The following is a 198,539-nucleotide window of genomic DNA, read 5'->3' as shown; positions in this document are numbered from 1 at the left end:
CACCGCCGCATGGTGCGAAATCCACCACGTCACTGACCACGCCCACGGCGGCCCCACCCACACCGACAACGGCGTCCTCCTCTGCTGGCACCACCACCGCTACCTCGACACCAGCGGCTGGAACATCCGCATGCGAGACGGCACCCCACACGTCCGCCCACCCCGATGGATCGACCCCCACCAACACTGGCGACCCACCACCCCACCGTCGCCGCCCGAGCTGCCGGCTGACACATACCGTCCGCGAAAATAAGCGAGCGACAAAGTCTGTCTTATGCCCAGCCAGTTGCGCTCAGTGTTGCCCAGCATCGGCCGCGCATCGCCGGGTGCGCTGCGCCGTATGTGTATCGGAGCCGGAGCCGTATCTTCGCCAGCACTGAACTCTGACGCGTGCCGGTCAACCGCCCCAGCCTTGCCATAGTCAGCCGCACGTCTACGGGTGAGCTGCGCCGTATCTTTGCCGGCACTGAACTCTGACCTGTGCCGGTCAACCACCCCAGCCTTGCCAGTATCAGCCGTACGTCTCCGGGCGCGCTGCGCCGCGTCAGCGCCAGAACCGAAACCGTAACCGGCGCCGCGAGCCGGAACCGGAACCGCAACCGGAATTCGCGATCACCAACACAGAACATCGGCAGGCACCGACACGAAAGCATCAGGATGAAGGGGAATGGGTCGGCCGATACGCCGGGTTCTGTTCGGGGATTGCTCCCTCTGACGGCCATCTCTCTCGGCGCGACGTTGCCGTAGCGCTCTAGCGGCCTACCCGGGGACTCGGCGAGCCGCGTCAACATCCCCTGTCTGGCCTTGCTCCGGGCGAGGTTTACCGTGCGAGTCATGTCACCATGACCCCGGTGGTCTCTTACACCACCCTTTCACCCTTACCGAGCAAGCTCGGCGGTCTACTCTCTGTGGCACTGTCTCGCGGATTACTCCGGGTGGGTGTTACCCACCGCCCTGCCCTGTGGAGCCCGGACGTTCCTCGGTGCGGTTGCCCGCAACGCGACCGTCTGGCCGACCCATTCTTCATCCATCGTATCGCTCCCGAGGTTCCGCTTCGTGCGCACCATCCGCCCGGCGGCGCGCGGTTGTGCTGCGAAGCCAACCATCACCGAGCAACGAGCGCGTAGGATGTCAACCGAGCACGCAGGCGCTGATTCAGTCACCTCCGAAAGTTGGTATCCATGCCGGTCACTGACGATCCGCAGAGTGACGATGATGCCGTCGCCAAGGCGGTGAAGAGTCTCGCTGCCCGCACCAACTTTCCGGTTGCGTTCGGCGGCCTCATTGCTGACGGCGAAGTGCAGGTCAAGCACGTTATCGGCGCCCGCACCAAGTTTCTCGAAGAGCTGCGCGTGGTTCCGCAGCGGGGTCTTGGCGGGCAGGCCGTTGCCGAGCAGCGCCCACGAATGACCGCCGACTACCGCTCGAACCCCCGTATCACGCACGACTACGACCGACAGATTCTCGGCGAAGGCATCGCGACGCTTTTGGCCGTGCCGGTCGTCGTCAATGGCGAGGCGCGCGGCGTGCTCTACGGCGGCGCATGGGACCCAGCCAGTATGAGCGGCGTCGTCGCCGCGCCAGCGTTTCAGGTTGCCGAAGAGCTTGCCACCGAGCTGCGAATTCGCGACGAGGTGCGTCGCCGCCTCTCGCGCACGAACCACGGCGCGCCGACTGGAACCATGACGCCAGCGCAGCGCGAAGAGTTGCGAGAAAGCTACGCCGAGCTGCGCTCACTCAGCGCCAGCATCACCGATCAGGCGCTGCGTGCCCGACTCGAAGGCATCGAACGCCGCCTCGCAGGGATCTCCGGTCTCGCAGGTCAAAGTACCGCAGCGCCCGCGACCGACATTCACCTATCTCCCCGCGAAACCGATGTTTTGGCATGCGCCGCACTTGGCGCCACGACGGCCGAAATCGCAGCGCAACTCGGGCTCAAGCAGGGCACCGTCAAGGCATATCTGGGTACAGCGATGGGAAAGCTTGACGCCTCCACACGGCACGCCGCGGTCACGAAAGCGCGCCTGCTGGGACTACTCCCTTAAACCCGCTGGCACTCCTGCCCTGGCTGGCCACGGGTTGTTCCGATCACTACTTTCCGGCATCCGCCGCGATCTTGAGGTCCAGCGGAAAGTCCAACGGAAACGCGCCAAACAGTAACGTTGCCGCGCGGGCCGCCGCATCGCGCACAACCTGCGCTGACGCCTCAGCCAAGTCTTCCGGCACGTGCAGAATCACTTCGTCGTGCAGAAAGAACGCGAGATGCGGCACCTCTGCAAACGTCGCACCCGACGCCGTCGCGGCGACGCCCTGGGTGCGCCCCAGTTCCGCAAGCCCCTGCCGAATCCCCGCCAGCCACGCCAGCGCCCACTCCGCAGCCGTGCCCTGCACGATGAAATTTCGGGTAAATCGACCGCGATCGCGGGCCGAACGACGTGCCCGTTGCTCGCTCCCGGCATCGGCGTCCGCGTCTGTCGCCGCGCGCTGCACCGTGGTCCACTCCGCACTCACCGAAGGAGATGAGCGCCCCAACAGCGTCGTGACAACTCCCCCATCTTCGCCCGCCTGCGCGGCCTGATCGACCATCGCCATCGCGAGCGGAAACGCACGCCGCAACCGCGGAACCAAACGCCCCGCTTCGCCCGTGGTGGAACCATACATTGCGCCGAGGACGGCGATCTTGGCTTCTTGGCGGGTAGCGACGATACCTCTGTCGACAAGGCCTGAATACAGGTCTTGGCCGCGCGCCGCGTCAGCCATCGCGACGTCACCACTCATCGCGGCCAGCACCCGTGGTTCCAGCTGCGCCACATCCGCAACGATAAGGCGCCATCCGGGAGCTGCCCGCACCGCGGTTCGCAAGGCGCGGGGAATCTGCAACGCGCCGCCGCCCGATGACGCCCATCGGCCCGTCACCACGCCGCCCGGCACATAAATCGGCCGAAATCGGTCGTCTTTCACCCATTCGGCGAGCCAGGCCCACGCGTTCGCGGAGTACAACCGCGAGAGCTTTTTGTACTCAAGGAGTGGCTGGATCACGGGGTGCTGTTGGTCTTCCAGCTCCCACTTGCTGGTCGACTCAACGAGCACACCGGCTCGGTGCAGCGCTCGCAGAAGCTTGGGCTGGCTTTCGAGGCTCACGGTCAGATCGCCGAGCAGTGCGCGCACCTCGTCAGCGCGCTGCAGCATGATCGAGGGAATACCTCCGCCGACCGGCCTCTCACCCAGCGTCTCGGCGAGCATCTGTTCGTGCGAGGCAACATCCCACGGCAAGCCCGCGCTGCGCATCTCTGCGGCGATCAGCGCACCCGTCGATTCGGCGACCGTCAGTAGCCGCAGCCGGCCATCCGCGGCGTCAAGAATGGCGCGTTGACGATCAAATTCGGCGCGAATCTCCGCGCCGCCCCCGGGCACCTGACGCGGCCCGTCATTACCCAGTTCAAATAGCGCTTGTGCGGGCTGCTGGGATGGTTCTACCCCGGCAGCCACATTCCAAGCGACGGCGCGGCGCAAAGACTCCCCGTCAACCACGAGCGCCGAGTCACGCAAGATGGCGTGGCAGAGCCGAAGGTCATGTGCGCGCGTGATCCGCACGCCCGCGGCCAGCAGCGCGGGGTACCAGAGCGCGACATCGTTGAAAACCCAGCGCGGGGTGAAGCGTTCGTGTTCAGCCACCCACGCCGTCCAGCTTTCGGCATCAACGTGCTCGTCGCGCTCAGCGCCATGCGCGTCGATGAGTGTGGCGCTGTAGTCAACACCGTCCCTGGCGACGAGAATGAACGCCGGATCGGCCGCCGTGCTATTCAGAGACCGGACTCCTCCGTGCGCACCAAGATCGCGCCACAGTTCGGGCAGAACGCCACCTCGTGAACGGAGACTGTGCGCACCTCCTGCAAGTCTGTGGCGTTCAACACCATGTTGCAGGCGCCACAGGTGTTGCGAGTCAGGAGTCCAGCACCGACGCGGTCGTACTGTTTTGCGAGCGCCTCGGGAATGCGGCCGATAACGGCAACGCGGTCGCGTGCCAGCTCTTCGAGATCGCTGGTTGCCTTGGCAATCAGCTCACGCGCCTCGGCCGTCAGCCGGGCGCCCTCCTCGTTGGTGATGTCGATGACCGCCTTCTGCTCGGCGACGGCGGCCTCGGCCTCTTCAAGGCGCTCCATGATGACCAATTCAGCGTCTTCGAGGTCACTCAGGCGCTTGGTGAGGGCTGCAATCTCGTGCTCGAAAGCAACGGCCTGCTTGGGGTCTGATGCGGTTGCGAGGCGCTCCTGATCACGCTGGCGTCGCGCTTCGGCGACCTTCACATCGCTCTCCAGGCGACTGAGTTCGAGCGCAACATCGTCGCGTGCACCGAGACGCTGCGCGAGCTCCTGGCTCTGGCCCTGCTTCTGAGCAGTGAGCTCGGCAACGCGAACGGCCTGCGGTGGATTCTTGCGGCTCGCCTCGGTCACCAGAATTCGGCGGTCAAGGTCGACAAGGTCAAGCAGGATGCGCTGGTCAGCTGGGGTCGCGTTCACGCTTCCAACTTACGGCAGTTTGCCGGAATCTCGGGAGTGTTCGCGAACAATGCTTGCGGATGCCGCGCGCATCGGTTCCGGCGCGAACGTGCACGTCGATCACGCGGCAAACGTCGCGGCGCCAACGATGAGTGCGATGCCGCATCCGGCGAGCGACCAACTCAGCAGACTGCCGACGAGAAACTCTTCGGCCTTGGAACCAATGCCGCGGTCGGCGTTGATCTCGGGAAATCTGACGATGCCTTTGCCTGCCATGATGGCGGCGATAATTCCGATGGCACCGGTGAGCCCCAGCGCGACGATTGCCCAGCGTTCGAGCGGGCCTATCCAACGCCCACCGCGCATGGTGGAGACGACACGCGGCGCCGCGGGCTCGGGCGGAACCACGTGCACTCGCGCCCAGCTCCATCGCCCGGCCACCACCCAGGGCCCGGTAACAACCGGTGGCTCAACCGAAGCCGTTCTGCCCTCCGACGCCTCGGCGCGGCGCGCCAATGTGAGCGTGGCTCGCACCACGAGGTTTGCGCTGTGCGCAAGAAACGCTCCGACAGCGACCGCCATAACCAGAGCCGCCGGCGCGACGATCGCACCACGGGCCTGCCACTCGGTTACCCATGATGGGTCGGCGAGTGACGCGAACGACGGAACCAACAGCAGCGTCGCAAGTTTGGCGGCAAGCAGCAGGCCGACCGGAATCACGAGACGCGGTGCCCAACTGCTCGCCAATGCCAGGGCCCACAACACTCCGACGACGGCAAAGCCGATCGCGAGCGCCCACGGCATCGCGAAGACGGCAATAAGCACGGCGGGCCACCCGACGATGGCGACGATCGCAACGCCGATCGCGACGATGCGCGTGCGCGCCGTTAGCCACACCAGCATCGCGAGGTCTGCGATCGCGATGGTCAAGAGCAGTAGCGCTGCGGTCATGAGTGGCCTCCACCGCCTACGGTAAGCGGTGCGTGCGACATTCGCTGGTGTTCTGCTTATCTTTTTTGATTATTAGCACATGGCTTATCAAGTTGCTGCGGCGCCGACCCACCACGTATCGCGGGCCACACTAGCCAGACCCGGGAGTCGCGCTAGCCGGCCGGGGAGTCGCGCTAACCGGCCTGCCCGGTGCTCTGAATCCACGCCTCGTAGCTTTGCGCCACCGCACCCGCGCCAGACTTCTTGGCTGCTTGCGACACAGCCGCCTGGGTGATCCCCTCATTCTCGGCGATCTCGCGCTGCGTGAGCCCGAGGATCAGCTGCATCGTGATGCGTTGCTCGCGCGGCCGCATCGCGCTGATGAGGTGGTCACGAAGGAGGAGCGCGGCGTTCGCATTATCGCTCCCTCGGCCTGCCGCCCAGGTTCTGGTTCCGGTGCGCGCGCCGCGTCGCTCTGCCTCTTCAATCGCGCTTCTCGCGCGCCACCACGCGTCGCCGTCAAGTACCGGCCCGGTCGCGCCGGGCGCAACCTCGCGAGAGGTGCCAATACCGATCCCAAAGCGAACGTCGGCAGCACCGGCGAGGGCGAGACGCACGAGCCCGGTCGCGGCGCATGCCTCCCCGAGTGTGCGATAGATGGCCTGAAACTCATCGGCGAAAGTTGCCCACGCGTGCTGCACGGGCGCGACGATGGCGTCGGCCTGAGCAAACGCGTCAGTGATCGCGCGTTGCGCGGCGGCGCGATCGTCAAGGTTTCGCGACCCGACGACATCCAGAATCACCGCTGCAACATCCGCCATGCCATAACCATATCACTTATACCCAGAAATTATAAGTGAATGACTAATCGCTCCATGGTTCCGAGGCGCACTTTCTTCACCAGTACCGTAGAGACAACAACCCAGAGGAGCACATCGTGAAACTCGCCCAGCGCGCCGCCACTGCCGAGCCGTTCCATGCTCTCGCGTTTGGGCAACGTGCAGCCGACATCGAGGCCGCCGGACACCACGTCGTCAAACTCTCCATCGGCGAGCCCGACTTTGGCGCGCCGCCCGCGGTTCGCGCGGCCATGCGCGAGGTCATGGATGGTCGCCCACTCCCCTACACAGCGGCGCTCGGCCTGCCGAAACTGCGCGAGACGATCGCGAATTACTACCTCACCAAGCATGGCGTGACCGTTGATCCGGCGCGCATCGCCGTCACCACCGGGGCCTCTGGTGCGCTGCTTCTGGCTACCGCCGCCACCACCGACCCGGGCGATGAGGTCATCATCGCCGACCCGTCATACCCGTGCAACCGCGAGCTGGTACACACGTTTGGCGGAACCATCGTGTCGCTGGCGACAACGGCCGACAGCAGATATCAACTCGATGCACGAAGTGTTGCGGCAGCCTGGACCGACCGCACCGTCGCCGTCATGGTCGCGAGCCCCTCCAACCCCACAGGCACCTCGGTCTCATCCGAAGAGCTGGATGCCGTTTGCGCCCTCGCCCGCAGCCGCGGCGCTTGGCGGATCATCGACGAAATCTACCTCGATCTCGCTGACCCAAGCGTCGATGGAACGCCCGCCCGCACTGCGCTCGCCCTCGATCCCGACGCCATCGTGATCGGAAGCTTCTCCAAATACTTCGGCATGACGGGGTGGCGGCTCGGCTGGATGGTGCTGCCGGAACCACTGGTTGCGCCGATCGAGAAGCTGGCGATGAACTACTTTCTCTGCGCCTCAACGCCGGTGCAGCATGCCGCGGTCGCGGCGTTCTCACCAGAATCGATTGCGGTAAGCGAGGGGCGCAGAGAAGAGCTTCGAGCACGTCGCGCGCTGGTACTTGACGGTCTTGCCGCCCTTAACCTCGTGGTTCCGGTCGTTCCTGATGGCGCTTTCTACGTGTATTTCGATGTCAGCCGCACCGGGCTCGATGCCTGGACGTTCTGCGAACGGGTGCTCGATGAGGCTCACGTCGCGCTCACTCCGGGGCGTGACTTTGCGCAGGGCACCGCGAACTCGCACGTGCGTCTGTCATACGCCGCGTCTCGCGACGAGCTGACCGAGGGTCTGCGCCGCCTGGGCCACTGGCTCGCGAACTTGACCACCGCCGCGTAGCGATAACCCGAAATGCCGCGGCACACATCGAGCGCAGCAACGACAAAACCCCCGAGAATTCTCGGGGGTTTTGCTTGTGGTGGGCCCTACCGGGATCGAACCGATGACATCCACGGTGTAAACGTGGCGCTCTACCAGCTGAGCTAAAGGCCCTGGTGCTTTTATCCTAGCGGGTCTCTCGCACCGTTTCGAACCACGAGCCGCCATCGTGGTTCCGCCGGCCGCCCGCAATTACCCCACGATCAGCCAAACACGCCCGCGTGACAAAGTTGTTCGAGAAATCAGACTCGCGAACACGTCCGCATCGCCCAAATGTGAGTAGGCTGTGGACTACGCGTGTTGTGTGGTGCCGACAAAGCCCCCCGCGCGTCGAACCGATGCCCTTGGCATGATCTGCCAGAAAGATGAAAGGTCGCCCGGTGACTGTTCACGACCAGGATCCTTACTCCCAAGAACCCCTCGACAGCGACCCGGAAGAGACTGGCGAGTGGCAAGAGTCGCTCAACCAGCTCGTCGACGCTAAGGGGCCGCAGCGCGGTCGCGAGATCATGCTCAGCCTGCTCTCGAAGTCGCGCGAACTGCACCTGGGTGTGCCGATGGTTCCGACCACCGACTACATCAACACGATCGCGTCGGAGAACGAGCCCAACTTCCCCGGTGACGAAGAGGTTGAGCGCCGCTACCGCGCCTGGACCCGCTGGAACGCCGCTCTGACGGTTCACCGTGCGCAGCGTCCGGGTATCGGTGTCGGCGGCCACATCTCGACCTACGCGTCGAGCGCATCACTTTATGAAGTTGGTTTCAACCACTTCTTCCGCGGGCAGAACGACCCGAGCGGCGGCGACCAGGTCTTCATTCAGGGCCACGCCTCCCCCGGCATCTACGCGCGCTCCTTCCTCGAAGGTCGCCTCTCGGCAGCGCAGCTCGACGGGTTCCGTCAGGAGAAGTCGGCAGCCCCCAACGGCCTGCCGTCTTACCCGCACCCGCGACTCATGCCTGACTACTGGCAGTTCCCGACCGTGTCGATGGGTCTCGGCCCGATCAACGCGATCTACCAGGCCATGACCAACAAGTACCTCACGAACCGCGGCATCAAGGATGCCAGCGACTCACACGTGTGGGCCTTCCTTGGTGACGGCGAAATGGACGAGGTCGAATCGCGCGGTCAGCTTCAGGTTGCCGCAAACGAGGGCCTCGACAACCTCACCTTCGTCGTCAACTGCAACCTGCAGCGTCTCGACGGCCCGGTGCGCGGTAACGGCAAGATCATCCAGGAGCTGGAAAGCTTCTTCCGCGGCGCCGGCTGGAACGTCATCAAGGTCGTCTGGGGTCGCGAGTGGGACGCCCTGCTGAATGCCGACAAGGACGGCGCCCTGCTGAACCTGATGAACGTCACCCCCGATGGCGACTACCAGACCTACAAAGCAGAATCTGGCGCTTTCGTTCGCGAGCACTTCTTCGGTCGTGACGAGCGCACCGCCGCCCTGGTCAAGGACTACACCGACGACCAGATCTGGGGCCTCAAGCGCGGCGGCCACGACTACCGCAAGGTGTACGCCGCCTACAAGGCAGCCATGGCTCACAAGGGTCAGCCCACCGTCATTCTCGCGAAGACCGTCAAGGGCTACGGCCTCGGCTCGCACTTCGAGGGCCGCAACGCGACCCACCAGATGAAGAAGATGACGCTGGAAGACCTCAAGCACTTCCGCGACGAACTGCACATCCCGATCACCGATGCGCAGCTCGAAGAGAACCCGTATCAGCCGCCGTACTACAACCCCGGCACGGGCGACGAGACGATTCAGTACATGCTGGATCGCCGCAAGAGCCTCGGCGGTTTCTTGCCCGAGCGTCGCACCACGCACGTGGGTCTTAACCTGCCCGGCGACGAGATGTACAAGCAGGCTAAGAAGGGCTCCGGAACGCAGGAGGTCGCCACCACGATGGCCTTCGCGCGTCTGCTCAAGGATCTGTTGCGCGATAAGGAAATCGGAAAGCGCATTGTTCCGGTTATCCCCGACGAGGCACGCACGTTCGGCATGGACGCGTACTTCCCGACCGCAAAGATCTACAACCCGCACGGCCAGAACTACACCTCGGTCGACCGCGAACTCCTCCTTGCCTACAAGGAGAGCCCGCAGGGTCAGATTGTGCACGTCGGCATCAACGAAGCCGGTGCCGTTGCGGCGTTTACCGGACTCGGAACGTCGTACGCGACGCACGGTGAGCCGCTGATTCCGGTTTACGTCTTCTACTCGATGTTCGGCTTCCAGCGCACGGGCGACGCTCAGTGGGCTGCTGGAGACCAGATGGCGCGCGGCTTCATTATGGGCGCCACCGCCGGTCGCACCACGCTGACGGGTGAGGGCCTGCAGCACGCTGACGGCCACTCCCACTTGCTGTCGTCGACGAACCCGGCGACGCTGTCGTACGACCCGGCTTACGGCTACGAGATCGCGCACATCGTTCGCGCTGGCCTCGACCAGATGTACGGCGGCAACCACCCCAACCCCGACGTCATGTACTACATCACCCTGTACAACGAGCCGATCGTTCAGCCTGCTGAGCCGGAAGACGCCGACATTGAGGGCATCGTCAAGGGCATCCACAAGGTTTCGACCGGTGAGGGTGAGGGCCCCCGCGCCCAGCTGCTCGCATCGGGTGTTGGCCTTGCCTGGGCGTTCGAGGCTCAGCAGCTGTTGAAGGACGACTGGGGCGTGATCGCCGATGTATGGTCAGTCACCAGCTGGAACGAGTTGCGCAAGGACGGCCTCGCCGCCGACGAGCACAACTTCCTCCACCCCGACCAGGAGCCGCGCACCGCATACATTGCGGAGAAGCTGCGTGGCGCCGAGGGTCCGGTCACCGCGGTCAGCGACTTCATGCACGCCGTTCAAGACCAGATTCGCCAGTGGGTTCCGAACCGGTTTGCGTCGCTCGGCGCCGACGGCTTCGGCTTCTCCGACACCCGCGCAGCTGCACGCCGCTACTTCAAGATTGACGGCCCGTCGATCGTGGTTCGCACGCTGCAGTCGCTCGCCGAAGATGGCGTCGTTGACCGCGCGCTCGCAAAGCAGGCAATCGAGAAGTACGACCTGCTGAATGTGAACGCCGGAACCAGCGGCAACGCGGGCGGCGAAAGCTAAGCATGGCGGTAACAACGGGAGGGGCATCGCCCCAAAGCAAGGCAGAAACCCTGGCTTGGTTGCGCAAGATCTCAGGCGACCTGGCAACGGCAACACTGACCCGCTTGGAGGAGTCCCTCCCGTGGTACGCCGAAATGCCACCGGCCCGCCGCTCGGCGGTGGGCCTGGTGGCGCAGGCGGGCATCACCTCGTTCATTCAGTGGTTTGATGACCCCACCTCAACCCCGTGGATTGCCGCAGATATTTTCGCGGCAGCACCCCGCGAACTCTTGCGCAGCGTCAGCCTGCAGCAAACCCTGCAACTCATTCGCGTCACCGTCTCGGTGACGGAGGAGCGCGTCGCCGGCCGTAGCGAAAGCCTCCGCGAAGCGATCCTGGAATACTCCCGCGACGTCGCATTCGCCTCGGCTGATGTCTACGCTCGTGCCGCCGAGGCCCGCGGCCTGTGGGATGCCCGCCTCGAAGCCCTCGTGGTCGACTCCATCCTCACCGGAGAAGCCGACGAAGAGCTACCGAGCCGCATCGCGGCGCTTGGCTGGCACGGCCACGGCGAAGTGTGTGTACTGGTCGGAACCACGCCGCAGCAGTTCGACGTGGATCAGTTTCGTCGCGCGGCGCGAAAGCTTGGCATTGACGTTCTGATCGGCGTGCAAGGCTCACGCCTGGTGCTGGTCATTGGCCGCGCCGTCACCGCGTCGCGCCCTGACGACTCCCCCGACATTCCCTTCATCGACATTGCCCGCCACCTGGAGCCGCACTTCGGCCCCGGATACCTGGTGCTCGGTCCCACCGTTGCGGCGCTCGTCGACGCGAGCCAAAGCGCCCGCGCCGCTCTCGCCGGCTTCGCCGTGGCCCGCGGTTGGCGTCACGCCCCGCGCCCGGTTGAGGCCGACGATCTTCTGCCAGAGCGCGCGCTTGCTGGCGACCCGTTCGCGAAGCAGACGCTGATCGACCGCATCTATCGCCCGCTGCAGTCGCATTCGGCCGACCTGGTCACGACGCTGTGGAGCTACCTCGATAACGGCCGCTCGCTCGAAGCGACCGCTCGCGAGCTCTTTGTGCACCCCAACACGGTGCGCTATCGCCTCAAACGCGTGAGTGAAGTCATCGGATGGGATGCCACCGGCCCGCGCGAGGCTCTGATCCTGCAGACGGCACTCATCCTTGGTTCCATCGGCACCACCGAGTCCCTACGACGCCGTCCGACACGCCGCACACCCTAGTTACTGTCGAGAAGGCACAAAGCTTTTCGGCATTTATGTGTGGAAACCCCCAGCACTGTTCCCAACCGATTGGCAAGATAGACAAGTGATCGTTGTTGCATGCCCCGGCCAGGGGTCTCAAACTCCCGGGTTCCTTTCGCCATGGCTCGAACTGGATGGTGCCCGCGAGCGGCTGGAAGCGTACTCCGACGCCGCGAAGGTTGATCTCATCACCCACGGCACGGTCTCCGATGCCGACACGATCCGCGACACGCAGATTGCACAACCCCTCATCGTTGCTGCCTCATTGCTCACGTGGCACGCCCTCGGCGATGCTGCACGACGCGCCGGCGGAATCGCCGGACACTCGGTCGGCGAATTCGCTGCTGTCGCCGCCGCAGGCGTCGTTTCTGATGAGACCGCAATGTATCTCGTTGGCGAGCGCGGCCGCGCCATGGCTCAGGCCGCAACCGAGGCCGAAACCGGCATGAGCGCCGTCGTCGGCGGTGTCGAGGCCGACGTGCTGGCGGCCATCGCCGACGCCGGCCTGGAGCCGGCAAACTTCAACGGTGGCGGGCAGATTGTTGCCGCCGGCTCTCTCGAGGGGCTCGCCCACCTCGCCGAAAACGCACCCCGCGGCGCCCGCGTCATTCCGCTACAGGTCGCCGGCGCCTTCCACACGCGCTACATGGGCTCGGCCGTTGACGCCCTCCGCACAGCCGTGGCGACGGTCACCGACGTTTCTGCCCCCGCAACGACGCTGTGGACCAACAGCGATGGTTCCGTCGTCACCGACGGCCAACGCGCACTCGATCTGCTTGTCGGCCAGGTTTCATCGCCCGTGCGGTGGGACCTGTGCATGCAGTCGTTCGCAGACAACGGCATCACCGGTTTGGTCGAGCTGAGCCCGGCCGGCGCGCTCGTCGGCCTCGCCAAGCGTGGCCTCAAGGGAACACCAGCGGTCGCCGTGAAAACCCCTGAAGATCTCGAAGCAGCCGTCGCGCTGCTGAATGGAGACGCCGCATGACTGTGACGCTTAACCAGGCCAAGGGCCCCGAATTCACGCGCATCTACTCATACGGTGCGGCACGTGGCGAGGTTGCCGTTCCGAACGACGACCTCATCGGCCCGATCGACTCCAGCGACGAGTGGATCCGCCAGCGCACCGGCATTGTGACGCGCACGCGCGCCGTCCCCACCACGTCGGCCACCGATCTTGCCACCGAAGCCGCTCGCGAGGCCGTTGAGCGCAGCGGCGTCAACCCCGCTGATATCGACCTGGTGATCGTTGGAACCATCAGCAACGTGCAGCAGACGCCGTCGATGGCGGCCGTGGTGGCAGACCGCATCGGCGCGAACCCGGCTGCCGCCTACGACAGCAACGCCGCCTGTGCCGGCTTTGCCTACGCCGTGGCGCAGGCAGACGCACTGATTCGTGCCGGCGCCGCGAAGTACGCGGTCGTCATTGGCGCCGAAAAGCTCAGCGACATCGTCGACCCCACCGATCGTTCCATCTCGTTCCTGCTGGGCGATGGCGCAGGCGCCGCGGTTATTGGCCCGAGCGACTTCGCCGGCATCTCCCCCACGGTGTGGGGCTCAGACGGCTCCAAGGCCGACGCGGTCGGCATGGATCACACGCTCATTGAATTCCGCGACGGCGAGTCGGCCTGGCCAACCCTGCGTCAAGAGGGCCCCACGGTGTTCCGCTGGGCGGTGTGGGAGATGGCAAAGGTCGCGAAGCAAGCGCTGGATGCGGCTGGCATCGAGGCTAAAGATCTCGCCGCCTTCATTCCGCACCAGGCCAACATGCGCATCATCGATGAGTTCGCCAAGCAGTTGAAGCTGCCCGACACCGTCGCCATTGGCCGCGATATCGAAACCACCGGCAACACCTCGGCAGCCTCCGTGCCGCTCGCAGCGCACCGGCTGCTGCAGGAGCATCCCGAACTGAGCGGCGGCCTCGCCCTGCAGATCGGATTCGGCGCGGGCCTGGTTTTTGGTGCGCAGGTCGTGGTTCTGCCGTAACCCACCCCTAGACTTTTTTCAGCCAACCTAATCAGAGGAGAAACACATGGCATTCACGAACGACGAGGTCCTCGAGGGCCTGACCGAGCTCATCATCGATGAGACCGGCATTGACGGTAGCGAGGTCGCTCTGGAGAAGTCGTTCACCGACGACCTCGACATCGACTCGATCTCGATGATGACGATCGTTGTAAACGCAGAAGAGAAGTTCGGCGTCAAGATTCCGGACGACGAGGTCAAGAACCTCAAGACGGTTGCTGACGCAGTCAACTACATCGCCTCCAACCAGGAGTAAGGCGTTTTTGGCGTGCCACGGAACCATAGGGTCGCCGTGGCACGCCAGTTTCTGACTACAGAGGAGTATCAATGACCAAGCGCATTGTCGTAACGGGCATCGGTGCATCGTCGGGCATCGGCGGCACGGCACAGGAGAACTGGGACAACCTGCTCGCAGGTGTTTCCGGCGCACGCACGATGGAGCACGATTGGGTCGAACAGTACGAGTTGCCGGTCAACTTTGCTGCCGAGGCCATCGTCCGCCCCGACCAGGTGCTGGCTCGCCACGAGGCGAAGCGCTTGGATCCGTCCAGCCAGTTCGCGCTGGTTGCGGCCCGGGAAGCCTGGGCAGACGCGGGAGCGCCCGAGGTTGAATCGGAGCGTCTCGGCGTTGACTGGGCAACCGGTATCGGCGGTATTTGGACGCTTCTGGACGCATGGGACACCCTGCGCGAAAAGGGGCCGCGGCGCGTTATGCCGCTGACGGTTCCGATGCTGATGGCAAACGCTCCTGCCGGCAATCTGTCGTTGCAGTTTGAGGCGCGCGCCTACGCATCGACGGCGGTTTCGGCCTGTGCTTCCAGCACCGAGTCGATTCTGAACGCCTACAACCACATGCAGGCAGGCCTGGCTGATGTGGTGATCGCCGGCGGTAGCGAGTCGGCTATTCACCCGATCACGATGGCATCGTTTGCGGCAGCGCAGGCGCTCTCCAAGCGCAACGATGACCCGGCGACTGCCTCCCGCCCCACCGCCGTCTCCCGCGACGGCTTCGTCATGGGCGAGGGCGCGGCCGCCCTCGTGCTCGAAACGGAAGAGCACGCGAAGGCTCGCGGCGCAAAGATTTACGCCTACCTGGTTGGTGGCGCCGTGACCGCAGACTCTTACCACATCACCGGCAACGACCCGGAGGGCAAGGGCGCGGCCCGCGCCGTCCGTCAGACGCTGGAGATGGCCGGGGCTTCTGCCGATGACGTGACGCACATCAACGCACACGCAACCTCGACGCCCGTTGGCGACCCCAACGAGTTCGTCGCGCTGCAGGCCGTGTTCGGCGACCGCATCCGTGAGATCCCGGTCGCAGCGACCAAGGCCGCCACCGGCCACCTGCTGGGCGGCACCGGTGCTCTGGAAGCCGTGTTCACGGTGCTCGCGCTGAAGAACCGCACAGTTCCGCCGACGATCAACGTCGACGAGCAAGACCCCGAGGTTCCGTTCTTGATCACCCCGAAGCCGGCAGAGCTGGGTGCGGGCGATCACCTCGCGATCAGCAATTCGTTCGGATTCGGCGGCCACAACGCCGTCATCGCGTTCCGCAACGCATAGCCTCAGGCATACGAGAGGGCTCCCGGATTCCGGGAGCCCTCTTTTGTTCGTAGGGAGCGGATTCGCTTTCTCGCCCTCCGGGACTCTTCACCGATGGTCGGTACTCGCGCCTGCCGCTCCACACCCATCCCGCGCCGCTCGGACGCGGAATTCTCTATCCAACTTTGTGCAACCACACCACCGGTACGTCATCCGATGCGTGCCGAAATGGTTCCAACTCTTCGTCCCACGCACTGCCGAGCGCGAGTTCCAATTCGCGTCGCATTTCATTGGCATCCCCCGCCGCGATCTCCATGGCATAGCGCAGCCGATCTTCGCCAATGACCACGTTGCCCGCGGTATCAAGCTGACCGTAGTGAATTCCGAGACCAGGCGTGTGCATCCACCGGCCACCGTCGCTGCGCGGCGTCGGATCTTCGCTCACCTCGTAGCGAAGGTGTTCCCAACCGCGAATAGCGGTTGTCAGGGCCGCGCCGGTTCCGGCTGGTCCCTCCCAGTAGAACTCAGTACGACGCGCACCCGTGAGCACGGGTTGGTCAATCCATTCAAAGTTCACGGCACGGCCGAGAACGCCGCCCACCGCCCATTCCAGGTGGGGGCACAACGCGCGTGGCGCGGAGTGGATGTAGATCACCCCACGCGCCTGTGGTGTCGCCATGATTTCTCCGTTCTTCAGGTGCGTCTTCCCCAACGACCTGACGGATGCTCCGGCAACGATTTTCGGTTCTTCCCTTGCATTATCACAAACTGACCCGAGAATCACAACCGTGTGATTTCGGGAGTTTCGTCGAGCGGGATGAATTTCTGCGACACAACAGCGCCCGATTGCAGCGGCAGCCACCCCGCTTCGCGGATCATCGGCGCACGATTCGTCTGCTGCGACGCACATTCTTCGCTTAACGGAACCATGACGCGCCGAAACAGTGCGTCGATATTGCGGAAATATGCCGGAATCATCGCCTCAGACAGTTTGTCCGGGGGTTGCTAAACACGCAGAACATCGTCCGGTATGTGCCCCGGCATTCTTGCCCCGCAAGCCCTCCTCCCACTTTGCTTACCTCAAGTGCGACGACGCCGAGAAGGGAACTCCCTGTGACCACAGCCGCCACGACCGTCATGTCAGATACTGCCTCCGCCTCCCAAGAGCGTGGTGCAGTTCGGCTGGAGAACGTCACCAAACGGTACGGAGATCAAGTCGCCGTCGACAATCTCTCGCTCGACATCAAGGCGGGCGAGTTTCTTTCGCTTCTCGGGCCGTCCGGCTGCGGAAAGACCACCACCCTGCGCATGATCGCCGGGTTTGAGCAGCCAGAAGAGGGCGACATTGTCGTCTCCGGCAAGTCCGTGGTTTCATTGCCGCCCTACCGACGTGATGTCAACACGGTTTTCCAGGCGTACGCGCTGTTTCCGCACCTGTCGATCGCGCAAAACGTCGCCTACGGGCTCCAGCAGCGCAAGACCCCGAAGGCCGAGATTCGGGAACGCGTTTCAGCGGCGCTCGACATGGTGCAGATGCGCCGCTACGCCGACCGCAAGCCGACACAGCTTTCGGGCGGACAACAGCAGCGCATCGCGCTGGCGCGCGCACTGGTAAACCGACCGACGGTGCTGCTTCTTGACGAGCCGCTCGGCGCCCTTGACCGCCAGCTTCGCGAAGAGATGCAGGTGGAGCTGAAGCTTCTTCAAGCACACCTGGGGATCACGTTTGTGTTCGTCACGCACGATCAAGAAGAAGCGTTGTCGATGAGCGACCGCATCGCCATCATGCGCAACGGTCGCATCGAACAGCTCGGCGACGCGGACTCGATCTATTCCGCACCGTCATCCGCGTACGTTGCCGCCTTCGTCGGTCAGCAAAACTTCTTCCGCGGCATCTCCACGCCCGATGGTTCCGCCGTTGAAACGCCCGTTGGCCTGATTGCCTCCGCCACCGCGCAGGTAGCCGGCGGCATCGAAACCGACGCTGCCGTTCGACCAGAATTCGTCCGCATCGCGGCAGCGACGTCTACCAGCACAAACGGAACCAATACGGTGCGCGGCACGCTGCTCGCCAACGCGCACCTGGGTAGCTCTCGCCAGTTCCTGGTGCAGGTCGACGAAGAACACACGTTGATCGTGCACAGCCCCGCGGCCGATGCCCCCTCTCTCGAGCTGGGAGACGAGGTTGCGTGCTGGTGGGACCCGACGCACGTCCTGCTGTTTCCCGCGAGCGCAGACTCGGCGAATCGATCCGCGTCTTTGCAGACCGCACCGACCTTCTCGTAGCCACCCGACCCGACGATAAGAACCCTTTCGGAGACACCCATGAATACTCCAGACAACGCGATCCGAATTCTTGCACCGCAGGCCGCCGTTCCGGTCATTCAACGTGAACTTTCCCGCCGCAGATTCCTGGGTTTCGCCGCGGCGCTCGGCGGAACCGCGTTTCTCGCGGCCTGCACCTCGGGTGGCGGGCAGACCAAGCCCGGCGCCGTAGCCACCGGTGGCCCGCTGGAGAAGTCGGTCTCGGTCTACACGTGGGGTGACTATGACGCCCCGACCGTTGTCTCTGACTTCACCGCTGAGCTCGGCCCGAAGGTGAGCTTGGATTCGTACTCCTCCAACGAAGAGCTGATCGCGAAGCTCATTGCGGCGAAGGGAACCAGCGGTTACGACATCGTGGTTCCGACCGGCGTGTTCATTCCGCAGATGATCGAAAACGGCCTGCTGCAGAAGTTCAACAAGGAGCTGCTGCCCAACCTGGCCAATATGGACCCGGCCTTCATCGGGCGCGCGTGGGACCCGGAGAACGACTACTCGGTGTGCAAGGCGTGGGGAACCACGGGCTTCGTCTACGACAAGACCGTCATCACGCGTGAGCTTAAGACGTGGGACGACTTCTTCGATGCCGCCCAGAACGAAGCCAGCGGCAAGACCTCGCTTTCTGACGACCCGGCGGCCATCATCGGCTCCTACTTCTGGGCGCGCAATGAAGATTGGAACACCACCGACACCACGGCTCTCGAAGAGTGCCGCACCTTCCTGGTTGAGAAGATCGCTCCACACATTGCCGCCTTCGACTCCTACCCAGGAACCAACGCCATCCCGCAGGGCACGCATGCCCTGATGCAGGGCTGGAACGGTGACTTCCGCTTGGGCTTCAACGAGTCTTCCGAGCCCGACCGCTGGCAGTGGGTTTTGCCCGGACCGATCACCGAGCTGTGGATGGACAACTGGGCAATCGCCGCCGGCGCCCCCAACCCCGAGGCCGCTCACGCGTTCATCAACTTCTCGATGAGCCCAGAGGCGCTGTTCGAGAACCTCGACTACATCGGTTATCACGTCGGCGGCAAAGACATGCAGGCCGAGGCGGAAGCCGCGGGTCTGCCCTACCTTGACCTGATCTTCTTCTCCGACGACCAACTGGCAGCCATGCGCGAGCAGGAGCTCAATGAGTCCCAGACGCTGCGCGTTGACATCTGGAACGCGGTAAAGGCCGCCGCCGGTGCGTAAACGCCTGAGCGGGGTTCTGCTCGCCTCCCCCGCGTGGCTCTGGCTCATCGCCTTCTTCGTGATTCCGGTCGCGATGGTGGTGTGGTTCAGCTTCGGCTACAAACCGGGCATTTTCGGCACGCACGCGAACGACGTCCTCTCGTTCGACCGCTACTTCGAAGCTCTGTCGCCCACCTTCATCGCAACGTTCCAGAACACGCTGTGGGTGGGAGTGCTCGGAACCATTCTGTGCTTTGCGGTTGGCGCGCCCGTCGCGTATTGGATTGCGTTTAAGGTGAAACCGCAGCGCCGCGGGCTGCTGCTCGCGCTCGTGCTGGTTCCGTTCTGGACCAACTTCTTGGTGCGCACCATCGGTTGGCAGGTCATCATCGCCCCCGAGGGTTGGCTGTCAACGTTCTTGCAGAACATCGGCATTATCGCGGCGCCGCTCGACCTCTTGCACACACGCGCAGCGGTGTTGCTGGGTGTCGTTTACAACTACCTGCCGCTGATGATTCTGCCGCTGTTTGTCGCGTTTGACCGGGTGGGCCCTGCGCTTCGCGAGGCCTCCAAGGACCTGGGGGCAAACCGGGTCAGCACGTTCATGCGCGTGACGCTGCCGTTGGCACGCCCCGGTGTCGTCGCGGGCGTCATGCTGGTGTTCATCCCGCTGATGGGTGACTACATCACCGCTACCGTGCTTGGCGGCGCGAAGGGAACCATGGTGGGCCAATTGGTCGCCAGCCAGTTCCAGACCGCACAAAACTGGGCGCTCGGCTCGGCCATGGCGGTGCTGCTGATGCTGTTGGTCGTCATCAGCCTCGGGATCGCTGCCCTGCTGATCTGGCTCGTCGCCCTGCCGTTCAACCTGCACAACCGCGTCGATCTTGGCCCCGCACCTGCAGGTTCCGGCCCCTTCACCGAGACCGCAACACTGGAGACGGTGTCATGACATCCAGCACCACGGCCATTGCTCCCGAAGCGGCAACTACCCCGCCCTCGACTCCCCCGGCACCGCGCGTTCGCCGCCACCGAAAGTCAGGCTCTGACATCGCGCTGACGGTATGGGGTGTTGCGGTGATGATCTTTCTGTTCTTGCCGATCATCGTCATCGTGATCTCGTCGTTCAACTCGGGGCGTCTCCTCGTCGCGTGGGACAGCTTCGGCTGGGACGCCTACCTCACGATTTTCGAGAAGCCCGCAATTCAGCGCGCCGTCGTGGTCTCATTGCAGGTGGCACTGATCAGCGCGATCATTGCCACCGTGCTCGGAACCACCGCTGGCATCGCGATGGCGCGTCACCCCGGTCGCTGGGTTGGCCCTTTCCTCGTGCTGTTGCTGCTCGTTTCGGTCACGCCCGAAATCGTCGACGCGGTTTCATTGCTGCCGTGGTTTGTGACGCTCGGACAAGACTTGGGCATCGGCGTCTTCAACGACGGCATCGTGCGCCTGAGCGTCGGTTCGTCGCTCTTCGCCACGGCCGTGGTTGCCTACCTCGTGCGCTCCCGCCTGATTGGGCAAGATGCGAAGCTTGAAGAGGCCTCCTCCGACCTGTTCGCCAAGCCCATGACGACGTTCCGCCGCATCACCCTGTCACTGGCGATGCCCGCGATTCTCGCCGGCTTCCTGTTGGCGTTCACGCTCAGCTTGGACAACACCGTCATCGCCGCGTTCGTCAACGTCTCTGGCACGACGCCGTGGCCGGTGTATGTGCTGAGCGCGGTGCGTTCGGGTCTGCGTCCGGAGATCGCCGCGGTCAGCACCATCATGCTTCTGTTGACGCTTCTCGCGCTCGCGCTGGTTGCCGTCGTGCTCAAGCGCGCCGGCGACTCGGCAACCGACATCGCCCGCGCCATGGGAGGAAACTGAATGCGTCACGCCCAAACGCTGTTTCGCGGTTCCGCATTCACCGCAAACACCGTGCGCTCACGCACCCATGCCGTGGCGGTCATCGACGGAACCATCGCCGCGGTGGGAGCCGAAGCAGAGTCGATGTTTGGGCCGCGCACGTCGGTTATCGACGTCGGCGACGGCCTGCTGGTTCCCGGCTTTCAAGACGCCCACGTGCATCCCATCTCCGGCGGGCTAGAACTCTTGCGTTGCGACCTGGCCGCAGGGTCAACACAGCCGCAGTACCTGGAGATCATCGCGGCGTACGCGGCGAGTCACCCAGACGAAGAGTGGATTCTGGGTGGCGGCTGGAGCATGTCGGCCTTTCCCGGTGGCTGCCCCACCGCCGCGGCGCTCGATGAGGCCGTCGCCGATCGGCCCGCGTTTCTGCCGAACGCGGATGGCCACGGGGCCTGGGTGAACTCCGAAGCCTTGCGTCGCGCGGGCATCGACCGGCACACGCCAGACCCCGCGGATGGCCGGATCGAACGCGACCAACATGGCAACCCCACGGGCACCCTCCACGAGGGTGCCATGAATCTGGTCAATCGCCTGCTGCCGGAGACATCGGCGGAGTTCCTCACGCGCGCACTCATGCGCGGACAGGCATATTTGCATTCGTATGGCATCACCGCGTTTCAAGACGCGATCATCGGCGCGTACTCAGACATGCCAGATGCGGGCGACATTTACGTCGCTGCCGAACGCGCCGGCATTCTCAGCGCCAAAGTCGTCGGCGCGCTGTGGTGGGATCGCTCGGCCGGTCTCGAACAAATCGAGTCGCTGTTGCAGCGACGCGAGCGTTACACCGGTGAACGGTTTCGCGCCACCAGCGTCAAGATCATGCAAGACGGTGTGGCAGAAAACTTCACCGCGTCCATGCTTGAGTCCTACTGCGATGGTCACGGCCACCCCACCGACAACAGTGGTATCTCTTTCGTTGCGCCCGAGGTGCTGAACGAGGCCGTGCCGGCCCTCGACGCCCACGGCTTTCAGGTGCATTTTCACGCCATCGGCGACCGAGCGGTGCGGCAGTGTCTCGACGCGGTCGAGCAGGCCATTGTTCGCAACGGCCGAAACGATAACCGCCATCACATCGCCCACCTCCAGGTCATTCACCCCGACGATATCTCCCGCTTTCGCGAGCTCAGTGTCGTCGCCAACATGCAGTCGCTGTGGGCCACCCTCGAACCGCAAATGATCGAGCTGACGATGCCCTTCCTTGGCGCCCAACGTTCCGGCTGGCAGTACCCCTTTGGTGACCTCTTGCGCGCCGGAACCATGTTGGCCGCCGGAAGCGACTGGTCAGTTTCCACACCCAATCCGATGGCGGCCATTCACACGGCGGTCAACCGCATGGCAGCTCCCGGCTATGAAGAGGGCGACTACGACGCCTTCTTGCCAGAGCAAGCCATCGATCTCGGCACCAGCCTCGTGGCCTACACGGCAGGTTCCGCGTATGTGAACCACCTTGATGACACGACCGGAACCATCACCGTCGGCAAGGCCGCCGACTTTGCGTTGCTAGACCGCGATCCGTTTGCGCACCCGACGACTGAAATCGGTCTCACCGGGGTGCGTCAGACCTGGGTCAATGGTTCATGCGTCTACACGGCGGAGTGAGATCGGATCATGAATGAACTGACGCCTGGCACGATTCTTGACCCGCGAACCACTGATCTTGAGCACGAGCCGGTGCCTGATGACCAGGTCGTTTTCGGCGAGCCATCGACGGCTGTTTTAGAAATCACCGAGAACAGCGGCGTGTGGGAAATGACGCCCGGCGCCATGCGCGACGTCGAATCGGATGAGCTCTTCATGGTGCTCTCCGGGCACGCGGTTCTCGAGTTCGTGAATCCGCCGCAGCCAGCACTGATGTTGCACGCCGGCGTGATCGTGCGTCTCGTTGACGGCATGCGCACCGAGTGGACCGTCACCGAGACGCTTCGCAAGGTGTATTGGACACCCTGACTCTCCCACCGCCCTATCGCCGTGCGCGCCTGCGCACCAGTAGCGCGATATGGAGTGCCGTCTGAATCTCGCCATCGTCAAGGTTCACTCCGAGCAGTTCTTCGATCAGCGTGATGCGTTGGTAAAACACCGAGCGCGACAGGTGCGAGGCGGTCGCCGCAGCGGTGCGGTTGCTGGGGTGCTGCAGCATCGCCTCCAACACATCGAGCAGATCGCCCTGCCGCGTCAGGTCGTAGTCGATGAGCGGCGCCAGCATGCGCTCACCGTGTTCGAGCAGTCGGTGATCATCGCGCAGGCTGGTCACCAGACGCATAAGCGGGCGCTGCTCCGAACGCCGAATCTGCGGCCCGATGCCGGTCAACCGTGCGGAATGGGCAAGGTCAATCGCTTCCTGCAACGACTGCATGGCACCATCTACCCCTTCGGTGAGCCGGCCGACAGAAACCAGCGCCCGATCGGGTGCATCGGTAATCGCCCGCACGAATGCCAGTGCCCGATCATCACCAAACTCGGCACCGGCCTTGAGCCCCACCAGAATCGTGGCTGCGGGCTGCGCCACACCGCGCGGTGCAGAGCCGGTCAGCGCTCTCCCGCCGAGCGCCCGAGCCGCCGTGTCGGCACGCTCATCGTTGACGGGAACACCTGAAACCACGAGCCCGATGAGCCTCCCGTCCACCGGCATGCCTGCGGCGCTCAGACGCGCACCAACGCCGCCAAGACCAGAAAAACGTCCCGTGAGTAGGCCGTCAAGCAACCGTCGCCGACCGATGGCCGCCCACTCATCGCGTTCCGCATCCACGAGCCGGCCGATGGCGAGGGCAACGGCAGCCTGTTGCACCACGTTGTAACGACCCGCACGGTGCCCCGGCCCTGGTAGCGCCACAATGTGTCCCCACCGATGTCCGCGCGCTTCGACGGGCACAATCAACCACCCGTCATCGACAGCGACCTCCTCACTCTGGCCGGCCGCACGGTGAAGCGCGCGAGAACGGGGCTCCCAATCAGTGAAGAGCTTTTGTTCATCGCCCAGCGGTCCATCCGCCACGATGACTTCGTGCGCCAGATTCTCCAGCACGATGCCGCAATTGAGCGTTGTCGCCAACTGTTGCACGACGAAATCGGCGGGTGAACCTCGCAGGGCGAGCGCGGTAAACCTCTCACGCACCTCGTCGCGAGAGCGAAGCGCCGCGGTGTGGGCGCTGATCACGCGTCGGTGGACCGCCTCCGTGACGGTGACAAACTTGATCTCGCGATGCAGCGCCACCAGCGCCAACCCCAACCGGCGTGCCGTGCGTTGCACGATCGACGGCACATAGCGGTAGTGAGTACCGAGCTCGATCACGACGCCTGCGGTTCGCGCCTCGACCAACCCCTCGATGAACGCCTCCAGCGCCTCTGGTTCCGTCGGCCATGCCGACGCCGTCGTGAGGATAAGTTCGCCGCCGACGAGCAGTCTGGCGACGTCTGCGCTGTCGGAGGCGTGCACCCAGCGCACCGGGACTGTGAGGGCGTCATCGCCCACCAGAATCTCCGGTTGGCCGGCCAACACCGCATCTTCGCGAAGCACATCACGTACGGTCAGTTGCCCGAGCGGGGGCTCCGGACGATTTGTTTGACCAACGCGATCTTCGTGACGTTCAGCCATGCCTCTGCCTATCTCTTCTGCGTCAAACTGTGATCAGAAGCCTAGCCGGACACACGGTCAGATCGTCCGGATTCCGTGAACGGAGAAGAATGAACCTCGTCAAGCACCACATCGGTGGCACCGCCACCGCCACCGCAGAACGCACCGGCCAGGTGTTCAACCCGGCAACGGGGGCCGTGCAGCGCCAGGTCGCGTTTGCCTCGGCCGCCGAGGCCGAGCAGGCCATTCAGACGGCGAAGGCGGCATTGGCTGGGTGGCGCGAAACGGGCTTGATCAAGCGCGCCGATGTGTTCTTCAAACTGCGCCATCTACTCGTGGAACGCCAGCACGAGCTGGCAGCGATCATCACCAATGAGCATGGCAAGGTGCTCTCCGACGCGCTGGGTGAAATCAGCCGTGGCATCGAGAACATCGAGTTCGCGGCGGGTCTGGTTCACCACCTGAAGGGCGAGCACTCTGAGCAGGTCTCGCGTGGTGTCGACGTGCACTCCACGCGTCAGCCGGTCGGCGTGGTCGCCTGCATCACCCCCTTCAACTTTCCCGTCATGGTTCCGCTGTGGATGGTGGCCTCCGCCATCGCGTGCGGCAACACGGTGATTCTCAAGCCCAGTGAAAAGGACCCATCGGCCGCGAACTTCATCGTGCAGCTGTTTGAAGACGCGGGGTTGCCCGCCGGCGTGCTCAACGTGCTCCACGGCGACAAGGTTGCCGTGGATGCGCTGCTCGACTCCCCCGATGTTCGCGCCATCAGCTTCGTTGGTTCCACCCCGATTGCACGGAGCATTTACCAGCGGGCCAGCGCCAATGGCAAGCGCGTGCAGGCCCTCGGCGGCGCAAAGAACCACATGGTCGTGATGCCCGATGCCGACCTTGATTCGGCGGCAGACGCTGCCGTCTCGGCTGCATACGGTTCGGCTGGCGAACGATGCATGGCCATCTCGGTGCTCGTCGCCGTCGGCGACGCAACCGCCGACGCGCTGATCGAGAAGGTTGCCAGCCGCGTCGCATCGCTGCAGATTGGCGATGGCACCAACGAGGCGAGCGAAATGGGTCCGCTGATCACGCGCGAGCACCGCGACAAGGTGGCCTCGTATGTCACGGGAGCGACGGCCGAGGGCGCGACAGTGGTGATCGACGGAACCACGCAGCAGTTTGATGACGATGGCTTCTTTATCGGCGTGAGCCTGGTCGATAACGTGCGCCCGGGCATGAAGGTGTACGACGACGAGATCTTCGGCCCGGTGCTGAGCGTTGTTCGCGTTGAAACCTTCGACGAGGCCGTCGCGCTGATCAACGCGAATCAGTTCGCGAATGGCACGGCGGTATTCACCCGCGACGGACGTACCGCTCGCCAGTTCGAGGTCGAGATTGAGGTCGGCATGGTCGGCATTAACGTGCCGATTCCGGTGCCGGTTGGCGCCTACTCCTTTGGCGGATGGCGCAACTCCCTGTTTGGCGACTCTCACATCTACGGGCCCGAATCCATTCACTTCTACACCCGCACCAAGGTCACAACGACGCGCTGGCCAGACAACACGGCAACGCAGGTCGACCTCGGTTTTCCGAGCAACCACTGAAGACAAGAGAGACCCGCGATGAGCGTTATTCCTGCCGTAGACCAGGCCGCAGAAGCCCAGGTTCGCGCCGATGACCGCACCCACGTTTTCCACTCATGGAGCGCGCAAGCCCTCATTGACCCGCCACCCGTCGCCGGTGGTTCCGGCGCCACCTTCTGGGACTACCAGGGCAACAGCTACCTCGACTTCTCGTCACAGCTCGTCAACCTGAACCTCGGGCACCAGCACCCCGACCTGGTGGCGGCGATTGTGAAGCAGGCTGAGCGACTTGCGACAATTCAGCCTTCGATGGCGAACGATGTGCGCGGTGAGCTGGCGCGCCTGATTTCCGAGGTCAGCCCCGAGGGCTTCACCAAGGTTTTCTTCACCAATGGCGGTGCCGATGCCAACGAAAATGCCGTGCGCATGGCACGCCTGGTCACCGGCAAGCGCAAGGTGCTGTCGATGTACCGCAGCTACCACGGCAATACAACGACGGCGATCTCCCTCACCGGCGACCCGCGCCGCTGGGCGAACGAGCCGGCCGATGGTTCCGTCGCGAAGTTCTTCGGGCCCTACGCCTACCGGTCGGCGTTTCACGCCGAATCCGAGGAACAGGAGAGCGAACGAGCCCTCGCGCACCTCGAACAGACAATCATCCTGGAGGGCGCCTCAACTATCGGCGCGATCATCATCGAGTCGGTCGTTGGTTCCAACGGCGTCTTGGTGCCGCCACCCGGCTACCTGCGCGGCGTGCGAGCCCTGTGTGACAAATACAACATCATGTGGATCGCCGACGAAGTGATGGTCGGCTTTGGCCGCACCGGGCAATGGTGGAGCTTTCAGGCTGATGGCGCGACCCCGGACCTGATCACGTTCGCGAAGGGCGTGAACTCCGGCTATGTGCCGCTCGGTGGCGTTGTCATTTCCGATCGCATCGCATCGCACTTCGACACCGTCGTCTTCCCCGGTGGACTCACCTACTCCGGCCACCCGCTGGCGTGTGCTGTCGGTGTCGCCACATTTGAGGTGTTTCGTCGCGATGGCATTCTCGAGCGTGTCAACGACCTCGGCGAGCGGATCGTCGCACCGCGTCTCGCGCAGATGGCGGAGCGACACCCGAGCGTCGGCGAGGTGCGCGGTCGCGGTCTGTTCTGGGCGATCGAACTGGTCAAGAACAAAGACACGCGTGAGCCTCTCGTACCGTTCAACGCGTCTGGCGCCGACGCCGCGCCGATGAATGCGTTTGCCGCGGCCGCGAAAAAGGCGGGTGTGTGGCCGTTCATCCACTTCAACCGTACCCACATCGCCCCGCCCCTGATTATCAGCGAAGACGATCTCATCCGCGGGCTGGACGTTATCGACGAGGCGCTGAACGTCGCCGACGGGTACACCGAATAGGGGCGGTATGACGCACTTCATTGGCGGCACGAGCCGCACCAGCGAGACCACACACGTTGTGAACAACCCGGCGACGGGCGAGACGGTGGGGGCCGTTGCGGTCGGCACAATCACAGAGGTCGACGACGCGGTCACTGCCGCCCGCGGCGCGTTCGGCGAATGGTCACGGGCAACGCCTGCGGAACGCTCTGCCGTGATGCTTCGCTGGTCGCAGTTGCTCGACGAGAACGCCGAAGAGCTGGCCCAGCTCGAGAGCGCCCAGGCGGGCAAACCCATTCGGCTCACCCGGGAGTTTGATGTTCCCGGCACCGTCGACAACACCGCGTTCTTTGCGGGGGCGGCACGCAATTTGGAGGGCAAGGCCACGGCGGAGTACTCCCCGACCCACACCTCCTCGATTCGTCGCGAGGCGATCGGCGTCATTGGTTCCATCGCTCCGTGGAACTACCCGCTGCAGATGGCGGCATGGAAGATTCTGCCTGCCGTGGCTGCCGGCAACACCATCGTGCTGAAACCCAGCGAGTTGACCCCGCTCACCTCGTTGCGCTTTGCCGAGATCGCTCATGAGGCGGGGGTTCCCGCCGGCGTCATCAACATTGTCAACGGGCGCGGAACCACGGTGGGTGCTCCCCTGCTTCGTCACCCCGACGTCGACATGGTGTCTTTCACCGGGTCAACGGCCGTGGGCCGTACCGTGCTGGAGGCCGCGGCGACCACCGCGAAACGCGTGCATCTGGAGCTGGGAGGCAAGGCACCGTTTGTGGTGCACGACGACGCCGATCTTCAAGCTGCCATCCGCGGCGCCGTCGCCGGATCTCTCATCAATACCGGCCAGGACTGCACTGCGGCCACGCGCGCCATCGTTCACGAGAGCATCTTTGACGATTTTGTTGCCGGTGTCGCCGACCTCTATCAGCGTATTCAGCTCGGCCCGACGGATGATCCCACGACAGACCAGGGCCCGCTCATTTCGGCTGCGCACCGCGATAAGGTGCACGCCATGGTGACGCGGGCACGGGACTATGCGCAGGTCGTGACCGGCGGAACCATCCCAGGCGGTGCGCTGGAGCGCGGGTTCTATTACCCGCCAACGCTGATCATCGGGGCCGATCCTCGTAGCAAAATTGTTGTCGACGAGATCTTCGGGCCCGTGCTCACCGTGGTTCCGTTTCGCGACGACGACGAAGCTATTCGTCTGGCCAACGACACCGTCTACGGGCTGGCAGCCTCGGTATGGACGAAAGACGTCTACCGGGCACTTCAGGCGACCGAGCAGATTCGGGCGGGCTGCGTGTGGGTCAATGACCACATTTCAATTTTCAGCGAAATGCCGCATGGTGGCATGAAGCAGTCTGGCTTTGGCAAAGACATGTCGACGTACTCGCTTGACGAGTACACCGTCGTTAAGCACGTGGCGTTCGACCGCACCGGTCAGGCGCGACGCGCATGGCACGAAACCATCTTCGGTGAGAAGTGATGAACCTCGCCGTCGGCAGTCAATCATCAACAACAGCAGAAATCGGTGATATCCCGTGACTCAGCTCGACCCCACTGCACAAGCCGCGCTCCAGACCAAGGCGCGCGACCACCTCTGGATGCACTTTGCCCGCCAGTCCGTCATGGACCAGCCGGGCGGCGTTCCGATCATCGTCAAAGGTGAGGGCCACCACATCTTCGATGCGAACGGCAAACGCTATATCGATGGCCTCGCCGGCCTGTTCACCGTGAACGCCGGCCACGGCCGAAAGCGCTTGGCTGAAGTCGCAGCCAAGCAGGCCGAAGAGCTCGCCTTCTTTCCGATCTGGTCGTACGCTCACCCCTCCGCCATCGAGTTGGCCGACCGGCTCGCCTCGTATGCGCCGGGAGACTTGAACCGGGTGTTCTTCTCCACCGGTGGTGGAGAAGCCGTTGAGACCGCGTTCAAGCTCGCAAAGCACTATTGGAAGACGCAGGGGCGTCCAACCAAACACAAGGTGATCTCCCGTGCCATCGCGTACCACGGCACCCCGCAGGGAGCCCTCGCGATCACCGGCCTGCCGGGCATGAAAGAGATGTTTGAGCCCATCACCCCCGGCGGCTTCCGGGTGCCGAACACGAACTATTACCGTGCCGAGGAGATGGGTTTTCAGGGCACGGAAGAACAGTTTGGCCTGTGGGCTGCCAATCGCATCGAAGAGATGATTCAGTTTGAGGGTCCGGAGACGGTTGCGGCTGTCTTTCTCGAACCGGTTCAGAACTCGGGCGGGTGCTTTCCGCCGCCAGCAGGCTACTTTCAGCGGGTGCGCGAAATTTGCGACAAATACGACGTGCTGTTGGTGAGCGACGAAGTCATTTGCGCGTTCGGTCGCATCGGGGAATGGTTCGCCTGCGACGCGTACGGCTACGTGCCCGACATGATCACGTGCGCCAAGGCCATGACGAGCGGCTACGCCCCCATCGGTGCGACCATCGTCAGCGATCGCGTTTACGAGCCGTTCAGCAAGGGAACCATGAGTTTTCCGCACGGCTATACCTTCGGCGGGCACCCGGTCTCGGCCGCGGTGGCTCTGGAGAATCTGGACATCTTTGAAGAGGAACGCCTCAACGAACACGTGCGAGAGAACTCTCCACTGTTTCGGCAAACGCTCGAGAAATTGGGTGACCTACCGATCGTCGGCGATGTGCGCGGAGACGGCTACTTCTTCGGCATTGAGCTGGTGCGAGACAAAGCCACGAAAGAGACGTTCTCCGATGATGAGGCCGAGCGGCTGCTTCGCGGATTCCTCTCCAAGGCGCTGTTCGACGCCGGCCTGTACTGCCGAGCCGATGACCGCGGCGACCCGGTCATCCAGCTCGCACCCCCGCTCACCATTGGTCCGAGCGAATTCACCGAGATCGAGCAGATTCTGCGCGATGTGTTGACGCGCGCCGCAGACCTGGTCTGAAAGCCCGTGGGGTGCCCGCCATTTTCGGCGGGCACCCCACGGCGTTATCTGCCGGCAATGAGGTCAGCAACCCGCGCAGGCAACGGCAGCGTGGTTCCGCCCCGCTCTTCCAGCCGGTCCGCCCACCGATACGCGGTGTAGATGCTGTGCACGGCGACCCAACGCAGTGGTTCCGGCTCCCAGCGGCGCGCGGTGTGGCCCACCCACGGGAGGCGGGTGAGCTCCGAGTCGACCCCCAAAATTAGATCGGCGAGGGTTCGGCCGGCAAGGTTGGCGGAGGCAACGCCGGTGCCAACATAGCCGCCCGCGGCTCCCAAGCCGGTTTCGCGCGAGTAGGTGACACCAGCGGCCCAATCGCGCGGAACGCCCAGCACGCCCGCCCAGCCGTGGGCGATGGGAACCTCGCTGAGGGTTGGGAAGAAGCGGTGCAGCAGTGCCGTGAGGCTCGCGATCGTGCGTTGCTGCGTGCGGCCGTCGGTATCGACTCGCGAACCGTAGCGGTACGGAACCCCGCGCCCGCCAAAGGCGATTCGATCATCCGCCGTGCGCTGCGCATACATATAGACGTGCGCATAGTCGCCCACGGTTTCGCGGCCCTCCCAGCCGATGCTGTCCCACAGCGATGCCGGAACCGGCTCGGTCATGATCATCGAGGAATTCATTGGCAACCAGGTGCGGTGCTCGCCTGTGAGGTCGGCGGTGAAACCCTCGGTTGCCCGAATCACGTGGTCGGCTCGCACTCGGCCGCGGTCTGTCACCGCGACGCCGGGAGTGATTTCAGAGACGCGGGTCGATTCGTAGATGGTGGCGCCGCGCGACTCGACCAGACGCGCCAGATTTCGCACCAGCTTTGCGGGGTGCACGCGCGCGCAGTGCGGATCCCACAGCGCGCCAAGAATGCCGGAAACGTTCAGCCGTTCGCGTGCGGCACCCGCCGACAGGCTCACCAGGTCGGTTCCGGGCCACGATGACTCTGCTGCATATTCGGCGTTCATGCGCGCGAGGTGCGCCGGCTTGTACGCGACCCGCAGCTCCCCGCCGTAATGTGCGTCGGCGTCAAGATTTTCGTCGGCGATTGCGGCAACCACGGCGTCTACCGCCGCATTGTGGGCAAGCTGCTGATCGATCGCAGCCTGGCGGGAATGAGACTGCTCGTAGCGCGCGCGGCCACCGGTTACGGCGCCGCTCACCCACCCGCCGTTTCTTCCCGAGGCACCGAAACCCGCAAACCGTGACTCGACAATGGCGATGCGCACATCGGGCTCTTGCTGCTGCAGAGCATAGGCCGTCCACAGCCCGGTGTAGCCAGCGCCGACGATACACACGTCAACGTCGATGTCTCCGTCCAACGGCGCGCGCATTGGTTCCGCACCAATGTCTTGCCACCAGAACGAAACGTCACCATTGCGCACCATGAAACGCCCTTCACTTGACCTGGTGCCATTCTGACGGCCGAAGGGCGTCGGGTCACCCGATTTTGGCGGGCGACTCGGCGGGATGCGCCGCGCCACCGGACGTTCTGTCTGCTGGCGCGAAGTGCGTGGTAGGGCGGGTGGGACTTGAACCCACGGATCGTCGGGTTATGAGCCCGCTGCCTTAACCAGCTTGGCCACCGCCCCCTGTTGAAATGAGCCTAGCGCAGGCCGATTCCACCTTTATCCTACGCGCGATCCTGCGGCGCGTCAGGGTCGACTGTTGGCGGGAGCAGCGGAGGGGACTCGAGCGGGCCGCTGGCGAACGGAACATCGCCCTCGGCGCGCGGGTGAGGAGGCGTACTGCCTCGCTCGATGCCGATTTCTTGGCTCTCACTGACAACCTGCGGGTGATAACGCGCCAGCTCAATCACACCAAAGATGGCGATGGCGCCGGCAATCGCAAACCCGACGTAGGCCCACACCGGAGCACCAGCGGCCTCACCGAGAACCAGCAGACCAATGAGCACGGCGACGATCGGGTCGATCACCGTCAGGCCCGCGATGACGAGGTCGGGCGGGCCGGAAGCGTGCGCGGTCTGCACGAAGTATCCGCCAACCGCGGTGCCCGCAACCAGCGCGATAACGCACACCAGGGTGAGCCATTCGAAGTCGCCCGCCTGAATGCGCTTGATGACAACCTTTGCCAGCGTCGCAACAAAGCCGTAAATGATGCCGGCGCACAGAATGTAGAACAGCGCGCCCATCTTGCGACGCAGCGCCAGCCACAGCCCGCCAAGCGCAATAATGACAACCATCAAAATGCTCAACACGATCGAGAGCTGATAGTCAGAGACGTCTTTATCTTCGGCGAAGAGCGCGGCGATGAACACAAAGAGGAAGACGCCGCCAACACAACACGAGATGGCGATGACGGAGCGCTTTGTCGGGTTGTGGCCGCTGATTCTCGCGTTGAGAAGCGTCGTCATGACCAGGGCGATTGCACCCAGTGGCTGCACGACGATGAGCGGTGCCTGCGTAAGCGCCGCCAACTGGCAGATGATCGCTAAACCTAGCATCAAGGTTCCGACGACCCAGCTCGGGCGCAACAGCAGCTGTTTGAGGTGATTGCCACTCAGGCCCTTGCCGCCGTCGACGCCGAGGCTAGCCTCGACCTTTTGCACGCCACGGTGCTGATACTGCGTGCCCAGCGACAAAAACGCTGCGCCCGCAATTGCGAGCGGAATGCCGAGCAGAAGGCCGGGATTCTGGAAAACGCCAACCAGCGTCTCCCCCACGTCTCCGACGTTCTCAATCTCGGCAAGTATCACATCACGAGCATAGGGTGTTGGGCGCGCCGACTAGGCTTATCGCGTGGCTATTCGACCAATTTGCATCATGGGTGACCCTGTTCTTCATGCGGTGGCATCCCCCGTCGGCGAGATCACCGAGGAGATCCGCACGCTCGTCGCCGATATGTTCGAGACGATGGACGCAGCCCCTGGCGTTGGGCTCGCTGCCCCCCAGGTTGGTGTGGGACTTCGCATCTACACCTATAACTACGAAGACGATGAGGGTCAGCCGTGGCGCGGTGTGCTTATCAACCCCGAGCTCTTCATGACGCCTGCAGAACCCGGTGATCCCGACGAAGATGAAGAGTCTGAGGGGTGCCTCTCAGTGCCGGGCGAACGCTTTCCGCTGCGCCGCTCCGACCACGTTCGCGTGAGCGGCCTCGATTTGGATGGCAACCCCGTCGACATTGACGTCACCGGTTGGCGCGCCCGCATCATGCAGCACGAATTTGACCACCTCAACGGGGTACTCTACGTCGATCGTCTGCACGATTCAGACTGGAAGACCGTTCAGAAGATCGCGAAGAAGCGCGGCTGGGGTCGGCCCGGACTCTCCTGGACACCGGGAATCGACGGATACGAGAGCTAGCGAGCGTCGGATAAGATATCTGTGAACGCCAAGCGGTCTCGCAGGTCTGGCGTTATCAGCGCTTTGGATAGCGCTTCGTGAATCGTTTCGTTTGGGGAGAATCTCACTCATGACCACCAGCACCATCGCCCGCCGTTCGCTCGTCGCCGGCGCGGCACTTGCACTCGCACTCGGCCTCGGAGGCTGTTCAGCCGTTCAGAACCTGTTCGGCGGCGGCAGCAGCGTCGAACGCGACGAGGATTCGGGCGAAGTTACCGAGCAGGGCACCGGGTCAGCCTTTGACCTGGAGGTTGGCGACTGCCTCAACCTGCCCGCTGCTGACGAATTCAGCGACGTCACCCTGGTTCCGTGCACCGATCCTCACGACGCTGAGGTCATGCTGAACTACGACGCCACCATGACCGAGTTCAGCGAAGACGCCATCTACGCCGAGGCGGAACAGCGTTGCGCTGCGGAATTCCAGTCGTACGTTGGCTCCGACCCGGCAACCTCGAAGTACTACTTCAACTACTTCACGCCGCTCGAGGCTGGCTGGGCAGACGGCGACCGCGTTGTCACCTGCGTCGCCTTCCAGCTCGACGAGGCCGGCCAGAACCTGGTGCAGACGACCGGTTCGATCAAGGGTGCAGCCGAGTAACTCGCAAGCAGTTTTTCGATGGCCCCCGCTTCGGTGGGGGCCATTGTTTTGTGGCAGCACTCTTGGCGCGAGGCGCCAACCTGAACGCTACCTGAGAGCCTTGCCATTTTGCGTCATAAGCTAGTGGATTGCGTGTCTCGTAGCGTGGAGGGTTCACCACAGCGGGGGCGCTCATCGGGAAGAACATACGAAATTGGGGAGATGGGATTGCACACTGTGATCACAACAAAGCTGTACCGGGGGCCGCGGTTCTCGGCGCAAGCCTTCTGGTAGCCGGCGGCATTCTGGTTCCGTCTGCGAGCATGGCAGCGGCTGATCCCGCAACTCTCACCGGCACGATCACGATTCAGACGTCGGTAGAGGACGCTTCCTCTCCTGAGGGCTTCGGGTACGAAATTGCCAGCGCCAACTGCGCGATCGACACCGCCACGACCGCGTCAACCGACGCCGCTGGCGTCGTGACGTTCGCGGGCCTCGCGCTCACCAACGACGAAGGCGCTGACTGCACCTACGACGTCACGGCGCTCGAGCGTGATGGCTACGACATCAACACGTCGGCCACCGCGCTCACGGCCCTCAGCGCCGGTACGACCGAGGTGGTTCCGTCAACCGTGCAGCTGACCGATTCGACCGGAGTGCTGGGCTCGCCCACCCGCAACCCTGAGACGAACGGCAACACGCTCGCCATGTTCTGTCTGGGTGGCGAAAACACCGCCGAGATGCGCGCAGGGCGCGACCCCTTTACCCAACGGTGCACGCTGCCCTGGGATCGCCAGAGCGGTCTTGGCTATGCTGCGGCGGCAGGCACACCGTTCCCTCTTGAGCCTGGCTCCAGTGTCATCGGCGAACTCACGCACTTCAATCAGACCATTCAGCGCGGTTTCCACAACGCGGTGCTCAGCGTGACCCTGACCTTCACCGATACCGCAACGGGAGAGACGGCAACCGTCACCCCGAGCTACACGATCGCGATCGATGAAACAGACGACGTCGTTGTCAGCGCCAGCCGATGCGAGTATCCGGAGGCTGGCGAACTGAACGCGCCGTTTGCATGCGCCGACAAGGTGACGATCTCTGGCGGCGAAGTTTCAAGCTTCGAACTGGGCGGAACCGCCGTTGACCTTCAAGCACGTTTTGGCGTGCTCGCGGCTGACGGAACCTACTCAGAACCAGCCACCACCGTGTTCACCGCAGAGCGCACGAACGCCGAATTCTGCCTGCTGGCAGAGGTCGCCGAGACGTGGGCGGTCACGCCGACGCTGGTCTCGGTGGTTAACGCCGTTGAGGAAGAGCCCGTCGACCCCGTAGACCCGGTTGACCCCGTTGACCCGGTAGACCCTGTAGACCCCGTTGACCCGGTAGACCCGGTCGACCCCGTGGACCCTGTCACGCCCACCGAGGCGCCCGTCACACCCGCGGCACCCGTCACACCCGCCGCGCCGACGACGCCGGCCGGAGCGCTTGCGCAAACCGGTGCTGACGGCGAGACCGCGACGGTCAGCGCCCTGGTGGCTGCCGGCCTGATCGCCGCAGCAGGCGGACTCCTCTTCGCCGCCCGCGCCCGTCGTCGGGCGTAGCTCGAACGCCGCGGGGGTGGTTTCGTCTGAAAAGAAGGAACCACCCCCGCGTTTTTAGTTCAGCCCCGCGGTGCGTTCGTCGATCGGTAGTGCCCCCGATGCGCCGTGATCGGTGTGCGCCCAGCGCGGCGGGGGCACACCAAATCGACGCCGAAACGCGCGGCTAAATGCCGATTCAGAGGCATAGCCAACCTGCACAGCAATCTGGCCCACAGGTTCCGTCGTCGAACGCAACAGGTGTGCGGCTCGCAGCAATCGCCGCTCGACAATATAGGCCGCCGGAGACGCACCCAACAGGCGCGTGAACCGCTCGGCAAACGATGACCGTGACAGATTAGCGCGCTGGGCTAACTCCACAACCGACCAGTCGTGCTGGGGCGTCTGATGAATCGCGCTCAGCACGGGGCCGAGCGCCGGGTCCATCGCGGCGGTCAACCACCCCGGTGACACCAGACCATCGGCCGCCCACGCGCGCAGCGCGTGGATAAATAACAGGTCAAGAATGCGAGAGATCATCACTTGCGAGCCGGGTCGCGCCAATGACACTTCGGTGAGCAGTAGATCACGGCTGAGACGCAACCAGCCGTTTCCACTCTCGGCGCCGCGAATGATGACCGTTGATGGCAGCACAGACAACAGCGGGTCAGCGATGGTGTCTTCAACGAGAAACTCCCCCGTCACCCACGAGGCTGTCGCATCGCCCACCAGGCTGTGAGGCTCGCCCCGCGCGATGAGCACCAGATCCCCTTCGGTAAGCCTCAGGTGCGCACTGCCGTCGCGCAGTTTGAGCTGCACATCCCCGCGCTCGATGATGTGAACCAGACGCGATCCCACAACGTGATTGACGCGACGAGCATCATTGGCGCGGTGGTGCGAAACCGTGCCGCCACGCAAGTGAATGGCGTCAAGAATCTCCGAGAGCGCGTCTGCGGGCAGCTCCTCACGTTTGGCGAACTTCTCATCGTTCGGCGTTTCAGCAAAGTTTGACGGCGTAGCGGCCATAGTTATTGACCTTTCATCCACATGGGCTCCCATCATGCCCGGCACGATGGTGTCTGTACAGAAGCAGTCACCGTGCGGGTACGAACATTAACCACATGGGATGGAGACCGACATGACGGAAAAACCCACAATTGTCTTGGTGCACGGCTTCTGGGGCGGCGCAGCCCACTGGGCCGGTGTCATCGTAGAGCTGCACAAACGCGGCTACACGTCACTGTTCGCCGTCGAGAACCCCTTAACGTCACTGGCCGATGATGCCGAACGCACCCGCAAGATGGTCGCCCAGGTTGATGGCCCCGTGCTTCTTGTCGGTCACTCGTACGGCGGTGCGGTCATCACCGAGGCCGGCGACCTGCCCAACGTGGTCGGACTCGTCTATGTTGCCGCCTTCGCTCCCGATGCCGGGGAAAGCCCCGGGCAGATTAGCCAGGAGATGCCGCCGGCGGCAATCGCGAACCTCGCGCCAGACTCGGACGGTTACCTCTGGATCTTGCAGGACAAGTTCCATGAGAGCTTCTGCCAAGACCTCTCCGAAGACGACGCACTGGTGATGGCATTGACGCAGAAGGCGCCGCTGGCTTCGACCTTCGGCGACAACGTGACGGCGCCGGCGTGGAAGGTGAAGCCGACCTGGTACCAGGTGTCGGCGTCTGACCGCATGATCCACCCCGACAATGAGCGCCGCATGGCCGCGCGCATGTCACCCCGAAAGACGATCGAGCTTGACGCCAGCCACGCGTCTCTCGCGTCTCAGCCGGTGGCGATCTGCGATCTGATTGATGACGCCGTCAACGACCTGGCTGCGTCGTAACCCTGAAATTGCTGGCATCCCACTACTCGGCTGAGTAGAGTGCGAAGGCGGTCCTCTCCACCGGCGAGGGCCGCCTTCGACATTGAATCTGCGAGGGGCACCTGATGAAAACGACGAGAACTCTCCCCGGAGTCGTCCTGACTCTGGCCGCCATCTTGGCCATCACCGGGTGCACCACGACGCTGGATTGGGACTCGGCCGGCAGCTCAGCCACGGGCGACCCCACCCCCGATGCTACGCAATCCTCCCCAGCTCCTGATCCCACGGACACCCCAGAGCCCACCGGCGACCCCACGGTGGTGGATGCTTGGGATCTTGAAGTCGGCGACTGCATCAACATCCCGTCGGGCGACGAGTTCGCCGACGTTGAGAAGGTTCCGTGCGACGCACTTCACGACGCCGAGGTCTACCTCAACTACGACTCCGCGCTCGCCTCCTACGACGAAGACGCCATCTACGACGAGGCGGAGACGGCCTGCGCTGACGGCTTCCGTCTCTACGTCGCCTACGACCCGTACACGTCGAAGTACTTCTTCAACTACTTCACCCCACTCTCGGAGAGCTGGGCCAACGGTGACCGTGCGGTCACCTGCATCGCGTACGAACTCGATGCCAGCGGCCAGAACGTCGTGCCGAGAGTTGGAACCATCAAGGGCGCGGGAGAATAGTCTCACCGCCGCTGCCCGGCGAGGGCGAATCACCCCCGCCGGGTCGCGCTATGGCCGGTCGTCGGGCTCGAGCTCTTCTTCGAGCTGTTCGTCAGAGTCGAAGGACGCGTCATCGGTCTCGCTTGCCGCAACCGCGGCAACTGCCTGCTCGTGAGCGAGCTCTTCAGCCTCTTCTTCGCGGCGTTTCTTGCCGAACATCATTCATCCCCGATCTGTTCTTGACGATCTATCCAAGCGTGTCGTGAGCCCTACTGGTGCCCAAGACCTTCTTTGCGTCGCTCGTCTTGCGAGCCCAGGTTGTCGGTGCCTTCGCTCTGCTCGAACGCCTCGTCGCGGACTTCCTGACGCTTCTCCTGCTCGACCCGCTCCGTACGCAACTCGTTGTTGTCTTTGCGGTGTCCCATGAGAGTTCCTCCATTCCTGGTCGTCGTTGCGCCAAGCCTCCCAGATTCGGGAGGGATTGAAAACCCTTTGTTGCGGTACCGCCGCGGCGCACATCGGCGCGCAAATGCAAGTAACCCCCGGAAGTCTCAGACTTCCGGGGGTTTTCTGCTCCCCCATTTGGACTCGAACCAAAAACCTGCCGATTAACAGTCGGCTGCTCTGCCAATTGAGCTATGAGGGATCAGCCCCGTCGCGGGGCAACCACACCAGCATAGCAAACAAGATTGGTGCATCAGAACACGAGCCAACTTCCGGGCGCGTCGCGCGTTTGTCCCGTTCTTGGCTGGCAAGCGGAAAGCAAAAGCACCGCCACCTGCTGGTTCCGCGCTCCTAGCGCCGACGCTCGCGACGCTGCCGCCTCGTGCGCGGCGGCTCGGTATGTTCGGCCAGGAAAGCCGCAGAAATCGGGCCCGTGGGGGTGGGTCGCGGAACCGCGGTGAAGTCGCCGTCGGCGACAACATGCCCGCCACGTAGCGCGATGGCGGAAGCCTGAAATTCGCGCGTGAGGTTGGCGTCGTTGGTGACGATGAGGCTGGCCATATTGCGCTCACGTTGGCGTCGCCGAATGGCCTCATAGATCACCGGACGCATTTCAACGTCAAGGTTCGCCATCGGGTCATCCGCGACGAGTAGGGCCGGCTCCAGCACCATGGCGTGAGCAAACGCGACGCGTTGCAACATGCCGGCGCTGAGCTCATACGGGTACTTGTCGGCCGCGCCGAGCGGCAGATGCACCTCATCAAGCAACGACGCGACGCGCTGACGCAGGGCCGCTGGATTGTGTTTGCGCGAACGCGAGGTGATCGGTGAGGCGATAATCTCCCCCACCGTGAACTGGGGTGGCAACAGCGCCCCGGCGCCCTGCGGCAGGTATCCGGTGCGCACCAGCCACTCGCGTCGCAGTCGCCCTGGTCGCTTGCCAGGAATTCCACCCACCGTCAGGTCGCCGCCAACGATGTCAACGCCCGACGCCGGCTGGCCCGCAATCAGCGAGGCCAGCGTCGTCTTCCCGGCACCGGCAGGGCCAGAAACGACGAAGGTCTCCCCCGGTTGAATGACCAGCGTGACACCGTCAACGATGCGCAACTGCGTGGTCCCGATGCTGAGATCAACGGCGCGAACCGCGGCGGAGTCATGTCGTCGGCGTGCCATCATCCCATCCTGACCCAGGCTCGTCGCGAGGTCTACTCGCCACGCAGACTACGGATGCGAACATCGAGTTCGCGCAGCTGCACTCGCAGAGCGCGCCCCTCTTCCGACTCTGCCGCGATTCGTTGCACGGCGCCGAGCAGCTCGTTCTTTTGCGCATTCATCGCGCGTTCCACTTTCGAAAGCGCGAGATCTTGAGCCGCAACGACGGCGGCTTGTTCGTCTTTCGCAGGAAATTCTGCCGCCAGCAGCTCGCCCGCCACGAGTCGATATGGTTCGCGCACGCCGCCGATTGCGGTGAGCGCCCAGCCCGGCTTGGTGCGCTCACTGTGCGCCAGAATCGCGGCCCGCACCGCGTCGAACGCGGGGTGGCTGAACGGCGTCTGTAGCGCCTCTGCCATCAGATCTTGATCCAGCAGGTGCCCGTACTGCAAGAACGCCATCAGCGTATTGCGGTCGCGGTATACATCCGGGGTGCGCGGTAGCGTCGCGAGTGTAACGGCGACGGCAGGCATTTGCTCTTCGCCCGCGAGGGATGCCCCTGGGGCACCGGGGGTGCCGGAACCACTGGTTGCGCCATCGCCGCCGTGCTGTTGCGTGCGGCGATCGTCTGCGCGACGTTCGGCGGGCGCACGACGCGCGGCGGCCTCAACCTCGCGGTGAACGTCGGTCGGATCCATTCCGAGGCGACGAGCGAGCACCCGCTCGTACTCGGGTCGAAGCAGGGCGTCTCGAATATCGGCCAGCACGGGAGCCGCGGCTCGCAGCGCGCCGACCCGACCCTCAACCGATGCGAGGTCGTAACTGGCCAGGCGCTGATCGATCACAAACTCAAACATCGGCACTTTGGAGGTCATCAGCGAAAGCACTGCCTGATCGCCGCGCTGCAATCGCAAATCGCACGGGTCGAGGCCATCGGGGGCGACAGCCACATAGGTCTGCGCGTTGAATCGCTTCTCTTCAGCAAATGCTCGTAGCGCGGCCTTTTGGCCCGCGGCATCCGGGTCAAAGGTGAAAACAACCTCGCCGTGGCCGGAATCATCCCCCATCACTCGCCGCAGCACGTTGATGTGGTCAACGCCAAAAGCCGTTCCGCAGGTCGCGACAGCCGTGGTGATGCCGGCGACGTGGCAGGCCATCACGTCGGTGTAGCCCTCAACAACCACAACACGTTTCGGGTCGCCACGGGCGATGTCTCGCTTGGCGAGGTCAAGGCCGTACAGCACCTGTGCCTTCTTGTAGATCGGCGTCTCCGGAGTGTTGAGGTATTTCGGCCCCTTGTCGTCTTCGTACAGTTTGCGGGCGCCAAAGCCGATGGTCTGCCCCGTCACATCGCGGATCGGCCAGATCAGGCGCCCACGAAACCGGTCGTACACGCCGTGGTTGCCCTGAGACACCAGCCCGGCAGCGAGCAGCTCGTCGCGTGTGAACCCCTTGCGCACCAGCGCATTGGTCATGTTGTCCCAGCCACGTGGCGCGTAGCCGACGGCGAAGTGATTTGCGTGGGCGGCGTCAAACCCACGCTCACCCAAGAATGCGCGAGCGGTCTCGGCCTCGGCCGAACCGATCTCTCCGCGGAAGAACTCGACGGCTGCGGCATTGGCGGCATACAGCCGCGCGCGTCCGCTGGTTCCTGGCGCCGAGGCGCCATCTTCGTAGTGCAGCGGGTAGCCAAGGCGCCCAGCAAGACGCTCCACGGCCTCGGTAAAGGTGACGTGATCCATCTCACGCAAGAAGGTGTAGACATCACCAGACTCGCCGCAACCAAAGCAGTGGTAGTAGCCAACCTGTGGTCGCACGTGAAAGCTCGGCGACTTCTCGTCATGAAACGGGCAGAGCCCCTTGAGCGAGCCCACACCCGCTGAGCGCAACGCAACCCGCTCACCGATGATCTCGTCAATTCTGGTGCGCGCCTTCACCTCATCGACGTCGGCCTGCAAGATGCGGGGCATCAGTACGACCTCGTCACGGGGCGAGCGCCCGGCGACCAAATACCAACGTCGGCGGCGTCGATGTCACCGACGAATCGGCGATGCCAGGCGAGCGCAGTCGCATCGGTGAGGCTTGCGACCTGGTCAACGATGACGCGCTGGCGAGCGACATCGTCGCGGGCAGCACGGAAGTCGGCGGAGAACACCGGATCCAGCGCGTGCCCGCCCTCGTTCCATAGTGCCGAGGCGAGGCGCTTGAGCACCTTGCGCTGCTCTTTGTAAATCGACTTACGGCCCTCGATCGACACGACCGAGGCACCGATAATGCCCTTGAGAACGGCAACTTCAGTTTCAACGTCGCGCGGAACCACGACATGCGCCTGATAGCGCGTCATGGTGACGACGGGGTACGCCTCGCGCGTGGCAATGGTGGCGGCTCGAGCAAACCGGCCAATCAGGTCGCTGGTGAGGTTCTTCAAACGCGCCAGATCGTGACGCGAGGCATCGAAGCTCTTCAGCCACAGCGGCAGGCGGGTGAGCCGGTAAAGCGCCTCATCGAGCTCGTCGCGCGAGTAGTCAAAGCCCACCCATGCCTGAATGCTGGAGACGAGCGCCTCGTGCTCTGCCGGGTCGGAGAGCCGGGCGGGGCTCAGGTACCCGTTGACAATGGCATCTTCGAAATCATGCACCGAATAGGCAATGTCATCCGAGAGATCCATCACCTCGGCCTCAATGCAACGCACGCGCTCGGGTGCGCCAAGACGCATCCAGTCAAAGACCGGCTCGTCATCGGGGTATACGCCAAACTTCAGTCGACCACCCGGGTCTGGCACCGGCGCATCCAGCGTCCACGGGTATTTGCACGAGGCGTCAATGCTCGCGCGGGTGAGGTTGAGCCCGAAGGAGTCGCCGTTCTCATCCATTACCTTCGGCTCGAGCCGCACCAGAATACGCAACGTCTGGGCGTTACCTTCAAAGCCGCCAATGCCTTCTGCCCACGAATTAAGGGCCCGCTCGCCGTTGTGCCCAAAAGGGGGATGACCGAGATCGTGCGTCAGGCACGCGGTATCGACGAGGTCGGGATTGAGCCGCAGGCTTGTCGCAAGTTCACGCCCCACCTGCGCCACTTCAAGCGAGTGGGTCAGACGATTGCGGGCAAAATCGGCGGGCGATGCCGGCGAGAGTACCTGGGTCTTTGCGGCGAGGCGTCGCCACGCGGCGGAGTGCAGCACGCGAGCGCGGTCGCGGGCAAAATTGTCGCGCTCAGAGCGGTGCTGCTCTGGGTGAAAGCGCTCGACATCATGCGCATCGTAGCCATCCGCGATACGCCCTGATCCCACGCCATCAACCGCCACTGGTATCCGCTTCTCCTTCAGTCAGGTTGCAGGCCACATCGGCTGCGATGTCGTGCGAATTGAGCCAACCATCCGGCAGCACCGTTCGCTTCGGAGTTCCGGCTCGGCCACGCTGACCCTCGGCAGCCTCACCAGGGTAGGGCGCGTCAAGGTCAAGCAGGGTGGTGAGCTCGTCGATCTCCGCCAACGTACTCACCGTAGCGAACCGCGAGCGGATATCTCCACCAACCGGATACCCCTTGAAATACCAGGCGGCGTGCTTTCGAATGTCACGGCAGCCACGAACCTCGTCTTCAAAGAACTCGGTGAGCAATTCGGCGTGACGCTTGAAGGCGGCAGCAACAAAGCCCAGGGTCGCATCAACGGGCTTGGCGGCAATGTTGTTGCCCAGCGCGTGTGCCAGCTCGCCGAACAGCCACGGGCGACCGAGGCAGCCGCGGCCGACCACGACGCCGTCGGCGCCGGTCTGCGCCATCATGCGCACGGCATCGTCGGCTGACCAAATGTCGCCGTTGCCCAACACCGGCACGCTCGTGACGGTCTCTTTCAGGGTGGCGATGGCATCCCAATCGGCGTGGCCGGAGTACATCTGGCTCGCGGTGCGGCCATGCAGCGCAACGGCGGCAACACCCGCGTCTTCTGCCATGCGTCCGGCATCAAGATACGTCAGGTGGTTGTCGTCAATGCCCTTACGCATCTTGACGGTGAGGGGCAGATGCTCGGCGGCCTGCACCGCCTGGGTCACGATCTGGTTGAACAGCGTGTGCTTCCACGGTAGGGCGGAGCCGCCGCCCTTGCGCGTGACCTTGGGCACGGGGCAGCCAAAGTTCAAGTCGATGTGATCGGCGCGGTCTTCGGCGACGATGATGCGCACGGCCTCAGCAACCGTCTTCGGGTCAACGCCGTACAGCTGAATGGATCGAATGTTCTCCGACTCGTGGTGCGTCACCAGTCGCATGGTGACCTCGTTGCGCTCGACGAGGGCGCGCGAGGTGATCATCTCGCTGACAAAGAGACCAGCGCCGTACTCGCGGCACAGCCGGCGAAATGCAGTGTTGGTGATGCCTGCCATCGGCGCCAGAACGACCGGAGCTTCCAATTCGATCGGCCCGATGCGTAGCGGCTGAGTGGGAGCTGTAGTCATCGTCACCCCTCTATTCTCCCCCACCCGGAGCTCACCGGGTGCGGCGCGCTCCCAGCCACGCCATTTCTGCCGAATTTCGCCCTGGTTCCGCCCGTCCGCAGTAGTCTCAAAGCATGACCGACACTACGGAGACCCCCCTGCGCGACATCGCTTTTGTCGATGCGGAGGGTAACGAACACACGCTCGCCGAGTACCGCGATGACGTCGTGATGATTGTCAACGTCGCCTCCAAATGCGGATTGACGCCTCAGTACGAGCAACTCGAAGAGCTGCAGAAGACCTACGGCGACCGCGGCTTCACGGTGCTCGGTTTTCCGTGCAATCAGTTCATGGGACAAGAGCCCGGAACCATGGAAGAGATTCTCGACTACTGCGCCATGACGTGGGGCGTGTCGTTTCCGATCAACGACAAGGTTAAGGTCAATGGCCGCTCCGCGGCCCCCCTGTACAAGGCGCTGAAGAAGACGAAAGACACCGACGGTAAGCGCGGCCCGGTGCTGTGGAACTTCGAAAAGTTCGTGCTGACCCCCGGGGGCACGCTGCACCGGTTCCGCCCGCCGGTCATCCCGACCGACCCCGCCGTGATCTCCGTTATCGAGGCAAACCTGCCTCGATGACGGAGGCCTCGGCGCCATGACACGACGAAGGCGCTCACCGTTCGCGGTGAGCGCCTTCGTCATTAATCGCTATGAGGCGGCGGGCTCGGTCTCCTCTGCCCATACCTGGCGCAATACCTGCGCGAAGGCATCGGCGGGCTGTGCGCCCGATACGCCGTACTTGCCGTTGATAACAAAGAATGGCACACCCTGAATGCCAAACTTCACGGCCTGCGCCTGATCGGCGCGAACATCGTCAAGGTACTGCTGAGACTGCAAGGCGGCCCGTGCTGCATCGGCGTCAAGACCGACCTCGGCTGCCAGCGCGACGAGGCTATCGATCTCGCCGACATGCTTACCCTCGGTGAAGTACGCCGACATCAACCGCTCGGCCATTTCGTGCTGCTTGCCGTGCGCCTTCGCAAAGTGAAGCAGCTCGTGCGCGCGCACCGTGTTGGTGTGCTTGAGCACGTCGAAGTTGTACTCCAGACCGGCTCCCTGCGCGACCTGAGTCACATGGTCAAGCATCTGTGAAACCTGGTCTTTGGGCATGCCCTTGTGCGTGGCAAGAAAGTCGATCTCACTGCCGTCAAAGTCGACGGGAGTATCGGGGGAAAGCTCGTATGAGTGGTAGGTGATCTCTACTTGCGGGGCATCGGGATCATTCGAGGTCGCGGCAATTCCGCCCTCGAGATTGCGCTTGCCGATGTAGCACCACGGGCAGGCGATATCGCTCCACACGTCAATTTGAATCTTTTCGGTCACCTCATGCACAACATCAGGGTTATTGGGTTCTATTCCCGGGGTTTTCCCCGATGAAGATCGCAGCACGCCCACTTACGCTGGAAAGCGCCGGGCAGTAGCTTGCTCGACGCACGTGGAAGGGGAACCATGCAGGGGACACGCCGTCACGCGCGCGCACGCCGTCGTCGGCTCAGGCGACTCACCGTGATGTGGAGCATCATCGGCGTCGCCGTGTTGGGTGTTGTCGGCTTCGGGGCGGGAGCCGCCACCGGGCTCATTCCGGTATTCCAACAGTCACACAGCGAGTCGGCCGGTACCCCGCAGCCGGTGGCGCCCTCGCCTACGCTCACCCCCTCACCGACACCCGAGCCACAGCCGACGACGACAACCCCCACACCTGAGCCCACGGTTCCGTCACCGCCCACACCGCCGACGCCTGCGGCATCCCCTGCAACGCAGGAATGCGCAACCGAGACGACGATGTCGGTGATGGCTCACTACGACGATGACCTCATTTTTGCGAACCCGACGATCGCGAATGCCATGGCGGCCGATCTGTGCGTGCGCACCGTTTTCGTGACCGCGGGTGATGCTGGTTCGGGGATGCAGTACGCGACCTCTCGCGAGAGCGGAATTCTGAGTGCGTACGATGTGCTGCGCGGCAGCGACCTGCCGTGGACGGAGGAGCACTTCACCCTGGCGTCGGGCCTGCCCGTGACCCGCTTCACCGCCAGCGACGATCCATCAATCTCGGTGACGTTTTTGAGACTGCCCGATGGCAATATCAAGGGCGACGGGTTCGAAGCCACGGGGTGGGAGAGCCTGGCGCGGCTACGCACCGACACGATCTCGGTCATTCACACGGTCGACTCGCATGCCGAGGTCTCCCTCAATCTGCTGCAAGCATCGCTGACCGAACTCACCAGCGCCTACTCCCCCACGAACGTGCTCACCCTGGTTCCGAACGAGTCGTGGGCATCGAAGCGTGATCACTCGGACCACAGCGCGGTCGGCTCACTGACCCGCGCCGCGGCGCAGGCCGCCGGCGTTCCCGCGGCGCAGCTCCACTACGCGACGGGCTACGGCAACAAAGACCGTCCAGCCAATGTCACCGGTGCGGCACTTGACCTCAAGCTGCTCGCGTTTTGGACCTATACGCAGTACGACAGCGTCATGAAGTGCAAGACCCCGGCTGATTGTTTGAACATCAAGATGTTCGGGCATTCGCTGGAACGCGAGTACTTTCTGACCGACGCCGAGCTCTAACCGGCTACGAGGCGGGTTCTGCGGCAGGCTTCGGCGCATCAATCGCGCCACCGAAGCGGCGGGTTCGGCCGGTGTAAATATCGATCGCCTGCCAGAGGTCTTGGCGGGTGAAGTCGGGCCACAGCGTGTCCAAGAACACCATCTCGGCGTACGCCGACTGCCACAGCAAGAAGTTTGACGTGCGTTGTTCGCCGGATGACCGCACGAAAAGGTCTACATCGGGCATGTCTGGCAGGTAGAGCCGCTTCGCGATGAGCGTCTCATTGACCGCGCTCGGCTTGATTTTGCCCGCGGCCACATCTTCGGCAATCGAGGTCATGGCGTCGGCCAGTTCAACCCGGCCACCGTAATTGACGCACATGGTGAGGGTGAGCGTGGTGTTCTCCCGGGTGAGTTCTTCGGCGTGACGGAGCTCTTTGATCACCGATCGCCACAGCCGCGGAGTGCGCCCCGCCCACCGCACGCGAACGCCCCACTCGTTGAGCTGGTCGCGCCGACGGTGAAGCACATCGCGGTTAAAACCCATCAAGAAGCGAACCTCTTCTGGCGAGCGCGCCCAGTTCTCGGTAGAGAACGCATAAACCGAGAGATGGCGAACCCCGGCCTGAATGGCGCCGGCCACCACATCCAGCAGCGCCATTTCCCCAGCCTTGTGCCCCTCCACGCGGTTCAGTCCCCGCTGATTTGCCCACCGACCGTTGCCGTCCATCACGACGGCAACGTGCGCGGGAACAGCCTTTTTGGGGTACTCCGGCGGGTAGATTCCCGTCCAGTCCAGCGGCCGAAACGGCACGGCGTCTTTGTGGGTATATGGCTTCGGGGTCACTACGCCTCCACGTGTGCGAGCGAGCGAATGCTGCGCTCGAGGTGCCATTGGGTATATGCGGCGATCAGTCCGGATGCGCGCGTTTGGTCGTTGGGGGCTGCCGATTCAATTGCAGTCCAGTCGCCACGGATCAGCGCCTCCAGCATGCTGGTGGTGCCCGCAGGTACGCGGGCGGAACCAACGGGTGCGCAGTTATCGCACACCATGCCGCCCAGCTGTGCGACAAACGTCTGGTGCGGCCCCTCCTGTGCACAGCGCGCACAGTGTTCCAGCCCTGGCGCCCAGCCCGAAAGCGACATCGCGCGCAGCAGGTAAGAGTCCAGAATCGCTCGCGAACCATGCTCACCACGGGCAAGCGCCCGTAGCCCGCCAACCAGCAAGAGGTACTGCTGTGCCGTCGCCTCCGAGTCGCCCAGGCGATCGGCGGCCTCCACCATGGCGTTTGCCGCGGTGAAGCGGTCGTAATGCAACACGATATCGGCGCCGTAGGTTGCCAGACTTTCCGCCTGGTTCACAATGTCGAGCGAGCGCCCCTCGTACAGTTGCGCGTCAACCACCATGAACGGCTCAAGGCGTGAACCAAACTTCGAGCTGGTGCGGCGAACCCCCTTGGCCACGGCGCGAATCTTGCCGTGGCGCCTGCTGAGCAGCGTGACAATGCGGTCTGCTTCTCCCAGTTTGTGGGTTCGCAGCACGACGGCTTCGTCACGATAGGTGGGCACACTCCATTATCGCGCGCCGCACCGACACTGGGGGCTGCGCCCCGCTAGGCAACGACAAACACCGCTCCCGCATCGGTGATGCTTTGCAGCCTCAGCCGCACCGCGGTTCCGGGTTCGCCCTCCACCACCGCGGTAATCGTGACCGGCGGATCTATCAGCTCAAGCTCGGCCCGGTTTTCTCGACGGTCAACGATTAGCGCATCAAAGACCTCACCGACCCGCGGGGCGAGAATCACGGCGGTGACGGCCGCAATACACTCCCGCTCGAGCGCTCCCGCTTTTTGAGAGCTTGCCGCCATGATTTCGCTGAGGCCGTCAAGCCCCGCAGCCGCCCAGGGCGCGATCTGGGTGCCGTTTGCAATGGCGTCACAGTGTGCCAGCACGTAGCGGTCAACCAGGCGTCTCAGCGGCGCCGTGGTGTGCGCATACGGCGCACCAATGGCCGCCTGAATCACCTCGTCTGGCGTCTCGGTGCCGGTGAGCACGTGGTAGCCGGCGCCGCGGAACAATGACCGTGCGGCCATCAGCACCGCGATAGCCGCGGGGTGGTCGCGATCAAGGCGGCGCAGATACCCGCCGTACTCTTCATCCTCGGCAAACGGCAGCCCCATCGCGGCAACTTCTCGCCGAAAGTGCTCCATCGCGTCCTGCGGCGGCTTCGGCATGGTTCGCAGAATGCCGCGCCCAGCACCAAGCTGCAATTGCGCCGCCGCCATGCCGGTCATCAACGAAATCTGGGCGTTCCATTGCTCCACCGGCAGGAGTTGGCGGCGCTTGATGGTCCACGAGTCGCCGTCGGCGACGATCTCCTCCTCCGGCATGTCAAGTGAGGCGCCGCCGCGCTGTGCCTCAAGTGCAATGCGGCGCTCGCCGACCTGTCGCAGCAGCCCCATCAACAGATCGTCGTTGTCAGCGCGGTGCTGTGCCTCGTCATAGGAGAGACGTTCACGGCTTCGCACCCGAGCGCGCTTCAGGGTGGTGGCGGTGACCGTGCCCACGTCGTCCAACTCGAAGGTCCACACGTAGGCGGAGCGCACCACGTCAGGCAGCAGGCTGGCAGCATCCTCGCTGATCGCGCGAGGGTGCAGGGGCGCGCTCTCATCCGGCGCGTACATGGTTTGACCCCGCCGACGCGCCTCGTGATCAATGGCGCCGCCCGCCGTGACAACCGCCGGCAGGTCGGCGATCGCGTAATACACCCGGTACCCGTCGGCGGCCGGCTCGATGAAGAGCGCCTGATCGAGATCTTTCGACCCCTCCGGGTCGATCGTCACAAACGCGATGTCGGTCTGATCATGCTCCGGCAACGGCGGGTGCGCGGTCGCATCGACCGCCTCGCGCTCAACGCGGGCATCGAAGGAGATCGAAATATTGAGCTGGTCTCGAATCTGCGCGAACTGCGCGGCTAGATCGGTGTGCTCGGCGGCGAGGCGTGTCGTGCGAAACGGCATGCCTTCAACCTAACCCCATCGAGCACGCAAGAATGGAGCGGTGATCGAAACCGTGTTCGTGATTCCGCTGTGGGCGGATCTTCTTGCCGTCGGTGTCGGTGGCGTGCAGGGCGCGCTGTTTGCCGCGGGGTTTCAGGGCGAGCGACGCCTTGACCTGTTGGGCGTTGCCATCATGGGGCTTCTGGTCGGCATGGGCGGCGGTCTCATCCGCGACCTGCTCATTGGCGTGCCACCGGCCACCTTGCAGTCCAACTGGTACCTGTTGACGGCGTGCGGCGCCGCACTCGTCGGCATGCTGCTGGCCGGAGTATTGCATCGCGCCAATGCGATCATCGTGGTGCTGGACGCCGGGGCTATTGGCATGTTCGGGGCGTTCGGCACGGTGAAGGCGCTCACCGTGGGAATGCCCGTGGTGCCCGCGGTTTTCGTGGGCGTCTGCGCAGCCGTTGGCGGATCAGTGCTGCGTGACGTCATCATGGGCTTGCCCGTCGCCATCATGCACGTCGGCTCGCTCTACGCGGTCGCAGCCGGTGCCGGATGCGCCACCGTTGCCGTCGCGTTCTCGCTCGGCGCCCCCATGGTTCCAGCCGCCATCGCCGGCATTCTGGTGACCGCCGTGATCCGCGTGCTGGCCGTGATCTTTGACCTCTCGCTTCCGGAGCAGCGGCGCCTGCACCGGCGCAAGGTGGCCGCAGAGACCGGAACCATCACAATCGTCAAGCCGTAAAAGGCGAGTTCCGGGGTGCCATATTGGCACCCCGGAACTCAGGCTCGTCTCGCTACACCAGAGCGGCGTTGCGCTCCCGCGAGCGAATAGAACGGTTCACTCCCGACACGATGGCACGCAACGACGAGGTCGAGATGTCGCCGTCAATGCCGACGCCCCACAGGCGATCGCCGTCAACCTGCAGTTCGATGTACGACGCTGCCTGCGCGTCGCCGCCCGAGCTCATCGCGTGCTCCACGTAGTCGTAGACGGTGACATCAAAGCCCAGGCTCTGTAGCACGTTCACGAAGGCCGCAACCGGGCCGTTGCCGGTTCCCTGCGTCTGAATGCGCTCATCGCCGTCACGCAACACCACATCAAGCACGACCTCGCCGGTCATCTCAGAGCTGGTGCGCGTTGCGAGCAGTTCAAATCGACCCCAGCGATCTTCTGCCATATCGGCCGGCAGGTACTCGTCGTTGAAGATGGCCCAGATTTGGTCGCTCGTGACTTCGCCGCCCTCGGCGTCTGTCTTGGCCTGCACGACGCCGGAGAATTCGATCTGCAGCTTTCGGGGCAGATCAAGCGCGTGGTCGTTCTTCAGCAGGTAGGCGACGCCACCCTTGCCAGACTGCGAGTTGACGCGAATGACGGCCTCGTACGAACGCCCGAGGTCTTTCGGGTCAACGGGGAGGTACGGAACGGCCCACTCGATGTCGTCGACGCTGACGCCCTGGGCGTCGGCCTTCGCCGCCATCGCCTCGAAGCCCTTTTTGATCGCGTCTTGGTGCGAGCCGCTGAACGCGGTAAAGACCAGGTCGCCTGCCCACGGGCTGCGCTCCGGAACCGGCAGCTGGTTGCAGTATTCGACCGTGCGCTTGACCTGATCGATGTCGCTGAAGTCGATCATCGGGTCGATGCCCTGCGTGAACATGTTGATGCCCAACGCCACCAGGTCAACATTGCCGGTGCGCTCGCCATTGCCAAACAGGCAGCCTTCAATGCGATCAGCGCCCGCCAGGTACCCGAGCTCCGCAGCTGCCACCGCGGTTCCGCGGTCGTTGTGCGGGTGCAGCGACAGGATGACATTCTCGCGGTACTTGAGGTGCCGGTTCATCCACTCGATCGAGTCGGCGTAGAGGTTCGGCGTTGCCATCTCGACGGTTGCCGGCAGGTTGATGATGACCTTGTTCTCGGGAGTCGGCTGCAGCACATCAAGCACGGCGTTGCAGATTTCTGCCGCGTACTCCAGCTCCGTGCCGGTGAAGCTCTCCGGGGAGTACTCGTAGTACACCTTCGTCTCGGGAACACGCTCCTCAAACTCCTTGCACAAGCGCGCGCCTTCCAACGCGATGTTCTTGATGCCCTCCTTGTCGGAGCGGAACACCACCTCGCGCTGCACGATGCTGGTCGAGTTGTAGAAGTGCACGATGGCCTGCTTCGCGCCGACGATCGATTCAAACGTGCGCTCAATGAGGTGCTCGCGCGACTGGGTCAGCACCTGAATGGTGACATCGTCCGGGATGAGGTTTTCTTCAATCAGCTGACGAACGAAGTCGAAGTCGGTTTGGCTGGCCGAGGGAAAGCCGACCTCGATCTCCTTGTAGCCCATGCGAACCAGCAGGTCGAACATGACGCGCTTGCGCTCGGGGCTCATCGGGTCGATCAGAGCCTGGTTGCCGTCGCGCAGGTCAACCGCGCACCAACGCGGAGCCTTTTCGATGTGCTTGTCGGGCCAGGTGCGATCGGGCAGGTCGACGGCGATGATGTCGTGGAACGGGCGATACTTGTGGATCGGCATTCCGGAGGGGCGCTGGGTGTTTTCCATGATGTTTGCTTCTTCTTCAAAGAGACGGAAGGACCAACAGCAAACTCCGCGACGAGGAAGGCCCTAGAACGAGGTCTCGTCGCGGCAGCTAAGAAGGAGCGTGCCCGCGCGCATGCAGTCAGCGTAGCACGGTCTGTGGACGACGCGAGAAAGTGTGATGCCGCGATCACGAACGGTTGCTCGTCATCGCGGCATACGCCGGCGCCTCCGGATCGTCCCCACGAAATCTCGACGCCGACAACTCTTTCAACGAATGCGAACTCGTTGCCTAGGAGGTAGCGACAGCATAACCAGCGCGCTGTCGAGCGACAAGAGCTCCACAAGATTCTGGGGATAACTCCACAATCCTGTGGCGACCTTAGAAACCGAGGCGACCCAATTGCTTCGGGTCGCGCTGCCATTCCTTCGCGACACGAACGTGCAGGCTCAGAAATACCCGGGTGCCGATCAATGGTTCCAACTCGGCGCGAGCGCGAGCTCCGACGTCACGCAGACGCGAACCCTTGCGGCCAATGATGATGGCTTTCTGGCTGTCGCGCTCCACCACGATGTCGGCGAAGACGTCGGTGAGGTCGCTGTCTTCGCGCTCCGAAATCTCGGAGACTGTCACCGCGATGGAGTGCGGCAATTCGTCGCGCACGCCGTCAAGCGCCGCCTCGCGAATAATCTCCGCCACCCGGTCTTCCAGCGACTCGTCGGTCACCACGCCTTCGGGGTACAGCGCATCGCCCTCGGGCATGAGCGCAAGAAGCTCATCAGAGAGCACGTCAAGCTGGTCGTTGGTGATGGCAGAAAGCGGAATCACGGCCGCCCAGTCTTCACGCAGCGCGTCGACCTCGATCAGTCGCTCCATGATCTCATCGCGCGAGGCGGTGTCGGTCTTGGTGACAATGGCGACCTTTTTTGCGCGACGGTAGCCGTCAAGCGATGCCGCGATGCGCGTGTCGCCGGGGCCAACCTTTTGGTCTGCAGGCACGCAGAACGCGATGACGTCAACGTCGCCAAGCACCTGCTCAACCAGATCGTTCAATCGCTGGCCGAGAAGAGTACGCGGGCGGTGAATACCCGGCGTGTCCACAATCACGAGTTGGCCTGCGGGCCGATTGACGATGCCGCGAATGGCTCGTCGGGTAGTCTGTGGCTTGTCGCTCGTAATGGCGACCTTCTGGCCAACGAGGGCGTTGGTCAGGGTTGACTTGCCCACATTGGGTCGGCCAACGAACGTTACGAATCCGCTACGCATTTTCGTCTCCTGGTTCCGGGTTTTCGGCGACGAACGCCTCTTCAGTTGCCGTCAGCGCGGCGTTGCGTTCCACGATGATGTTCGCGAGCCCCTTCCGGCGACCACGCGATTCACCGCCGGTCATAATGATGCCGTCTGACTCGGCGACGGCGCCGGGCTCGGGCACGCGGCCGAGCTCCTTGGCCAACAAGCCGCCGATGGAGTCGACGTCTTCGTCATCCAATTCGATGCCGAACAGGTCTCCGACCTCATCCAGCGGGAGCCGCGCCGACACCCGATAGCGGCCATCGCCAAGGTCGATGATCTCCGAGGCGCGAGCGTCGTACTCGTCAGAGATATCGCCAACCAGCTCTTCGATGAGGTCTTCCAGGGTCACCAGCCCCGATACCCCGCCGTACTCGTCGACCACGAGGCACACGTGGATCGCGTCACGCTTCATCTGCTGCAGTAGCGTCTCGGCCTTCATCGCCTCAGGCACAAAGACCGGCTCACGCGCAATGTCGGTGGCGAGCCGAGAGCGCCAGCCCGTTTCATCCGCGAACGTCGACGCGATCACGTCTTTTAGATAGAGCATGCCGACAACGTCGTCATCTTCGGTGATCGGCATGCGCGAAACGCCAGACGTCAAGAACAGGCGCACGGCTTCTTCCGTGGTCGCATCGTTCTCGATGGTGACCATCTCGGTACGCGGAACCATGACGGCTCGCACGAAGCGGTCGGTGAAGTCGAAGACCGAGTGGATCAGCTCGCGGTCATCCTCTTCAATCAGGTCATGGCTCGCCGCCTCATCGACCATGCTGAGCAGCTGCTCTTCCGAGGTGAACGAGGTGCCACGGGTGACGCCGGGGGTAACCCGATCACCCAGCGCTGCCAGACCATGCGCCAGCGGGCCGATCGCGATTCGACAGGCCCGGATGATGGGGGCCGTTGCCCGCAACAATCCGGTGGCGTGTTGCCTACCCACCGAGCGCGGGCTGGCACCGACTAGCACAAACGAGACGCCCGTCATGATGATCGCGGCCGCCAGAATCGACCAACCAATGTTGTCGAGCAGAATCACGAACAGTGCGGTGACCATGACCGCGGCCGTGGTTTCAGCCAAGATACGCATGAAGACGACGGCGTTCGCGTGAGACGGAACGTCCTCACCAATGAGCCGCAACGACTTCGCGTTGCGGCCATGCTGTGACCATTCCGCAAAATCTTGCCGACTCGTTACCCCGAGCGCGGCATCGATTGCCGCCATCAATCCGCCAAACGCCACGAGCAAGATCGCGGCGATAAGCAAGAAGATTGTCATCGCGCGTTTTTCTCACCCTCATGGAAGTGAGCGATCAGTTCGCGCTGGAGGCCAAACATTTCGCGTTCTTCTTCTGGCTCGGCGTGGTCGTATCCCAGCAGGTGCAGCAATCCGTGCGTGGTGAGCAGGATGAGCTCATCCATCATGGTGTGCCCTGCCGTCTTGGCCTGTGCCTCGGCCACCTGCGGGCACAGCACAATGTCGCCAAGCAATCCGGGCTCTGTCGGCTTGTCCATGGTTCCGGGGCGCAGCTCATCCATCGGAAAAGACAGCACGTCGGTGGGGCCGGGCTCGTCCATCCACTGCACGTGCAGTGCTTCCATCGCGCCCTCGTCGACAAGCACGATTGCGACCTCGGCATCGGGGCTGACGTAGAGCGCCGCGAGGTTGCTCTCGGTGAGACGCAACAGCACGGTTTCGTCGATGCTGATGGCGGATTCGTTGTTGATCTCGATCATGATCGTCCTCGTCGGGGCTGTCGGTCTTGGGGGCGAAGTCCGGCGCGGCGCTCGGTACGGTTCGCAAGTTCAGAAGCCTGCTCACGCTCATGCCGGGCCGCGGTGCGCTTCTCGTCATACTCGCTGTACGCGTCAACGATGCGTCCGACCAGCGAATGACGCACCACATCGGCGCTCGTGAGCCGCGCAAAGTGAATATCGTCGATGTTCTTCAACACGTTGGAGACCAGGCGCAAACCACTCGTTCCCTGTGGCAAATCGACCTGGGTGATGTCACCGGTGACGACCATCTTGGTTCCAAAGCCCAGTCGCGTGAGGAACATCTTCATCTGTTCTGGCGTCGTGTTTTGCGCCTCATCGAGCACGACGAACGAGTCGTTGAGGGTGCGGCCGCGCATGTACGCGAGGGGTGCGACCTCAATGGTTCCGGTGGCCATGAGCTTGGGCAGCACATCGGGGTCGATCATTTCGTTCAGCGCGTCGTACAACGGGCGCAGATACGGATCGATCTTGTCGGTGAGCGTGCCTGGCAAGAATCCCAACCGCTCCCCTGCCTCCACGGCGGGCCGTGTCAGGATGATGCGGTTGACCTCTTTGCGCTGCAGCGCCTGCACCGCTTTTGCCATCGCCAGGTACGTCTTGCCGGTACCGGCCGGGCCGATGCCAAACACGATCGTGTTCTCATCGATCGCGTCAACGTAGTCGCGCTGGCCCAGGGTTTTGGGCCGAATGACCTTGCCACGTGACGAAAGAATCGGCTCGCTGAGCACTTCGGAGGGACGAAGACCCTCCTGCTGCAGGCGCGCTGAGGTGGCAACCTCCTCCGGAACCAGGTTGTGGCCGGAGCGGGTCATGGTGAGAAGCTCTTCGACCAGACTCTTGGCGGCGTCGACAGCCGCCGGCTCTCCGGTGAGGGTAATTTCGTTGCCACGCACCGTGATCTGCACGCCGGGGTGTTGCTTTTCGACCATGCGCAACAGGCGGTCCTGCGGGCCGAGGAGCTGAACCATCGCGACGCCGTCTGCGAAGATCTGCTTGGTTACTGTTTGGGAGTCAGGCACCCATACTCTTTTCGGTTAGTTCGCCCGCGAGAACGTGGGCGTGGACGTGAAAGACGGTTTGACCGGCGTTCGAGCCCGTATTAAAAATCAGCCGGAAGTGACCGTCGGCGTGCTCATTGGCGAGCTGCTGCGCTACGGCCACCATCTCCTGCATCAGGGCAGGGTCGGCAGCGGCAAGTTCGGTGACATCGCGGTAGTGCTGCGTCTTGGGAATGACGAGCAGGTGCACGGGCGCTTGCGGCGCAATGTCTTTGATCGCAAAGACATTGTCGGTCTCGGCAACAATCGTCGCCGGGATCTCGCGCTGCAAAATGCGGGTAAAGATCGAAGGCTCACTGCTCATACCGGCAGTCTATCGGGGCGTGCTCACCAGCGGCCGAGAACCACACTCAGTGCAGCGAGGGCAGCAGGCCCTGCCGTCGACGTACGCAACACGGTGGTTCCCATGCGCGACAGCGTCGCTCCGGCGTTAGCGAGTGTGGCAAGCTCCTCCGGCGTGATGCCGCCCTCGGGGCCGACCACGAGCCAAACGTCGCGATCCTTGGGAAGGCTGAGCGTCGTGAGAGCGTCGGAGGCGGAAGGCTCCAACACCACAATGCTGACCTCGCCGGCACGAGCGGTGAGTTGCGCTGTCGTGACGGGATCGCTCACCACGGGCACCCACGCGCGGTGCGCCTGCTTCGATGCCTCGCGGGCAATGCTCTGCCACCTGGCGACGCCCTTTGCGACCTTGCCCGCGTCCCACCGCGAAACACTCCGCGATGCCTGCCATGGCACGATCGCACTGACACCCAGCTCCGTCGCCGCCTCGACGGCGCGCTCATCTCGATCGCCCTTGGCCAGAGCCTGCACCAAGACGATGCGCGGATTCTCATCGGCGATGTGGCGCCGCTCGTCGAGCGAAATCTCAACCAGTTTTGGCGCAACCGATGTCACGGTTCCGCTCACCCAGGTTCCGACGCCGTCGCCGAGCGTAACCGCTTCACCGACACGCACGCGCCGCACGGCGGCAGCGTGATGTGCCTCGGGCCCGGTGAGGGTGACCGACTCCCCCGCCAGTTGTTCGGGGGTGTCAACGATGAAATGCAGTGCCATTAGTGGGTACGAAATCGATCGCGTAGCTTGGCAAACAACCCCTGCTGGTGCTGAGCGAGGGCGGGGCCCGGCGACTTCATCGAGCTTTGTAGCTGCTCGATGAGGGCACGCTGCTTGGTGTCGAGCTTGGTGGGGGTGACCACGTGAATGCCGACGCGCAGGTCGCCGCGGTTGGAACCACGCAGCGGCGTAATACCGCGACCCTTGATGGTCAGCTCGTCACCGGACTGCACCCCGGGACGAATTTCGAGATCAACGGAGCCATCCAGCGCGTCGATCGTTGTGGTGGTTCCGAGAATCGCGTCTGGCATCGCCACTTCGAGCAGCGCGACCAGGTCATCGCCCTCGCGGGAGAATGCGGCATTCGGGGCGACCTTGATTTCAAGGTACAGGTCTCCGTTGGGTCCGCCAGCGGGGCCAACCTCGCCGGAGCCCGGAAGCTGCAGACGCAGGCCGTCATCAACGCCGGCGGGGATGTCGAGCGAGACGGTGCGACGCGAGCGCACACGGCCCTGGCCCGCGCACGTGACGCACGGGGACGGGATGGTGGTGCCATAACCGCGGCACACGTTGCACGGCGCGTTGGTCAGCATTGTGCCGAGCAGGCTTCGCACCTGCTGCTGCACGTGGCCGGTACCGCCACAGATCTCACACGTGACGGGTGAGGTACCTGGCTGGCAGCAGGAGCCCTCGCAGGTCTCACACAGCACAGCCGTGTCGACCTCAATATCGCGGTGAACGCCGAAGATGACGTCGGAGAGTTCGACGGTGACCTTGACCAGAGCGTCTTGTCCGCGCTCACGCCGCGAGCGGGGACGAGGGCCGCGAGCTTGGCCGCCACCAAAGAACGTCTCGAAAATGTCGCCGAAGCCGCCAAAGCCGCCGCCGCCAAACGCCGAGTCGCCACCGTTGTCGTAGCGTTCACGCTGCTTCGGGTCGCTCAGCACGTCGTAGGCGTGCGTGACGAGCTTGAACTGCTCCTCCGCCTCTTCACCGGGGTTGACGTCGGGGTGGAGTTGGCGGGCGAGTTTGCGGTACGCCTTCTTGATTTCTTCGGTCGTCGCTTCACGCGAAACACCCAAAACTTCGTAGTGGTCTGCCACTTCAGCCTTTCTCGGGGCAGGCGCCCCTCATCACGTCAGCGACGTGCTTCATCTTCATCCAGCAACCGGGTCAGGTACCGTGCGACAGCGCGCACGGCGGCGAGGTTGCTGGGATAGTCCATGCGTGTCGGGCCCATCAGTCCGACACGCGCCCGGGAGCCGGGTGCGTCGTAGTCGCTCGTGACGAGCGAAGCCTCGGAGAGTCCGAAGGCGGCGTTTTCTGCGCCGATCGATGCGGCCAGGCCCTCACGATCGGCGACCATTTCTTCCATCAGTCGCACGAGGGTGGCCTGCTCTTCGATCGCCTCGAGCAGCGGGTGAATGCTGCCGCGAAAGTCGAGTTCACGCCGCGCCAGGGTTGCCGCGCCCGCCATCACGAGTTTGTCTTGACGAAACTCGTCGAGCTCTTCAGCCACCGCGTCGCTGAGCACCGCGATCGCGGTGTCGGTTTCTGCCGCTTCTGCGCGCCGATCTTCGAGACGAGCCGAAGCCTTGCGAACCTCGTAGCCTGTGACGAGATCATTGAGCCTGCCCTTGAGTGCGAGCGCGTCGTGCTCGGTGATCTCCTGCGGCAGGTTCACAATGCGCTGCGAGACGCGGCCGGTGTCGGTCACCACGATGACGAGCACCCGCATGGGCGCGAGCAGCACCAGCTCAATGTGGGTGACGGTGGCGCGGGCAAATGACGGATATTGCACGAGCGCCACTTGACCGGTCAACTGCGTCAGGCACCGTACCGTGCGCGAGAGCAGGTCATCAAGGTCGGCTGGGTCGTCCAGAAAGGACGAAATCGCGGTGCGCTGGGCAGAGCTCAGCGGCCGCAGTTCGGCCAAATGATCAACAAAGACACGGTAACCCTTGTCGGTGGGAACCCGCCCGCTCGAGGTGTGTGGCGCCACGATGAGATCTTCGTCTTCGAGCAACGCCATATCGTTGCGAATGGTCGCCGCCGACACTCCAAAAGCATGGCGGTCAACGATCGACTTTGAACCAACGGGTTCGCGGGTGTCGACGTAGTCCTGCACAATTGCGCGGAGAACCTGGAGTCCTCGCTCGGATACCACGACCTCTCCTCTCGTTGGCACTCAATACGTTCGAGTGCCAATTCTAACGCGTGCTGATGGGAGAACGGCGAACGCCTCAGCGTGCCGCGTGCTTCAACAGCAGCGCGGTCATCTGGGTCAGCTGAAACTGGTCGGCGATGGCAAGGGCTGAATGAAAACCCAGCTCGGGATCGGCACCGGCGTTCAGTAACAACTGCAGTACCGTCTCGTCGTTGCGAAAAACGGCGCACGAAATAGCCGTCTGTCCCATGCGGTTTTCAATGTTGAGATCGGCGCCCAGCGCAATGAGCATTGCCACTGCCTCCGCCTGTTGGGCGTAGGCCGCCACGATCAGCATGGTGTCACTTCGCGCATTGCGGGTATCGATCGGAACACCGGCGCCGATCATTTCGGTGAGCTCTGCGACCCGCCCCGTGCGGGCGAGGTCAAAGGTTCCGTCTACGACCTCGGCGCTGAGGTGTGCACCCGGGTTATCGGTTGTCATGTCAGTCCTCCGTGAGTGCGCGCACGACGGCGTCTGCCAGCAGACGACCGCGGCGCGTCAAGACAATGCGCCCCTGCAGCGCCGCACCTGGTTCCACGAGTTCATCGGCAATCAATCCGGCAACCGCGGTGCGACGCGACGGCGGAATCTGATCGATTGCCAGCCCCTCGCGGATGCGCGATTGCAACAGCACACGCTCCAGCACGGCTGCGGAACCATCGATTGTCTCCCGCGCGAAGGCGGGGCTTTCGCCTGCCGCCAGACGCTGCGCGTAGGCGGCCGGGTGTTTGACGTTCCACCATCGGGTGCCGTCAACGTGCGAATGAGCGCCCGGCCCGTACCCCCACCAATCGGTGCCGCGCCAGTACGCCAGGTTGTGCCGCGAGCGGTGCTTCTCGCCGCGCGAAAAGTTGCTCACCTCGTACCAGTCAAAGCCAGCCTCACCGAGGGCCTCGTCGACGAACTCATACATATCGGCTTGCAGGTCATCATCGGGCGCAGCGACAACCCCGGCACGAATTTGGCGTGCAAGCTTCGTGCCGTCTTCAATAATCAGCGCATAGGCAGAAATGTGATCCGGCTGCAGCTCGATCGCGGTGCGAACCGAAGCCTCCCAATCGGTGAGCGACTCCCCCGGTGCGCCATAGATGAGATCGACGCTGACATCCAGACCCGCCTCGCGCGCAGCGGCGACCGCGGTCGCCACATTCTCGGGATTGTGGGTGCGATCAAGCGCCGCCAGCACGTGCGGCACGCTGGACTGCATCCCGATCGAGACGCGGGTAACGCCGGCGGTCGCAAGCTCGGCCATCACCGCGGGCGTCACGGTGTCGGGATTCGCCTCGACGGTAACCTCGGCACCCGGCGCGAGGCCAAAGGTGTCTCGAACGCCACCCAGCATGCGAGCCAAATCGCCCGCTGGGAGCAGCGTCGGCGTTCCGCCACCGAAGAACACGGTCTGCGCGGCTCGAAGCGCGCCGATATCGCTCAGCACCCGATGTGAGAGCGCGATCTCCTGCAGCAGGGTGTCGGCATACGTGTCTTGCCGAGCGCCGCGCAGCTCCGTGGCGGTATACGTATTGAAATCGCAGTACCCACACCGCACGCGACAGAACGGAACGTGCAGGTAAACGCCAAAGTCAACGTCGCCGTGCGCGGTCGTGCCTTCAGGCAGGGCGCCAGAGGCCGGAACAGCGTCGCCGGAAGGAAGTGGCCCGCCCATTACGAGGTAGGGGTGGCAAACAGCGGCGAAATGGCGCGCAAGTAGCCACTGAACAGCTCTTTGCGGCGGCGACGCGACAGCACCGGCAACACCTTGTAGAGCAGGGATTCTGGTGCGTCAAAGGCACGCACGGTGAACCACACCTCGTCGTTTTGCAGCCACTCGAGCATGAAGCTCTCCTCGCCGCTGACCACCGAGTCGCCCATGGTTCCGAGCGCGAATCCGACGCGGCGTGGCTCTTCAATCACGAAGATCACTCGCAACTCGGCATCGGCCCGCTGGCCGCCGACCCGACCGCGCACTCGCACCGTGGTTCCGGCGCTCACGAACGGCGTGCCATCAGCGTCAAAGCGTTGCTCCGGCTCCGTCTTGGACGGACGAATCGGGTTGCCCTCGTCGTCAAAGCTGACGCCAAGGTAGCTCGGCTCTGACGCCGGGCGAACATCGCTCAGGGTGAGACCCGAGGCCTTGTGTGTGGTCCACGACAGCAGGGCGTCGCTGGCGGTCGCAAACCGCTCAGCACCGCTACCGATTCGCCAAGACTCCTCCGCCGGGATGCTTCGCTCGGGCGGATACTGCATGAGATCCGGGGCCTGCGTTGCACCGACGGCGGCGTAATTGACAGTCTCGTCTCTAAACGTCCCGCGCCGCATAAAGCCAGCCTAACTGTCGTTCCTGGTCGATACCGCAGAATTGCTCACAGTGTCGACAATGCCGGGGTTGGTGTGAACAGATATCAGGGTGTGCCCTGAGTCTGTCTACTTGTCTTTGGTCTCGACGTCGCCAGAGAGGGCGGCAATGAAGGCTTCTTGCGGAACCTCGACACGGCCGACCATCTTCATGCGCTTCTTGCCTTCCTTCTGCTTCTCCAGCAGCTTGCGCTTACGGCTGATGTCACCGCCGTAGCACTTGGCAAGAACGTCCTTGCGGATGGCGCGAATGGTTTCGCGGGCAATGATGCGCGCGCCGATGGCGGCCTGAATCGGAACCTCGAATTGTTGCCGAGGAATGAGCTTGCGCAAGCGCTCGGTCATCAGCGTTCCGTAGGCGTATGCCTTGTCGCGGTGAACGATCGAGCTAAAGGCATCGACCTTCTCGCCCTGCAACAGAATGTCGACCTTAACGAGGTCAGCCTCCTGCTGGCCAGCCGGTTCATAGTCCAGCGAGGCGTAGCCCTGGGTGCGGCTCTTCAGGTGATCGAAGAAGTCGAACACGATTTCACCGAGCGGCATCGTGTAACGCAGCTCAACGCGATCCTCGGAGAGGTACTCCATGCCGAGGAGCGTGCCGCGACGCGACTGGCACAGTTCCATCACGGTTCCGACGTAGTCCTTAGGCAGCAAGATTCCGACCTTGACAATCGGCTCAGACACCGTAGCCACACGACCGTCGGGGTACTCGCTGGGGTTGGTGACCGTGACGTGCTGGTTGTTGTCGGTGGTGACCTCATACGTCACGCTCGGCGCGGTCGTGATGAGGTCAAGGCCGAACTCACGCGACAGGCGTTCGGTAACGATTTCCAGGTGCAGCAGGCCGAGGAATCCGCAGCGGAAGCCAAAGCCCAGCGCCACCGAGGTCTCGGGTTCGTACTGCAGCGATGCATCGGAGAGCTTGAGCTTGTCAAGCGCCTCGCGCAGTTCGGGATAGTCGGAACCATCGATCGGGTAGACGCCCGAGAACACCATGGGCTTCGGGTCAACGTAACCGGCGAGTGCCTTCGTTGCGGGGCGGCGCTGGTTGGTGACCGTGTCACCGACCTTAGAAAGACGAACGTCTTTCACGCCGGTGATCAGGTAGCCGACCTCGCCGACAGACAAGCCCTTGGTGGGCGTGGGCTCGGGGCTAGAAACACCGATTTCGAGCGCGTCGTGCGTTGCACGTGTCGACATCATCTGAATGCGCTCACGTGGTTCCAGACGACCGTCGATCATGCGCACGTAGGTGACAACGCCACGGTAGGAGTCGTAGACAGAGTCGAAAATCATGGCGCGAGCGGGCGCATCGGCATCGCCCTGCGGCGCGGGAATGCGCTCGACAATACGATCGAGCAGCTCTTCAACACCCATGCCGGTCTTGCCACTGACGCGCAGCACGTCTTCGGGCTTTCCGCCGATGAGGTTCGCGATTTCAGCCGCGTACTTGTCTGGGTCTGCCGCCGGCAGGTCAATCTTGTTGAGTACCGGAATGATCGTGAGATCGTTTTCGAGCGCCAAGTAGAGGTTGGCGAGGGTCTGTGCCTCAATGCCCTGCGCGGCGTCAACGAGCAAAACCGCGCCCTCGCATGCGGCGAGCGAGCGCGACACCTCGTAGGTGAAGTCGACGTGACCGGGGGTGTCGATCATGTTCAGCGCGTAGGTCTGGCCAGCACCATCAGACCATGGCATGCGAACGGCCTGGCTCTTGATGGTGATACCGCGCTCGCGCTCAATATCCATTCGGTCCAGGTACTGGGCGCGCATCTCTCGATCAGACACGATGCCGGTAATCGACAGCATGCGGTCGGCAAGGGTCGACTTGCCGTGGTCGATGTGCGCGATGATGCAGAAGTTGCGAATCTGCTCGGGCGGCGTCGCGGCGGGCTCGAGAGGCTTCAGGGCTCGGGGTGACATATCCGAATGAGTCTATCTGCCCGCGAGGGTTTCTGCCGCCTCGGCGATGACGCACCGGCGGGTCGAGTCATCGCGCGCAGCGAGCAGCGCCGATCGATGGGTTGGGACGCTCTCATGAAACGCCAGCTCTCTCTCATGAAACTGCCGCGAGCGCCACCGCAAACAGGGGGCGCCAATCTGCCCAACGGCGCGCGAACGGGGCGTAAACGATGTCGGGCGACACGCGAACGTGAGAGAACCCTCACGTTGTTTCTCTTGATTCGCAGGGGTAAGGCGGAACACGCTCAAGTGTTTGTTCCTTCCCGATCCCCCATTTGGAGGCACTATGTCATCCCCCTCTCCAACGCGCGCCCGGCGCGTGATCGCTCCAGCGGCCATAGCGGGCCTCTTACTGTCATCGGTGGGGCTCGCCGCGCTTCCCGCGTCGGCCGCAGTGTCGACTTCGGCACCCGTGGTCATCAACGAGATCTACGGAGGCGGCGGCAATAGCGGCGCCGCCTTCAACCGCGACTTCATCGAACTCGTCAATGTGTCTGACGCTGCTGTCGACCTGAGCTCGTGGAGCGTGCAGTACGCCTCAACCGGTGGTGGCACATGGCAAATCACCCCGCTGACGGGTGTAACGCTGGAGGCCGGCAAGACGCTACTCGTGGGGCAGGCAACGGGCTCAAATACGTCACTTCCCGGGTTTGAGCCGGATGTGAGCGGAACCATTGCGATGAGCGGAACCGGCGGCAAGGTCGCCCTGGTTTCCTCTGCCACCGCGCTTTCTGGTTCCGCCGGTATGGCACAGTCCGACAGTGTGATCGATTACGTCGGCTGGGGCGCGGCAACGGATTTCGCCGGGGCACCGGCTCCCGCGACCTCGAACGCTCTCAGCATTTCGCGCAACGGCGACGCTCTCAACACCGTCAACAATGCGGCCGACTTTGCGACGCAGACACCCACCCCGACGCCGCAGGGCGGCACGGGACCGGTTGACCCGGGCGAGGAGCAGACGCTCACAATCGCCGAGATTCAGGGCACGACCGATGCCTCCCCGTATGCGGGCACGTCGGTGCGCACCCAGGGCGTGGTGACGGCCGTCTACGCGACGGGCGGCTTCAACGGGTTCACCATTCAGACCGCCGGAACCGGTGGGCTGAGTGATCTGGGCTCGCACCTGGCGTCGGATGCCGTCTTCGTCTACTCCCCCGACGCGGTCTCATCGGTCTCGATCGGTGACAGCGTTGAGGTTGCCGGCGTGGTGTCGGAGTTCTACGGGCTCACGGAGATCACGGCGACCGCGGCCAACGTGACGCAGCTTCCTGCGGCGAGCGCACCGCTGCCGATCACGGCGGCATGGCCGGCAACGAACGCTGAGCGGGAGACGCTGGAGTCGATGCTGTACCTGCCGGCCGAGTCGTTCACGGTCAGCAACACCTACACGACTCACCAATACGGTGACGTTGGGCTGGCGTGGGGCACGGCTCCGCTGCGCCAACCCACCGATGTTGCCGTTCCTGGGTCGGCAGAGGCCGCCGCCGTTGCCGCAGATAATGCCGCACGTGCGGTCATTCTCGATGATGGCGCGTCGACCAACTACCTCAACAGCGCCAACACCTCCCTGGTTCCGGCGTATGTCTCCCTCACCGAACCCATCGCGGTTGGTGCGGCGGCAACGCTGACCCACGCGCACATTGTCGACTTCCGCAACGATGCGTTCAAGCTCAACCCCACCACGCCGCTTTCGGGCGGAATGCCGGATGGCGTGGACTTTGCGAACACGCGCACGGCGGCTCCGGCCTCGGTGGGTGGCGACGTCACTGTCGGCTCGTTCAACGTGCTCAACTACTTCACGACTCTGGGCACCGAGTCGGCGTCGTGCACGTCCTACGCTGACCGCACCGGTGACGGCGTCACGGTACGCGGCGGTTGCGACCAGCGCGGCGCGTGGGATAGCGCTGATCTTCAGCGCCAGCAGGAGAAGATTGTCGCGGCCATCAACGGCCTGGACGCCTCTGTGGTCGGCCTCATGGAGATTGAAAACTCTGCCGTGTTGGGCGAGGCAACAGACGAGGCGCTGCTGAGCCTGGTTGCTGCGCTCAACGCCGGTCTCGCCACCCCGAAGTGGGCGGCTGTGGCGTCGGCGACAAACCTGCCGCCGTTGTCGGAGCAGGATGTCATCACCAACGCGATCATCTACCAGCCGGCAAAGGTCACCCCTGTGGGTGCGGCCTCTGCGCTGGCCGATCAGAGCGGCGACGGCGAAGCCTTCGGCAACGCGCGTGAACCGATTGCGCAGACCTTCGTTCCCGCCGCCGGCGGAACGGCCTTCACCGTTGTGGTGAACCACTTCAAGTCGAAGGGTTCGGCGGGTCCATGGCCGGGCGATGCTGACACCGGCGACGGCCAGGGCGCGTCTGTCGAGTCTCGTGTGCGCCAGGCAACGGCCCTGCGCGACTGGATCGCGACCGACCCGACCGGCAGCGGTTCAACCGATGTTCTGCTGGTGGGCGACTTCAACTCCTATGGCCAGGAAGACCCGCTGCAGGTGCTGTACGCGGCCGGATTCGTCAATGCCGAGCACTACTACGGCGTCACCGACTCGACCTATGTGTTCCAGGGACTGTCGGGCTCGCTCGATCACGTGCTGTTGAGCCCGTCGGCGCTGGAGCGCTCGACCGGCGCTGCGGTGTGGGACATCAACGCGGGTGAGGCGCTGGCATTGGAGTACAGCCGGTACAACTCGGTCGGTGCGCTCTACCACGAGGCAACGCCCTACCGTTCGAGCGACCATGACCCGGTGATCGTTGGCCTCAATGCTGGCCAGGTCGCCTCGACCACCACGCTGTCGCTGAGCACCGCGACGGCACCCGCTGGTTCCGCTGTCACCGCAACGACAACGGTTTCCAGCGTCGGTGACGTCGCCGGAACCGTGGAGTTCGTGGTCGACGACGTGGTGGTGGCGAGTGCGCCGACGGTTGATGGCGTAGCGAGTGTCACCCTGCCGACCACGCTGACTGTCGGCGAGCACACCGTGATCGCGCGATTCGGTGGTTCCGCCACGGCACTGCCGTCTGCATCGGCCCCGACGACGCTCACGGTGACGCCCGCCGGGCCCATCGCGTCGAGTGTGACGGTGGAGAGCAACACTGTCGTCGTGAACAAGTACCTTCCCGCGAAGCTGAAGGTGCAGGTGTCGGTCCCCGGTGGTTCCACGAGCGGAACGGTGTCGTTCTACGACGGCAGGCGCCCGCTCGGATCGCAAGCTGTCGCAGCCGATGGCACGGCGAACTTCACGATCACCAAGCACCTACCACGCGGCGTTCAGTGCATCACGGCTGTGTTCACGCCGGCAGGGTCTGGGGTGACCGGATCACAAGCCACCACCTGGGTGCTGGTGCTGCGCTAACAACGGCATAACACGATTGCCCGCACGGTGAAAAGTTTTCGCCGTGCGGGCAATCGTGCATTTATTGTGGTCGCATGAGTGGGGTGACAGAACCAGGCATCGAAGTCGTGCTGGTGCACGGCATCCGCACCTCGGCGACGATGTGGCGGGCGCAGGTCGCGTATCTGCGGGAGCTGGGAGTCGGCGTTACGGCCGTCGATCTTCCGGGGCACGGAACGCGTATGGCTGAGCCGTTTACGTTGAGCGAAGCGTTGGGCACCATCGACCGTGCCGTAAAAGATGCCGCGACGCGAGCACCCGTCTTGCTCGTCGGGCATTCGATGGGCGGACTGGTGTGTACGGCGTATGTCGGCAATGATCCCGCCCCACCCGTCGCTGGCTTTCTCGCGGCCTCCTGCACCGCGTTTCCGCGTGGTGCGGCTCTCGCAACCTACCGCGCCCTGGCGGGAACCTTCAACAACCTGCCAGACAAAGGCATGTGGCTCACCAAACGCATGCTGGCCGCCACCCTGCCAGCAGAAACGCGAGACGACTTTGGTGCTGGCGGTTATGCACTCGCCGCGCAAGATACCGCCCTGCGCAGCCTTGCCGCACTCGACCTGCGCGCCGCTCTTGGTCGCATCACGGTTCCGACCTGGTTCGTCAATGGGCAATACGACCAGTTGCGGGTCTCTGAAAAGCTCTTCACAAAGTTGGTGCCCGGCTCGGAGCTCATCGTGGTTCCGCGCACATCGCACCTCGTCTCCGCCATGCGCCCTGCCGCGTTCAACGCCGCCATGCGCCTCGCCATCGTGACCTTGCAACACCAACGCGCCGCGTCAGGATCATTTGCCTCCTGAAGTTTCGTTTCCTGCGGGTTTTCTGACACGACGGCGTCGAATCGCGCGCCGGACGGATTGCTGATAGAGTTGGCTCTTGGCTTGCGTGTGGGTCTTCCCTCACGTCCGCCGAGCGGCAGCCCTCTCCTTGCCACTTGGCACTTCAAACCGTCCAACTGGAACGAAAGTCTGACCACACGTGGCAAACATCAAGTCGCAGATCAAGCGCAACAAGACCAACGAGAAGGCTCGCGAGCGTAACAAGGCCGTGAAGTCGGAGCTCCGCACCGCTGTGCGCCGCACCAACGAGGCAATCGCCTCGGGTGACAAGGCAGCTGCTGAGTCGGCACTGAAGCTCGCTTCGAAGAAGCTCGACAAGGCCGTCAGCAAGGGTGTCATCCACTCGAACCAGGGCGCTAACCGCAAGTCGGCTATCGCCAAGAAGGTTTCGGCACTCTAAGCCCAGCTTTTCTCAGAACGCCCGCTCCCCTCGGGGGCGGGCGTTCTGCATTCCCGCGCTGGCGCTGATCGAGCACGGCGAAACGCCTGCCCTTGAGCGAGCAACGCGAGACGAAACGCCCCGCCCCTTTTGAGCGAGCAACACCGGTTCCGCCCCGGTCCCCTCTCAGCGTCAGCCGCGCCGGTGCCACCCCGCTGCTTTGCGCGACGTCGGAAGAGTCACCGTGCGACACGCGACACGCCGCAATTCCGCCCCACCAGCCACAGCGCTCCCGACGCCAGCCAACGAAAATACGAAGGTCTACCGTCGGGCTGCCGCTCCGCCCGACAGGTTTCGGTGCGCCACACGCCGCCACAACCGAAAGCCGCAATCCGGCGGCCCGCCCGCACGTACCCACAACCCGACGCCGCAAAGGTCGTCGCGCAGCGCACGAGGGCGCCGCGAGCGTCACCGTGCGTCGGAAGCCATGTGACCAATGTGAAAATTACGCGGCGGGTCGCGGCACACAGCGCCACAGTTCCGACACACGACAAACCCCGGGACCACGACACACAGACACCGCAACCACGACACACAAGCTCCGGCACCACAGCACACAACTCGGTCCCCCGCTGCGCGATCGGGCCGGAGAGGGCAGTGACGCTATAGGGCTGTGCGGCGGGTGTGCGGATCCCACCCGTACGGCGCCCGTGTGGCAATCACCGTCACGAGGCGTTCGAGCGCGAAGATCGGATCACGAGAGGCGCCCTTCACTTCGGCATCGGCGCGGGCGGCCGCCTGAATGGCGAGGCCCAGCGACAGGTTGCTCCACCCACGCGCTTCGCCACGCGCCCGGCGCACCTGCCAGTCCTTCATGTTCCATCGCGCAGCCAGCGCCTGATCGCTCTGATCGGAACCCGCAACACGCGCGATGCCACGCATCTTCATCGCGATGGCGGCAACCATCGGCACCGGGTCGACTCCGGAGGACAGCGCATGACGCAGGGTCGCGAGGGCCTGCGACAGGTTGCCGGCGATCGCGAAATCGGCGACCGCGAACGCCGTCACCTCGACGCGCCCGCCGTAATACTTTTCGACGATCTCTTCGGTGATTTCCCCCGGCACATCGGCGATCAGCTGCTGACAGGCGGCGGCAAGCTCAGTGACATCTGACGCAAACGCGGCGACGAGCACGCGCAGCGCATTGGGAGTGATCTTCTTTTCAGCGGCCGCAAACTCGCCGCGCGCGAAGTCAACACGCTCGTCGTCTTTCGTGATCGCGGGGCAGGCAATCTCGATGCCTCGCCCGGCCCCCGCGCGAATGGCGTCAAGGAGCTTCTTGCCGCGCACGCTCGCGCCGGTATGCCGAAGAATGACCGTCGCGCCATCTTGCGGATTCTCAAGATACGCAAGCGCCTCAGCCAAAAAGGCGTCACTGCATTTCTCGACGCCAGCAACACGCACGAGCCGCGGCTCTCCGAACAACGAGGGCGATGTGAGGGCAAGGAGAGTGCCGGCCTCATAGTCGTCGGCGCGCACGTCGGAAACCTCAAGAGAGGGATCTTCGGCGCGCAAATATGCTCGAATGCCCGCAATGGCGCGTTCGGCGCACACTTCTTCTGGGCCAGACACCAGCACAATAGGTGCGGGCTGTGGCCGACGCCACGACACCTGCGGAATGGCCGACGCGGGGGCTTTTGCTGCGGGCCGACGCGGTGCAGGAGTCATACACCGAGACTACCGTTGGTCACGGACACGGTGCGGCGATATCGGCGATGAGGTCCCTGTTGCCTACTTAGCAATAGTGCTATATTGCAAAGCATGACCGATTCGGCAACCGAAATTTTCGCGGCGCTGGCGCACCCAACGCGCCGTCAGATTCTGCAAGATCTCAAGAATGGCGAGCTGGCTGCTGGTGAAATCGCGTCTAAGTTCAACGCCACCGGGCCCACAATCTCGCGCCACCTCGCGGTGCTTCGTCAGGCAGGACTCGTGACGGAGCGACGTGATGCCAACCGCATCCTCTACTCGTTGGTCGGCGAGCGGTTGGCCCTGTCGGTGGGCGATTTTCTCTCCACGGTCTGCCCTGAGCGAATTGTGCTGCGGGAGGTTCGCAAGCGACGAGGAACCACAACCCCAGCTGCTTTCGAAGAGGCGGCCAGCGCGTGAGCCTCAACACCCTCCTCACGCCGTGGTATCGCCGCACGAATGCTGCGAACGACGCCACCGACACGAAGCCGGGGTCGACGGCACCGACGCGCATTCTGGATCACGGTTCCGCGCCCATCGAGCGCCTGACCGAGCGCGCCCGAAACGCAGCGCACTCCCCCGAGGCGCTCGCCGTGCTTGAGTCCGCCCACGCCATCATCCGCGATGAGGTGCGCGCCGTCTACGCGATGGAGGAGAACACGCCCGCTTCGCGCACGCTCTCCCGCGGCTATGGTTCCTGCAGCCAACGGCTGGCAATTCTGGAGAGCGTCTCCCGTTCCATCGGCGTTGCCACCCGGGTGCGGGCGCTGTTGATCGACCGATCATTCTGGTATCCACGGTTTCCCCGTCTCGCATTCGCGATGCCAGACCGCGTGCTTCTGGTGTGGCCGGAGTTTGGCGTTGATGGCTGGCGTTCGGCATCAGAGCTGTTCGGCCCGATCGGGTGCCGCGGCGGAACCACGTTCACCAATCACGGCGCCGAGACGCTGTTTGAGGCGGTCGGTCGGTGCGCGATTGATTGGGATGGCCACAGCGCCGACAGCCCCTTTGACCTTTCCCGATTTGTGCGTGCCGACTACGGGCATTTCTCCAACCGAGACGACGCGTTTCGCTCGCTCGGGCAGACGCTGTGCACTCCCGTCCGCGCCATCGCTGACCCCATCCTCCGTCGCATCGCGGCGTAACCGCCCACATAGACTCAGCGGGATGAAGCGAATGCGGCCGAACCAGAGCGATGAAACCCTCCCGGTCACCTGGGGTGAGGCTGTCGCGGAGATTGTCGACGGTATCGCGGCAACACGTGCGGCAGACGCCACGGCTACTCGCGCGAAGCTGGAGGGACGACCGTGGCGGGTGTATTCGCGGGCGCACCTGTTGGACGCGCTGCATGATCGCCTCGCGCTGCATGACACCGACCAGGTGGAGGCGCAAATTGCCCGCTTTGCCCGCATGCGCAGGTGGGCCGCGCTGAAGGCGCGCTGGCATTGGTGGCGCAAGACCCGCAAGGAGCGAGGCGCCGATCGGCCGATCGCCACTCAGGCCGAGGAGCTCCACTGGTTGCTCACACGAACGCGGCGCAATGAGCGGGGTCTTCTCACGGCTAATCTCGCGGTCGAAGAACTCGCGCGGTTCGCAGCCCTGGTGGAGTTGGGGCATCGCGCGGAGTACTTGAGTGCGGATGAGACGACAGACGCGTACACCGTTCTCGCCACCGCACTGCGCGAGTATTGTACGTCGTGGGCAGCGTTCGCGCACGACTACAGCGTCGGGTTGTGGGCGCGTCGAGCGCAGCTGGATCGCCGTCTCGAACGTGAGCAGGATGAGCGACTGGCAGCCACCACGCAGGCTCTTATGAACGACGGCGGAGCATGGTCCGGCATCGCGTGGAACATCACCCTCCCACCGTCGACCGGTCGATTCTTCGATGCACTGGCGGAACCGGGCGGTGCTGAGCGCCATTGGCGAGGCCCGCGGGGCGGCTGGCAGCAACGCATCAATGACGAACTCACGGCTCGCGGCGCCACACCTCGCGGCCTCCCGGCGCCACCTTCCTAGGCTCGCTGGCGCGCGGGCACGACGAGACATGCGGCGCGGCAGGCGGCGCGGGGTGCGACGAGGTGTGCGCTCGCGTTGGCGCCAAATACCGAGCCCCTCATCGAGAGCGGAGACGGTGATGGTTGCGTCGATGTCGGTGCGGAAGACGGCGGCGCCGGTAGCGGCGAGAATATCGAGAATCTCCTGACGCGGGTGACCGTAATCGTTCTCCCCCACACCAATCAGCGCAACGGCGGCCTCGGCCTCCTCATACAGCCTGGGCTCTTGATCGGCACTGCCGTGGTGCGCGACTTTGACCACGTCGTAAGGGCCGCGAACGGAACCCGTGGCAAGCAAACCCTGTTGCGCCTCGGCGGAGAGATCCCCGAGAAACAGGGAACGAGGAACCCCGCCGCCGCTGACCTCCCACACCACGCTGGCATCATTGCCGGGTGAAGCGCCGGCGCTCGGCCACAACACCTCCCAACGTGCCTCACCGAGCCGCCCGGTGGTTCCGGCCTGCGCCAACATCGCCTGCGCTCCGCCGGCGCGAAGATCGTCCAGCCGGTTCTGCGCCATCGCGTCCGGAACGGGGCCATGCAGCACGGTGGCGACCCGCCCCACCACGGCGTCGGTACCACCAACGTGATCGAGGTCAAAGTGCGTGAGAACAAGCAGATCGATGTGAGAGACCTGGAGAAGTTCAAGACACTGACCTAATGGCGCGGGCTCGACGCCGGTATCAATCAACGCCACCTGATCACCAGCACGAATGACGATCGCATCACCCTGCCCAACATCGCATGCCGCGATTGCCCACCCGTCTGGCACCGCCTGCGGCGCGATCATCGTTCGGACCGCCACCAGGCCCAGCCCCGACGCGATCGTTGCAGCCACCGTTGTTGCGGCCAACAAACGCCACCGGGTCTCGTTCGACAACAGGGCGACAATCGCCGCCGCCGTCACCACTGCGAGCAGGATGGCACCGCCGATGCCGTCTGGCCATGCCATGCGCCCGCTCGGAACCCGCGTTGCAACGTCGGCCACCGTCGCAATCCACGTGGCTGGCACCCACGCGATTGCGGCGAGTGCGAGACCGACGAACGGAACCATGGCCAGCAGGCATGCCATCAGGCCGATGACGGTCGCAATAGGTGCAGCCGGTGCGGCGATGAGGTTGGCCAGCGTGCCGATGAGGGAAATGTGCGGGTCGATGAGAATGATGATGGGTGCGCACGCCAGCTGAGCTGCCAGCGGAACCGCGACGGCGAGAGCGAGTGGCGCAGGCATCACGACCTCCAGCTTTTTCGCGAGCGGTCCAGCCAGCAGGAGAAGCGCTCCGGTCGCGGCAACGGAGAGAGCGAATCCGATGGATGTTGCCAACCATGGGTCGGCAATCAGCAACACGGCGACAGCAAGCGCGAGAATCGGCACGCCAGCGCGGGCGCGTCCGAGCAGCAACGCCAACATGGCGCCTGCCGCCATTGCGCCCGCCCGAATCACGCTGGGCTCGGGCGTCACCAGAATGATGAATCCGCTCAACACCACAACAGCGAACATCACGCGAACCCCGCGCCGCGCGCCGCACAGCGCCGCCAGCCAGAAAGCCACCCCGGTAATGATGGCGCAATTCGCGCCGCTTACCGCGGTGAGATGCGACAGCGACGATTGCGTCATTTGCGCGTCGAGTTCTTCGCTCACAATCGTGGTGTCACCGACCGCGAGACCGGGTATCAGCTCAGCGCCACGCCCCGGAAAGCGTGAGGCCATGGCCGAGAGATCGTGGCGCAGATTCGCCGCAACGCTCAATATGCCTCCGGGCGGCGCCAACACCTCGGGCGCACCGGCGGAGATCACACGCGTCACCGCGCGTTGCCCGGCAAATGGTTCCGCCGTCTTACCCGTAAGCCGAATAACCGCTCCCATGTCCAGCCCCGGCGGCCGTTCGTCACGCATGAATACCGCGATCGGTGCGGGCGAGTCGGCCAACGTGGCCGTTGCTTCGAACCGCCAGCCGCCGCCCGTAGCCGGCTCCACCTTGGACGTCACAGTCGCCAGTTGCCCGTCGAGCCATTCGACGGCTGCCGCGGCCGCCCGGTGCGGGGCAACAACGGCGACCTGGCCCGCCACGACCCCGGCCGCGGCCAGCGCGATCACCAGCACCGACATCGATGCTCGGTTGCCGAGCAAGGCGAACGCCAGCATCAGTGCTGCCAAGCAGCCGCAACCGGCGGCGATCAGCCACGCGGAGTGCGGAACCATGATTGCGGCGATTCCTGCCGCCCACGCACCAAGCGCGACCGGAACCAAACGCAGATCGACCCGGCGGCGCGCCACCTCAACCCACCTTCACCAGTGGGCGCAGCGTCTCCAGCATCTTCTCGCCAATGCCAGACACGTTGCCGAGGTCATCAACGCTCCGAAACGGGCCGTTCTCTTCGCGCCACGCCACAATGCGAGAGGCCAACGCCTCCCCGATGCGCGGCAATTCTTCGAGCTCAGCAGCCGTCGCAGCGTTGATATTGATCAACCCATCGTCGATCGTTTCGCCCGCCGCGCCTGCACCACCCTCGGCGCTCAGGGTCGGCACGACGAGTTGCTCCCCATCGATCACGAGACGTGCGAGGTTGATGCCTGAAGAGTTTGCGTCGTCGCGAAACCCGCCCGCAGCCGTCACTGCGTCCACCACCCGCGCGTCGGCCTCCAAGACGTACACGCCCGGTGTCACCACGGCGCCCTGCACGTCAACGTACAGCGGAGCAGCGGTCGCGCCGGCCAACGGCACCGACACCACTTGCTCACCCGCCGACCGCACCACACCCATGCCGACCACGATGGCGAAAACGCCGACAATCACGACGAGCGCGGCACCGATTCCGATGCGAAGCGCCCGATGCGCGCGAGGTTTCTCCAACTCCGGCATGCCGCAACGCTAGACGCCCGCGACCGCTCGGTTGCGCTATCCCCAGCCCCTGGTTCCGGAACCACCAATCCGTGCGGCTGGGGAGGAAGAAACGGCACACGCCGAAGGCCCCGAGCAAATCGAACTCAGGGCCTTCGGCGAAGAACCTATGCCTTGACGGCGAAATTCACGATCTTCGGGGCGCGGACGATCACCTTGATGATCTCGGCGTCGCCGATTGCTCGGATGGTCTTTTCGTCGGCACGAGCCAGCGCCTCGAGCTCTTCTGCCGAAATCTTCGTCGGCACTTCGAGCTGCGAACGCACCTTGCCGTTGACCTGAACGACGCACGTTGCGGTGTCTTCGATCAGCAGCGCCGGGTCGGCATTGCGCCAAGCAGCAAGGCCCGCGAACCCTTCGTGACCCAGCACGTGCCACATTTCTTCTGCGGTGTGCGGCGCGATGAGATCCAGCACCAGAGCAATCGCTTCTGCGGCTTCGCGCACGGCCGGGTCAGCAGCGCCCGCACCCGAATCGATCGTCTTGCGGGTTACGTTCACCAGCTCCATCAGGCGCGCGACAACAACGTTGAACTTCGTCTGTTCAACGAGCGCCGGAACCTCTGCCCACACCTTGTGCGTGGCGCGGCGAAGCGCGGTGTCACCGTCGGCAAAGACAACATCCACAGGCGATGAAACTTCGCGCGCAATACGCATAGCGCGGGAGAGGAACTTGAACGCGCCGGTGGTCGAGACGTCCTTCCAATCCTTATCGTCTTCAACCGGCCCGGCGAACGCCAGTGCGGTGCGCAACACGTCGGCACCGTTGGCTTCGAGCTCGTCGTTGAACAACACCAGGTTGCCCTTCGACTTCGACATCTTCGTGCCGTCCAGAATCACCATGCCCTGGTTAATCAGGCTGGTGAACGGCTCAGTGAAGTCGACGTAGCCCAGGTCAAACAGCACCTTGGTGATGAAGCGTGCGTACAGCAGGTGCAAAATCGCGTGCTCGACGCCACCGATGTAGTGATCGACCGGCGCCCACTTGGCGGCCTCAGCCGGATCGAACGCCTGCGTGGCGTCGTTCGGGTTCAGGAACCGCAGGAAGTACCACGAGGAGTCGACAAACGTGTCCATGGTGTCGGGGTCTCGCAGCGCAGGCTCCCCGGTCACCGGGTCGATCGTGTTGACCCACTCGGTAGCGCCGCCCAGCGGCGACGTGCCCTTGGGCTTGAGGTCAAGGCCCGCAGCGCTCGGCAGACGCACCGGCAACTGGTCTGCCGGAACCTTTTCCAGGCGACCGTCTTCGGTGTGAATCATGGGAATAGGAGTTCCCCAGAAACGCTGGCGCGAAATCAACCAGTCGCGCAGGCGGAACGTCGTGGTTGCGCGGCCGCCGCCGTTCGCCTCCAGCTCGGCAACGATGCGCTCGATAGCCGTGCGCTTGCTCAGGCCGTTCAGCGAACCCGAGTTGATCATGCGACCCTCACCGGTCAGCGCAACACCCGTCTTGGCCGGATTCAGCTCCGCAATCGAAGCAGCAACGGCGTCGAGGTCATCAGGGTCAACGACCTGAATCGCGCCGGTGATCGGTGCGGTGGTGTCGACAACAACCTTGACGGGCAAATCAAACGCGCGAGCAAAGCCCAGGTCGCGCTGGTCGTGCGCGGGCACGGCCATCACCGCGCCGTGACCGTAATCGGCCAGCACGTAGTCGGCAGCCCAGATCGGCATTTTTTCACCGTTGACCGGGTTGATGGCGTAGCGCCCCAAGAAGACGCCGGTCTTCGGGCGATCCGTCGACTGACGCTCAATCTCGCTGTGCCGACCGACCTCTTCGAGATATGCCTGAAAACGCATACGAACATCGGCATCGGCCCCAGCAGCCAATTCTGCAGCCAAATCTGAGTCGGGGGCGACCACAAAGAACGTCGCGCCGTGCAGCGTGTCTGGGCGGGTCGAGAAGACCGTGACCTTGTCTGCGCGGCCTTCGATTTCAAAGTCAATGTCGGCGCCCTGCGAGCGGCCGATCCAGTTGCGCTGCATCTGCAGCACCTTGCTGGGCCAGCGACCCTCCAACTGGTTCAGGTCGTCCAGCAGGCGGTCAGCGTAGTCGGTGATCTTGAAGTACCACTGCGTCAGCTTCTTCTTTACCACCGGCGTGCCGCATCGCTCGCACAGTCCGTCGACAACTTGCTCGTTGGCCAGCACCGTCTGGTCGTTCGGGCACCAGTTGACGGCCGACTCCTTGCGGTAGGCCAGGCCACGGTCAAACATCACCTGAAACAACCACTGGTTCCAGTGGTAGTACTCCGGGTCAGACGTGTGCAGCTCGCGCGTCCAGTCGAACGACACGCCATAACGCTTGAAGCCCGTCTTCTGCTGCTCAATGTTCGCGTACGTCCACGCCTTCGGATCGGCGCCGCGCTTGATTGCCGCGTTCTCCGCCGGCAGGCCAAACGAGTCCCAGCCGATCGGGTTCAGAACGTTGTATCCGCGGTGGCGCCAGTAGCGCGCCACAATGTCGGAGTACAGGTAGTTCTCCGCGTGACCCATGTGCAGGTCGCCCGAGGGGTAGGGGAACATCGCCAGCACGTACTTGCGTGGACGTGTGTCGTCGTCACCACCCGCATTAAACGGCTGCTGCTCAGCCCAGAGTCGCTGCCACTTGGCCTCGATCGCATGCAGGTCGATGCCAGTCTCGGCGGATTCCAGGGGGGCAGCTTGTGACACGGTACTTCCTCAAGAGAGTAGAACAAAAAACGCGTCCTACTATCCTACCGAACCCGCTCCCACTCCGCCCCGACGCGCGCCCCGAGGGCGGCCAGCGGCGCGCGGGCCTTGATGGCTACCTCGGCCACTTCATCGGCGGCAATAGAGCCCCACGTGATGCCGCCACCGGCTCCGACGTAGGCTTCGTCTGGGCCCACCATCACGGTGCGGATAACCATGGCGAGATCGGCAGAGCCGTCACGTGCGATCCAGCCAAAACAGCCGGAATACACGCCCCGCGCTTCACGCTCGAGCCCGTGCAAGATCGTCATGGCGCTCAGCTTCGGCGCCCCGGTCATCGACCCCGCTGGGAACGTCGCATCCAACACCGCCGCCATCGTGGTTCCGGGCGCCAGCTCACCCGACACCGTACTCACCAACTGATGCACCGCACGATACGACTCGACGTGCCAGAGTTTGTCGACGCGCACGGAACCAGGAGTGCAGACCCGAGAGAGGTCATTGCGCATCAGATCAACGATCATGACGTTTTCAGCACGTTCTTTTTCGCTCGCCAATAGTTCGGCCGCGAGCCTCTCATCGTCTTCCGGTGTGGCCCCCCGCGGTCGCGTTCCCTTGATCGGCTTTGTGCTGATGCGTCCCGCACCGACCGTAAGAAACTGCTCCGGGCTCGCGCTAACCAGGGTCGTCTCCCCCGCCCGAATGTACGCCGCATGATGCGATGGCGTGGCTGCGCGCAGCCGGGAGAATACATCGGCAGCATCGTGATTGCCTGGCACCGTGAAGCGGGTTGTGAGGCACAGCTGGTAAGCGTCGCCCTGGCGAATGGCCTCGCGGCAGGCCTCGATCGCCGCGGCATATTCGGGGGCCGACTGGCGCTCGCATACCTCGTGAGGCTCGGCGCGCGCCACGACCGGAACCATCGGAGCGGCGTCAAGGCGGCGCTGGGCGGCGGCGGCGAAAGTGACTGCCTCGGTTTCAGGAGCGACAGCCCACACCGCACGTGAAGCGTGATCGAAGGCGAGAAAGTTGTCGGCGTTGAGAGCCACGCCGCGCGGTGTTGGCTGCTCTGTCGGGGCGCCAGCGCGCGCGGCGGCGTGATCGTAGCCCAACCAGATGACCCACCCGCCCGCAAACGGGCCCGCAGGCCATGGCTGTGACGCATGGGTCACCGTCACGCTCAGTGCGGCATCAAGATCGCCGAGCTCACCAACACCCAGGTAGCTCCACCCGGCGCTCGCCTCGGTTCCGGCGTCGAGGAAGAACACGACGTCAGCATGACGCTCGCGCGCATGAAACAGCGCGTCGGGCGCGACCCATCCGCGCAATCTGACGGCACTCAACTTCGACGGCATGCCACAACTCTACGGATTCTGGGTAACTGCCCCGCACATTGCCAGTCGCCAGGCTCTAGGCTCACTGGTGTGAACGACATCGTCGGTTGGCTCATTGAGCTCGTGCAATCCGTCGATCCTGCCCTGCGCACCTCCCTTGCTGGGCTCGCCATCATGCTCGAAACCAGCGTGCTCATCGGCCTCGTGGTTCCGGGCGACACTATCGTCATCACCGCCGCCATGGGCGTTCGCGATCCGATCGACGGGGTCATCCTGGCCGTTGTCGTGATCATCGGTGCGCTGATCGGCGAATCGATTGGATTCTGGCTCGGGCGGTGGCTTGGCCCCAAGATTCGCACCACCTGGTTGGGGCGCAAAATTGGCGAGAAAAACTGGGTGCGCGCCGAGGTCTATTTGCAACGTCGCGGCGGCCCCGCCATCTTTATCTCCCGCTTTCTGCCGGTGCTGCACTCCCTGGTTCCGGTCACCGTCGGCATGAGCACCTTCACCTACCGCCGCTTCATCGCGTGGACGTTGCCCGCGTGCACGCTGTGGGCGACGCTCTACGTCTCGGTTGCCGCGGGCGCTGCCCAGACCTATCAACAGCTCAGTTCGCAACTGCACTGGGCGGGGTATCTGTTTGTCGGCATCATCATCGTGTTCGCGATCGCGGTGTTTGTCGCCAAGAAGGTGTTGCAACGACGCGAGAGCCGCCATATCGGCGACTCCGATGACGAACTGCCCCGTATCGAAGACGTTGAGTTCATTGGGGACGACGGCATCACGCCGGAGCAGGCAGACGACGATTTGCGGGCCATGGGAGTGGATCCCGACGCTCCCATCCGTCCGAGAGACGTGAAAGACTAGGAGGGATGTTCTCTCAGTCCCCCGAACACCCCAAGATCAACTGGTTTGCCCGTTTCGAACGCCGCTACCACGCTTGGCGAGAACGTCGTGCTCGTAAGCGCGGCAAGACACCAACGATCGTGCCGTTTCCTGGGTACGGCAGCGAAGAATGGGTTCGCGTACTGGGTCGAGTTCTCATTGTGCGGCCCCGCAGGCAAACACCAGAGGGCGAGCTGGAAAGCGTGCGCGGCTGGCGCAGCTTCACCGGTATTCCGGTGAGTTTTTCGCTCGTGACCGTCACTGTCGGCGACGAATCGTTTGAGATCGCGGCCGATAGCGGCGGCGTGATTGACTTCGTCGTCAAGGCGAAGCTGCCTCCCGGCTGGCAAAAGATCACCATGTCCGTCGAGGGCGAGCCTCCGGTCGAGGCCCATGTGCTCATCGTCGCAAACGACGCACGATTCGGCATTCTCAGCGACGTTGATGACACCGTTATGGTGACCGCGCTGCCGCGCCCGATGGTGGCGGCGTGGAACTCGTTCGTGATTGACGAACACGCGCGCCTCCCTGTGCCCGGAATGGCCGTGCTGTTGGAGCGTCTGGTTCGAGAGAACCCCGGCTCCCCCATGATCTATCTCTCAACGGGAGCGTGGAACATCGCGCCAACGCTCTCGCGGTTCTTGCGTCGCCATCTGTTTCCGCGGGGCGCCATGCTGCTGACCGACTGGGGTCCAACGCACGATCGCTTCTTTCGGTCTGGCCGCGAACACAAGCAGCGAAACCTCAGTCGTCTCGCCGAAGAGTTTCCGAACATCCGATGGCTACTCATCGGAGACGACGGCCAACACGACGATGAGATCTACACCGAATTCGCCAAGCAACACCCAGAGAATGTCGCGGCCGTCGCGATTCGCCGGCTCTCCCCCGCGCAGGCAGTGCTGGCCGGCGGCCGCACGCTGGTGAATGATCATTCCGACTCGCCGTGGGTGACGGCACCCGATGGCGCCGGGCTGCTTGATCGACTGCGGGACGAGGGACTCATCCGCTAGTCGTTGGCGTCTGGCGCCGCGACACGGTGTCGGAGGCTCGGCGTAGGCTGGCCTCATGTGCGGACGATTTGTCGTAGCAAATGTCGGGTCAGAGCTCGTTGGCGTGCTTCGGGTAGATCTTGAGGCCGCAGAGCTCCCTGCGCCGTCGTATAACGTGGCACCTACCGACCACGTCGCGATTGTGCTGGATTCTGCAAAAACGGAACCACCAACGCGGCGGTTAGAACCGGCTCGGTGGGGATTGGTTCCGAGTTGGGCAAAAGACCCCTCCGTCGGGCCTCGCGCCATCAATGCGCGCTCCGAAGAGCTCGAAGACAAGCCGACGTTTCGCGGCGCCTTTGAGAACCGCCGCGCCATTGTTCCGGTCACCGGCTACTACGAGTGGCACACGACCGCAGACGGAAAGCAGCCGTACTTCATTCGCCCGGCCGATCACACGCCGCTCTTCTTCGCCGGGTTGTACGAATGGTGGAAAAACCCGGCCGCTGCGGCCGATGACCCCAACCGTTGGATGCTGAGCTTTTCGATCCTCACTCGCTCAGCCACGGGCAATCTCGCTAGCATTCACGACCGCATGCCGGTCTTCGTTGATGACGACTACGCCGACGCGTGGCTCGACCCAACGGTCGACTACCCTCGCGATATTCTCGACGCCGCAAGCGATGCCGCAGAAGGCATGGAGACGCTGCTGGAGGCGTACCGCGTCGACCGCGCCGTCGGCAACGTACGCAACAACTCCCCCGCGCTCATCGAACCTCTCATCGAGTAGCCTCCCTGGTTCCGCTCCTCCGTTCAGCGAGACACATTCTGGTCGGCGAAACACCACGCGGCCGCATGTGTTTCGCCGACCAGAGTGTGTTTCGGCGGTGATGAGGGGAATGCAAAACGGGCCGCCCCGAAAGGGAGCGGCCCGTTTTGCTCAGTCTTAGCGCGCGAAGTATCCGCGGTAGTACTCGTACACCCATCCGACGATGGCGATCGCGAAGACCGCGACACCGATCGGGAGGAGGAAGTGTCCGACGGCCATACCAACCAGGAAGATCGCTGCCGATGAGGCGAGTACCAGCGGCCACCACGACCACGGGCTGAACTCACCGATCTCGGGGTCACCGTCGTCGATGTCTGCCGTCAGAATGTCTTCCGGCAGTTCGCCGCCCTGGTGCTTGTACACGCGCATCAGGTAGATGCCGACCATCGCGCCCATCGCCGCCGTGAAGAACAGGGCGGTGGTGCCGACCCATTCAATCTGGTTGACCAGCGGCAGGTTCGGGTGAGCCAGGATGTTCCACGCGGTGTAGATAACACCGACGAGGGCGAAGAAGATCGCAATGATCCACCAAAGAACGATATTGCTCTTCACGTTACTTGGCCTCTCCACGCGTTTCGGCGAGGACAGCGCCCGCAGGAGCTGCCTCAGGGTGGTTCAGGTCGAAGGCCGGACGCTCCGAACGGATGCGCGGAATCGACGTGAAGTTGTGGCGCGGCGGCGGGCAGCTTGTTGCCCACTCGAGCGATCCGCCGTAACCCCACGGGTCGTTGACCGTGACCTTAGGAGCGGTGCGCTGCGTGATCCACACGTTCAGGAAGAACGGAATCATCGACGCACCGAGGATGATCGCACCCACGGTCGAGAGCTGGTTGCCCCAGGTCCATCCGTCGGCCTCAGCGAAGTCCGCGTAACGACGCGGCATACCGTCGACACCCAGCCAGTGCTGAACGAGGAACGTCATGTGGAAGCCGATGAACAGCATCCAGAAGTGAACGTAACCGAGGCGCTCGTTGAGCATCTTGCCCGTCCACTTCGGCCACCAGAAGTAGAAGCCGGCGAACATCGCGAACACAACGGTTCCGAAGACGACGTAGTGGAAGTGTGCAACCACGAAGTACGAGTCACTGAGGTGGAAGTCAAGCGGCGGCGAAGCCAGGATGACACCGGTCAGACCACCGAAGACGAACGACACCAGGAAGCCGAGGGCAAAGACCATTGGGGTTTCGAAGGTGACGGAGCCTCGCCACATGGTTCCGATCCAGTTGAAGATCTTCACACCGGTAGGCACAGCGATCAGCATCGTCATCAACGCGAAGAAGGGTAGCAGGACGGCGCCGGTCACATACATGTGGTGAGCCCACACAGCGACGGAGAGGGTTGCAATGGCGATCGTTGCGTACACCAGCGTCTTGTAACCGAAGATCGGCTTGCGGCTGAAGACCGGGAAGATCTCCGACACGATACCGAAGAACGGCAGCGCAATGATGTACACCTCAGGGTGACCGAAGAACCAGAACAGGTGCTGCCACAGCAGAACTCCACCGTTGGCCGGGTCGTAGATGTGCGAACCGAGAATGCGGTCTGATGCCGCAGCGAACATCGCTGCCGCCAGAACGGGGAACGCCATCAGGATGAGGAGGCTGGTGACCAGCGTGTTCCAGGCGAAGATCGGCATACGCCACATCGTCATACCCGGTGCGCGCATCGTGATGATCGTCGTGATGAAGTTCACGGCACCGAGGATGGTACCGAAACCGCTCATACCCAGACCGACCATCCAGAGGTTACCTCCGGCGCCCGGCGAGAATGATGCGTTCGCGAGCGGTTGATATGCGAACCAACCGAACGATGCTGCACCCGACGGGGTGAGGTAGCCGGCCACAGCGATGAGCGAGCCGAACAGGAACAGCCAGAGCGCAAATGCGTTCAGACGCGGGAACGCCACGTCCGGTGCACCGAGCTGCAACGGCAGGATTGCGTTAGCAAAACCAGCAAACAGCGGGGTCGCGAACATGAGGAGCATGATCGTGCCGTGCATGGTGAACAGCTGGTTGTACTGTTCCTTCGTTGGCACGATCTGCATGCCGGGAGCGAAGAGCTCTGCGCGGATGATGAGGGCCATCACACCGCCGAGGAGGAAGAACATCACGGAGGCGATGAGGTACATGTACCCGATCGTCTTGTGGTCGGTGGAGGTGATCCACTTGACCAGCACGTTGCCCTTTTGCTCAACACGCGACGAGCTCAGCAGAGCTGCCTGGCGCGGAGGCATTCCCGAGGTAGCCATTAGTGAGTTTCCTCTTCCTTAGCAGCAGGAGCGCCAACACCGGGCGGGTTCTGCAGGCGGTCGTACTCGTCCTGGATCGGACCGGTCTGACCGAGTGCCTCAAGGGAAGCGAGGTACTCTTCGTACTCGGCTTCGCTGACGACCTCCACGTTGAAGAGCATCATCGAGTGGTATTCACCGCAGAGCTCTGCACACTTACCGGCGTAGCTACCTTCACGCGTCGGCGTGAACGACCAGTAGTTTTCGTGACCGATGTACATGTCTTTCTTGTACAAGAAGTCGATGATCCAGAACGAGTGGATGACATCGCGCGACTCGAGCTGCAGCTTGACCGTCTTGTTGACGGGCAGCACCAGCGTCGGCAGTTCGCTCTCGACACGGTTGCCGTTCTCGTCCGCTTCAACCTGAACGCCCATGGTCCAGACGCTGTCGGAACCATCAGCTTCGGTGCCGAGGTACTCGAAGTCCCAAGCCCACTGCTTTCCGGTTGCGATGATCGAGACGTCGGGGTCTTCGTACTGCGTCTCCAGCGCTTCCTGGTCACGCGCGGTGAACGTGAAGAAGCCGGCGACGAGGATCAGCGGAACGATCGTGTAGAAGATCTCGATGGGCATGTTGTACCGCATCTGCACCGGGAGGCCAGTCTGGCCCTTGCGGCGGCGGTACGCGATGCCAGCCCAGAGCATGAGACCCCAGGTGATGACACCCACGATGAGGAGGACAATCCAGGAGTTAACCCAGAGTGCTCCCACCATGTCGGTGTGGTTAGTGGCGGGCTGTCCGTCCTCGGTAAAACCCGGGAGGAATCCGTGCTGTTCTTGCGGCGTGCAGCCTGCAAGGGCAACGGCAGTGGCCGCACCGACAGGCACTGCGGCCCAGCGGAGGTGACGTTTGGACGACACGATGCACCTTTCCGATCGCTAATCAGTCAACTCTCAGTCTAGAGCAACCTCCCACGCGTTTTAGGCCAAAGCCACAGTTTCGGCAGGTTTTTCCGACGCGGCGTCGAGTTCTGCCCGGTGGGCGCATGATTTCGCCGCAAACATTGCTTCGACCCGTCAGACACGCCCCCGCATGTCGCCCGTGCGCGTGTTCCGCGCGGACAACGAAAAACGGCGCCGACTTCAGGTCGACGCCGTTTTGTATTGAAGTGTTAGTGGAAGCTGTCACCGCACGCGCACGAGCCACCCGCGTTGGGGTTGTCGATCGTGAAGCCCTGCTCGCTGATCGTGTCTTTGAAGTCGATAGCGGCACCGTCAAGGTACGGAACCGACATGTTGTCGACGATGACCTCGACGCCATCGAAGTCAACCGTCTCGTCGCCCTCGAGGTAGCGCTCATCAAAGTACAGCTGGTAGATGAGGCCCGAGCAGCCACCGGGCTGAACAGCCACGCGCAGGCGCAGATCGTCGCGACCCTCCTGCTCCAGCAGGCTCTTCACCTTCGCAGCAGCAGCGTCGGTCAGTGAAACACCGTGGGCGTTTGCAATGGTGTCCGTCATGACTCTCCTCGGTTCGTGAAATCAGGGTCTATTCCATTGTACGGCGAGCGGAACCACGGGGGTGCGTATGCGCGCATTCCGCACCCCCCGGTTCCTCTACTTTGTTTGTGCGTTAAGACGCGACAGCAGCAGGGCCTCGGTGACGACCGCGTTCTGGAAGGTCGCGAGGTGCAGCGACTCGTTCGGGCTGTGTGCGCGCGAGTGCGGGTCTTCGACGCCCGTGACCAAAATGTCTGCGCCCGGGATCTCGCGAACCAGGTCCGCGATGAACGGAATCGATCCGCCGACGCCCAGATCGACCGGAGCCTTTCCGTAGGCGTCGTGCATCGCCTGACGCGCCAGGGAGACGGTCGCGCCGCTCGTGTCGACGAGGAATCCGTTGCCAAGGTCGACATCGCTAAAGGTGAGCTCGGCACCGAACGGCGCGTTGGCACGCAAGTGCGCCTCCATGGCGGCGTATGCCTCAGTCGCTTCCTGTCCGGGTGCAACGCGTGCCGAGATGACAACGGTGACCTCGGGCGAAATGGTGTTGGACGCGGCCTCCACGGAGGTGAAGTCAATGCCGGTCACGGTGATGGACGGCTTGTTCCAGATGCGGCTCAGGATCGTTCCGTTGCCGATCGGGCTGACGCCGGGCAGCAGACCCGCTTCGTCACGCAGAGTTGCCTCGGTGTATTCCGGGGTCTCGGCGTCACGTTCGGTCATGCCGGCGACGGCGACGGAACCATCGGCCGCCCACAGCGTCGACAGCAGTTTGACGGTTGCCATCATGGCATCGGGGATCGCGCCTCCGAACATGCCGGAGTGCGACGCGTGCTCGAGGGTGCGCACCTTGAGCGTGAAGCGGGCGTTGCCTCGCAGCGAGACGGTAAGGCCCGGGGTCTCCGAATCCCAGTTGCCGGAGTCAGCGACCACGATCACGTCGGAGCGAAGCGCGTCAATGTTGTCGCTCAGAAACTGTGCGAACGAGCGCGAGCCGAATTCTTCTTCGCCCTCAATGAAGATGGAGATGCCAAGGTCAAGGTCATCGCCGTAGACCTCTTTCATGGTGCGAACGGCGGCGACGTGCGCCATGATTCCCGCCTTGTCGTCGGCCGCGCCGCGGCCATACAGGCGACCATCGCGAACGGTCGGCTCGAACGGCGGGGTCTCCCACAGCTCAGCGTCGCCCTGCGGCTGCACATCGTGGTGGGCGTAGAGCAGAATCGTCGGCTTGCCATTCTTGGCGGCTCGCGTGGCAAGGATGGCAGGCTGGCCATGTTCGTCCGTGCCGGGAATGGCCGCGGTTTTCACCTCGACGCTGTCGAACATGCCGGTCTCCTCGAACAGCGCGGCAACGGCGGCGGCGCTGCGCTGGAGGTTGGTCTGATCAAACGCGGGCCAGGCGATGCCGGGAATGCGCACCAGATTACCGAGATCGGCAAGTGCGGTGGGAATGGTGGCCTGGGCCGCGTGGGTGACGGCCTCGTCGTTGGGATGCTGCTCATAGCTCATACCGGTAATCTTAGAAGGACTCCCGAAACGCGAGGTGCTTTCACGTGGTTCAGAACTCCACCACCCCTTCATCAGAAAACGACCAGCCGGCCACCGGCAAGGGTCGTCCAACGCCCTCGCGCGCCGAGCGCGAAGCGGCAAACCGCCGCCCGCTGGCCCCCGACACCAAGGAAGCACGCAAGGAGGCGCGCTCCGCTCTCAACGCAAACCGCGACAAGGCTCGCGCGGGCATGGCTGCCGGCGAAGAGAAGTACCTGCCGCCGCGCGACAAGGGCGAACAGCGCCGCTGGGTGCGCGACTACGTCGATGCTGGCTGGCACCTGGGCGAGTTTGTCATGCCCGCCATGATCGTCGTCATCATCTTGACCTTCGTTCCGAACTACGTGATCCAGACGTACTCGTTCTTGGTGCTGTGGGCTTACATTCTTCTCGTCATTGGCGACATGGTGTTGCTGAGCCGCCGCGTGAAGAAGAAGACCGCAGCCAAATGGGGCTCACGCGTCGAAAAGGGGCACGGCTGGTACGCGTCGATGCGGTCGTTCCAGATGCGCTTCATGCGCCTGCCGAAGCCGCAGGTTAAGCGCGGGCAGTACCCGGCGTAAGTTTCTACTCAAAAGCCCCGGCGAGCATGCGTTGCTCCCGGGGCTTTGTCGTTGCCGCGGCGGCGACGCGCCGTCAGCGGCCGCTGACCAGACCGCGGTTGATGGCGCGGCCCCACAGCGGACCGGAGTAGATGAACTCGGAATACCCCTGCACGAGTGTTGCGCCGGCGTCGAGTCGCTGCTGCACGTCGGCTGCGGTCTGTACGCCGCCGACCGAGATCACGCAGAACTCGGCGGGTACGGCGGCACGCACGAGACGAAGCACGTCAACGGAACGGTCGTGCAGCGGTGCGCCGGAGAGCCCGCCGGCGCCGATGTCTCGAACCTTCGCCGCATCCGTCACCAAACCATCCCGAGAGATGGTGGTGTTGTTCGCGATCAGACCGTCAAGCCCGAGCCGCACAGCCAGACGAGCGATGTCACCAACCTCGTCGTCTTCGAGGTCGGGTGCAATCTTCACCAGCAGCGGCGTGGTTCCGGCGGCCGCCTTCACGGCCTCCAGCAACGGCGCCAGCGTTTCGACGGCCTGCAGCCCTCGAAGGCCCGGCGTGTTCGGCGACGAAACGTTCACGGCCAGGTAGTCGGCGTGCGGTGCGACCAGCTTTGCGCTGGTGACATAGTCGGCCACCGCATCATCGACCTCAACGATGCGGCTCTTGCCGATGTTGGCGCCAATCAGAATTCCCGGATTGTGCTTTCGCAGCTTCTGCAGTCGCTGGGCTGCGACCGCCGCTCCCTCGTTGTTGAAGCCCATGCGGTTAATGAGGGCACGATCGGCAACCAGGCGGAACAGTCGGGGCTTGGGGTTGCCCGGCTGCGGCACCGCGGTGACGGTGCCAACTTCGATGTGGCCGAATCCGAGTGCTTCAAGCCCTCGCACCATCGTGACGTTTTTGTCGAACCCGGCAGCAATGCCGAAGGGCGAGTCAAACGTGAGTCCCAACGCCTTAGTCGCAAGAGACGGATCCGGCTTCGTGAACGCGCGGGTGATGCCACGAAGCGGCGCCACGCCGAGGCAACGGATCACCCTCGCGGCCAGGTGGTGGGCCGTCTCGGGATCAAAGCGAGTCAGGACGGTGCGAAAAAGGAGGGAATACATCCCTGCCAGATTACTCGGTAACGTCGCGCGGTTCCGACTCTGCGTGCGCGGCACGTAGCTCGACGATGGCGGATTCAAAATCTTCCAGCGAGTCAAACGCCTGGTACACGCTGGCGAAGCGCAGATAGGCCACCTCGTCGAGGTCACGGAGCGGGCCGAGAATAGCCAGCCCAATTTCGTTAGCGTCAATCTGACTTTGACCGGTTTGGCGGATGGCCTCTTCGACGCGTTCTGCCAACACGGCGAGATCAACGTCGGTCACCGGGCGGCCCTGGCACGCCTTACGAACGCCCGAAATCACCTTGTCTCGGCTAAACGGTTCGGCCACGCCGGACCGCTTGATGACGGTCAGCGATGCCGTCTCCATCGTGGTGAATCGGCCTCCGCACTTGGGGCACTGGCGGCGACGTCGAATGGAGAGGCCGTCGTCGCTGGTGCGCGAGTCGATCACGCGCGAGTCAGGGTTGCGGCAAAAGGGGCAATACATCGGAAGGCTCCGTTGATCAGTCGCGCGGGGCGAAGCGAGCTGTCACAGCTTCACCGTGCGCGGGGAGGTCTTCGGCGGTCGACAGCGCCACGAGATCGGCGGCAACGTTTTCGAGCGCCTCGCGGCTGTATTCGACAACCTGCTGGGGGCGCAAGAACGTATGCGCGCCGAGCCCCGAGGCGTATCGGGCCTGCCCAGACGTCGGCAGCACGTGGTTCGAACCGGCAAGGTAGTCGCCCAGGCTCACCGGGGCGTAGTCACCGATGAAGAGCGCGCCGGCATTTGTGAAGATTGCCGCATCAGCTGACGCGTGCGCGGTCTGAATCTCGAGGTGTTCGGGGCCGTAGGCGTTGCTGAAGGCGGCCGCCGTCTTCAGGTCGTCGACCAGCACGATCGCGGACTGCTCGCCGCCCAGGGCGATCGCGACGCGCTCGGCGTGCTTGGTGAGCGGAACCATGGCTGCGATTCGCGCGGAAACGGCGTCAGCAAGGTCGGGCGAGAACGTCACCAGCACCGAGCCAGACTGCTCATCGTGCTCAGCCTGACTAATCAAGTCGGCGGCAACAAAGTCGGCATTTGCGGTGTCATCTGCCACGACAAGAATCTCGGTGGCACCAGCCTCGGCGTCGATGCCAACAACGCCGGCAACGGCGCGCTTGGCGGCGGCAACAAAGTTGTTACCGGGGCCGGTGACCACATCGACGGGTGCGAGCTCAAGCGACTCGACGCCGTAGGCGAGCGCACCAATGGCGCCGGCACCGCCCATGGCGTAAATCTCTGTGACACCGAGTAGTCCGGCCGCGGCCAGAATCGTCGGGTGAACCCGCCCGACAAACGCCCGTTGCGGAGGCGATGCGAGGGCGACGGCCGAAACGCCGGCAATCTGTGCTGGCACCACGTTCATGATGACGCTCGACGGGTACACAGCCTTGCCGCCGGGAACATATACCCCAACGCGCGCGACCGGTTGCCACCGCTGAATAACGCGGGCACCGCCACCCAGCTCGGTTACGGCAGGCGCCGGAACCTGGGCAGCCGAGGCCAGCCGCACGCGGCGAATCGCCTCCTCGAGCGCTGAACGTACGTCAGGCTCGAGGGAGGCGATCGCTTCGTCAATGTGATGCTGAGGAACGCGAATAGCGTGCCCCGTTGCGCCGTCGAACTGTGTGGCCTGCTCCCGCAGAGCCGCCTCTCCCCTGTCTCGCACATCGGCGACAATCGCCGCTGCAGTTTCGAGCGCATGCGCCTTAGCTGCGGTTGCACGCGGAACGACGGAAAGCAGTTCTGCCGTGGAAAGATTCTGGCCACGCAGATCGATGACGCGCATTAGTTGCGGACTACTCCTGATACATCGTTGAGGGTTCCGGTGCGGCCGTCATCGTGACGAATCACAAACGACGTCGTGTTGTCTTCGACAACAAGGGCCCAAGCGGTCGGGCCAACCCGGAAGATCTCGGCACCGGCGACATCGACGACAGCGCGTTCTTCCGGAACCAGTGCCCAGAACGGCTGCTGCGCGGCGGCGGGAGCCGCCTCGACGACGACCTCTTCGACAACCGCCTCGACGGGTGCCTCCTCGACCGGTGCTGCCGGAACCGGCTCTGCTGCGGCGGGAGCTGCCTCTGCGGCAACGGGCGTAGCCCAGGCGTTCTCCTGCGCGGGCTGCCGAACCTGCTGCTGGGCGGCCCAGGGGTTCTCCTGCGCCGGCTGCGGAACCTGCTGCTGAGCGGCCCACGGGTTTTCCTGCGCTGGCTGCGGAACGGGTGCTGCCTGGGGCGTTGCGCCCCACGGGTTCGCTGCGCCCTGCTGCGCTGCGGCCGGGATAGAGACACCCTTGCCCTCGGGGATGACGCGCGTGGTACGACCGGCACGGGGTGCAACCTCTTCGGGGCGCTGGTCAAACTCTTCGCGCAGACCCGGAACGAACGGCGCGGCGACCGTGACAACAACGCCGGCGATCGTGAGCAGCAAAATCACCCACACCACCCAGCTGGTGCCACCAAGACCGCCGCCGAAACCGCCAGCGCTGAGGCCGAGGGTCGCCCACGTGACGAGAGCAAACGAGTACACGACTGACGCGAACTGGTCGGTGCTCAAGGATCCGATGCGGTTCACGATCGGTGCGAACGGGCGAATCGCGATCAGCGCTGACGCCGCAAACGGCAGGAGAACCAACGGAAGCCAGAATCCGACGTTCCACAACGTGACCGTAATGAACGACGAACTCACCAGCGGGAAGAACGAGAACACCAGAATCAGCAGACCGACGCCCATGAGAATGAACTCGCGGATCGTGTACGGCAGCGGCTTCTTCACGGGTGCGGGTGCACCGTAGCCGGGCTGAGCGCCCCACTGCTGCTGCGGCTGGCGATAATGTTGCGGCTGGCCGTACGGCTGCTGCTGCGGCTGCTGGCCGTACTGCGGGAATCCCTGGCCGTAGCCCTGCGTCTGATTGGGATCAAAACCCTGGGTCTGGTTGGGGTTGTACCCCTGCTGCGGAGCACCCCCCTGCGGAGCGCCCGCCGGATTCTGACCGTAGTCACCTGGATTTGACATGTGATTTCTCCCCCCACGTTCACGCTGCGATCGCGAGTCGATAAGTTTGAGCGGCGTCTTGCGCCACGTTCGGACTGCTGCATGCGCGCACACAACAGTTGATGCGATAAAACTCTACCCGCGTCGGCACGCCGGGCAACAGTCACCGCGCAGAGGATCCGCGTTCTAGCGTCACAATCACAGGTCGGGGTTTCGCCCTATCCCAGACATTGCGGACCCAGCAGGCCCTTCAGGTCACCGTAGAGCTCGGCGGTGATGGAGACGGGCAACGGCACATCAAAAACCTTTGCCGCCCGTCCTCGGTGCAACATCAGCGACACTTCGGTCTCGCCGGGGTACCGCTCCAGCACCTCGCGCAGACTCATCATCGCGCTCTCCGTGGCGCGCTGCTCGGCGAGCACGAGGGTCAGCGGCCCGTTGTCATCAAAGGTTCCGATATCGGGTGAGAACGCTGCCTGAGCGTGAATGTTGAGGCCGTCGTCGCGGCGCGAGACGCGGCCGCGCACGACGAGAATGGCGTCTTGCGTCAGCGTGGACGAAAACTCGGTGTAGGTCTTACCCATGAACATCACGGTGACTTCACCCGCAAAGTCTTCGACCGTGATCATGCCGTAGGGGTTACCCGAGGCCTTGGCAACGCGGTGCTGCACGCTGGTGACGAGACCGGCGATGACGACCTGGTCGCCGTCTTCGATGCTTTCGGATTCGAGCAGCGTGTTGATCGGCAGTGACGCATGCTTGGCAAGCGGAACCTCAAGGCCGGCGAGCGGGTGATCGGAGACATAGAGGCCGAGCATTTCGCGCTCGAAGCTCAGCTTCTCTTTTTTCGCCCACTCTGGGTAGAACGGAATCTGCGCGGGCGCGACATCGTCTGTCTCGTCGTAGAGGCTGTCAAAATCGAACCCAATGGCGCCGGTGGCTGCCTTGCGCTTGGAGTCGACCGCCGCATCAATGAGATCTTCATGCGCCATCAGCAGCGAACGTCGGCTGTCGCCAAAAGAGTCGAAGGCACCGGCTTTGATGAGAGATTCGACGGTGCGCTTGTTGGCGACGTGAACCGGAACCTTCTTGAGGAAGTCGTGAAACGACTCGAAGGAGCCTTCTTGACGCGCCTCGACGATGCCGTCGACAACGTTGGAGCCGACGTTTCGCACGGCTCCCAGGCCGAAGCGAATGTCTTCGCCGACGGCGGCGAAGTATTTGATCGATTCGCCAACGTCGGGCGGCAAGACCCGGATTCCCATGCGCCGACATTCGTTGAGATACAGCGCCATTTTGTCTTTGGAGTCACCGACGCTGGTAAGAAGCGCGGCCATGTACTCGGCCGGGTAGTGCGCCTTGAGATACGCGGTCCAGTACGACACCAGACCGTACGCGGCGGAGTGGGCCTTATTGAAGGCGTAGTCCGAGAACGGCAGCAGAATGTCCCACAGCGACTTGATGGCGGCCTCGCCGAAGCCGCGCTCGATCATGCCGTCATGGAAGCCTTCGTACTGCTTATCGAGTTCGCTCTTCTTCTTCTTACCCATCGCACGGCGCAGAATGTCTGCCTGGCCAAGCGAGAACCCGGCGACTCGCTGGGCGATCGCCATCACCTGCTCCTGATAGATGATCAGGCCATAGCTGATGTCGAGAATGTCGCGAAGCGGCTCTTCAAGCTCGGGGTGAATCGGCGTCACCGGCTGGAGGCCGTTCTTACGCAGCGCGTAGTTCGTGTGCGAGTTGGCCCCCATGGGGCCCGGACGATACAGCGCAATAACGGCCGAGACGTCTTCAAAGTTGTCTGGCTTCATGAGGCGCAGCAGCGACCGCATGGGCCCACCATCGAGCTGGAACACACCGAGCGTGTCACCGCGTGACAGGAGCTCATAGGAGGCGCGGTCATCGAGCTCGAGCCCCTCCAAATCGAGGTCTTCGCCGCGGTTGGCCTTGATGTTATCGAGCGCGTCAGAAATGATCGTGAGGTTTCGCAACCCCAAGAAGTCCATCTTGATCAGGCCGAGCGATTCACACGAGGGGTAATCAAACTGCGTGACGATCTGGCCGTCTTGCTCACGCTTCATGATCGGAATGATGTCGATCAGCGGATCAGACGACATGATCACACCGGCGGCGTGAACGCCCCACTGGCGTTTCAGGTTTTCGAGCCCGAGCGCGGTGTCAAACACCGTGCGGGCGTCAGGGTCGCTTTCAACGACGGCGCGGAACTCGCTGGCCTCTTTGAAGCGCGGGTGTTCTTTGTCGAACATGCCGGTCAACGGCATGTCTTTACCCATCACCGCCGGCGGCATCGCCTTGGTGAGCTTTTCTCCCATGCTGAACGGGAAGCCAAGCACGCGACCGGCGTCTTTCAGCGCCTGCTTCGCCTTGATGGTTCCGTAGGTGACAATCTGCGCCACGCGCTCGTCGCCGTACTTCTCGGTCACATACTGAATGACCTCGCCGCGGCGACGGTCGTCAAAGTCGACGTCAAAGTCGGGCATGGAGACACGGTCGGGATTAAGGAAGCGCTCGAAGATCAGGCCGTGCGGAAGCGGGTCAAGGTCGGTGATGCGCATCGCATACGCGACCATGGAGCCGGCACCGGAACCACGACCAGGGCCGACGCGGATGCCATGGTCTTTTGCCCAGTTGATGAAGTCGGCGACCACGAGGAAGTAGCCGGGAAACTTCATCTGCAAAATAATGCCGACCTCATAATCGGCCTGCTTGCGAACGTCGTCGGGGATGCCTCCCGGGTAGCGGTAGTGCAGGCCCTTCTCGACCTCTTTCGCGAACCAGCTCTCTTCGCTCTCCCCCTCCGGAACGGGAAAGCGCGGCATGTAGCTGGTTTCGGTGTCGAACGACACATCGCATCGCTCGGCGATGAGCAGCGTGTTGGTGACCGCGTCGGGGTGGTCGCGAAACACATCGCGCATTTCGGCGGCAGACTTCAGGTAGTAGCCGTCGCCGTCGAACTTGAACCGCTTGGGGTCATCGAGCGTCGAGCCGGACTGCACGCACAGGAGTGCGGCGTGGGCATCGGCGTCGTGCTGATGTGTGTAGTGCGAGTCGTTGGTTCCGACCAGCGGAATCTTGAGGTCTTTCGCGATCTTGAGCAGATCGGGCATGACGCGGCGCTCAATGTCGAGGCCGTGGTGCATAATCTCGGCGAAATAGTTCTCTTTGCCGAAGAGATCTTGAAACTCAGCCGCGGCGGCGCGAGCCTCGTTGTACTGCCCCAGACGAAGGCGCGTCTGAATCTCGCCGGAGGGGCATCCGGTGGTGGCAATAATGCCTTCGTGGTAGGTATTCAGCAGCTCGCGGTCCATGCGCGGCTTGAAGTAGTAGCCCTCCATGCTCGCGCGCGACGACAGCCGAAATAGGTTGTGCAGGCCGGTGTTGTTCTGCGCCCACATCGTCATGTGGGTGTACGCGCCCGAGCCCGAAACGTCGTCACCCTGCTGCTCTGCGGTGCCCCACCGGATTCGAGTCTTATCGGTGCGGTGGGTGCCGGGCGTGACGTACGCCTCGATTCCGATGATCGGCTTTACGCCGCCGGCGGTTGCCGTCTTGTAGAACTCGAACGCACCAAAGGTGTTGCCGTGGTCGGTGACCGCAATCGCCGGCATCTCAAGACGAGCGGCTTCGTCGACCATCGCGGTGAGGCGTGCGGCGCCGTCCAGCATCGAAAATTCGGAGTGGACGTGCAGGTGTACGAAGGAGTCGGATGTCACTCTTCGAGCCTACCGGGGCCGCCGACATGGAGGCGCCTGGCAGGGCGATCAGCTCGCCTCCAGCACGTCCAAAGCGTGCTGAAGATCGGCAGGATACGGCGACTCAAACTGCACCCACTCCCCCGTTGCGGGGTGCGTGAACGCCAGTTTGTGCGCGTGCAACCACTGGCGGTGCAGCCCCAACTTCTCATTGAGGGTGGGGTCGGAACCATAGAGCGGGTCACCGACGCAGGGGTGGCGCATGGCAGACATGTGCACCCGGATCTGATGGGTACGGCCCGTCTCCAGGTGAATCTCCAACAGCGAGGCCCCGGCGAACGCCTCCAGCGTTTCGTAGTGCGTCACGGAGTCCTTGCCGTCGCGAGTGACGGCAAACTTCCACGAGTGAGCCGGGTGACGGCCGATCGGCGCGTCGATGGTTCCGCTCAGAGGATCCATGTACCCCTGCACCACGGCGTGATAAATCTTCTCGACGGTGCGCTCTTTGAAGGCTGCCTTCAACGCAACGTACGCGAGCTCCGACTTCGCAACGACCATCAGACCGCTGGTGCCGGCATCGAGGCGGTGAACGATGCCTTGACGTTCGGCTGGTCCGGTGGTCGCGATCCGGTAGCCGGCGCCGGCGAGAGCGCCCAGCACGGTTGGCCCCTCCCACCCCATCGAGGGGTGAGCGGCAACGCCCACGGGTTTGTCTACCACCACGATGTGATCGTCATCGTAAATGATGCCGAGCTCCGGAACCTGCACCGGAATGACGGTGGGCTCTTGCTTGGGAGTCCACGCAGCGTCGAGGCGTGCGCCGGCGCGAACGCGATCAGATTTTGACACCATCCGACCGTCGACGAATACGCCGCCAGCCTCGGCGATTTCTGCCGCAAAGGTACGCGAAACGTCGAGCAGGCTCGCAAGCGCCGCGTCAACGCGACGCCCGTCGAGCTCGTCATCGATCGTGAAGCTTTGCGACTGCATGCTCATGCGGATGCGGCTGGCTTGTCTTCAGAAGCCTCAGATTCGGTTTCAAGGCGGGCGCGGCGCTCGCCTCGCGATTCGTACCGATCCGCCTCGGAGAGCTCGCCGACCGCGGTCTCAGCCGCAGGTTCCGGCTTATCACGCGTGCCATCGAAGTTGACGCCAAGCAGAATCAGCAGTGCGACGAGCACCATGCTGCACACGATGAAGATGTCGGCGACGTTGTAAATCGCGGGCATCATCCACGGGGTGTAGATGAAGTCGACAACGTGGCCGACCGGAAATCCTGGGTCGCGGAACAGACGGTCGGTGAGGTTGCCAGAGACGCCGCCAAGCAGCGCTCCCAGCACCAGAGCCCACCGCAGGGAGTGAACGCGCGTCACACCCAGCACCATCACGGTGAGTGCGGCAATGGCCAGCACGATCGTGAAGATCCAGGTGACGCCTTCTCCCAGCGAGAACGCCGCGCCGGGGTTGAAGGTGAGGTAGAACTGGAGAAAATCGCCCAGTACCGGAGTTGCAACCTCGGTCTCGAGATTTTGCAGGGCGAGGAACTTTGTGAACTGGTCAGCGGCCAGCACCAGGATCGCAAAAATCGCGATGGTGGTGCCGGCCGCTGCCCGTGAGATTTGGGGCCGAGTGGTCAAGAGGTGACTCAGAGACCGATCGCCGAGACCGGAGCCGAACCAGAAGCGGTGCTTGACTGGTCGAGGTCGGTCAGCTGACCCTCAATGTACTTGCGCAGGTTTGCACGGTAGTCACGCTCAAACTGACGCAGCTCCGAGATGCGACCCTCAAGAGCGGTGCGCTCCTTGTCGAGGCGCTCCTTCTCGGCGCGGCCGGTGGCCTCAGCCTCCGAAATGATGCGCGTTGCCTGCTCCTGCGCCTCAGCGATAAGAACGTCACGCTGAGCCTTACCCTCGGCGACGTGCTCGTCGTGCAGGCGCTGGGCCAGCTCAATGATGCTTGCGCTCTGAGTCGGAACATTCGCGTCAGCTGCCGGAACAACGGGAGCCGGAGCAACGACGGGAACGGCCGCTACGGGCTCGACGACGGGGGCCGGAGCTGCGGCTTCGCCGGACTCAAGCGCGGCCAGCTTTGCCTTCAGCTCGACGTTTTCTTCAATGGTCTTGCGCCATTCAACGACGATCTCGTCCAGGAAGTCGTCGACCTCATCGGGGTCGAAACCTTCCTTGAACCGGACGTGCTGGAACTGCTTGGTGACAACGTCATCCGGGGTCAATGCCATGGTGGCTCCTTCTTCACTGCGTCGGTACGGGATCAAAGCAACGAATCACGAAAGATCCCCCTGCCTGTTTCAGCATAGCCGCGCAAAACTTATGCCGCGAGGCCGAACGTAATCCTGTAGGCAAATAGACAAACAATCATGACGATCATGAAAGACAGGTCTAATTGCACGGCGCCGAGGCGAATCGGCTTAACCAGTTTGCGCACAAACTTCAGCGGCGGGTCGGTAATCGTAAAGACAAACTCCGCGAGAATGAGGCCCAATCCGGTGGGCCGCCACTCGCGATTAAACATCGGAATCAGGTCGAGGATGAATCGCGCAAACAACACCATCATGTACAACAAGATGGCGAAGTTGACGATCGCCGCGACGATCTGAACCAGGTTCACGGATTACGGCTGCGCGAACGGCGCGATGTCGCCGTCTGCGTGCGCGATACCGCCGTCACCCGAAACCGCAATGTTTTCCGGCGAAAGCAGGAAAACCTTGCTGGTGACTCGCTCGATCTTGCCGTACAGGCCGCTCGCGAGACCGCTGGCGAAGTCGATCAGGCGACGCGCTTCTGCGTCAGACATCTGCGACAGGTTCATGATGACCGGGATGCCGTCACGGAAGCTCTCCGCGATGTTTTGGGCATCACGGTACTGCTTTGGGTGAACGGTAAGAATTTCGTTGACCGCACCGGCAACCGGCTGGCGAACGACAGCAGGGCGGCGAAGCGGTGTTACCGGTGCCGTCTGCGGCTCGGCCTGCTCGACCTCGCGCACCTCACGTACCTCGCGTCCGCGCGTCTTTGCCGGCGCCTCAGCGGCCGGTTCGGTGTACGTTGCTTCTTCGTCGGCAAGGCCGAGATACACCATCGTCTTCTTGAGCGGGTTCGACATCGCGTCCTCCGTTGTGTGCTCGTCTGTAAGGCAGGTTATCCCCGTGCGGGGCGGGTTCCGGTGATTGCGGAACCAATTCTTAGGTGTGTCGCGCCGTGTGCAATTGCCTCGGCGAAGTCGTGGCTCATGCCCGCGGAGATCCAGCTGGCGTCCGGAACCACGCTACGCAGGAGCTGCGAATATCCGGCCAGACGCTCGAACGCGGGAGCCGGGTCTTCGTCGAGCGGTGCGACCGCCATCACGCCGCGAAGCCGCAAGGTCGGCAGAGCGGCGATCCGGGCGGCCAAGCCTTCGATGTCTCCCGGCTCGACTCCGCCGCGCCCCGCGTCTGCCGTGAGGTTGACTTGCAACAACACGTCAAGAATCGGGTCAGTCTCGCCGGCGGCAGCATCGAGCGCGATCGCAATTTTCTCGCGGTCAACCGAGTGAACGACATCGGCCGCTTCGCGAATTTGTCGCGCTTTGTTCGACTGCGCTTGCCCGATGAAGTGCCAGGTCATATCGGTGAGATCGGCGAGTTCGACGCGTTTGTGCGAGAGCTCCTGCTGCCGATTCTCGCCAACATCGTGCACGCCAATGGCGGCAAGATCCGAGATCAGCTGGGGCGGGTGGAACTTCGTCACCACGATGCGCGTGATCTCCGCCGGATCGCGCTGAAAACGCCGAGCGGCGGAGGCGATGAGATCATCAACCTCCGCCAAGCGGGTGCGAAGTTCGCTCATTACTGCTTGAGGAAGTCCGGAATATCGAGATCGCCCTCGTCAAAGGCCGAGTCGAAACCGCCGACGTCTGGCAGCATGTTGGCCGGAACCACGGCGGGTGCCTCCGGTGCGTTTGCGACAGTCTCGGTGACCTGCTCTGCGGCGACCAATGGTTCCACTGCGGGCGCAGCCGGACGCGTCACAACGGCAGGCAGCTCGATACGTGCCTGCGGCTCGCCGCCGTCAAAGCCGGCTGCGATAACGGTGACACGAACCTCATCGCCCAGGGTGTCGTCGATGACGGTACCGAAGATGATGTTGGCCTCGGGGTGAGCGGCCTCCTTGACGAGCTGCGCGGCGTCGTTGATTTCGAAGATACCGAGGTTGGAACCACCCTGAATCGACAGCAGCACACCGTGCGCGCCCTCGATGGAGGCCTCCAGCAGGGGCGATTCGACGGCCAGTTCTGCGGCCTTGATGGCGCGGTCAGCACCACGAGCAGAACCAATGCCCATGAGCGCGGAGCCGGCGCCCTGCATGACGCTCTTCACATCAGCAAAGTCGAGGTTGATCAGACCCGGGGTCGTGATCAGATCGGTGATGCCCTGCACACCGGCAAGCAGCACCTGGTCAGCCGTAGCGAAGGCTTCGATCATGGAGATGCCGCGGTCGCTGATCTCCAGCAGGCGGTCGTTGGGAACCACGATGAGCGTGTCGACTTCTTCCTTCAGTCGCGAAACGCCCGCCTCGGCCTGGCTCTGACGGCGACGACCCTCGAAGGAGAACGGCTTGGTGACCACACCGATGGTGAGGGCGCCAATCGACTTCGCGATCTTCGCGACAACGGGGGCGCCACCGGTTCCGGTTCCGCCGCCCTCGCCGGCCGTAACGAAGACCATGTCAGCACCGCGCAGGGCCTCTTCGATCTCTTCGGCGTGGTCTTCGGCAGCGCGACGACCCACCTCGGGGTCTGCGCCGGCGCCCAGGCCACGGGTGAGCTCGCGTCCGACGTCAAGCTTGACGTCAGCGTCGCTCATCAGCAGTGCCTGCGCATCCGTGTTGATCGCGATGAACTCAACGCCACGAAGGCCGAGCTCGATCATGCGGTTGACAGCGTTCACGCCGCCACCGCCGACGCCGACCACCTTGATGACGGCGAGGTAGTTCTGGTTCTGGCTCATGCCGGCCTCCGTGTCTAGAACCTGGTTCAACCTTCACCTTCGAGTAGAAGGTTAAAGAATTTCCGGGTATGCATTTCTCTTGATTGAAGGTACGGCCCGAATCGGCCCGAATCGCGGCGACACGCGCGCATGTCGCGACTTGGGCCCGAGAATTTCGTCAGCGCATCACAATTGCCGTCGGCGACGACACATCGTAGACAGAAACGGTGTCGATCGGACGAGCGAGCATGGCCTTTTCCAGCGTCGCGGCCTTGATCTGTGAGTCGTCGGCGTTGCCCCAAATAATCTGAGTTCCGGTTGGCGCGAGCGTCAGGGTGACGTCAGCCGGGGTGGTCGCGGTCACCTTCACAACGGAGGTACGAATGCTCGCCGGAATAGACAGCATGACCATGCCCGCCGAGAGGAAGGTGCGCTCCCCCAGCCCGCCGGCAACCTCAAACGCGGGATAACCCGCGGGCGGCTCCGGCGTGGTCGAGAGCACCACGCCTGCCGCGTCCACGAGGGAGTACCCGGCGTCCGTCTGAACGACTCCCACCGGTGTGCGCTCCACGATGGTGACAACAAGCTCGTGCGGCGGGCGCGCCTGCACGGTGTAGGTCTCAACCGCGGGAAAGGTCACCAGTGCGGCCTTGATCGCGCTGTCGCTCACGAGCGCAAGCGGCGTGCCGATCTGATCGGACAGCGCATCCGTTACCGCAGCCGGATCGAGTGACGTGGTTCCGGCGATCGTAATCTTCTGCACCGCAAACAGCGGCGAGTAGGCAACGACGAAGGAGCCAACGATGACGGCCGCGAGGGCGCTCAGCGAGACAATCCACACCAACCGGCGCCGGCGCGCACGACCGGTAAACCGGCGCACCTCCCGCCTGAGCGCCTTGCGTTTGGCTCGCGCCGCGCGCCACACATCCCGCCACCCGACAGCGGTGGCGCCGTCTGGTTCCGCATCTGCGTCGGGCGCGCCGTCGTCGGTGGAGCCCGCCTGTTGCGATGCCGCAACGATCGGGTCTTCCGACGCTCCGCCGCTCGCCTCACCGCGGCCGCGTCGAAGCGGCGTGATGACGGCCGTGTCGATCTCATCGACGCTCGCGAAATCCGAGAACGCGTCAGCCTCGGGCACCGATAATTCACCCTCATCCGAAAGCGCGTCTTCGATCGCGACAGGCTCATCGGCGATGACCTCGACGGGGTCGATGACGGGCTCGACGGGCGCCTCGACGCGAGGTCGTTGTGGCAGCGGATCAGGGCGACGCATGAATTACTTCGAACGAGCGGCCAGCGCCTCAAGCACCTGCGGGATGATCAAATTGACGTTGCCGCAACCGAGGGTCACGATGAAGTCGCCCTCTCGCGCCACCTGTGCGGCGTAGTCTGCGGCTGCCTGCCAGTCGGCGACGAAGTGCACATGGCTGGGGTCGGCAAAATCGTTGGAGACGAGCTCGCCCGTAACCCCCTCGACCGGGTCTTCGCGCGCACCGTACACGTCGAGCACGATGGTGTGGTCGGCTCGGTTCTCGAGCACCTCAGCGAACTCACGGTGCATGAGCTGTGTACGCGAGTAGGTGTGCGGTTGGTGCAACGCGATGATGCGGCCGGCGCCAACGACGGTGCGGGCTGCCGCCAGTGCGGCGTCAACCTCCGTCGGGTGGTGGGCGTAGTCGTCGTAGACGCTCACGCCCGCAACGGTGTCGTGCAGTTCGAAGCGGCGCGCGGTTCCGCCAAACTCCGCCAGCGACGCGACGGCCGAGGCCAGATCGTGGCCAAGGGCGACGAGCACGGCGGCGGCGCCGGCGGCGTTGAGGGCGTTGTGAACGCCCGGAACCGGCAGGTGCGTTGCGGCGCTCTGGTCACCCTGCGCGATGGTGAAGGAGACACCCGAAGCATTGCTTTCAACGTCGTGCAGGCGTACGTCGGCGTCAGCCGACTGGCCGAAGGTGATCACGTTGGGGTGGGTGATGCGCTGGCGAACGGCGATCGCGCCCGGGTCGTCGGCCGAGATGACGACAGCCTCGCGAGCCTCATTGGCGAAGGTGGCAAAAGCAGCGTCAAACGCGTCGCGCGAACCGTAGTGGTCGAGGTGATCCGGGTCGACGTTGGTGATGAGCGCGATCGAGGTGTCGTACAGCAAGAAGGTGCCGTCTGATTCGTCGGCCTCGATGACAAACAGCTCGTCGCTGCCGGGGGCACTCGAGACACCGAGTGAGGCGATCACGCCACCGTTGACGAACGTGGGGTCATCGCCGAGGGCGCGCAGACCCGTGACGATCATTCCGGTCGACGTGGTCTTGCCATGGGCACCCGCGACCGAAACGAGACGCCGCGCGCCGATCAGCCAGTGCAGCGCCTGCGACCGGTGAATCACGTGCAGGCCACGCGCCTTAGCCGTGACAAACTCGGGGTTTTCTGGCCAGATAGCGCCGGTGTGAATCACCGTGTCGACGTCGGCCAGGTTCTCGGCGTCGTGGCCGACGTAGACCGTCGCGCCTAGCGCCTCCAGTTCGCGCAGACCGGGGCTGTCTGCCCGGTCTGATCCGGAGACACGAATGCCGCGGGCAAGAAACATGCGCGCCAATCCGCTCATGCCCGAGCCACCGATGCCGATAAAGTGCGCGGCATCGATCGTGTCGGGAATGGGGAGGCTCAAATCGGGTCGAATCATGACCTCTCAAGTGTAGGTGCCACACCGCCGGTGTGTTCCTCGGCACGCCCGGCATCGGCTGTGACCCGTGGCTGGTACCGTGGCGCCATGTTTCAGATCGATCGCTCCAGCACCGTTGCCCCCTACGAGCAGCTGCGCTCGCAGATCATTGAGGCGATTGCCGCAGGCAGCCTCGCGGTTGATACGCGGTTGCCGACGGTGCGGGCGCTGGCGGATGAGCTGGGCACGGCCGCCGGAACCGTGGCGCGCACCTATCGCGAGCTGGAAGAGGCCGGGGTGGTCACCACGCGCGGCCGCCAGGGCACCTTTGTGTCAGCCCACGGCGATGCCACTGAGCAAGCGGTACAGCATGCTGCCGCGGCGTTCGTCGCCGTGGCGCGCTCCCTCCACGTGAGTGACGAGGTGGCCATCGACCTCGTCACGCGCGCCCTGAAATCCTCCGCGCCACCTGCCCGTTGAGCAAGCGCATCGAGACGAACCGCCGCAGCGAAAGCATTCGACTCAGACGCCTCGCCGGTGAGGGTTAGCGGACGAGCGCCTCGTCGATCATCGTGATGACGTTTTCGGTGCCGGTGCGAATACCGACGCTGAGCGCTGCGTGTTCCATACCGCGGCGGCGTTCGTCGTCCCGAAGCAGCGGCACAACCTCATCGCGAACCGTATCGGCCGTGAAGTCGGCGTTGTCGATGATGAGAGCCGCCCCCGCTTCAACGGCCGACGCCGCGTTGAGGCGCTGCTCACCGTTGCCGACGGCGTAGGGCACATAGATGGCGGGCAGGCCCAGGGCACTGATCTCACTGACGGTCGCAGCTCCCGAGCGCGACACCACCATATCGGCGATCGCGAACGCCAAGTCCATGCGGTCTACATATCGGCGAACGACGTAGCCAGGCGCGTCCGGGTCGGCGTACTCGGACTTCTCCCCCGTGATGTGAATCAGCTGCCACCCGGTGGCGAGAATGTCTTCCCACGAGCCTTCGAGAGCTTCGTTGAGGCGTTGGGCGCCGAGGCTCCCGCCGAAAACCAGGAGCGTCGGCTTGGCAGCGTCGAGCCCAAAGAACTCTGCGGCCTCGGCGCGGCGAGCGGCGCGGTCGAGTTCGACAACCTCCTTGCGCAGCGGCATGCCGACCACTTCTGAGCCCTTCAACGGGGTTCCGGCGAACGCCACACCGATGCCAGCGGCACGGCGCGCACCCAGCACGTTGGCGAGGCCCGGTCGAGCGTTGGCTTCGTGAACGATGAACGGAACATCTTCTTTGCGCGCCGCGACATAGGCGGGGGCCGACGCGTAGCCGCCGAAACCGACGACGACATCGACGTGATGCGCACGAATGTGGTCACGCACCTGCGCAATCGCGCGACGGAAGCGGGAGGGGAACATGAGGGCGGCTTTGTTGGGGCGGCGCGGAAAAGGCACCTTGTCAACGATCAACAGCTCATAGCCGCGCTGCGGCACGAGGCGAGCTTCGAGGCCCTCCTTGGTGCCGAGAACCAAAACGTGTGCGGTCTCATCGCGCTCCCGCAATCCGTCGGCAACGGCAAGGAGCGGGTTGACGTGGCCAGCGGTTCCGCCGCCGGCAAGCAAGTAGGTTGTCACCTAGAAATCCTGCCACACCCGGCTGAACTGACCTCTCAGGCGTGACCGGTCAAGCGCCGCGGCGCCATGGGAGCGGTGAGCGCGCTGGCCGGAAGCTCCGGCAGCGTGCGGGTAAACGACAGCAGCACTCCGCAGGCGATCAGCACACTCAGCAGCGAGGTTCCGCCCTGCGACATGAATGGCAATGGCACGCCCAGCGGCGGGAAGAGGCGCAACACGACGCCGATGTTGATGAGGGCCTGGCCGACGATCCAGACGGCGATGGAACCGGAGACGATGCGCACGAAGGGGTCGGGCGTGCGGCGCACAATGCGGAACGCACCAACGGCGAACGTTGCAAACAGGGCCAGCACGACGAGGCAGCCGATGAGGCCGAGCTCTTCGCCGACGATCGCGAAAATGTAGTCGTTTTGTGCGGCCGGTAGCCACTCGTACTTCATCTTGGAGTTGCCGAGCCCGAGGCCAAAGATGCCGCCGCTCGCAAGCCCCCACACCCCGTGCATGGGCTGGTAACAGGCGGCGTCATACTCCGCTGCGCTGGAGCAATCGCTGAAGACGGTGAGAATGCGCCCGACGCGGTTCGGGCTCAAAATAGCGGCCACCGCCACGCCAATGGCGCCGAGCACGAGCGGAAGGATGAAGACCCGCAACCGCACGCCGGAGAAGAACAGTCCGGAGAGAATGATCATGAGCAGGATCATGGTGGAACCAAGGTCCTCGCCACTGAGGACGGCGCCGAGAATAAGCGCGGAGACGGGAACGAGCGGGATGAATACGTGCCGCCACATGCCCAACAATGATTGCTTGCGGTAGAGCACGTAGCCAACCCAAATGGCCGTCGCGATCTTCAAGAATTCGGCAGGTTGCAACTGAAAGCCGCCAACCTGAATCCAGGCGGTGTTTCCGTCATTTCTGACACCAAGAGGCGAGTGGATCAGCGATTGCAGTGCCAATGCCAGGGCAAGAATGGGCCACGCCATCTTCTTGAAGAAGGTCATCGGAAAACGGCTAAGCACGAACATCAGCGGAACGCCGATGAGGGCAAAAATGCCCTGCTTCATGAACGTGTCAAACGGCCCGGTCGGTGAAGCGCTCGATGCCGATAGCACCATCACGAGCCCGAAAATCGTGAGCAATAACGCCGCCGAGGCGATGAGCAAGAACTCCGCAGGGACGGGCTTGATCTTCAGGCCGAGAAAGACGCGCGCGGCCTGACCGCGCTCGCCGCCCTCGTCGTCGTTAGAGTTCAGGGTCGGCGACGTCGTGTTGCTGGTCATCGCCTGACTCCTTCTCTGCCCAATCGCGCACGGCCCGTGCGAAGCGGTCGCCGCGGTCGTCGTATCCGGTGAACTGGTCAAATGAAGCCGCTGCCGGCGCCAACAAGACCACATCCCCGTCTGTCACGATCTCGGCAGCAATGCGCACCACCGCGTCCATGACCTCTTCAGTTTCGGTTGCCACCGCTTCGAACACGGGCACATTGGGGGCGTGTCGTGCGAACGCCTCGACCACGGCACCGCGCTCGGTGCCGATAATGATCGCTGCACGAGCCTTGACGCCCCGCGAGGCAACGAGATCAGAGATGTCGACCCCCTTGAGTTGACCGCCGACAACCCAGACGGAACCAGGGAATGCGCGCAACGATGAAGCCGCGGCGTGCGGGTTGGTGGCCTTGGAGTCATCGACCCAGGCCACACCGCCCACCTGTGCGACCAGTTCAATGCGGTGCGGGTCGAGCTGGAACGTTTGCAGCGCCAGGTTCACGTCTTCCGGCGTGATTCCGAGAGTGCGGCTGAGTGCTGCGGCCGCCAGAATATTGGCAACAATGTGCGGGGCGGCAAGGTTACGTTGCGCGAGCTCCGACAGTTCGATGATTTCTAGAGCGGCGTTGCGCCGGTCATCCAAGAAGGCTCGATCGACCAGCAGGCCGTCAACGACGCCAAAATCACTCGGACCAGGAACACCCAGATCGAACCCAATGGCTCGCGCGCCCTCGATAACTTCGGCTTCTTCAACCATGTCGCGAGTGGCGAGGTCGGCCTTGTTGTAGACGCAGGAGAACTTGGTGTTGCGGTAGACCAGGGCCTTCGCATCGCGGTAGGCCTCGAACGAGCCGTGCCACACCAGATGGTCGTCGGCCAGGTTCAGGCACACGCTGGCGGCCGGAACCGGTTGCCCGGCTGGCGTGGCAAGCCCGAGGTACCACAGCTGGTGGCTGGAAAGTTCGACAACGAGAGCGTCAAACCCCTCGGGGTCGCGCACCGCGTCGAGAATCGGAACACCAATGTTTCCGCACGGAGCGGCCTTCTGCCCGCCCGCAACCAGCATGGATGCTGCCAGCCGCGTTGTCGTGGTCTTGCCATTGGTTCCGGTGACCAGCACCCACTCCGCCGGCGTTCCGTCGGCACGCACGACCTTGTCACGCACGCGCCAACCCAGCTCGATATCGCCCCACAGCGCAATGCCCTGCTGCTGTACCCACTGAATCAGCGGGTGGTGCGGGGCAAAACCGGGCGAGGCGATCACAACGTCTGGCGCGAAAGTGAGCAGCTCGTCTGGCACCTCTTGCAACGACTTCTCAACCAGATCGACGCCGATCACCGGAAGCAGTCGCGCGTACTCTTCGCTCGATCCCTCCGTGAAGACCGTCACGGTCGAGCCGAGCTCAGCGAGCGTGTCTGCCACGGAGAACCCCGTTGACGACAACCCGAGAACGGCGACGCGCAGTCCCTTCCAGTCGGAGTACCAGCTGGTGAGGTGATCGAGGTTCATGTGCGAGATAGCCATTCCACGTAGAAGAGACCCATTCCGGTGACCGCGCACGCGCCCGCGATGATCCACATGCGCACGACGATCGTCGGTTCCGGCCAGCCACGCATTTCGAGGTGGTGGTGGAACGGGCTATTGAGAAAGAGGCGCTTGCCCTTGGTGATCTTGAAGTAGTAGCGCTGCAGAATTACCGAGCCCGGCCCCATCAAGAAGACGAAGCCGATAACGACCAGCAGCAGTTCGGTGTGAGTGAGGATCGCCATGGCGGTCAGCACACCACCGATCGCGAGCGAACCGGTGTCGCCCATGAAGACCTTCGCCTTGGGCGCGTTCCACCACAAGAAACCGACGAGCGAGCCCACGAAGGCGGCGCTGACAATGGCAAGGTCAAGCGGATCGCGAATGTTGCCGTAGCAGCCGGCGATGAGCTCTTCAGGAGCAACCTCGCACCGCTGGTTGAACTGCCAGAACGCGATGAGGCTGTAGGTGCCGATAACGAAGACTCCGGAACCAGCCGCAAGACCATCGAGGCCATCGGTGAGGTTGGTGGCGTTGGAGGTGGCGACGCCAATGAGCGAGATCCACGCCAGGTACAGCAGCCAACCGAGCACGAAACCGAGTGGCATGAAGCTCAGGACGGCGATATCGCGAAACAGCGAGATCGAATCACTGGCAGGGGTGACGTTGTATTCGTTGGGAAAGTTAAGCGAGAGGATGCCAAACGGAACCATCACCAGGAGCTGGCCGATAATTTTGCGCCAGCCGCTGAGGCCGAGGCTATTTTGCTTGCTGACCTTCATGTAGTCGTCAATAAAGCCGACGATGCCGAATCCGACCATGAGCCACAACACCAACAGGCCCGAGATTGTTGGCGGGTTGTTGCCGGTGTAGGTACCGATGAGGTAGCCGACGAGGGTGCCCAGGATGAAGATCACGCCACCCATGGTCGGGGTGCCGCGTTTTGCGCCGTGCTTGGGGTTGTTGGCGCTTTCGGGCGTGCGAATGACCTGGCCCCAGCCCCACTTTCGGAAGAACTTCAGAAAGACCGGGGTGAGGAACAGGGTGAAGGCAAACGCGATGACGGCTGCCGAAAGGAGTGATCTCACGAGAACAATCCTCCCAGACGATCGCCCAGAAAGCGGAGACCGGCGGCATTCGACGATTTCACGAGCACGCGGTCGCCGTCACGGAGCTCGCCTTTCAGGTACTCAAAGGCTGCATCGGCGTCGTCGAAGAACACCGGTTCGCCGTCCCACGACCCCTCACCAATGGCTGAGATGAACAGGCGACGAGCGGCCGAGCCGACCACCACAATGCGCTGAATGCGCAGCCGCACGGCCAACAGACCGATTCGGTCATGTTCTTCACCGTCAAACTCACCCAGTTCGCTCATCGCGCCCAACACGGCAACGGTGCGCTCGTGCGGTTCGGTGATTTGCGCCAGGGTACGAAGCGCCGCGGCCATGGAATCCGGGCTTGCATTGTAGGCGTCGTTGATGATGGTGACCCGGTCGTTGCCGAGCACCTGCATGCGCCAGCGTTCGGCCAAATCCATGGTTTCGAGGCGGGCAATTGACGTCGCAGGCTCGATGCCGAGCACGCGGGCGGCCGTGATGGCAGCCAGAGCGTTCATGACGTGGTGGGCGCCCAGCACCTTGAGGTTCATCGGAATTGTCGCGCCATCGACGAGGACTTCGCTCGTGGTTCCGCTGGCCGTGACCGTTACGTCGCTGGCCCGCACATCTGCGGTCGGGGCATGGCCAAACCACACCACGTCGTTACCCTGCGCCTCGGCCACCGGCGCCATGCCCGCAACGCGCGGGTCATCGGCGTTCAGCACCGCGGTTCCGCCTGGCGCCAGCGCGTGCACCAGCTCGGTCTTAGCTTTCACCGTGGCCTCGATGCCGCCAAAGCCGCCGGCGTGAGCCATGCCGACCATGAGCTCGACGCTCACGTCAGGATTCACCAGGCCGGCCAGGCGGGCAATCTCTCCGGGACCCGAGGCTCCGAATTCAGAGACCAGGTACTTCGTGGTGTCGGTGACGCGAAGCATGGTGAGGGGCGCGCCAACCTCGTTGTTGTACGAAGCAATCGGAGCGACGGTCTCGCCCTCATCCTGCAGAATGCGAGCCAGCATGTTCTTCGTGGTGGTCTTGCCGTTGGAGCCGGTGATGCCAACGATCTTGAGGGTTCCGTGCGCGCGAACGCGAGCGACCACCTCGCGCGCGAGGTCGGCGATAGCCATGACGACATCGGCCACCACGATCTGCGTGATGTCTTCGTCAACCAGGTGTTCGACGAGGGCGAGGGTGGCGCCATTGGCGACCGCGGCACCGACAAAGCGGTGGCCGTCGGTGGTATCCCCTGGCTTGGCGACGAAGATGCCGCCGGGCTGCATGTTACGAGAGTCGGTATCAACGACGCCGGAGACAACGGTCTCGGCGGACTCGTCACGACGCACGTGAAGTGTTCCGCCGACGATCGTTGCAACCTCGGCGAGAGTGAGGGTAATCATGTGAGATTCTCCGGGCAGGTGCGCCCTACTCGGCGAACTTCGGCAGAAGTTCGGGGAGCGGCGACTCGGACGGCATAACGCGGTAGTTCTTCAGAACCTGGGTCATGGCCTTCTGAAAGGCCGGTGCTGTAGCCGTAGACGAGGTTACCCTAGTCGGCTCTTCGAGGGAGATCATGACGACGTACTCGGGGTCGTCGGCCGGCGCGAATCCGACGATCGAGGTGTCGTAAACGTTTGCCTTGTAGCCGCCGGTTGCGGGGTCGTAGGTCTGCGCGGTTCCGGTCTTAGCCGCGATGCGGTAGCCGGGTACGCGAATCAGGTCGGCGACACCGCCCTGCTCTGCCACGTTTTCGATCATGAGCGACATGTCAGCCGCCACGTCTTCATCGAGAATGCGCTCGGGCTCAGGAACGTCAGGCTTCACGACCGTTCCGTCGGCCCCGGTGCACGACTCCACCAATTGCAACGGCTGCTTGACGCCGCCGTTCGCGAAGATTTGGTACGCGCTCGCCACCTGCGGCGCCGTGACGGTAAAGGATTGGCCGAACGTTGAGGCGTAGATCGTCTGGTTATCCCAGTTCTCGGCCGGGTGGAGAACGCCAACCGACTCGCCAAGAAAGTTGACGTTGGTGGTTTCGCCGATGCCGAACTTCTGCAGCCACTCGTAGCGCTTCTCGGGCGACAGCATGGTTCCGAACTTGCTGACCGCGACGTTTGAGGAGTCAATAAGCGCACCCGCGAGCGTGTAGTGATAGCTTTCGTGGCTGAACGCATCGCCGACGGCTGCGCCGTTCTCAAACGTTTCGTAGCCGCTCGCCCACACCGACGTCATCGGGGTGGCCACGCGCTCCTGCATGATCATCGCAGCTGTGACGGCCTTGAATGTCGAGCCGGGCTCCTTCTGGTCGTTGAAGAGTTTGGAGGTACCGGACGCGCCGACCGCGTTGTTCGAGTCGACGGTGTCATATTCGGCGGCCGCCCGGATCTTGCCGGTCTTAGATTCCACCACAAGCACAGAGCCGTACTTTGCCCCCTGAATGCCCACCTCTTCGGTGATCATTTGCTGCATGTACCACTGCAGGTCAGCGTCAAGGGTCAGCTGAACCGTGCCACCGTCGACGGCAGGCTTGGTTTCGAGCGAACCGGGAATGATTTCGCCGCTACCACCGACCTCGTAGGTCGTCGCGCCGTTCGTTGCCGACAGACACGCGTCTTCCATCAACTCAATGCCGGCCAGCGGTGCGCCATCAGAGCCGGTGAAGCCGATGATGTTGCCGCCGACAGCACCGTTTTGGTATACCCGCTTCTCGGTCGGAACCGAAGCGATGTATGGCACACCGATCGCACGCAAGTCGAGATACTGCTGCGTGGTCAGCCCGCTCTTCACGGGAGCCCACTGAGGGCTCGGGGCGTTCTCCAACGCCGTCTGAACCTCGGCTTCCGTCATATCTGTGGCTGCGGCGATCTTGGCGCGTGCCATCTCCCACGTGACGATCGTGGGTTCTTTGTCGTCGCCGTAATAGACCTCATAGTCCTTCACGATCGACGGATCAAGCATGGTCTCGTACTCGACCGAGGTCGACGCAAGCACGGCGCCGTCCATGTCGACGATCTCTCCCCGGGTTCCGTAGAGCACCGATCCCTGCGCCAGTCGCGCATTGCGGAACGCATCCGTGTACTCGTCGGCCTTGACCACCTGAATGTCGATCAGACGAATGGTGAAGGCGGCGATAATCGCAAAGATCAGCAGCAGAGCCACCGAAGTGCGCCGGCGAGGCGTGCGGGTAGCTCGCGTGGTCATCTGAGCTCCGATTCTTTAGCGCGTTTCGGGGGTGGGAATTCCGTCTGAGATCACCGGCGGTAACTGCGGAGCCTCGGCAACCGGCGCGGTCGCCGTCAGGTTGTCTGTCGCCTCTGCTTGAGGCGCTACAGGAATTGCACCACCGATTGTGCTCCCCGGTGCGGTCGCAAGCGGCGTGTTGGCAATGAGCGCATTGGGAACGGCCGGGGTGCGCAGCACGTCGACCGTCGAATTCGTCGCAACCTCGCCCGTTCCGACGACGGCACCGTCGCTGAGGCGAAGGTAGGTGGGCGACGCACCAATCACCATTCCGGCAGCGGCAGCGTTGGCGGCAAGGTACTGAGGCGACGACAGACCGGCGAGTTCTTCATTGAGAAGTTGCGACTGCACGGTGAGGTCTCGCTGCTGCGACTGCAACTCGCGAATTTCGTAGGTCGTCGCCGTGGTCGCAAGCGACAGACCCATCTGTGCAGCACCAATCAGCACGGCTCCGATCAGTGCAACCATCGCGTAGGCGACGCGTGGCTTGCGCGCCTTGGCGGGAGAGGTGACGGGGCGCAGGTGACGCTCACGCTTGTGCGGCGCGGGAGCGACGGGCGCGACCGAAGGGAGCGCCGTTGCCGTTGCCGTTGCCGTTGCCGTTGCGTGACGCTCGGGGCGCGGAATGGGTACGGTGACCGCTTCTGCCAGGCTCATCGTGCCTCCCTCACACGCTCAGCCGCACGCGTGCGGACCGGAATAGATCGTGGGTTGCGCTGACGCTCGGCCTCATCGGCGAGCTCGGCGCCCTTGGTCACCAGACGGAACCGCGGAGCAAACTCTTCGAGTTCCACCGGAAGGCCCTTCGGGCCGGTGGACGAACTCGCGGCAGCGAAGGCCCGCTTGACGAAGCGGTCTTCGAGCGACTGGTACGACATCACGACGATGCGCCCGCCGACGTTCAGCAGGCTCATCGCCGCCGGAATCGCCGCCTCGACGGCGGCAAGTTCGGCGTTGACCTCGATGCGCAGCGCCTGAAAGACGCGCTTGGCCGGGTGCCCCGCGCTGAGCAGCGCGCCCGGTGTCGCATCGGTGAGGATTGACACCAGTTGGCTCGAGGTCTCAATTGGCGCCACCTCGCGGGCGCTGAGGATTGCGCGAGCGTAGCGGCCGGCAAGCTTCTCTTCGCCGTACACCTCGAAGATCCGTCGCAGTTGGCCCTCGGAGTACGTCGCCAGAATGTCAGCCGCCCTCACGCCCTGCGTCTGATCCATCCGCATGTCCAGCGGTGCATCCTTCGCGTACGCAAAACCTCGTTCCGCCATATCGAGCTGCAGCGACGACACACCCAGATCGAACAGCACGCCGTCAATCTGCGAAAAGCCTTCACCATCGACCGCATCGGCGATGCCGTCGTACACCGTGTGCACGGGGCGGAACCGGTCGCCAAAGCGCGCGAGCCGCTCCCCCGCAATTCGCAGGGCATCGGTGTCGCGGTCAAGCCCAATCAGGGTGAGGCCGTCGAAGCGGTCCAGAATGGCCTCGGAGTGACCGCCCATGCCGAGGGTGGCGTCGACGAAGACCGCGCCGGGGCGAGAGATCGCTGGCTGCAGGAGCTCGACGCAACGCTCGAGCATGACTGGGGTGTGAATTTCGTTCGGGTTCATGAGTTTCGGGTCTCCCTGTGCTCTGATGCCCCTCCGCGTGACCTGCCATCGGGGAAGTGAAGTCAGGGCGCGCGGCGAGGAGTCACAGCGCAGGGCTAGAACAGACCAGGAATCACCTCCTGCTCCATCTCTGCGTAGGCTTCTTCGTTTCCGGCCAGGTAGTTGTTCCAGGCATCGGCGTTCCAGATTTCGGCGTGAGCGCCGACGCCAGTGACGACGAGTTCTTTTTCGAGACCGGCGTACTGGCGAAGCGCCGGCGGAATCGTGATGCGGTTCTGGCTGTCGGGCATTTCGGCGCTAGCGCCGGAGAGGAACATGCGCAGAAAGTCGCGAGCCTGCTTGTTGCTGAGGGGCGCTTGGCGAATGCGCTCGTGCACCGACTCGAACTCCGCGTTCGAGAACACATACAGGCACCGTTCTTGACCGCGGGTGATGACGACGCCCCCGGCGAGGTCTTCGCGAAACTTCGCGGGAAGAATGACGCGACCTTTGTCATCGAGCTTCGGTGAGTGGGTACCCAGCAACATCGGCCTTTCACCCCCCTTCCCGTCGGCCTCGGTTCGGTATGCGCCCCACTTTACTCCACTTCCCCCCACTTCGTCTACGAAAACTCGCCCGAAATACAATTCGACCGGTGGAGATCCGCGTAATGACGCGGAAGATTCCGGTGGAGGGAAATGGCGCGCCATGGTTCCGCTGCTTCCCTCGCGACCGCAACGTGGTTCCGTCCCGCGACAGCACCCTGGTTCCGCCCCGCGACCGCACCGTGGTTCCGTCCCGCGACCGCTAGTGGCGGGTCCTTCACCGCTCTCCCACGGTTCTGCAGGAAAAACATGCCGGAGCGAACCAAAAACAGCGGAAAAACGGGGCATCGCAGAAATTTTTCCTGCACAACCGTCGCGCAGTGCGTGCTGCGAGCGTCGCGGAACCTGCGAGCCGCGGGTTCGACGCCGGCGGAAGCCGGTGGACGGCGCGACGCGCGGGCCAACCCGGCGTCTCCGCAGGCTCTCGAAAAACGCGGGAGGAAAGTGGAGGAACCACCACAACCTCGCCACGAGCGATGGCGGCACGAAAAGCCCCCGCCGTGAGCGCACGAAAAAACCCCGCACCAGTTCGGTGCGGGGTTTTAGACGAAAGTCTTAGTCGGAGGGGTTCTGTCGGCGATCCCAGCGGTCGTTCATGCGATCCATGAAGCCGGACTGCTTGGTGTTGGGGCGAGGAGCGGAACCACGAGCTGCGCTGGGCGCGCTGGCGAACGAGTCGTCGAGGTGGGCGGGAATCTCAGTCTTCGCCGAGGGACGCACCGCGAAGACCACGCCAAAGAACATCAGCGCGAATCCGGCGAGGCCGACAATGATGCCGATGAACTGCGAAGAGCCCAGGCTCTGGAACATCGCAACGCCCGCAACCATCGCGCCGAGGCCGATGACCACGAAAACCGCGCCAAGCACCAGGTTGCGATAGTTCAGGGGCGCACCCGTGGGCGTCGCGCTCACAACGTCTGCGTCTGTGCGCAGCAGATTGCGCTCCATCTCATCGAGCATTCGCTGCTCTTGTTCTGAGAGTGGCATGCGGCCCCCCTTGGTCGATATCGAGTTCACCCCAGTTTATCCCGGAGGATCAACACTAGGCTAGGCCTCGTGAGCGACCCGATGCACGTTATGGAAGAAGTTTCTCAGCGACTCGGTAGATTCGTCGCCGATCAACGTGATGTTGCGGCGAGCACCGGCCCGATTGCACGCCAACTATTCGATGCCGCGGCCATGACTTTGACCGGTGGCAAGCGGCTTCGTGCCCAGTTTTGCCACACCGGTTGGGTCGCCGCGGGTGGCGAGCCGTACGCAGAAGAAGCGATAGCGGTCGCGAGCTCGCTGGAGATTTTTCAAGCCGCGGCTCTCGTGCATGACGATCTCATCGACCATTCCGATACCCGGCGGGGGCGCCCCGCCGCTCACCGCGCATTGGAAATCGCTCACCGCGACGCTGGCTGGAGCGGAAGCAGTGAAGATTTCGGTGTCTCCGGCGCCATTCTGCTCGGCGATCTCCTGGTCGCATGGAGCGATGACCTTCTCGAAGAAGCCGTCGCGGGCCATCTGCACGCGCCCCTGGTGCGCGCCGAGTACGGACGCATGCGGCGAGACGTGACCCTCGGACAGTTTCTCGATGTCGCCCAGGAGTCGGCGTGGGTGACGCAGCCCGAGGCGGAACACGCCGACCGCGCGCTCGAAATCGCCTCGCTGAAATCGGCGCGCTACAGCGTGGAACAGCCACTCATCATTGGCGCAGCTCTTGCGGGCGCGACGGAAGATCAGCGCTCAAGCCTTCGTGAATTCGGCCACCACATCGGCATCGCCTTCCAACTGCGTGATGACGTGTTGGGCGTTTTCGGCGACACCGCCGAAACCGGTAAGCCGGCGGGCGACGACATTCGCGAGGGCAAGCGCACTATCCTGGTCGCGTACACGCGCGAGCGGCTCTCCCCCGACGCCAAAGACCGGTTTGACGAGGCGCTCGGTGATCGGGATTTGTCGACCGACGAGGTGCATCACATTCAGCAGGAGATGCAGACCTCCGGAGCGCTCGATCGGGTCGAGAGCATCATTGAAGAAAACGCCACCGCAGCACTGGGTGTGCTCGCCACCGCGCCACTGCAGGAAGGCGCGCGTGAAGACCTCGCGCGCCTCGCCGAGGCCGCGATTCACCGCCGCGCCTAGACACTCTTCACAATCGCCCAGCGCGGGCCTTGCGAGCCGCAGCGTCCACGGCGCCCGCGGCGGCGAGGAGAGCCTAGATCAGCGTGCGTGCGATGCGCCGCACTTCAGACTTTCGTCCGGCGCGAAGCGACGCGATCGGAGCCTGCCCCATGAGCGGCTCGACATTCAGCAACCAGTCAATGGTCTCGTCATCTGAAAACCCGAGGTCTTTCAAGACGATGATGGTTCCGCGCAGCGACGACAGCGGCTCGCCGTCGACAATAAATACCGACGGAACCTTGAGCGCGCCGTGTCGACGGCTACCAATAAGAAAGTTCTCGTCAATCAGACGGCGGACGCGACCGACCGATTCGCCGAGAATCTCGACGAGGTCAGGAATCGCAAGCCAGTCAGTTTCAACAGGGGACGTGCTCTCTGCATTCACCCTCTCACTATGCCATCTCCGGCCTCGTGATGGCAGATTCTCGGCATTACATGGTGAGCCGTTGCCAAGTTCTCAGGGTTGCTCTTCGTAGACTCGATTCGTGAGCCCTACCCAGCCGAATGACCCGCTCATCGGGCGGCTTGTCGACGGCCGATACCGGGTACGCGCCCGGATCGCCCGCGGCGGTATGGCCACGGTATATGTCGCCACCGACCTTCGGTTGGAGCGGCGCGTCGCACTGAAGGTGATGCACGCGCACCTGAGCGATGACACTGTTTTTCAGGGGCGCTTCATTCAGGAAGCCCGTGCTGCCGCGCGCCTGGCCGACCCGCACGTTGTCAATGTGTTCGATCAGGGTCAAGATGGCGAGCTCGCCTACCTGGTGATGGAGTATCTGCCGGGTATCACGTTGCGCGAGCTTCTGAAAGACCAGCGGCGCCTCTCGATTGCCCAGACCATCACGGTGATGGACGCAACTCTCGCTGGCCTTGCTGCCGCGCACCGCGCCGATATTGTGCACCGCGACGTCAAGCCAGAAAACGTGCTGCTCGCCGAAGACGGTCGCATCAAGATCGGTGATTTCGGCCTGGCGCGTGCGACCACCGCCAACACCGCGAGCGGTGCGCAGCTGATGGGAACCATCGCCTACTTGGCGCCGGAGCTTGTGACTCGGGGCACTGCCGATGCTCGCAGCGACATCTATTCGGTCGGCATCATGCTCTACGAAATGCTCGCCGGCGAGCAGCCCTACCGCGGCGAGCAGCCGATGCAGATCGCGTTTCAGCACGCCACCGATTCGGTGCCACGCCCCAGCGCCAAAAACCCCGGGGTTCCAGAACAGCTCGACGAGCTGGTGCTGTGGGCGACCGAAAAAGAGCCAGACGCGCGCCCCCGCGATGCGCAGGTGATGTTGGATCGGCTGCGTGAGATTGAACGCGATCTCGGCATCGCGCCCGTCATCACGGAAGAAGAGGCTTTCACCAACCAAACCGTCATCCTTGATGAGTACGACACCGGCGGACACACGTCGGTGTTGCCAACGACCGGATCGATGGCGCTTGGCCTCAACGCAACCGGTCCGACCTCGCCTGCCGAGGCCGCGCCCGATAACGCCACCCGCTTGCGCCGCGTGGCGGTCAAGCGCCGACGCCGCAGCGTCATCGCGCTCGTGCTGATCATGGTGCTCGCGGTTGCCGCCGCCGGCGCCGGCTGGTACTTCGGTGCCGGCCCCGGCTCCAACGTCAAGGTTCCGGTTGTCGCTGGGGAAACCTTTGAAACGGCGAGCGTGCGGCTGGCAGATGCCAATCTTGAGGTGCAGCGAGCCGAGGCTCCCAGTCTCGAAGTTGCTGCTGGTTCCGTCATTTCGTCAGACCCGGGGGCCGGAACCTCGGTGAAGCCGGAGAGCGTCATCACGCTGACGGTGTCGACCGGTCCGCAGCAGGTGAGTGTGCCCTCGACGTTTGGGCAGACGCAGGAGTCGCTCACCGCCACGTTGAAAGAGCTCGGAATTGAGCTGCCCGCAGAGCGAATTCAAACCGAGTACAGCGCGGAAAAGCCCGCAGGCGAAGTGATCTGGATGGTCATCTACCCGCGCGGTGGCGGCGAGAATGACTACTTCCAATGCGGCGACACGTGCACCGCATATGCCGGTGACACCGCACGAATTTGGGTTTCGCTCGGCCCGGTCGTTGACCTGGTCTCGACTCCGACCAGCCTCGATGATGCCCGCAAGGCAATCGAAGCTCAACAAATGACCGTCGGAACCGTCACGGAGGAATACTCGAACGACGTCGCCAGCGGCAACGTGATGGCGATGTCCAACAACCAGGAAGACGGCATCTACCGCCCTGGCGCCGAGGTGAACCTCACGGTGTCGATCGGCCCGCGCCCGATCGCGCTGCCCGATGTCATCGGTGAGTCGCGAACCGACGCCGAGGCGATCTTGCTCAATGCTGGCTTCAACGTCGACTATGCCGAGATCAGCATCATCAGCGGCGACTTCCTCGAAGTCACCGAGATGCGAGTCAATGGCAAGTCCGTGTCGGCCGGTGACGAATTCCTGCCCGGAACGACGGTCTATCTTCAGGTGAAGCTCGTCATCTGACCGGGCGCGGACGTTCTGCGGATGCAGCCGCAACACATATGAGTATGGCCCCGTCTCGACGGGGCCATACTCATAGATTCCTGCGCTAGCGCGGGCGCTTCTCGAGCTCTTCGGCGACGAGGAAGGCAAGTTCCAGCGACTGCATGTGGTTCAGGCGCGGGTCGCACAGCGACTCGTAACGCGTCGCCAGCGATGCCTCGTCGAGGTGCTCGGAACCACCGAGGCATTCGGTGACGTCATCTCCGGTGAGTTCAACGTGGATACCGCCGGGGTGCGTGCCAACCGCGCGGTGCGCCTCGAAGAAGCCGCGCACCTCATCAACCACATCGTCGAAGCGACGGGTCTTGTAGCCGTTCGGGGTGGTGATGCCGTTGCCGTGCATCGGGTCAGTCACCCACAGCGGGGTCGCGCCCGAGGCCTTGACGGCCTCCAGCAGCGGCGGCAGAGCGTCGCGAATCTTGCCTGCGCCCATGCGGGTGATGAAGGTCAAACGACCGGGCTCACGCTCCGGGTCAAGCTTGTCGATCAGCGCAAGCGCCGTCTCCGCCGTTGTCGTTGGGCCGAGCTTCACACCAATGGGGTTACGAATCTTAGAGAAGTAGTCGACGTGTGCGCCATCGAGCTCACGCGTACGCTCACCGATCCACTGGAAGTGACCCGAGGTGTTGTACGGCGTTCCGGTGCGCGAGTCGATGCGCGTCATGGGGCGCTCGTAGTCCATCAGCAGGCCCTCGTGGCCGGTGTAGAACTCGACGTTGCGCAACTCATCGAAGTCTGCGCCAGCAGCCTCCATGAACTTGATGGCGCGATCGATCTCAGCGGCGAGGCGCTCGTAGCGCTGGTTTGCCGGGTTGGCGGCGAAGCCCTGGTTCCAACGGTGCACTTCGCGCAGGTCGGCAAAACCACCCTGCGTGAACGCGCGAATCAGGTTCAGCGTGGAGGCCGCCATGTGGTAGCCCTGCAGCAGTCGTTCCGGGTCGGCGGTGCGGGAGGCCTCGGTGAAGTCGTAGCCGTTCACAATGTCGCCGCGGTAGGCGGGCAACGTGACATCACCACGCGTTTCAAAGTCGCTAGAGCGGGGCTTGGCGAACTGACCGGCCATGCGGCCCATCTTGATGACCGGCATCGATGCGCCGTAGGTCAGCACGACGGCCATCTGCAGCAGCGTCTTGATGCGGTTGCGAATGTTGTCAGCGTTGGCGCCGGCGAACGTTTCGGCGCAGTCGCCACCCTGCAGCAAGAAGGCGTTGCCTGATGCTGCGGCTGCGAGGCGCTCGCGCAACTTGTCTACCTCACCGGCAAACACCAGCGGAGGAAATGCCGCCAACTTGCGCGATGCTTCCGCCACCTTCTCGGCGTCAGGCCAGTGCGGCTGTTGCTTGATAGGAAGTGAACGCCAGGAATCGAGGTCTACTGCGGGCATGGTTCCATCCTACGGTGGTGACCGGGGCGCGCGGCCCTGTGTGACGCGGCGCCACACGGCCGGGCGTGGCGTGAATCTAGCTGGCCTTCAGGCGGTCTTTCACCGTTGACGCATACACGTCTTCATACTTCTGATCGCCCAGCTGCTGCAGGGCCACCATGATTTCATCGGTCACGCTTCGCAGGATGTATCGGTCAGACTCCATTCCCTCAAAGCGGGAGAAGTCAAGGGGCTCACCAATCACCACGCCGACGCGCACAACGCGGGGCATGCGCTGACCAATCGGCATCATGGTGTCGGTGTCGACCATGATGACCGGAATCACCGGAACCTTCGCCTCCAACGCCATACGCGCGATGCCCGTGCGACCGCGGTACAGCGTTCCGTCTGGGCTACGCGTTCCTTCGGGGTAAATTCCCAACAGGTCGCCGCGCCCCAACACACGCAGACCGGTGTTGAGTGACGCCTCCGATGCCTTGCCGCCGGAGCGGTCGATGGGTAGTTGGCCCGTTCCCTTGAAGAACAGCTTCGTCATGAAGCCCTTGATGCCCTTGCCCGTGAAGTAATCGCTCTTGGCGAGAAAGCTGACCGGGCGATCGATCATGAGGGGCAGAAAGATAGAGTCGGCGAACGACAGGTGGTTGGAGGCGAGAATTGCACCACCTGACACCGGAATGTTTCGGCGTCCGACAACCCACGGCCGCCAAATTGCCTTGACGATAGGCCCGATGAAGATGTACTTCATCATCCAATAGAACATCAGCTGGTCTCCGCTCGGGCTAGGTCGCCCGCTCCGATCACGCCGGCGTCATTGACGAGCTGCGCGATTTGGAACATGTCATCGACCGGCTTTTGATGCATCGGGCTGTGCACCAAGAACGCTTCGCGCAGGGGCGAGAGCACCAGTTCGCCGAGCGCCGCAACGCCACCGCCGATGACGTAGCGCTGTGGTTCCAAAATGGCGTGGAATGAGCCGCAAGCCTCCCCCAACGCTGCTGAGACGGAACGCACGGCCTCAAGCGCTCCACGATCTCCTGCCAGGGCGAGTTCGGAAATCGCGTGGCCGGCAATCTCGCCGTCGCGGGCACGACGCTCCGCAAGCATGACGCCGATTCCGCCGGCGTCGGCCAGATCGTTCGCCACGCGTTGCAGCGCACGCCCAGACGCATACTGCTCGATGCAACCGCGCTGGCCACAACCGCAAAGCAGCCCGCCGCGCTCGAAACGTACGTGGCCGAGTTCGGCACCCATGCCGGTGGCGCCGCGGTGCAAAACGCCGTCAGAGACGACGGCGCCGCCGATGCCTGTTCCCATGGTGAGCATCACCATGTTGCGAACGTCCCGTCCGGCGCCAAAGCGGTATTCGGCCCACCCCGCCGCGTTGGCGTCGTTTTCCAGCACCATGGGGAGATCGATCTCGCTCTGCACGCGCTCGCGCAACGGCTCATCGCGCCAGGCAATGTTTGGGCTGGAGATAGTTCCGGCTTCGTGGTCGACAAAACCCGCGGCTGCAACGCCCACGGCCGAGACCTCGGCGTCGGCGCTGAGCTCGTGCACCAGGTGCACCACGGCCGCAACAATCGCATCCGATGACGGCGAGGTCGCAACGCGCGTCGGGCGATGAAGGGATCCGTCTTCGGCGACGAGACCCGCCGCGATCTTGGTTCCGCCGATGTCGATGCCGATCGTGAACACAACGCCCTTTCTCGTCCCCGACACTCGCGGGAGCCATAGAAGTCTAGCGATCCCGAGTACCGGTGTGAGGAGATGTCGCGGGTGTCACCCCGACCGAAAACGTGAAATCGAGAACCGTCAGGTGCGGACGTGAGCGCGAATCGTACTGAGTTTCAAAAATCGTCGGACTCAGTTTCAGCGCCGCATGCTCTTTCTGCCATAGACTCGATCGAGCACATCTGCCCGACACGTCCGGTACCGAAGGAGTTGCCGTGGTCCAGTTCGAAGTTCCTGCTATCGTCCCCGCCGATCCGCAGGCGAACATCACTGATCTACTCGTCGAACGCGTAAAAAAGACGCCGAACCGAGTTCTATTTAGCGTTCCCGACGGCGATGGCTGGCGAGACATCACCGCCTCCGAGTTCGAGCAGCAGGTTATTGCGCTCGCCAAGGGTTTCATCGCAAACGGCATTGAGCCCGGCGACAAGGTTGGTTTCGCCGCACGCACCACGTACGAGTGGACGCTGGTCGATTTTGCCCTGTTCTACGCCGGCGCGGTGATGGTTCCGATTTACGAAACCAGCTCGCCCGCTCAGATCCAGTGGAACCTCGAAGACTCCGGCGCCGTTGCCGTGATTCTCGAGTCGCCTGAGCACTTCGCGCGCTTCGAAGAGGTGCGCGGTGACCTGCCCCTGATCCGTAAGACGTGGCAGATGCACCTCGGCGACCTCGCAAAGCTCGTCGAAGAGGGCAAGGGCGTCGATGACGCTGAGGTTGAGCGCCGCCGCACCATCGCCAACGGCGAAGACATTGCGACGCTGATCTACACCTCGGGCTCGACCGGCAAGCCGAAGGGCTGCGTGCTGACCCACGCAAACTTCGTTGAGCTGTCGCGCAACGCCGCCAAGTCGCTCGCTGAGGTGCTGGAGATGCCCGGCGCATCGACCGTGCTGTTCATCACGACGGCCCATGTTTTCGCGCGCTTTATCTCGATCCTCACGATTCACTCCGGCGTTCGCACCGGCCACGAGCCCAACACGAAGAACCTGCTTCCGGCTCTCGGCTCGTTCAAGCCGACATTCTTGCTCGCCGTGCCCCGCGTCTTCGAGAAGGTGTACAACTCGGCAGAGCAGAAGGCCGAGGCTGGCGGCAAGGGCAAGATCTTCCGCTCCGCCGCCGCGGCAGCTATCGAGCACTCCACGCTGCTGCAGGAGGGCAAGAAGATTCCGCTTGGTCTCAAGATCAAGTTCGCGGTGTTCGACAAGCTCGTCTACAGCAAGCTGCGCGCCGCCATGGGTGGCAACATCGCGTACGCCGTCTCTGGTTCCGCACCTCTCGGCGCCCGCCTCGGACACTTCTTCCACAGCCTCGGAATCACGATTCTCGAGGGCTACGGCCTGACCGAGACGACGGCTCCGGCCACCGTTAACCAGGCGCGCAAGTCGAAGATCGGAACCGTTGGTCCGGTTCTGCCCGGAGTTGGCGTTCGCCTGAGCGAAGACAACGAGATCGAGGTTCGCGGCGTCAACGTCTTCAAGGAGTACTGGCGTAACCCCGAGGCAACCGCCGCCGCGTTTAACGACGGCTGGTTCAAGACGGGCGACCTCGGATCGTTCGACAGCGAGGGCTTCTTGACGATCACCGGTCGCAAGAAGGAGATTTTGGTCACCGCTGGTGGCAAGAACGTCTCCCCCGCAGCTCTCGAAGACCCGATCCGCGCGAACCCGATTGTTGGCCAGGTTGTGGTTGTTGGTGACCAGCGCCCGTTCATCGCGGCACTGATCACGCTTGACCCGGAGATGCTTCCCACGTGGCTCGAGAACAACGGACTGAACGCGAAGATGTCTCTCGCCGAGGCTGCAACGAACGCGACCGTTCGTGCCGAGGTGCAGCGTGCAATTGACCGCGCGAACAAGACCGTCTCGCGTGCCGAGTCGATCCGCAAGTTCGTGATTCTGCCGACGGAGTGGACAGAGGCATCTGGCCACCTGACGCCGAAGATGTCGATCAAGCGTCACGTCATCACGACCGACTTTGCCGACGACATTGAGGCTCTGTACTCCGAGCCCGTCGCGACGATCAACGTCTCGATCGGCTAACAACCCGATGAGGAGGGGCCCCGGATCTTCGGATCCGGGGCCCCTCCTCATCGGATTCAGGTGTTAGAACCAGGAGCTTTCGCGCACCTGCTTCATGGCGACCTTTCGATCTTCCGGCGTGAGCCGACGCAAATAGACCATGCCATCGAGGTGATCGGTCTCGTGTTGCAGTGCCTGTGCCATCAGCCCCGTGCCTTCAAGCACGACGCGATTGCCGTCAAGATCAATGCCCTCAACACGTGCGTAGTCACTGCGCAGGGCGTCATGCCAGAGCCCGGGAACGGAGAGGCATCCCTCCCCCGTCGGCTGTGGCTCGCCGCGCAGCTCGACGATGCGAGGGTTCAGCACGTAGCCAATGTCGCCGTCGATGTTGTAGCTGAACGCGCGCAGGTTCACGCCGATCTGTGGTGCGGCAACGCCGGCGCGGCCCGGCAGCTTCACGGTATCGAGAAGGTCTTGCACGAGAGCACGCACGCCATCGTCGATATCGATGATTTCGGCGCTCGGGGTTGTCAGTACCGGGTCTCCGTAGAGACGGATCTCGCGTACGGCCATGTTAGTTGGCGGGCTTGCGCAGAGCGTCGATCACCTTCGCGGCAAGTGCACGTGCGGCGTCTCGGGTCTCGGGCTGCAGATCACGGAACGAGATTGCGCTGCCGGTGGCAATCATGGCGTCGTATGGAACGCTAATGACGTCGCGTACGCGCGTGCGGAAGTGGGACTCCAACTCGTTGCGATGCACGAGCGGGCGACCGACCGATGCCTGGTTGAGCACCACAATGGCGTTCTGTGCCTGCTCTGCGTAACCGTTGGTCTCAAGCCATGTCAGCGTTTCAGACGCGAGCTTCGCCTCGTCAACGCTGAGTCCGGCAACAATGATGAGCTGATCGGCGAGGTCGAGCGTTGCCCCCATGACGGAGTGCACGATGCCGGTTCCGGTGTCGGTCAGCACCAGCGAGTAGTAGCGAGCGGTGACATCAGCGACGGCCCGATAGTCTTCGTCGCTGAAAGCCTCAGAAACCCGGGGGTCGGAGTCGCTCGCCAGCACGTCGAGGCGCGTTTCGTCACGTGCCACGATGTCGGAGATGTCGTTGTAGCCGCGAATGTCGTCGCGGGCGCGGACCAGATCACGCACGGTCTTGCTGGTCGGGCGCGCAATGCGCTCGGCCAGGGTGCCGCGGTCGGGGTTGGCGTCGACGGCGATGACACGGTCGTCGCGCGCGTCGGCGAGCGCCATGCCCAAGAGCGCCGTGACGGTGGTCTTGCCAACGCCACCCTTGCGGCTGAGCACCGGAACGAATCGGCTGCCGCCCGTGAGCGGTGCCGCAATCTGGGCGGTGAGCGCCTTGCGGGCGCGAGCGCGCTTGCTGTCACCCAGGTTGATGCGCTTGCCCGTCACGGAGTACACCAGGTGGCGCCAGGCGCCCTCGGGCTCGGGCTTCGTCAACTGCGAGCGGTCAAGGAGACGATCTGCCGTGAGCAGGTCGCTCGTCTCGCGCGCCGACGAGCTCAGGTCATCGAGCCGCTTGGAAGTCATCGGAATCTCCTGACGGGTCTTCACCCGCTCCAGATCACGCGGGTCACGCTTTGCCGTCGGCGCAGCTTCACCAGTCACAGTGGTTTCCTCTTCCATTTCGTTTGTCTCGACGGTCTGCGCAGATTCTGCGTCTGCCGTGAAAATCTCATCTCCCTCGGCGTCAACCTCGTCGATCTCGGCTTCGGCTTCGGCTTCGGCTTCGGCTTCGGCTTCGGCGAGTTCATCGAGTTCGTCTTCAACGATCTCGTCTTCGACCTCGCCATCAGCCTCGTCGCCGTCTTCGTCGCCATCTTCGAGCAACGCGGCGGCGGCCTCTTCTGCGGCCAACCGGGCGGCTTGTTCTTCTTCGTCGGCGAGGCGCGCGGCCTCCGCCGCGGCCTCCTCTTCGGCGAGTCGAGCGGCCTCGGCCTCTTCCTCGGCCAAACGAGCGACCTCGGCCTCTTCGGCGAGGCGGGCGGCCTCGGCTTCTTCGGCGGCCAGGCGAACAGCCGCGGCCTCTTCGGCGGCGACACGGGCAGCTTCGGCCTCTTCGGCGGCGACACGCTCGGCCTCGGCCTCTTCCGCGGCCACACGAGCCGCCTCGGCCACTTCCGCGGCAAGCCGCTCAGCCTCAGCTTGCTCTTCGGCAGCCACTCGAGCAGCTTCGGCCTCCGCCTCGGCCAGGCGGACAGCCTCTGCGGCTGCCTCTTGCTCGGCGACGCGGGCAGCTTCTTCCTCGGCGACGCGGGCGGCTTCAGCCTGTGCCTCGGCCACGCGGGTAGCCTCAGCCGCTTCTTCCGCGGCCACGCGGGCAGCTTCTTCCTCGGCCACGCGGGCAGCCTCAGCCTCTTCCGCGGCCAACCGTTCCGCCTCGGCAGCTTCTTCATCAGCGATGTCGCCGTCGGTCTCCGCGTCGTAACCCGAGTCGGTGTCTTCCAACTCGGCAATAACGACGTCTTCGGTCTCTTCTTCAGCGTCAGAGTCGGCAGACGGTTCCGCGTTCTTGCGCTTGCCGAGTCGAACCTTCGACTTTGCTGCTGGTTCCGGCGCGATCATTTCTGGCGCGACCACGTCAGCGGCCGGCTCGTGGGTGATCGCCGTGTCGGCTTCTGCGTCGTCAATTGAAACGGTGGTTTCGATGATGACGTCTGCGGCGTCAGAAGCCGACACGGGTGCGATTTCGGGGTTGAGAAGTGCGTCAAACAGCAGGTGCACATCGTCCGTGTCGTCGTCAACGAGATCGTCGTCGTCATCCGCGGCGGCACCGGGCAAAATCACACTGATTTGCGCGGTGTTTCCGCCGAGGAATCCGAGCGACGATGTGTCGCTGCTGGACTCCGCGAGGACCCCGTTTTCCGGTTCCTCGATGGAATCCATGTTGTTGCGATCAGACGGCACTACGTTCACACTCCTGTTGCTGCGAGATTTCTCGCCCGCCCTAGGCTAATGCGCTGGGCGCACTACGACCAAAAGATCGCCAGCCTCCACCTGCTGCGTCGTCGCGATAGCGATGCGCTCCACGACACCCGCGGTGGGCGCCGTGATTGCGGCCTCCATCTTCATGGCTTCAATCGATGCCACCGGCTGGCCCGCCTCAACCTTGTCGCCGACGGCGGCCTTGATGGTGACGACGCCCGAGAAGGGAGCGGCCACCTGACCCGGCTTGGAGGTATCGGCCTTCTCAGCCTCGCGTGCCTCGACCTCAATGCTGCGGTCACGAACGAACACCGGACGAAGTTGACCGTTGAGTGTGGTCATCACCGTGCGCATGCCCTTGGCATCGGGGGCGCCGATAGCCTCGAGGCCGAAGTACAGCCGCACGCCGCGGTCCAGGTCGATGGCGTGCTCGGAACCTTCGGCAAGGCCGTAGAGGTAGTCAGCGGTGTCGAGCTTCGACAGGTCGCCATACTTCTCGCGAACCTCGGCGAAAATCTTCGTCGGCGCCGGGAAAAGCAGCTCGTTCAGCATGGTGCGCCGCGTAGCCGAGTCGGCGTTCAGGGCTGCCGATTGCTCGTCGGTCAGCTCCGTTAGCGACGACTTGATCTCGCGGCCAGCGAGCACCTTCGAGCGGAACGGCTCCGGCCAACCACCCGGCAGATCGCCGAGTTCGCCAGCCATGAAGCTGACTACTGAGTCGGGCACATCGTACTTCTCAGGATTCGCCTCGAAGTCAGCCGGATCTGCCTTCACAGCAGCCAGGTACAGTGCCAGGTCGCCAACCACCTTGGATGACGGCGTCACCTTGGGCACGCGGCCCAGAATGCGGTCGGACGCGGCGTACATGTCTTCGATGAGTTCGAAATCATCGGCAAGGCCGAGGGCGATCGCCTGCTGACGCAGGTTGGAGAGCTGTCCACCCGGAATTTCGTGGTGATACACCCGACCCGTGGGGCCCGGAAGCCCCGACTCGAACGGCCGGTACATGTGGCGTACGGCCTCCCAGTAGGGTTCGAGGTCAGACACGGCATCCAGGTCGAGCCCGGTGTCGCGCTCGGTGTGCGACAGCGCCGCAACCAGCGCCGACAGCGACGGCTGACTCGTGGTTCCGCTCATCGGTGCCGAGGCCGCATCGACCGCGTCGGCGCCAGCCGCTGCGGCTGCCAACAGGGTGGCCAGCTGGCCTCCCGGGGTGTCGTGGGTGTGCACGTGCACGGGCAGGTCAAAGCGCTCACGCAGCGCCGTCACAAGCTTGGAGGCGGCGCCGGGGCGCAGCAACCCTGCCATGTCTTTAATGGCCAGCACGTGAGCGCCTGCTTCGACCATCTGCTCGGCAAGGCGCAGGTAGTAGTCCAGCGTGTACAGCGTCTCGCCCGGGTTCAGCAGGTCACCGGTGTAGCAGAGCGCGGCCTCGGCAATGGCCGTGTTGGTGGTGAGCACCGACTCGATCGCGGGCCGCATCTGGTTGACATCGTTGAGGGCATCGAAGATGCGGAAGATATCGACACCGGTTGAGGCCGCCTCAGCAACAAACGCGTCGGTAACCTCTGTCGGGTACGGCGTATAGCCCACCGTGTTGCGTCCGCGCAGCAGCATCTGGATGTTGATATTCGGAAGCGCCTCGCGAAGCGCAGCCAGGCGCTCCCACGGGTCTTCACCGAGGAATCGCAGCGCAACGTCATAGGTTGCACCACCCCAGGCCTCAACCGACAACAGCTGCGGCAGCAGCCGAGCCTCATACGGAGCCACCGTCAGCAGGTCTTTGGTGCGCACCCGGGTCGCCAGCAGCGACTGGTGGGCATCACGGAACGTCGTGTCGGTGACGGCCAGCGCCTTCTGCTCGCGCAGGGCCGTTGCGAACGCCGCGGGGCCCAGCTCCAGCAGCTTCTGGCGTGAACCGTTCGGTGCCGGCGTCTTCAGGTCAACGGACGGCAGTTTCGCGGCCGGAGCCACACCAATGGGCGCCTCGCCGTTCGGCTTGTTGACGGTGACGTCAACGAGCCAGTTGAGCACCTTCGATCCGCGGTCCTTTGACTCACGGCCCTGCAGCAGCTGCGGACGCTCATCAATGAACGACGTCGACAGGTTGCCGTTAAGGAAGTCTTCGTCTTCGAGCACGGCCTGCAAGAACGGGATGTTGGTAGAAACGCCACGAATGCGGAACTCCGCCAGGGCGCGGCGCGCGCGCGAGGCGGCAGCGCGGAAGTCACGCCCGCGGCACGTGAGCTTAGACAGCATCGAGTCAAAGTGCGGGCTGATCTGCGAGCCCGCAGCCGTGGTTCCGCCATCCAAACGGATGCCGGCGCCACCCGGCGAGCGGTACGTCGTGATCTTGCCCGTGTCGGGGCGGAACCCCTGGGTGGGGTCTTCGGTGGTGATGCGGCACTGCAGGGCGGCACCACGCAGGTGAATGTCTTCTTGACGAAGCCCGAGATCATCGAGCGTCACACCCGCGGCAATGCGAATCTGCGACTGCACCAGGTCAACGTCTGTGACCTCCTCGGTCACCGTGTGCTCCACCTGAATGCGGGGGTTCATCTCAATGAAGACGACCTCGCCGGTACGCGGGCCGGCCGTCTCCAGCAAGAACTCGACGGTTCCGGCGTTGATGTAGCCGATCGACTCGGCAAAAGCGACCGCATAGCGGTGCAGGTCTTGACGAATATTCTCGTCGAGGTTGGGCGCCGGGGCGATCTCGATGACCTTCTGGTGGCGACGCTGCACCGAGCAGTCACGCTCGAACAGGTGAACCGTGTTGCCGTGCGCGTCGGCGAGAATCTGAACCTCAACGTGGCGCGGGCGAAGCACCGCCTGCTCCAAGAACATGCGCGGGTCACCAAAGGCACTACCGGCCTCACGCATGGCCTCGGCAAGGGCTGGAGCCAGCTCGCCCTTCGTCTCGACGCGCCGCATGCCGCGACCGCCGCCGCCGGCGACCGCCTTCGCAAACAGCGGGAATCCGATCTCGTCTGCCTGCGCCACCAGCGCGTCGACATCGTCAGATGCAGGGGTCGAGCGCAGCACCGGAACGCCCGCCGCGATGGCGTGTTCCTTCGCTGTCACCTTGTTGCCAGCCATTTCCAGCACATTCGCAGGAGGGCCAATAAAGGTGATTCCGTTGGCCGCCGCCTTGGCAGCCAATTCGGGGTTTTCAGACAAGAATCCGTACCCCGGGTAGATGGCATCTGCCCCGCTCTCCAGAGCCACCCGAATAATCTCGTCCACATCGAGATAAGCACGCACAGGGTGCCCAACTTCGCCGATCTGGTAGGCCTCGTCCGCCTTCAGACGGTGCAGGGAGAAGCGGTCTTCGTATGGAAACACAGCCACGGTTCGTGCGCCGGCTTCGAAGGCAGCGCGAAAAGCACGAATCGCGATTTCACCGCGGTTTGCGACGAGGATCTTGGAGAACATGGCACCTCGGACTTCCGTTTTGGAGCGGGGGAAATAGCATCCCCAGCCTAGGGGAAGGTAACGTGGTTGATTGTGCACGTACTATCTGTCAGCTCTCTCAAGGGCGGCGTCGGCAAGACGACCGTAACCCTGGGTCTGGCGTCGGCCGCATTTGCCCGAGGAATCCGGACGCTTGTTGTCGACCTCGACCCCCAGTCCGACGTTTCGACCGGCCTTGACATTCAGGTCGCCGGCCGCCTGAACATCGCGGATGTTCTCGCCAACCCCAAGGAGAAGGTGGTTCGCCAGGCGATCACCAGCTCGGGTTGGGCGAAGGTACACCCCGGAACCATTGACGTTCTGATCGGTAGCCCCTCGGCAATCAACTTCGACGGCCCGCACCCGAGCGTGCGCGACGTGTGGAAGTTGGAGGAGGCACTCGCCACGATCGAGGCCGACTACGACCTCGTTCTTATCGACTGTGCGCCATCGCTCAACGCGCTCACGCGCACCGCGTGGGCCGCATCTGACCGTGTCGTTGTTGTGACGGAACCAGGGCTTTTCTCGGTTGCCGCCGCTGACCGCGCCCTGCGCGCGATCGAAGAGATTCGTCGCGGCCTCTCCCCTCGCCTGCAGCCGTTGGGCATTGTGGTCAACCGCGTGCGCCCGCAGTCGATCGAGCACCAGTTCCGCATCAAGGAACTGCGAGACATGTTCGGCCCGCTGGTGCTGTCACCGCAGTTGCCAGAGCGCACCTCGTTGCAGCAGGCTCAGGGTGCCGCGAAGCCGCTGCACATCTGGCCCGGCGATTCCGCACAGGAGCTTGCCGCCGACTTCGATGCGCTGCTTGACCGCATCATCCGTGCCGGCCGCATTCCGGTCGCTAACGACGCGCCCACCGGCCCGTAGGTTCCGCACCGCTTCAGGCGCTGATTGTCGCGCCCGCGACGCGTGCCTCACGGCCCCGTTTCAGTGATTGTGACGATTCGGTCACACGTTACGAAGTGTTTCACTTTTGGGTGCAATGACGCCAACTTGGCGCTGTGCGATCCGCAAGCCACCAAAAAAGCCCCCGCCAGTTGACGGGGGCAATGCAAGATTTGTGGGCTATGCGGTGCGACGTGCGCGGCGCGCAGCCAGCTCATCAACCGGGTCAGGCGCCGTCGGGTCAAACTCGAGCAACGTCGATTCCACTTCGTGCAGCACCTTGCCGACGGCGATGCCAAATACGCCCTGGCCGCGGCTAACGAGGTCGATGACCTCGTCGTTTGAGGTGCAGAGGTAGACAGATGCACCGTCGCTCATCAGCGTGGTTCCGGCAAGATCGCGGATGCCTGCGGCGCGAAGCTGCTCAACGGCGGTGCGAATCTGCTGCAGCGAAATACCGGTATCGAGCAGTCGCTTCACCAGCTTAAGAACGAGAATGTCGCGGAAGCCATACAGGCGCTGGGAGCCGGAACCCGAGGCGCCGCGAACGGTGGGCTCGACCAGCTCGGTGCGTGCCCAGTAGTCAAGCTGGCGGTAGGTGATTCCTGCGGCCTTAGCGGCCTGCTTGCCGGTGTAGCCGACCTCGTTGCTCAGCTCGGGCATTCCGTCCGTGAAGAGAAGGTCAGCCGTCAACGTGGCGTCAGGGTTGCTCGCGTCGAGCTCCATGCCCGCACCTCCTCAAAAGCTTCAACAACTACTTCAAACCTAGAGCAGGGGGTCGTCTGGAACCAGGACATTCGATGCGCGCGTCGCCGCGTGTTTCATCACGGTCCGGTTACGACGACAGCATCCGCTCCAGGGCACTCTGCGTGAAGATGCGGCGAACCTCATCCAGGCGACTCGCCAGCTCCGGCGCCAACTCGTCAGCGCGAGCTCGCGCCGTCGCGTCAGAGCGCCGCAGGTAGGCGGCAAGAGCCGACTCAATCAGCGAAACCTCGCGGTCAACGGTCTGGCGCATTCCGCGAACGTGACGCGGCTCGATGCCGTGACGGTCAAGCGCAACAAGTGCACGCAACAGCGTCACCGCATCTTCACCGTACGATTCAGCGGCAACCAGCACACCGGTTGAAATCGCATCATTCAACAACTGTGTGGGGGCCGAGGCTGCGGCAAGCAGGTCGGCTCGCTTGTAGCGACGCGCCGTCGAGTGAATCGACGGCGGCACCGGAACATCGGGGCTGTTGCCCGCATCGATATCTGCCAGGTGCTCGCGAATGACCGAGTGGGGCAGGTAATGATCGCGCTGCAGGGTGAGAGCAAGACGAACACGCTCAACGTCGGCGTGCGAAAACTTGCGGTAGCCCGACTCGGTGCGAGCAGGGTTCACAATGCCCTGCGCCTCAAGAAAGCGCAGTTTCGAGCTGGACAACCCAGGAAACTCATTCTCCAGGCGCGCGAGCACCTGGCCGATGCTCAGCAGGCCGCCAGCGGAAGACCGATCGCGTGCAGTGCTGGGCATTATGCTGCGGAACTCGCTACGTCAGCCGGCGATGAAAAGAAGTTCATGCGGAACTTTCCGATGCGCAACTCAGCACCGTTGGTGAGAACGCCGCGGTCAACGCGTTCGCCCTCAAGATACGAGCCGTTGAGGGAACGCTGATCGATGAGCTCGAACACGCCTTCGGTGCGCTGAATCTCAGCGTGACGACGAGAGACGGTGACGTCATCGAAGAAGATGTCAGCGTCGGGGTGACGACCGATCGTTGTGACGTCGGTGTCAACCAGGTAGCGGGCGCCGGCCGTCGGGCCAGAGCGCACGATGAGTAGCGCCGCTCCCTGCGGAAGCGCACCAATGGCTTCAAGCTCGACATCTGACAGTTCGACACCGAACGGGATAAACGACAGGTCGGAGTCGTGCCCGAACGTCTGCGTGGTGTCGGTCGCCGCTTCGCGCGGTTCGTGACCGCCGCGGAACGGGCTTTGTCCTTGTACTTCTGACACGCTGGCCTCCTTCCTTTCAGCCTATCGGAATTGCTCACGCGGTCGGGAGCCGATTCTCGCTCCGGCAGGCATCTGGGGTGCGATCCTACGGATTTTTCGCACAGCTCGCACATATTTACGTGGTTCCACAGCGGTCCACGAGGCGCGCACGGCCTTGTAGGCTTATGGCATGCCACATTTTGACGTCGTCATCCTCGGTGCCGGCCCCGGCGGTTACGTCGCGGCCGTGCGAAGCGCACAGCTCGGCCTGAATACGGCCATCATTGAAGAGAAGTACTGGGGCGGCGTCTGCCTCAACGTGGGATGCATTCCCTCGAAGTCGCTGCTGAAGAACGCCGAACTTGCGCACACGCTCGCGCACAAGGCTGATTTCTTCGGCATCACGGGCGAGAACATCTCCATGGACTTCGGCGTCGCATTTGACCGTAGCCGCGACGTGGCTGAGGGTCGCGTCAAGGGTATTCACTACCTGATGAAGAAGAACAAGGTCACCGAATTCGATGGCCGCGGCTCCTTCACTGATGCCAAGACCATTGAGGTCGCCCTCAGCAACGGCGGAACCGAGACGGTCACGTTCGACAACGTCATCATCGCCACCGGGTCGACCGTTCGCCTGCTGCCGGGCGTTGAGCTCAGCGAGAACGTCGTCACATACGAGAAGCAGATTCTGACGCGCGACCTGCCCGGCTCGATCGTCATCGTCGGCGCCGGCGCCATCGGTATGGAGTTTGCCTACGTGCTCTCCAACTACGGCGTCAAGGTCACCATCATCGAGTTCCTCGACCGCGCACTGCCCAACGAAGACCCCGACGTCTCGAAGGAAATCCAGAAGCAGTACCGCAACTACGGCATCGACATTCTCACGTCCACCAAGGTTGAGTCGGTCGTTGACAACGGTTCGTCGGTCACCGTGACCTACACGGGCAAGGACGGCAACACTGCCACGATCGAACCGGACAAGGTTCTGATGTCGGTTGGTTTCGCGCCGAACGTCACCGGCTACGGCCTGGAGAACACGGGTGTCGAGCTCACGGAGCGCGGTGCGATCGCCATCGACGACTACATGCGCACCAACGTTTCGCACATCTTCGCTATCGGTGACGTCACCGCGAAGCTTCAGCTCGCTCACGTTGCTGAGGCGCAGGGTGTTGTCGCTGCGGAGACGATCGGCAACGCGGAGACCCAGACCCTGGGCGACTACCGCATGATGCCGCGTGCAACGTTCTGCCAGCCCCAGGTTGCTTCGTTCGGTCTCACCGAGCAGCAGGCTAAGGATGAGGGCCACGAGATCAAGGTCTCGGTCTTCCCGTTCATGGCCAACGGCAAGGCACACGGCCTCGGCGAGCCCGTTGGTTTCGTCAAGGTGATCGCTGACGCTGAGCACCTCGAATTGCTGGGCGCCCACATGATCGGACCAGACGTTTCGGAGCTTCTGCCCGAGCTGACACTGGCGCAGAAGTGGGATCTGACGGCTGTGGAGATGGCGCGCAACGTGCACACGCACCCGACGCTGTCTGAAGCGCTGCAAGAGACGTTCCACGGTCTTGCTGGCCACATGATCAACTTCTGATCTGACAGACATGAAAGGAGGCGGTTCCCAGTCGGGAGCCGCCTCCGTTGTTTTGGTGCAACCGCGTGCGGTTGCCCTTTGTGTTTGCGTTTGCGTTTGGGTTTGTGCGCGGGCGCTACTGGCCGAGCGCTCGGGCCAGCTTTGACGCGGAAGCCGCCGGGCGGGCTCCGTGTGCATAAGCAATGTCTCGCGCCGCGGCGAAGAGCGCTGCCCGCTGTTCTTTTTCAGCCGGAGCAGCGGGGCCAAGCTCGAACTCCCACTCCCGCCAGGCGCGCTGGGCGCCTTCGCGCAGGTCATCGGCAACGACATGGTCATCGACGAACTCGGCGATGACCCCGCCGTCGGCGTCGCGCAGCGTGTAGGCATCGCGTTCGTTGCGAACGCGGGCCAACGGAACCAGGTCGCCGCGCGCCCACTCCGCTGCGGTCTCACGAATGGCGTCGGGAATAGTGTCTGCGCTCCCCAAGGGCCAGCGTAGTTCGACCCGCGCGTCGTCAACCAAGGGACCCTTCAGATGCCATCCGGCATCGGGACCACCCGTGCGGCGCCGGATCGCAACACCGCGACGAGCCAGACCCGCATCTGGAGTATCAATGTAGTGGGCGTCGAGACTGCGCCGTTCCGGCCCTTCGACCGTGGCCACGCCAGCCAGCGCGCACCAGTCCGGCACCGCCGTTTCGGCATCGACGTCATACGTGTGCTCGATTTCAACCGAGCGTTCTGGCTCAGTCGTCGGCGGGGTCAATGGGTTCCGTTGACTCGTCGTAGGCAAACGCGATCTGCGTCGCTCCGTCGCTGTCGCCGGTGTTCTCCGCATCACCGACGCGGCGATAGATCAGTTGCCCTTCGGTGTACGGCAAGATGAGTTGCGTTTCGTCAGCATCATCCATCGGAATCAGCTGACCATCGAGCGGACCGCCCGTGAGTCGTGCAATAGCCATGTGCACATGGTAGACCAGCCCCACGGTGGTGGCACAAGCCACACAAGCAGGTGTGAAACCTGCACAAAATTCACCGTCTCAGGTTTCTCATTTTCCTCATTTTTCAGAGGGGATCTCCACTAGCTCGGGACAACGCTGAGCGCGAGGGCAAGCCACGCTCCGAAAATGAGAAAGGGACCGAGAGCGATGGCCGTCTTTCGTGTCGCACGCCCCGTCACCATTGCGATGATCGCGAAAACGCTCGCCGACATCAGCGCGCTCAGCAGCGCGAACGGCAACGCAGGCAGATTGAACCACGCCACGATCGCAGCGAGAATCGCCGCGAGCTTGACGTCTCCTCCCCCGAGCCCAGCCCCAGGGATTATCGCCAGGGCGAGCAACACCAACCCCGTGGCGACCCCGATACCCAGCCCCCATAGCGCCGCCTGTCCGTCGGCGCCGGCAATCACGGCCATGAGCATGATGAGAAGAGTCATGACGGCCAGCGGGCCCATGATGATGTGGGGCAAGATGTGGTGAAAAGCGTCGGTAATAACCAGGCACGCACTGGAAACAGCGAGCACAACGAGCCCGAGACACAGCAGAACGTTGGCCATCCAACCACCCGCCGGGTTAGCCCGGGAGAACCCTCCGGCGGCCAGCATGAGCACCGCGATTCCGATGCCAACAGCGCTCAGCACGGCGACACTGAGGCGGTGCTGCCGCATCGCGCTCTTCGTCTTCTGGATCGTCGCTGACATTGCCCCTCCGCGAGGAGCGTATCGAAGCGACGATGAGGACCGGCTTGCCTCAACAAACCTGTGGATAAAAAAGGATTCGGCCCGGCCTCGTGGGGACGAATGGGCCGGACCGAATCCTGACAGTCTTCAGAAACTGTCGTGGTCTGGTATTGCGGACTCCGCGAAACGAACTAAGGGGTGTTCGACTTCTCGCAGTGCGGATATCCGCGCCAGGGACTCTTCAATAATGAGACACTTCTCATAAAGATGCAAGCCCCGCTCGGGCAATTGCCAGGATTTTGTGCACGATGTGGGGCAATCTCGCGCCACACCCACCCGCACCTAGCGGCTATCTACAAAGCCGATGAGCTAGGCGTCAAGAATATCCAGGTGAATTGAACAGGCGTCACCAACAGTGAGCCCAACGGCATCGCGAATTGCCCGCTTGATGGGCAGCACATAGCCCTGCTCCGACACACTCGGAAAGATCGATGTGCTCCACTCCTGGTCAGCAAGGCGCACCCGCACACGCACAGACCCAAACCCCCGCGGCACGCGCGGAATTTCACGAATCATGTCGGAGAGCTCCGTCGGAACGGTGACAAACGTCCACGCCTCCGTCTTGGCTTCCCACAGCCACAGCGTGGATTCGAATTCGATGCGCATGGGAAAACCCTAGTCGGTGAGCCCTCCCTTCAGCCCGAAGGCGCAATGTCCGATCTTCGATATAACGTTGCTTCACAGGTTGATTAGTTAGAACATACTTTCTAGGATGTGGCTATGGCTGTTCCCCTCCGCGCGAGTTCCACTCCCGCGTCGCTCCAGGGTCTGCGCGAGCAGATTGAGCGTGCGGAACGCCGGCGTGCCGATACTGCGATCATTCCCGTGTCTGCGCCCCTGGTTCCGTTGTTCTTCGATGGCGGGCTCAAACCAGGAGCCACCTATGCCATTGATTCTTCTGTCAGCGTCATGCTGTCGCTCATGGCCGAAACGTCAACGGCTGGCTCCTGGTGCGCTGCCGTGGGTTTTGACTCTCTGGCCGCCGAAGCCGTTGAGGGCTTCGGCATTACACTCGAACGTTTCGTCATGGTTCCCAACCCCGGAACCCGGTGGCTGGCCGTGGTGGCAGCGCTCGCCGAAGTCATCCCCGTCATCGCAATTCGCCCTCCCTCTCGCCCCCGCGATGCCGACATCTCCCGGCTCAGTGCACGCCTTCGTGAGCGCGGCGGGGTTCTCCTGGTGCTTGGCGAGTGGCCGGGCGCTGAAGCAACACTCTCGCTATCCGAGACCAGTTGGCGCGGCATTGGTCAGGGGTATGGAGCCCTACAGTCTCGTGCGGTTACCATTTCGGCGCGAGGACGCAGGTTTCCGGCTGCGCGGCGTGCTCGGGTTCTCCTTCCCGGCCCATCGGGAGCGGTGGTGGCGTTCACCCCCGCGGCCAGTTCGGTGACACCCATCGACTCGCCGGCGCCGGCCGACCGGCGCGCTCATCTCACGGTGGTGGCCTAATGTCTTCAATCACCGCTGCGCCGCAGCGCACCATCGCACTGTGGTTTCCTGATTGGCCCGTGACCGCACGCGCGCTCACCACACCCACGGGGTGGGTAGCTGATGCCCCGATCGCCGTCACGCACGGCAACACCATCGTGGCCTGCTCTGCCGCTGCCCGTGCCGCCGGAGTCCGGCGCGGCCAACGACGACGCGATGCGCAGGCTGCGTGTTCTGATCTCCGCCTCATGCCCCACGATCCTGACCGCGATGCACGAGCGTTCAGCCCTGTTGTCTCCCGCATCGAAGCCCAAGCTCCCGGGGTTCATATTGTGCGGCCGGGGCTGTGCATGCTTCGATCTCGAGGTCCGGCTCGTTACTATGGCGGTGAGCGTGAAGCCGCTCGTGTTCTCATCGACGCGGCCCGCGAGCACGGTGTCGACGCGGTTCAGGCCGGCATAGCCGACGGTGCTTTCACGGCAGAACAAGCGGCGCGCACTGCGAGCATTGATGTCGGCGACAACCACATTCGTATCGTCGCCGTGGGCGAGGCCGCGGCTTTCCTCGCTCCTCTTCCCATCGCCATTCTCGACGACACCGATTTGGCGAGCCTGCTGTCACGGCTCGGAGTACATACGCTCGGGCAATTTGCTGCGCTCGACGAGACGCTGGTGCGTGACCGCCTCGCCGAACGCGGGGCGCAGCTGCAGGCATTGGCGGGCGGCCGTGACTCCCGGGAAATCACCCCACGAATTCCCCCTCCCGAGCTAGCCCGCGACGTAGCTTTCGAATCCCCGCTAGAGATTGCCGAGCAGGTTGCCTTTGCCGTGCGTCAGACCGCCGACGAGGTGGTTGCCGCCGTGGCAGCTGCGGCGCTGGTGTGCACAGAAATTCGCATCGAGTTCACTGACGATCGCGGCATCATGTCTGACCGGGTGTGGCTACACCCCACCTGCTTTGATGCCGCCGCTCTTGTCGATCGCGTGCGTTGGCAATTGCAAGCCGCATGGGAAAGCCCCGATCAGGCAACCCAGAACCCCATCGCCCAGGTTCGCCTCATTCCCGAAGCCGTTGACGATGCCGTGCACCACCAACCCGCCCTCGTGGGGCGCGGTCCCGATGCCCGTGTTCATCACGCGCTCTCCCGCGTGCAGGCAATTCTTGGCCACCGCGGCGTTGTCACCGCCGAGGTCACCGGCGGGCGACTCCTCGGCGACCGCCAGCACCTGGTGCCCTGGGGAGACCGCATCGTCTCGACAACCGTGCGAGATCGCCCCTGGCCGGGCCATCTCGAGCCCCCCGTACCCACAACCCTCACCCCCCACGATGACATCGATGTTCTCACCGCAGACGGTGAGCGCGTACAGGTCACTGAGCGCGGAGATACCACCGGAACCCCCACGCACATCGTCATCAATCGGCAGCGCCTGCGAATTTCATCGTGGGCAGGTCCGTGGCCGCTCGCGGAGCGGTTTTGGCTTCATGGTCAGCGGCAACCACCCCGCTACCGGTTTCAAATCGTCGATGAACGTCATCGAGCCTGGGTCGTTCTCTACCAGTCAGACGAATGGTGCGCAGAAGGCAGGTATGACTGATGGGCTTTTCCAATCCCCCCATCTCCTGGTCGGAGCTTGAGCGCGTACTCACCGAAACTCGCCGACCCAAAACGACCCCAACGGGCGCTGATGGCGGCGACTCCCCCGCGTGGTCTCACAAGCGCGGTGAATACGTTGCGCCGGTAAGCGAGCGTCCCCGCAATACGGTTCCGTATGCCGAGCTGCACGCTCACTCCTCGTTCTCTTTTCTTGACGGCGCCTCCAGCCCAGAAGAACTCGTTGAAGAAGCAGACCGACTGGGGCTTCACGCCCTGGCGCTGACCGATCACGATGGTTTCTACGGCATCGTGCGGTTTGCCGAAGCGGCAGAACAAACCGCACTCAAAACGGTCTTCGGGAGCGAGCTATCGCTTCATCTCCCGAATCGACAAAACGGTGAGGCTGACCCCGTCGGAACGCATGCACTCATCCTCGCGCGCGGCGAAGAGGGCTACCACCGGTTGGCCGGCGCCCTCACCCACGGTCAGCTGCAGGGCAGGCAAAAGGGGCGTCCGGTTTATGTCTGGGAAGAGCTCGCTGCTGCCTCGGGGCACGAGTGGGCTGTGCTCACGGGGTGTCGAAAGAGTTCGGTGCTTCAAGCGCTCGCCGAGAGCGAAAGCGCTGCTTCTCGCGAAATTGATCGGCTGACGGCGCTGTTTGGCCACGACAACGTCTACATTGAGCTCACCGACCAGGGAAACCCGCGCGATACCGTGCGCAACGATGCTCTCGCTGCGCTCGCGAGCAAGCATCGCCTTCCCCTTCTCGCCACCAACAACGTGCACTATGCCACACCGCCTCAGGCTCGACTGCATGCGGCTGTCGCCGCCGTGCGGGCAAACCGCAGCATGGAAGACCTCGATGGCTGGCTCCCCTCGACCGGCGGCGCATTCCTTCGCTCGGGAGTCGAAATGACGGCCCGTTTTCAGCGATATCCCGGCGCCGTCGCCAACACCGTGACGCTGGCCGATGAGCTGGCTTTCCCCCTCCGTCGAGCGCGTCCGGCGTTGCCTCAGCAGGAGGTTCCGCCTGGCCACACCCCCATGAGCTGGCTTCGTCATCTCGTTTGGGAGGCCGTGCCCGAGAAATACCCCCGTCTGACGCCTGAAAACAGAGATCGCATCAACAAAGAGCTCGACGTTATCGAGCGTAAAGACTTTCCGGGGTACTTCCTCATCGTTCATGACATCGTTCAGGAGGCACGCCGCCGCGGCATTCTCTGTCAGGGGCGAGGCTCTGCCGCCAACAGCGCGGTCTGTTATCTCCTGCACATCACGGCTGTCGACGCCATCGCCTACGACCTCCCCTTTGAACGTTTTTTGTCGACGCTGCGTGATGAAGAGCCAGATATCGACGTCGACTTCGATTCAGAGCGACGCGAAGAAATCATCCAATGGGTGTACGGCCGCTACGGACGAGAGCGGGCAGCGCAGGTGGCCAACGTCATTCAGTACCGGCCCAAAAATGCGGTGCGCGACATGGCGAAAGCACTCGGATACTCCACTGGCCAACAAGATGCCTGGTCGAAGCAGGTTGAACGCTGGGGAGCAGAGCTGTCAACGCAAACAGCTCACGACATTCCCGATCAGGTCATCGAGTACGCCACGGAGCTCCTTAAGGCGCCGCGGCACCTCGGTATTCACTCCGGTGGGATGGTGCTCACTGACCGCCCTGTCGGTGAGGTTGTTCCGGTCGAACACGCCACCAAAGAAAATCGCACCGTGATCCAGTGGGACAAAGATGATGCTGCCTGGATGGGCTTGGTGAAGTTTGATCTGCTGGGGTTGGGCATGCTGGCTGCGCTCCAACACTGTTTCGATCTCATCGCTGACACCACGGCAGAACGATGGTCTCTTGATTCCATCCCCAAGGAGGAGAAGGGCGTATACGACATGCTGTGTCGCGCCGATTCGATCGGTGTCTTTCAGGTCGAGTCGCGCGCCCAAATGGGGCTGTTGCCCCGCCTGCAACCTCGACGCTTTTATGAACTCGTCATCCAGATCGCTCTCATCAGACCCGGCCCCATTCAGGGTGGCGCCGTGCATCCGTTCGTCCGGCGCAAGCTGGGACAAGAAGAGGTCACCTACGCGCACCCCAAGCTCAAACCGGTGCTCGAGCGCACACTGGGCATTCCGGTCTTTCAAGAACAACTCATGCAGATGGCGATGGCTATTGGCGATTGTTCGGGGGAAGATGCCGATCTCTTGCGCCGTGCGATGGGGTCGAAGCGCGGGTTGGAACGCATCGACTCGCTGAAAGAAAAGCTGTACGCAGGTATGGCCCGCAATGGGCTCAGTACCGAAGAAGCTGACGCGATTTATACGAAGATTCAAGCATTTGCGAACTTCGGATTTGCCGAATCACATTCACTCTCCTTCGCGCTTTTGGTTTATGCCAGCTCCTGGCTCAAACTGCATTATCCGGCAGCCTTTCTCGCCGGCCTGCTTCGAGCCCAGCCGATGGGTTTCTATTCACCGGCGACGCTGGTCGCCGACGCTCGCCGCCACGGCGTTCAGGTTCTGCGACCCGACCTTGCCCTCTCCCACGCCGCCGACGGGCTGGAAGCCCTGGGCGACAGCACTGCGCCAACGGGCGTCGATCAGTGCACTCGTCGAGAACAGCCTCCCGTTGGAGTGTTCCGTATCACCGACCCAGAAGACACGGCGAAGCACCGGCGTGACGGAGCGTTTGCCGTGCGTTTGGGGCTCGCTGGGGTCACGGGTGTTGGCGATAAGACCGCACAGCGAATCGTCGATGAACGGGATAAGCACGGGATGTTCCATGATCTCCATGACCTTGTTCGCCGCACCGGCATCACCTCAGCCCAGGTTGAGGCTCTCGCCACGGCAGGTGCATTCGATTGTCTGGGCATCTCTCGCCGCGAAGCACTGTGGCTCGCAGGCAACGCGGCACTTGACCGCCCGGAGTTTCTTCCCGGCACCGTGATGGCCGTGCAACCACCGCTGTTCACCGACCCCACCAGTTACGAAACACTGGCCTCGGATTTGTGGGCGACCGGCATCTCCACAACAGATCATCCGATCACGCATTTCCGTGCTCAGCTCGACGCTCGCGGTGTGCTCACTTCGCGGGAGTTGCGCACGCATGAGAATGAGCGGCGCGTTTTTGTCGCTGGGCTCGTCACCCACAGGCAGCGCCCGGCCACAGCTTCGGGCATTACCTTCATCAACCTCGAAGATGAGGCTGGCCTCACCAACGTCATTTGTTCTGTGGGCGTATGGAACAAATATCGTTCCATCGTGCGAGACTCCCCCGCACTCATCGTCCGTGGCATCGTGGAACGATCGCCGGAGGGGGTGACGAATATTATCGCCGATGGTTTCGAAGATCTTCGTGTCGGGTTACAGCACAACTCGCGTGACTTCCGTTAGCACCAAACGCGATCCGAGTAGGCACCAAACGCGCGGCGCCCGTTCGCACCAAACGCGCGGCGCCCGTTCGCACCAAACGCGCGACGCCCGGATGCCCAAAGACACCCGGGCGCCTCACTCATCAGCCTGCGTTGTCCGGCTGCTGCGCCCACAGGTCGGGGCCGAAGACTTCGTAGTGAATGCGCTCGCTGGCCACACCGCGGCGCATGAGCGTGCCGCGCGCCGACTGCATGAACGCGAGCGGACCGCACATGAAAACGCGAGGGTTGTCGGGCAGGTCGACGTCATCGAGGTTCATGAAGCCCGATTTGGCGGGATGAATCGTGGGAGCCGACTCCGCACCCGCCTCATACCAGTTCTGTGCTTTCGCATCGCTCATCGCGACAATCTGACTGCGCAGCGACGCGTAGAGCGCATGCGAATCGTGGTCGCGGTCCGCGTGGAACAACCGCACCGTGCGCGCGGGTTGGCGGCGCGAGAGATCCTCCAAGATCGCGGCAACCGGCGTGATACCGATGCCCGCTGACACCAAAACCAGAGGCTCATCCGAGCTGTCCAGAACCACATCCCCGGCAGGTTGCGACAACAACAAAACAGCGCCGGGCTTCGCGTTGTCATACAGCCAGTTCGAGACCTGACCGTCGGGATTGCCATTCACTCCGCGAACACGCTTCACCGTCACTCGCAAGGCATCGCCACGCGGCCCCGATGAGATCGTGTACTGGCGAGGCTGGCGGGTTCCGTCGGGCAGATCGACGGCAATCGCAACGTACTGGCCGGTGTGATGCGCCGGGGTTTCACCGGCGACCGGAGCGAGAACAAGGGAGAAGGCGTCACCTGATTCCTCGGCGCGCTCGACCACCCGGTACTCGCGCCAGGGGTTTTCCGGGTCAGTGCCACCCAGTGCGTAGAGTTTGGCTTCTTCGGCGATCAGTGCGGTGGCGAACAGCCAATACACCTCGTCCCACGCGGCCCGAACCTCGGGAGTCACCGCATCACCCAGCACGATTCCGACTGCATCCAGCAGGTGACGGCCGACAATCGTGTAGGAGCGAGCCGGAATGCCCAACGAGACGTGCTTGTGCGCGATCCGTCGCATCACGGGTGCGAAGTCGGGGGCATCGGGCGTGATGAGCTGCACCGCAAACGCGACGACCGATGCCGCCAGCGCTTTGGGTTGCTCACCGATCGCCTGGTTCGCGCGATTGAAAACGTTCAATAGTTCGGGGTGAGCGTCAAACATCAACGGGTAGAACACTCGTGTGATGGCTTCAGCGTTTTCAGCGACGACTCCGGCGGTCGCGGCGACGATGGCTTCCGACTCAGGTGAGAGCTTCATGGCTGTCCGTTTCTCGTGATGGTGTCAGCAACAGTTCCTACTGTCGCCGCGTTCGAAAAAGGGAGGAGGATTTTCCACCGGTTTTATCCGGCCGAACGGTCAGCCCGGTCTCATCCCCTCGGTTTAGCCTGGTTGCATGCCGCGCCGCGCACATGACTTTCGTGGGTTAACCCAACCCCGCAGGCTTACCCTGCTGCGCGCAATTCAGCGGGTACCGGGTCGGCGTGCGGGCGAGATCGCCTCCGAGACGGGCATTCCGCTGAACACCGTGCGCGATCACCTGCGGGTACTCGAAGATGAGGGTTTGATCCGCGCAGACACGGTTCAGGTCGGAACGGCGGGGCGCCCGCCGGTGACGTATTCCCCGGTGCGTGATGCGACACAGCATCCGGTTGCTGCGGCACGGGTTGCCAGTGCCAGCGAGCGCGGGCGCCTCTTGCGCGCTGTGACCGACGCGACATCCGCACCGCTCGAAGACGACGCCCAGCGGCAAATCGACGTTCTCTACGAACATCTCGAAGACGCCGGCCTCGACCCCCGTGTCAACGAAGAATCCCTCACGTTTGAGCTTGCTCCCTGCCGCTATCACGACATGATCGACGAAGATCGCGCGCTCGTGTGTGGGGTGCACGCCCGCCTCGTGCAAGATGTCTTGCGGCAAACCAACGGCCCGCTCGCGCTTCGCAAACTGCAGCCATTCGTCACGGCGCATCAGTGTCAGGTCATGCTCACTCGACGCACCATCGACAACGACACGACGTCAGCTGAGCCCGCCGACGACACCCGGTAGCGCGTGTCAGCCGCGAGCGCATTCGGTGGCAGCTGACTGGCCCGCAAACCGATCCGTCGTCCAAGACATCAGGTCGTCAAGCAGGGTTTGGTCAGCGACCAAACCCATGTGATCGGCATCGGGATACTCCCGATAGTCGATGACTTGGCCCGCCGCGCACCGCTCGGAGACGTACCCCTGCTGCATCGCCGGAACCACGAGCGTATCGGTGAGACCCTGAGCGAGAAAAACGGGCGCAGAAATCAGCAATCGAGGCACATACCGCTCGGCGTGCTCTCCCAACGCACCATCACCCGGCGACTGCGCCCACACGCTGGCATCTGCTGACAGCGCCGTCGCGATCGACACCAACGAGGACGCATCGGTAAGACAGCGTGACTGCATTTCTTGCATCATGATGTGAGCACCGGGGCGCACATAGTCGGTGGTCGCGACGTCATCGTAGGTTCCGGCGTAGGCGGCCAGCGCGAAAGACCCGAAGACGGAACCAACCGGCTGGTCTGCGATTGCTTCCAAGAGAACCGGCAGGTCACTGGCCGGAGCCATTGCGGCGACACCCGAAATAGTGAGTTCTGGAGCGTATGTGCTGGCAAGACCCCCTGCCCAGAGGCTCGCGTGCCCTCCTTGCGAATGCCCCCAGATCACGGTTTCTTCTGCGAGCGAGATCGACTCCAGTTGCCGAGCGGCACGGACGGCGTCCAGCACCGCTCGCCCTTCCCCTTGGCCAATCAGATACGGCTGCACCCCGGTTGTTCCCAAGCCGGGGTAGTCAGTCGCCACGATGCTCCACCCGGCGGCGAGAGCATCCTCGGTCGCCGGCATTCCGCCGGCGACAAACGGGTGTTCCAAGAGCGACGGAGCGCACCCTCGAGCGAAACCCGTGGTTCCATGCGCCCAGGCAATAACCGGAGACCGTGTGGCATCAGCCGGCGCAATAACCAGACCAGACGCCGTGATGATCTCGTCGTCGCCGTTGGTCGTGGTGTACAGGATGCGCCATCCCTCGGCCCCGGCCGGTACGTCTCGCGTAAACACCTGCGCAGACAAGAGCACGCCAGCCTGAGGGGGCAAGCCGTCGGGTGGCGTGTAGAAACCGTCGGGTTGCGGGGTACCGCTCAGCGCGAGGCCGCCCGCGACGAGCGCAATCGACCCGACGAGTGCGAGGCTGGCAGCGACGCCCGTGCGCACGCGGGCGCCGCGCGATGGCACGATCGATGCCGCAGTCGAGGAGTCTCGGTCGCTCCGCGCACCTCGCCACACATGGACGAGTAGCTCGACGCCAAAGAGAACCAGATACACGCCAAAGATGGTTGCCACAAGGAAGACCGTGGCGTCGGGCCACGCCAGGGCGGTCACCGCCAGGAGGAGGGCCGCGAGACCCGAGACCATGGATGCATAACGGTCGCCGTGCCTCCCGCGCACCGCTCCGATCATGCGGCTGAGCGCGGTGATGATGAGCGACGCCGCGGCCAACAACACCAGGAGCGAGATGGTCATGCCCGGGTAGATGAGAATCGTTGCAACCACACCCACAGCTGCGGCCGCGGGAAGCACCCGCGCCCACCACGGCCCGGGAGAAAAGACGTGTGCGAAGCCGGTCAGGAGGATCGCGCCGATCACGACGAAGATCAACAGCCCCCACGCCAAGAACGGACGAAGCACGACATAAAGGCCCGCGAGAATGCACGTGATCGCAATCACAAACGTGACCCACCGGGGCGGTTGGGTCAACAGCCGGCAGTAGGGCTTGGCGAGCTGAGCCCATAAGCCAGGGCGCGGCGAAGACGAAGATTCTTGAGATGTCACGGCGTTCGATTCGCGATGGGTGAGATGGTGCGAGCCTAGCGGTCGGCGCTCGCTGAACGCGACGGATCAGCCAGTGGCGTCGGTGTCTGCCGCGAGCGCCACGACGGCCCGGGCTGCGGCGGCGATGACGCTTTCAGCGAGCTCGTCATCGCGATCGACCAACCACGTCAGGGTGAGACCATCGGTCAGGGTAATGAGCAGGCGTGCGACGGTCGGCAGCGGAACCAACCAGTGGGCGCCGGTTGCTTGGGCGCCGATATCGAGAGCTTGCGTCACTAAGCGCGTGTAGGCGGCGTACTGCTCGCGGGCGAGGTCGGTTTTCTCCCGCAACGCGTATTGCGTGAGTTCGAGCATGGCGAGCTCATGCGGCGGGTCTGCCTGCAGGTGCCGGAGGTATCCGCGCAGCCCTTCGTAGACCAGATCATGCAGGCTCTTACCCTCGACGTCGGTGGGCGCGATGGCGCGCTCCTCAAGAGCGACGACCTCGCCGATGAGTACCTCAAGCAATTCATCGCGTGAGTCGAAGGCATAGTGAAAGCTCGCGAGCGACATATCGGCTTCGGCCACGATGGCACGCGTTGACGCCGCGGCGAGGCCGCGTGAGGCGACAACACGAAGGGTCGCGGCCAACAGAGCGCGTCGACGTTCATCAACCGGTGTTCGCGCCATATGTGTCACCCCTCGACGTCGTCGTCGTGCCTTGCACTAAGGCTAATCGAAGTGGGGCGTTCGTCCCACTTATTTCTCACGTTCACGCGGCCGCCACCGTGATGGTTCCGCTCATCCACGAGAGGAGAGCGACTGGCTAGTGCATGACGACGAGCTTGGCGACCACGATAATCAGGCCGGTCGCGCCGACCATGACCCGCTACGACACCTGAGTAGACATGAGCCAGCCAAAACACAACGTGAGTGACGGTTCCAATCACGAGAATCTGCCCCGCCGACGAATGGGCGATGCCCGCTGCTGCGATCAAACCCGAGACCAAGATCAGGCCGTACACGCCCTCTTCGGTCGAGACGTGCTTGATGTAACGGCGTGCTCCGCTCGGCATGGCATCCATGTCATAAGCCTAGGCAATCGGCGGGCTGGCGAATGACATCATCCAAATGGGTGATAGTGCATTCACCATTCCTCGCGATGACGCCGGAACCACGGGGTGATGAACTCGAAGGAGAGTTAAACATCACAGGAGAAATCACCATGAAGAAACTGTTCAACGCCGCCCTGGTGTACATGGTCTTGGGCGTGGGTTCCGGACTGTTCTATCGCGAGTTCACGAAGCTGAACGACTTTCCTGAGGGGCAGTTCACCCAGCTCGGCCTCGCCCACACTCACCTCCTCACGCTCGGATTCATTGTCTTGCTGATCGTGCTGGTGGTTGAGAAGGCCTTTCGAATCTCGGCGAGCCCGCGGCTCTTCGCCTGGTTCTTCTGGCTGTACAACGCCGGTGTCGGTGTGACGTCGGCCATGTTGATCTGGCACGGAACCTTGACCGTGCTGGGGAAAGAGTCCAGCGCCATGATCTCCGGCATCGCGGGTCTCGGCCACATCAGCATCACGGCGGGCATGATCGTCTTCTTCATCGCCTTGCGCCGCGCGATCTTCCACTCACCCGCGCAACCTGCCATCGTGGAGAGCACCACGCAAGCCTAACCATAAGCGCGAGCAGGAGGGCCACCCTTATGACGACACCGCAACAGTCACCGGCTCCGACACGGCGTGATTGGGCGGCCCTGGCTGTGCTCTCTATCGGCCTCGGACTCATCGTGCTGGACGGCACGATCGTGGGTGTGGCGCTCCCCGCCATCATCGGTGATCTCGGCCTTGACCTCACCGATGCGCAGTGGGTCAACAGCCTGTATGCGGTCTTGTTGGCGGCTCTGCTGCTCTCCACGGGCAACCTCGCCGATCGGTGGGGCCGCAAGCGCCTCTTCCTCGTGGGCCTGATCGTCTTCATGGCCGCCAGCGTGTTCGCCGCAACGTCCTCGACGGCGGGCATGCTGATTGCCGCGCGCGCCGTCCAAGCCGTGGGAGCCGCGCTCATCATGCCGTCCACTCTCTCCACGGTCAACGCCGTGTTCCGGGGGCGGTACCGCGGCGCCGCCTTCGGGGTGTGGGGCGCGGTCATTTCGGGTGCGGCCGCCGTCGGCCCCCTGGCCGGCGGGGCCCTCGTGCAATGGACCTCATGGCACTGGATCTTTCTCGTTAACGTGCCGGTGGGCATCGCGGTTCTCATCGCCGCTATCGTCACGGTGCCCGAGACCCGTGGCGTCAAGACTCGACCCGGTGTTGATGTTGATGGCGCGCTCCTCAGCGCGATCGGTTTCGGCGCGCTCGTCTTCGCGGTGATCGAGGGCCCCGATCTCGGCTGGCTCTCCCCCGCCGGCGAATTCTCCCTTTTCGGCTGGGAGTGGCCCATCGATGCGCCCATCTCTGTGGTTCCGGTCGCCTTCGCCGTCGCCGCCATTGCTCTCGTGCTCTTCGTGGTGTGGGAGCGGCACCGTGAGAAGGTGCAGCGAGCCGCCCTGCTCGATCTCAACCTGTTCAGTTATTCGACATTCTCATGGGGCAATCTCACGGCCGCGATGGTGGCTGTGGGTGAGTTTGCGATCATCTTCGTGTTGCCGCTGTACCTGATCAACGCGCTGGGACTCGACGTGATGGGTGCAGGTCTCGTGCTCGCGGCGATGGCGCTCGGTGCGTTCTTTTCGGGCGCATCGGCGCGTCATCTCGCCGCCCGCTTCGGCTCACCGGGCACGGTGCTGATCGGTCTCGGACTCGAGGTCCTGGGCGTTGTTGCGCTTGCGCTCGTGGTGCAAGCGACAACGCCGGGGTGGATTGTCGCTCTCCCCCTCGTTGTTTATGGCTTAGGCCTGGGCCTCGCGTCTGCACAACTCACGGGAACCGTCTTGCAAGATATTCCGGTCGAGATCTCGGGTCAGGGCTCGGCCACGCAGAGCACGGTACGCCAGGTGGGCTCAGCGCTGGGAACGGCCTTCGCCGGAGCCGCCCTGGCCGTGTCCCTCGCGATCACCGTGCCGACCGCGCTGGGCGAGGCCGGTATCACGGGCTCGCAGGCCGAACAGCTAGCCGAGTCGACGCGTCTCACCGCCGGAACCACGATTGCACAGTTGCGCGCTGAGGGTGCCGCGAGCGCACTCGGAGACCAAACGCCGCAAGCCATCGACGCTCTGGCATCTGGTTTTTCCGACGCCACCCGCGCGTCACTTCTCGTCGCAGCCATCTTCCTCCTGCTCGGCTTCGTTGGAGCCGCGCGGTTGCGTCGTGCGGCCGGTGCAGCGCATCGGCCGGCCTCCACGCCTTAGTGATTTTCGCCGGCGTACGCCAGCGCGAGCGGCATGACCGAGATCTCGGGTTGGCTTTTCGCAGCGTTTGCCGCCGGCAGACGGCACCATGAGGTTGCGCTCCGCGCTCACCACACGATTGAACGTGCTCATTCTGGTGCTGAGCCTGACGGTCGCTGAATTGCCGCTCGCCCCGTCGCTGCCTCTCCTCACCGGTGCTGGTGTGCTTGTGTTGCCCCACGACGCTTGCGCTCAGGGCAGCAGAGCGACGCGCATGCGGTTATTTCCGGCGCAGTCGGCGACCCCCAGCAGCGCGATCAGGCGTAGGCTGAAGGTATCAAGCAGTGTGATCGTTTGAGACGCTGAGCCCTGTTAGGCCGCGTTGCTCTGATAGCCGAACGACCTGCGCACTGTCTTGCTTCTATTGGACTAATCCAGTCATCGAAGCGATGAAGCGAAAGCATGCCACCGCGCGCTTTCGCCTCGCGCGTCGGCGCATGAAAGGTTGATCATCGTGAAGGCAGCACGCTACTACGGCCGCAACGACATTCGCATTGAAGACATCGAACAGCAGCCGCTGGAGCCGGGAACGGTGCGTATCGATGTGGCATGGACGGGGATTTGCGGCACCGATCTGCACGAATATCTCGAGGGCCCGATCTTCGTTCCGGCTCCGGGTCAGCCGCACCCGATTTCGGGAGAATCGGCACCCATCACGCTCGGCCACGAGTTCTCGGGTGTGGTATCTGAACTGGGTGAGGGTGTCACCGATCTCGCGGTCGGCGACCACGTCGTTGTTGAGCCGTACATCATTCACGATGACGTCAACACCGGCCCTGACTCGAACGACTACCACCTGTCTGAAGACATGAACTTCATCGGCCTCGCCGGCCGCGGTGGCGGACTGGCTGAAAACATCGTCGTCAAGCGCCGATGGGTGCACAAGATTGACAAGGCTGTTGCCCTCGATGAAGCCGCCCTCATCGAGCCGCTCTCAGTTGCCTACCACGCCGTCATGCGCTCGGGCGTCAAGGCTGGTCAAACCGCGCTCGTTGGCGGTGCTGGCCCCATCGGTCAGCTCACTGCCGCCGTGCTGCACGCTCTCGATGTTCGCGTCATCATTTCGGAGCTGTCGCCGTTGCGCCGTCAGAAGGCTCTCGATGCCGGCGTCGCCGATGTGGCGTTGAACCCGGCCGAGGTCGACGTGGTGGCCGAGGTGAAGAAGCTCACCGGCGGTCAGGGCGCCGATGTTGCCTTTGAAGCAACGTCTGTGCAGGTTGTCTTTGACACGCTGATGGACGCCGTGCGCCCCACCGGCGTCATCGTTGTGGTGTCGATCTGGGGTAAGCCTGCGACGTTCGACATGCACAAGCTCGTGATGAAAGAGCTCGATGTGCGCGGAACCATTGGTTACGTTAACTCGCACCCTGCGACGATTGCGCTGGTGGAGTCGGGCAAGATCGACCTCAAGCCGTTCATCACGGGAAAGATCGGTATGGAGCACATCGTTGACGAGGGCTTTGACACCCTCATCAACCGCAACGAGACGGCCGTGAAGATTCTAGTGTCGCCCTCGGGCGCCGGGCTCGAATCTGCCGAATAACACGGTGTGATCACCGCGTGAGGGAGACGAAGACGCGGTCTTCGCCTCCCTCACGCGTCTGCCCCAGGCTGGTTGAATAGGGCCATGACATTCGCGGATGCCCCCTCTCTGGCACGTACATCGCGCCGATACGCCGAGGCCGAATCTTCCCAGCACTCCGCGCTGTCGGTCGAAGATGTTGCCGGCGCCGACGAGGGAGCCAGCAACGGCTCGCTCGCGACCGAGCAATACCGCATTGACCTCGAACGCATCCGTTTCTCCCCCTATTTCGGGCGGCTTTCCGATGTGACGCAGGTGGTTCCGCTCTCCGGTGTTGGGCCGATGGCGCACAACCGCCTGACCCACTCGCTCAAGGTGAGCGCCGTCGCCCGCGTGATTGCCGCCAACCTCGCCGGTACTGCCGCACGGCGCCGCGCTTTCACCCGCGGTGAGCGCCGCGAAGACGATGCAACCGGCGCCACCATTGAGATGCTCGGCGGGTGTGACACGATCGTCGCCCAGGCAGCCGCGCATGCCCACGACCTCGGTCACCCACCGTTCGGGCACCTCGGTGAGCGGGTGCTGGACCGCGTCGCACGCGAGCGGTTGGGGCTGCTCGAAGGGTTCGAGGGCAACGCGCAGTCGTTTCGCATTCTGGTGCAGCTCGATACGCTCGGGCGCAATTTTCCTGGCCTCAACCTGACCGCAAGCACGCGCGCGGCCACGCTCAAGTACCCGTGGACGCGTGGCGAGTGGATCGGGGTGTCCATCTCGGATCTGGCGGTCTCTGATCGCCGTCGCGGCGTGGGCGCCGACCCGATTGCAGGAGCGGGCAAGTTTTCGGCCTATGCGCTGGATGCGGCGCAAATGGAACAGGCTCGCAGCGCCTTCCCCACGATCGCTCCGGGGCAGCAAACGATCGAGTGCGCGGTCATGGATCTCGCCGACGATATCGCCTACGCCGTTCATGATCTGGACGAGTTTGCGCGCGCAGGCGTGCTGCAGCAGTCCGAAGTCGCCGCAGAGTTTCGGGCTTGGCTGTCGGCCGCTGCCGCGTTTTCAACGATGGACGAGACCGAACTGGCCGCAACGCGGCGCGCACCCGGAACGGCACTGGAGCTCTTGTGGCGTCGCGCCTCAATGAAAGACGCGTGGATTGCCGACCGCGACGCCTTCGCCGAGGCCGTGCAACGGGTGAGCGAAAGCATCAGCGGCTCGCTGCTAGCCGCCGCTTACGATGGCGGCATCGACAGTGAGCGTGCGGTCTCGGGTTTTACTCGACGATGGATTGAACACTTGCGCACCTCGGTCGTGGTGGAGCGTAACCCGCATGTGCGCAGCGGCCACGTTCGACTGAATCAGCGCGCGTGGCACGAAGTCATCGTGCTGAAGTTTGTGCACGCGCACTTTGTCTTGGAGCGCCCGGAGCTTGCGCTACCGCAACGCGGTCAGGCACGCATCGTCACCGATCTCGCTCTTGGCTTTGACGCCTGGCTGACCGACTCCGATGACGCACCGCGAGCACCACGGCGCCTGCAGGAGTGGGTCGAGGAGGTCACGCACAACATGTTTGCGCTGCGGCAATCGCGACCCGAAAGCATCGTGGGCGAGGCGAGCGATGCCGGGCTTCGTCGTCAGGCGCGCGGCCGCGCGATCGTCGACTACGTGTCGTCGTTGAGTGATCAGCAGGCGATCGCCACGCACCGCACCCTCACCGGCACCGCGTAGTCACCGCCGGTTCCGTCACCGTGGGGTGACCGCCGGTTGCGTCACCGTGGGGTGTCGGCGTCGTCGAGCATGCTGGCGACCGCGTGTACGGCCTCGGGCCGGGAGATCCCAGTGAAAGATCGTGGCGAATGGCGTGATGTTGGCGGCGTGCAGCTCATCGAGCAAGCGGTCGTAGAAGTCGACGCCGGTGGGGTCGAGCGGGCCGCGCCCCTCGGGTTGCAGGCGGGTCCAGCCGAGGGAGAAGCGGTAGGCGTCAAAGCCGAGCGCCGCCATGAGGCGCACGTCTTCGGAGACACGGTGATAGTGATCGGCGGTCACCGCCGTCGTGCTGGCGTCGAGAATACGGCCGGGTTCGGCGCTAAAGCGATCCCACGCGCTGGGGGTGCGCCGGCCGACGGTGGTTGCACATTCGATCTGCGCCGATGCGGTTGCCGTGCCCAGAACAAAGGAGGGCGGAAGGGCCTGACCCAGCGCTACCGGGTTGGCGCCAGCGTGCGGTTCGTGAAACATCATCGCCTCCCCCGGCTAACGTCATCGTTCGCCCAGTCACAGAGTGGGACACTTGTCCCACTTCCCGTAGCTTAGGAGCACTCCCGCGCCAGGGCAAGGGTTCTGTGCCGCTCGGCGCCGGGCGGAACGCCTAAAGTTAATCAGTGAAGACTTCTCCGTCTGTGATACAGGCCCTGCGCAACCCCCGACTCTTCGCGACGGAAGTGCTCGCGGGAATCGTCACGACACTGGCTCTGATTCCCGAAGTGATTTCGTTTTCGGTGATCGCGGGCGTTGATCCCAAGGTGAGCCTGATCGCCTCGGTGGTGCTGGCGATTTCGATGTCAATCTTGGGCGGTCGCCCCGCGATGATCACGGCGGCCGCAGGCGCGGTGGCTCTGGTGGTGGCGCCCCTGGTGCGCGAGCACGGAGTCGAGTACCTGCTGCCAACGGTCATCGTGGCCGGAACCATTCAGATTCTGTTTGGTGTGACCGGCCTCGCGCGCATGATGCGCTTCATTCCGCGGTCGGTGATGCTGGGGTTCGTCAATGCGCTCGGCATTCTGATCTTCGCCGCGCAGGTTCCCCATCTGCTCGATGTGCCCTGGCTGGTGTATCCGCTTTTCGCGCTGACGATCGTGATTGTGGTGGGGCTACCGCGTCTCACGAAGGCGGTACCCGCGCCCCTGGTGGCGATTGTCGTCGTGACGGCGATCACGATGATTGCGCAGCTGAGTGTTCCGGCCGTGGGCGATCAGGGAGAGGTGGCGGGCGGGCTCCCCGGAATCACGCCACTGCTGGTTCCGCTGTCGATGGAGACGTTGGGCATCATTGCCCCGACGGCCGTGAGCGTCGCGTTTGTCGGGCTGATGGAGACGCTCCTCACGGCGAAGCTCGTCGATGACATCACCGACACCCGATCGCACAAGGGCCGTGAGTCGTGGGCGTTGGGCGTCTCGAACATTTTCGCCGGGCTGTGGGGCGGCATCGCCGGGTGCGCGATGATCGGCCAGACGGTGGTTAACGTCAAGCTGGGGCGCGCACGCACGCGGTTGTCGACGTTTGTGGCAGGTGCGTTCTTGCTTGTGCTCGTGACGGTGCTGAGCGACGTGATGGAACAGATTCCCATGGTCGCGCTGGCTGCCGTGATGATGGTGGTAGCCATCTCGACGATCAACGTGCACAGCATTCGGCCGTCTACGTTGCGCCGCATGCCGCTTTCCGAGACGGCGGTGATGGTGGTGACCATTGTCGTCGTGGTCGCCACGAGCAACCTCGCGATTGGCGTGGGCGTTGGCGTATTGCTGGCCATGGTGCTGTTCGCGCGGCGCGTGGCGCATGTCGTGACCCTGACGCGACAGGTGTCGGGAACGAGTGTTGCCTATGCCGTGCACGGCCCGCTTTTCTTTGGCAGCAGCAACGACCTCGTCGAACAGTTTTCATACGCCGAAGACCCGGCTGAGGTGACGGTGGACTTCTCGGCGGCACAGATCTGGGACGCGTCAACCGTCGCCGCCCTCGACTCCGTCGAAACGAAATATCGCGAGCACGACATCACTGTGCACTTCGTGGGCCTCGACTCCCGCTCCACCCAGTTTCACGAGCGGTTGCGCGGAATGTTGGAGTAACGGGGTGTGCATGGCGGGGGTGCCGTGCGCGCCATGGTGATACTGGCGTTGGTTCCCTCAGCTAGCCGCAATGCGGCGCGTGCGGAGAACGCGTTACGGCGCTGTTCGCGCAGTATCGATGGGGCGAGGCTCTACGGAACCTTCAGCGCGATGTTGCTCAATCTCCCCGTGCACCGCTGAGGCTGCCGCTTTCAAGTCAGAAATTGTGAGATCGGGTGTCTTCACGTACCTATAAACGAAAGACGGAGCGAAGTGATTGAACTCCTTTCTTCCGCCAGGGACTTGAGGTAGCGGCATTGGAAAAGCATAGAACTCGGGGTGCCGCCGACTTATGTCCTCACGTAGACGTCGTGATTCCTGGCTCCGACCCGCTATCGATTGGTCGTGGTAGACGACGGCACGGCGGAACTGGTTGCCTTGGAGCTGCCAACCGAGATGCACATGCTGTCCCCGCGTGTATACGTACTCGAATGACTCCACCAGCGGGGTCGCGTTGCTCATGCCACCAGCCGCAGGTTGCTCAAGTTCAGGCAGAAAATCGTTGAGTGCGCGCGCGACGCGCTGGGCGCGTGCCTTGTGCAACGCGGCGCGCATCTGTGAACTGGAAATCGATGAGAGCAGTGTTTCAGACAGCCACACGGGTTCATTGTCGGAGCGTACGTCGGTGGCAGAGACCAACTGGTGCAGATCGCTAATGAGCGCGGCGTAGCGGCGCATCGTCTCGACCTCGTATGACGAATCGGCGGGGAGCGCTTCAAGGATCCGTGCCCCGAATTCTGCGTAGCTGAGATAGCGCCAAGTGCCGAGATCGAAGTCTGGCGCACTCACCGACAGCAGTACGAGAGGGGTGGTGCGTGCGACCACCCGGCTGTTGCAGCCTGATACTCCTCCAATTGGTCGCGTTGCGGTAACGAGAAAACCTTGTTCTCGATGACCAATGGCGCGCGATCTGGCCAGTGGAACACGAGATCCATATGTCCGCGCTCGCGCTCCACGAAGCGATGCGAGTCGGAACCGTCCCCTGCGAACGGGCGGAACGTTGCGTCAGCCGATGCGGGAAGCTGATCGAAGAACCAGCCGATGAGATTGGAGTGGAACAGCTCGCGCTGCCCGTACATGAGGCGGCCGAGCGGGTTCGCCTCGATGCGACGCGCGACGTCCTTGAAGTGTTCGCTCATGATTGATCCAGAATACGAGGTGGCCAGGCGACGCAGCCATCCGTATCACGGATCGACGCGCAGATCCATTCATCTGAGGGAAGAGCCCGGGCTCCGAAACACCACGGCGCACAAGCGTTTCCCACGCGCCCTCGAGCAATCTAGCAGCCGCCCTAAGATGTGAGCCGGGCGCCAGCGTCGATGTCCATCAGCGATCCGATTGACCCCACACGAGCCGCAGAACTTCGACCACGCAGGCGGGGCCAAGTCAGAGCCTCTTAAGTAGTTCCGCCTTCTTCGTCTCAAACTCATCAGCGGTGACGATACCGGCGTCCCGCAGCGAACCTAATTGTTGCAATTGGAGCATGACGTCAGCGCCGGCAACGACGTTCTGCGCCGGAGCCTGAGCATCAGAGCGAACATGCTTCGCATTCATCCCTTGCTTCACAGCCGACAGGAAGTCCGCAAACTCGTTCGCAGGTTGGAGCCACTTCACGGAGACACGGTTGCCAGACGCATGGAATGTGACATGGTGCCCCATCAGGGTTTTGCCTTGCTCGAAACTCGAAATATTGCCATACGGGAATGACTCGAGATCGAACCCACCCAACTTCTTGGCGTAGAAGATCACCCTTCGGTCTGTCGCGATGAGCACCCCATTCCGAACACTGTCGGATCCCATGATCTTGACCTCGTACGCGCCCCGAACGGCGCCTCTCAGCACCTCGCCGACCTCAAAATGCCCCTTCGCCTGTTCGACAAGCTTTTCCGACTTTGCCACAGCAATTTTCCTCTCGACCCGACCACACCGAGCAATCCATCCTCAAACTAGCGCAATACGGATTGGGCCCCGATTATTCGGCCCGTGTTCTGCGGCTATCGGCGATCCGCGGGCGCGGCCAGCGCCATCCCAAGAACTACTGTGGGTCGTCGCACCGCACTGCACAGCTGCTCGCCGTCGCAGTCGTCGGCTATGACCATCTCGCAGCGGCAATCCAACAGGCCGCATTGAGATAGCGGTCGTTCCGTGCGCAGTACGCGCGTTCAAGCGAGCGGTGCACTTCGTCAGCGATTGCCTCTTCTGTTTCGTAAAGATCCAAAACTTTGTCGGCTGATCGCCAAACAGGCTCGAGCGTCGACGCGACGTGCTGAGAGGTGGTCCTAAAGCATGGCGATAGGTCAGGAACGGCGTCGCTCCCTGCGCAGGAGGGAGCGCAGAGTCTCGGCGTTCGCGTAGCCGACCCGTAGCGCGATCTCGGCGGAGGTGAGGTCCGTGGTTGCTGAGAGGTGCCGAGCTCGTTCGATGCGAAGCCGTTGGACGAAGCCGAGCGGAGTGAGGTTGAGCGCCGCACGGATTCGTCGTTCGAGGGTGCGCCGGCTGGTGCCCAGCGACTGCGCGACGAAGGCGACGTTGAACGGTTCGTCCAGGCGGGCGCGCACGAAGCGTTCGAACTCGACGACGATCGGGTCCTCGTGCCGGAGATGTTCGTAGGCGACGAAGGCCGCCTGCGACGGCCGCTCGTCGATGATGAGGAGCTTGGCGACATGTTGGGCCAGGTCGGGGCTGATCGATCGCACGAGTGAGAGCGCGAGGTCGATGTGGGCGAACGCGGCGCCGGCGGTGACGAGGTTCCCGTCGACCACGACCATGGTGTCGAGATCGAGGGCGACGGTCGGATAGCGCTTCAGGAACTCCGGCCCTAGGAACCAGCTCGTCGTCGCCCGCCGATGATGCATCCGTCCGGTCTCGGCGACGGCGAACACACCGGTGCACGCCGCGGCGATCCGGGTGGTCGCCTCGTCGAGGCGCCCGAGCGAGGCGATCACCGAACGAGCATCTCGGCTCTGGAGGGCGTCGTTGGTATCGGCGGCCGTGAGGGTTCCAAGCGCAGGGACGACGACCACGTCGAACTCTCCGGACGCCGACAGCGGGTGGTCCACCGACAGGGTCATCGATGCCGTCGTGGTCACTCGCCGTTTCGGTCCGAGGATGGCGAGTTCGATCGGCTCGATCCGCGGGTCGACATCGCCGCGGGCTCCGTCGGCCACCCGCACGATGTCAATGATCGACGCGATAGCCGAACCGAAGCAGCCGTCGATCGCGATCAGTCCAATACGCATGGCGTAAATAGTAGCATTACTGCCGTATACGCCACTCCCCACCGGCTCTCGCTCGTCATAGGCTGAACTCGTCTCACGAAGAACCCCGACCTCAAGGAGAGTCCCTCATGTCCACACCCACATCACTTCCGTATGCCTTCGTCGCCAAGATCGTCGCGGCCGATGGACAGCACGACTCGCTCGCCGATCTGCTCGCCGGTGCTGTCGCACTCGCCAACGAAGAAGTAGGAACGATTGTCTGGTTCGCGGTCAGGACCCACGCCGACACCTTCTGGATCTTCGATGCATTCCCCGACGAGGCCGCTCGCGACGCCCACGCCAACGGCGCCATCGTCACCGCCCTGATGGCCAACCAGCACCTCCTCGCCGCAGCACCCGAGATCCTGGCGGCCGACGTCCTGGCGTCCAAGCTTCCGTAGTCCGCCAACGCACGAGACGATCGCGCCCCGCCGAGCCTCCGGACCCGACCGCCTCGACACCCGCACCACGTTGATGATCCCCGACGGGCCGAACGATCGCTGCGGCTATGCACCGTTGACACCTCGCACGTCCAGGTCGCGACACAACGCCCCGCCGCATCGCGACCACCAGAACGGAACAGCCCCTGCCCTGCGTTTCCACAGGTCAGGGGCTATTCGCCGGAGCCGCCTGTCGCAATCGAACCGACGACCTAATCAGGCTCATCCCAGATGAGGGTGTAGTTGGCGTTGGCGTGGCGGTCCCGGGATAGACGTCGAGATCTCCCGAGGATGAAGGTTCCTACACGCTGCATCCGAGAGACCTTGACTTGTCTGACGCTACCGTCGGCGAGCGCTCTGGCGCGTTCGCCCGCCCTGACCTGACCACGTTCTGCCGCCGCGATGAGCTCGACCTCGTCGTGACCGGTCAACGCCTCGAGCCCGCGCGTGCGGTGCTCGCTTGCCCGGTCCTGACCCCTGATGAGTGGTGCCGATGCTGCGGCGCCGAGGGCGCTGCTCGGGACACGGTCATCCGTCGACTCGCGCACGAGGCGCTGGACGTGGCGACCCACCGTATTTGAAATCGCGGTGCGTCGCTACCGTTGCACCGGCTGCGGGCGCGTGTGGCGCCAAGAAACCACCCGCGCGGCCGACCCACGGGCGAAGCTCTCGCGCCGCGGGCTGCGGTGGGCACTCGAAGCGCTCGTCGTGCAGCACCTCACTGTTGCCCGGATCGCCGAGGGGCTCGACCTCACCTGGAACACCGCCAACGATGCGGTCCTGGCCGAGGGCAAGAGGGTCCTGATCGAGACGCCGACCGGTTCGATGGCGTAAAGGTCGTCGGCGTCGATGAGCACTGTGCTGCCACACCAGGCGTGGCGCGATGCGGTCGCGGTCATGGATCCCTTCCACGTCGTCCGCCTCGCCGGCGACGCACTCGACCGGTGCCGCCGGCGTGTGTAGCAAGCCATCTACGGCCACCGCGGGATGAAGGGAGACCCGCCCTACTCGGCCAGGCGGACCCTGCACACCGTCGCCGACCTGCTCACCGACAAGCAGGCCTCCCGGCTGAGGGTGTTGTTCGCGACCGAGAACATGTCGAGGTCGAGGCGACCTGGGGCATCTATCAGCGCATGATCGCCGCCTACCGGCACGAGGACCGACGCCGCGGTCGCGAGCTGATGAAAGAGCCATGCCGGGTGACAAAGGCCCGCGTACCACGTCGGCTTGTCAAAAAGATGGGTTGTGAGGACCGGATCACATGTCACCAACGAAAAAATCGCGGAAACCCTTGAATTTCCGCGATTCTTTGGTCGGGCTGACAGGATTTGAACCTGCGACCCCTTGAGACGCTGCCAGCATCTCCCGCAGGAGCGCTCGGTAGCTCGCGATGCCAGACGGGAGTAGGGCTCGCGAGGCATCGCCCCTTCCCGGCGATTCCCGCCGGATACGTGTACATCCTGATCCTTGCGTGTACATCTGCGTGTACATTCTTGGAGCGTTTCGAGCGCTCCAGAGCGTGCTCGAGCGAGCTGGTCGAGCATCTAGCGTTCGGCCGGAGCATCTTCATCGATTTGAACCTCAGGCGCTCGAATTGAGCCGGAGTATATTTCGCCTGAGTCGACTCGTGAGTAGCGCTGAGCCAGGTCCTTCGTCGGAGTGCTGCGAGGTCGATTCCCGTGCTGATGTGAGGCCCGTCAGCTGACGCGCCGAGCCGTGCGCGGCGACTGGAAGCGAGGCTCTCTGTCGACCTACACTTGAATCACGGGCCTTGGGGCCGAACGACAATTGAACAGGTGGGGTTCGAATGGCCTCAGTAACACAACGCATCAAGCAATACAACAAGGAAGTTGGTCAGCCTCGTGGCGGGCTGATCAATCCGAAGCTCTTGACGGCGACGCAGTTCGACGACGAGCAGGGCGCGCTGGACCACAAACTGGAGAATATCCACGCGTCGATCGTCGGACTGGCCGTCGACTATCTGAGCCGGCTGGCGCGGATTAGCGCGAAGAACACGGAAGAGGCGGTGCGTCAAGCGGCAGACGTCTTCCGCGCTTCAGTGATGGGTTCTGAGCGCCTCAGCGATTTCGGCGGTGATGAGTCGATCGCGGCAGACGCGAAGGCTGTGGTCCTCGGGTTCGAGATGACGCAGCTCGACGACGGCGCAGTGAAATACGTGATCGATGCGGATGCGGTGCGCCGGGCCTGCCGGTTGTCGACGTACGACGTGGGCCTGCGCGCGGGGGTGGTGTTCTACAACCCGCAGAGTACGCAGCTCGCGCCGGATGAAGTCACGACGGCCCATATTCTGACCATGATCCAACGGGCTGCAAAGTTCTTTGAGCAGTACGGCCCAGTGACGACGGATGGCTTCATCTTCGTCAGCGAAGAAGCGCACGCTGTCGGCGGCCGCGGCGGGTACACCGATCTGGTGGACAGCGGCGACGGAGACTTTCTGACCGCCGACACGCTGTGGGACTTCAAGGTTTCCGCGTCGAAGCCGACCAAGGACCATACTCTGCAGTTGCTGATGTACTTCCTGATGGGCAAGCAGTCGAGCCTGCCGGACTTCGAGGACATCACCTCCGTCGGCATCTTCAACCCTCGGTTGAACGTTGTCTCACGCCTCGAAGTGATGGAGCTGCCGGCTGATGTAATCGAAACGGTGCGGCGCGACGTGATCGGGTACGACGTGTGAGCACGACAAGCGTCGAGTGCTGCATTGATGAATATCACGGTCAACGAGGTGCGCTGTGCGCACGTCTTCGGGAGGTCGGGACCGATCGCAAGGTAAGAGGGGCTTGACCCTACTTCGCTCGCGTGTCATAGGTTGCCGATAGCCTCATGACATGGCACGACCTCCCCGATGGCAGACGACTCTCGACGCGAGCTTGGAAGAGGCGTGCCTCGCAGTAAGGCTGTACAACGATCCCGCGGAGTCGCGCTCGTTCGAGGGCTTCGTGATCCACATGCACCTGGCATGGCTCTACCTGCTGCACGCGCAGTTCATCCGCGACGACGTGGACTTCCGCTACTGGGACCCGCAGTTTAAGAAGAGGCTGCTCAAGATCGACGGGGAGGCGAAACGCTGGGAACTCGAGCGCTCCATGAAGGAGCGCTGGCCGTCGGACGCCGATCCGGTTCGTGCGAACCTCTCGCTGTTCATCAAGCTGCGGAATCGCTTGGAGCATCGCCATGCGCACGCCGACGAGGCGCTGATGCTAAACCTCGCCGGCCACGCGCACGCTCTGCTCGTGAACTTCGAGACCGAGCTGACCGAGCAGTTCGGCGACAACCAATCGCTGGCGATGCGGCTCAGGATCCCAATCTTCGTCGGTACGTTCACTTCCGAGGGAGAGCAGGCTCTGCGGAGGTTCCGGAGCACCCTGCCGAATGACATCAGGACCTTCGTTACGAGCTACGAGGCCGGCCTGGACGAGTCGGTCACAAACGACTCGCGCTACGAGTTCAGGATCAGGGCGATCGTCGAGCTCGCGCCGAAGGATCCTGATGCGATCGCGCTGCAATTCACGAAGTACGACGATATGACAGACGACGAGCGCGCCTTCGCGGAGGAGCTCGGGCGTCGCGGCCAAGTGATCGTCCGCGACAGGAAACAGAACGTCTCGGGCTTCGGCCGAGTGATGCCGACGAAGGCCGTGAAGGAGATCCAGGCAGCGATACCGTACGTTTACAACATGGCGCACTTCACAGACTCCTGGAAGAAGGCGAAGATCCGTCCGCCCAACGGTGACGACAATCCGTCACGGACGAACACGGACTTCTGCGAGTACGACGAACCGACGAAGACCTACAGATATACGAAAGCTTGGGTCCAGCGCTTGATCAAGAAGTGCTCGACGCCAGAGGGCTTCTTGGAGATGACGGGCCGGGAGCCGCGGACGAAGCCGGCCAAGGCCAAATCCTGATCGAGTGCCTCGCCGGCCACGAGCCGGACTTCTGGGGGCAACCCCGGGAGTGCCGTCGCTTCGCTTCGCGCTGAGTACTGTTTCGAAGCGATTCCGTGGTCGCGCGCGGCACTGCGACGGCGGCTCGACATGCTCGAGCGCGTCGAGATTTGGGAACTTCGGCAGCGAGCGGGCGCAGCACTACTGGGACATCAGCACCGCCTTGAGCAACGACCGGCTCTTCGCGGACATCTTGCTCAGAGAAGCCGAGCCAAGCCGGGCCGCCCCGTTTAGGCCCTTGCACTGACACCCTGATGTATCACCATCCGACGGCGGTTGGCCGAAGCCGTGTCGGACCCCGCCGATAGGATGTCCACGACGCAGCGCCCGCCTCGCAGCAGAGGCGTACGTGCGCGATGACTGGCCGATTTCCCCCGAACGGCCCGTATGAGAACAGGACATCGTTATGGCGAGATTGAGCCTCAAGTCGGTCGAGGAGCGGGTCGCCCCGCTGGCCGGGCGCGATACGTATGACCGGGAGTTCGTCTTCGATCTCCTGCTCGCCTACGGGAAACCGCAGGGAAACGTCACCCGGCTGCGCAACGGCTCGTTGAACGTCGCCGTCGATCCAACGACCGAGGTCGCTCAGAAGAACGTCGTCTACTTCAAGGAGACTGCCGGCGACCCGCTCGAGGTCGCCGAGGAGCTCAAGACGACGCCGGCGGTCGTGCGCTTCAGCACGCGTTTCATGATCGTCACCGACTACGTCGACGTCGTCGCGCACGACACCAAGACGAACGAGACGATCGGCTTCCCGATCCGAGAGATCGACCAGCACTTCACCTTCTTCCTGCCGTGGGCCGGCATGGAGAAAGCTCAGTACGCCGCGGAGTCGCACGCCGACGTCAAGGCGGCCGAGCGCATGGGCAAGCTCTTCGACGAGCTGCTGCACGCGAACCCGGGCATCTTCGACGACGCGCAGGGGCGTCACTCGCTGAACATCTTCTTCACCCGGCTGCTGTTCTGCTTCTTCGCCGAGGACACAGGGATCTTCGACCACAACCAGTTCACGAACGCGGTCGGGTCGCAGACCCAGTCCGATGGGTCTGACCTCGCAGAGTTCCTGACCGACCTGTTCAAGGCTCTGGACACCGCCGATCCGGCCGACAAGCCGACGCACCTCGCGGACTTCCCGTACGTGAACGGCCGACTGTTCACGGTCACCGACGAGCAGGTCGTGCCGCGGTTCACGAAGCAAGCGCGCGACGAGCTCATCGCCTCGGGCACGCTGATCTGGCGCGACATCAACCCCGACATCTTCGGCTCGATGTTTCAAGCGATCGTCACGCCCGGCAAGCGCAGCGACCTCGGCCAGCACTACACATCAGTGCCGAACATCCTGAAGACGATCGAGCCGCTGTTCCTGGACGATCTGAAGGAGGAGATCAACGAGGCGCAGGACAGCGAGCGCCGCCTGGTCCGCCTTCTGGACCGGATCGCGGCAATCAAGGTGTTCGACCCCGCATGTGGATCGGGCAACTTCCTCGTCATCGCGTATAAGGAGCTGCGCAAGCTCGAGCACGCGATTCTCGAGCGGCTCGCCGAGCTGAGCCCGTCGCACCAGACGCTGTGGACGGACTCGAGGATCAACATCGAGAACTTCTACGGAATCGAGATCGACGACTTCGCCGTCGAGGTGGCGATCCTGTCGCTCTGGATAGCAAAGCATCAGATGAATGCTGAGTTCCGTGCGAAGTTCGGCGTGCCGATCCCTCTGATCCCACTGAAAGAGACCGGGCAGATCAAGGCTGGGAACGCGACGCGGGTGGACTGGAATGAGGTCTGCCCGAACGACGGCGAGACGGAGATTTATCTGATCGGGAACCCTCCTTATGTGGGCTCCAGCATGCAGACCAAGGAGCAGAAGGGCGAGTTTAAGTCGGTTCTTGGAGAGCGCCCGTTCTCTCCGAATCTTGATTACATCTCGCTTTGGTTCGTCAAGGGTGCCGACTACATCCGGGATACGCAGGCTCAGCTCGCATTCGTAACCACTAACTCAGTGTCGCAAGGTGACCATGTTGGCTTGATGTTCCCGACCGTGCTCAGCGATGACATCGAGATCGGTTTTGCTCACACATCGTTCAAATGGGAGAACAACGCGAAGCGAAACGCCGGCGTGACCGTCGCGGTGATCAATCTTCGGAACTTTTCGATGAGTGAGAAGTACATCTTCACGGATGGCCTTCAGATCAAAGCTTCAAACATCAATGGATATTTGGCCGACGGACCAAACGTCTTCATCGCCCGTCGGTCCTTGCCGCTTGGCACGAGGCTACCGCGAATGGTTCGTGGTTCGCAGCCTTCCGATGATGGTCACCTCATCATGGATGCAGCAGAAAGAGCTGAAATCCTCTCGAACAGTCCGGAAGCTGCGCGCTATGTTAAGCAGTACGTGGGTTCGTCCGAGTTCATTAACGATGGCGAACGATATTGCTTTTGGATAGAGCCTGACGAGGCGGCGCAGGTCATGTCGATCCGCGGGATCGCGTCCCGATTAAACCGAGTTGCCGAGTTTCGAAGTAGTCCGGACAGAAACGATAAGGCAACAAAGGATCTCGCAGCCAAGCCTTGGCAGTTTAAGCAGCCCGCCTATAAGGCGACTGACTCGATCATCGTGCCTCGCGTGTCGTCCGAACGACGCGATTACATGCCGATGGGCTATCTCGGACCTGACACGGTCATCTCCGACGCCGCGTTCGCGGTCTACGACGCGGAACCATGGCTTTTCGCACTCCTGACGTCACGTATGCACATGGCGTGGACCCGCGCGGTCGGTGGGAAGATGAAGACGGACTTCCGATACTCGAACACCATCGTCTACAACAACTTCCCGGTGCCGCCGCTGTCGGACAAGACGAAGGAGAAGCTCACGGTCGCGGCGCTGCGAGTGCTCGACGTGCGTGAGTACCACTGCGAGCAGACGCTGGCTGAGCTCTATGACCCGGACAAGATGCCGCAGGACCTGCGCGACGCGCACGCTGAGATCGATGCTCTGGTCGACTCGATCTACTCCAAGAAGCCGTACGAGACAGACGAGCAGCGCCTGTCGGACCTGTTCGCAATGTACGAGCGCATGACCGCCGAGGAGGCCGCGAAGGCACCGGCGAAGAAGACCCGGAGGACTGCGAAGTGAACGCGATCAACAAGCCCGTGAACATCGTCGACGTCACGTATGCGCAGACGAAGGCCTCGGTGAACACCGATGCCCTGGGCATGCGCGAGATGCAGCAGCGCGTCTTCGAGCAGCGCGACGCCCAGCACCTGCTGGTGAAGGCCCCGCCTGCGTCGGGCAAGTCGCGTGCGCTGATGTTCGTGGCGCTGGACAAGCTCTACAACCAGGGGCGCAAGAAGGTCATCGTCGCCGTGCCGGAGCGCTCGATCGGTGCCTCGTTCGCGTCGACGGCTCTGACGAGGCACGGCTTCTGGGCGGACTGGGAGATCAAGGACGAGAACAACTTGTGCGACGCGGGCTCGTCGGCCGGCAAGGTCGACGCGTTCGTCAAGTTCCTCGAGGGGCCCGACGCGGTGCTGGTGTGCACGCACGCGACGCTGCGCTTCGCCTTCGAGAAGCTGGCCCCGGAGTCGTTCAACGGCACGGTGCTTGCTATCGACGAGGTCCACCACGTCTCGGCGGATACCGAGTCGTCGCGCCTGGGAGCGCTGCTCCGGGACGTGATGAACGGCTCGGACGTGCACATCGTCGCGATGACGGGGTCGTACTTCCGCGGGGACTCGGTGCCGGTGCTGTCGCCGGAGGACGAGGCGAAGTTCACGCCGGTCACGTTCAACTACTACGACCAGCTCAACGGCTACGAGCACCTGCGTTCCCTGGGCATCGGGCACCACTTCTACCAGGGGCGGTACACAGACGCGATCGACCAGGTGCTCGACCTCGACAAGAAGACGATCGTGCACATCCCGAGCGTGAACTCTTCTGAGTCCACGAAGGACAAGCTCGAAGAAGTCGGCCGGATCATCGACGCGATCGGGCACGCCGAATCGACGGATCCGAACACGGGGATCATCAGCGTGCGCCGTGAGGACAACGGCCAAATCGTGCGCGTCGCAGACCTCGTCGATGACACCGACCAGAAGAAGCGCGGGGACACGCTGCACTATCTGTCGCACACGGCGTCCAAGGACCGTGACGCGGTCGACATAATCATCGCTCTCGGTATGGCGAAGGAGGGCTTCGACTGGCCCTTTGCCGAGCACGCCCTGACCGTGGGCTACCGGGCGTCGCTGACCGAGGTGATCCAGATCATCGGGCGCGTGACGCGCGACAGCCCGGGCAAGGAGCACGCGCAGTTCACGAACCTCATCGCCGAGCCCGACGCCTCGCAGGGCGAGGTCAAGGTCTCGGTGAACAACATGCTGAAGGCGATCACGGCCTCGCTGCTCATGGAGCAGGTGCTCGCGCCGAACTTCAACTTCAAGACGAAGAAGTTCGACGACGAGCCGGCGAAGAAGGGCGAGCTCAAGCTCAAGGGCTTCAAAGAGCCTTCCAGCGACCGCGTGAAGCAGATCGTCGCAACGGACCTGAATGATCTGAAGGCGACGATCCTGCAGGACGACACGTTCGCCCGGGCCGCGGTCGGATCCGTCGACGCCGAGACGACGAACAAGGTGCTGATCCCGAAGATCATCAGGGAGAAGTACCCGGATCTGACCGAGGAGCAAGTCGAGGAGGTACGCCAACAGGTCGTCGTGGACTCGGTGATCAAGAACGGTGAGGTCAAAACTGTTGGTGACCGGCGCATCATTAAGATGGCCGAGAGATTCGTGAACATCGACGAGCTGAACATCAACCTCATCGACTCGATCAACCCGTTCCAGCGGGCGTTCGAGGTGCTGTCAAAGTCGGTCACACCGTCGGTGCTGCGGCTGATCCAGGACACAATCACGTCGACGAAGATCGAGTTCTCGGAGGAAGAGGCACTCGCGCTGTTCCCGAAGATCAAGACCTGGGTGCAGGTGAACGGCAAGCGCCCTGATGTGCGTTCGGATGACCCCGTGGAGAAGCGCATGGCTGCGGCGCTGCTGTTTCTGCAGAAGCTGAAACAGCAGCGCCAAGCGGAGAAAGCCGCTACAGAAATGGTGGAACCCTCATGACACCGATTGATTTCACCTCCAATGAGAATCTTGTCGTCACACTCGACGAAATCCTCGACGACGAGCTCCTAGATACACCTGAGAAGCCGAAGAAGCTCACCTCGTCAGACCGCCTAGAGCGGGCGTTCCTTGAGATCGTCGAGTTTCGGCGGGTCGAGGGGCGGTTGCCGAGCTCGCAGACCCGTGAGATCGCCGAGCGCAAACTCGGTGCGCGCCTGGACGGGTTCCTCGCCAACGATGCGAAGGCCGAGGCGGTGAAGCACCTCGACGAGTTCGGGATGCTGGAAGTACCCGCAGCGCCGGCGTCCATCGATGACCTTTTGGACAGTGACGATCTCGACGACCTTCTGGGTGACGACAGTGGAATCCTAGATGTGTCGGATCTGCCCGTTCGGCGCTCGGCAGACGCTCCAGATTCAGTTGCACGGCGCAAACGGGCTAAGGACTTCGAGAACTTCGAGCACCTCTTCACTGCGAAACATGCTGAACTTCGCGACGGAACGTTGCGTCGTGCCCCGTTCCAGGGCGTCCACACAATCGAAGAGGGTCGCTTCTTCATTCTGAATGGGATGCTGCTCTTCGTTGCCGAAGTAGGCGAATCGAAGACCATGATTGTCGGTGGCAAAGCCGAGCAGAAGCAACGGCTCCGCGTGATCTTCGAGAACGGAACAGAGTCTTCGCTCTACCGACAGTCACTCTCCATCAGGCTGCATGAACAGAACGGCGAGGCCATTGTCCATGCCGAGACTGACTTGGACGAGATTCTCGACGCGGACATCGAAAGCGGACACATCTATGTGCTGCAGTCGATGAGCACCGACCCGCTGATCGCGAACATCCAAGACCTGCACAAGATCGGTTTCTCGACCACGAGTGTCGAACAGCGAGTCAAGGGCGCGTCGACCTCGCCGACTTACCTGATGGCCCCGGTCAAGATCGTTGCCGACTACCGCGTCTACAACCTTAAGGCCTCAGCGCTGGAGAACCTGCTGCACCGGGTCTTCGCGGACGTTCGGCTGGATCTGACGCAGGTCGATCGGAAGGGCCGCGACTACGACCCGGCCGAATGGTTCGTCGTGCCGCGCGACGTGATCAACCAGGCGGTCTCGATGATCATGTCCGGCGAGATCGTCGATTACGTGTACGACCGGTCGCAGCAGAAGCTGGTTTGGGCAAATCGATGAGGCCTTGTCCTCAAGAACGAGGCGACGCGGATCTGCCTAAGGTTCCGACAGAGTCTGAGGGCGCATCTCCAGAGGAATCGGCACCGGAGACAACAGGGGGGCCGGAATACGCCGAGCCGAAGATCGTCAAGGATCCCAGTGATGCCGCGGGACCTAGCGGTTCTCAAGGCACGGACGATCCGCTGGACGGCATCAGCCGCGAGATCCATGACGAAGTTGACCGCATGTATCGCGAAGTGCCAGAGATCGGTCTTGAGTGGCGGTGGTATGACTGGCCATATCGGGCACTGGAGCTCCTCTTCGTCAAGAGGAAGTACTGGACGATGCTGCCCAAGGCAATTCGGCGAACTATCAATAGGGCGCAGAACTGGCTACGAGCGCACAACTCGTTGGAACGCGAGAAGATCGCGCACCTCGACGATCCGATGTACAACATCGTCGTACCCGAACACGAGAGGGTGTCACTGCCATGCTTTTGGCTCGTGGAGTACTACTCCCCAAGTCATGCTGAAGTGCTCATGCAGCGGGTCCGTGGCCGGAAATGGGTCAACGCTGATTTCACGCACCCTGGTTCGCCCGATGTGTCCATCCGTGAGGGACGCAAGCGGGAAGGCGGCCTGGGTTGGCAGACGATTGCGACGCTGGTGAAGCCGGACCATGCCGGCTTCTACCCAGGGGCTATCCGAACGAAGTTTCCGGAAGAGTTCGACTCGATCAGCCTCAGTTTGCTCCCGCTGGGATCCGCGCTGACGGCTGTAGTCGCCCAGTTCAGACTGTCAGAGACGGCTTCGAAAGCGATTGACGCCTCGCTGAGAACAGACCACCAGCCGCAGTTGTATCGGTACAAGGGCACGCTGCAGGTCCGGCAGCGCATGTTCGTCGCGCTCGACGCCGTGAAAGAGAAGCGTGAGGAATTACATCAGACCGGTCGCGATTGGTTCGCAGAGGAGCTTCCCGGTCTCTTCGCAGTGGAAGCCAAAGCTTCGCACCCGACACTCGACATGCTCTTCACCCAGCGCCACGATCCATTCGAGTTGGACTACCTCGCTCGCAACGAGGCGAATTTCCAACGTGCACTGGGCCTAGACCAGGACCCCTTCAGTTTGTTGCACGCGCCCGAGTGGAAGCGCATCCGGATCATGGAGTACCAGTCTGAGACCGTCGATCGCGTTCGCCAGGATTCGAGCCTCGCGCTGATCGCGAAGTTCGATGACGCTCTCGGCAGGAAGAAGAGCTTCCGGAACTACGGAGAACAAAGAACTGAAGGCGCGATCCTGCACGAGCTCAACTTTGGCGCGCCGGGCCTGATCACACGATTCGGACTTTTCGAGCTTCTTCGTGTCAAGCAAGAAGCTGTAGCGATCGCGCGGGATCAGGCGAGTTCGCTGCATTCTCGCCGCCCAGTGACCAGCGCGAAGAAGCTGAGAAGGTCTGTGCTCAGATCGAGCATCGACATGGCCACGACGGCTCATGACATCGAAAATCTGACGAGCAACGACTATATGTATGAGTGGCAGGTCCCGACGTTGGCCACCCGTGAGCGCACAGACAAAGGGTGGTCGAAATCCAAGGACGGTGTCCTCAAAGAGTGGGCGAAGCGCCAGTCAAAGGAAGCGAGGAGACTCGCAGACCTTGACCGCGAGCTTCTCGGGATTCTCGACCTCGCGAGCAGTCTCACAGCGTCAATCGAAGGGATCCGGTCGCAGAGGTGGTCACTGGTCGTTGCGTTTCTCTCGCTTGTTGCCTCGGGCGCAGCCGTCTGGTTCGCGTACATGACGGTCAGCATCACGAACATGCCGTGATCGCGACGGTGGATGCCGAGAAAGCGTCGAGAGTCAAGCTGAACGTATACACCTCGTTCTCAACAAGATGCCGATCATCGACCGCACAGCAAATTGAACCTGCGAACTCCGAGGTTTTAAGACACCAATCGCAAAATGTGCCCGGTATCGCAACGAGCGCGATCAAGCGTGACTGCTGGATAGCTGAGACACGCGTTGAGGCCACTAAGAGCTGAATCTCCCCGGGTGTGTCGCTGAAATCGATCGAACCACGTGTACACACTTGCGTGTACATCGGCCCGCCTCAGGGACTTCAGAGACGAAAAAACCCTGATGAAAATCGCTTCTCATCAGGGCTTTTCTGTCGGGCTGACAGGATTTGAACCTGCGACCCCTTGACCCCCAGTCAAGTGCGCTACCAAGCTGCGCCACAGCCCGTTATTTGGTTGTTCGTCACCACGAAGGCAACTCGTCTATCTTACCCACAAATCTCAGGCGCCTCGAACCACCCTGGCGCCGTGTCGGTGGTCGGTTGTAGCGTCGGCACATGTCAACCGTCACGATTCATCCGGCCACGCCAGATCGCTTCGCCGATGCGCAGCACGCGCTCACCGGCGGCGGAGACGGCAAGAGCTGTCAGTGCCAATGGTGGCTACTGACCAACGCCGAGTTCACCAATTCGTCGGCCGACCAGCGCAAAGACTTACTCGAGGCAGAGATCACACAGGGCCCTCCGCCGGCGCTCATCGCCTACGTCGACGACTCCCCTGCCGGGTGGGTTCGCGTTGGCCCACGCATGAAACAGCCCCGCCTCGCGCGCACCAAGATCATCGCAAGTTCATCCTCAGAATCTTTCGACGATGAATCCGTGTGGGCCGTGTCGTGCTTTGTCGTGCGGCGAGAACACCGTGGTTCCAGAACCACCAAAGCACTCCTGGAGGCCGCCGTCACGTATGCGAAAGAGCACGGCGCGCGCGTGATCGAGGGCTACCCGGTCGACACCTCGGCCGGCAAAGCGTCGAGCAACTCGCTCTACGTCGGCACGCTCTCGACCTTTCTCGATGCCGGGTTCGACGTCGTCGCCCACCCCAAGCCCACCCGCGCCGTGGTCGCTCTCACCGTCTAGGTCACCCCCGCATCGGCGCGCATCCCGCGTACCGCGCGCACGAAACCCTACGATGGGGCTACCCGACTCAAAGGAGTGTCGCCGTGACCACCCCCGCGCCCGCACGACCCCGCGTGCTTTGGCTCCCGTTCGTGCCGTATGTCGTGCTGTCCGTCGTGCACGTTTGGGCTCTCTTCACGCAGAACATGGCACTCGCCGCCCCCACCAAGCTCGGCCTCATGCCGCTGCTCGCCATCGCCGTCGTACTCAACTCGCGCCGCATCACCCGCACGGCGCCCATCGCGATCCTGTTATTCGCGATCTTCTTCTCCTGGCTGGGTGATGGCGCCGGAACCTTCGTGCCCTTCTTGCCGACGGTTCCGATGATGTTGCTGTTCTTCGGTATCGCGCACCTCGCCTACATTCTGCTGTTCACGCGCCACGTCGCCGTACGCTCCTGGCCCAAAGCCGCCCTCATCTACGTGCTGTGGTGGGGCGCCATGCTCGCCGTCATCGGGCCACACACGGGCGGCCTACTCATTGGCGTTGCCCTCTACGGCATCGTGTTGGGCCTCACCGCCGCCACCGCCACGCGCGGCAATCTCATCGTGATTCTCGGCGGCGTGTTCTTTCTCGTCTCAGACTCGGTGCTGGCGTTTCAGCTCTTCGCGCCCGACATGGTCGGCAGCTGGACGAGCCCCGTCGTGATGCTCACCTACACCCTGGGCCAGGGCCTCATCGCCTTCGGCGCACTCGCCCACATTCGTCGCGCAAGCGACATCCGAAGCGAACCTACGGCTCGAGATCGACAACTGTGACGGAATAAGTTCCACCCGCACGTCGGCAATATCAACGCCGGCGTCGGTCAGGAGGGTTGCCAACCGATCCGTCGATGGCGAAGCGCCGGGGCTGGTCACGCGAATCTTCACGATGTCAGAGTCATCGCTCACGCCCACCATCTCCCCGTCCGGTGCGTTCCGTCTGAAAGTTCACTGCCGACTCCCCCGCCCGTCATCCGACAACATCATCATGGCGCGCCCGCATCCATCGCGCAGCGAAAGCCAATGTGCGATGCACCCGTGTCGTGCGAATGCGGCGAGCGAGCCGCCGGACGAAAGCGCAAGCAGTAGTCGGGCGAACTCAGAAACGATCCGCCCTTCAGCACGCGTCGCGATTCCCCATCGCCACCGACGTTCGCCAGCGTCGTGCGCCCCCCCGGGTACGAGCCCGCCGGCGCCGTGCCGCCACCAAACGCTCCGAGCCCCTCGGTGGGAAGCCGCTCACCGGCCCACGCCGCATAGGCCTGAGCGTCGTCAAAACTCACCTGAACGACCGGGTGATCCCATCGGTCACTCAGGTCTGATCCCGGCCCCTCCGGTGCACGCCACGATGCGCCCGTGGTCCACTCCCACCACTGACGCCAGTCTTGCAGGTTGACCGGCCCGGCCGTACGACGAAAAACGAGCGAACCGGGTTGCAGCATATCGGGCGTGCTCTCCGGAAACTCCGCCGGGTCAAGCGCACGTTCCGCCACTGTCACGTAGCCGGTCTCGTCGACAAAGGACACGAACTGCCGATTGGTCACCGGCGTGCGATCAAGCCAAAAAGAATCAACGGAACGCTCGTGTACGGGGCTCTCGTCGCGGTAATAGCGGGTGTCCCCCATGTGAAAGCGCCCGGCCGCGATGCGCACCATTCCGGCCGGAGCATCGGCGCCGTCGATCAGCCCGCCCCGCCCCGTCAGCATGAACCTAGCGAACCCCGCGGGGCCAGCGCAAACACGCGCCTTGCGGCCCGGTCACGTACAATCGCGACGGAGCATCTTGTTTCGCCTGAGCAGTTGGGAAGCCATGTCGGTACGTGTCGATAGCTGGCTGTGGGCCGTACGCGTTTACAAGACCCGCTCCGCGGCGACCACCGCCTGTCGAGCAGGCCACGTGCGTGTCAACGGCGAGCGCGCCAAGGCAGCGCAGCCCGTGCGCCCCGGCGATGAACTGCGCGTACGCATCGCCGGCTTTGACCGCATCCTGGTGGTGAAAGAACTCCTCACCAAGCGCGTTGGTGCCCCGATCGCCGCCACCGCAATGGAAGACCGCACACCTCCCCCGCCACCGCGCGAGCACATGGCAATGCATGCCGTGCGCGACCGCGGAGCGGGGCGCCCGACCAAGCGCGAACGCCGCGACATCGACAAACTACGCGGCCGCGAAGACGCCTAATCGCGTGCGGCCTCGTTCAACCACCGCACGCCGTGGGTCACCGCCCCGAGCGCTACTACGCGCTCACGCAGCCCACGATCACTCGTCACAACGTGCACAATCGCTCCGGGGCGTGCAGCCTCGGCTTCAACGATCGCCACGATCTCGTCATCACCTGATCCGCTCGCCCTCGCGACCGTAATACCCGCCGGGTCGCTAGCCGCTCTCGCTTCGCCCTCCAGCACCGCGATCACGGGAGCAAACCACCGCGTTCCGCCGACTTGCAGCGCCGATGCGGCGACCCCCGAACGTGCGAGCTCAGCTAAGGAATCCAGCACGCGGTTCGCGGCGCCAGCACGGTCTTTCCACCACCCGTTGGGCGTAGCACCCATCACGTTTGCGACGTCGACGACGACCACGGGGCGCACGTTCATCACCGACTGCAACATCGGCCATGATGACGCGAATCCCGGGTGAAGCTCGTGCTGGGCAACCTCCGCGGTTGGAACCCACTCCAGCGCAACGCTCTCCGGGTCGGCGATCACCGGCTCAAACGACTTCTCCACCACGGCAACCAGAGTCGTGTACGACCAGATTCCGAGGTCAAACACCGAGGTCAGCAGGGGGCGCACGGAACCATCCGGAACCCCCGCTTCCTCTTGCGATTCGCGCATGGCTCCCTGGGCGGGGGCTTCATTCTGATGCAGGGCCCCACCGGGAATCCCCCACGTGCCGCCGAAATGGCTCCAGCCCACACGCTTCTGCAGCAGCACGCCGCGCGCCTCGTCCACAGCCAGCAGGCCCGCCGCTCCGTATCGGCCCCAGTACTTGGTTCCGTCGGCGGCAACCACCCACGCATCACCGGGGTCGCGTGGTCCGTGTGGTCGACGCGGTTCACCAGCTGCGGGCTCGACGATACTCACCCGTCCAGACTGTCACACGCAGCAGCAACTGCGGCGAAATGTGCCACATCACGACACACGTGCCGACAGAAAAGCCCCAGGCCGGAACCAGTGGTTCCGCCCCGGGGCCTCTCGCGGTGAGCGGGCTATCGCTGGCGACGCTCGCGCACACGCATGTTGACCACGATCGGCGTGCCCTCGAAGCCCCAAATCTCGCGCAGGCGGCGCGTGATGAAGCGGCGGTAGCCCGGGTCGAGGAATCCAGTGGTGAACAGCACGAATGTCGGCGGGCGCGTTGCCGCCTGCGTGCCGAACAGAATGCGCGGCTGCTTGCCACCACGAACCGGGTGCGGGTGCTCCGCCACAAGTTCGGTGATGAAGGCGTTGAACTTTCCGGTCGGAACACGGGTGTCCCACGACTCGAGCGCCTGCTCAAGCGCCGGAACCAGCTTGTCGAGGTGACGACCGGTGCGTGCCGAGATGTTCACGCGCGGAGCCCACGCAACGTGCGCGAGGTCTTGCTCAATCTCACGCTCGAGGTAACGGCGACGGTCGTCATCGAGCAGATCCCACTTGTTGTAGGCGAGCACGAGGGCGCGCCCCGACTCGAGCACCAGGTCGATGATGTTGAGGTCTTGCACGCTGATGGGCTGCGTGACGTCGAGAACGACAACGGCAACTTCGCTCTTCTCGAGAGCAGCCGAGGTGCGAAGCGACGCGTAGAAGTCGGCGCCCTGCTGCAGGTGCACGCGACGGCGAATACCGGCCGTGTCAACGAGCGTCCACAGTTTGCCACCCAGCTCAACGATTTCGTCAACGGGGTCACGCGTGGTTCCGGCGAGCTCGTTAACGACCACGCGCTCTTCGCCGGCGGCCTTGTTCAGCAGCGACGACTTGCCCACGTTGGGGCGGCCAAGAATGGCGACACGGCGGGGCCCGCCGATCTCCTGCTTGGCGACAGCCGAAACCGTGGGCAGCTTCTTCATCACGGCGTCGAGAAGGTCGGCGACACCGCGCCCGTGAATAGCCGACACCGGGTGCGGCTCGCCGAGCCCCAGGTTCCACAGTGCAGCCGCTTCGGGCTCTTGGCGAGCGTCGTCAATCTTGTTGGCGACCAGGAAGACGGGCTTCTTCGTCTTGCGCAGCAGGCGAACGACGTGCTCGTCGGTTGCCGTGGCACCCACCTTGGCGTCGACGACAAACAGCACCGCGTCGCTCAGGTCAATTGCGACCTCAGCCTGCGCTGCCACCGAAGCATCGATGCCCTTGGCGTCGGGCTCCCACCCACCGGTGTCAACGAGCGAGAAACGACGCTCGTTCCACTCCGCCTTGTAGGTGACGCGGTCACGGGTCACACCGGGAGTGTCTTCGACAACGGCTTCACGGCGGCCGAGAATACGGTTGACCAGCGCCGACTTACCGACGTTGGGGCGACCGACAATGGCGAGCACCGGCAACGCGGGCGCGTAGCTGATGCCATCTTCGCCCACCTCGATGCCGGCGAGCAGTGCGGCGTCTTCATCGTCGAGGTCGTACTCGTTGAGGCTGTCACGCAGCGCCGACGCGCGGATCTCCGCGAGGTCGTCGTCTACGCCAGCCAGGCGCTCCAAGAGCTTGTCTTGGTCGTCATACTCGTCATCTTCATGCATGGGATTCTCCTGTCGCACGATCGATCTCCGCGAGGACCGCAGCAATCGTCTGCTCAAAATCAAGGTCCGTCGAATCTACGACGGTGACACCCTCGGCTGCTTCAAGAAAGTCAACCACTTGGGAGTCTGCCGCGTCACGCTTATGCATGGCGGCGGCAACCGCAGAAGCGTCGTGTCCGGTCAATTCCGCACTGCGTCGAGCAGCGCGAACCTCGGGCGCTGCGGTGAGCAGCAAACGAACAGGAGCCTCCGGCGCGACAACGGTTGTGATGTCGCGACCTTCAATGATGACAGCTTCGCGGCCGCTTTGCGAAACGAGGTCGTGAAAAGTGCTGTTCAGAAACTGTCGAACGGCCGGAACCCGCGCGACACCCGAGACGGCATCAGACACGCGCGGCTCGCGAATCTCACTCGTCACGTCACGGTCGGCAACCATGACCCGTCGCTCGTCGGGGTCCATTCCCAAGCGCAACTCGAAGTCACCAATCGCGTCGAGTACGGCCGTCGCGTCTGAGGTGTCGGCGTCGTGGTTAAGCACGTGCCACGCGAGCGCGCGGTACGCGGCGCCCGTGTCGAGGTAGCCGTAGCCGCGGCGGCGCGCGACCTCTTTCGACACACTCGATTTGCCCGAGCCCGCGGGCCCGTCAATGGCGACGATGAAGGTTTCGGGCATGGGCGTGTCCTCCTGGGGCACAGACATGGTCGGGTCAGTCATTCATGCTCGCAATCTGCCAGCCACGCGCCTGCAGGTCTTCTCGAGCGCGCCCCACGATGGACGGCACAACGCTAATTTCAGCGAGACCGAACTGGGCTCCGGGCGAGTGCTCCAGACGCAAGTCTTCAACGTTGATGTTCAGCTCACCCAGGTCACCAAACAGGCGCCCCAGCTGACCGGAGGTGTCATCAACCATGACAACCACCTTTTCAAACTGACGGAACTGCCCGTGCTTGCCGGGCAGACGTGAGACTCCATCGTTGCCGCGGGCAATGGTCTCTGCCACCGTGCGGCGTGCGCCCGGGGCTTCGGGTGCACGCAGCGCCTGCGAAACCTGCGCGAGATCGGTCGCCAACGCGTCCAAGATCTCGGCGACCGGGCCCGCATTTGCGCCCAGAATTTGCACCCACAGTTCGGGGGCCGACGCCGCAATGCGGGTGGTGTCACGCACGCCCTGGCCGGCGAGGCGCAGTAGCCCCTCGTCGACATCAGCGAACCGGCTGGCCAACAAGGAGGCCACCAACTGGGGAACGTGCGACACCAGCGCGACCGAGCGGTCGTGCTCCTCCGGCGACATTTCCACCGGCATTGCTTCGAGCTCCAGCGCCAGCATCTCCACGAGGGCGAGATCGTTCGCTGGCGTCTCTTCATCGCGGCACACCACCCACGGCCGACCGACAAAAATGTCGGCGCGCGCGGAGATCGCGCCACCACGCTCACGGCCGGCGAGCGGGTGTGAGCCGATGTAGTGCGTGAGATCGACGCCGCGCTCACGCAGCGTCGTCAGCGGCCGTAGCTTGACGCTCGCCACATCGGTGACCACGGCATCAGGAAACGCGCGAAGTTCGGCCTCAATGACATCGGCCGTGACGTCAGGCGGAACCGCGACGACGACGAGAACAGGGTTGTCCCCCTCAGCAGCTTCGCGCCCCGCGCCGTAGTCGATCGCGAGACGCAATTGTGCCGGAGACGCGTCTGTGAGCACGACATCAATACCCTTACGGCGGAGTCCGTGACCAATGCTGGCACCGAGCAATCCGGCTCCAACGATGCGAACGGTTCCGCTCAGACGTGCCGCAACCGCGCGAGGTGATGCGTTCTCTGTCACTTCTCTCCCTGACCCGACGGCGTCTCGTGAGCCGCACGCGACAGCGTGAGCAGTTCACCGCGTTCCACTTTAGTGAGTTCGCGTGATCGCCCAACGGGCAGGGTTCCCAAATGCAGGGGGCCGAACTGGCGACGAACCAAATCACGCACGGGGTGACCAACGGCCGCCATCATGCGGCGAACGATGCGGTTCTTGCCCGAGTGCAGCGTGAGCTCAACCAGGCTTGTGCCACCCGACGTGTCGAGCAGGCGTGCCTTGTCGGCCTTAATCGGGCCATCTTCGAGCTCAATGCCCTTCGTGAGCTTGGCGATGGTTTGGGGCAGCACCTTGCCCTCAACCCGTGCGATGTAGACCTTGGTGACACCAAACTTGGGGTGCGCGAGGACATGCGCCAGCTCTCCATCGTTCGTGAGAATCAGGAGCCCCGACGTGTCGGCGTCGAGTCGGCCCACGTTGTACAGGCGCTCTTCATACTCGTCGGTGAACTCCCGCAGGTCGGGGCGGCCCTGCTCATCACGCATCGTGCTGACAATGCCGGTGGGCTTGTTGAGCATCACGTAGCGCTTGGAGACGTCGAGCTGAACGGCCGTGCCGTCAACATCGACAAGGTCAACCTCCGGGTCAATGCGGCGACCGAGCTCATACACGGTCTCGCCGTTCACACGTATGCGGCCCTGCACGATCAAGTCTTCGACCACGCGGCGTGAGGCAACGCCGGCATGAGCCAGCACCTTTTGCAGGCGAACGCCTTCGGGTTCTTGGTTTTCGTTGTCAATCATTGCGGCAATGATTCCCATCAGTGCGAGAGGTGAATGCTTAGCGAATCAGGGCGTCGTCGAAACCGTCGGCGCCGTCATCGAGAAGCGGAGAAATCGGCGGCAGCTCATCGAGTGAGTTGATACCGAGGTTTTGCAGCAAGAGATCGGTTGTGCCGTAGTTGATGGCGCCGGTCTCGGAATCTTGAAACAGCTCGGTGATGAGCCCACGCCCCAACAGTGTTCGTACGACCGAGTCGACGTTGACGGCACGAATCGAGGCTACCTGACTGCGGGTGACAGGTTGCTTATAGGCAATCACCGCGAGCGTCTCCATCGCCGCCTGCGACAGCTTGGACGGTGCCTGGGCGTTGACGTACTCGGCGACCAGGTTGTCGAGGTTTTCTCGCACGTATAGGCGCCAGCCGCCGCCAATCTCGCGCAGCTCAAACCCGCGTTGCGGGCCGGAACCACGGCCGTCGTAGTCGTCGACAAGGGCACTGATGACGCGGCGGACTGAGGCGACCGGGGCGCTCACGGCGGTTGCGAGGCTGACAATGCTCTGCGGCTCTTCGACGATCAGCAGAATCGCCTCAAGGCGGCGTGCGAGCTCGTCGTCGCTCAACTGCACCGGAGTTTCGTCTTCAACATCGGTCACGATCTCATCGGTCATAGTCGGCTCCGAGGGTTGCGAGGGTGTCTTCAGACCAGTGATCGGCCGTCCACCTCAGGGTGAGCTCGCCAAGCGGTTGGAGCTGTTCAAACGAGATTGCGGCGTGGCGATACAGCTCCAAGATCGACAGGAAGCGGGCCACAATGATGCCAGGGCCTTCGGCTCCGACGATCAGTTCGCGAAAGGTGAGTTGCTCGGCCGTGCGCAGCATCGAGACGACAATCGCCGCCTGTTCTCGAATACTGACCAGCGGCGCGTGCAAATGGTCGAGGCCAACGGTGGGGATGGCTTTGGGCGTGAAGGCAAGTAGCGCGAGCGCGGCAAAATCATCGGCGGTGTGCGTCCACACCAGCTCGGGAACGCGGGCTCGGTACTTTTCGTCGAGCCGCACGCTTCGCACCAGGCGCCGCGCCTCGCGGTCGGTGTTGGCATGAAACCAGGCTGACACTTCTTTGAATGCGCGATACTGCAGCAGTCGAGCAAACAGTAGGTCGCGGGCCTCCAGGAGGGCGACCGACTCGGCATCCACCAGCTCGCCCTGCGGCAAGAGCCCGGCGATCTTCATGTCGAGCAGTGTGACCGCCACGACGAGAAACTCGCTCGCTTCATCCATTTCGTCGGCGTGCTCTGCTGCGCGTAGATAGACCAGAAACTCGTCGGTCACCGCGCTGAGTGAGACATCGGTGATGTCGAGCTCATGCTTCGAGATGAGCGAGAGCAACAGGTCAAACGGGCCGTCAAAGTTTGAGAGCGAAACTCGAAAACCCGACTCTGCTTCGACAGCACCCGCTGCGTGCGATGGTTCCGCTCCCCCGCCATCAACGGTGCCCTCGGCGCCTGGCGCGGCGTCGGCGGCCTCGGAGAGGTTCTGATCAGGCGACGGCACCACGAGAGACCAACTCTCGCGCAAGTCGCAGATAGGCCTGTGCGGCGGCGTGCTCGGGAGCAAATTCCGTAATCGGCATACCGGCAACCGACGCATCGGGGAACTTCACGGTGCGACCGATAACCGTCTCCAGCACATCGTCGCCGAAAGCCTCGACCACACGCTCCAGCACCTCGCGCGAGTGCAACGTGCGGGGATCGTACATGGTGGCCAACACGCCATCGAGCTTGATGGCGGGGTTCAGGCGATCCCGCACCTTGTCGATCGTCTCGATCAGCAGCGCCACACCGCGCAGTGCAAAGAACTCACACTCCAGCGGAATCAGCACGCCGTGACTAGCCGTCAACGCGTTAACGGTGAGCAGGCCAAGCGATGGCTGGCAGTCGATGAGGATGACGTCGTAGTCACCAGCAACCTGACGAAGTACGCGCGCCAGAATCGTCTCGCGTGCCACCTCGTTGACGAGGTGAACTTCGGCGGCCGAAAGGTCGATGTTGGCGGGCAGTACATCAAGGCCGTCAACCTGCGTGTGCTGAATGACCTCGCGAGTGTCGCGCTTCGGGTCAAGCAGCAGGTCGTAGATGGTGGCGCCATCGTGCGTTTGGATGCCGAGGCCAGCCGACAGCGCGCCCTGCGGGTCAAAGTCAACGGCGAGAACGCGGCGACCGTACTCGGCGAGCGACGCCGCCAGGTTGATCGTGGTGGTCGTCTTGCCGACGCCACCCTTCTGGTTGCACAGCGCAATAATGCGCGCGGGGCCATGGCTGTCAAGCTTCGCAGGGACATCGAATCCGCGATACGGACGACCTGTCGGTCCGATGGGCTTGTCGTCGCCCTTTGCGCCGCGTGTGCCCTTGTTTTCCGCCACGGATAAACCTGCTTTCGTTCTCGCTCAGGAAATTCTATCGACAGCGGCACGCCCTGAGGGTTCCGGCATGCGGCAGGCCGAGAAATCCGGAACCACCAGCAGCGTAGAAAGTTAGCCGACGGGTGCGAGCATGCGGGCGCGAGCCGCCTCCACAAAGCCCCGAAACAGCGACTGTTGAATCATCACTTCTGGATGCCATTGCACGCCGACAACGAAGCGATCGCCCGTCGACTCCATCGCGTGCAATACGCCGTCGGTGCTGAAGGCGGTGCCGACGAAGCCGGGGTGACTCTTGACCGATTGGTGGTGGTAACACGCCACCGTGAGCTTTTCGGGCACGAGTTCGCTCAGTCGGTGCGACGCCTCAACGTGAACCGGAACAGAGCTGAAGCCGTTCGCGTTGGAGGAGTGCACGCCGCCGGTGTGCACCTCGGTGCCGGTGACCTCGGGCAGATGCTGCACCAGCTTTCCGCCGCGCGAGATTGCCAGCAATTGCATGCCACGACACACCCCGAGGATGGGGAGCTCTCGTTCGTCGGCAAGCTCGATGTAGGTGAGCTCGCTGGCGTCGCGATCGTCGTACCACGCGGTGACTTCGGGGTGCGCCCGCTCGTCATACCGCTCGGGGTTGATATCGGCGCCGCCAGACACGATGATGCCGTCGAGGTGCCGCGTGATCGCCGCCGCGTGCGCCCGGGTTGCCCCCGGCGGCAACAGCACGGCAGCGCCGCCAGCCGCCTCGACCGCGCGAGCATATTCCGCCGGAAGCACGTCTGCAACACTGGCTTCTCCACCGCGCCACGTGGCGTCTTGGCGATAGGTGGTGATACCGATAAGCGGAATCACAGAAGCATCAGTCACAGCAACCCTCCTGAGGTGGAACGATCACCATATTCTCTCAGGTTCATGCCCGGACAGCGCAATGCGCCCGTCATAAATCGCCAAGAGCGCGCGGATGCGCGGTGACATACACGTCGCGAAGGGTGTCAACAGACACGTGCGTGTAGATCTGAGTGGTCGCAACAGAAGCGTGCCCGAGAAGCTCTTGCACCACGCGCACATCGGCCCCGCCCTGCAGCAAATGCGTCGCAAACGAGTGGCGCAGGGTGTGCGGTGAAACGTGCGCGCTCAGGTGCGCGCGCTCGGCCGCTGCTTGAATCACCAGCCACGCGCTCTGGCGCGACAACGGGGCGCCACGAGACCCCAGAAAGAGTTTTGGGGTTGCACTCCCCCGCACGGCCAGCGTCGGACGAACGCGGGTCAGATACGCATCAACGGCGGCGCGAGCGAATGATCCCAGCGGCACGATCCGCTCTTTGGAACCTTTACCCCGCAGCCGCAGCACGTCGCCGTGTGCCAGATCGTCGACGTCAAGACTGATGGCCTCTGAGACGCGGGCGCCGGTCGCGTACAGCAGCTCGAGCAGCGCGCGATCACGAATCCCCAGCGGCTCTTCACCGCTGGGCGCGGCCAGCAGCGCCTCGACCTGGGTGATGGTCAGCGCCTTGGGCAAGCGTTGCGGCGCCTTCGGCGGCTTGAGACGCCCCGTCGGATCATCTGCCGTGTGCCCTTCGCGAACCAGGTAGCGGTGCAGCCCGCGCACGGAAGATTGCAGTCGCGCCAGTGACGTTGCCGCCGGTGCCGGCTCGACGCTGGCGGCATCTGCGCCAAACTCTGCGACCAACGCCGGAGTCAGCGTCGCGATATCCGTGATGTCACGTTCGGCAAGCCAGCTCAGGTACTGTGACAAGTCGCGTCGGTACGCGGCAATGGTGTGCGCCGACAGCCCGCGCTCGATCGTGATGTGACGCAAATACTGGTCAGCAGCACGCTCCGGGGTCATGCCTTCAGGCTATCGACACCCACGCACCGCGATGCCCAAGCACGCTCAGATCGCGCGCTCGCGCCGCAAGAACTCTGCCGTTGCCAGCGCGCCCAGCACCAAGGTTCCGTTGCGAAAACGACCGGCAAGACCCGCCGACACAGCCTCATCAAGCGCCACCCAGTGCGGCTCGATCTCTGCCTCTTCACCGGTACGCACGAAGTCCGTGACGGTAGGTGTGAGCTCGCGAGCCAGGTAAAGGTGAATGACCTCGCTACTGGAGCCGGGGGTCGGCGTGAACGAGACCAGGTGATCCCACCGCGCCGCCTGCAGATCGACCTCTTCTGCCAGCTCACGCTGTGCGGCAAGCATCGGGTCTTCTCCCGGCACGTCGAGCAGGCCAGCCGGAACCTCCCAGTCGCGTTCGCGAATCGGGTGGCGGTACTGCTGCAGGATGAGAATCTGATCATTCTCATCCAGGGCGATGACCGCCGCGGCGCCGGGGTGCGCGATGTAGTGGCGGTGCAGCGTCTCATCGCCGAAGCGGATGGTGTCGTTGTGCACGTCCCACACGCGCCCGCGGAAGGGACGGTCCGATGCCTGGACCGTCACCTCCGCAGGTTCGTCGCGAAACTCAGTCATCCTGGCTGTCGTCTTGGAACAGCTCGCTCGACTTGTGGCGGTCAAGTGCCGCGCCAATCAAGCCGGCAAACAGCGGGTTTGCCTGGGTCGGGCGCGAACGGAGCTCCGGGTGCGCCTGCGTGGAGATGTAGTACGGGTGCACGTCGCGCGGCAACTCAACGTATTCCACCAGGTCGTGCTCCGGGTTGATGCCGGAGAACACGAGACCGGCCTCGGCCAGCTGCGCGCGGTACGCGTTGTTGACCTCGTAGCGGTGGCGGTGACGCTCAGAAGCCGTCGTCGCGCCATACACTTCAGCGGCCAGCGAGCCTTCTGCCAGCGCTGCTTCTTGCAGGCCAAGGCGCATGGTTCCGCCCAGGTCGCCACCGGCGATGATGTCGACCTGTTCGGCCATCGTGGCCACCACGGGCGCGGTCGTCTCCGGGTCGAACTCGGTCGATGACGCGCCGGCGATACCAGCGACGTTGCGAGCGTATTCAATCACCATCGACTGCAGACCGAGGCAAATGCCGAGGGTCGGAATGCCCTGTTCGCGTGCAAAGCGCAACGCGCCGAGCTTTCCTTCAATGCCGCGAATGCCGAAGCCACCGGGAATCACGATGCCATCGAGCGCCGCAAGGTGCTTTTCGGCGCCTTCGGGTGTCTCGCACAGGTCAGATGCGATCCAGTTGACGTTGACCTTGGTTTCGTGGGCGAAACCACCGGCGCGCAGCGCTTCGGTGACCGACAGGTACGCGTCGGGCAGATCAATGTACTTGCCGACGAGACCGATGGTGACCTCGTTCTTGGGGTTGTGAACGGCGTTCAGCACCTTCTGCCAGCGCGACCAGTCAACCTCGGTGGCGCGCTCGGTGAGACCAAACGAGCGAACGATGTAGGCGTCGAGGCCCTGGTTGTTGAGCATCGTCGGAATGTCATAGATCGACGGCACGTCGACGGCGTTCACCACGGCGTCTTCGTCAACGTCGCACATCAGCGCAATCTTGCGCTTGTTGGAGTCAGTCACCGGGCGGTCCGAGCGCAGCACGAGCGCGTCGGGCTGAATACCGATGGAACGCAATGCGGCAACCGAGTGCTGGGTGGGCTTGGTCTTCTGCTCACCGGAGGCGCCCATAAACGGAACCAGGGAGACGTGAACGAAGAACACGTTGGCGCGGCCGAGCTCGTGGCGAATCTGACGAGCTGCCTCCAAGAAGGGCTGCGACTCGATGTCGCCCACGGTTCCGCCGACCTCGGTGATGATGACGTCGGGCTGCGGCTCGTTGGAGGCCTGCAGGCGCATGCGGTGCTTGATCTCATCGGTGATGTGCGGGATCACCTGGACGGTGGCGCCGAGGTAGTCGCCGCGGCGCTCCTTGGCAATGACGTCGGAGTAAATCTGACCGGTTGTGACGTTTGCGGCGCGCGAAAGGTTGATACCGAGGAATCGCTCGTAGTGACCGATGTCGAGGTCGGTCTCGGCACCGTCGTCAGTCACGAACACCTCGCCATGCTCGAACGGGTTCATGGTGCCCGGGTCGACGTTGAGGTACGGGTCGAGCTTTTGCATCACCACGTGAAGACCACGTGCAGTCAGCAGGTTGCCGAGGCTGGCGGCCGTGAGGCCCTTACCCAGAGAGGAAACCACACCTCCGGTCACAAAAATATGCTTGGTGACCTTGGCCGAAGCCTGGGGTGCAGAAGAAGAAGATGAACCGTTACCAGAGAAAATATCCGCCACGGGCTTCCATGCTATCACCGCTATCGCCGATCTAGCCTGGGAGTGCACAATGGCCTGGTCTGATGCCATTCTTGCGGCGAGTCATTGCCGCTCTGTCCGCGCCGTGATCTCGCTGGGAGGGCGCTTGCCGGTTGCGCGTGATTTGCCCCTGACCGACGCGGTAATCCCTATGATGATCGCCGCGACGCACAACCAGGCGCCGATGCCCAGCGTGCTGAAGGACTCCAGCCTTCCGCGTAGACCGAGAGCACTCGCCACAACCATCCACACCACGATAAGAAATGCGGCCGCAGTTGCCCAGACTCGCCCCAAGCCCCGCGCCCACCCACGCCCCAGCGAGACGGCCGCGAGTGCGAGGAGCGATGCCGCAGCGACAACGCCGGCGGCCCAGAGATATCCAACGCTCACCGGCGTGGTGGTGAGCCATTCCCAATCAGCATCGGCGCGATCCTGTGGGGTCAAGAGGTTCGATCCCAGATCGAGTTCGTAGATGTGCGGGTCGTTGCGCTTCATCGAGTCTTGCGTCAAGACCAATGCGCCTCATCCTGGCTCGAGCTGCCGCCGCTTGCGCTAATGACCATGGGCCGAAGCGCGGCGCTCACCGTGAGTCGCGAGGTGGCACCTTCGTCGTCAGACCCGTACGACGGGTATGGGTGCGGTTCGGTAGCGTCCCAGAGGAAGTGGTGGGCAAGACCTTCACCGTCCCCCACGGTGCTGAGCGGGTCGCGGATGACGGTCGTCACCTCCACCACGACGCGCATCGATCACCGTCGGCCATGCTGCACCCAATAGGTTCCAGCTCAGCAGGAGGGTATCGTCCTCCACCTGCGCGACATCCGTGATCCGGTATCTCATCTCGACGACGTGTTCGCCTGGCTCGAGGTATGCCGCTGCCGATGCGAGGTCGGTGCCATCGATCGGCGAGAGACGCGCCCCGGTATCGACACCATCGACAACGATGGCGGTGAGCTCCGGGTGCAGCAGGCTCGTGCCATATTTCACGGGGAGCGCACGCGTAAAGGTTCCGCCCCTCGAAGTGGTGAGCGAAACTCGCTCCAAGACTTCAACGATGAGACGGTCATCGTCGCCCACCGACAGCGCGAGGCTCACCTCGACTTTGGCCGCGGCGTCTAGCTTCTTCACATGCTCTGTGGCGACGACGAATAGCCCTCGCCAGTTAGTCGCGGATCCACTTCGCCAGTCGACGGCGACATCACCCGGTGTGACGGCTATCGCACCAAGCACGATCGCGAGCAACGTGAAGACGATGGCAATTGGTGCCCGCACGTTAACGGGGCCGACACGGCGACCAAAATTCTCCAGCCGCTCCAACACGCTAGCAAGCGCCGCCCACAGGGGCGTATGTTACGGAGGCTCCGGGGTGTCAACGGCGTCTGCAGGTCGTTGCTCCGCAGACGATTCCGCCTCGCTCGTTGTCACCGACGCTCCCTCCGTCGCCGAATGTCATTCTAGGAGGGGCGCGCCGCAGTGCGCCAAGCACGCCGGCACCTACGGAGATGAGACCGGCTAGAAGGTCGCCGCACCCGAGCGATCAGCACGCCACTTACTCATCGCGTTGAGGTAGCGCGTCGACGGTGTGATCCATAGCGCGACGATGACGAGCACCGGCAGCGCGAGCGTGAGCAGGCTTGCCGGCGTGAACACGTTGCCGCCGTCGAGCCCGGAAAGAACGACAATCACGACGATGAGATTGATCACGAAGGTGGCGGTATAAACGATGCGCCCCCAGGCAAGCCCGAGAATAATCGCGACCAGGGCCGCTGAGTTCACGATCAGGGTCGCGACTCCGATCCAAACCAGCAGGTACATCTTGCCGGTGATCTCGTGGTTCGGGCCCAAAAGGTCTGTGACCTGCTGAGCGTCGGAAAAGCTGATCGGCAGCGAAATGAAAGCGAAAAGCACGCCGACGCACAGCACGATCATGGCCGCCAAGTAGAGCCCCGGATACTTCGGCTTGCCGGTCGCGTCATAGGCGACGCCGCCGGGTGCCGGCGCACCGTACATGGCCTGCGGATACCCCGGCTGTCCCTGCGGATAGCCCGGCTGTCCCTGCGGGTAGCCAGGCTGGGCGGGTGCGCCCGGGTACGGCTGTTGCGGGGCCGCGTAGCCCGGCTGCGCCGGTGCGCCCGGGTACGAGGGCGCTCCGGGGTAGCCCGGCTGCGGCGGAAGCGCGGAACCAGGCTGTGGCGCGCCGTTCGGTGGCTGTTGTCCGGGCGAAGGCTGGTTCGGCATGTCACTCATGGCCGAAAACTAGCAGATACCCGTGCGAATTGGCTACGGCCGCGTCGCGGGCTGCTCGTGCGTCGCCGGCGCACGCCGCACCACAGCCACCACACACAGCACCAGGGTGAGCAGCGCCCACACCGCGCACGCTGGCGGCAATACCCGGTAGGCGAGATGCGCGAGGGTCCATTCATCGGTGAGCGGGCCATACTGCACAAAGCCCCACACCGTCGCTGCGATCAAGAACACCGGCAATGCCGAAAGCCACACGATCCGCACCGCGGGTCTGAGGCGCGAAGCGACAGGTACCCGCTCGCGCCGCGAGAGCCACCACACGCCCCACACGGCGAGCACCACGAGGCTGATCAGACTCGACCCGTGCTGGAGCCATTTGAACGCAGGCAGCGGCCCCCAGTCGGCTGCCAGCCACGCGTAGTCTTGCCGCCCCTCGTGGGTGAACGAATCCCACACCACGTGAGAAACAATTCCGAGCGCCAGCGACGCCAGCGCCACGGCAACCTGCACCGTGGTTCCGCCCACCGTTGCGTGCGTTCGAGGGCGCACAAACGACTCCCGCAGCGTCTGCCGGGTCGACTGTTGCCAGTCTTGCGGCAATCGTTCGGCGATAGCTCCGGGCACCAGATGCGCGGCCGCCGGGCGTAACACCAGGCGCCAGAGCACAAACAGCAGCAACGCGAGCACGAGGGTGATCGCGATCGCCTCAAGATTGTGGGTGGTCGAGTATGACGGAACCACCTGCCGCACAAACAGCGGAAGATCCGGTGCCATCGCACCAATGGCGATGGCACCGGGAATCAGCGGTGTGCGCAGAAACGGCAGCGCGACAACGGCATGACTGACGGTGAAGGGCACAGCGCTCCCGGCATCACTCGCTAGGCGCGAAACAGCCCGGCGAGAGCCTTCTTCCCGCGCCGAAGCACACTGACCTCACCGGGCAGCGAGAACGTCACCACGGCGTCGTCAGCGACGACCTTTTCGCCATCCAGCGACACGCCGCCCTGTGCGATCGCACGGCGCGCCTCGCTCAGGCTGCTGACCAGCCCCGTGTCGATGAGTGCCTGCACGACATAGGCGCCGGAGTCGACGGTCGCGTTGGGCAGCTCATCAAGCGATGCCCGCAACGCGTCAGCGTCAAGCGATGACAAATCTCCCTGGCCGAAAAGTGCTTCGGAGGCGGCAATCACCTGCGCCGTCGTCTCGGCGCCGTGAACGTAAGCCGTCACCTCCAGCGCGAGACGCTTTTGCGCCTCACGGCGGAACGGCTCATCGGCGACCTTCGTCGCGTACTCTTCGATTTCTGCGCGGGTGAGGAAGGTGAACACCTTGAGACGTTCGATCACATCGGCGTCGTCGGTGTTGAGCCAGAACTGGTACATCCGGTACGGGCTGCACATGTCGGCGTCAAGCCAAATGGCGTTGCCTTCGCTCTTGCCAAACTTGGTTCCGTCGCTGTTGGTGATCAGCGGCGTGCCGATGGCGTGCACCGAGACGCCCTCGCTCTTGCGAATGAGGTCGGTGCCGCTGGTGAGGTTGCCCCACTGGTCAGAGCCGCCGGTTTGCAACACGCAGTTGTAGAGGCGGTGCAGCTCGAGGTAGTCCATACCCTGCAGCACCTGGTAGCTGAACTCGGTGTAGCTAATGCCCTCGTCGGAGTTGAGACGGGCAGAAACGGCATCCTTTTTCAGCATGGTTCCGACGCGGAAGTTCTTGCCAATCTCGCGCAAGAAGTCGATGGCGCTCATGGGCGCCGTCCAGTCCAGGTTGTTGACCAAGCGAGCGGCGTTATCGCCCTCGAAGCTCAAGAACCGCTCGACCTGACCGCGCAGCTTGGCCACCCACTCCTCGACCGTCTCGCGCGTGTTCAGAGTGCGCTCGGCCGTGGGTCGGGGGTCACCAATAAGACCGGTGGAACCACCAACAAGGCCGAGAGGCTTGTGACCGGCAAGCTGCAGCCGACGCATCAGCAGCAGCTGAACGAGGTTGCCAAGGTGCAGGCTCGGGGCGGTCGGGTCAAAGCCGCAGTAATACGTCATCGGCGGTCCGGCAAGCAGCGCACGAAGCGCATCCTGATCTGTGGACACATGCACGAGTCCGCGCCAAACGATTTCGTCCCAGACGTTCTCAAACGTCTCGTCGTTCGCCACCACGGCCGTGGTTACCGGTTGAGTTGCCATACGCTCCAGGCTATCAGCGGCATGACGCCGCCCCGCACCTGTGACGGTTGTCCCTCCGCCGACATGCGGCATCCCACCTGCGTGCGGCATTCCCACCTGCGTGCGGCATTCTGCCGACCTGAACGGCGCATTGCTGGCGAAAAGTTGTCGTATGTCGGAAATGTTGCGCGGCGTTCACCAACACACCGCAAGATTGCCACACCAGTCACAACACTCCCGACCTGCCGTTGGTGTGCTCTCGCGGGTGCTCCCGAATCTCGCGCGCCTGGTTCCGTCATCTCTCGTCGGAGCCGGCGTGACTGGTGAGACAAAATCCCGGCGTGTCTCGCGTCGCGCGGCGACAACTCCGACACGGCGCCAATTCGCGAGCTGACGGACCCACGGCCCCACGAGCCCACGAGCTGACGGCCCACGAACTCACGGACCCACGGACCCACGGACCCACGAACTCACGGACCCACGGACCCACGGACCCACGGACCCACGGACCCACGGACCCACGGACCCACGGAACCGGGGAACCGGGGGTTTGAGCGAGAACACAATGCGCTCACGCCGTGAATGAGCTCCGTCAGCGGACGGAGCGCAGGGCTTCGAGGCGCTCTGCGAGCGTCTTGCGCTGGATGGCGACCTGCGCGGGAGATGTGCCACCGGTTCCGTTGCGGCTCGCAACCGAACCCTCGATCGACAGCACCGAACGCACCTCGGGGGTGAGGTGTGCGGAGACCTCTGCGAGCAGTGCATCATCGGCATCTTCCAGGCCAATGCCGCGAATCTCACACGCGCGCACCAGCGAGCCAGAAACCTCATGGGCGACGCGGAACGGAACGCCCTGGTTGACCAGCCACTCGGCAACGTCGGTCGCGAGCGAGAATCCCTGTGGTGCAAGCTCAGCCATGCGCTCGGTGTCGAAGGTGAGGGTCGCCACCATGCCGGTGAACGCAGGCAACAGCACCTCAAGCGTGGTCACCGAGTCAAACACCGGCTCCTTGTCTTCTTGCAGGTCGCGGTTGTACGCCAGCGGAAGCGCCTTCAGCGTTGCAAGCAGCCCCGTGAGGTTACCCAACACACGGCCAGCCTTGCCGCGCGCAAGCTCGGCGATGTCGGGGTTCTTCTTTTGCGGCATGATGCTGGAGCCGGTGGAGAACGCATCGTCGAGGGTGACAAACCCAAACTCCCGCGTGTTCCACAAAATAATCTCTTCTGCCAGCCGCGACAGGTTGATCGAAATCATCGTCGCGATGAAGGCGAACTCTGCCACCACATCGCGTGCCGCGGTGCCGTCCATCGAGTTTTCACTCGGGCGTGCGAGGCCGAGCTCACGCGCAACAAGCTGCGGGTCAAGACCGAGGGTCGAGCCCGCGAGCGCTCCCCCACCGTAGGGCGAGACGCGGGCGCGTTCGCGCCAATCGGCAAGGCGCTCCAGGTCACGAACCAGCGGCCAGGTGTGTGCCAGCAGGTGGTGGGCAAGCAACACCGGCTGCGCGTGCTGCAGGTGGGTGCGCCCCGGCATGATGGCGTCGGGGTGCGCATCGGCTTGCGCTGCCAACGCGTCGATGAGTGCCGTGACGTCGCCCGCGATGATCGCGGCGTGATCGAGCAGGTAGAGGCGGATCAGCGTGGCGATCTGATCGTTGCGGCTGCGGCCGGCGCGCAGGCGCCCACCCAGTTCGGCGCCGGCACGCTCAATGAGCCCGCGCTCCAACGCGCCGTGCACGTCTTCGTCGCTGTCGGCGGCAACAAACGCACCGGAATTCACGTCCGCCTGCAGCTGATCAAGCGCCGACTTCATACCGCTGAGCTCGTCGTCGGTGAGGTAGCCGGCGGCATTCAGCGCGGTCGCGTGTGCGCGTGATCCGGCGATGTCGTAGTCGGCAAGCACCCAGTCAAAGTGGGTGGACTTGCTGAGGGCAGCGAGCGCCGCGGAGGGTCCGCCCGCAAAGCGAGCACCCCAGAGCGCGCCCTCGTTGGTTCCGTGCTCTTCGCTCACGCCGATACTCCCTGCTTGCTGAGCAGCCACACCAGCAGCGCCTTTTGCGCGTGCAGGCGGTTTTCTGCCTCATCCCAAATCACGGACTGCGGCCCGTCAATGACTTCAGCATCAACTTCGTAGCCGCGGTCGGCTGGCAGGCAGTGGATGAAGATCGCGTCGTCTTTCGCCTGCGACATGACCTCCTGGGTCACCTTGTAGGCGCCAAGATCCCGCAGGCGAGCAAGCTTCTCTTCTTCCTTGCCCATCGAAACCCAGGTGTCGGTAACGATGATGTCGGCGCCTGCGGCGGCCTCATTCACGTCGGTCATCAGAGTGACGGAACCACCGGTTGCGGCAGCGGCACGGTCAGCGTCTGCGACGATGTCTTCGCGCGGCGCGTAGTCAATCGGGCTGGCAATGCGTACGTGCATGCCTGCCATGGCGCCGGCCAGCGCGTAGGAGTGCGCCATGTTTGAGCGGCCATCGCCGAAGAATGACAGCGTGAGGCCCGCAAGCTCCCCCTTGTGCTCCTTGATGGTGAGGAGGTCCGCCAGCAGCTGGCAGGGGTGAAAGTCGTCGGAGAGAGCGTTAACCACCGGAACGCGCGTGCCCTGGGCCATCTCTTCGAGCCCCGCCTGCGCGTAGGTGCGCCACACGATCGCGGCAACCTGGCGCTCGAGAACGCGAGCGGTGTCGGCAGGAGTCTCCTTGCCGCCGAGCTGACTGTTGGCGGTGGAGATGATCAGGGGCGAGCCGCCGAGGTCGGCGATACCCACCGCAAACGAGACCCGCGTGCGGGTTGACGATTTGTCAAAGATGACCGCAACGGTCTGCGGGCCCGCGAGCGGCTTCTGCACCCAACGGTCCGCCTTCAACGTCACCGCGAGGTCAAGAATTTCTGCCTGCTCGGCGGGCGTGATGTCGTCATCACGCAAGAAGTGGCGGGTCACGAGTTGTTCTCCTCAATAGCAAGTTCAGGATGGGCGGCAATGACGGTAGCGAGCGCGCGAGAAAACACGTCAACAAACTCGGCCACTTCTGCATCGCCAATGGTGAAGGCCGGCGCGATGCGAATCACATCGTCGGTCGGCGCGTTAATGATCAAACCGAGCTCGTGAGCGGCAGCGCGAACCTCTGCGGCAACCGGCGCCGCGAGGTGAATGCCAATCAGCAAACCCTGCCCCGTGGTTCCGGTTACCAACGGCAACGACTGCACGGCATCGCGCAATTCGGTGCCGCGGGCGCGCACATTGACGAGCAGGTCTTCGTCTTCAATGTGGGCAAGCACCGCGTTGCCAACGGCTGTGGCCAGCGGGTTGCCGCCAAACGTGGAGTTGTGCGTTCCGGGGTAGAAGAGATCGCTTGCGTCTCCCCACGTGACCATTGCGGCCAGTGGGAAGCCGCCGGCGATCCCCTTCGCGAGCGTCATGGCGTCGGGAACCACGCCGTACAGCTGATGGGCAAACCACGCGCCGGTGCGGCCGGTGCCGGTCTGCACCTCGTCAACGATGAGGAGCGCATTGTGCTCGGTCGCCAACTCACGTGCACGCCGCAAGAAGCCTTCGGGGTGCTCAACCACGCCCGCCTCACCCTGAATCGGCTCGATAAAGATCGCGGCGACGTCGTCGGTGAAGGCGGCCTCCAGCGCCTCGATCGTGTTGTCGATGTGCTCAACACCGGGAAGGAGGGGCCGGAACGGGTCTTGATAGGCAGCCTTTGGCGTCAGCGCGAGCGAGCCGGTGGATCGTCCGTGAAACGCGTGATTGAGGCTGAGAATGGTCGACTTGCCGTACTTGCCACCGTGCAGGCGGGCGAGTTTGATAGCCGTCTCATTGGCTTCAGACCCCGAGTTCGCGAAGAACACGCGCCCCGACTCCCCCGTGTGCGCGAGGCGCTTGAGGCGAGCGGCGAATTGCAGCTGTTGCGGAGTCGCGAAGTAGTTCGACACGTGTGAGAGCACGGCCGCTTGGTCTGCCACCGCCGTCACGAACACCGGGTGAGAGTGGCCGAGGGAGTTGACCGCGATGCCGCCAAGAAAGTCGAGGTAGCGGTTGCCCTCCGCGTCCCACACCACCGAACCGTCGCCCCGCTCCAACAGCGCAAGACGCCCGCCGAGGCTCGTGAGATCGCGTGCTGCGTCATCTTGCCACGTCATCCTGCTACCACCTCTGTGCCGATTCCCTTGCTGGTAAAGAGTTCCACGAGTACCGAGTGCGGCACGCGCCCGTCGATGATGGCAGCGGAACCAACGCCGCCGTCGACGGCATCGAGGCACGCCTGCATCTTGGGGATCATGCCCGACTGCAGGCCCGGCATGATGTCACGGAGCTCGGTGGCCGTCAGGTGCGACACCAGTGAGTCGCGGTTGGGCCAGTCGGCGTAGAGACCCGCAACATCGGTGAGCACGACCAGTTTTTGTGCGCCGAGTGCCACCGCGAGGGCGGCAGCAGCCGCGTCGGCGTTGACGTTGAGTGACTGACCGGGGTGGTCAAGGTCGGGTGCGATCGAGGAGACCACGGGAATACGGCCGGCTGCGAGATGATCAAGCACCGGGGTCGCGTCAACCTGCACGACGTCGCCGACGCGGCCCAGGTCGGCCTCGACGCCGTCGACAACCACACCGCGGCGGCGCCCACCAAACAGCCCGGCGTCTTCGCCCGAGAGCCCGGTGGCGATCGGCCCGTGCGCGTTGATCTTGGCGACGAGCTGCGGGTTAATTTGCCCGGTGAGCACCATGCGCACGACCGAGATCGCCTCGGTTGAGGTCACCCGGTAGCCGCCCTTGAATTCGCTCGGAATGGCCAGGCGATCCAGCATGTTTGAAATTTGCGGGCCGCCACCGTGAACGACAACCGGCTGAATGCCGACGTATCGAAGGTAGGCCATATCGGCGGCGAAGGCGTCTTGCAGCTCTTCGGAAACCATGGCATTGCCGCCATACTTCACGACGATAATCGCGCCCTGAAAGCGCTTCAGCCACGGCAACGACTCAATGAGCATCGCCGCCCGCTCCGATGCTGCGATCGGATCGGTGTCTTGGAGTTCTTTGTCAGTCATGAGGCGTAGGCGCTGTTCTCGTGAACGTAATCGTGTGTGAGGTCGTTGGTGCGAATACGCGCTTCGGCGGCGCCGACCTTGAGATCAATCACCAGGCTCGTTGCGCGCGGGGTGAGATCGACCTCTTCTCGCGGCCGATCCGGGCCGCCGGCCGTGCACACGCGGACGCCGTTCATGTAGACGTCAACGTCATACGGATCAAACGCAGCCTGCGTGGTTCCAATTGCCGCCAACACGCGACCCCAGTTAGGGTCATTGCCGAAGATCGCAGCCTTAAACAGGTTGTTGCGTGCAACCGAGCGACCAACCTCAACGGCATCCGCTTCGGTTTCTGCGTGTTGCACGTCGATCGTGATGTCGTGGCTTGCACCCTCGGCGTCTCCCTGGAGCTGGGCGGCGAGGTTGTCGCTGACTTCGCGTAGCGCGGCAGCGAAATCGGTCGGGTCTGGCGTGATGCCAGATGCGCCCGATGCCAGCAGCGTGACCTGGTCGTTGGTTGACATGCAGCCATCGGAGTCGAGGCGGTCAAACGTTACGGTGGTGGCCGCGCGCAGCGCCTCATCGGCCTGCTCTGCCGTGAGCACCGCGTCGGTCGTGATGACAACGAGCATGGTCGCAAGGCCCGGGGCCAGCATTCCGGCGCCCTTGGCCATGCCGCCGACGGTCCAGCCATCGCGCTGCACCACGGCGCGCTTTGGCTTCGAGTCGGTCGTCATGATCGCGAGAGATGCGTCTTCGCCACCGTCGGCGGAAAGAGCGGCGACGCCCTGCTCGACACCCGTCAACACCTTGGCGCGAAAGTCTTCGCCACCGACGCCGATCAAACCGGTCGAACACACCACAATGTCGCCGGCGCTCACGCCCAACAGCTCAGCGGCCTTCTCGGCGGTTTGATGCGTCGTCTGAAAACCGAACGCGCCGGTGAAGCAATTTGCGCCACCCGAGTTGAGTACGACGGCTTCAACCACGCCATCCTGCACGATTTGTTTTGACCACATGATGGGGTTGGCCTGGGCGCGGTTCGAGGTGAAAACGGCCGCGCCAACCTTCAGCGGGCCACGGTTCACCACCACAGCAACATCGCGGTTGCCGGTCGATTTCAGCCCGACCGCAACACCGGCGGCCTCGAATCCCTGTGCTGCCGTGACGCTCACGGTGCTACTCCGTTCACGGTGAGGCCGGTGCTCTCGTTGAGCCTCAGCGCAATGTTCATTGACTGAATCGCGGCACCGGCGGTGCCCTTGGCAAGGTTGTCGACGGCCGTCACAATCACAACGCGGCCCGCCGCGCGATCAATCACCAGCCCGATGAGCGCGGTATTCGCGCCAACCACGTCTGCGGTGCGCGGAAACTGCCCTTCTGGCAGCAACTGCACGAAGGTTTCATTGCCGTAGGCGCGCTGCCATGCGTCACGAATTTGCGCATCGGTGACGCCCGGCGCGATCTTCGCGGTGGAGGTGGCAAGAATACCGCGCGACATCGGAACCAGCACCGGCGTGAACGACAGCGTCACGGTTGGGGCCCCCGCATTTTTCAGCGCCTGCTGAATCTCGGGAATGTGCCGATGCGTTCCGCCGACGGCATAGGGATTAGCGGAACCAAGAATCTCGCTGGCGAGAAGGTTGGTCTTCAGGCTCTTACCTGCACCGGACGGCCCGACGGCCAACACCGTGACGATGTCTTCGGGCTCAATGACGCCCGCGGCGATTCCGGGCGCGAGGCTCAGGCTCACCGTCGAGGCGTTGCAGCCCGGTGCCGCAATGCGTCGGGCGCCAACGAGGTTGTCCCGCTGCTTGCGACCGCCGCCGATGAGCAGCTCGGGAACCCCGTATGCCCACGGGTCGTTGAAGTGGCCGCCGTAGAACGCCTCCCATGCCGCCGGGTCGGTGAGGCGATGGTCGGCGCCCGCGTCGATCACGAGCGGCACGTCTCCGAGCGCGTCGGTGTACTGACCAGACTGGCCGTGCGGCAGCGCCAAGAACACCACATCGTGCCCCGCGAGAATCTCCGGGGTGGTGTCTTGCAGCGTGAGGTGCGACAGCGAGCGCAGGTGCGGCTGGTGTTGCACAAGGGGCTGGCCGGCGTTCGAGTGTGCAGTAACCGTGCGAATCTCGACGTCGGGATGGTTTGCCAGCAGGCGCAGAATCTCGCCGCCCGCATAACCGGAGGCGCCGGATACGGCGACCGAA

176 protein-coding genes, 5 tRNA genes, 1 other RNA gene and 2 pseudogenes (1 of these 184 cut by a window edge) are annotated in these 198,539 nt (G+C 63.4%); 64 read left to right on the top strand and 120 right to left on the bottom strand.

The annotated features are described in order from the left end of the window. The coding region (locus tag FVP60_RS13145; RefSeq protein WP_222705911.1) for an HNH endonuclease at positions 1–253 on the top strand (253 nt) is incomplete at its 5' end. Positions 254–664: 411 nt separating this feature from the next. Here FVP60_RS13145 and rnpB read toward each other — a convergent pair. Continuing rightward, positions 665–1,019: RNase P RNA component class A (gene rnpB, locus FVP60_RS09340), an RNA gene on the bottom strand. 162 nt (positions 1,020–1,181) lie between these two features. Here rnpB and FVP60_RS09335 point away from each other — a divergent pair. Continuing rightward, positions 1,182–2,045 carry a LuxR C-terminal-related transcriptional regulator gene (locus FVP60_RS09335; RefSeq protein ID WP_147825979.1) on the top strand — a complete coding sequence of 288 codons (864 nt, stop codon included), beginning with the start codon at positions 1,182–1,184 and terminating at the stop codon, positions 2,043–2,045. 46 nt (positions 2,046–2,091) lie between these two features. Here FVP60_RS09335 and FVP60_RS09330 read toward each other — a convergent pair whose 3' ends face one another. From FVP60_RS09330 to FVP60_RS09315, 4 genes are all read right to left on the bottom strand, one after another. Further along, positions 2,092–3,807: a bifunctional 3'-5' exonuclease/DNA polymerase gene (locus FVP60_RS09330; protein ID WP_147825978.1), complete on the bottom strand. Its 1,716-nt coding sequence runs from the start codon at positions 3,805–3,807 to the stop codon at positions 2,092–2,094. Beyond that, a complete protein-coding gene (locus FVP60_RS09325; RefSeq protein ID WP_147825977.1) occupies positions 3,804–4,520 on the bottom strand; it encodes a zinc ribbon domain-containing protein in 717 nt (238 codons plus the stop codon). The genes FVP60_RS09330 and FVP60_RS09325 overlap by 4 nt, the downstream gene beginning before the upstream one ends. 99 nt (positions 4,521–4,619) lie before the next feature. After that, positions 4,620–5,450, bottom strand: coding sequence for a hypothetical protein (locus FVP60_RS09320; protein WP_147825976.1), 831 nt, complete (start codon positions 5,448–5,450; stop codon positions 4,620–4,622). A 173-nt stretch (positions 5,451–5,623) separates the two neighbouring features. Next, positions 5,624–6,250, bottom strand: coding sequence for a SatD family protein (locus tag FVP60_RS09315; protein WP_147825975.1), 627 nt, complete (start codon positions 6,248–6,250; stop codon positions 5,624–5,626). Positions 6,251–6,366: 116 nt separating this feature from the next. Here FVP60_RS09315 and FVP60_RS09310 point away from each other — a divergent pair, with 116 nt between their 5' ends. Beyond that, positions 6,367–7,551 carry an aminotransferase class I/II-fold pyridoxal phosphate-dependent enzyme gene (locus FVP60_RS09310; RefSeq protein ID WP_147825974.1) on the top strand — a complete coding sequence of 395 codons (1,185 nt, stop codon included), beginning with the start codon at positions 6,367–6,369 and terminating at the stop codon, positions 7,549–7,551. Positions 7,552–7,628: 77 nt separating this feature from the next. Here FVP60_RS09310 and FVP60_RS09305 read toward each other — a convergent pair. Next, a tRNA-Val gene (locus tag FVP60_RS09305) sits at positions 7,629–7,704 on the bottom strand. 266 nt (positions 7,705–7,970) lie between these two features. Between FVP60_RS09305 and aceE the strand changes: the two genes are divergently transcribed. The 6 genes from aceE to FVP60_RS09275 all read left to right on the top strand — a co-directional run bounded on the left by aceE (position 7,971) and on the right by FVP60_RS09275 (position 15,526). Beyond that, on the top strand, positions 7,971–10,697 hold the full coding sequence (gene aceE, locus FVP60_RS09300) for a pyruvate dehydrogenase (acetyl-transferring), homodimeric type (protein ID WP_147825973.1): 2,727 nt from the start codon (positions 7,971–7,973) through the stop codon (positions 10,695–10,697). A gap of 2 nt (positions 10,698–10,699) precedes the next feature. Continuing rightward, entirely contained in the window at positions 10,700–11,920 is a 1,221-nt protein-coding gene (locus tag FVP60_RS09295; RefSeq protein ID WP_147825972.1) for a PucR family transcriptional regulator, read from the top strand. Positions 11,921–12,005: 85 nt separating this feature from the next. Continuing rightward, the gene (locus tag FVP60_RS09290) at positions 12,006–12,926 is read left to right on the top strand and encodes an ACP S-malonyltransferase (RefSeq protein WP_147825971.1); all 921 of its coding nucleotides are present in this window, start codon (positions 12,006–12,008) and stop codon (positions 12,924–12,926) included. Beyond that, positions 12,923–13,924 (top strand): beta-ketoacyl-ACP synthase III, encoded by a 1,002-nt coding sequence (locus FVP60_RS09285; protein WP_147825970.1) that lies wholly within the window; start codon positions 12,923–12,925, stop codon positions 13,922–13,924. Before FVP60_RS09290 ends, FVP60_RS09285 begins: the two co-directional genes overlap by 4 nt. A gap of 46 nt (positions 13,925–13,970) precedes the next feature. Further along, complete coding sequence (locus FVP60_RS09280; RefSeq protein WP_147825969.1) at positions 13,971–14,219, top strand: acyl carrier protein; 249 nt, start codon at positions 13,971–13,973, stop codon at positions 14,217–14,219. A gap of 71 nt (positions 14,220–14,290) precedes the next feature. Further along, on the top strand, positions 14,291–15,526 hold the full coding sequence (locus FVP60_RS09275; RefSeq protein WP_147825968.1) for a beta-ketoacyl-[acyl-carrier-protein] synthase family protein: 1,236 nt from the start codon (positions 14,291–14,293) through the stop codon (positions 15,524–15,526). Positions 15,527–15,680: 154 nt separating this feature from the next. Here FVP60_RS09275 and FVP60_RS09270 read toward each other — a convergent pair whose 3' ends face one another. Then, on the bottom strand, positions 15,681–16,184 hold the full coding sequence (locus tag FVP60_RS09270; RefSeq protein ID WP_147825967.1) for a DUF3145 domain-containing protein: 504 nt from the start codon (positions 16,182–16,184) through the stop codon (positions 15,681–15,683). Positions 16,185–16,285: 101 nt separating this feature from the next. Beyond that, complete coding sequence (locus FVP60_RS09265; protein ID WP_147825966.1) at positions 16,286–16,483, bottom strand: hypothetical protein; 198 nt, start codon at positions 16,481–16,483, stop codon at positions 16,286–16,288. A gap of 135 nt (positions 16,484–16,618) precedes the next feature. On the opposite strand from FVP60_RS09265, the gene FVP60_RS09260 reads away from it, so the two are divergent. The 6 genes from FVP60_RS09260 to FVP60_RS09235 are packed head-to-tail and all read left to right on the top strand — an operon-like array spanning position 16,619 to position 22,858. Next, a complete protein-coding gene (locus FVP60_RS09260; protein WP_342779465.1) occupies positions 16,619–17,791 on the top strand; it encodes an ABC transporter ATP-binding protein in 1,173 nt (390 codons plus the stop codon). Between the two features lie 39 nt (positions 17,792–17,830). Then, complete coding sequence (locus tag FVP60_RS09255) at positions 17,831–19,018, top strand: polyamine ABC transporter substrate-binding protein (protein ID WP_147825965.1); 1,188 nt, start codon at positions 17,831–17,833, stop codon at positions 19,016–19,018. Next, complete coding sequence (locus tag FVP60_RS09250) at positions 19,011–19,949, top strand: ABC transporter permease (RefSeq protein WP_147825964.1); 939 nt, start codon at positions 19,011–19,013, stop codon at positions 19,947–19,949. The genes FVP60_RS09255 and FVP60_RS09250 overlap by 8 nt, the downstream gene beginning before the upstream one ends. Further along, a complete protein-coding gene (locus tag FVP60_RS09245; protein ID WP_147825963.1) occupies positions 19,946–20,866 on the top strand; it encodes an ABC transporter permease in 921 nt (306 codons plus the stop codon). Before FVP60_RS09250 ends, FVP60_RS09245 begins: the two co-directional genes overlap by 4 nt. Then, entirely contained in the window at positions 20,867–22,510 is a 1,644-nt protein-coding gene (locus FVP60_RS09240) for an amidohydrolase (RefSeq protein ID WP_147825962.1), read from the top strand. 9 nt (positions 22,511–22,519) lie between these two features. Next, positions 22,520–22,858, top strand: a complete 339-nt coding sequence (locus tag FVP60_RS09235; protein WP_147825961.1) for a cupin domain-containing protein — start codon at positions 22,520–22,522, stop codon at positions 22,856–22,858. 13 nt (positions 22,859–22,871) lie between these two features. Here the strand turns inward: FVP60_RS09235 and FVP60_RS09230 are convergent, their stop codons facing one another. Then, positions 22,872–24,503: a PucR family transcriptional regulator gene (locus FVP60_RS09230; protein WP_147825960.1), complete on the bottom strand. Its 1,632-nt coding sequence runs from the start codon at positions 24,501–24,503 to the stop codon at positions 22,872–22,874. 89 nt (positions 24,504–24,592) lie between these two features. Between FVP60_RS09230 and FVP60_RS09225 the strand changes: the two genes are divergently transcribed. From FVP60_RS09225 to FVP60_RS09210, 4 genes are read left to right on the top strand one after another with little or no spacing between them, the layout of a single operon-like run. Beyond that, the gene (locus tag FVP60_RS09225) at positions 24,593–26,080 is read left to right on the top strand and encodes a CoA-acylating methylmalonate-semialdehyde dehydrogenase (protein ID WP_147825959.1); all 1,488 of its coding nucleotides are present in this window, start codon (positions 24,593–24,595) and stop codon (positions 26,078–26,080) included. Between the two features lie 18 nt (positions 26,081–26,098). Further along, entirely contained in the window at positions 26,099–27,460 is a 1,362-nt protein-coding gene (locus FVP60_RS09220) for an aspartate aminotransferase family protein (protein ID WP_147825958.1), read from the top strand. 7 nt (positions 27,461–27,467) lie between these two features. After that, positions 27,468–28,937: a gamma-aminobutyraldehyde dehydrogenase gene (locus FVP60_RS09215; protein WP_147825957.1), complete on the top strand. Its 1,470-nt coding sequence runs from the start codon at positions 27,468–27,470 to the stop codon at positions 28,935–28,937. A 55-nt stretch (positions 28,938–28,992) separates the two neighbouring features. Beyond that, positions 28,993–30,384, top strand: coding sequence for an aspartate aminotransferase family protein (locus tag FVP60_RS09210; RefSeq protein ID WP_147825956.1), 1,392 nt, complete (start codon positions 28,993–28,995; stop codon positions 30,382–30,384). Between the two features lie 44 nt (positions 30,385–30,428). Here FVP60_RS09210 and FVP60_RS09205 read toward each other — a convergent pair whose 3' ends face one another. The 3 genes from FVP60_RS09205 to FVP60_RS09195 all read right to left on the bottom strand — a co-directional run bounded on the left by FVP60_RS09205 (position 30,429) and on the right by FVP60_RS09195 (position 33,124). Then, positions 30,429–31,799, bottom strand: a complete 1,371-nt coding sequence (locus tag FVP60_RS09205; RefSeq protein WP_147825955.1) for an NAD(P)/FAD-dependent oxidoreductase — start codon at positions 31,797–31,799, stop codon at positions 30,429–30,431. Positions 31,800–31,925: 126 nt separating this feature from the next. Further along, positions 31,926–32,003: transfer RNA gene (locus FVP60_RS09200), tRNA-Ile, on the bottom strand. Between the two features lie 41 nt (positions 32,004–32,044). Then, positions 32,045–33,124: a DMT family transporter gene (locus tag FVP60_RS09195; protein WP_147826029.1), complete on the bottom strand. Its 1,080-nt coding sequence runs from the start codon at positions 33,122–33,124 to the stop codon at positions 32,045–32,047. A gap of 46 nt (positions 33,125–33,170) precedes the next feature. Here FVP60_RS09195 and def point away from each other — a divergent pair, with 46 nt between their 5' ends. The 3 genes from def to FVP60_RS13140 all read left to right on the top strand — a co-directional run bounded on the left by def (position 33,171) and on the right by FVP60_RS13140 (position 35,951). Beyond that, positions 33,171–33,737 carry a peptide deformylase gene (def, locus tag FVP60_RS09190; protein ID WP_147825954.1) on the top strand — a complete coding sequence of 189 codons (567 nt, stop codon included), beginning with the start codon at positions 33,171–33,173 and terminating at the stop codon, positions 33,735–33,737. Between the two features lie 109 nt (positions 33,738–33,846). After that, positions 33,847–34,374 carry a septum formation family protein gene (locus tag FVP60_RS09185; protein WP_147825953.1) on the top strand — a complete coding sequence of 176 codons (528 nt, stop codon included), beginning with the start codon at positions 33,847–33,849 and terminating at the stop codon, positions 34,372–34,374. Positions 34,375–34,676: 302 nt separating this feature from the next. Then, positions 34,677–35,951 carry a hypothetical protein gene (locus FVP60_RS13140; RefSeq protein ID WP_147825952.1) on the top strand — a complete coding sequence of 425 codons (1,275 nt, stop codon included), beginning with the start codon at positions 34,677–34,679 and terminating at the stop codon, positions 35,949–35,951. A 54-nt stretch (positions 35,952–36,005) separates the two neighbouring features. Here the strand turns inward: FVP60_RS13140 and FVP60_RS09175 are convergent, their stop codons facing one another. After that, on the bottom strand, positions 36,006–36,953 hold the full coding sequence (locus tag FVP60_RS09175) for an AraC family transcriptional regulator (protein WP_147825951.1): 948 nt from the start codon (positions 36,951–36,953) through the stop codon (positions 36,006–36,008). 112 nt (positions 36,954–37,065) lie between these two features. On the opposite strand from FVP60_RS09175, the gene FVP60_RS09170 reads away from it, so the two are divergent. Together FVP60_RS09170 and FVP60_RS09165 are read left to right on the top strand one after the other, a co-directional pair. Further along, positions 37,066–37,764, top strand: coding sequence for an alpha/beta hydrolase (locus FVP60_RS09170; protein WP_147825950.1), 699 nt, complete (start codon positions 37,066–37,068; stop codon positions 37,762–37,764). A gap of 104 nt (positions 37,765–37,868) precedes the next feature. Further along, positions 37,869–38,432, top strand: a complete 564-nt coding sequence (locus FVP60_RS09165; RefSeq protein WP_147825949.1) for a septum formation family protein — start codon at positions 37,869–37,871, stop codon at positions 38,430–38,432. Between the two features lie 48 nt (positions 38,433–38,480). Here the strand turns inward: FVP60_RS09165 and FVP60_RS13045 are convergent, their stop codons facing one another. The 7 genes from FVP60_RS13045 to dusB form a co-directional block, all read right to left on the bottom strand. Next, positions 38,481–38,630, bottom strand: coding sequence for a hypothetical protein (locus tag FVP60_RS13045; RefSeq protein WP_187240623.1), 150 nt, complete (start codon positions 38,628–38,630; stop codon positions 38,481–38,483). 50 nt (positions 38,631–38,680) lie between these two features. Continuing rightward, positions 38,681–38,836: a hypothetical protein gene (locus FVP60_RS13040; RefSeq protein WP_187240622.1), complete on the bottom strand. Its 156-nt coding sequence runs from the start codon at positions 38,834–38,836 to the stop codon at positions 38,681–38,683. Positions 38,837–38,984: 148 nt separating this feature from the next. Continuing rightward, positions 38,985–39,057: transfer RNA gene (locus FVP60_RS09160), tRNA-Asn, on the bottom strand. Positions 39,058–39,206: 149 nt separating this feature from the next. Next, positions 39,207–40,028 carry an ATP-binding cassette domain-containing protein gene (locus FVP60_RS09155; RefSeq protein WP_187240621.1) on the bottom strand — a complete coding sequence of 274 codons (822 nt, stop codon included), beginning with the start codon at positions 40,026–40,028 and terminating at the stop codon, positions 39,207–39,209. A 32-nt stretch (positions 40,029–40,060) separates the two neighbouring features. Beyond that, the gene (gene dnaG / locus FVP60_RS09150; protein WP_147825947.1) at positions 40,061–41,977 is read right to left on the bottom strand and encodes a DNA primase; all 1,917 of its coding nucleotides are present in this window, start codon (positions 41,975–41,977) and stop codon (positions 40,061–40,063) included. Next, positions 41,977–43,296 carry a deoxyguanosinetriphosphate triphosphohydrolase gene (locus tag FVP60_RS09145; RefSeq protein ID WP_246132539.1) on the bottom strand — a complete coding sequence of 440 codons (1,320 nt, stop codon included), beginning with the start codon at positions 43,294–43,296 and terminating at the stop codon, positions 41,977–41,979. The genes dnaG and FVP60_RS09145 overlap by 1 nt, the downstream gene beginning before the upstream one ends. A gap of 4 nt (positions 43,297–43,300) precedes the next feature. Beyond that, complete coding sequence (gene dusB / locus FVP60_RS09140) at positions 43,301–44,455, bottom strand: tRNA dihydrouridine synthase DusB (RefSeq protein WP_147826028.1); 1,155 nt, start codon at positions 44,453–44,455, stop codon at positions 43,301–43,303. 113 nt (positions 44,456–44,568) lie between these two features. Between dusB and FVP60_RS09135 the strand changes: the two genes are divergently transcribed. Then, positions 44,569–45,072 (top strand): glutathione peroxidase, encoded by a 504-nt coding sequence (locus FVP60_RS09135; RefSeq protein WP_147825945.1) that lies wholly within the window; start codon positions 44,569–44,571, stop codon positions 45,070–45,072. Positions 45,073–45,141: 69 nt separating this feature from the next. Here the strand turns inward: FVP60_RS09135 and FVP60_RS09130 are convergent, their stop codons facing one another. Further along, the gene (locus tag FVP60_RS09130) at positions 45,142–45,816 is read right to left on the bottom strand and encodes a DsbA family oxidoreductase (protein ID WP_147825944.1); all 675 of its coding nucleotides are present in this window, start codon (positions 45,814–45,816) and stop codon (positions 45,142–45,144) included. Positions 45,817–45,942: 126 nt separating this feature from the next. Between FVP60_RS09130 and FVP60_RS09125 the strand changes: the two genes are divergently transcribed. Beyond that, entirely contained in the window at positions 45,943–47,061 is a 1,119-nt protein-coding gene (locus FVP60_RS09125) for a PIG-L family deacetylase (protein WP_187240619.1), read from the top strand. 4 nt (positions 47,062–47,065) lie between these two features. Here FVP60_RS09125 and FVP60_RS09120 read toward each other — a convergent pair whose 3' ends face one another. The 3 genes from FVP60_RS09120 to FVP60_RS09110 are packed head-to-tail and all read right to left on the bottom strand — an operon-like array spanning position 47,066 to position 50,060. Then, a complete protein-coding gene (locus FVP60_RS09120; RefSeq protein ID WP_147825942.1) occupies positions 47,066–47,887 on the bottom strand; it encodes an isoprenyl transferase in 822 nt (273 codons plus the stop codon). Further along, on the bottom strand, positions 47,887–48,609 hold the full coding sequence (gene recO, locus FVP60_RS09115; protein ID WP_147825941.1) for a DNA repair protein RecO: 723 nt from the start codon (positions 48,607–48,609) through the stop codon (positions 47,887–47,889). Before recO ends, FVP60_RS09120 begins: the two co-directional genes overlap by 1 nt. A gap of 44 nt (positions 48,610–48,653) precedes the next feature. Continuing rightward, entirely contained in the window at positions 48,654–50,060 is a 1,407-nt protein-coding gene (locus FVP60_RS09110) for an RNB domain-containing ribonuclease (protein WP_147825940.1), read from the bottom strand. A gap of 40 nt (positions 50,061–50,100) precedes the next feature. On the opposite strand from FVP60_RS09110, the gene FVP60_RS09105 reads away from it, so the two are divergent. Further along, positions 50,101–50,787, top strand: a complete 687-nt coding sequence (locus FVP60_RS09105) for a trimeric intracellular cation channel family protein (protein ID WP_147825939.1) — start codon at positions 50,101–50,103, stop codon at positions 50,785–50,787. A 52-nt stretch (positions 50,788–50,839) separates the two neighbouring features. Here the strand turns inward: FVP60_RS09105 and leuA are convergent, their stop codons facing one another. From leuA to lepA, 13 genes are all read right to left on the bottom strand, one after another. Next, positions 50,840–52,594: a 2-isopropylmalate synthase gene (leuA, locus tag FVP60_RS09100; protein WP_147825938.1), complete on the bottom strand. Its 1,755-nt coding sequence runs from the start codon at positions 52,592–52,594 to the stop codon at positions 50,840–50,842. Positions 52,595–52,952: 358 nt separating this feature from the next. Then, positions 52,953–53,837, bottom strand: coding sequence for a GTPase Era (gene era, locus FVP60_RS09095; RefSeq protein WP_147825937.1), 885 nt, complete (start codon positions 53,835–53,837; stop codon positions 52,953–52,955). Beyond that, positions 53,830–55,137: a hemolysin family protein gene (locus tag FVP60_RS09090; RefSeq protein ID WP_147825936.1), complete on the bottom strand. Its 1,308-nt coding sequence runs from the start codon at positions 55,135–55,137 to the stop codon at positions 53,830–53,832. Before FVP60_RS09090 ends, era begins: the two co-directional genes overlap by 8 nt. Further along, on the bottom strand, positions 55,134–55,598 hold the full coding sequence (ybeY, locus tag FVP60_RS09085; RefSeq protein WP_147825935.1) for an rRNA maturation RNase YbeY: 465 nt from the start codon (positions 55,596–55,598) through the stop codon (positions 55,134–55,136). The genes FVP60_RS09090 and ybeY overlap by 4 nt, the downstream gene beginning before the upstream one ends. Beyond that, the gene (locus FVP60_RS09080; protein ID WP_147826027.1) at positions 55,592–56,605 is read right to left on the bottom strand and encodes a PhoH family protein; all 1,014 of its coding nucleotides are present in this window, start codon (positions 56,603–56,605) and stop codon (positions 55,592–55,594) included. The genes ybeY and FVP60_RS09080 overlap by 7 nt, the downstream gene beginning before the upstream one ends. Positions 56,606–56,648: 43 nt before the next feature. Beyond that, positions 56,649–56,999: a histidine triad nucleotide-binding protein gene (locus tag FVP60_RS09075; protein ID WP_147825934.1), complete on the bottom strand. Its 351-nt coding sequence runs from the start codon at positions 56,997–56,999 to the stop codon at positions 56,649–56,651. A 23-nt stretch (positions 57,000–57,022) separates the two neighbouring features. Further along, positions 57,023–57,751, bottom strand: coding sequence for a 16S rRNA (uracil(1498)-N(3))-methyltransferase (locus tag FVP60_RS09070; RefSeq protein WP_147825933.1), 729 nt, complete (start codon positions 57,749–57,751; stop codon positions 57,023–57,025). Then, the gene (dnaJ, locus tag FVP60_RS09065; protein WP_147825932.1) at positions 57,751–58,854 is read right to left on the bottom strand and encodes a molecular chaperone DnaJ; all 1,104 of its coding nucleotides are present in this window, start codon (positions 58,852–58,854) and stop codon (positions 57,751–57,753) included. Before dnaJ ends, FVP60_RS09070 begins: the two co-directional genes overlap by 1 nt. Before the next feature lie 35 nt (positions 58,855–58,889). Beyond that, the gene (hrcA, locus tag FVP60_RS09060; protein ID WP_147825931.1) at positions 58,890–59,918 is read right to left on the bottom strand and encodes a heat-inducible transcriptional repressor HrcA; all 1,029 of its coding nucleotides are present in this window, start codon (positions 59,916–59,918) and stop codon (positions 58,890–58,892) included. Between the two features lie 76 nt (positions 59,919–59,994). Continuing rightward, the gene (locus FVP60_RS09055) at positions 59,995–60,402 is read right to left on the bottom strand and encodes an ankyrin repeat domain-containing protein (RefSeq protein WP_147825930.1); all 408 of its coding nucleotides are present in this window, start codon (positions 60,400–60,402) and stop codon (positions 59,995–59,997) included. A 1-nt stretch (position 60,403) separates the two neighbouring features. Continuing rightward, positions 60,404–61,624, bottom strand: a complete 1,221-nt coding sequence (hemW, locus tag FVP60_RS09050) for a radical SAM family heme chaperone HemW (protein WP_147825929.1) — start codon at positions 61,622–61,624, stop codon at positions 60,404–60,406. Then, positions 61,624–62,277: a DUF1990 domain-containing protein gene (locus FVP60_RS09045; protein ID WP_147825928.1), complete on the bottom strand. Its 654-nt coding sequence runs from the start codon at positions 62,275–62,277 to the stop codon at positions 61,624–61,626. Before FVP60_RS09045 ends, hemW begins: the two co-directional genes overlap by 1 nt. Positions 62,278–62,382: 105 nt before the next feature. Next, positions 62,383–64,233 carry a translation elongation factor 4 gene (lepA, locus tag FVP60_RS09040; RefSeq protein ID WP_147825927.1) on the bottom strand — a complete coding sequence of 617 codons (1,851 nt, stop codon included), beginning with the start codon at positions 64,231–64,233 and terminating at the stop codon, positions 62,383–62,385. A gap of 325 nt (positions 64,234–64,558) precedes the next feature. On the opposite strand from lepA, the gene FVP60_RS09035 reads away from it, so the two are divergent. The 3 genes from FVP60_RS09035 (at position 64,559) to rpsT (ending at position 68,905) form a co-directional block, all read left to right on the top strand. Further along, on the top strand, positions 64,559–67,627 hold the full coding sequence (locus tag FVP60_RS09035) for an ExeM/NucH family extracellular endonuclease (RefSeq protein WP_147825926.1): 3,069 nt from the start codon (positions 64,559–64,561) through the stop codon (positions 67,625–67,627). Positions 67,628–67,701: 74 nt separating this feature from the next. Then, on the top strand, positions 67,702–68,466 hold the full coding sequence (locus FVP60_RS09030; protein ID WP_147825925.1) for an alpha/beta fold hydrolase: 765 nt from the start codon (positions 67,702–67,704) through the stop codon (positions 68,464–68,466). A 178-nt stretch (positions 68,467–68,644) separates the two neighbouring features. Continuing rightward, the gene (gene rpsT / locus FVP60_RS09025; RefSeq protein ID WP_147825924.1) at positions 68,645–68,905 is read left to right on the top strand and encodes a 30S ribosomal protein S20; all 261 of its coding nucleotides are present in this window, start codon (positions 68,645–68,647) and stop codon (positions 68,903–68,905) included. A 642-nt stretch (positions 68,906–69,547) separates the two neighbouring features. Here the strand turns inward: rpsT and holA are convergent. Then, complete coding sequence (holA, locus tag FVP60_RS09020) at positions 69,548–70,612, bottom strand: DNA polymerase III subunit delta (protein ID WP_147825923.1); 1,065 nt, start codon at positions 70,610–70,612, stop codon at positions 69,548–69,550. 93 nt (positions 70,613–70,705) lie between these two features. Here holA and FVP60_RS09015 point away from each other — a divergent pair, with 93 nt between their 5' ends. From FVP60_RS09015 to FVP60_RS13350, 3 genes are read left to right on the top strand one after another with little or no spacing between them, the layout of a single operon-like run. Next, entirely contained in the window at positions 70,706–71,053 is a 348-nt protein-coding gene (locus FVP60_RS09015; RefSeq protein WP_147825922.1) for a metalloregulator ArsR/SmtB family transcription factor, read from the top strand. Then, positions 71,050–71,778: a transglutaminase domain-containing protein gene (locus FVP60_RS13355; protein WP_147825921.1), complete on the top strand. Its 729-nt coding sequence runs from the start codon at positions 71,050–71,052 to the stop codon at positions 71,776–71,778. Before FVP60_RS09015 ends, FVP60_RS13355 begins: the two co-directional genes overlap by 4 nt. Positions 71,779–71,800: 22 nt before the next feature. Then, positions 71,801–72,649: a DUF1266 domain-containing protein gene (locus tag FVP60_RS13350; RefSeq protein ID WP_147826026.1), complete on the top strand. Its 849-nt coding sequence runs from the start codon at positions 71,801–71,803 to the stop codon at positions 72,647–72,649. A gap of 279 nt (positions 72,650–72,928) precedes the next feature. On the opposite strand, the pseudogene FVP60_RS13345 reads toward FVP60_RS13350, so the two are convergent. From FVP60_RS13345 to pabB, 4 genes and pseudogenes are all read right to left on the bottom strand, one after another. Further along, positions 72,929–74,398 (bottom strand): annotated as a pseudogene (locus tag FVP60_RS13345) (ComEC/Rec2 family competence protein); the annotation flags it as partial. A 568-nt stretch (positions 74,399–74,966) separates the two neighbouring features. Then, a complete protein-coding gene (locus FVP60_RS08995; protein WP_147825920.1) occupies positions 74,967–75,551 on the bottom strand; it encodes a ComEA family DNA-binding protein in 585 nt (194 codons plus the stop codon). Between the two features lie 146 nt (positions 75,552–75,697). Continuing rightward, the gene (gene leuS, locus FVP60_RS08990; protein ID WP_147825919.1) at positions 75,698–78,262 is read right to left on the bottom strand and encodes a leucine--tRNA ligase; all 2,565 of its coding nucleotides are present in this window, start codon (positions 78,260–78,262) and stop codon (positions 75,698–75,700) included. Between the two features lie 44 nt (positions 78,263–78,306). Next, positions 78,307–79,617, bottom strand: a complete 1,311-nt coding sequence (pabB, locus tag FVP60_RS08985) for an aminodeoxychorismate synthase component I (protein ID WP_147825918.1) — start codon at positions 79,615–79,617, stop codon at positions 78,307–78,309. Positions 79,618–79,686: 69 nt separating this feature from the next. Between pabB and FVP60_RS08980 the strand changes: the two genes are divergently transcribed. Genes FVP60_RS08980 through FVP60_RS08970 form a run of 3 tightly spaced genes read left to right on the top strand, consistent with a single transcriptional unit; the run spans position 79,687 to position 82,260 of the window. Beyond that, positions 79,687–80,463, top strand: a complete 777-nt coding sequence (locus tag FVP60_RS08980) for a DedA family protein (RefSeq protein WP_147825917.1) — start codon at positions 79,687–79,689, stop codon at positions 80,461–80,463. Positions 80,464–80,468: 5 nt separating this feature from the next. Further along, positions 80,469–81,491, top strand: coding sequence for an App1 family protein phosphatidate phosphatase (locus tag FVP60_RS08975; RefSeq protein WP_147825916.1), 1,023 nt, complete (start codon positions 80,469–80,471; stop codon positions 81,489–81,491). 55 nt (positions 81,492–81,546) lie between these two features. After that, a complete protein-coding gene (locus FVP60_RS08970) occupies positions 81,547–82,260 on the top strand; it encodes an SOS response-associated peptidase (protein ID WP_147825915.1) in 714 nt (237 codons plus the stop codon). Positions 82,261–82,416: 156 nt separating this feature from the next. Here the strand turns inward: FVP60_RS08970 and FVP60_RS08965 are convergent, their stop codons facing one another. The 5 genes from FVP60_RS08965 to FVP60_RS08945 all read right to left on the bottom strand — a co-directional run bounded on the left by FVP60_RS08965 (position 82,417) and on the right by FVP60_RS08945 (position 87,542). Continuing rightward, a complete protein-coding gene (locus FVP60_RS08965) occupies positions 82,417–82,851 on the bottom strand; it encodes a cytochrome c oxidase subunit 4 (protein WP_147825914.1) in 435 nt (144 codons plus the stop codon). Between the two features lies 1 nt (position 82,852). Continuing rightward, positions 82,853–84,547 carry an aa3-type cytochrome oxidase subunit I gene (gene ctaD / locus FVP60_RS08960; protein WP_147825913.1) on the bottom strand — a complete coding sequence of 565 codons (1,695 nt, stop codon included), beginning with the start codon at positions 84,545–84,547 and terminating at the stop codon, positions 82,853–82,855. Next, positions 84,547–85,449: an aa3-type cytochrome oxidase subunit II gene (gene ctaC, locus FVP60_RS08955; RefSeq protein WP_147825912.1), complete on the bottom strand. Its 903-nt coding sequence runs from the start codon at positions 85,447–85,449 to the stop codon at positions 84,547–84,549. The genes ctaD and ctaC overlap by 1 nt, the downstream gene beginning before the upstream one ends. A gap of 251 nt (positions 85,450–85,700) precedes the next feature. Beyond that, positions 85,701–86,048: an iron-sulfur cluster insertion protein ErpA gene (gene erpA / locus FVP60_RS08950; RefSeq protein WP_147825911.1), complete on the bottom strand. Its 348-nt coding sequence runs from the start codon at positions 86,046–86,048 to the stop codon at positions 85,701–85,703. 96 nt (positions 86,049–86,144) lie between these two features. Beyond that, the gene (locus FVP60_RS08945; protein ID WP_147825910.1) at positions 86,145–87,542 is read right to left on the bottom strand and encodes a dipeptidase; all 1,398 of its coding nucleotides are present in this window, start codon (positions 87,540–87,542) and stop codon (positions 86,145–86,147) included. Positions 87,543–87,586: 44 nt separating this feature from the next. On the opposite strand from FVP60_RS08945, the gene FVP60_RS08940 reads away from it, so the two are divergent. After that, complete coding sequence (locus FVP60_RS08940) at positions 87,587–88,144, top strand: DUF3043 domain-containing protein (protein ID WP_147825909.1); 558 nt, start codon at positions 87,587–87,589, stop codon at positions 88,142–88,144. A 73-nt stretch (positions 88,145–88,217) separates the two neighbouring features. On the opposite strand, the gene FVP60_RS08935 is transcribed toward FVP60_RS08940, so the two are convergent. From FVP60_RS08935 to murC, 14 genes are all read right to left on the bottom strand, one after another. Then, positions 88,218–89,243, bottom strand: coding sequence for a quinone-dependent dihydroorotate dehydrogenase (locus FVP60_RS08935; protein WP_147825908.1), 1,026 nt, complete (start codon positions 89,241–89,243; stop codon positions 88,218–88,220). A gap of 10 nt (positions 89,244–89,253) precedes the next feature. After that, positions 89,254–89,730 carry a transcriptional regulator NrdR gene (gene nrdR / locus FVP60_RS08930; protein WP_147825907.1) on the bottom strand — a complete coding sequence of 159 codons (477 nt, stop codon included), beginning with the start codon at positions 89,728–89,730 and terminating at the stop codon, positions 89,254–89,256. 16 nt (positions 89,731–89,746) lie between these two features. After that, positions 89,747–91,057 carry a histidinol dehydrogenase gene (gene hisD / locus FVP60_RS08925; protein WP_147825906.1) on the bottom strand — a complete coding sequence of 437 codons (1,311 nt, stop codon included), beginning with the start codon at positions 91,055–91,057 and terminating at the stop codon, positions 89,747–89,749. Continuing rightward, complete coding sequence (locus FVP60_RS08920; protein ID WP_147825905.1) at positions 91,057–92,286, bottom strand: hypothetical protein; 1,230 nt, start codon at positions 92,284–92,286, stop codon at positions 91,057–91,059. Before FVP60_RS08920 ends, hisD begins: the two co-directional genes overlap by 1 nt. A gap of 197 nt (positions 92,287–92,483) precedes the next feature. Next, positions 92,484–96,002, bottom strand: coding sequence for a DNA polymerase III subunit alpha (gene dnaE / locus FVP60_RS08915; RefSeq protein WP_147825904.1), 3,519 nt, complete (start codon positions 96,000–96,002; stop codon positions 92,484–92,486). 48 nt (positions 96,003–96,050) lie between these two features. After that, positions 96,051–96,971, bottom strand: a complete 921-nt coding sequence (locus tag FVP60_RS08910) for an RluA family pseudouridine synthase (protein WP_147826025.1) — start codon at positions 96,969–96,971, stop codon at positions 96,051–96,053. A 2-nt stretch (positions 96,972–96,973) separates the two neighbouring features. Beyond that, a complete protein-coding gene (locus FVP60_RS08905; protein ID WP_246132537.1) occupies positions 96,974–97,618 on the bottom strand; it encodes a signal peptidase II in 645 nt (214 codons plus the stop codon). An 8-nt stretch (positions 97,619–97,626) separates the two neighbouring features. Next, positions 97,627–98,220 carry a DivIVA domain-containing protein gene (locus tag FVP60_RS08900; RefSeq protein WP_147825903.1) on the bottom strand — a complete coding sequence of 198 codons (594 nt, stop codon included), beginning with the start codon at positions 98,218–98,220 and terminating at the stop codon, positions 97,627–97,629. Between the two features lie 89 nt (positions 98,221–98,309). Continuing rightward, positions 98,310–98,609: a YggT family protein gene (locus FVP60_RS08895; RefSeq protein ID WP_147825902.1), complete on the bottom strand. Its 300-nt coding sequence runs from the start codon at positions 98,607–98,609 to the stop codon at positions 98,310–98,312. A 3-nt stretch (positions 98,610–98,612) separates the two neighbouring features. After that, a complete protein-coding gene (locus FVP60_RS08890; RefSeq protein WP_147825901.1) occupies positions 98,613–99,104 on the bottom strand; it encodes a cell division protein SepF in 492 nt (163 codons plus the stop codon). 35 nt (positions 99,105–99,139) lie between these two features. Then, positions 99,140–99,826: a YggS family pyridoxal phosphate-dependent enzyme gene (locus FVP60_RS08885; protein WP_147825900.1), complete on the bottom strand. Its 687-nt coding sequence runs from the start codon at positions 99,824–99,826 to the stop codon at positions 99,140–99,142. Continuing rightward, a complete protein-coding gene (gene ftsZ / locus FVP60_RS08880; RefSeq protein WP_147825899.1) occupies positions 99,826–100,986 on the bottom strand; it encodes a cell division protein FtsZ in 1,161 nt (386 codons plus the stop codon). The genes FVP60_RS08885 and ftsZ overlap by 1 nt, the downstream gene beginning before the upstream one ends. 157 nt (positions 100,987–101,143) lie before the next feature. Continuing rightward, positions 101,144–102,238 (bottom strand): cell division protein FtsQ/DivIB, encoded by a 1,095-nt coding sequence (locus FVP60_RS08875; protein ID WP_147825898.1) that lies wholly within the window; start codon positions 102,236–102,238, stop codon positions 101,144–101,146. A 3-nt stretch (positions 102,239–102,241) separates the two neighbouring features. Further along, a complete protein-coding gene (murC, locus tag FVP60_RS08870; protein WP_147825897.1) occupies positions 102,242–103,642 on the bottom strand; it encodes a UDP-N-acetylmuramate--L-alanine ligase in 1,401 nt (466 codons plus the stop codon). An 87-nt stretch (positions 103,643–103,729) separates the two neighbouring features. Between murC and FVP60_RS08865 the strand changes: the two genes are divergently transcribed. Beyond that, positions 103,730–104,101 (top strand): GntR family transcriptional regulator, encoded by a 372-nt coding sequence (locus FVP60_RS08865; protein WP_147825896.1) that lies wholly within the window; start codon positions 103,730–103,732, stop codon positions 104,099–104,101. A 64-nt stretch (positions 104,102–104,165) separates the two neighbouring features. Here FVP60_RS08865 and murG read toward each other — a convergent pair whose 3' ends face one another. The 9 genes from murG to mraZ form a co-directional block, all read right to left on the bottom strand. Beyond that, on the bottom strand, positions 104,166–105,239 hold the full coding sequence (gene murG, locus FVP60_RS08860) for an undecaprenyldiphospho-muramoylpentapeptide beta-N-acetylglucosaminyltransferase (RefSeq protein WP_147825895.1): 1,074 nt from the start codon (positions 105,237–105,239) through the stop codon (positions 104,166–104,168). Between the two features lie 35 nt (positions 105,240–105,274). Further along, positions 105,275–106,516 carry a peptidoglycan glycosyltransferase FtsW gene (locus tag FVP60_RS08855; RefSeq protein WP_147825894.1) on the bottom strand — a complete coding sequence of 414 codons (1,242 nt, stop codon included), beginning with the start codon at positions 106,514–106,516 and terminating at the stop codon, positions 105,275–105,277. Next, positions 106,479–108,026 carry a UDP-N-acetylmuramoyl-L-alanine--D-glutamate ligase gene (gene murD, locus FVP60_RS08850; protein ID WP_147825893.1) on the bottom strand — a complete coding sequence of 516 codons (1,548 nt, stop codon included), beginning with the start codon at positions 108,024–108,026 and terminating at the stop codon, positions 106,479–106,481. The genes FVP60_RS08855 and murD overlap by 38 nt, the downstream gene beginning before the upstream one ends. Further along, a complete protein-coding gene (mraY, locus tag FVP60_RS08845) occupies positions 108,008–109,114 on the bottom strand; it encodes a phospho-N-acetylmuramoyl-pentapeptide-transferase (RefSeq protein WP_147825892.1) in 1,107 nt (368 codons plus the stop codon). The genes murD and mraY overlap by 19 nt, the downstream gene beginning before the upstream one ends. After that, positions 109,111–110,523 carry a UDP-N-acetylmuramoyl-tripeptide--D-alanyl-D-alanine ligase gene (locus FVP60_RS08840; RefSeq protein WP_147825891.1) on the bottom strand — a complete coding sequence of 471 codons (1,413 nt, stop codon included), beginning with the start codon at positions 110,521–110,523 and terminating at the stop codon, positions 109,111–109,113. Before FVP60_RS08840 ends, mraY begins: the two co-directional genes overlap by 4 nt. A gap of 25 nt (positions 110,524–110,548) precedes the next feature. Then, positions 110,549–112,324: a peptidoglycan D,D-transpeptidase FtsI family protein gene (locus FVP60_RS08835; RefSeq protein WP_147825890.1), complete on the bottom strand. Its 1,776-nt coding sequence runs from the start codon at positions 112,322–112,324 to the stop codon at positions 110,549–110,551. 15 nt (positions 112,325–112,339) lie between these two features. Further along, positions 112,340–113,020 carry a cell division protein FtsL gene (gene ftsL, locus FVP60_RS08830; protein WP_246132536.1) on the bottom strand — a complete coding sequence of 227 codons (681 nt, stop codon included), beginning with the start codon at positions 113,018–113,020 and terminating at the stop codon, positions 112,340–112,342. Further along, complete coding sequence (rsmH, locus tag FVP60_RS08825) at positions 113,017–113,970, bottom strand: 16S rRNA (cytosine(1402)-N(4))-methyltransferase RsmH (protein WP_147825889.1); 954 nt, start codon at positions 113,968–113,970, stop codon at positions 113,017–113,019. Before rsmH ends, ftsL begins: the two co-directional genes overlap by 4 nt. 95 nt (positions 113,971–114,065) lie before the next feature. Then, on the bottom strand, positions 114,066–114,497 hold the full coding sequence (mraZ, locus tag FVP60_RS08820; protein WP_147825888.1) for a division/cell wall cluster transcriptional repressor MraZ: 432 nt from the start codon (positions 114,495–114,497) through the stop codon (positions 114,066–114,068). A gap of 107 nt (positions 114,498–114,604) precedes the next feature. Between mraZ and FVP60_RS13035 the strand changes: the two genes are divergently transcribed. Continuing rightward, positions 114,605–114,760 (top strand): hypothetical protein, encoded by a 156-nt coding sequence (locus FVP60_RS13035; RefSeq protein WP_187240618.1) that lies wholly within the window; start codon positions 114,605–114,607, stop codon positions 114,758–114,760. A gap of 349 nt (positions 114,761–115,109) precedes the next feature. On the opposite strand, the gene FVP60_RS08815 is transcribed toward FVP60_RS13035, so the two are convergent. Beyond that, positions 115,110–115,541, bottom strand: a complete 432-nt coding sequence (locus FVP60_RS08815) for a DUF3040 domain-containing protein (protein ID WP_147825887.1) — start codon at positions 115,539–115,541, stop codon at positions 115,110–115,112. A gap of 69 nt (positions 115,542–115,610) precedes the next feature. On the opposite strand from FVP60_RS08815, the gene FVP60_RS08810 reads away from it, so the two are divergent. Continuing rightward, the gene (locus FVP60_RS08810) at positions 115,611–116,684 is read left to right on the top strand and encodes a polyprenyl synthetase family protein (protein WP_246132535.1); all 1,074 of its coding nucleotides are present in this window, start codon (positions 115,611–115,613) and stop codon (positions 116,682–116,684) included. 73 nt (positions 116,685–116,757) lie between these two features. Here the strand turns inward: FVP60_RS08810 and FVP60_RS08805 are convergent, their stop codons facing one another. Then, complete coding sequence (locus tag FVP60_RS08805; protein WP_147825886.1) at positions 116,758–117,108, bottom strand: Rv2175c family DNA-binding protein; 351 nt, start codon at positions 117,106–117,108, stop codon at positions 116,758–116,760. A 100-nt stretch (positions 117,109–117,208) separates the two neighbouring features. On the opposite strand from FVP60_RS08805, the gene pknB reads away from it, so the two are divergent. Then, the gene (pknB, locus tag FVP60_RS08800; protein WP_147825885.1) at positions 117,209–119,212 is read left to right on the top strand and encodes a Stk1 family PASTA domain-containing Ser/Thr kinase; all 2,004 of its coding nucleotides are present in this window, start codon (positions 117,209–117,211) and stop codon (positions 119,210–119,212) included. 85 nt (positions 119,213–119,297) lie between these two features. On the opposite strand, the gene FVP60_RS08795 is transcribed toward pknB, so the two are convergent. From FVP60_RS08795 to FVP60_RS08785, 3 genes are all read right to left on the bottom strand, one after another. Next, on the bottom strand, positions 119,298–120,635 hold the full coding sequence (locus tag FVP60_RS08795) for a class II 3-deoxy-7-phosphoheptulonate synthase (RefSeq protein WP_147825884.1): 1,338 nt from the start codon (positions 120,633–120,635) through the stop codon (positions 119,298–119,300). Between the two features lie 76 nt (positions 120,636–120,711). Next, positions 120,712–121,395, bottom strand: a complete 684-nt coding sequence (locus FVP60_RS08790) for a lysophospholipid acyltransferase family protein (protein WP_147825883.1) — start codon at positions 121,393–121,395, stop codon at positions 120,712–120,714. Further along, the gene (locus FVP60_RS08785; RefSeq protein WP_147826021.1) at positions 121,395–122,330 is read right to left on the bottom strand and encodes an ROK family protein; all 936 of its coding nucleotides are present in this window, start codon (positions 122,328–122,330) and stop codon (positions 121,395–121,397) included. Before FVP60_RS08785 ends, FVP60_RS08790 begins: the two co-directional genes overlap by 1 nt. Before the next feature lie 251 nt (positions 122,331–122,581). Here FVP60_RS08785 and FVP60_RS08780 point away from each other — a divergent pair, with 251 nt between their 5' ends. After that, positions 122,582–124,408 carry an AMP-dependent synthetase/ligase gene (locus tag FVP60_RS08780; protein WP_147825882.1) on the top strand — a complete coding sequence of 609 codons (1,827 nt, stop codon included), beginning with the start codon at positions 122,582–122,584 and terminating at the stop codon, positions 124,406–124,408. Between the two features lie 63 nt (positions 124,409–124,471). Here the strand turns inward: FVP60_RS08780 and FVP60_RS08775 are convergent, their stop codons facing one another. The 3 genes from FVP60_RS08775 to FVP60_RS08765 are packed head-to-tail and all read right to left on the bottom strand — an operon-like array spanning position 124,472 to position 130,775. After that, the gene (locus tag FVP60_RS08775; protein ID WP_147825881.1) at positions 124,472–124,963 is read right to left on the bottom strand and encodes a peptide deformylase; all 492 of its coding nucleotides are present in this window, start codon (positions 124,961–124,963) and stop codon (positions 124,472–124,474) included. A 1-nt stretch (position 124,964) separates the two neighbouring features. Beyond that, entirely contained in the window at positions 124,965–127,331 is a 2,367-nt protein-coding gene (locus FVP60_RS08770) for a MinD/ParA family ATP-binding protein (RefSeq protein ID WP_246132534.1), read from the bottom strand. Positions 127,332–127,367: 36 nt separating this feature from the next. Further along, the gene (locus FVP60_RS08765) at positions 127,368–130,775 is read right to left on the bottom strand and encodes a pyruvate carboxylase (RefSeq protein ID WP_147825880.1); all 3,408 of its coding nucleotides are present in this window, start codon (positions 130,773–130,775) and stop codon (positions 127,368–127,370) included. Between the two features lie 72 nt (positions 130,776–130,847). Here FVP60_RS08765 and FVP60_RS08760 point away from each other — a divergent pair, with 72 nt between their 5' ends. Next, a complete protein-coding gene (locus FVP60_RS08760) occupies positions 130,848–131,663 on the top strand; it encodes a ParA family protein (RefSeq protein ID WP_147825879.1) in 816 nt (271 codons plus the stop codon). Between the two features lie 198 nt (positions 131,664–131,861). Here the strand turns inward: FVP60_RS08760 and FVP60_RS08755 are convergent, their stop codons facing one another. The 3 genes from FVP60_RS08755 to FVP60_RS08745 form a co-directional block, all read right to left on the bottom strand. Beyond that, complete coding sequence (locus FVP60_RS08755) at positions 131,862–132,407, bottom strand: MerR family transcriptional regulator (RefSeq protein WP_147825878.1); 546 nt, start codon at positions 132,405–132,407, stop codon at positions 131,862–131,864. 109 nt (positions 132,408–132,516) lie between these two features. Beyond that, positions 132,517–133,200: a transcriptional regulator FtsR gene (gene ftsR, locus FVP60_RS08750; RefSeq protein WP_147825877.1), complete on the bottom strand. Its 684-nt coding sequence runs from the start codon at positions 133,198–133,200 to the stop codon at positions 132,517–132,519. After that, positions 133,200–133,682, bottom strand: coding sequence for an FHA domain-containing protein (locus FVP60_RS08745; RefSeq protein ID WP_147825876.1), 483 nt, complete (start codon positions 133,680–133,682; stop codon positions 133,200–133,202). Before FVP60_RS08745 ends, ftsR begins: the two co-directional genes overlap by 1 nt. 169 nt (positions 133,683–133,851) lie before the next feature. On the opposite strand from FVP60_RS08745, the gene lpdA reads away from it, so the two are divergent. Continuing rightward, positions 133,852–135,252, top strand: coding sequence for a dihydrolipoyl dehydrogenase (lpdA, locus tag FVP60_RS08740; protein WP_147825875.1), 1,401 nt, complete (start codon positions 133,852–133,854; stop codon positions 135,250–135,252). A gap of 115 nt (positions 135,253–135,367) precedes the next feature. Here lpdA and FVP60_RS08735 read toward each other — a convergent pair whose 3' ends face one another. The 4 genes from FVP60_RS08735 to FVP60_RS08720 all read right to left on the bottom strand — a co-directional run bounded on the left by FVP60_RS08735 (position 135,368) and on the right by FVP60_RS08720 (position 137,578). Next, a complete protein-coding gene (locus FVP60_RS08735) occupies positions 135,368–135,997 on the bottom strand; it encodes a CYTH domain-containing protein (protein ID WP_246132533.1) in 630 nt (209 codons plus the stop codon). After that, the gene (locus FVP60_RS08730; RefSeq protein ID WP_147825873.1) at positions 135,978–136,193 is read right to left on the bottom strand and encodes a response regulator; all 216 of its coding nucleotides are present in this window, start codon (positions 136,191–136,193) and stop codon (positions 135,978–135,980) included. The genes FVP60_RS08735 and FVP60_RS08730 overlap by 20 nt, the downstream gene beginning before the upstream one ends. 119 nt (positions 136,194–136,312) lie before the next feature. Continuing rightward, complete coding sequence (locus tag FVP60_RS08725; RefSeq protein ID WP_147825872.1) at positions 136,313–136,933, bottom strand: prepilin peptidase; 621 nt, start codon at positions 136,931–136,933, stop codon at positions 136,313–136,315. Positions 136,934–137,281: 348 nt separating this feature from the next. After that, positions 137,282–137,578, bottom strand: coding sequence for a DUF1905 domain-containing protein (locus FVP60_RS08720; protein ID WP_147825871.1), 297 nt, complete (start codon positions 137,576–137,578; stop codon positions 137,282–137,284). Between the two features lie 114 nt (positions 137,579–137,692). Here FVP60_RS08720 and FVP60_RS08715 point away from each other — a divergent pair, with 114 nt between their 5' ends. Genes FVP60_RS08715 through FVP60_RS08705 form a run of 3 tightly spaced genes read left to right on the top strand, consistent with a single transcriptional unit; the run spans position 137,693 to position 143,387 of the window. Next, positions 137,693–138,421 (top strand): hypothetical protein, encoded by a 729-nt coding sequence (locus FVP60_RS08715; protein WP_147825870.1) that lies wholly within the window; start codon positions 137,693–137,695, stop codon positions 138,419–138,421. Next, positions 138,421–139,995 carry a DNA polymerase Y family protein gene (locus FVP60_RS08710; RefSeq protein ID WP_147825869.1) on the top strand — a complete coding sequence of 525 codons (1,575 nt, stop codon included), beginning with the start codon at positions 138,421–138,423 and terminating at the stop codon, positions 139,993–139,995. Before FVP60_RS08715 ends, FVP60_RS08710 begins: the two co-directional genes overlap by 1 nt. After that, the gene (locus FVP60_RS08705) at positions 139,995–143,387 is read left to right on the top strand and encodes an error-prone DNA polymerase (protein WP_147825868.1); all 3,393 of its coding nucleotides are present in this window, start codon (positions 139,995–139,997) and stop codon (positions 143,385–143,387) included. Before FVP60_RS08710 ends, FVP60_RS08705 begins: the two co-directional genes overlap by 1 nt. 121 nt (positions 143,388–143,508) lie before the next feature. Here FVP60_RS08705 and FVP60_RS08700 read toward each other — a convergent pair whose 3' ends face one another. After that, the gene (locus FVP60_RS08700) at positions 143,509–144,726 is read right to left on the bottom strand and encodes a globin domain-containing protein (protein WP_147825867.1); all 1,218 of its coding nucleotides are present in this window, start codon (positions 144,724–144,726) and stop codon (positions 143,509–143,511) included. A 136-nt stretch (positions 144,727–144,862) separates the two neighbouring features. On the opposite strand from FVP60_RS08700, the gene FVP60_RS08695 reads away from it, so the two are divergent. Next, positions 144,863–145,516, top strand: coding sequence for a helix-turn-helix domain-containing protein (locus FVP60_RS08695; RefSeq protein WP_147825866.1), 654 nt, complete (start codon positions 144,863–144,865; stop codon positions 145,514–145,516). Between the two features lie 6 nt (positions 145,517–145,522). Here the strand turns inward: FVP60_RS08695 and FVP60_RS08690 are convergent, their stop codons facing one another. The 3 genes from FVP60_RS08690 to FVP60_RS08680 form a co-directional block, all read right to left on the bottom strand. After that, positions 145,523–147,247 (bottom strand): alpha/beta fold hydrolase, encoded by a 1,725-nt coding sequence (locus tag FVP60_RS08690; protein ID WP_147825865.1) that lies wholly within the window; start codon positions 147,245–147,247, stop codon positions 145,523–145,525. 141 nt (positions 147,248–147,388) lie between these two features. Further along, positions 147,389–147,991, bottom strand: a complete 603-nt coding sequence (locus FVP60_RS08685; protein ID WP_147825864.1) for a TetR/AcrR family transcriptional regulator — start codon at positions 147,989–147,991, stop codon at positions 147,389–147,391. A 5-nt stretch (positions 147,992–147,996) separates the two neighbouring features. After that, entirely contained in the window at positions 147,997–148,386 is a 390-nt protein-coding gene (locus tag FVP60_RS08680; RefSeq protein WP_147825863.1) for a hypothetical protein, read from the bottom strand. A gap of 140 nt (positions 148,387–148,526) precedes the next feature. Here FVP60_RS08680 and FVP60_RS08675 point away from each other — a divergent pair, with 140 nt between their 5' ends. The 4 genes from FVP60_RS08675 (at position 148,527) to FVP60_RS08660 (ending at position 153,941) form a co-directional block, all read left to right on the top strand. Further along, positions 148,527–148,979 carry a DUF2871 domain-containing protein gene (locus tag FVP60_RS08675; RefSeq protein WP_147825862.1) on the top strand — a complete coding sequence of 151 codons (453 nt, stop codon included), beginning with the start codon at positions 148,527–148,529 and terminating at the stop codon, positions 148,977–148,979. Positions 148,980–149,008: 29 nt separating this feature from the next. Continuing rightward, positions 149,009–150,652, top strand: a complete 1,644-nt coding sequence (locus FVP60_RS08670; RefSeq protein WP_147825861.1) for a DHA2 family efflux MFS transporter permease subunit — start codon at positions 149,009–149,011, stop codon at positions 150,650–150,652. Positions 150,653–151,145: 493 nt separating this feature from the next. Beyond that, positions 151,146–152,234, top strand: coding sequence for a 2,3-butanediol dehydrogenase (locus FVP60_RS08665; RefSeq protein ID WP_147825860.1), 1,089 nt, complete (start codon positions 151,146–151,148; stop codon positions 152,232–152,234). Between the two features lie 84 nt (positions 152,235–152,318). After that, positions 152,319–153,941, top strand: a complete 1,623-nt coding sequence (locus tag FVP60_RS08660; protein WP_147825859.1) for a deoxyguanosinetriphosphate triphosphohydrolase family protein — start codon at positions 152,319–152,321, stop codon at positions 153,939–153,941. Positions 153,942–153,956: 15 nt separating this feature from the next. Here FVP60_RS08660 and FVP60_RS08655 read toward each other — a convergent pair whose 3' ends face one another. Then, on the bottom strand, positions 153,957–154,454 hold the full coding sequence (locus FVP60_RS08655) for a family 1 glycosylhydrolase (RefSeq protein ID WP_147825858.1): 498 nt from the start codon (positions 154,452–154,454) through the stop codon (positions 153,957–153,959). A 140-nt stretch (positions 154,455–154,594) separates the two neighbouring features. On the opposite strand from FVP60_RS08655, the gene FVP60_RS08650 reads away from it, so the two are divergent. Continuing rightward, entirely contained in the window at positions 154,595–156,058 is a 1,464-nt protein-coding gene (locus tag FVP60_RS08650; protein WP_147825857.1) for a SulP family inorganic anion transporter, read from the top strand. Between the two features lie 93 nt (positions 156,059–156,151). Here FVP60_RS08650 and FVP60_RS08645 read toward each other — a convergent pair whose 3' ends face one another. The 4 genes from FVP60_RS08645 to FVP60_RS08630 form a co-directional block, all read right to left on the bottom strand. Further along, on the bottom strand, positions 156,152–156,922 hold the full coding sequence (locus tag FVP60_RS08645; protein ID WP_187240617.1) for a hypothetical protein: 771 nt from the start codon (positions 156,920–156,922) through the stop codon (positions 156,152–156,154). Next, positions 156,883–157,236 carry a PD-(D/E)XK nuclease family protein gene (locus FVP60_RS08640; protein WP_147825855.1) on the bottom strand — a complete coding sequence of 118 codons (354 nt, stop codon included), beginning with the start codon at positions 157,234–157,236 and terminating at the stop codon, positions 156,883–156,885. Before FVP60_RS08640 ends, FVP60_RS08645 begins: the two co-directional genes overlap by 40 nt. A 247-nt stretch (positions 157,237–157,483) precedes the next feature. Continuing rightward, a complete protein-coding gene (locus FVP60_RS08635) occupies positions 157,484–157,996 on the bottom strand; it encodes a PH domain-containing protein (protein WP_147825854.1) in 513 nt (170 codons plus the stop codon). A gap of 398 nt (positions 157,997–158,394) precedes the next feature. Then, on the bottom strand, positions 158,395–159,336 hold the full coding sequence (locus FVP60_RS08630; protein WP_147825853.1) for a GlxA family transcriptional regulator: 942 nt from the start codon (positions 159,334–159,336) through the stop codon (positions 158,395–158,397). 107 nt (positions 159,337–159,443) lie between these two features. On the opposite strand from FVP60_RS08630, the gene FVP60_RS08625 reads away from it, so the two are divergent. Together FVP60_RS08625 and FVP60_RS08620 are read left to right on the top strand one after the other, a co-directional pair. Next, complete coding sequence (locus FVP60_RS08625; protein WP_147825852.1) at positions 159,444–159,755, top strand: putative quinol monooxygenase; 312 nt, start codon at positions 159,444–159,446, stop codon at positions 159,753–159,755. Positions 159,756–160,123: 368 nt separating this feature from the next. Continuing rightward, a pseudogene (locus tag FVP60_RS08620) lies at positions 160,124–161,029 on the top strand (transposase); the annotation flags it as partial. A gap of 75 nt (positions 161,030–161,104) precedes the next feature. Here the strand turns inward: FVP60_RS08620 and FVP60_RS08615 are convergent. Beyond that, positions 161,105–161,162, bottom strand: a tRNA-Leu gene (locus FVP60_RS08615). A gap of 439 nt (positions 161,163–161,601) precedes the next feature. On the opposite strand from FVP60_RS08615, the gene FVP60_RS08610 reads away from it, so the two are divergent. The 6 genes from FVP60_RS08610 to FVP60_RS08585 all read left to right on the top strand — a co-directional run bounded on the left by FVP60_RS08610 (position 161,602) and on the right by FVP60_RS08585 (position 171,860). After that, positions 161,602–162,492: a hypothetical protein gene (locus FVP60_RS08610; RefSeq protein WP_147825851.1), complete on the top strand. Its 891-nt coding sequence runs from the start codon at positions 161,602–161,604 to the stop codon at positions 162,490–162,492. Between the two features lie 151 nt (positions 162,493–162,643). Next, on the top strand, positions 162,644–163,723 hold the full coding sequence (locus FVP60_RS08605; RefSeq protein WP_147825850.1) for a DUF3644 domain-containing protein: 1,080 nt from the start codon (positions 162,644–162,646) through the stop codon (positions 163,721–163,723). 445 nt (positions 163,724–164,168) lie between these two features. After that, a complete protein-coding gene (locus FVP60_RS08600) occupies positions 164,169–166,895 on the top strand; it encodes a DNA methyltransferase (protein ID WP_147825849.1) in 2,727 nt (908 codons plus the stop codon). After that, complete coding sequence (locus tag FVP60_RS08595) at positions 166,892–168,874, top strand: DEAD/DEAH box helicase (protein ID WP_147825848.1); 1,983 nt, start codon at positions 166,892–166,894, stop codon at positions 168,872–168,874. Before FVP60_RS08600 ends, FVP60_RS08595 begins: the two co-directional genes overlap by 4 nt. After that, entirely contained in the window at positions 168,871–170,058 is a 1,188-nt protein-coding gene (locus tag FVP60_RS08590) for a GIY-YIG nuclease family protein (protein WP_147825847.1), read from the top strand. Before FVP60_RS08595 ends, FVP60_RS08590 begins: the two co-directional genes overlap by 4 nt. Then, positions 170,043–171,860 carry a hypothetical protein gene (locus FVP60_RS08585; protein WP_147825846.1) on the top strand — a complete coding sequence of 606 codons (1,818 nt, stop codon included), beginning with the start codon at positions 170,043–170,045 and terminating at the stop codon, positions 171,858–171,860. Before FVP60_RS08590 ends, FVP60_RS08585 begins: the two co-directional genes overlap by 16 nt. 343 nt (positions 171,861–172,203) lie before the next feature. Here FVP60_RS08585 and FVP60_RS08580 read toward each other — a convergent pair. After that, positions 172,204–172,277: transfer RNA gene (locus FVP60_RS08580), tRNA-Pro, on the bottom strand. 109 nt (positions 172,278–172,386) lie between these two features. On the opposite strand from FVP60_RS08580, the gene FVP60_RS08575 reads away from it, so the two are divergent. Continuing rightward, positions 172,387–172,965 carry a GNAT family N-acetyltransferase gene (locus FVP60_RS08575; protein WP_147825845.1) on the top strand — a complete coding sequence of 193 codons (579 nt, stop codon included), beginning with the start codon at positions 172,387–172,389 and terminating at the stop codon, positions 172,963–172,965. A gap of 83 nt (positions 172,966–173,048) precedes the next feature. Next, positions 173,049–173,762 carry a lysoplasmalogenase family protein gene (locus FVP60_RS08570; RefSeq protein ID WP_246132532.1) on the top strand — a complete coding sequence of 238 codons (714 nt, stop codon included), beginning with the start codon at positions 173,049–173,051 and terminating at the stop codon, positions 173,760–173,762. Positions 173,763–173,971: 209 nt separating this feature from the next. On the opposite strand, the gene FVP60_RS08565 is transcribed toward FVP60_RS08570, so the two are convergent. Further along, the gene (locus FVP60_RS08565; protein WP_246132531.1) at positions 173,972–174,691 is read right to left on the bottom strand and encodes an SUMF1/EgtB/PvdO family nonheme iron enzyme; all 720 of its coding nucleotides are present in this window, start codon (positions 174,689–174,691) and stop codon (positions 173,972–173,974) included. Positions 174,692–174,794: 103 nt separating this feature from the next. On the opposite strand from FVP60_RS08565, the gene FVP60_RS08560 reads away from it, so the two are divergent. Next, complete coding sequence (locus FVP60_RS08560) at positions 174,795–175,163, top strand: RNA-binding S4 domain-containing protein (protein ID WP_147825844.1); 369 nt, start codon at positions 174,795–174,797, stop codon at positions 175,161–175,163. Here the strand turns inward: FVP60_RS08560 and FVP60_RS08555 are convergent. The 23 genes from FVP60_RS08555 to argC all read right to left on the bottom strand — a co-directional run. Further along, complete coding sequence (locus FVP60_RS08555; RefSeq protein ID WP_147825843.1) at positions 175,160–176,065, bottom strand: NUDIX domain-containing protein; 906 nt, start codon at positions 176,063–176,065, stop codon at positions 175,160–175,162. The genes FVP60_RS08560 and FVP60_RS08555 overlap by 4 nt on opposite strands. A 125-nt stretch (positions 176,066–176,190) precedes the next feature. Then, positions 176,191–177,693, bottom strand: coding sequence for a ribosome biogenesis GTPase Der (gene der / locus FVP60_RS08550; RefSeq protein WP_147825842.1), 1,503 nt, complete (start codon positions 177,691–177,693; stop codon positions 176,191–176,193). Then, positions 177,686–178,366, bottom strand: coding sequence for a (d)CMP kinase (cmk, locus tag FVP60_RS08545; protein ID WP_147825841.1), 681 nt, complete (start codon positions 178,364–178,366; stop codon positions 177,686–177,688). Before cmk ends, der begins: the two co-directional genes overlap by 8 nt. Positions 178,367–178,400: 34 nt before the next feature. Continuing rightward, a complete protein-coding gene (locus tag FVP60_RS08540; RefSeq protein WP_147825840.1) occupies positions 178,401–179,516 on the bottom strand; it encodes a prephenate dehydrogenase in 1,116 nt (371 codons plus the stop codon). Further along, positions 179,513–180,295, bottom strand: coding sequence for a pseudouridine synthase (locus FVP60_RS08535; RefSeq protein ID WP_147825839.1), 783 nt, complete (start codon positions 180,293–180,295; stop codon positions 179,513–179,515). Before FVP60_RS08535 ends, FVP60_RS08540 begins: the two co-directional genes overlap by 4 nt. Positions 180,296–180,332: 37 nt before the next feature. Beyond that, entirely contained in the window at positions 180,333–180,944 is a 612-nt protein-coding gene (gene scpB, locus FVP60_RS08530) for an SMC-Scp complex subunit ScpB (protein WP_147825838.1), read from the bottom strand. Beyond that, entirely contained in the window at positions 180,934–181,833 is a 900-nt protein-coding gene (locus FVP60_RS08525; RefSeq protein ID WP_246132530.1) for a segregation and condensation protein A, read from the bottom strand. Before FVP60_RS08525 ends, scpB begins: the two co-directional genes overlap by 11 nt. Then, a complete protein-coding gene (locus FVP60_RS08520; RefSeq protein ID WP_147825836.1) occupies positions 181,817–182,698 on the bottom strand; it encodes a ParA family protein in 882 nt (293 codons plus the stop codon). Before FVP60_RS08520 ends, FVP60_RS08525 begins: the two co-directional genes overlap by 17 nt. 111 nt (positions 182,699–182,809) lie before the next feature. After that, complete coding sequence (locus FVP60_RS08515; protein WP_147825835.1) at positions 182,810–183,559, bottom strand: gamma-glutamyl-gamma-aminobutyrate hydrolase family protein; 750 nt, start codon at positions 183,557–183,559, stop codon at positions 182,810–182,812. A gap of 70 nt (positions 183,560–183,629) precedes the next feature. Beyond that, positions 183,630–184,541 carry a site-specific tyrosine recombinase XerD gene (gene xerD / locus FVP60_RS08510; protein ID WP_147825834.1) on the bottom strand — a complete coding sequence of 304 codons (912 nt, stop codon included), beginning with the start codon at positions 184,539–184,541 and terminating at the stop codon, positions 183,630–183,632. 45 nt (positions 184,542–184,586) lie between these two features. Next, positions 184,587–185,162: an NUDIX domain-containing protein gene (locus FVP60_RS08505; RefSeq protein ID WP_147825833.1), complete on the bottom strand. Its 576-nt coding sequence runs from the start codon at positions 185,160–185,162 to the stop codon at positions 184,587–184,589. Next, positions 185,155–186,882 (bottom strand): CTP synthase, encoded by a 1,728-nt coding sequence (locus FVP60_RS08500; protein ID WP_425463452.1) that lies wholly within the window; start codon positions 186,880–186,882, stop codon positions 185,155–185,157. Before FVP60_RS08500 ends, FVP60_RS08505 begins: the two co-directional genes overlap by 8 nt. Before the next feature lie 81 nt (positions 186,883–186,963). Further along, positions 186,964–187,410 (bottom strand): hypothetical protein, encoded by a 447-nt coding sequence (locus FVP60_RS08495; protein ID WP_147825831.1) that lies wholly within the window; start codon positions 187,408–187,410, stop codon positions 186,964–186,966. A gap of 168 nt (positions 187,411–187,578) precedes the next feature. Next, the gene (locus FVP60_RS08490; RefSeq protein ID WP_147825830.1) at positions 187,579–188,169 is read right to left on the bottom strand and encodes a hypothetical protein; all 591 of its coding nucleotides are present in this window, start codon (positions 188,167–188,169) and stop codon (positions 187,579–187,581) included. Between the two features lie 240 nt (positions 188,170–188,409). Then, entirely contained in the window at positions 188,410–189,144 is a 735-nt protein-coding gene (locus FVP60_RS13030; protein ID WP_187240616.1) for a hypothetical protein, read from the bottom strand. Positions 189,145–189,177: 33 nt separating this feature from the next. Continuing rightward, complete coding sequence (locus FVP60_RS08480; RefSeq protein ID WP_147825829.1) at positions 189,178–189,999, bottom strand: DUF4184 family protein; 822 nt, start codon at positions 189,997–189,999, stop codon at positions 189,178–189,180. 20 nt (positions 190,000–190,019) lie between these two features. Then, the gene (tyrS, locus tag FVP60_RS08475) at positions 190,020–191,321 is read right to left on the bottom strand and encodes a tyrosine--tRNA ligase (protein WP_147825828.1); all 1,302 of its coding nucleotides are present in this window, start codon (positions 191,319–191,321) and stop codon (positions 190,020–190,022) included. A 571-nt stretch (positions 191,322–191,892) separates the two neighbouring features. After that, entirely contained in the window at positions 191,893–193,341 is a 1,449-nt protein-coding gene (gene argH / locus FVP60_RS08470) for an argininosuccinate lyase (RefSeq protein ID WP_246132529.1), read from the bottom strand. Further along, positions 193,308–194,243, bottom strand: coding sequence for an ornithine carbamoyltransferase (argF, locus tag FVP60_RS08465; RefSeq protein WP_147825827.1), 936 nt, complete (start codon positions 194,241–194,243; stop codon positions 193,308–193,310). The genes argH and argF overlap by 34 nt, the downstream gene beginning before the upstream one ends. Beyond that, entirely contained in the window at positions 194,240–195,448 is a 1,209-nt protein-coding gene (locus FVP60_RS08460; RefSeq protein WP_147825826.1) for an acetylornithine transaminase, read from the bottom strand. Before FVP60_RS08460 ends, argF begins: the two co-directional genes overlap by 4 nt. Then, a complete protein-coding gene (gene argB, locus FVP60_RS08455) occupies positions 195,445–196,350 on the bottom strand; it encodes an acetylglutamate kinase (protein ID WP_147825825.1) in 906 nt (301 codons plus the stop codon). Before argB ends, FVP60_RS08460 begins: the two co-directional genes overlap by 4 nt. Then, positions 196,347–197,504 carry a bifunctional glutamate N-acetyltransferase/amino-acid acetyltransferase ArgJ gene (gene argJ, locus FVP60_RS08450; protein WP_147825824.1) on the bottom strand — a complete coding sequence of 386 codons (1,158 nt, stop codon included), beginning with the start codon at positions 197,502–197,504 and terminating at the stop codon, positions 196,347–196,349. The genes argB and argJ overlap by 4 nt, the downstream gene beginning before the upstream one ends. Beyond that, positions 197,501–198,539, bottom strand: the 3' portion of a protein-coding gene (gene argC, locus FVP60_RS08445; RefSeq protein ID WP_147825823.1) for an N-acetyl-gamma-glutamyl-phosphate reductase. It continues 8 nt past the right edge of the window; only the last 1,039 of its 1,047 coding nucleotides appear in the window; the start codon falls outside the window, past its right edge; it ends in the stop codon at positions 197,501–197,503. Before argC ends, argJ begins: the two co-directional genes overlap by 4 nt.

It is taken from the genome of Microbacterium mitrae, from assembly GCF_008017445.1.
GTDB lineage: Bacteria > Actinomycetota > Actinomycetes > Actinomycetales > Microbacteriaceae > Microbacterium > Microbacterium mitrae.
The sequence above is the reverse complement of the archived record's forward strand: the minus strand, read 5'-3'. Positions and strand labels throughout refer to the sequence as shown.

What these genes read in the sequence shown, in the direction of transcription:
- FVP60_RS09335 (WP_147825979.1), top strand. Translation starts at nt 1,182, where the DNA reads ATGCCGGTCACTGACGATCCGCAGAGTGACGATGATGCCGTCGCCAAG.
- FVP60_RS09320 (WP_147825976.1), bottom strand. Translation starts at nt 5,450, where the DNA reads ATGACCGCAGCGCTACTGCTCTTGACCATCGCGATCGCAGACCTCGCG.
- FVP60_RS09315 (WP_147825975.1), bottom strand. Translation starts at nt 6,250, where the DNA reads ATGGCGGATGTTGCAGCGGTGATTCTGGATGTCGTCGGGTCGCGAAAC.
- FVP60_RS09295 (WP_147825972.1), top strand. Translation starts at nt 10,700, where the DNA reads ATGGCGGTAACAACGGGAGGGGCATCGCCCCAAAGCAAGGCAGAAACC.
- FVP60_RS09285 (WP_147825970.1), top strand. Translation starts at nt 12,923, where the DNA reads ATGACTGTGACGCTTAACCAGGCCAAGGGCCCCGAATTCACGCGCATC.
- FVP60_RS09280 (WP_147825969.1), top strand. Translation starts at nt 13,971, where the DNA reads ATGGCATTCACGAACGACGAGGTCCTCGAGGGCCTGACCGAGCTCATC.
- FVP60_RS09275 (WP_147825968.1), top strand. Translation starts at nt 14,291, where the DNA reads ATGACCAAGCGCATTGTCGTAACGGGCATCGGTGCATCGTCGGGCATC.
- FVP60_RS09270 (WP_147825967.1), bottom strand. Translation starts at nt 16,184, where the DNA reads ATGGCGACACCACAGGCGCGTGGGGTGATCTACATCCACTCCGCGCCA.
- FVP60_RS09265 (WP_147825966.1), bottom strand. Translation starts at nt 16,483, where the DNA reads ATGATTCCGGCATATTTCCGCAATATCGACGCACTGTTTCGGCGCGTC.
- FVP60_RS09255 (WP_147825965.1), top strand. Translation starts at nt 17,831, where the DNA reads ATGAATACTCCAGACAACGCGATCCGAATTCTTGCACCGCAGGCCGCC.
- FVP60_RS09245 (WP_147825963.1), top strand. Translation starts at nt 19,946, where the DNA reads ATGACATCCAGCACCACGGCCATTGCTCCCGAAGCGGCAACTACCCCG.
- FVP60_RS09240 (WP_147825962.1), top strand. Translation starts at nt 20,867, where the DNA reads ATGCGTCACGCCCAAACGCTGTTTCGCGGTTCCGCATTCACCGCAAAC.
- FVP60_RS09235 (WP_147825961.1), top strand. Translation starts at nt 22,520, where the DNA reads ATGAATGAACTGACGCCTGGCACGATTCTTGACCCGCGAACCACTGAT.
- FVP60_RS09230 (WP_147825960.1), bottom strand. Translation starts at nt 24,503, where the DNA reads ATGGCTGAACGTCACGAAGATCGCGTTGGTCAAACAAATCGTCCGGAG.
- FVP60_RS09225 (WP_147825959.1), top strand. Translation starts at nt 24,593, where the DNA reads ATGAACCTCGTCAAGCACCACATCGGTGGCACCGCCACCGCCACCGCA.
- FVP60_RS09220 (WP_147825958.1), top strand. Translation starts at nt 26,099, where the DNA reads ATGAGCGTTATTCCTGCCGTAGACCAGGCCGCAGAAGCCCAGGTTCGC.
- FVP60_RS09215 (WP_147825957.1), top strand. Translation starts at nt 27,468, where the DNA reads ATGACGCACTTCATTGGCGGCACGAGCCGCACCAGCGAGACCACACAC.
- FVP60_RS09205 (WP_147825955.1), bottom strand. Translation starts at nt 31,799, where the DNA reads ATGGTGCGCAATGGTGACGTTTCGTTCTGGTGGCAAGACATTGGTGCG.
- FVP60_RS09185 (WP_147825953.1), top strand. Translation starts at nt 33,847, where the DNA reads ATGACCACCAGCACCATCGCCCGCCGTTCGCTCGTCGCCGGCGCGGCA.
- FVP60_RS13140 (WP_147825952.1), top strand. Translation starts at nt 34,677, where the DNA reads ATGGCAGCGGCTGATCCCGCAACTCTCACCGGCACGATCACGATTCAG.
- FVP60_RS09175 (WP_147825951.1), bottom strand. Translation starts at nt 36,953, where the DNA reads ATGGCCGCTACGCCGTCAAACTTTGCTGAAACGCCGAACGATGAGAAG.
- FVP60_RS09170 (WP_147825950.1), top strand. Translation starts at nt 37,066, where the DNA reads ATGACGGAAAAACCCACAATTGTCTTGGTGCACGGCTTCTGGGGCGGC.
- FVP60_RS09165 (WP_147825949.1), top strand. Translation starts at nt 37,869, where the DNA reads ATGAAAACGACGAGAACTCTCCCCGGAGTCGTCCTGACTCTGGCCGCC.
- FVP60_RS13045 (WP_187240623.1), bottom strand. Translation starts at nt 38,630, where the DNA reads ATGTTCGGCAAGAAACGCCGCGAAGAAGAGGCTGAAGAGCTCGCTCAC.
- FVP60_RS13040 (WP_187240622.1), bottom strand. Translation starts at nt 38,836, where the DNA reads ATGGGACACCGCAAAGACAACAACGAGTTGCGTACGGAGCGGGTCGAG.
- FVP60_RS09155 (WP_187240621.1), bottom strand. Translation starts at nt 40,028, where the DNA reads ATGGCACGCCGACGACATGACTCCGCCGCGGTTCGCGCCGTTGATCTC.
- dnaG (WP_147825947.1), bottom strand. Translation starts at nt 41,977, where the DNA reads ATGCCCCGCATCTTGCAGGCCGACGTCGATGAGGTGAAGGCGCGCACC.
- dusB (WP_147826028.1), bottom strand. Translation starts at nt 44,455, where the DNA reads ATGACTACAGCTCCCACTCAGCCGCTACGCATCGGGCCGATCGAATTG.
- FVP60_RS09135 (WP_147825945.1), top strand. Translation starts at nt 44,569, where the DNA reads ATGACCGACACTACGGAGACCCCCCTGCGCGACATCGCTTTTGTCGAT.
- FVP60_RS09125 (WP_187240619.1), top strand. Translation starts at nt 45,943, where the DNA reads ATGCAGGGGACACGCCGTCACGCGCGCGCACGCCGTCGTCGGCTCAGG.
- FVP60_RS09110 (WP_147825940.1), bottom strand. Translation starts at nt 50,060, where the DNA reads ATGCCGTTTCGCACGACACGCCTCGCCGCCGAGCACACCGATCTAGCC.
- leuA (WP_147825938.1), bottom strand. Translation starts at nt 52,594, where the DNA reads ATGGAAAACACCCAGCGCCCCTCCGGAATGCCGATCCACAAGTATCGC.
- era (WP_147825937.1), bottom strand. Translation starts at nt 53,837, where the DNA reads ATGCGTAGCGGATTCGTAACGTTCGTTGGCCGACCCAATGTGGGCAAG.
- FVP60_RS09090 (WP_147825936.1), bottom strand. Translation starts at nt 55,137, where the DNA reads ATGACAATCTTCTTGCTTATCGCCGCGATCTTGCTCGTGGCGTTTGGC.
- FVP60_RS09080 (WP_147826027.1), bottom strand. Translation starts at nt 56,605, where the DNA reads ATGGTTCAGCTCCTCGGCCCGCAGGACCGCCTGTTGCGCATGGTCGAA.
- FVP60_RS09075 (WP_147825934.1), bottom strand. Translation starts at nt 56,999, where the DNA reads ATGAGCAGTGAGCCTTCGATCTTTACCCGCATTTTGCAGCGCGAGATC.
- FVP60_RS09070 (WP_147825933.1), bottom strand. Translation starts at nt 57,751, where the DNA reads ATGGCACTGCATTTCATCGTTGACACCCCCGAACAACTGGCGGGGGAG.
- FVP60_RS09055 (WP_147825930.1), bottom strand. Translation starts at nt 60,402, where the DNA reads ATGACAACCGATAACCCGGGTGCACACCTCAGCGCCGAGGTCGTAGAC.
- hemW (WP_147825929.1), bottom strand. Translation starts at nt 61,624, where the DNA reads ATGGGCGGGCCACTTCCTTCCGGCGACGCTGTTCCGGCCTCTGGCGCC.
- FVP60_RS09045 (WP_147825928.1), bottom strand. Translation starts at nt 62,277, where the DNA reads ATGCGGCGCGGGACGTTTAGAGACGAGACTGTCAATTACGCCGCCGTC.
- lepA (WP_147825927.1), bottom strand. Translation starts at nt 64,233, where the DNA reads ATGTCACCCCGAGCCCTGAAGCCTCTCGAGCCCGCCGCGACGCCGCCC.
- FVP60_RS09035 (WP_147825926.1), top strand. Translation starts at nt 64,559, where the DNA reads ATGTCATCCCCCTCTCCAACGCGCGCCCGGCGCGTGATCGCTCCAGCG.
- FVP60_RS09030 (WP_147825925.1), top strand. Translation starts at nt 67,702, where the DNA reads ATGAGTGGGGTGACAGAACCAGGCATCGAAGTCGTGCTGGTGCACGGC.
- holA (WP_147825923.1), bottom strand. Translation starts at nt 70,612, where the DNA reads ATGACTCCTGCACCGCGTCGGCCCGCAGCAAAAGCCCCCGCGTCGGCC.
- FVP60_RS09015 (WP_147825922.1), top strand. Translation starts at nt 70,706, where the DNA reads ATGACCGATTCGGCAACCGAAATTTTCGCGGCGCTGGCGCACCCAACG.
- FVP60_RS13350 (WP_147826026.1), top strand. Translation starts at nt 71,801, where the DNA reads ATGAAGCGAATGCGGCCGAACCAGAGCGATGAAACCCTCCCGGTCACC.
- FVP60_RS08995 (WP_147825920.1), bottom strand. Translation starts at nt 75,551, where the DNA reads ATGCCGGAGTTGGAGAAACCTCGCGCGCATCGGGCGCTTCGCATCGGA.
- pabB (WP_147825918.1), bottom strand. Translation starts at nt 79,617, where the DNA reads ATGCCGTCGAAGTTGAGTGCCGTCAGATTGCGCGGATGGGTCGCGCCC.
- FVP60_RS08975 (WP_147825916.1), top strand. Translation starts at nt 80,469, where the DNA reads ATGTTCTCTCAGTCCCCCGAACACCCCAAGATCAACTGGTTTGCCCGT.
- FVP60_RS08970 (WP_147825915.1), top strand. Translation starts at nt 81,547, where the DNA reads ATGTGCGGACGATTTGTCGTAGCAAATGTCGGGTCAGAGCTCGTTGGC.
- ctaD (WP_147825913.1), bottom strand. Translation starts at nt 84,547, where the DNA reads ATGGCTACCTCGGGAATGCCTCCGCGCCAGGCAGCTCTGCTGAGCTCG.
- erpA (WP_147825911.1), bottom strand. Translation starts at nt 86,048, where the DNA reads ATGACGGACACCATTGCAAACGCCCACGGTGTTTCACTGACCGACGCT.
- FVP60_RS08945 (WP_147825910.1), bottom strand. Translation starts at nt 87,542, where the DNA reads ATGAGCTATGAGCAGCATCCCAACGACGAGGCCGTCACCCACGCGGCC.
- FVP60_RS08935 (WP_147825908.1), bottom strand. Translation starts at nt 89,243, where the DNA reads ATGTATTCCCTCCTTTTTCGCACCGTCCTGACTCGCTTTGATCCCGAG.
- nrdR (WP_147825907.1), bottom strand. Translation starts at nt 89,730, where the DNA reads ATGTATTGCCCCTTTTGCCGCAACCCTGACTCGCGCGTGATCGACTCG.
- hisD (WP_147825906.1), bottom strand. Translation starts at nt 91,057, where the DNA reads ATGCGCGTCATCGATCTGCGTGGCCAGAATCTTTCCACGGCAGAACTG.
- FVP60_RS08920 (WP_147825905.1), bottom strand. Translation starts at nt 92,286, where the DNA reads ATGTCAAATCCAGGTGACTACGGTCAGAATCCGGCGGGCGCTCCGCAG.
- FVP60_RS08910 (WP_147826025.1), bottom strand. Translation starts at nt 96,971, where the DNA reads ATGCAGTCGCAAAGCTTCACGATCGATGACGAGCTCGACGGGCGTCGC.
- FVP60_RS08900 (WP_147825903.1), bottom strand. Translation starts at nt 98,220, where the DNA reads ATGGCATTGACCCCGGATGACGTTGTCACCAAGCAGTTCCAGCACGTC.
- FVP60_RS08890 (WP_147825901.1), bottom strand. Translation starts at nt 99,104, where the DNA reads ATGTCGAACCCGCTCAAGAAGACGATGGTGTATCTCGGCCTTGCCGAC.
- FVP60_RS08885 (WP_147825900.1), bottom strand. Translation starts at nt 99,826, where the DNA reads ATGAGCGAACTTCGCACCCGCTTGGCGGAGGTTGATGATCTCATCGCC.
- ftsZ (WP_147825899.1), bottom strand. Translation starts at nt 100,986, where the DNA reads ATGAGCCAGAACCAGAACTACCTCGCCGTCATCAAGGTGGTCGGCGTC.
- FVP60_RS08875 (WP_147825898.1), bottom strand. Translation starts at nt 102,238, where the DNA reads ATGCGTCGCCCTGATCCGCTGCCACAACGACCTCGCGTCGAGGCGCCC.
- murC (WP_147825897.1), bottom strand. Translation starts at nt 103,642, where the DNA reads ATGATTCGACCCGATTTGAGCCTCCCCATTCCCGACACGATCGATGCC.
- FVP60_RS08865 (WP_147825896.1), top strand. Translation starts at nt 103,730, where the DNA reads ATGTTTCAGATCGATCGCTCCAGCACCGTTGCCCCCTACGAGCAGCTG.
- FVP60_RS08855 (WP_147825894.1), bottom strand. Translation starts at nt 106,516, where the DNA reads ATGACCAGCAACACGACGTCGCCGACCCTGAACTCTAACGACGACGAG.
- murD (WP_147825893.1), bottom strand. Translation starts at nt 108,026, where the DNA reads ATGGCTATCTCGCACATGAACCTCGATCACCTCACCAGCTGGTACTCC.
- FVP60_RS08840 (WP_147825891.1), bottom strand. Translation starts at nt 110,523, where the DNA reads ATGATTACCCTCACTCTCGCCGAGGTTGCAACGATCGTCGGCGGAACA.
- FVP60_RS08835 (WP_147825890.1), bottom strand. Translation starts at nt 112,324, where the DNA reads ATGACCACGCGAGCTACCCGCACGCCTCGCCGGCGCACTTCGGTGGCT.
- ftsL (WP_246132536.1), bottom strand. Translation starts at nt 113,020, where the DNA reads ATGAGCCTGGCAGAAGCGGTCACCGTACCCATTCCGCGCCCCGAGCGT.
- rsmH (WP_147825889.1), bottom strand. Translation starts at nt 113,970, where the DNA reads ATGAACCCGAACGAAATTCACACCCCAGTCATGCTCGAGCGTTGCGTC.
- mraZ (WP_147825888.1), bottom strand. Translation starts at nt 114,497, where the DNA reads ATGTTGCTGGGTACCCACTCACCGAAGCTCGATGACAAAGGTCGCGTC.
- FVP60_RS08815 (WP_147825887.1), bottom strand. Translation starts at nt 115,541, where the DNA reads ATGCCACTCTCAGAACAAGAGCAGCGAATGCTCGATGAGATGGAGCGC.
- FVP60_RS08795 (WP_147825884.1), bottom strand. Translation starts at nt 120,635, where the DNA reads ATGCCCGCAGTAGACCTCGATTCCTGGCGTTCACTTCCTATCAAGCAA.
- FVP60_RS08790 (WP_147825883.1), bottom strand. Translation starts at nt 121,395, where the DNA reads ATGTTCTATTGGATGATGAAGTACATCTTCATCGGGCCTATCGTCAAG.
- FVP60_RS08775 (WP_147825881.1), bottom strand. Translation starts at nt 124,963, where the DNA reads ATGGCCGTACGCGAGATCCGTCTCTACGGAGACCCGGTACTGACAACC.
- FVP60_RS08765 (WP_147825880.1), bottom strand. Translation starts at nt 130,775, where the DNA reads ATGTTCTCCAAGATCCTCGTCGCAAACCGCGGTGAAATCGCGATTCGT.
- FVP60_RS08755 (WP_147825878.1), bottom strand. Translation starts at nt 132,407, where the DNA reads ATGGAGCTCGACGCGAGCAACCCTGACGCCACGTTGACGGCTGACCTT.
- ftsR (WP_147825877.1), bottom strand. Translation starts at nt 133,200, where the DNA reads ATGCCCAGCACTGCACGCGATCGGTCTTCCGCTGGCGGCCTGCTGAGC.
- lpdA (WP_147825875.1), top strand. Translation starts at nt 133,852, where the DNA reads ATGCCACATTTTGACGTCGTCATCCTCGGTGCCGGCCCCGGCGGTTAC.
- FVP60_RS08730 (WP_147825873.1), bottom strand. Translation starts at nt 136,193, where the DNA reads ATGGCTATTGCACGACTCACGGGCGGTCCGCTCGATGGTCAGCTGATT.
- FVP60_RS08725 (WP_147825872.1), bottom strand. Translation starts at nt 136,933, where the DNA reads ATGTCAGCGACGATCCAGAAGACGAAGAGCGCGATGCGGCAGCACCGC.
- FVP60_RS08720 (WP_147825871.1), bottom strand. Translation starts at nt 137,578, where the DNA reads ATGCGCATCGAATTCGAATCCACGCTGTGGCTGTGGGAAGCCAAGACG.
- FVP60_RS08715 (WP_147825870.1), top strand. Translation starts at nt 137,693, where the DNA reads ATGGCTGTTCCCCTCCGCGCGAGTTCCACTCCCGCGTCGCTCCAGGGT.
- FVP60_RS08710 (WP_147825869.1), top strand. Translation starts at nt 138,421, where the DNA reads ATGTCTTCAATCACCGCTGCGCCGCAGCGCACCATCGCACTGTGGTTT.
- FVP60_RS08705 (WP_147825868.1), top strand. Translation starts at nt 139,995, where the DNA reads ATGGGCTTTTCCAATCCCCCCATCTCCTGGTCGGAGCTTGAGCGCGTA.
- FVP60_RS08700 (WP_147825867.1), bottom strand. Translation starts at nt 144,726, where the DNA reads ATGAAGCTCTCACCTGAGTCGGAAGCCATCGTCGCCGCGACCGCCGGA.
- FVP60_RS08695 (WP_147825866.1), top strand. Translation starts at nt 144,863, where the DNA reads ATGCCGCGCCGCGCACATGACTTTCGTGGGTTAACCCAACCCCGCAGG.
- FVP60_RS08685 (WP_147825864.1), bottom strand. Translation starts at nt 147,991, where the DNA reads ATGGCGCGAACACCGGTTGATGAACGTCGACGCGCTCTGTTGGCCGCG.
- FVP60_RS08680 (WP_147825863.1), bottom strand. Translation starts at nt 148,386, where the DNA reads ATGGATGCCATGCCGAGCGGAGCACGCCGTTACATCAAGCACGTCTCG.
- FVP60_RS08675 (WP_147825862.1), top strand. Translation starts at nt 148,527, where the DNA reads ATGAAGAAACTGTTCAACGCCGCCCTGGTGTACATGGTCTTGGGCGTG.
- FVP60_RS08670 (WP_147825861.1), top strand. Translation starts at nt 149,009, where the DNA reads ATGACGACACCGCAACAGTCACCGGCTCCGACACGGCGTGATTGGGCG.
- FVP60_RS08660 (WP_147825859.1), top strand. Translation starts at nt 152,319, where the DNA reads ATGACATTCGCGGATGCCCCCTCTCTGGCACGTACATCGCGCCGATAC.
- FVP60_RS08655 (WP_147825858.1), bottom strand. Translation starts at nt 154,454, where the DNA reads ATGATGTTTCACGAACCGCACGCTGGCGCCAACCCGGTAGCGCTGGGT.
- FVP60_RS08640 (WP_147825855.1), bottom strand. Translation starts at nt 157,236, where the DNA reads ATGAGCGAACACTTCAAGGACGTCGCGCGTCGCATCGAGGCGAACCCG.
- FVP60_RS08630 (WP_147825853.1), bottom strand. Translation starts at nt 159,336, where the DNA reads ATGCGTATTGGACTGATCGCGATCGACGGCTGCTTCGGTTCGGCTATC.
- FVP60_RS08625 (WP_147825852.1), top strand. Translation starts at nt 159,444, where the DNA reads ATGTCCACACCCACATCACTTCCGTATGCCTTCGTCGCCAAGATCGTC.
- FVP60_RS08610 (WP_147825851.1), top strand. Translation starts at nt 161,602, where the DNA reads ATGGCCTCAGTAACACAACGCATCAAGCAATACAACAAGGAAGTTGGT.
- FVP60_RS08605 (WP_147825850.1), top strand. Translation starts at nt 162,644, where the DNA reads ATGGCACGACCTCCCCGATGGCAGACGACTCTCGACGCGAGCTTGGAA.
- FVP60_RS08600 (WP_147825849.1), top strand. Translation starts at nt 164,169, where the DNA reads ATGGCGAGATTGAGCCTCAAGTCGGTCGAGGAGCGGGTCGCCCCGCTG.
- FVP60_RS08590 (WP_147825847.1), top strand. Translation starts at nt 168,871, where the DNA reads ATGACACCGATTGATTTCACCTCCAATGAGAATCTTGTCGTCACACTC.
- FVP60_RS08575 (WP_147825845.1), top strand. Translation starts at nt 172,387, where the DNA reads ATGTCAACCGTCACGATTCATCCGGCCACGCCAGATCGCTTCGCCGAT.
- FVP60_RS08565 (WP_246132531.1), bottom strand. Translation starts at nt 174,691, where the DNA reads ATGCTGACGGGGCGGGGCGGGCTGATCGACGGCGCCGATGCTCCGGCC.
- FVP60_RS08560 (WP_147825844.1), top strand. Translation starts at nt 174,795, where the DNA reads ATGTCGGTACGTGTCGATAGCTGGCTGTGGGCCGTACGCGTTTACAAG.
- der (WP_147825842.1), bottom strand. Translation starts at nt 177,693, where the DNA reads ATGCATGAAGATGACGAGTATGACGACCAAGACAAGCTCTTGGAGCGC.
- cmk (WP_147825841.1), bottom strand. Translation starts at nt 178,366, where the DNA reads ATGCCCGAAACCTTCATCGTCGCCATTGACGGGCCCGCGGGCTCGGGC.
- FVP60_RS08535 (WP_147825839.1), bottom strand. Translation starts at nt 180,295, where the DNA reads ATGATTGACAACGAAAACCAAGAACCCGAAGGCGTTCGCCTGCAAAAG.
- scpB (WP_147825838.1), bottom strand. Translation starts at nt 180,944, where the DNA reads ATGACCGATGAGATCGTGACCGATGTTGAAGACGAAACTCCGGTGCAG.
- xerD (WP_147825834.1), bottom strand. Translation starts at nt 184,541, where the DNA reads ATGACCCCGGAGCGTGCTGCTGACCAGTATTTGCGTCACATCACGATC.
- FVP60_RS08505 (WP_147825833.1), bottom strand. Translation starts at nt 185,162, where the DNA reads ATGACTGAGTTTCGCGACGAACCTGCGGAGGTGACGGTCCAGGCATCG.
- FVP60_RS13030 (WP_187240616.1), bottom strand. Translation starts at nt 189,144, where the DNA reads ATGAGTGACATGCCGAACCAGCCTTCGCCCGGACAACAGCCACCGAAC.
- tyrS (WP_147825828.1), bottom strand. Translation starts at nt 191,321, where the DNA reads ATGGCAACTCAACCGGTAACCACGGCCGTGGTGGCGAACGACGAGACG.
- FVP60_RS08460 (WP_147825826.1), bottom strand. Translation starts at nt 195,448, where the DNA reads ATGACGTGGCAAGATGACGCAGCACGCGATCTCACGAGCCTCGGCGGG.
- argB (WP_147825825.1), bottom strand. Translation starts at nt 196,350, where the DNA reads ATGACTGACAAAGAACTCCAAGACACCGATCCGATCGCAGCATCGGAG.